199 protein-coding genes, 4 tRNA genes, 1 other RNA gene, 21 pseudogenes and 1 riboswitch (2 of these 226 cut by a window edge) are annotated in these 228810 nt (G+C 60.7%); of the genes and pseudogenes, 124 read left to right on the top strand and 101 right to left on the bottom strand.

Annotated features, from left to right (window positions below):
- Positions 1-250, top strand: partial view of a hypothetical protein gene (locus NHAM_RS15620; protein WP_011511452.1) — the final stretch only. It extends 950 nt beyond the left edge of the window; 250 of the gene's 1200 nt are visible here — the last part of the coding sequence; its start codon lies beyond the left edge, outside the window; the stop codon is at positions 248-250.
- Between the two features lie 33 nt (positions 251-283).
- On the opposite strand, the gene NHAM_RS15615 is transcribed toward NHAM_RS15620, so the two are convergent.
- A complete protein-coding gene (locus NHAM_RS15615; protein ID WP_011511451.1) occupies positions 284-1201 on the bottom strand; it encodes a glycosyltransferase in 918 nt (305 codons plus the stop codon).
- A gap of 158 nt (positions 1202-1359) precedes the next feature.
- On the opposite strand from NHAM_RS15615, the gene NHAM_RS15610 reads away from it, so the two are divergent.
- From NHAM_RS15610 to NHAM_RS15565, 10 genes are all read left to right on the top strand, one after another.
- Positions 1360-2208: a WecB/TagA/CpsF family glycosyltransferase gene (locus NHAM_RS15610; protein WP_011511450.1), complete on the top strand. Its 849-nt coding sequence runs from the start codon at positions 1360-1362 to the stop codon at positions 2206-2208.
- Position 2209: 1 nt separating this feature from the next.
- Positions 2210-3328, top strand: a complete 1119-nt coding sequence (wecB, locus tag NHAM_RS15605) for a non-hydrolyzing UDP-N-acetylglucosamine 2-epimerase (RefSeq protein ID WP_011511449.1) — start codon at positions 2210-2212, stop codon at positions 3326-3328.
- Positions 3321-4580: a UDP-N-acetyl-D-mannosamine dehydrogenase gene (gene wecC, locus NHAM_RS15600; protein ID WP_011511448.1), complete on the top strand. Its 1260-nt coding sequence runs from the start codon at positions 3321-3323 to the stop codon at positions 4578-4580. The genes wecB and wecC overlap by 8 nt, the downstream gene beginning before the upstream one ends.
- 53 nt (positions 4581-4633) lie before the next feature.
- Positions 4634-5686, top strand: a complete 1053-nt coding sequence (locus NHAM_RS15595) for a Gfo/Idh/MocA family protein (protein ID WP_011511447.1) — start codon at positions 4634-4636, stop codon at positions 5684-5686.
- Positions 5683-6450 carry an acyltransferase gene (locus NHAM_RS15590; protein ID WP_011511446.1) on the top strand — a complete coding sequence of 256 codons (768 nt, stop codon included), beginning with the start codon at positions 5683-5685 and terminating at the stop codon, positions 6448-6450. The genes NHAM_RS15595 and NHAM_RS15590 overlap by 4 nt, the downstream gene beginning before the upstream one ends.
- A gap of 53 nt (positions 6451-6503) precedes the next feature.
- Positions 6504-8006 (top strand): oligosaccharide flippase family protein, encoded by a 1503-nt coding sequence (locus NHAM_RS15585; RefSeq protein ID WP_081435023.1) that lies wholly within the window; start codon positions 6504-6506, stop codon positions 8004-8006.
- A gap of 58 nt (positions 8007-8064) precedes the next feature.
- On the top strand, positions 8065-8574 hold the full coding sequence (locus NHAM_RS15580; RefSeq protein ID WP_011511444.1) for an acyltransferase: 510 nt from the start codon (positions 8065-8067) through the stop codon (positions 8572-8574).
- A gap of 185 nt (positions 8575-8759) precedes the next feature.
- A complete protein-coding gene (locus NHAM_RS15575; protein ID WP_011511443.1) occupies positions 8760-9863 on the top strand; it encodes a DegT/DnrJ/EryC1/StrS family aminotransferase in 1104 nt (367 codons plus the stop codon).
- Positions 9864-9936: 73 nt separating this feature from the next.
- Positions 9937-10932 (top strand): NAD-dependent epimerase/dehydratase family protein, encoded by a 996-nt coding sequence (locus NHAM_RS15570; protein ID WP_049769433.1) that lies wholly within the window; start codon positions 9937-9939, stop codon positions 10930-10932.
- Positions 10929-12068 carry a DegT/DnrJ/EryC1/StrS family aminotransferase gene (locus NHAM_RS15565; protein WP_011511441.1) on the top strand — a complete coding sequence of 380 codons (1140 nt, stop codon included), beginning with the start codon at positions 10929-10931 and terminating at the stop codon, positions 12066-12068. The genes NHAM_RS15570 and NHAM_RS15565 overlap by 4 nt, the downstream gene beginning before the upstream one ends.
- Before the next feature lie 63 nt (positions 12069-12131).
- Here NHAM_RS15565 and NHAM_RS15560 read toward each other — a convergent pair whose 3' ends face one another.
- A complete protein-coding gene (locus NHAM_RS15560; RefSeq protein ID WP_283805381.1) occupies positions 12132-13406 on the bottom strand; it encodes a glycosyltransferase family 4 protein in 1275 nt (424 codons plus the stop codon).
- Between the two features lie 306 nt (positions 13407-13712).
- On the opposite strand from NHAM_RS15560, the gene NHAM_RS15555 reads away from it, so the two are divergent.
- The 5 genes from NHAM_RS15555 (at position 13713) to NHAM_RS15535 (ending at position 20887) form a co-directional block, all read left to right on the top strand.
- A complete protein-coding gene (locus tag NHAM_RS15555) occupies positions 13713-15227 on the top strand; it encodes a class I SAM-dependent methyltransferase (RefSeq protein WP_011511439.1) in 1515 nt (504 codons plus the stop codon).
- Positions 15228-15337: 110 nt separating this feature from the next.
- Positions 15338-17482 (top strand): acyltransferase family protein, encoded by a 2145-nt coding sequence (locus NHAM_RS25100; protein ID WP_011511438.1) that lies wholly within the window; start codon positions 15338-15340, stop codon positions 17480-17482.
- Positions 17483-17522: 40 nt separating this feature from the next.
- On the top strand, positions 17523-18716 hold the full coding sequence (locus NHAM_RS15545; RefSeq protein WP_041358233.1) for a hypothetical protein: 1194 nt from the start codon (positions 17523-17525) through the stop codon (positions 18714-18716).
- Positions 18717-18735: 19 nt separating this feature from the next.
- The gene (locus NHAM_RS15540; RefSeq protein ID WP_011511436.1) at positions 18736-20040 is read left to right on the top strand and encodes an O-antigen ligase family protein; all 1305 of its coding nucleotides are present in this window, start codon (positions 18736-18738) and stop codon (positions 20038-20040) included.
- 40 nt (positions 20041-20080) lie between these two features.
- Positions 20081-20887 (top strand): class I SAM-dependent methyltransferase, encoded by an 807-nt coding sequence (locus tag NHAM_RS15535; protein WP_011511435.1) that lies wholly within the window; start codon positions 20081-20083, stop codon positions 20885-20887.
- Positions 20888-20924: 37 nt separating this feature from the next.
- Here NHAM_RS15535 and NHAM_RS15530 read toward each other — a convergent pair whose 3' ends face one another.
- On the bottom strand, positions 20925-21707 hold the full coding sequence (locus NHAM_RS15530) for an FkbM family methyltransferase (RefSeq protein ID WP_011511434.1): 783 nt from the start codon (positions 21705-21707) through the stop codon (positions 20925-20927).
- Positions 21708-22147: 440 nt separating this feature from the next.
- On the opposite strand from NHAM_RS15530, the gene NHAM_RS15525 reads away from it, so the two are divergent.
- The 3 genes from NHAM_RS15525 (at position 22148) to NHAM_RS15515 (ending at position 29409) form a co-directional block, all read left to right on the top strand.
- On the top strand, positions 22148-25984 hold the full coding sequence (locus NHAM_RS15525; protein ID WP_011511433.1) for an Ig-like domain-containing protein: 3837 nt from the start codon (positions 22148-22150) through the stop codon (positions 25982-25984).
- 108 nt (positions 25985-26092) lie between these two features.
- Entirely contained in the window at positions 26093-28096 is a 2004-nt protein-coding gene (locus NHAM_RS15520) for a type I secretion system permease/ATPase (protein WP_011511432.1), read from the top strand.
- Positions 28096-29409 carry an HlyD family type I secretion periplasmic adaptor subunit gene (locus NHAM_RS15515; RefSeq protein WP_011511431.1) on the top strand — a complete coding sequence of 438 codons (1314 nt, stop codon included), beginning with the start codon at positions 28096-28098 and terminating at the stop codon, positions 29407-29409. Before NHAM_RS15520 ends, NHAM_RS15515 begins: the two co-directional genes overlap by 1 nt.
- A gap of 72 nt (positions 29410-29481) precedes the next feature.
- Here the strand turns inward: NHAM_RS15515 and NHAM_RS15510 are convergent, their stop codons facing one another.
- Positions 29482-30552 (bottom strand): metallophosphoesterase family protein, encoded by a 1071-nt coding sequence (locus NHAM_RS15510; protein ID WP_011511430.1) that lies wholly within the window; start codon positions 30550-30552, stop codon positions 29482-29484.
- A gap of 210 nt (positions 30553-30762) precedes the next feature.
- Between NHAM_RS15510 and NHAM_RS15505 the strand changes: the two genes are divergently transcribed.
- From NHAM_RS15505 to NHAM_RS28335, 4 genes and pseudogenes are all read left to right on the top strand, one after another.
- On the top strand, positions 30763-31095 hold the full coding sequence (locus NHAM_RS15505; protein WP_011511429.1) for a VanZ family protein: 333 nt from the start codon (positions 30763-30765) through the stop codon (positions 31093-31095).
- A 228-nt stretch (positions 31096-31323) separates the two neighbouring features.
- Entirely contained in the window at positions 31324-32373 is a 1050-nt protein-coding gene (gene galE / locus NHAM_RS15500; protein WP_011511428.1) for a UDP-glucose 4-epimerase GalE, read from the top strand.
- 157 nt (positions 32374-32530) lie between these two features.
- On the top strand, positions 32531-32905 hold the full coding sequence (locus NHAM_RS15495) for a hypothetical protein (RefSeq protein WP_011511427.1): 375 nt from the start codon (positions 32531-32533) through the stop codon (positions 32903-32905).
- Between the two features lie 179 nt (positions 32906-33084).
- Positions 33085-33308, top strand: a pseudogene (locus NHAM_RS28335) (transposase); the annotation flags it as partial.
- A 368-nt stretch (positions 33309-33676) separates the two neighbouring features.
- Here the strand turns inward: NHAM_RS28335 and istB are convergent.
- The 4 genes and pseudogenes from istB to NHAM_RS28330 all read right to left on the bottom strand — a co-directional run.
- Positions 33677-34468 (bottom strand): annotated as a pseudogene (gene istB, locus NHAM_RS15485) (IS21-like element helper ATPase IstB).
- Positions 34465-35151 (bottom strand): annotated as a pseudogene (locus NHAM_RS15480) (Mu transposase domain-containing protein); the annotation flags it as partial. The pseudogenes NHAM_RS15480 and istB, both read right to left, overlap by 4 nt.
- Positions 35152-35392: 241 nt before the next feature.
- A complete protein-coding gene (locus NHAM_RS15475; RefSeq protein WP_041358229.1) occupies positions 35393-35581 on the bottom strand; it encodes a hypothetical protein in 189 nt (62 codons plus the stop codon).
- A gap of 552 nt (positions 35582-36133) precedes the next feature.
- Positions 36134-36475 (bottom strand): annotated as a pseudogene (locus NHAM_RS28330) (DUF4082 domain-containing protein); the annotation flags it as partial.
- Positions 36476-36490: 15 nt separating this feature from the next.
- On the opposite strand from NHAM_RS28330, the gene NHAM_RS28325 reads away from it, so the two are divergent.
- On the top strand, positions 36491-36694 hold the full coding sequence (locus tag NHAM_RS28325; RefSeq protein WP_041358226.1) for a hypothetical protein: 204 nt from the start codon (positions 36491-36493) through the stop codon (positions 36692-36694).
- Between the two features lie 14 nt (positions 36695-36708).
- On the opposite strand, the pseudogene NHAM_RS28320 reads toward NHAM_RS28325, so the two are convergent.
- From NHAM_RS28320 to NHAM_RS15455, 3 genes and pseudogenes are all read right to left on the bottom strand, one after another.
- A pseudogene (locus NHAM_RS28320) lies at positions 36709-36852 on the bottom strand (Ig-like domain-containing protein); the annotation flags it as partial.
- A 98-nt stretch (positions 36853-36950) separates the two neighbouring features.
- Positions 36951-37739 (bottom strand): annotated as a pseudogene (locus NHAM_RS15460) (N,N-dimethylformamidase beta subunit family domain-containing protein); the annotation flags it as partial.
- Positions 37740-38075, bottom strand: coding sequence for a hypothetical protein (locus NHAM_RS15455; RefSeq protein ID WP_011511426.1), 336 nt, complete (start codon positions 38073-38075; stop codon positions 37740-37742).
- Positions 38076-38224: 149 nt separating this feature from the next.
- Between NHAM_RS15455 and NHAM_RS15450 the strand changes: the two genes are divergently transcribed.
- Together NHAM_RS15450 and NHAM_RS15440 are read left to right on the top strand one after the other, a co-directional pair.
- Complete coding sequence (locus tag NHAM_RS15450) at positions 38225-39448, top strand: IS256-like element ISNha9 family transposase (protein WP_011508718.1); 1224 nt, start codon at positions 38225-38227, stop codon at positions 39446-39448.
- A 293-nt stretch (positions 39449-39741) separates the two neighbouring features.
- Positions 39742-40760: pseudogene (locus NHAM_RS15440) on the top strand (IS630 family transposase).
- 40 nt (positions 40761-40800) lie between these two features.
- Here the strand turns inward: NHAM_RS15440 and NHAM_RS15435 are convergent.
- The gene (locus NHAM_RS15435) at positions 40801-41049 is read right to left on the bottom strand and encodes a hypothetical protein (RefSeq protein WP_011511424.1); all 249 of its coding nucleotides are present in this window, start codon (positions 41047-41049) and stop codon (positions 40801-40803) included.
- Positions 41050-41233: 184 nt separating this feature from the next.
- Here NHAM_RS15435 and NHAM_RS15430 point away from each other — a divergent pair, with 184 nt between their 5' ends.
- From NHAM_RS15430 to NHAM_RS15420, 3 genes and pseudogenes are all read left to right on the top strand, one after another.
- Positions 41234-42394 (top strand): PqqD family peptide modification chaperone, encoded by a 1161-nt coding sequence (locus NHAM_RS15430; RefSeq protein ID WP_041358220.1) that lies wholly within the window; start codon positions 41234-41236, stop codon positions 42392-42394.
- Positions 42395-42465: 71 nt separating this feature from the next.
- Positions 42466-43464 carry a nucleotidyltransferase family protein gene (locus NHAM_RS15425; RefSeq protein ID WP_041359089.1) on the top strand — a complete coding sequence of 333 codons (999 nt, stop codon included), beginning with the start codon at positions 42466-42468 and terminating at the stop codon, positions 43462-43464.
- Positions 43465-43600: 136 nt separating this feature from the next.
- Positions 43601-44425, top strand: a pseudogene (locus NHAM_RS15420) (IS5 family transposase).
- Between the two features lie 145 nt (positions 44426-44570).
- Here the strand turns inward: NHAM_RS15420 and tnpB (NHAM_RS15415) are convergent.
- The 4 genes and pseudogenes from tnpB (NHAM_RS15415) to NHAM_RS15400 form a co-directional block, all read right to left on the bottom strand.
- Positions 44571-44804: an IS66 family insertion sequence element accessory protein TnpB gene (tnpB, locus tag NHAM_RS15415; RefSeq protein WP_041359087.1), complete on the bottom strand. Its 234-nt coding sequence runs from the start codon at positions 44802-44804 to the stop codon at positions 44571-44573.
- Positions 44801-45238, bottom strand: a complete 438-nt coding sequence (gene tnpA / locus NHAM_RS15410) for an IS66-like element accessory protein TnpA (protein ID WP_041359085.1) — start codon at positions 45236-45238, stop codon at positions 44801-44803. Before tnpA (NHAM_RS15410) ends, tnpB (NHAM_RS15415) begins: the two co-directional genes overlap by 4 nt.
- Positions 45239-45699: 461 nt before the next feature.
- On the bottom strand, positions 45700-46731 hold the full coding sequence (locus tag NHAM_RS15405; RefSeq protein WP_011508717.1) for an IS110 family transposase: 1032 nt from the start codon (positions 46729-46731) through the stop codon (positions 45700-45702).
- Between the two features lie 110 nt (positions 46732-46841).
- Positions 46842-47345, bottom strand: a pseudogene (locus tag NHAM_RS15400) (transposase); the annotation flags it as partial.
- Positions 47346-47591: 246 nt separating this feature from the next.
- Between NHAM_RS15400 and NHAM_RS15395 the strand changes: the two are divergent.
- Entirely contained in the window at positions 47592-47954 is a 363-nt protein-coding gene (locus tag NHAM_RS15395) for a hypothetical protein (protein ID WP_011511420.1), read from the top strand.
- 1416 nt (positions 47955-49370) lie between these two features.
- Here the strand turns inward: NHAM_RS15395 and NHAM_RS27645 are convergent.
- Positions 49371-49646: a hypothetical protein gene (locus NHAM_RS27645; protein ID WP_011511418.1), complete on the bottom strand. Its 276-nt coding sequence runs from the start codon at positions 49644-49646 to the stop codon at positions 49371-49373.
- A gap of 1268 nt (positions 49647-50914) precedes the next feature.
- Between NHAM_RS27645 and NHAM_RS29330 the strand changes: the two genes are divergently transcribed.
- Positions 50915-51235 (top strand): TOTE conflict system archaeo-eukaryotic primase domain-containing protein, encoded by a 321-nt coding sequence (locus tag NHAM_RS29330; RefSeq protein WP_430707686.1) that lies wholly within the window; start codon positions 50915-50917, stop codon positions 51233-51235.
- Positions 51236-51436: 201 nt separating this feature from the next.
- Here NHAM_RS29330 and NHAM_RS28315 read toward each other — a convergent pair.
- The 3 genes and pseudogenes from NHAM_RS28315 to NHAM_RS29325 all read right to left on the bottom strand — a co-directional run.
- Positions 51437-51741, bottom strand: a pseudogene (locus NHAM_RS28315) (NAD-dependent epimerase/dehydratase family protein); the annotation flags it as partial.
- Positions 51742-51792: 51 nt separating this feature from the next.
- Positions 51793-52584, bottom strand: a complete 792-nt coding sequence (locus NHAM_RS15375; RefSeq protein WP_011511417.1) for a LuxR C-terminal-related transcriptional regulator — start codon at positions 52582-52584, stop codon at positions 51793-51795.
- A gap of 526 nt (positions 52585-53110) precedes the next feature.
- Positions 53111-53314 (bottom strand): annotated as a pseudogene (locus NHAM_RS29325) (IS481 family transposase); the annotation flags it as partial.
- An 83-nt stretch (positions 53315-53397) separates the two neighbouring features.
- Here NHAM_RS29325 and NHAM_RS15365 point away from each other — a divergent pair.
- The 10 genes and pseudogenes from NHAM_RS15365 to NHAM_RS15325 all read left to right on the top strand — a co-directional run bounded on the left by NHAM_RS15365 (position 53398) and on the right by NHAM_RS15325 (position 64662).
- On the top strand, positions 53398-54222 hold the full coding sequence (locus NHAM_RS15365; RefSeq protein WP_157043652.1) for an IS5 family transposase: 825 nt from the start codon (positions 53398-53400) through the stop codon (positions 54220-54222).
- On the top strand, positions 54176-54598 hold the full coding sequence (gene tnpA / locus NHAM_RS29320; RefSeq protein WP_157043651.1) for an IS66-like element accessory protein TnpA: 423 nt from the start codon (positions 54176-54178) through the stop codon (positions 54596-54598). Before NHAM_RS15365 ends, tnpA (NHAM_RS29320) begins: the two co-directional genes overlap by 47 nt.
- Positions 54595-54942: an IS66 family insertion sequence element accessory protein TnpB gene (gene tnpB / locus NHAM_RS15355; RefSeq protein WP_011511414.1), complete on the top strand. Its 348-nt coding sequence runs from the start codon at positions 54595-54597 to the stop codon at positions 54940-54942. Before tnpA (NHAM_RS29320) ends, tnpB (NHAM_RS15355) begins: the two co-directional genes overlap by 4 nt.
- A 69-nt stretch (positions 54943-55011) precedes the next feature.
- Positions 55012-56492 (top strand): annotated as a pseudogene (tnpC, locus tag NHAM_RS15350) (IS66 family transposase); the annotation flags it as partial.
- Positions 56493-56760: 268 nt separating this feature from the next.
- Positions 56761-56850 carry a K(+)-transporting ATPase subunit F gene (locus tag NHAM_RS25080; protein WP_081435020.1) on the top strand — a complete coding sequence of 30 codons (90 nt, stop codon included), beginning with the start codon at positions 56761-56763 and terminating at the stop codon, positions 56848-56850.
- A 10-nt stretch (positions 56851-56860) separates the two neighbouring features.
- Positions 56861-58564, top strand: coding sequence for a potassium-transporting ATPase subunit KdpA (gene kdpA, locus NHAM_RS15345; RefSeq protein WP_011511413.1), 1704 nt, complete (start codon positions 56861-56863; stop codon positions 58562-58564).
- Between the two features lie 18 nt (positions 58565-58582).
- A complete protein-coding gene (gene kdpB, locus NHAM_RS15340) occupies positions 58583-60652 on the top strand; it encodes a potassium-transporting ATPase subunit KdpB (protein ID WP_011511412.1) in 2070 nt (689 codons plus the stop codon).
- Between the two features lie 9 nt (positions 60653-60661).
- On the top strand, positions 60662-61279 hold the full coding sequence (locus NHAM_RS15335) for a K(+)-transporting ATPase subunit C (RefSeq protein WP_011511411.1): 618 nt from the start codon (positions 60662-60664) through the stop codon (positions 61277-61279).
- Between the two features lie 9 nt (positions 61280-61288).
- Positions 61289-63973, top strand: a complete 2685-nt coding sequence (locus tag NHAM_RS15330; RefSeq protein WP_011511410.1) for a sensor histidine kinase — start codon at positions 61289-61291, stop codon at positions 63971-63973.
- Entirely contained in the window at positions 63970-64662 is a 693-nt protein-coding gene (locus NHAM_RS15325) for a response regulator (protein ID WP_011511409.1), read from the top strand. Before NHAM_RS15330 ends, NHAM_RS15325 begins: the two co-directional genes overlap by 4 nt.
- A gap of 138 nt (positions 64663-64800) precedes the next feature.
- Here NHAM_RS15325 and NHAM_RS15320 read toward each other — a convergent pair whose 3' ends face one another.
- The 4 genes and pseudogenes from NHAM_RS15320 to NHAM_RS15305 form a co-directional block, all read right to left on the bottom strand.
- Positions 64801-65397: a plasmid pRiA4b ORF-3 family protein gene (locus NHAM_RS15320; RefSeq protein WP_011511408.1), complete on the bottom strand. Its 597-nt coding sequence runs from the start codon at positions 65395-65397 to the stop codon at positions 64801-64803.
- Positions 65394-65591 (bottom strand): annotated as a pseudogene (locus NHAM_RS29315) (transposase domain-containing protein); the annotation flags it as partial. The pseudogene NHAM_RS29315 and the gene NHAM_RS15320, both read right to left, overlap by 4 nt.
- A 69-nt stretch (positions 65592-65660) precedes the next feature.
- Positions 65661-66214, bottom strand: a pseudogene (locus tag NHAM_RS15315) (IS66 family transposase zinc-finger binding domain-containing protein); the annotation flags it as partial.
- Positions 66215-66568: 354 nt separating this feature from the next.
- On the bottom strand, positions 66569-67672 hold the full coding sequence (locus tag NHAM_RS15305) for a helix-turn-helix domain-containing protein (RefSeq protein WP_011511407.1): 1104 nt from the start codon (positions 67670-67672) through the stop codon (positions 66569-66571).
- Positions 67673-68435: 763 nt separating this feature from the next.
- On the opposite strand from NHAM_RS15305, the gene NHAM_RS29310 reads away from it, so the two are divergent.
- The 3 genes and pseudogenes from NHAM_RS29310 to NHAM_RS15295 form a co-directional block, all read left to right on the top strand.
- The gene (locus NHAM_RS29310) at positions 68436-68615 is read left to right on the top strand and encodes a hypothetical protein (RefSeq protein WP_081435074.1); all 180 of its coding nucleotides are present in this window, start codon (positions 68436-68438) and stop codon (positions 68613-68615) included.
- A gap of 29 nt (positions 68616-68644) precedes the next feature.
- A complete protein-coding gene (locus NHAM_RS15300) occupies positions 68645-69670 on the top strand; it encodes a formylglycine-generating enzyme family protein (protein ID WP_011511405.1) in 1026 nt (341 codons plus the stop codon).
- A pseudogene (locus NHAM_RS15295) lies at positions 69667-70575 on the top strand (sulfatase-like hydrolase/transferase); the annotation flags it as partial. The gene NHAM_RS15300 and the pseudogene NHAM_RS15295, both read left to right, overlap by 4 nt.
- A gap of 629 nt (positions 70576-71204) precedes the next feature.
- Here the strand turns inward: NHAM_RS15295 and NHAM_RS15290 are convergent.
- Positions 71205-73811: a hypothetical protein gene (locus NHAM_RS15290; protein WP_011511404.1), complete on the bottom strand. Its 2607-nt coding sequence runs from the start codon at positions 73809-73811 to the stop codon at positions 71205-71207.
- A gap of 51 nt (positions 73812-73862) precedes the next feature.
- Complete coding sequence (locus NHAM_RS26815; RefSeq protein WP_198137054.1) at positions 73863-74543, bottom strand: hypothetical protein; 681 nt, start codon at positions 74541-74543, stop codon at positions 73863-73865.
- Between NHAM_RS26815 and NHAM_RS15280 the strand changes: the two genes are divergently transcribed.
- The 8 genes from NHAM_RS15280 (at position 74542) to NHAM_RS15245 (ending at position 83233) form a co-directional block, all read left to right on the top strand.
- The gene (locus NHAM_RS15280) at positions 74542-75423 is read left to right on the top strand and encodes a sulfatase-like hydrolase/transferase (protein ID WP_245269914.1); all 882 of its coding nucleotides are present in this window, start codon (positions 74542-74544) and stop codon (positions 75421-75423) included. The two genes, NHAM_RS26815 and NHAM_RS15280, sit on opposite strands and share 2 nt — an antisense overlap.
- A 91-nt stretch (positions 75424-75514) precedes the next feature.
- Positions 75515-76537, top strand: a complete 1023-nt coding sequence (locus NHAM_RS15275; RefSeq protein WP_011511403.1) for an HAD family hydrolase — start codon at positions 75515-75517, stop codon at positions 76535-76537.
- A gap of 11 nt (positions 76538-76548) precedes the next feature.
- Positions 76549-77949 (top strand): DUF1254 domain-containing protein, encoded by a 1401-nt coding sequence (locus NHAM_RS15270; protein ID WP_011511402.1) that lies wholly within the window; start codon positions 76549-76551, stop codon positions 77947-77949.
- Between the two features lie 222 nt (positions 77950-78171).
- Positions 78172-79506, top strand: coding sequence for a DUF1254 domain-containing protein (locus tag NHAM_RS15265; RefSeq protein ID WP_245269913.1), 1335 nt, complete (start codon positions 78172-78174; stop codon positions 79504-79506).
- A 19-nt stretch (positions 79507-79525) separates the two neighbouring features.
- Positions 79526-79771, top strand: a complete 246-nt coding sequence (locus NHAM_RS15260; RefSeq protein WP_011511400.1) for a DUF3302 domain-containing protein — start codon at positions 79526-79528, stop codon at positions 79769-79771.
- Positions 79768-80709: an HlyD family secretion protein gene (locus NHAM_RS15255; RefSeq protein WP_011511399.1), complete on the top strand. Its 942-nt coding sequence runs from the start codon at positions 79768-79770 to the stop codon at positions 80707-80709. Before NHAM_RS15260 ends, NHAM_RS15255 begins: the two co-directional genes overlap by 4 nt.
- A gap of 8 nt (positions 80710-80717) precedes the next feature.
- Entirely contained in the window at positions 80718-82208 is a 1491-nt protein-coding gene (locus NHAM_RS15250) for an arylsulfatase (RefSeq protein WP_011511398.1), read from the top strand.
- A 29-nt stretch (positions 82209-82237) separates the two neighbouring features.
- Positions 82238-83233, top strand: a complete 996-nt coding sequence (locus NHAM_RS15245; RefSeq protein ID WP_011511397.1) for a SphA family protein — start codon at positions 82238-82240, stop codon at positions 83231-83233.
- Between the two features lie 323 nt (positions 83234-83556).
- Here the strand turns inward: NHAM_RS15245 and NHAM_RS15240 are convergent, their stop codons facing one another.
- On the bottom strand, positions 83557-86001 hold the full coding sequence (locus tag NHAM_RS15240) for an autotransporter outer membrane beta-barrel domain-containing protein (RefSeq protein WP_011511396.1): 2445 nt from the start codon (positions 85999-86001) through the stop codon (positions 83557-83559).
- A gap of 497 nt (positions 86002-86498) precedes the next feature.
- Between NHAM_RS15240 and NHAM_RS28295 the strand changes: the two genes are divergently transcribed.
- The 4 genes and pseudogenes from NHAM_RS28295 to NHAM_RS15225 all read left to right on the top strand — a co-directional run bounded on the left by NHAM_RS28295 (position 86499) and on the right by NHAM_RS15225 (position 92386).
- Entirely contained in the window at positions 86499-88604 is a 2106-nt protein-coding gene (locus tag NHAM_RS28295; protein WP_245269912.1) for an AAA family ATPase, read from the top strand.
- Positions 88580-90346: a tetratricopeptide repeat protein gene (locus tag NHAM_RS28290; RefSeq protein WP_245269911.1), complete on the top strand. Its 1767-nt coding sequence runs from the start codon at positions 88580-88582 to the stop codon at positions 90344-90346. Before NHAM_RS28295 ends, NHAM_RS28290 begins: the two co-directional genes overlap by 25 nt.
- 58 nt (positions 90347-90404) lie before the next feature.
- Positions 90405-90711: pseudogene (locus NHAM_RS25070) on the top strand (helix-turn-helix domain containing protein); the annotation flags it as partial.
- Between the two features lie 52 nt (positions 90712-90763).
- Positions 90764-92386 carry an ABC-F family ATP-binding cassette domain-containing protein gene (locus NHAM_RS15225; protein ID WP_011511395.1) on the top strand — a complete coding sequence of 541 codons (1623 nt, stop codon included), beginning with the start codon at positions 90764-90766 and terminating at the stop codon, positions 92384-92386.
- A gap of 440 nt (positions 92387-92826) precedes the next feature.
- On the opposite strand, the gene NHAM_RS15220 is transcribed toward NHAM_RS15225, so the two are convergent.
- Positions 92827-94173, bottom strand: coding sequence for a carbohydrate porin (locus NHAM_RS15220; protein WP_245269910.1), 1347 nt, complete (start codon positions 94171-94173; stop codon positions 92827-92829).
- 298 nt (positions 94174-94471) lie between these two features.
- Here NHAM_RS15220 and NHAM_RS15215 point away from each other — a divergent pair, with 298 nt between their 5' ends.
- On the top strand, positions 94472-94927 hold the full coding sequence (locus NHAM_RS15215; RefSeq protein ID WP_011511393.1) for a Fur family transcriptional regulator: 456 nt from the start codon (positions 94472-94474) through the stop codon (positions 94925-94927).
- A 15-nt stretch (positions 94928-94942) separates the two neighbouring features.
- Here the strand turns inward: NHAM_RS15215 and NHAM_RS28910 are convergent, their stop codons facing one another.
- Positions 94943-95167 (bottom strand): ATP-binding protein, encoded by a 225-nt coding sequence (locus NHAM_RS28910; protein WP_041358211.1) that lies wholly within the window; start codon positions 95165-95167, stop codon positions 94943-94945.
- A gap of 296 nt (positions 95168-95463) precedes the next feature.
- Between NHAM_RS28910 and NHAM_RS15205 the strand changes: the two genes are divergently transcribed.
- From NHAM_RS15205 to NHAM_RS15185, 5 genes and pseudogenes are all read left to right on the top strand, one after another.
- Positions 95464-95784, top strand: coding sequence for a formate/nitrite transporter family protein (locus NHAM_RS15205; RefSeq protein ID WP_041358209.1), 321 nt, complete (start codon positions 95464-95466; stop codon positions 95782-95784).
- A gap of 2 nt (positions 95785-95786) precedes the next feature.
- Positions 95787-98234: a nitrite reductase large subunit NirB gene (gene nirB, locus NHAM_RS15200; protein WP_198137043.1), complete on the top strand. Its 2448-nt coding sequence runs from the start codon at positions 95787-95789 to the stop codon at positions 98232-98234.
- Entirely contained in the window at positions 98234-98572 is a 339-nt protein-coding gene (gene nirD / locus NHAM_RS15195) for a nitrite reductase small subunit NirD (RefSeq protein ID WP_011511390.1), read from the top strand. Before nirB ends, nirD begins: the two co-directional genes overlap by 1 nt.
- The gene (locus NHAM_RS15190; protein ID WP_011511389.1) at positions 98573-99382 is read left to right on the top strand and encodes a uroporphyrinogen-III synthase; all 810 of its coding nucleotides are present in this window, start codon (positions 98573-98575) and stop codon (positions 99380-99382) included.
- A pseudogene (locus NHAM_RS15185) lies at positions 99333-99581 on the top strand (transposase); the annotation flags it as partial. The gene NHAM_RS15190 and the pseudogene NHAM_RS15185, both read left to right, overlap by 50 nt.
- A gap of 27 nt (positions 99582-99608) precedes the next feature.
- Here NHAM_RS15185 and NHAM_RS27635 read toward each other — a convergent pair.
- The 3 genes from NHAM_RS27635 to NHAM_RS15170 all read right to left on the bottom strand — a co-directional run bounded on the left by NHAM_RS27635 (position 99609) and on the right by NHAM_RS15170 (position 105531).
- A complete protein-coding gene (locus NHAM_RS27635) occupies positions 99609-99791 on the bottom strand; it encodes a hypothetical protein (RefSeq protein ID WP_041358208.1) in 183 nt (60 codons plus the stop codon).
- A gap of 227 nt (positions 99792-100018) precedes the next feature.
- Positions 100019-103663 (bottom strand): nitrate reductase subunit alpha, encoded by a 3645-nt coding sequence (locus NHAM_RS15175; RefSeq protein WP_041359063.1) that lies wholly within the window; start codon positions 103661-103663, stop codon positions 100019-100021.
- 1220 nt (positions 103664-104883) lie between these two features.
- A complete protein-coding gene (locus NHAM_RS15170) occupies positions 104884-105531 on the bottom strand; it encodes a DJ-1/PfpI family protein (RefSeq protein WP_011511387.1) in 648 nt (215 codons plus the stop codon).
- 441 nt (positions 105532-105972) lie between these two features.
- Here NHAM_RS15170 and NHAM_RS25055 point away from each other — a divergent pair, with 441 nt between their 5' ends.
- Positions 105973-106383, top strand: coding sequence for a DUF2237 family protein (locus NHAM_RS25055; protein WP_011511386.1), 411 nt, complete (start codon positions 105973-105975; stop codon positions 106381-106383).
- 113 nt (positions 106384-106496) lie between these two features.
- Positions 106497-108014, top strand: a complete 1518-nt coding sequence (locus NHAM_RS15165; protein ID WP_011511385.1) for a protein adenylyltransferase SelO — start codon at positions 106497-106499, stop codon at positions 108012-108014.
- Positions 108015-108205: 191 nt separating this feature from the next.
- Here the strand turns inward: NHAM_RS15165 and NHAM_RS15160 are convergent, their stop codons facing one another.
- A complete protein-coding gene (locus NHAM_RS15160) occupies positions 108206-109699 on the bottom strand; it encodes a porin (RefSeq protein WP_011511384.1) in 1494 nt (497 codons plus the stop codon).
- Between the two features lie 1300 nt (positions 109700-110999).
- Here NHAM_RS15160 and NHAM_RS15155 point away from each other — a divergent pair.
- Entirely contained in the window at positions 111000-111812 is an 813-nt protein-coding gene (locus NHAM_RS15155; RefSeq protein WP_011511383.1) for a uridine monophosphate kinase, read from the top strand.
- Between the two features lie 134 nt (positions 111813-111946).
- Here the strand turns inward: NHAM_RS15155 and NHAM_RS15150 are convergent, their stop codons facing one another.
- Entirely contained in the window at positions 111947-113164 is a 1218-nt protein-coding gene (locus NHAM_RS15150; protein WP_198137033.1) for an IS110 family transposase, read from the bottom strand.
- Positions 113165-113357: 193 nt separating this feature from the next.
- On the opposite strand from NHAM_RS15150, the gene NHAM_RS15145 reads away from it, so the two are divergent.
- The 5 genes and pseudogenes from NHAM_RS15145 to NHAM_RS15125 form a co-directional block, all read left to right on the top strand.
- Entirely contained in the window at positions 113358-114254 is an 897-nt protein-coding gene (locus NHAM_RS15145; RefSeq protein ID WP_011511382.1) for a molybdenum storage protein subunit alpha, read from the top strand.
- Between the two features lie 431 nt (positions 114255-114685).
- The gene (locus NHAM_RS15140; protein ID WP_011511381.1) at positions 114686-115477 is read left to right on the top strand and encodes a TOBE domain-containing protein; all 792 of its coding nucleotides are present in this window, start codon (positions 114686-114688) and stop codon (positions 115475-115477) included.
- Positions 115478-115695: 218 nt separating this feature from the next.
- The gene (locus NHAM_RS15135; RefSeq protein WP_011511380.1) at positions 115696-116052 is read left to right on the top strand and encodes a winged helix-turn-helix domain-containing protein; all 357 of its coding nucleotides are present in this window, start codon (positions 115696-115698) and stop codon (positions 116050-116052) included.
- Between the two features lie 6 nt (positions 116053-116058).
- Complete coding sequence (locus tag NHAM_RS28285) at positions 116059-116577, top strand: hypothetical protein (protein WP_011511379.1); 519 nt, start codon at positions 116059-116061, stop codon at positions 116575-116577.
- Positions 116517-117230, top strand: a pseudogene (locus NHAM_RS15125) (sulfite exporter TauE/SafE family protein); the annotation flags it as partial. The gene NHAM_RS28285 and the pseudogene NHAM_RS15125, both read left to right, overlap by 61 nt.
- A 16-nt stretch (positions 117231-117246) precedes the next feature.
- On the opposite strand, the gene NHAM_RS15120 reads toward NHAM_RS15125, so the two are convergent.
- The 5 genes from NHAM_RS15120 to NHAM_RS15100 all read right to left on the bottom strand — a co-directional run bounded on the left by NHAM_RS15120 (position 117247) and on the right by NHAM_RS15100 (position 124465).
- A complete protein-coding gene (locus NHAM_RS15120; protein WP_011511378.1) occupies positions 117247-118590 on the bottom strand; it encodes an HlyD family type I secretion periplasmic adaptor subunit in 1344 nt (447 codons plus the stop codon).
- A 38-nt stretch (positions 118591-118628) separates the two neighbouring features.
- On the bottom strand, positions 118629-120644 hold the full coding sequence (locus NHAM_RS15115) for a type I secretion system permease/ATPase (protein ID WP_011511377.1): 2016 nt from the start codon (positions 120642-120644) through the stop codon (positions 118629-118631).
- Between the two features lie 41 nt (positions 120645-120685).
- On the bottom strand, positions 120686-122605 hold the full coding sequence (locus tag NHAM_RS15110) for a hypothetical protein (protein WP_011511376.1): 1920 nt from the start codon (positions 122603-122605) through the stop codon (positions 120686-120688).
- Positions 122606-122750: 145 nt separating this feature from the next.
- Positions 122751-123764: a hypothetical protein gene (locus NHAM_RS15105; RefSeq protein WP_245269909.1), complete on the bottom strand. Its 1014-nt coding sequence runs from the start codon at positions 123762-123764 to the stop codon at positions 122751-122753.
- Between the two features lie 149 nt (positions 123765-123913).
- The gene (locus NHAM_RS15100) at positions 123914-124465 is read right to left on the bottom strand and encodes a hypothetical protein (protein WP_011511374.1); all 552 of its coding nucleotides are present in this window, start codon (positions 124463-124465) and stop codon (positions 123914-123916) included.
- Positions 124466-124627: 162 nt separating this feature from the next.
- Between NHAM_RS15100 and NHAM_RS15095 the strand changes: the two genes are divergently transcribed.
- Both NHAM_RS15095 and NHAM_RS15090 read left to right on the top strand, forming a co-directional pair.
- Entirely contained in the window at positions 124628-125161 is a 534-nt protein-coding gene (locus NHAM_RS15095; RefSeq protein WP_011511373.1) for a hypothetical protein, read from the top strand.
- A gap of 214 nt (positions 125162-125375) precedes the next feature.
- A complete protein-coding gene (locus NHAM_RS15090; protein ID WP_011511372.1) occupies positions 125376-126431 on the top strand; it encodes a response regulator transcription factor in 1056 nt (351 codons plus the stop codon).
- 96 nt (positions 126432-126527) lie between these two features.
- On the opposite strand, the gene NHAM_RS15085 is transcribed toward NHAM_RS15090, so the two are convergent.
- Together NHAM_RS15085 and NHAM_RS15080 are read right to left on the bottom strand one after the other, a co-directional pair.
- The gene (locus NHAM_RS15085) at positions 126528-126980 is read right to left on the bottom strand and encodes a hypothetical protein (RefSeq protein WP_011511371.1); all 453 of its coding nucleotides are present in this window, start codon (positions 126978-126980) and stop codon (positions 126528-126530) included.
- 23 nt (positions 126981-127003) lie between these two features.
- Positions 127004-128551 (bottom strand): tyrosinase family protein, encoded by a 1548-nt coding sequence (locus NHAM_RS15080; RefSeq protein WP_011511370.1) that lies wholly within the window; start codon positions 128549-128551, stop codon positions 127004-127006.
- A gap of 541 nt (positions 128552-129092) precedes the next feature.
- On the opposite strand from NHAM_RS15080, the gene NHAM_RS15075 reads away from it, so the two are divergent.
- The gene (locus NHAM_RS15075) at positions 129093-129566 is read left to right on the top strand and encodes a VOC family protein (protein WP_011511369.1); all 474 of its coding nucleotides are present in this window, start codon (positions 129093-129095) and stop codon (positions 129564-129566) included.
- Between the two features lie 485 nt (positions 129567-130051).
- Here the strand turns inward: NHAM_RS15075 and NHAM_RS28280 are convergent, their stop codons facing one another.
- Positions 130052-130411 (bottom strand): hypothetical protein, encoded by a 360-nt coding sequence (locus NHAM_RS28280; RefSeq protein ID WP_245269908.1) that lies wholly within the window; start codon positions 130409-130411, stop codon positions 130052-130054.
- Positions 130412-130648: 237 nt separating this feature from the next.
- Here NHAM_RS28280 and msrA point away from each other — a divergent pair, with 237 nt between their 5' ends.
- Positions 130649-131188, top strand: a complete 540-nt coding sequence (gene msrA / locus NHAM_RS15065; protein WP_011511367.1) for a peptide-methionine (S)-S-oxide reductase MsrA — start codon at positions 130649-130651, stop codon at positions 131186-131188.
- Positions 131189-131318: 130 nt separating this feature from the next.
- On the top strand, positions 131319-131612 hold the full coding sequence (locus tag NHAM_RS15060; protein ID WP_011511366.1) for a sulfurtransferase TusA family protein: 294 nt from the start codon (positions 131319-131321) through the stop codon (positions 131610-131612).
- Between the two features lie 183 nt (positions 131613-131795).
- Here NHAM_RS15060 and hemE read toward each other — a convergent pair whose 3' ends face one another.
- Positions 131796-132848, bottom strand: a complete 1053-nt coding sequence (gene hemE, locus NHAM_RS15055) for a uroporphyrinogen decarboxylase (protein WP_011511365.1) — start codon at positions 132846-132848, stop codon at positions 131796-131798.
- A 686-nt stretch (positions 132849-133534) separates the two neighbouring features.
- On the opposite strand from hemE, the gene NHAM_RS15045 reads away from it, so the two are divergent.
- Positions 133535-134566 (top strand): IS110 family transposase, encoded by a 1032-nt coding sequence (locus NHAM_RS15045; RefSeq protein WP_011508717.1) that lies wholly within the window; start codon positions 133535-133537, stop codon positions 134564-134566.
- Between the two features lie 441 nt (positions 134567-135007).
- Here NHAM_RS15045 and NHAM_RS15040 read toward each other — a convergent pair whose 3' ends face one another.
- Together NHAM_RS15040 and NHAM_RS15035 are read right to left on the bottom strand one after the other, a co-directional pair.
- Positions 135008-136222 (bottom strand): EAL domain-containing response regulator, encoded by a 1215-nt coding sequence (locus tag NHAM_RS15040; RefSeq protein ID WP_011511363.1) that lies wholly within the window; start codon positions 136220-136222, stop codon positions 135008-135010.
- Between the two features lie 200 nt (positions 136223-136422).
- A complete protein-coding gene (locus NHAM_RS15035) occupies positions 136423-136719 on the bottom strand; it encodes a hypothetical protein (protein ID WP_041359056.1) in 297 nt (98 codons plus the stop codon).
- Between the two features lie 236 nt (positions 136720-136955).
- Here NHAM_RS15035 and NHAM_RS15030 point away from each other — a divergent pair.
- Positions 136956-137405 (top strand): annotated as a pseudogene (locus NHAM_RS15030) (IS5 family transposase); the annotation flags it as partial.
- Between the two features lie 32 nt (positions 137406-137437).
- Here NHAM_RS15030 and NHAM_RS25050 read toward each other — a convergent pair.
- The 3 genes and pseudogenes from NHAM_RS25050 to NHAM_RS15020 form a co-directional block, all read right to left on the bottom strand.
- Positions 137438-137626, bottom strand: a pseudogene (locus tag NHAM_RS25050) (leucine zipper domain-containing protein); the annotation flags it as partial.
- Positions 137627-137709: 83 nt separating this feature from the next.
- Positions 137710-138132: a hypothetical protein gene (locus NHAM_RS15025; RefSeq protein WP_011511360.1), complete on the bottom strand. Its 423-nt coding sequence runs from the start codon at positions 138130-138132 to the stop codon at positions 137710-137712.
- A 165-nt stretch (positions 138133-138297) separates the two neighbouring features.
- Complete coding sequence (locus NHAM_RS15020; RefSeq protein WP_245269907.1) at positions 138298-139185, bottom strand: hypothetical protein; 888 nt, start codon at positions 139183-139185, stop codon at positions 138298-138300.
- Here NHAM_RS15020 and NHAM_RS15015 point away from each other — a divergent pair.
- A complete protein-coding gene (locus NHAM_RS15015) occupies positions 139184-139621 on the top strand; it encodes a (2Fe-2S) ferredoxin domain-containing protein (RefSeq protein ID WP_347336411.1) in 438 nt (145 codons plus the stop codon). The genes NHAM_RS15020 and NHAM_RS15015 overlap by 2 nt on opposite strands.
- 5 nt (positions 139622-139626) lie before the next feature.
- Here NHAM_RS15015 and NHAM_RS15010 read toward each other — a convergent pair whose 3' ends face one another.
- From NHAM_RS15010 to NHAM_RS14985, 6 genes are all read right to left on the bottom strand, one after another.
- On the bottom strand, positions 139627-139971 hold the full coding sequence (locus NHAM_RS15010) for a hypothetical protein (protein ID WP_011511357.1): 345 nt from the start codon (positions 139969-139971) through the stop codon (positions 139627-139629).
- A 216-nt stretch (positions 139972-140187) separates the two neighbouring features.
- Positions 140188-141420 carry an HlyD family secretion protein gene (locus tag NHAM_RS15005; RefSeq protein ID WP_011511356.1) on the bottom strand — a complete coding sequence of 411 codons (1233 nt, stop codon included), beginning with the start codon at positions 141418-141420 and terminating at the stop codon, positions 140188-140190.
- Positions 141413-141913: a hypothetical protein gene (locus tag NHAM_RS15000; RefSeq protein ID WP_011511355.1), complete on the bottom strand. Its 501-nt coding sequence runs from the start codon at positions 141911-141913 to the stop codon at positions 141413-141415. The genes NHAM_RS15005 and NHAM_RS15000 overlap by 8 nt, the downstream gene beginning before the upstream one ends.
- A 196-nt stretch (positions 141914-142109) precedes the next feature.
- Positions 142110-145145, bottom strand: coding sequence for an excinuclease ABC subunit UvrB (gene uvrB / locus NHAM_RS14995; RefSeq protein ID WP_011511354.1), 3036 nt, complete (start codon positions 145143-145145; stop codon positions 142110-142112).
- 70 nt (positions 145146-145215) lie between these two features.
- On the bottom strand, positions 145216-145431 hold the full coding sequence (locus NHAM_RS28275) for a hypothetical protein (protein ID WP_041359054.1): 216 nt from the start codon (positions 145429-145431) through the stop codon (positions 145216-145218).
- A 100-nt stretch (positions 145432-145531) separates the two neighbouring features.
- Positions 145532-146332: a PAS-domain containing protein gene (locus tag NHAM_RS14985; protein WP_011511352.1), complete on the bottom strand. Its 801-nt coding sequence runs from the start codon at positions 146330-146332 to the stop codon at positions 145532-145534.
- Between the two features lie 351 nt (positions 146333-146683).
- On the opposite strand from NHAM_RS14985, the gene NHAM_RS14980 reads away from it, so the two are divergent.
- Together NHAM_RS14980 and NHAM_RS14975 are read left to right on the top strand one after the other, a co-directional pair.
- On the top strand, positions 146684-147040 hold the full coding sequence (locus tag NHAM_RS14980) for a hypothetical protein (RefSeq protein WP_011511351.1): 357 nt from the start codon (positions 146684-146686) through the stop codon (positions 147038-147040).
- 219 nt (positions 147041-147259) lie between these two features.
- Positions 147260-147853 carry a GNAT family N-acetyltransferase gene (locus NHAM_RS14975; protein WP_011511350.1) on the top strand — a complete coding sequence of 198 codons (594 nt, stop codon included), beginning with the start codon at positions 147260-147262 and terminating at the stop codon, positions 147851-147853.
- A gap of 50 nt (positions 147854-147903) precedes the next feature.
- Here NHAM_RS14975 and NHAM_RS14970 read toward each other — a convergent pair whose 3' ends face one another.
- Positions 147904-148149, bottom strand: coding sequence for a GlsB/YeaQ/YmgE family stress response membrane protein (locus tag NHAM_RS14970; protein ID WP_011511349.1), 246 nt, complete (start codon positions 148147-148149; stop codon positions 147904-147906).
- A gap of 288 nt (positions 148150-148437) precedes the next feature.
- Here NHAM_RS14970 and NHAM_RS14965 point away from each other — a divergent pair, with 288 nt between their 5' ends.
- Both NHAM_RS14965 and sseA read left to right on the top strand, forming a co-directional pair.
- Complete coding sequence (locus NHAM_RS14965) at positions 148438-148851, top strand: rhodanese-like domain-containing protein (RefSeq protein ID WP_011511348.1); 414 nt, start codon at positions 148438-148440, stop codon at positions 148849-148851.
- Positions 148852-149051: 200 nt separating this feature from the next.
- Complete coding sequence (sseA, locus tag NHAM_RS14960; RefSeq protein ID WP_011511347.1) at positions 149052-149912, top strand: 3-mercaptopyruvate sulfurtransferase; 861 nt, start codon at positions 149052-149054, stop codon at positions 149910-149912.
- A gap of 6 nt (positions 149913-149918) precedes the next feature.
- Here the strand turns inward: sseA and NHAM_RS24090 are convergent, their stop codons facing one another.
- A complete protein-coding gene (locus tag NHAM_RS24090) occupies positions 149919-150668 on the bottom strand; it encodes a hypothetical protein (RefSeq protein WP_011511346.1) in 750 nt (249 codons plus the stop codon).
- Positions 150669-150953: 285 nt separating this feature from the next.
- Between NHAM_RS24090 and NHAM_RS14950 the strand changes: the two genes are divergently transcribed.
- Positions 150954-152021 (top strand): L,D-transpeptidase, encoded by a 1068-nt coding sequence (locus tag NHAM_RS14950; protein ID WP_157043646.1) that lies wholly within the window; start codon positions 150954-150956, stop codon positions 152019-152021.
- A gap of 262 nt (positions 152022-152283) precedes the next feature.
- Here NHAM_RS14950 and NHAM_RS14945 read toward each other — a convergent pair whose 3' ends face one another.
- Together NHAM_RS14945 and NHAM_RS14940 are read right to left on the bottom strand one after the other, a co-directional pair.
- Positions 152284-152580 (bottom strand): hypothetical protein, encoded by a 297-nt coding sequence (locus tag NHAM_RS14945; protein WP_041358204.1) that lies wholly within the window; start codon positions 152578-152580, stop codon positions 152284-152286.
- Positions 152577-152783, bottom strand: coding sequence for a hypothetical protein (locus tag NHAM_RS14940; RefSeq protein ID WP_011511344.1), 207 nt, complete (start codon positions 152781-152783; stop codon positions 152577-152579). Before NHAM_RS14940 ends, NHAM_RS14945 begins: the two co-directional genes overlap by 4 nt.
- 233 nt (positions 152784-153016) lie before the next feature.
- Here NHAM_RS14940 and ettA point away from each other — a divergent pair, with 233 nt between their 5' ends.
- The 5 genes from ettA to NHAM_RS14915 all read left to right on the top strand — a co-directional run bounded on the left by ettA (position 153017) and on the right by NHAM_RS14915 (position 159616).
- Positions 153017-154669 carry an energy-dependent translational throttle protein EttA gene (gene ettA, locus NHAM_RS14935; protein WP_011511343.1) on the top strand — a complete coding sequence of 551 codons (1653 nt, stop codon included), beginning with the start codon at positions 153017-153019 and terminating at the stop codon, positions 154667-154669.
- 84 nt (positions 154670-154753) lie between these two features.
- Positions 154754-156766 (top strand): AI-2E family transporter, encoded by a 2013-nt coding sequence (locus tag NHAM_RS14930; RefSeq protein ID WP_157043645.1) that lies wholly within the window; start codon positions 154754-154756, stop codon positions 156764-156766.
- Positions 156767-156874: 108 nt separating this feature from the next.
- Positions 156875-157645: a trans-aconitate 2-methyltransferase gene (tam, locus tag NHAM_RS14925; protein WP_011511341.1), complete on the top strand. Its 771-nt coding sequence runs from the start codon at positions 156875-156877 to the stop codon at positions 157643-157645.
- Positions 157646-157760: 115 nt separating this feature from the next.
- Positions 157761-158354 carry a TIGR00645 family protein gene (locus tag NHAM_RS14920; RefSeq protein WP_011511340.1) on the top strand — a complete coding sequence of 198 codons (594 nt, stop codon included), beginning with the start codon at positions 157761-157763 and terminating at the stop codon, positions 158352-158354.
- Positions 158355-158410: 56 nt separating this feature from the next.
- A complete protein-coding gene (locus tag NHAM_RS14915) occupies positions 158411-159616 on the top strand; it encodes a lytic murein transglycosylase (protein ID WP_041359052.1) in 1206 nt (401 codons plus the stop codon).
- Positions 159617-159691: 75 nt separating this feature from the next.
- Here NHAM_RS14915 and NHAM_RS14910 read toward each other — a convergent pair whose 3' ends face one another.
- Positions 159692-159976 carry a hypothetical protein gene (locus NHAM_RS14910; RefSeq protein WP_011511338.1) on the bottom strand — a complete coding sequence of 95 codons (285 nt, stop codon included), beginning with the start codon at positions 159974-159976 and terminating at the stop codon, positions 159692-159694.
- Positions 159977-160210: 234 nt separating this feature from the next.
- The gene (locus NHAM_RS14905; RefSeq protein WP_011511337.1) at positions 160211-160534 is read right to left on the bottom strand and encodes a hypothetical protein; all 324 of its coding nucleotides are present in this window, start codon (positions 160532-160534) and stop codon (positions 160211-160213) included.
- 294 nt (positions 160535-160828) lie between these two features.
- On the opposite strand from NHAM_RS14905, the gene NHAM_RS14900 reads away from it, so the two are divergent.
- Together NHAM_RS14900 and bfr are read left to right on the top strand one after the other, a co-directional pair.
- On the top strand, positions 160829-161086 hold the full coding sequence (locus tag NHAM_RS14900; RefSeq protein ID WP_011511336.1) for a (2Fe-2S)-binding protein: 258 nt from the start codon (positions 160829-160831) through the stop codon (positions 161084-161086).
- 178 nt (positions 161087-161264) lie between these two features.
- Complete coding sequence (bfr, locus tag NHAM_RS14895; protein ID WP_011511335.1) at positions 161265-161747, top strand: bacterioferritin; 483 nt, start codon at positions 161265-161267, stop codon at positions 161745-161747.
- Positions 161748-161808: 61 nt separating this feature from the next.
- On the opposite strand, the gene NHAM_RS14890 is transcribed toward bfr, so the two are convergent.
- From NHAM_RS14890 to NHAM_RS14875, 4 genes are all read right to left on the bottom strand, one after another.
- Entirely contained in the window at positions 161809-163902 is a 2094-nt protein-coding gene (locus NHAM_RS14890; RefSeq protein WP_011511334.1) for a S9 family peptidase, read from the bottom strand.
- A 325-nt stretch (positions 163903-164227) separates the two neighbouring features.
- A complete protein-coding gene (locus NHAM_RS14885; RefSeq protein WP_011511333.1) occupies positions 164228-164482 on the bottom strand; it encodes a helix-turn-helix domain-containing protein in 255 nt (84 codons plus the stop codon).
- A gap of 201 nt (positions 164483-164683) precedes the next feature.
- Positions 164684-165172: a DUF6691 family protein gene (locus tag NHAM_RS14880; protein ID WP_011511332.1), complete on the bottom strand. Its 489-nt coding sequence runs from the start codon at positions 165170-165172 to the stop codon at positions 164684-164686.
- A 4-nt stretch (positions 165173-165176) separates the two neighbouring features.
- Positions 165177-165596: a YeeE/YedE family protein gene (locus tag NHAM_RS14875; protein ID WP_011511331.1), complete on the bottom strand. Its 420-nt coding sequence runs from the start codon at positions 165594-165596 to the stop codon at positions 165177-165179.
- Positions 165597-165809: 213 nt separating this feature from the next.
- On the opposite strand from NHAM_RS14875, the gene NHAM_RS14870 reads away from it, so the two are divergent.
- Both NHAM_RS14870 and NHAM_RS14865 read left to right on the top strand, forming a co-directional pair.
- Positions 165810-166244, top strand: a complete 435-nt coding sequence (locus tag NHAM_RS14870) for a hypothetical protein (protein WP_011511330.1) — start codon at positions 165810-165812, stop codon at positions 166242-166244.
- Between the two features lie 143 nt (positions 166245-166387).
- A complete protein-coding gene (locus NHAM_RS14865; RefSeq protein ID WP_041358201.1) occupies positions 166388-166723 on the top strand; it encodes a hypothetical protein in 336 nt (111 codons plus the stop codon).
- A gap of 230 nt (positions 166724-166953) precedes the next feature.
- Here the strand turns inward: NHAM_RS14865 and thiC are convergent, their stop codons facing one another.
- From thiC to NHAM_RS14830, 7 genes are all read right to left on the bottom strand, one after another.
- Positions 166954-168885, bottom strand: a complete 1932-nt coding sequence (thiC, locus tag NHAM_RS14860; RefSeq protein WP_011511328.1) for a phosphomethylpyrimidine synthase ThiC — start codon at positions 168883-168885, stop codon at positions 166954-166956.
- A 28-nt stretch (positions 168886-168913) separates the two neighbouring features.
- Positions 168914-169300, bottom strand: a complete 387-nt coding sequence (locus NHAM_RS14855) for a hypothetical protein (protein ID WP_011511327.1) — start codon at positions 169298-169300, stop codon at positions 168914-168916.
- A 9-nt stretch (positions 169301-169309) separates the two neighbouring features.
- Positions 169310-169936, bottom strand: coding sequence for a thiamine phosphate synthase (locus NHAM_RS14850; protein WP_011511326.1), 627 nt, complete (start codon positions 169934-169936; stop codon positions 169310-169312).
- Entirely contained in the window at positions 169923-170705 is a 783-nt protein-coding gene (locus NHAM_RS14845) for a thiazole synthase (RefSeq protein ID WP_011511325.1), read from the bottom strand. The genes NHAM_RS14850 and NHAM_RS14845 overlap by 14 nt, the downstream gene beginning before the upstream one ends.
- A 10-nt stretch (positions 170706-170715) precedes the next feature.
- On the bottom strand, positions 170716-170913 hold the full coding sequence (gene thiS / locus NHAM_RS14840) for a sulfur carrier protein ThiS (protein ID WP_011511324.1): 198 nt from the start codon (positions 170911-170913) through the stop codon (positions 170716-170718).
- A gap of 4 nt (positions 170914-170917) precedes the next feature.
- A complete protein-coding gene (locus tag NHAM_RS14835; RefSeq protein WP_011511323.1) occupies positions 170918-171934 on the bottom strand; it encodes an FAD-dependent oxidoreductase in 1017 nt (338 codons plus the stop codon).
- Positions 171922-172057: riboswitch (TPP riboswitch) on the bottom strand. (Overlaps the previous gene by 13 nt.)
- Positions 172058-172114: 57 nt before the next feature.
- On the bottom strand, positions 172115-172591 hold the full coding sequence (locus NHAM_RS14830; protein ID WP_011511322.1) for a transglycosylase SLT domain-containing protein: 477 nt from the start codon (positions 172589-172591) through the stop codon (positions 172115-172117).
- A 244-nt stretch (positions 172592-172835) separates the two neighbouring features.
- On the opposite strand from NHAM_RS14830, the gene NHAM_RS14825 reads away from it, so the two are divergent.
- The 3 genes from NHAM_RS14825 (at position 172836) to NHAM_RS14815 (ending at position 174289) form a co-directional block, all read left to right on the top strand.
- Entirely contained in the window at positions 172836-173036 is a 201-nt protein-coding gene (locus NHAM_RS14825; RefSeq protein ID WP_011511321.1) for a hypothetical protein, read from the top strand.
- A 371-nt stretch (positions 173037-173407) separates the two neighbouring features.
- Positions 173408-173932, top strand: coding sequence for a PRC-barrel domain-containing protein (locus tag NHAM_RS14820; protein WP_011511320.1), 525 nt, complete (start codon positions 173408-173410; stop codon positions 173930-173932).
- Positions 173933-174076: 144 nt separating this feature from the next.
- Positions 174077-174289: a dodecin family protein gene (locus tag NHAM_RS14815; protein ID WP_011511319.1), complete on the top strand. Its 213-nt coding sequence runs from the start codon at positions 174077-174079 to the stop codon at positions 174287-174289.
- An 80-nt stretch (positions 174290-174369) separates the two neighbouring features.
- Here NHAM_RS14815 and NHAM_RS14810 read toward each other — a convergent pair whose 3' ends face one another.
- Entirely contained in the window at positions 174370-175926 is a 1557-nt protein-coding gene (locus tag NHAM_RS14810) for a DUF4403 family protein (RefSeq protein ID WP_011511318.1), read from the bottom strand.
- A gap of 536 nt (positions 175927-176462) precedes the next feature.
- Here NHAM_RS14810 and NHAM_RS14805 point away from each other — a divergent pair.
- Positions 176463-177668 carry an extensin-like domain-containing protein gene (locus NHAM_RS14805; RefSeq protein WP_011511317.1) on the top strand — a complete coding sequence of 402 codons (1206 nt, stop codon included), beginning with the start codon at positions 176463-176465 and terminating at the stop codon, positions 177666-177668.
- A 166-nt stretch (positions 177669-177834) separates the two neighbouring features.
- On the opposite strand, the gene rnpB is transcribed toward NHAM_RS14805, so the two are convergent.
- Positions 177835-178252: RNase P RNA component class A (gene rnpB, locus NHAM_RS24210), an RNA gene on the bottom strand.
- Positions 178253-178395: 143 nt separating this feature from the next.
- Between rnpB and NHAM_RS27630 the strand changes: the two genes are divergently transcribed.
- From NHAM_RS27630 to NHAM_RS14795, 3 genes are all read left to right on the top strand, one after another.
- On the top strand, positions 178396-178551 hold the full coding sequence (locus NHAM_RS27630; protein WP_198136940.1) for a hypothetical protein: 156 nt from the start codon (positions 178396-178398) through the stop codon (positions 178549-178551).
- A 205-nt stretch (positions 178552-178756) separates the two neighbouring features.
- Positions 178757-179104 (top strand): hypothetical protein, encoded by a 348-nt coding sequence (locus tag NHAM_RS14800; protein WP_245269906.1) that lies wholly within the window; start codon positions 178757-178759, stop codon positions 179102-179104.
- Between the two features lie 167 nt (positions 179105-179271).
- Positions 179272-179952, top strand: coding sequence for a ParA family protein (locus NHAM_RS14795; RefSeq protein ID WP_011511314.1), 681 nt, complete (start codon positions 179272-179274; stop codon positions 179950-179952).
- Positions 179953-180204: 252 nt separating this feature from the next.
- Here the strand turns inward: NHAM_RS14795 and NHAM_RS14790 are convergent, their stop codons facing one another.
- Positions 180205-181128 carry a LysR family transcriptional regulator gene (locus NHAM_RS14790; RefSeq protein WP_011511313.1) on the bottom strand — a complete coding sequence of 308 codons (924 nt, stop codon included), beginning with the start codon at positions 181126-181128 and terminating at the stop codon, positions 180205-180207.
- A gap of 2 nt (positions 181129-181130) precedes the next feature.
- Complete coding sequence (gene trxB / locus NHAM_RS14785; protein ID WP_011511312.1) at positions 181131-182096, bottom strand: thioredoxin-disulfide reductase; 966 nt, start codon at positions 182094-182096, stop codon at positions 181131-181133.
- Between the two features lie 270 nt (positions 182097-182366).
- On the opposite strand from trxB, the gene NHAM_RS14780 reads away from it, so the two are divergent.
- Positions 182367-182846 (top strand): Lrp/AsnC family transcriptional regulator, encoded by a 480-nt coding sequence (locus NHAM_RS14780; protein WP_011511311.1) that lies wholly within the window; start codon positions 182367-182369, stop codon positions 182844-182846.
- Between the two features lie 78 nt (positions 182847-182924).
- On the opposite strand, the gene NHAM_RS14775 is transcribed toward NHAM_RS14780, so the two are convergent.
- The 4 genes from NHAM_RS14775 to carB all read right to left on the bottom strand — a co-directional run bounded on the left by NHAM_RS14775 (position 182925) and on the right by carB (position 188334).
- Positions 182925-183323, bottom strand: coding sequence for a DoxX family protein (locus NHAM_RS14775; protein ID WP_011511310.1), 399 nt, complete (start codon positions 183321-183323; stop codon positions 182925-182927).
- Positions 183324-183517: 194 nt separating this feature from the next.
- Entirely contained in the window at positions 183518-183739 is a 222-nt protein-coding gene (locus NHAM_RS14770) for a hypothetical protein (protein WP_041358200.1), read from the bottom strand.
- Positions 183740-183887: 148 nt separating this feature from the next.
- The gene (gene greA, locus NHAM_RS14765; protein ID WP_011511308.1) at positions 183888-184364 is read right to left on the bottom strand and encodes a transcription elongation factor GreA; all 477 of its coding nucleotides are present in this window, start codon (positions 184362-184364) and stop codon (positions 183888-183890) included.
- 505 nt (positions 184365-184869) lie between these two features.
- Positions 184870-188334, bottom strand: coding sequence for a carbamoyl-phosphate synthase large subunit (gene carB / locus NHAM_RS14760; protein ID WP_011511307.1), 3465 nt, complete (start codon positions 188332-188334; stop codon positions 184870-184872).
- Between the two features lie 346 nt (positions 188335-188680).
- Between carB and NHAM_RS14755 the strand changes: the two genes are divergently transcribed.
- Entirely contained in the window at positions 188681-189112 is a 432-nt protein-coding gene (locus NHAM_RS14755; protein WP_011511306.1) for a DUF302 domain-containing protein, read from the top strand.
- 18 nt (positions 189113-189130) lie between these two features.
- On the opposite strand, the gene NHAM_RS14750 is transcribed toward NHAM_RS14755, so the two are convergent.
- A tRNA-OTHER gene (locus tag NHAM_RS14750) sits at positions 189131-189205 on the bottom strand.
- Positions 189206-189309: 104 nt separating this feature from the next.
- On the opposite strand from NHAM_RS14750, the gene NHAM_RS14745 reads away from it, so the two are divergent.
- A tRNA-OTHER gene (locus tag NHAM_RS14745) sits at positions 189310-189382 on the top strand.
- A 309-nt stretch (positions 189383-189691) separates the two neighbouring features.
- Here NHAM_RS14745 and NHAM_RS14735 read toward each other — a convergent pair.
- Together NHAM_RS14735 and NHAM_RS14730 are read right to left on the bottom strand one after the other, a co-directional pair.
- A tRNA-OTHER gene (locus tag NHAM_RS14735) sits at positions 189692-189766 on the bottom strand.
- A 195-nt stretch (positions 189767-189961) separates the two neighbouring features.
- Positions 189962-190687 (bottom strand): class I SAM-dependent methyltransferase, encoded by a 726-nt coding sequence (locus NHAM_RS14730; protein ID WP_011511305.1) that lies wholly within the window; start codon positions 190685-190687, stop codon positions 189962-189964.
- 169 nt (positions 190688-190856) lie between these two features.
- On the opposite strand from NHAM_RS14730, the gene NHAM_RS14725 reads away from it, so the two are divergent.
- Positions 190857-191396, top strand: coding sequence for a Dps family protein (locus NHAM_RS14725; RefSeq protein WP_011511304.1), 540 nt, complete (start codon positions 190857-190859; stop codon positions 191394-191396).
- A 172-nt stretch (positions 191397-191568) separates the two neighbouring features.
- Here the strand turns inward: NHAM_RS14725 and carA are convergent, their stop codons facing one another.
- Positions 191569-192759, bottom strand: a complete 1191-nt coding sequence (gene carA / locus NHAM_RS14720) for a glutamine-hydrolyzing carbamoyl-phosphate synthase small subunit (RefSeq protein ID WP_011511303.1) — start codon at positions 192757-192759, stop codon at positions 191569-191571.
- Between the two features lie 126 nt (positions 192760-192885).
- Here carA and NHAM_RS14715 point away from each other — a divergent pair, with 126 nt between their 5' ends.
- Complete coding sequence (locus tag NHAM_RS14715) at positions 192886-193341, top strand: GatB/YqeY domain-containing protein (protein WP_011511302.1); 456 nt, start codon at positions 192886-192888, stop codon at positions 193339-193341.
- A gap of 330 nt (positions 193342-193671) precedes the next feature.
- On the top strand, positions 193672-193836 hold the full coding sequence (locus NHAM_RS25045; RefSeq protein WP_011511301.1) for a DUF3309 family protein: 165 nt from the start codon (positions 193672-193674) through the stop codon (positions 193834-193836).
- Positions 193837-193922: 86 nt separating this feature from the next.
- Here NHAM_RS25045 and NHAM_RS14710 read toward each other — a convergent pair whose 3' ends face one another.
- The gene (locus NHAM_RS14710) at positions 193923-194732 is read right to left on the bottom strand and encodes an N-formylglutamate amidohydrolase (protein ID WP_049769429.1); all 810 of its coding nucleotides are present in this window, start codon (positions 194730-194732) and stop codon (positions 193923-193925) included.
- A gap of 327 nt (positions 194733-195059) precedes the next feature.
- Between NHAM_RS14710 and dnaG the strand changes: the two genes are divergently transcribed.
- Both dnaG and rpoD read left to right on the top strand, forming a co-directional pair.
- Positions 195060-196961: a DNA primase gene (gene dnaG / locus NHAM_RS14705; RefSeq protein ID WP_011511299.1), complete on the top strand. Its 1902-nt coding sequence runs from the start codon at positions 195060-195062 to the stop codon at positions 196959-196961.
- A 751-nt stretch (positions 196962-197712) separates the two neighbouring features.
- On the top strand, positions 197713-199866 hold the full coding sequence (rpoD, locus tag NHAM_RS14700) for an RNA polymerase sigma factor RpoD (RefSeq protein WP_011511298.1): 2154 nt from the start codon (positions 197713-197715) through the stop codon (positions 199864-199866).
- A 232-nt stretch (positions 199867-200098) separates the two neighbouring features.
- Here rpoD and NHAM_RS14695 read toward each other — a convergent pair whose 3' ends face one another.
- The 3 genes from NHAM_RS14695 to NHAM_RS14680 all read right to left on the bottom strand — a co-directional run bounded on the left by NHAM_RS14695 (position 200099) and on the right by NHAM_RS14680 (position 202883).
- The gene (locus tag NHAM_RS14695; protein ID WP_198136939.1) at positions 200099-200713 is read right to left on the bottom strand and encodes a hypothetical protein; all 615 of its coding nucleotides are present in this window, start codon (positions 200711-200713) and stop codon (positions 200099-200101) included.
- Between the two features lie 120 nt (positions 200714-200833).
- Positions 200834-202309: an MFS transporter gene (locus NHAM_RS14690; RefSeq protein ID WP_157043643.1), complete on the bottom strand. Its 1476-nt coding sequence runs from the start codon at positions 202307-202309 to the stop codon at positions 200834-200836.
- Positions 202310-202646: 337 nt separating this feature from the next.
- Complete coding sequence (locus NHAM_RS14680) at positions 202647-202883, bottom strand: hypothetical protein (protein WP_041359046.1); 237 nt, start codon at positions 202881-202883, stop codon at positions 202647-202649.
- 182 nt (positions 202884-203065) lie between these two features.
- Between NHAM_RS14680 and NHAM_RS14675 the strand changes: the two genes are divergently transcribed.
- Positions 203066-203884 carry a lytic murein transglycosylase gene (locus tag NHAM_RS14675; RefSeq protein ID WP_011511294.1) on the top strand — a complete coding sequence of 273 codons (819 nt, stop codon included), beginning with the start codon at positions 203066-203068 and terminating at the stop codon, positions 203882-203884.
- Between the two features lie 628 nt (positions 203885-204512).
- The gene (locus NHAM_RS14670; protein WP_041359045.1) at positions 204513-205730 is read left to right on the top strand and encodes a GGDEF domain-containing protein; all 1218 of its coding nucleotides are present in this window, start codon (positions 204513-204515) and stop codon (positions 205728-205730) included.
- Between the two features lie 319 nt (positions 205731-206049).
- Here NHAM_RS14670 and rpoH read toward each other — a convergent pair whose 3' ends face one another.
- Complete coding sequence (gene rpoH, locus NHAM_RS14665) at positions 206050-206949, bottom strand: RNA polymerase sigma factor RpoH (RefSeq protein WP_011511292.1); 900 nt, start codon at positions 206947-206949, stop codon at positions 206050-206052.
- A 216-nt stretch (positions 206950-207165) separates the two neighbouring features.
- On the bottom strand, positions 207166-208239 hold the full coding sequence (locus NHAM_RS14660) for an RluA family pseudouridine synthase (protein ID WP_041358196.1): 1074 nt from the start codon (positions 208237-208239) through the stop codon (positions 207166-207168).
- Between NHAM_RS14660 and NHAM_RS14655 the strand changes: the two genes are divergently transcribed.
- Both NHAM_RS14655 and NHAM_RS14650 read left to right on the top strand, forming a co-directional pair.
- On the top strand, positions 208238-208570 hold the full coding sequence (locus tag NHAM_RS14655) for a hypothetical protein (protein WP_011511290.1): 333 nt from the start codon (positions 208238-208240) through the stop codon (positions 208568-208570). The two genes, NHAM_RS14660 and NHAM_RS14655, sit on opposite strands and share 2 nt — an antisense overlap.
- 52 nt (positions 208571-208622) lie before the next feature.
- Positions 208623-208697 (top strand) — tRNA-Glu (locus NHAM_RS14650).
- Positions 208698-208719: 22 nt separating this feature from the next.
- Here the strand turns inward: NHAM_RS14650 and NHAM_RS14645 are convergent.
- The 3 genes from NHAM_RS14645 to NHAM_RS14635 all read right to left on the bottom strand — a co-directional run bounded on the left by NHAM_RS14645 (position 208720) and on the right by NHAM_RS14635 (position 210683).
- Entirely contained in the window at positions 208720-209805 is a 1086-nt protein-coding gene (locus tag NHAM_RS14645) for a tyrosine-type recombinase/integrase (protein ID WP_245269905.1), read from the bottom strand.
- A 246-nt stretch (positions 209806-210051) separates the two neighbouring features.
- Complete coding sequence (locus NHAM_RS14640; RefSeq protein ID WP_011511288.1) at positions 210052-210300, bottom strand: hypothetical protein; 249 nt, start codon at positions 210298-210300, stop codon at positions 210052-210054.
- Positions 210297-210683 carry a ribonuclease H family protein gene (locus tag NHAM_RS14635; RefSeq protein ID WP_011511287.1) on the bottom strand — a complete coding sequence of 129 codons (387 nt, stop codon included), beginning with the start codon at positions 210681-210683 and terminating at the stop codon, positions 210297-210299. Before NHAM_RS14635 ends, NHAM_RS14640 begins: the two co-directional genes overlap by 4 nt.
- Before the next feature lie 228 nt (positions 210684-210911).
- Between NHAM_RS14635 and NHAM_RS14625 the strand changes: the two genes are divergently transcribed.
- Positions 210912-211244, top strand: a complete 333-nt coding sequence (locus NHAM_RS14625) for a hypothetical protein (protein WP_011511286.1) — start codon at positions 210912-210914, stop codon at positions 211242-211244.
- Positions 211245-211264: 20 nt separating this feature from the next.
- Here the strand turns inward: NHAM_RS14625 and NHAM_RS14620 are convergent, their stop codons facing one another.
- From NHAM_RS14620 to NHAM_RS14610, 3 genes are all read right to left on the bottom strand, one after another.
- Entirely contained in the window at positions 211265-211561 is a 297-nt protein-coding gene (locus NHAM_RS14620) for a hypothetical protein (protein WP_041358192.1), read from the bottom strand.
- 241 nt (positions 211562-211802) lie between these two features.
- A complete protein-coding gene (locus tag NHAM_RS14615) occupies positions 211803-212105 on the bottom strand; it encodes a HigA family addiction module antitoxin (protein ID WP_011511284.1) in 303 nt (100 codons plus the stop codon).
- A gap of 22 nt (positions 212106-212127) precedes the next feature.
- Positions 212128-212409: a type II toxin-antitoxin system RelE/ParE family toxin gene (locus NHAM_RS14610; protein WP_011511283.1), complete on the bottom strand. Its 282-nt coding sequence runs from the start codon at positions 212407-212409 to the stop codon at positions 212128-212130.
- Positions 212410-212638: 229 nt separating this feature from the next.
- Between NHAM_RS14610 and NHAM_RS14605 the strand changes: the two genes are divergently transcribed.
- The 8 genes and pseudogenes from NHAM_RS14605 to NHAM_RS14580 all read left to right on the top strand — a co-directional run bounded on the left by NHAM_RS14605 (position 212639) and on the right by NHAM_RS14580 (position 218030).
- Entirely contained in the window at positions 212639-212932 is a 294-nt protein-coding gene (locus tag NHAM_RS14605; RefSeq protein ID WP_041358191.1) for a hypothetical protein, read from the top strand.
- Between the two features lie 199 nt (positions 212933-213131).
- The gene (locus tag NHAM_RS28270) at positions 213132-213482 is read left to right on the top strand and encodes a hypothetical protein (RefSeq protein WP_347336410.1); all 351 of its coding nucleotides are present in this window, start codon (positions 213132-213134) and stop codon (positions 213480-213482) included.
- Positions 213483-213570: 88 nt separating this feature from the next.
- Positions 213571-213768: a DUF6527 family protein gene (locus NHAM_RS29305; protein ID WP_430707685.1), complete on the top strand. Its 198-nt coding sequence runs from the start codon at positions 213571-213573 to the stop codon at positions 213766-213768.
- Positions 213768-213911 carry a hypothetical protein gene (locus NHAM_RS26800; protein ID WP_157043642.1) on the top strand — a complete coding sequence of 48 codons (144 nt, stop codon included), beginning with the start codon at positions 213768-213770 and terminating at the stop codon, positions 213909-213911. Before NHAM_RS29305 ends, NHAM_RS26800 begins: the two co-directional genes overlap by 1 nt.
- Before the next feature lie 1108 nt (positions 213912-215019).
- The gene (locus NHAM_RS14595; protein WP_011511281.1) at positions 215020-215442 is read left to right on the top strand and encodes a twin-arginine translocation signal domain-containing protein; all 423 of its coding nucleotides are present in this window, start codon (positions 215020-215022) and stop codon (positions 215440-215442) included.
- Between the two features lie 73 nt (positions 215443-215515).
- Positions 215516-215881: a Rha family transcriptional regulator gene (locus NHAM_RS14590; RefSeq protein WP_245269903.1), complete on the top strand. Its 366-nt coding sequence runs from the start codon at positions 215516-215518 to the stop codon at positions 215879-215881.
- Between the two features lie 67 nt (positions 215882-215948).
- A pseudogene (locus NHAM_RS14585) lies at positions 215949-217224 on the top strand (IS256 family transposase).
- Between the two features lie 602 nt (positions 217225-217826).
- Positions 217827-218030 (top strand): cold-shock protein, encoded by a 204-nt coding sequence (locus NHAM_RS14580; RefSeq protein ID WP_041359042.1) that lies wholly within the window; start codon positions 217827-217829, stop codon positions 218028-218030.
- Positions 218031-218080: 50 nt separating this feature from the next.
- Here NHAM_RS14580 and NHAM_RS26795 read toward each other — a convergent pair whose 3' ends face one another.
- The 5 genes from NHAM_RS26795 to NHAM_RS14560 all read right to left on the bottom strand — a co-directional run bounded on the left by NHAM_RS26795 (position 218081) and on the right by NHAM_RS14560 (position 221576).
- On the bottom strand, positions 218081-218356 hold the full coding sequence (locus tag NHAM_RS26795) for a hypothetical protein (RefSeq protein WP_157043641.1): 276 nt from the start codon (positions 218354-218356) through the stop codon (positions 218081-218083).
- Positions 218357-218997: 641 nt separating this feature from the next.
- Positions 218998-219939 (bottom strand): hypothetical protein, encoded by a 942-nt coding sequence (locus tag NHAM_RS14575; protein ID WP_011511278.1) that lies wholly within the window; start codon positions 219937-219939, stop codon positions 218998-219000.
- 456 nt (positions 219940-220395) lie between these two features.
- Positions 220396-220617, bottom strand: coding sequence for a hypothetical protein (locus NHAM_RS14570; protein ID WP_041357994.1), 222 nt, complete (start codon positions 220615-220617; stop codon positions 220396-220398).
- Between the two features lie 233 nt (positions 220618-220850).
- Complete coding sequence (locus NHAM_RS14565) at positions 220851-221132, bottom strand: sunset domain-containing protein (RefSeq protein ID WP_245269902.1); 282 nt, start codon at positions 221130-221132, stop codon at positions 220851-220853.
- Between the two features lie 141 nt (positions 221133-221273).
- Complete coding sequence (locus NHAM_RS14560) at positions 221274-221576, bottom strand: hypothetical protein (protein WP_245269901.1); 303 nt, start codon at positions 221574-221576, stop codon at positions 221274-221276.
- 333 nt (positions 221577-221909) lie between these two features.
- Here NHAM_RS14560 and recD2 point away from each other — a divergent pair, with 333 nt between their 5' ends.
- From recD2 to NHAM_RS14540, 4 genes are all read left to right on the top strand, one after another.
- The gene (recD2, locus tag NHAM_RS14555) at positions 221910-224111 is read left to right on the top strand and encodes an SF1B family DNA helicase RecD2 (protein WP_011511276.1); all 2202 of its coding nucleotides are present in this window, start codon (positions 221910-221912) and stop codon (positions 224109-224111) included.
- 123 nt (positions 224112-224234) lie between these two features.
- Positions 224235-224498 carry a hypothetical protein gene (locus NHAM_RS14550; RefSeq protein ID WP_245269900.1) on the top strand — a complete coding sequence of 88 codons (264 nt, stop codon included), beginning with the start codon at positions 224235-224237 and terminating at the stop codon, positions 224496-224498.
- Between the two features lie 81 nt (positions 224499-224579).
- Positions 224580-227288 carry a DEAD/DEAH box helicase gene (locus NHAM_RS14545; protein WP_011511274.1) on the top strand — a complete coding sequence of 903 codons (2709 nt, stop codon included), beginning with the start codon at positions 224580-224582 and terminating at the stop codon, positions 227286-227288.
- A complete protein-coding gene (locus tag NHAM_RS14540) occupies positions 227285-228196 on the top strand; it encodes an SWIM zinc finger family protein (protein WP_011511273.1) in 912 nt (303 codons plus the stop codon). Before NHAM_RS14545 ends, NHAM_RS14540 begins: the two co-directional genes overlap by 4 nt.
- Positions 228197-228325: 129 nt before the next feature.
- Here NHAM_RS14540 and NHAM_RS14535 read toward each other — a convergent pair whose 3' ends face one another.
- On the bottom strand, positions 228326-228810 hold the 3' portion of the coding sequence (locus NHAM_RS14535; RefSeq protein ID WP_011511272.1) for a helix-turn-helix domain-containing protein. It continues 79 nt past the right edge of the window; the window shows 485 of its 564 coding nt (coding positions 80-564); the start codon falls outside the window, past its right edge — the gene reads right to left on this strand; it ends in the stop codon at positions 228326-228328.

Here is a 228810-nt window from a genome sequence, read left to right as displayed (position 1 = left end):
TTTCCGATCACAGGTGAGGAGCGCAGAACTCCATACCAACAAACGCCGGGCGCTTCGCGCGATCGGAAATTCGATCTTGCGGCGTGATGAACACCTGATCGATCCTGCCGGTGTTGGCCTTCGCCTCGAATGCCGCAGTTACGAATTGGGATGGATTCTCTGGTCCTTTGGCAAGCGGTCCGATCTGCTCGAGTTGACGCACGATCGCGCATTTGCCGACGCAACGCGCGATACGTGTCTCAACTCGTAGTCTCGATTTATAGCCTGAAGTCGGGTGCGGTCGTCATACGCCAGCGCTCCGATTCCAGAGCACCGTATTGCTCTGCCGCAGCAGGCTGAGCATCTTTCGTGCGCGATGGGCGCGGATCGCGACCAGAATCATAATGGCCTTGAGGCGAGTCGTGACGCCATGTATCCGGTCGCTGCTGACGACGGTGGCGAGGTCGATGATGGGAGACCCCAGAACTGCGACGGAGCGGAGCACCCAGCGAAGTTTCCACGCGGGCTTGCCCTGAGCCATATTCAGATAGTGCTGAATCTGGCGGTCCCACTTCACGCAGAGCTCGCGCAGCGAGCGGCGCGCGGGGTGAAAGACAATCGCATTCGGAAGAAAGTGAAACTGAAACCCGGCGCTGCGGGCGCGTTCGCCCCATTCCATATCCTCCGCGAACTGGATGCCGACAAACGGCTCGATCTTGTCGAGGTCGGCCCGCCGGGCACTGAGGTTCGCCGTGATCGAGTAGCCGTGACGTTCGATATACAGCTTGTTCCGGAATCCGAAGACGCTTTCATACGCTTCCACCGCGGTCAGCGTTTCCTTGTTCCGCGGCCAGATGCGGACGTCGCCGCCGACGATGGTCTTGCCGGGCAAAGATCGCAGGGCCTGCGCGACATTCAGCAGCCAATCAGGATCGGCCCGGCAATCAGCATCGATAAACGCCAGAATTTCGCCGGTCGCATGTCGAACCCCAGCGTTGCGGGCCGGACCGGGGCCGGGCTCTGGCTCGTGCAGCAGGCGAGCAGAGGGATAGCGGGCCATGACCTCGACGGGGGGCGAGGTCGATCCGTTATCAATCACAATGATCTCGAACAGGGCGGGAGAGAGGCGCTGGCTCTGGAGGCTGGCAAGACAGGCCCCGAGGTCCCCTGCCTGGTTGAGGTGAGGGATAACAACGGAGATCAGGGGGCCGTCTGAATCCATGTCGAGAGCTGCCTCCAGCTGGTCGAGCGCAAGACGTCGCTGACGCGATTGTTATTATAAATTAAATCGACTAAATGAAATAAGAATTATTGCAATTAAATGCTTTGCAGTATATTGTTATTAAATAATAACGCTGAAGGCGGGAGAGGCTGGCGTGATTGGCCTTTTCCGTCGAGAAGCTGGTGCTTTCCTCATATTTTGAGGCGACAGAGATGCGGGAGAGTTTTCTGGGCTGCCCCATCGATGTTCTGACCATGGCCGAGACAGTCGGTCTGGCGCGAGACGCGATGCGAACCCGCAACAGGCTGCAGCACGTTGCCCTCAACGTCGCTAAACTGGTGAATATGCGCCGGGATCCCATCCTGGCCGCCGATGTTGCCAATAGCGATCTGGTCGGCATCGACGGGATGGGGATCGTCTGGGCCGCGAGGTTTTTCGGCATTCCCGTGAAGGAGCGAGTTGCCGGGATCGATCTGTTAGTCGAACTGCTTGCCCTGTGCGCCAACGACGGATTCAGGCCGTATTTTCTTGGTGCGTCACGCGACACGTTGCAACAATCCGCTCTTCAGGTGCGGCGTCGCTATCCGGCGATCCAGTTTTCCGGATTGAGAGACGGCTATTTTTCCACCGAGCAGGAAGACGAAATCGTCGAGGATATCAGGCAAAGTCATGCGGATTGCCTGTTCATCGGGATACCGACGCCGAGGAAGGAGCGTTTCCTCGCCGCCCATCGCGATGAGCTAAACGTCCCCTTCATCATGGGCGTGGGGGGCTCGTTCGACGTCCTGGCTGGCCAGATTCAGCGCGCTCCCGCCCGTATGCAGGCGCTTGGTCTTGAATGGCTGTACCGCGTCTATCAAGAACCGGGACGAATGTGGTGGCGCTACGCCAAGACCAACACGCTTTTCGCTGGAATTCTGGCGCGGGCGCTCGTGGAGCATGGCGTCCACCTGATGCCGAGGGCGCGCAGTGGTTCGAGCGCCAGCCCAACTCAGCCGGGGGGATGACGTGCAAAAACACTTCTTCGTCCTGGTTGGGACTCGTCCGGAGGCCATCAAGCTGTTTCCGGTCATCAACCGGCTGAAGGCCGAGACGAATGCAACCGTCACGGTCTGCGCGACGGCGCAGCACCGGCAATTGCTCGATCAGGTCCTGAAACTGGCCAACATTGTTCCGGATGTCGATCTCAATGTGATGACAGCCAATCAAACCCTCGATCGGCTTAGCGCGCGATTGCTCGAGGGCATTGGCGCCGTGCTCGACAACGTGCGTCCGAGCAGGGTTATCGTGCAGGGGGATACGACGACGGCGATGACCGGCGCTCTGGCCTGCTATTATCGCCGCATTCCGGTGTCCCATGTCGAGGCCGGGTTGAGGAGCGGCAACATCTACGCTCCATGGCCGGAAGAGGTGAACCGCAAGATCATCGGGACGATCGCGGACCAGCACTTCGCGCCGACCAAACGAGCAGCGCAGTCGCTGCGGCGCGAGAACGTGCCGAAGGACCGCATCCACGTCACCGGGAATACGGTAGTTGACGCCTTGCTCGCCGTGAAATCCATCGTCGATTCCGATCCACGTCTTGTCTCCCGTTGGGATGGCATAAGGGCCAATCAAGGCAACCGCCGCATCATTCTGGTGACATGCCATCGGCGCGAGAACTTCGGCGCCGGCGTTCTAAATATCGTCGAGGCGCTTCAGGAAATTCTCCGACGGCAGGACGTGGCAATTGTTTTGCCGATTCATCCGAACCCGAACGTTTTCGATGTGCTTTCCTCCCGTCTTTCCAATCATCCCCGCGTCGAGTTGATTTCCCCCCAGGAGTATTCCGACTTCGTCAGCCTGCTTTCTCTTGCCTATCTGGTGCTGACCGACTCGGGCGGTGTTCAAGAAGAAGCGCCGACGTTGGGCAAGCCGGTTCTGGTCATGCGCGAGACGACGGAGCGGCCCGAAGGCGTTGAGGCGGGAACCGCGCGTCTCGTCGGCGCAAACCCAAGCAAGATCATCGAAGAGACGGTTCGCCTGCTCGATGACGACGATCACTACTTGGCGATGTCCCGTGCCCATAACCCCTTTGGGGACGGCCGGGCGAGCGAGCGCATCGTAAGGGCCCTTCTCGATGCTTGAAATCAAGAAAGTCGCTGTTATCGGCCTCGGCTATATCGGCTTGCCCACGGCGGCTGTGATTGCGAGCCGAGGCATGAAGGTTGTCGGGATCGATACAAACCCGGACATCGTGAAAACGGTTGCATCGGGCACGATCCATATTGTCGAGCCGGACCTCGATGGACTGGTGCAAAAAGTCGTGTCGAATGGCTCGCTGGTCGCGATGCTGGAGCCCGAGCAGGCCGATGTCTTCATAATCGCCGTTCCAACGCCGATCGACAGCGCCAACCGGCCGGACCTGACATGCGTGATGGCGGCTATCGAGCGCATCACCGATCTGCTCAGGCCGGGAAATATCGTCATTCTCGAATCCACGTCGCCGGTCGGAACGACTGAAACGGTCGCAAGGAAGATCATCGAGAGGCGCCCCGATCTCAGTATCGGATCCGTAAACGGCGAGGAGCCGATCTCCGTTGCCTATTGCCCTGAACGGGTATTGCCGGGCCGCATATTGTCCGAACTGGTCAACAACGATCGTTGTATCGGCGGTATCAGCACGTTGTGCGCAAGGCGCGCTCAGCGCTTTTACAAGATGTTTGTCCGAGGGGCATGTGTGGCAACGACGGCGCGGGCGGCGGAATTGGTCAAACTGACCGAGAATGCGTATCGCGACACCAATATCGCGTTTGCAAATGAGTTATCTCTGATCTGCGACCGCTATGGGATCAATGTCTGGGAAGTCATCGACCTGGCTAACCGGCATCCCCGGGTCAATGTGTTGCGGCCGGGGCCCGGTGTCGGCGGTCACTGTATCGCGGTTGATCCCTGGTTCATCATCGATTCAGTCCCCGATCTCGCGCGCGTGATGAGGACGAGCCGCGAAGTTAATAATCGCAAGACGGAAACCATCATCGAGCGCGCGATCGCACTGATCGACGACCACCCTTATGCGAACGTTGCCTGCTGCGGCCTGACCTTCAAGGCGAATGTCGATGACCTGCGCGAGAGTCCCGCGTTCGACATCGCGCTGCATCTGGCCGCTAAATATGGATCGCGCATCAGGATTGTCGAGCCGAACCTGCGCCGGATTCCGGCAGAACTGGCCAAGCACGGCGCGGAAATAGTGCGCATCGAGGAGGCGATGCACTCCTGCGAAATCGCGCTTCTTCTGGTCGATCACGACGAATTCAAAATGATTCCGCTCGCCGAGCGGCGCCATCTCGACGTGATCGATACGCGCGGCATTTGGCAAGACATGCCGGTCCGAACGTGAAGACGGATCGGCGCAAGGAAGCTTTTTTGTGAACATGAGTATGCGGGTGTGAGATGCAGCAAGGGTTAGTCGGCATTGGAGTGGTGGGGTACGGCTATTGGGGGCCGAACCTTGTCCGCAATTTCATGAACAGCCAGGTCGCGCGCGTGGTTGCCGTGAGCGACCTTGATCCAGTGAGGCTCGCGGCGACCAAGCGCCTTTATCCCGCGGTCGAGACCACATCCCGGTTCCGCGACCTCCTCACCAATCCCGAGATCGATGCCGTCGCAATTGCAACGCCAGTTCATACTCATTACGAACTCACGCTGGCCGCGCTCAAGGCCGGAAAGCACGTCCTGGTCGAGAAGCCGTTGGCCCAGACGTCCGAGCAGGTTCTTTCCCTGATTGAGGAAGCCGAACGGCGACGCCTCACGTTGATGGTTGACCACACGTTTCTTTACACGCCTGCGGTCCAGAAAATCCGTCAGCTCATAACCGAGGACGCTCTCGGCAAGATTTACTATTACAACGGCGTCCGCGCGAGTCTCGGTCTGTTTCAAAGCGATGTGAATGTGATCTGGGATCTGGCCGTTCACGACATATCGATCATCCAGTACCTCTTTGATGAGGAGCCGATCGCGGTCTCTGCGACAGGCGCCTGTCATATCGCGGGCGCGCCAGAGAACATGGCGCATATTGCCCTGTTCTTTCAGAGCAATTGCGTGGCTCACGTCAGCGTCAATTGGTTGTCTCCGATCAAGGTGCGGCAGAGTTTTGTCGGTGGAAGCCGCAAGATGATCGTCTATGACGATCTGGAACCGACCGAAAAGATCAAGATTTACGATAAAGGCATTACCGTCAACGGTTCCGCGGAGCGCGCGCACCAGCTCAGGATTGGCTATCGTGCCGGAGATATGTGGGCACCACATCTTGCTGCAACGGAAGCGTTGCAAACCGAGGCCGAGCACTTCGTTGACTGCGTGAGAAGCGGAAAGTCGCCAGCCTCCAATGGAATTACCGGGCTTCGCGTCATTGAGATTCTTGAAGCCGCATCGCGCTCGGTCACTGCTCAGGGCAATCCGGTTCGCCTGAAGCGGTGGCACAGAACAGGGGAAATGGCCCTATGATTCCCGATGATCTCGACGACGTCCTGCCGCGCAAGAAGAAAGCGGGCTCTCGCGTGGTCAAGGCAATTCATGGCGTCCGGGAGATCGAGCCGGACCCGCCGTTCGAACTCGGTATGGCTGCACATCTCGCTGGCCGTCTCGGGCGGGAGCAGCTGCATGAGGCTTATGCGCAGCACGCCGCCGGCGCAACCGCCATCGATGACATCATGCGTCGCGTGTGTTTGCGGACGCTCGTCAGAAGCATGGGCTCGGGAGCGACGGTGCGCAGGCACGTCACCGTCATACATCCGGAGACATTCGAGATCGGCGACGGCGTATTCTTCGGCGAGCAATCGATCATTCAGGGCCGGCTCGATGGCTGCTTCGTCATCGGCAAGGGCGTCTGGATCGGCCCGCAGAGCTATTTCGACGCACGAGACCTTGTTCTGGAGGAATATGTCGGTTGGGGCTCCGGTGCGAAAGTCTTGGGATCGGAGCATACCGGCGATCCGCTCGACGTGCCGTTCATCCGCACTGACCTCAAGATCGCTCCGGTGCGTATTTGCGCATGGGCAGACATCGGTGTGAACTCGGTTGTCTTGCCGGGCGTGACGGTCGGCCGGGGCGCGATTGTCGGCGCGGGTGCCGTCGTCACCCGGGATGTTCCCGACTTCGCGATCGTTGCCGGCGTCCCGGCCAGGGTGATCCGCTGGCGAAAGAAACAGGGTTTCGAAGGCATCCAGGCGGGGCGCCGAAGCAGCAGGAAGTTTGGTCGATCCGACTAGAATGCCGCAGGCGCGGTGACGACAGCATCGAGACGCGGTCAGCTTGGATAGCAATGAACCTGGTTCAACGATCGATCATTTTCTCAGCTGTGGAGCGATATGGAAGCATGTTCTTCCTGTTGCTTTCGATCGCGATCCTGTCGCGACTGCTGACGCCCGAGGAGTTCGGCGTATTTGCTATTGTCAATGCGCTCACCACGGTGACAGCGGCATCTTTTCAGGAGTTTGGCGGGGCGAACTACCTGATCCAGAAATCGTCGCTCTCCCGACGAAACATCAGAACATCGTTCACGATCACGTTCTGTATGTCGATACTGATCGGCGCTCTGCTGTTCGCGATCAAGGATGATCTGGCTGCGTTTTTCGGTCAGCAGGCGCTGGCGACGGGCATCGCCGTTTCAGTGCTGAACTTCCTGCTGTGGCCGCTTTCGATAACGGTATCGGCGCTTTTCAGACGCGATATGGAGTTTGGCGCACTGGCGGTTTGTAATCTGACCGCTAATTTCATAACGGCAGTGGTCTCGATTGTTCTTGCGATGATGAGCTACAGTTATATGGCTCCGATCTGGGGCACGGTTGTAGGTAATGTGATTCTCGCGGTCTTCCTGATTTTGTGGCGAAGGGAATTCGGGCTTTTTCGTCCATCGCTGGCGGGATATCGCGACGTCTTTGCGTTTGGCTTCTATTCCAGCGGCGTTGCGATCATCAACGTGTTCTACAGCTTCGCGCCACAGTTGATCCTCGCGCGAACGCTGAACCTCGCGGCTGTTGGTCTCTACAGCCGCGCCGTGAGCGTCACGCAGATTTTCGACAGAATGGTTGTTCAGGTCTTGTCGCCGGTGATCATGCCGGCAATTTTCTCACACACCAAGGCCGGAGGCGATTTGAAGACAGTTTACCTGACATCGGTGGAACTGCTGTCGTCGGTTCAGTGGCCGTTCCTAATGTTCGTCGCGATCATGGCCCATCCGCTGATCCTGGTTTGGCTGGGCCCAACCTGGCTGGAAATCGTTCCATTGGTCCGGCTTCTGTGCATCGGCTATCTTGCGTTGTTTGCCGCCTGCCTGACCTATCCGGTTCTGGTGGCGGTCGGACGCGTGCGTGATGCATTGACCGCGTCGCTGATCTCGCTTCCACCGTCGCTGTTGCTGATCAGCGTTGCCTCGTTCTATGGTGTCGAGGCAGTTGCGGCGACGGCGCTCGTCGCCCTTCCATTCCAGACCTTTGTCGCGATTTACTACATTAGCAGGCATATCGGCATGAGCTTCTCTGAATTCTTCCGCGCAACCGTCAAGAGTGCGGCCGTTGCCTTATGCAGTTCCGCGGGAGCGCTCCTTGCTGCTCTCGCGGTGCAGCTTGGACTGGTCGGATCAGGCGCGGGGTTGATTGCCGGTGGGATTCTGGCGGGTGCGGGATGGCTGCTTGGCCTTTTTCTGACCGGCCATCCTTTGCTCAATCATCTTCGTGCTGCTGCCAAGGAACTGAGGTTTGCTCTACCGAGATCCGGATTTGCTGCGGGAGGCGCCGTCGCGCGCTCGGCGAAGAAATCCGCTTGAGGGGATGGGTTGGCGAGCACGGCGACGCAAAGGAAGATTGTCTGGATTGGAGAACCGAATGCCAATTGCAAAGGATGTCCGACTGGGAAGTGACGTCAAGATTCATCATCCTGACCTCGTGAACCTATATGGTTGCGCTGTCGGCGATGAGACAAAGATTGGGACGTTCGTCGAGATACAGGCTGGAGCCGAAATCGGGGCGCGCTGCAAGATATCGTCGCACACCTTCATCTGCGAAGGCGTGACGATCGAGGACGAAGTATTCGTCGGGCATGGCGTAATGTTCATCAACGACAAGCTTCCGAGAGCGACCCTGCCGAGCGGTGAGTTGCAGGGCGACGCCGACTGGAAACTGGAAACCACCCGGATTTGCCGGCGTGCGTCGATCGGGTCGAACGCTACGATCATGTGCGGAATAACCATCGGCGAAAATGTCACGGTCGGTGCGGGCGCGGTCGTCACCCGGGACGTTCCTCCCAACACCGTTGTCGCCGGTGTACCAGCGCGGATAGTGACCGGCCATGACAATCATCGCGTCAGGGCTGCGGCAGGTTCGGGGCGTTCCTGATCCGCGGAGATCGGCAGACTGGGGCGAAGTGCCTGAGTATTTAAATTGTAAATATAATAATTCGTTGTGGTGATTTATTTTGTATTTTATGATAAGTTAAATGACGACGATTGAATACTTTCAGCGGTCGCATCGGTGAGTGATCTGGTTTTGGTGGCCGGCCGGAATATTGAAGGGAGCTGTCTTTGATACCCCTTGTCGATCTGAAAGCTCAGCACCAACAACTCAGGTCCGAGATCCACTCCGCGGTGGCGCGGGTGATCGACAACACGCAGTTCGCGTTGGGCCCGGACGTCGCCGCATTCGAAGAGCGCTTCGCTTCGTACTGTCATGCGAGGCATTGCATCGCGGTGAATAGCGGAACGTCCGCGTTGCATCTAGCACTTCTGACAGCGGGCGTCGGCCTGGGCGACGAGGTGATCACCGTGGCGATGACCTTCGTCGCCACCACGGCGGCAATTCTCTATTGCGGAGCCAAGCCCGTTTTCGTGGATGTCGATCCCGTCAGCCGGACGCTGAACCCGAAGCTAATCGAGGCGGCCATCACGCCCCGGACCAAAGCGATTGTTCCCGTTCACCTGCATGGTCTCATGGCCGACATGGACGCGATCGTGAGTATCGCGCGTCGCCACAACCTCGTGGTGATCGAGGATGCGGCTCAGGCTCACGGCGCCGAATACAAGGGCCGCCGCGCGGGTTCGATCGGTGATTTCGGCTGTTTCAGCTTTTATCCGGCCAAGAATCTCGGCGCGTGCGGCGAGGGCGGCGCGGTGGTGTGCAACCACTCTGAACTCGCGCGTCATGTCGCGCTGCTCAGGGATTGGGGACAGGAAGCCAAGTACAATCATGTGCTGGCCGGCTACAATTACCGCATGGATGGTATTCAGGGCGCGATCCTGAACGTCAAGATGAACCACATCGAGGCGTGGACGGATGCGCGTAGAGCCGCCGCATCTGAATACGATCGCTTGCTTGATGCGCATTCGTACAGGCGGCCGGCACCTCCGTCCCATAGCCGGCACGTTTATCATGTGTATGCCATTGAAGTCCCGCAGCGTGACGACGTCCTCGCTGCGCTCCACGCGGCAGGCATCGGGGCCGGGATTCACTACCCCGTTCCGGTTCATCTTCAAAAGGCCTATGCAAATCTTGGGTATGGGATCGGCGATCTGCCGGTCACCGAGTTGCTGGCAAAGCAGTTTCTTTCACTTCCGATGTATCCCGAACTTCAGCCGAAGCAGATCGTCGAGATCATCTCGGAGTTGAAGGCTGTTCTGATTGCTGCATGACGGGCGAGCCGATCGGAGCGCCTGACTGAGCGCTGTCAATCTAATTGGCGAGGAGGCGAATGCCGTGACTGACCTGAAGGGAAAGAGGGTTCTGGTAACCGGCGGTGCCGGATTCATCGGTTCGCACATCGTCGATCTGCTGTGTGACGAGGGGTGCCGCGAGATCGTGGTGCTCGACAATATGGTGCGCGGTCGCCTCGAAAACCTCGAGCACGCGCTGATCCATGAGCCGATCCGGATTGTCCACGGCGACATTCGCGACAGTGGATTGATGGCGACGCTTGTGAAATCAGCCGACATCGTTTTCCATCAGGCAGCGCTGCGCATTACGCACTGCGCGGCTGAGCCGCGTCTGGCGATGGAGGTCATGGTGCAATCGACGTTCGATCTGCTCGAACTTTGCGTCAAGCACGAGATCGAGAAGGTCGTGGCCGCCTCGTCGGCATCGGTCTATGGCCTGGCGGACGAATTCCCCACGACCGAGCACCAGAATCCTTACGATAACCGGACGCTCTATGGTGCGGCCAAGGCCTTCAACGAGGGCCTGTTGCGTTCGTTCAACGATATGTATGGGCTGTCCTACGTCGCGTTCCGGTACTTCAATGTTTACGGAAATCGCATGGACATCCATGGCCGATATACCGAGGTGCTCATCCGATGGATGGAACGGCTGGAAGCCGGGCTGCCGCCGACCATTTTTGGTGATGGCCGACAGACGATGGATTTCGTTCATGCCCGCGACGTCGCACGCGCAAATATTCTTGGCGCGAAAGCGATGGCAAGCGACGAGGTGTTCAATATCGCCAGCGGCGAGGAGACGAGCCTCGCGCAACTCGCCAGATCGCTCTCCTCGGTGATGGGACATCCTCATTTGACACCCGAGTTCGCGCCTGAAAGGTCGGTTAATTCCGTTCCTCGTCGTCTCGCCTCCACGGCAAAGGCCGAGCGGATGCTTGGTTTCCGCGCGCAGGTGTCCCTGGACGAAGGACTGAGTGAGTTGGTCGATTGGTGGCGCGGGGAACGCGGCGCAGACATGATCCCGCAAAAACAACAGGCGATACAGTTGTGATTCCTATCGCATTGCCAATTCTCGATGGTGAAGAAGGCGAAGCTGCCCGTCGGACGGTTTTGTCGGGCTGGTTGTCGCAGGGGCCGCAAGTCGCGGCATTCGAGCATGAGTTCGCCGCGTTGGTGGGGGCATCGTATGCCTGCGCGGTCTCTAACTGCACGGCCGCTCTGCATCTCGCATTGCGCGCTATCGGCGTCGGTCCGGGCGACGAAGTGGTGACAGCGAGCCACTCCTTCATCGCGAGCGCCAACAGCATTCGCTATTGCGGAGCGACGCCGGTGTTCGTCGATATCGACCCATCGACCTACAATCTCGACCCGGAGCGGGTGGCAGAAGCGATCACTGAGCGAACGCGAGCTATCCTCGTCGTTCACCAGATGGGAATGCCTTGCGATCTTGCCGCTTTAAAGGCATTGGCGGATCGTCATCAAATTTCCCTGATCGAGGACGCGGCCTGTGCCGCGGGCAGCCAGATTCGCATCGATGGGCTATGGGATTGGATCGGCAAACCGCATGGGCAGATCGCGTGCTTCTCCTTTCATCCTCGCAAGGTCATCACGACAGGGGAGGGTGGAATGATGGCGACTGGTAGCGTGGATCTTGACCAAAAATTCAAGCTGCTCCGTCAGCATGGCATGAGCGTGCCCGACACGGTCAGGCATGGTTCGCAGCAGGTGATTTTCGAGGACTATCTGGAGGTCGGATTCAACTACCGGATGACCGATATGCAGGCAGCGATCGGGCGAAAGCAGCTCGAGCGGCTGACAGATATCGTGTCGCGCCGTCGCGCTCTTGCTGGGCTTTATGCCGAGCTGCTCGGCAACATCGAAGGGCTCAGTCTGCCGTTTGAGCCGGAATGGGCACGCTCCAACTGGCAAAGCTATTGCGTGCGGCTGCCGGATCGCGTCGATCAGAGGGCGGTGATGCAGAGCTTGCTTGATCAGGGTATCGCAACCCGCCGCGGGATCATGTGTGCCCATCGTGAGGTGCCTTACGCCCACGAAAAGCAGCGCCATGATCTGTGTCAGTCGGAATTGGCGCAGGATCGCTCGATCCTGCTTCCGATCTATGCGCAAATGGTCGAGGAGGACCAGGTTCGCGTCGCCGATGCACTTAAGGCGACGTTACGGAACTGATTGCCGCTGCGAATCCATTTTCGCCATTGTTCTGCTTGCGCGAAATGCGGTGAGCAGGTTGGGTTATTTTCTTTTGGCAGGAGCTTGCTGCGCAGACGCTGTTGTTGGAGCGGTTTGATGGCTTGCGAGGATTCTGGCGATGAGGTCTCGCGCGTTGCTGTCGTCGATCGCGGCGGTCCCGCGCCAGCGTTGATAACCGCGTTGCAGTTTTCCGCCGGTCAGCCCCGCGGTGGAGCGGACGAAGTCGGCAAGCCGCGCAAAGGCCGGAACAGTATCCTGCAGGGCGGACAGATACATCTGTTCCTGGCGGTCCGCCGCCTGGCGCAAGCTGAATCGTTCAACGACGAGATTGCGCGCGAACTGGCCGAGATCTCCTCGCAACGAAGGTGAATCCGCAAGGCGCTCGAGCGCCATGCGCAGCGCGGATGCACCGGCACCAAGCGATCCCGGCCCGAGGCCGTACCACCCCTGTCGAAGAAAGGTTGGCAGGCTTTGTGGTGTCAGCAATTCGCTGAAGCCGTCTTCGCCGATCACGATAAGCGGCTTGCCGAAGGCCATTCCCCGGAGTGCGGACCCACCCTGGCCGATGATGATGTCCGCGGCGGCGTAGGCGCTGGCAGGATCGAGAATTTCTCCGGTCATCACCACCGTGTTGCGGCCAGCGGTGGCGTTGGCTTGGGCCGCATGGGCGGCGACCGTTTCCCGCGCCCGGCCGTCCCCGACAATCAGCAGCCGTACGTCGCGGCCTGAGCGAGCCATTTCACCAACTGAATCGCAAGCGGCCAGCAATCCCTCCAGCTTGAGTTCGGGGACCAGCCGGCAGATCATCGCGATGACGATCTGCTTCGGCCCAATGCCGTACTTCGCGCGCAAGGCTCCGCCATCGATCAGCGGCGTATCGGCCTCCGCATCAACCGGCGGTTCGAGGAGGGTAACGTGCTGGTGACCCGCTTCGAGCGCAGCCCGGCGGATCAGTTCGGTCCCAACCATCAGCGGCACGGTTCGCGGCAGGAACGGAGCCACCGACATCGACATCACCGTGCCGACGACAGGGACCTGTTGAAGAAGGGCAGGGCCCAGGAACGCCTCGATAATCGGCGGCCATTCATAGCCGTGCACCACGTCGACACCCAAATCCCGGACCACCCGAACCATCGTCTGGATGACTTTTGGCGATGGGCGCCGCCGGTGCAGTGAAATTTCAATGGTGCGCAGCCCCATCTTGTGAACGCGCTCAACCAGTGGCCCGGGTTCGGACATCACGATGACATCGTGGCCGCGATCCCGCACGGCACCCGCTAACTGGACAGCGTTGAGCTGCGATCCTCCGATCTCCATGGTGTGCGGATAAACGAGGATTTTCATTCTGTGCGATGCCTGGGTCATTATCCGGACGGCCCTCCGTCCGGGCAGGGCTTCGGGTGGGCAATCCGGCCTGCCGTTTCCGGCGGTCCGCGGCTGGAACCGATAGCCGCCGGTGGATTGTCTCGTCTGAATATATCCGCGAATTAAATAACAGTGGACGAAATAATAACTCGCATCTACCATCAAACCAAGTGGTTATGATTAATATATTTGATTTGTGTTCGGCCGGATGACATGGCCGGCCCGGAAGTTCTTGGAGTCTGATCAGGAAAGTCAGGAATGGAAGATTCTTCCGAGCGTGGCCGGTTGTCTCCGCTGCGTGTGCTGGTCGCGATCGCGAGTTACGGCGCCTCGAATGATCGCTATCTCAAGCAGCTGATCCGCGAATACCAGACGATGTCGTTTGCGGTGGATATCGTCATCATCTCGAATATCGAGAAGCGGGTTGCCGACGACATCGAATGCCTTGTCGGCCTTCCAAGCAGGAATCCGTGGTCGTTGCCGTTCTCGCATAAGAAGCTGTTCGCGGATCGGGCCGATCGATACGACCTCTTTATCTATTCCGAGGATGACATCCTCATCACGGAAAAGAACCTGCTGGCATTTCTGGATGTCACCGCATCCTTGCAGGATGATGAAGTCGCAGGATTTCTGCGCATCGAGAAGGGCGACGACGACGTCATCAACTTTCCGGATGTCCATGCCTATTTCCACTGGAACACGACATCGGTCCGGTCGCGAGGGCAATACACGCTGGCAAGCTTCACCAATGAACATGCCGCTTGCTACGTGCTCACGCGCCAGCAACTCGCCAAAGCGATCAAGTCGGGTGGCTTCATCGTGGAGCCACACGAAGGGAAGTACGACCTTCTCTGCACGGCCGCGACCGATCCGTACACCCAGTGCGGGTTGACGAAGCTCATTCCGGTTTCGCATCTCGACGACTTCACAGTGCATCATTTGTCGAACAAATACGTTGACAGCATGGGGATCAGAAAAGTCTCGCTGCTTCAGCAAATCGGGGCATTGCTTCAAGCCGCCGCAGATCCGCAAGCTCCCCCGCCTCTTCTCGGAGCAGAGACCCGGCTCTGGCGTTGCATGTATTCCAAGGATTATTACGAGCCGGCGAGCGAGCCGGCCGTTGCAATGATTCCGGATCATGCGCGGAGCATCCTGTCGATCGGATGTGGATCAGGTTGCAGCGAGCGGCGGCTTGTCGAGCGGGGATGTCGCGTTGTTGCGGCGCCGCTTGATCCGGTTATCGCCAGTTACGCAGCGGCACAAGGCATCGAGATGGTGCCTGGCGATCTTCGCGCGGTGTTGGCGAAAGTCGAGTCCGAGCAGTTTGATTGTGTCCTTTACCAGAACGTGCTCCATCTTGCGCCGGATCCCGTCGAAATGCTTGCGCTCTTCAGGAGTGTCCTAGCGCCCTCTGCGCTGGTGATCATTCAAGTTCCGAACATGCTGTGCATTCCCGTTCTATGGCGGGGAGCGCGTGACCGGCGGCGTCTGCATCGCCGGGGCGGTTACGAAGCGACGGGCGTACATTTCACATCCGTCGGCAGGATCAGGGAGTGGTGCCACCGCGCCGGGTTAACACTCGACAAGGTGGTTCCGATTCTGCACCGCCGGGCGGAACCGATCCGCCCCGTCATGCGCGGCTTTGTCGGAGTCTCGATGGCGCCTGAGCTGGTCGTCGTTGCGCGTGCGGCCCTGCCGACATCTGCTCCGGCTGACAAGACAATCGAATCCGTCAGGCGGAAACGCGCCGCGTTGGCCGATGATCGGAATTAATAGTTATATTTAATTCTATTGTGTGTTGATGGCTGGATTAACCGCGCTTGATATTTAATTCTGGTCAACTATGATGAATCGAATAAGATTTTCGACCCTTGGAAATCCAGATGACCTTGCTGGAGAAATTTGCAGCGGTTTCCTTTAAGGGGCCAGGATTTGGTCAGATCCGCCTCGTCGCGGCGTTGCTCGTGGTCGCGCACCATTCGTGGTGGGGCACCCATGATCTGCTTTATGGATACAGCGGTGGCCTGGTTCATTCCGGGCTGTTCGCGGTGATCGTGTTCTTTTGCCTGAGTGGGTTCCTGGTGACCCCGAGCCTTGCGCGGTCAGGCGACACCATCAAGTTCGTGACCCATCGGATGCTGCGGATATTTCCGGCGTTGATTGTGGTCGTCGCAGCGTCGATGCTGCTGCTCGGGCCGATCGTAACCCGCTATACGTTGGACGAGTACTTCACAGATCGCCAATTCTATCTGTACGCGAAGAACATTATCACTCTGACGGCTCACTTTTTGCCAGGCGTGTCTTATCGCACTGGAGAGCCCGCCGTTATCAACGGTGCGCTGTGGACGCTGAATATCGAGGTGATATCGTACATTGCGCTTGCGGTGCTGGGAGTTGTGGGCGTTCTGCGTCGCCGTTCTCTGGTTCTCGCCGTTTTCCTCGCGGCTTATGCCATCTATATTCTTCCCACATTCGACGCGACCACCGGCGCCAGCGTGCCGTCGCGTTTTGCGACTTTCATAAGCCTTTTCGTTTATTTCATCGCGGGCGCGGCGCTGTTTTTGTACAGCGATCGTATTCCGTTCTCCGGGCGGCTTGCTGCGTGCGCGTTCATTGCCATCATGGTGGGACTGCCAGCCGGCCTCGGCGCGGTCGTTCTGCCGATCTGTCTGCCGTATCTCGTCGTGTGTCTCGGCCTTTGCGCCATTCCGGGGCAGTCGTTTTTCAAGCGCGATCTGTCTTATGGAGCCTATCTGATTCATTCGCCTGTGTTGGTCGCGATGACTTTGTGGCTCAACACGCCGCCGGGATGGCAGGCGGCAGCGACCACTGTAGCGATAACATTGGTTTTGGCATTCCTATCGTGGACGTATGTCGAAGAACCGGCGTTGCGCCGGAAAAAAGTCGTGTCGGACTGGTTGGCGCAGTTGGTCCGCGAGTCAGGGCAGTATGTTTTCGGCGCGACTGGTCCGGTCAAACAGACTTCAGCCGCCGCATTTCCATTCAGCGACAAGAGCATGGATCAAGTGAGATCGACGAACGTGTCGCCGAACAGAGCAAGTGGATTGGTTGAACCGAGGGTCAGCGTGATCATTGTCAGCTACAACACGCGCGACATGACGCTCGAATGCCTTCAGTCGATTGTCACGCAGACGCGCGATGTGAGCTATGAGGTCATTGTCATCGACAACAACTCGTCGGACGGGTCGGCGGAGGCCATTCGTAACCAGTTTCCGGACCTGCGATTGATCGCGCTCACCGAGAATGTGGGCTTTGCCCGGGCCAACAACCTGGCGGCAAAGGAAGCGCGTGGTGAAAGGCTGCTGCTCCTCAATCCAGATACGGTGATCCTTGATCGCGCCGTCGACCGGCTGATTGCCTTTGCCGATCGAACACCTTCCTTTCACGTCTGGGGTGGCCGAACCCTCTATGGTGACGGACGCCTCAATCCGACCTCGTGTTGGCGCAGGATCACGCTGTGGAATCTCACGTGCTTCGCTTTGGGCCTGACCTATTTTGGCCGCCGCAGCCCACTGCTGAATTCGGAGTCCTACGGCGGATGGGACCGCAACACGACTCGTCACGTCGATATCGTCACCGGGTGTTTCTTCCTGATCGATCATGACCTGTGGACGCAACTGAAAGGATTTGATCCCGCTTTTTTCATGTATGGCGAGGAGGCCGATCTCTGTCACCGCGCTCGTCAGGTTGGCGCGCGGCCGGCGATCACGCCGAGCGCAACGATCGTGCACTATGGCGGCGCCTCGGAGCGCGTGCCGGTTGACAAGATGGTGAAGGTGTTCAAGGGGCGTATCACGCTCATCAACTGCCACTTCTCGTTGTTCACCCGTGGTCTTGCCCGGCGGCTGCATCTGTTGGCGGCATTGACGCGATGGGTCGGTTACCGGACAGCGGCGAGACTTTCCGATCGCGCCGCCTTCGATCAGAGCGCCGAGTACTGGCGCTTGATCTGGCGTCGCCGGCTCGAATGGATCAACGGTTATGGCTTGAAAAATGACCGACCTTGATCCGCATGGGAATGGAAAGCGATTCCGGCATAGTACCCGGATGCGTACCTTTGGCACCGTTGCCATCGTCTTCATGAGCGCGACGGGCATCACGTGCTTGATCAACGGTCCGGCGGAAGCGCAGGCGGTGCGGGTGGCTACGACCGCCGATGGGCAGATCGCGAAACTGGATCACGCGAAGTTGTCCGACTGGTACGCGCGCTGGAAGCAATACATCGACCACGACGCGCGGAGTAACCGCTTCTGCGACAAGGAGATGGGCGAACAGGTCGGATGGCTGATATCGCCGTATCTGTCAGCCTTCTACTATGGCTATCTCGCCAGCAAGGACCCGCATTGGGTGGATATGCTGCAGAACTGGGCGGATTCCTGGATCAGGCGCGCGGTGCGGGAGCCGGACGGATTTCCCGGTTGGCCAAAGGTTGGCGGGATTGCCGCGCCTGTCGAGAACTACGATGAGTTCTATGCCGACAGCATGTTGGGCGAGGCGATGGCGCTGCGGCCGCTCGTTCTGATGTCCGCGGAAATTCTCAAGACGCCGGCACTGAAGGCAAAGTACGGCGACAAAGCCCAGTCCTATATCGATCTGTCGGAACAGATCTACGCCAAGTGGGACAGCCGCGGCGCATGGCGCGACGCCGATCCGGGCGGAGGCATCTCCATCGTTCTTCCTTTCGGGATTGATCAGAAGACCGGAGGCTGGACCGAAGGCTACAAGGATCGGCACGATCCGCACGTCGGTTTTTCGCATCCGGACAACAAGGCCAATCTGGTGGGGATGTGGCTTCTGGCGATGTACGACGCCACCGGAAAGTCGATCTACAGGGAGCGGGCCGAGAAGTGGTTCCGGTTGATGAAGTCGCGGATGAAGCCGAAGGCCGACGGCACTTTCGAGATCTGGTCCTATTGGTCGCCGGCGGGGCCTTGGGACTACAAGTCCTTCCATCGTCCCAAGCATTGGGTCGGCGTCCATCCCAATCCCGGCTACTATGCGATCGACGTGGAAGCGATCGTGATCGCTTACCAGCATGATGTGGTTTTCACCAAGGACGATATTGATCGGCTGATCGCGACGTCGCACGCCGAGAAGCGAAGCTGGGCCGCGCTGATCCCTTACGACATGGCGACACGGCGGCAATTTGAAGACAGTCTCAAGCCGGACAGTTGGGCGGGGCTAGGTGATACGCCATGGTACCTCGCGCTTCAGATACGGCAGGACAAGATAGATCGTTGACCGGCGGAGGACATTCGCAGTGACGAGTGGCATCAACGAGTTCGACCGCGGTCTGCCTCGGTTCGCGGCCAGAGGCCGGGTCGGATCGACCGGTCTGCCGCAGCGACGCGATGCGTCTCGCGCCTATCCCCTTGTCGCGTGGCTGGCGCTGTGTGGAGTCGTGCTGCCGACGGAATTGCAACTTTCCGTCGCCGGTGCCCGGGTGACGCTCGGCCGCATGGGGATCATGCTTCTGATCGTACCGGCCCTCTTTACGCTCTGCCGGAAGGGTCGAAAACTTCTTGTTTCCGATCTTATCGCTGTTGCGCTCGCTGCCTGGATGGTCGGCGTCGCGATTTATGCCGGAGATAAGGATTCGATATCTTCGGCCATGGCACTTAGCATCGAGTACACGGGAGGCTATCTCGTCGCACGGGCGTTCTTTTTCGGGCCATCCGCGCTCAAGGAGTTTACGCGCGTGCTGAAGGTGCTGACCGTCATCGTTGTTGCGTTCGGCATGGCGGATGTCATGGCCGGGCGATGGGTGGTCCATGATTTTCTGACGTCAGTTGTCGGCAGTCCATGGCTCGGCGCGATCTATCGCGGCGACACCGTACGCGCGGCCTCCACCCTCGATCATCCGATTCTTTTCGGAACATTCTGTTCTCTGAGCGGGGGGATCTTTCTCCATTCCGAATCCACCACGCTGCGGCGCATGTTCTGGGTTGGAATCTGCTTTGTCGGATGCGCGTTCTCGCAATCATCCGCAGGGATGATGAGCTTCTTTATCGCCCTGTCGGCCTGCATCTATCAACGCGCGATGAGGTCGTTTCCGGCCCGATGGGGCTTGTTCTGGTTTGTCGTCGCGGTGATCGCGGCCGTCGTCTTCGCCGCCGCCAACCATCCGATTGGATGGATCATCTCCCATATGACATTCGATCCGTCGAGCGGGTTCTACCGTATTCTGATCTGGGATGCGGCTTTCGTCAAAATCGCTCAGGCGCCGGTGACCGGCTTTGCGTTCGATCTTTTGAACAGTGACATTCTTGACCATACTGTCGACAGTGTGTGGCTGGTTTCGGCGCTCCGGTTCGGTCTGCCCGTGATAGCGCTGATGGTTTTGGTCAATCTCGTCACGATATTGCCGACGTCTCAACAACGCGTGAGACGGCCCGGCGGTGACTACATGGTCCGTATGCGCCGTGCGTTCACCCTGGTGCTCCTGCTCTATATGTTCGTAGGACTGACCGTCCATTTCTGGAGCTTCATGTGGATCTTCTGGGGGCTGTGTGTCGGCTGCCGCGCATCGCTCCGGGAGTGGTTCATGGATACAGGCCGTACGTAAGGCATGAGATGACACGAGAAAATCGGGAAAGGCGGTAGTCATGTCGGCGACGTCGAGCAGCGACAATCTGACGGTGGTCCCCGGAAAAGCGAGAGGAGCGGCAGCGGTGAGCTTCGCGGACCGCCTGAGGCCTTATGTCTGGACGCTCCGGAGCGGCCTGCGCACCATGCGTTTTCTGTTCGGACGATTTCCTAGAGAATGTCCGGTTTGCGGGTACAAAGGGCGTTTTTTTGCCTATGCCAATCCGCTCGCGCTCGGCATCAACATCGACTCGCTGTGCCCGCGCTGCTTCTCCCATGAACGGCACCGGCTGCTCGTTCTCGCCGACCGGGCGCAGGCGCTTTTCGCGAACAAGAACATCCTGCACTTCGCGCCCGAGCATGGACTGAAGGCCTACATCCACGCCCGGCAACCGCGCGGCTATACCACGTGCGAATTCGGCGGGCGCGGCGCCGACCTCGATATCAATATCGAGAAGATCGATTTGCCCGATAATGCCTTCGAACTCGTCGTCTGCTGCCACATCCTGGAGCACGTGGACGATCACCTGGCCATTCCTGATCTTTTCCGTATCGTCAGCAAGGGTGGCACGCTGATTGCGATGACCCCGGTTATCGAAGGGTGGGATAAGACCTTCGAGGACGGGAGCAAGCAGAAGACAGAGGACGATCGAATCCTCTATTTCAATCAGCACGATCATCTTCGTTTTTTTGGCGGCGACTTGCGGAGCCGCTTGCGATCGGCCGGCTTCATTGTTGACGAGTACACCGCCGTTGAACCGGACGTCTCGCGCTATGGGCTGATCCGGGGCGAGAAGGTCTTTCTGTGCCGCAAGCCGGAAGCCTGAGCCACTGTTCGAGCGTCGCTGCGAGCGTCGCGCGCTTTCAAGATGCCAGAAGGTGCGGGATTTGCGCGCTGTGTTCGTCCAGAAGGAACCAGTTCATATAACTGCGATGTCGGGGGACAAATCGCCCGCCGACATAGCCATAATATGAGTAGCCGCGCTCTGCGAGAAAATCGATCAGCGCGGGCCACGGCCACGCCGACATGATAATGGGGCGGCTGGATTTCAGGGTTTCTTCCGCCCCGGATAGGGCCTCGATCTCCGAACGCTGGATCGAGAGTTTGATAAGCGCGGGGTGAAGTCCGAGCGAGTCGAGCGGCCGCCCCTTCACATGACAGGTCTCGATCGCAACCTTTCTTGGATTGAAGAAATAAAAACGCTCGGCGTTCGGCCAATCCCTCGCTTCCTCGAGCTTCAGCGAGGCAAGCCCGTCAAGCATGAAATCCCGATAGTACGGAATGTGCAGGGTAAACTCTTTCTCGGCTGCGCAGAGGGCCAAATCCAAAACGGAAATGTCCGTGTCGCCGCGATACCGCTCCACCAAATTCGCGGCGAGCCGCGGGTTGGGTTCAAAGGCGATGATCTTTGGAGATTTTACCGCGTTCTTGAAAGCAACGATGCTTTGACCGCGATTGGCTCCGACATCGAGGAGCAGCTTTCCCTTCAGGTCGAAATGGCGAAGACCACCATAATCCGATTTGTAGAGCATGCCGGTCGATTTAAAGAAACGGTGGTGAAATGCGAATTTCGCTTCAACCAGGGCGGGAAACTGAACCTGCGCTGTGCGCAGAGCCTTCTTTATGTTGACGCCCGACAAACCCATTTGCGTGCACCCCGAGGAGCAGCCTTGCCAAACATGGGAGTTTCAAATTCGATAGTATGTTGCCCGGCCGGCCGGTGCAACTGAAACGCGATCAGCCGCAATAAATTATCGCTATAATTATAATGCAGCGTCGGAAGGTCGATTGCCGTGACGAAGGAAGTTGAATTTTTGTCTCCGTGACATTGCGGCAACAAGTTTGAAAAATGGTGCGTCACTCAACGGATTAATCCGTTGTTTGTTTGTTTTTCGGGACGTCAAATTAACAGGTGCTTCGAAATGACCCTAGCCGGGTCGTTATATGGTCCCAAAAAAGCCTCTCGCCAACGACCACAAGGCCAGCCGTGCAAACACGCATGACATGACCGCCACCGCGAGGACGGAATCTGGGTCTGTCGTGTCAGAACAACAACAGTCGGACCTACATTTTAAGGAGAGCTGCCTTGGCTTCTACTACCCCCTCAAACGGATGGCCTGATGCAACCAGTACGGGCGTTCCTGCTGGCGTGACACTGACGGCTTCGGGTGACGTGATTATCGACAAACCCGGCACGGTGATCTCGGGACTGAATATCCGCGGAAGTGTCTATATCAACGCGGACAACGTGACGGTGGAGAATTGTCAGATCACGTCCAGTGGCTGGGCAGTCGTTAAAGTGAAGTCCGGCGTGACGGGCGCCGTCGTGCAGGATTGCACGATCGACGGCACCGGTCATGGCCCCGATGGCACCGGCAACGAAGGCATTATGGGGCAGGGCACGTTCCTGCGGAATAATATCTCCAATGTCGAAAACGGCATCACGATTACCGGCAATAACTCGGTGATCATGGACAATTATATCCACGATCTCAATGCCGGCGGCTCGCCGCATTATGACGGCATCCAGATCGACGGTGGGGTCTCCAATATCCAGATCTCCCACAACTCGATCATCAATCAGCGCGGCTGGACGTCCGCGATCATGATCGACAATTACTTCGGAGCGGCCTCCAATATCTCCGTTGATAATAATCTGCTCGTCGGCGGTGCTTATACGGTCTATTCCGACGGCAGCTTCAGCAGCAGCCCCATTACCGGCGTTTCCTTCACCAATAATCATATTGGCGGCGGTGCATACGGACCGGCGATGATCCGGGGAAGCAACCCGGTCTACACCGGCAATATCGATGACGGCGCCACGCTGGCTCAGGGACTCCAAACGACCGGCCAGCCGAGTGGGTCCCAGCTGACGACACCGGAACTGCCGCATGCACCGGATGCGCCGACCATCGCGTCGTTCTCCAATGACAGTGGGGTCGCCGGTGATGGCATCACCAATGACAACACGCTGGCCCTCAAGGGCACTGCGGCTGCGAACAGCACGGTGAAGGTGTTCGACGGCGCGACCCAGATCGGCACCGCGACCGCCAGCGGCAGCGGCGCCTGGAGCTTCACCACGGCTGCGCTGGCCGATGGCAAGCATAGCCTGACGGCGAAAGCCGCGGATGCGTCGGGGCAGACAAGCGCGGCGTCTTCAGCGCTCGGCGTGACCATCGATACCAAGGCGCCGGACGCGCCGGTCGAGGTCGATCACTCGGTCGTCAACGGGGATCAGTTGCTGCTCAAGGGCACAGCCGAAGCCAACAGCACGATCAAGGTGTTCGACGGAACCACCGTTGTCGGCACTGCGAAGGCAGACGCCAGCGGGAACTGGAGCGTACAGACCTCGTCGCTGTCCAGCGGGACTCATGTCCTGACTGCAACGGCAACCGACGCGGCCGGGAACACCAGCCCGCAGTCGCTGCCGTTCGATCCAGTGATCGAAAAGCCAGCCCCCACGCCGCCACTGTCGGCTCCCAAGATCTTGTCGGTTTCAGAGGATACCGGGGTGGCTGGCGATCTCGTCACCAGTGACAACACGTTGACCCTGGAGGGGACAGCGGCCGCCAACAGTACCGTGAAGGTGTTCGACGGCACGACCCAAATCGGGACTGCAACCGCCAACGACAAGGGGGCATGGAGTTTCACCACGGCAACACTCACCGATGGCAAGCACAACCTGACGGCGAAGGCGATGGATGCGTCGGGGCAGACAAGCGCGGCGTCTTCGGCGCTCGGCGTCACCATCGATACGCATCCGCCTGCGGCACCGAAGATCGGATCGATCTCCTCGGACGGCAAGGTGGTGAGCGATGGTATCGTCCATTCGGATCACGTGACCTTCACGGGTACCGGCGAGGCCAACAGCACGGTCAAGATCTACGACGGGACGACGCAGATCGGCACGGCAACCGCAAACAATAAGGGCGCCTGGACTTATACCGCGGACACGTTGAAGGATGGTTCCCATCAGTTCAGCGCCAAGGCCATCGATCTGGCCGGCAACATCAGTGGTGCCTCCAAGGCTCAGGGCCTGACGATCGATTCGCATGCGGCAGGCTCAGGTGGGACGACGGGGCCAGCAGATTCACACGGCTGGCCTGATGCAACCACTACGGGCGTTCCTGCTGGCGTGACACTGACGGCTTCGGGCGACGTGATTATCGACAAGCCGGGGACGGTGATCTCCGGGTTCGATATTCGCGGCGGCGTTTACATCAACGCCAACAACGTGACGGTTGAGAACTGCAAGATCACGTCGAGCGGTTGGGCCGCCGTCAAGGTCAAATCGGGCGTGACGGGCGCGGTGGTGCAGGATTGCACTATCGACGGCACCGGCCACGGTCCCGATGGCACCGGCAATGAAGGCATCATGGGGCAGGGCACGTTCCTGCGAAACAATATCTCCAACGTCGAAAACGGCATCACGATCACCGGCAGCAACTCGGTAATCAAGGACAACTATATCCATCATCTCAAAGCCGGCGGTTCGCCGCACTATGACGGCATTCAGATCGACGGTGGCGTTTCCAATATCCAGATCTCCCACAACTCGATCATCAATCAAAACGGCGGGACGTCGGCGATTATGATCGACAACTACTTCGGGGCGGTCTCGAACGTCGCTGTGAACAACAATCTGCTGGTTGGCGGGGCCTACACGGTCTATGCGGATGGCTCACAGGGCAGCAAACCGATTACCGGTGTCTCGTTCACCGACAACCATATAGGCGGTGGCCAGTATGGGCCGGCGTTGATCCGGGGAAACAAGCCGGTCTACACCGGTAACGTCGACGACGGCGCCACCCTGGCCCAGGGACTTCATACGACAGGCCAGCCGAGCGGATCGTTGCAGACGTCGACAACGGACGCGCCTCATGCGTTGGCCATTGCGTCGGTCTCCAACGACGGCGGGGTCGTCGGCGATGGCACGCACAGCCTGACGGCGAAGGCCGTGGATGTGTCGGGCCAGGCCAGCGCGGCGTCTTCGGTTCCGGGCGTGACCATCGACACCAAGGCGCCGGACGCGCCGAAGATCGGATCGATCTCTTCGGACGGCAAGGTGGTGAGCGATGGCGTTGCCCATTCGGGTCACGTGAGCTTGGCTGGCACCGCCGAGGCTCACAGCACCGTCAAGGTCTATGACGGGACGACGCAGATCGGCACCGCGACCGCCAATGACAAGGGAGCATGGACCTATGACGCCGCCGCCCTGAAGGACGGCAGTCATCAGTTCAGCGCCAAGGCCATGGATCTGACCGGCAATATCAGTGGTGCCTCCAAGGCGCAGGGTCTGACTGTAGATACGCACACCGATGGATCGTCAGGTGGCTCCTCGGGTCACCATGGCGGCGGGCTCTCGGCTGATTTCACGAGCATGTTCCATAACGGGAACGACACCGTGACATTCAAGGGGACCGCTGATCCGTACAGCCAGATCTCGATCTACGACAACGGCAAGGGTGACGCGCTCGGCGTTGCCAAGGCCGGTGCTGACGGAAAGTGGAGCTTCAACACCAAGTCTGCAGTCTCGGATACGGTACACAACTTCACTGCGGAGGTCACGAACAAGGCCGGCCATACGGGCTCGAGTTCGGGCAGTGCCATTCTCGGCACGGGTGGAAACGATGTGCTGAAAAGCACGTCGGGCAATGACCTGTTCCATGGACACGGAGGTCATGACACTTTCGTGTTCGCGCCGAACTTCGGTGCGGATGTCATCACTGACTTCCGGGCGAGCGGTCGCAGCCACGACGTGGTGCAGTTCAGCAAGAGTGTGTTCGACAATTTCGCGGACGTCTTGTCCCACGCGGCACAGAGCGGACACGATGTTGCCATCGACTCCGGCGGAGGCAATACGCTGACGCTGAAGGATACGAAGCTGGCGGCGCTGGACAAGACCGACTTCCATTTCGTGTAGTCGCGTCGAAATTCGTTCAAAGTAACGAGTCCGTAACAAGAACGACACCCAAGAGCCGTTAGGCGGCTCTTGGGTGCAGCTGAATCTTAGGATCGTGAGACAAATACGATGGCAGAATTTCGCCGGCGGGTTTCAGTTCCCCTGCCCAATAGGAATCGGCCCGCTCAGATGATCGGACCTGCGGCCGGATCATCTCAGGCGGTTTCAGCCGCGGCCGGGCCACGACGAACTTCCCAATCGACTGAATTCGGGATGAAGTCACGCGCGCTGTTTGATGCGGTTGCGCGCGGCGGTGCTTTTTCTCGTTTCCGCGACAGTGTGCGGGGGGCGGTTGAACGGATCAGGCCGCTGGTCTTTTCATCTCGGCGGCGAAGACCTCTTGCAGCCTACACCGGGCAGAAGTCCGAGGTCGGAGATTTTCTGTCCTCCTGCCGTCAGGCGTTTTGGGGGTTGGCGGTCTTCAGCGGCTTGAGCAACATCCTGATGCTCACTGGCTCATTCTTCATGCTAGAGGTGTATGATCGCGTCCTGCCAAGTCGCAGCGTTTCGACCCTGATCGCACTGCTTCTGCTGGCGACCATTCTGTATGCTTTCCAAGGCGCGCTCGATCTGGTTCGCACTCGTATCAGCGGCCGCATAGGGCGGTATCTTGAAGAGACCTTAGGTTCCAGGGTCTATGATGCCATTGTGCGCCTGCCGCTAAAAACCCGTGGCGACGGCGATGGATTGCAGCCGCTTCGCGATATCGATCAGGTGCGCGGCTTTCTTTCCAGCGGCGGCCCAACTGCGCTTTTTGATATTCCATGGATGCCGCTTTATCTCGGTATCTGCTTTTACTTCCATTTCTGGATCGGTGTGGTGGCGCTGATTGGCGCCTGCGTGCTCGTCGTATTCACTGTGCTGACCGAGATTCGGACCAAGGGAGCTACAAAGGCATCCGCAGGGTTTGCGACGTCACGAAATGCGCTGGCATCCGAAGGGCGGCGCAACGCAGAGGTTTTGCGAGCCATGGGAATGAGGCATCGCGCTGCGGAGCGCTGGCATCAAGTCAATATGAACTATATGGCTGCTAACGAAGCAGCAAGCGACGCGGGGAGCGCCCTCGGCGGAATGTCGAAGGTCTTCCGCATGATCCTGCAGTCCGGTGTCCTCGCTGTCGGCGCCTTTCTGGTTATCCATCAGGAAGCTACGGCGGGTATCATTATCGCCAGTTCAATCCTGACCGCGCGCGCCCTTGCGCCAGTGGAGATGGCCATCGCGAACTGGAAGGGCTTTACGAGCGCGCGGCAAGCGGGGCGGCGGCTTGATCAGCTTTTGACGCTCCTACCCAAGGAGCAGGAGCCCATGGAGCTTCCGGCGCCAGAGCGATCATTGAGTGTCGACCGTATCCATGTCGTACCGCCCAGCGCCGAGAGGCCAGTGCTGTATGATGTCTCTTTCGCTCTCTCGAGCGGTCAAGGATTGGGAATTATCGGGCCGAGCGGATCTGGCAAATCGTCTCTAGCGCGTGCTCTTGTGGGTGTTTGGCCCCAGTCGCACGGCAAGATCAGGATCGACAACGCCGCGCTTGATCAATGGTCGCCTGAGGCCCTTGGCCAGCACCTCGGGTATCTTCCGCAGGGGGTCGAGCTGTTCGACGGGAGTATTGCCGCCAATATCGCGCGTTTCGATCCGAAGGCGACTGCCGCCGCCGTGTTGGGCGCCGCGCGTGCAGCTGGCGTTCACGAGCTCATTCTTTCCTTCCCTGATGGATACGGAACCCGGATCGGTGAGGGCGGCACGGCGCTTTCTGCGGGGCAGCGTCAGCGGATTGCGCTTGCGCGCGCATTTTACGGCGATCCGTTTCTCGTGGTGCTTGATGAGCCGAGTTCAAATCTCGATTCTGAGGGCGAAGCGGCTCTGACGGAGGCAATTCTGAATGTGCGTCGCCGCGGCGGGATCGTCATCGTCGTGACGCATCGGCTAAAGTCACTTGATGGTGTCGATCATGTGCTGGTGATAGCCGATAGCACGGTCAAGGCCTTCGGTGAGAGGGATGAAGTCCTCAACAAAGTCCTACGCAATTCGGAGCCGGTACCGATGAGAACGGTTGCCGAAGGCGGAAGGAAGTGATGAGCAACAATCTGGACTCGGCCCAGCATTCGATTCAGCGCTACCTGCTGGCAGGAACGTTTCTCGTCTTGCTGGTGACGTTTGGAATTGGCGGTTGGGCCGCAACTACCGAGCTCTCAAGCGCTGTGGTCGCGCCGGGCGTTCTCGTTGTCGATTCCAGTGTCAAGAAAGTCCAGCACCCGACGGGAGGTGTCATCGGCGAACTGCGCGTGCGCGATGGTGACCACGTGCGTGCGGGTGACATTCTGGTTCGTCTTGACGAAACGCAAACCCGGGCAGCGGCGACGATCATCACCAAAAGCGTCGATGAGCTCCTGGCGCGTCAGGCGCGCCTCGAAACCGAACGTGATAATATTCCGGAACTCGCTTTCCCAGCCGCTCTCCTGGATCGCGCTCACGATCCGGCCTCAGACGCCGCTCGCGCTGTCGCCGCGGAGCGCAGTCTTTTCGACCTGCGCCGTCAGGCGCGCGAAGGACAAAAGTCGCAGCTCAAGGAACGCTCCGCGCAACTACAGGATGAAATCAAGGGCTACCAGGGACAAGTCGAAGCGAAAAAGAAAGAAGTCGACTTCATCCAGCAGGAACTCGAAGGCGTACGAACTCTTTTTCAGAAGAATCTCGTGCCGATCAGCCGTTTGACGGCTCTGGAGCGCGATTCGGCCCGTATCGAAGGCGAGCGAAGTCAATTGTCTGGTATGATTGCGCAGGCCAAGGGCAAGACGGCCGAGATCCAGCTTCAGATTATCCAGATCGACCAGGATCTCCGCAGCGAGGTCGGTAAGGATCTCGTCGAGGTGCGCTCAAAGATTTCCGAAATGGCTGAACGCAAGATCGCCGCGGTTGACCAGTTGCAGCGCATTGACATTCGCGCGCCCCAGGATGGCGTTGTCTATCAGCTCTCGGTGCATACCGTCGGTGGCGTGATCGCGCCCGGCGAGCAAATCATGCTGATCGTGCCCGATGCCGATACCCTAGCGGTTGAAGTCAAGATCGCGCCCCAGGATATCGATCATGTCCATGTCGGACAGCTGGCCATCCTGCGGTTTTCCGCATTCAACCAGCATACCACGCCAGAAATAACGGGCGCGGTCAGTGTGATCTCTCCGGATCTTACACAGGATCAGCGTACGGGCACCAGCTTCTACACAACGCGTATCGCGTTGAAGCCGGAGGAGCTTGAACGTCTGGGCTCGGTCAAGCTCATTCCCGGCATGCCTGCGGATGCCTTTATTCAGATGGGAGACCGCACAGTGCTATCCTATTTGATGAAGCCTCTGCGTGATCAGGCCGCAAGAGCATTCAAGGAAAAATAGCCGGCGCGCCGGCGTCGCGGCCGCATCCCGGCATCTTCGCCGTGCTTAGCATCGGTGGCGAACGGCGAAGATTCATCGCCGGGGATGACTGGACGCATTCGTGGATCGCCGTGGGTCGAGTCGCGCGCGTGCGGTCGCGTCATAGACCTTCACGTCTTCCTTAAGTCTTTTCGCGTGGATCGCGGCAACGGAATCCGGACTTCGCACCGGATATCCGGCGACGGCATTGCTTTCTCCAGCGCGCCTGGCGTTATCGCTGGCGCTGACTCGCTGAAATCCCTCTGATCCAATCGTGTCGTCGTGGGATGTTTCGACATCCGGCAATTCGTCGAGCCAGTCACGTACGTCGATGAGGGGCATGATCTTGGCGGCCTCGATCGTCATGCAGGTCAATCGTCCTGTAGCAAAGGCACCGGTATCGATATTGATCCGGTTGAACCGGATGTCCGGCTCAAGCACGGGCGTGTGGCCGTGGACAACGATCTTCTCGAACTCCTTGTCCCAAAGCAGGAAGTCGTCGCGAATCCAGAGAAGGTCGTCTTCTATCTGCTGTTGAATGGGAATAAGCGGGCGCAAGCCAGCGTGGACGAAAAGAAAATCTCCACAAACGAACGAAAGCTTGAGAGCCTCGAAGAACTTGCGGTGAGATTCGGGCGTTGCGCTGGCGAGGTCGCGCGCGAGTCTGGCTTGATCATTGAAGGACGGGTTCATCGGCGGCTTTAGTCCGTACGAGACGAGGGTCTCGAGACCACCATATTGCCGCCAATTATCCAGGAGCGCGGGGGTCTTCAGGAAATGGAGCAAGAACGTCTCATGGTTCCCCTTGAGGAAAACCATTTCTGGCGTGCGGCCTGGCGTGACCAGAAGATCAAGGACCTCCTTCGAGTCCGGGCCGCGATCGATGTAGTCGCCAAGGAAAACCGCGATCGGCCGGGATACCGGATGGAGCGCGATGTCCACCTCGATCTGGAGAAGTAATGATGCCAGAAGATCAGCTCGGCCGTGTACGTCGCCGATTGCGTAGATGCGAACTCCCGCTGGAACATGCGGAGGCTTTCTTTCGTTGCGTCGAGAAGGCAGCTTCCACACGAGATCGAACTCAACCCGGTTCCAGACAAGAATAAACAGCGACGGATTTGGCATAAGGTTTCTACCTCCGGCCAAGAGCATCGGCTGCATTGAATGCCACTATAGACCCTATCGCTATTGAGAATGTGTACGAGTCGACCGTGCAGTTTGCAGATATGGGAGCGTCGCTCAACATTAAGGCTTGCGTTGCATGACGGGAGCCACCTAGATTTTACGGAAGATTGCAGATTTTCTGTTCATATTTAACACGCCTGCGGCGCAGCCATGTATCACAAGCTTGTCGCGACAGCCGCTTGGCTAAGCTTGGCATTCATCGTTTTCGCTACGTTATCGCCGATTGACTTGCGGCCTCAAGTTGCCGGCGTGGGCCTAGACCGTTTCGCTGCGTTTGCAGCGACCGGCTTGCTGTTTGGGCTGGCGTATCCGCGTCGGCCGGGTCTCGTTGTTGCGCTCGTTCTCTGTGGCGCCTGCATTCTCGAGATGACTCAGCTGATTACGACCGATCGGCATGGCCGTCTTCCTGATCTGTTCGTTAAGATGGCCGGCGGCTCGACGGGTATTCTGATCGCCCAGTTCTGGAATCACCTGACGAGCTGAACCCGGATTATGCTGGCTTCAGCTCTCATCAGAGGGCTAATCGCATGATCGATTAAAGAGCCCGGGCTAGGTGCCGTATGGTTAACGGTTATCCGGAGGCGTCAGGATAAGTGTAACATTGGCTGCCATTCAGATCGACGTCGTGAGTTTACACATTATATATCTTGAGTGCATGATATTAAATAGTTAAATAAATAATGTCTACTAGGATTATATGAGGCCCCAGAAATGGCTGACCGGGCCGCGGTATTGGTGACTGGCGGTGCTGGCTATATTGGCTCGCACTGCTGCAAGGCGTTGGCCGAAGCCGGATACCGTCCGGTCTGCTTCGACAATTTTTCGACAGGTCATCGGCGCTTCGTGAAGTGGGGTCCCATGATCACCGGAGATGTCCGGGACCCGAGGCAACTTCAGGCGGTCTTCCAGTCATATGATTTTTCTGCGGTCATGCATTTTGCGGCCTCCAGTTCGGTGGGGGAGTCGGTCACTGATCCGCAAAAGTACTACGCGAACAATGTCGGCGGCACGCTGGCGCTGCTGAGCGCGATGCGCGGGGCAGGCAGCGGGCGGCTGGTGTTCTCCAGCACGGGTGCGGTCTACGGAAATGCGGGATCGGAAAGCGCGCCCCGGTTTCCGGTCAATCCCTATGGCAAGTCGAAGTTGATGATTGAGGAAATCCTGTCCGACTATCGGCAGGCCTATGATCTCAATTCAGTTTGCTTCAGGTACTTCAATGCGAGCGGCGCCGATGCGTGTGGAGCGATTGGCGAATGCCGCGATCCGGAAACCCATTTGATTCCGCGGGCGATGATGGCCCTGCAAGGAGAGATTCCTGACTTCGGCATTTTTGGGGACGACTACGATACGCCCGATGGTACCGCAGTCCGCGACTACATTCATGTCACTGACCTTGTCAGTGCGCACGTCCAGGCGGTGAACATGCTAATGGGGGGCATGCGGGGTGTCTACAACCTGGGTACCGGCGTCGGATATTCCGTGAGCGAGGTTTTATCTGCAATCTTCGCGGAGGCAGGATCGAAGATGCCGCGGGTTTATTACCCGAGGCGTCCGGGTGATCCATCCGTTTTAATCGCGGATTCTTCGGTCGCTCGAATGCATCTCGGATTTAATCCTATCCATTCCAACCTCGGGACGATCATACGCACGGCATGGAACTGGCACACCAAAGGCGCATTTGAGCAGTTGCGGGGAGGCCGGAGATCCACGGTTTCGATCTCGCTTCAACGCGCGCGATCGCCGAACCATGATTTGAATTAACTGGCGGAGGATCATTGCGAGTTCGTCTGGAATAAATCGATGCGTTACGAAATCGCGTGAAGGTGAATTGAGATATCCGTGCCGGCGGTGGGATTGCCGGGAGTAACCTGACGTTAGTGGTGCGAAGCCTATTTCCCTCAAATGACGAGGTTGGTGCATGTTCCAGTTCTTTCTTCGAGCGAGGGGCTATCGGGTTTTCAAGGCGCGATCGGCGGGGCGGGATGCCGAAAACGATCGTTCGCGCGTGGCATCAATTGCGCAACTGATCGAGCAATCACTGACGGCCGCTGAGGCGGAGAGGGCAGGTCTTGTCCGCAGATTGGATGATGTATTGGCGCGTGCGGCAGTGCCGTTAGGCAATGATACCGACGAGTATCTCACGCGGGAGGCGCACGACAGCCACCTGCTTGATCAGCTTGAAGCCGAAATCTCGAAGGGGCAACGCCGGCTCGAAGAACTCACTAGTAATATCGCTCACTTTAAGTTTCTCATGGCGGCCCTTTTGGCCAGATTTCCTGATTTCAAGCCATGACGGGTCGGGCGTGAGTTAATACGAGCCTCCGAGCCGCCGTAGAAATCGCAAGGAACTACACGATCGCTGACTAATTTTAATCCAACCCAAGCCAGCAAGCTGAGCCATATTGTCATGCATGCTAGGGTCTGTTGGGATTCAGGATTCTCTTTCGAGCTTGGCTGTGATTCAAGCTTCGGATGGAACGATTCGTTTTGACTGACGCTCAATGGGCGAGGATGGAACCGCTTTGTCTCGGCAAACCGAGCGATCCCGGAAGCCGCGGCAAGGACAACCGGCTGTTTGTCGAGGCGGTGTTATGGTCTCGCGCACGGGCAGTACGATGTCGGACGATCCGGACTTCGAATATCTAATCGTCGATTCGACTATTGTCCAGGCACATCAGCACGCCGCCGGAGCGAAAAACGTATGACCCGCCCCGCTGCAAGCGTGATGAGGGCTGGTTTGAACAGTCCGCACAAACGTATCCGGCATGTCGGCGCTTATGCCGCCGCCAAGATGGAGACCCGTGCATCCCGATCCTCATAAGGGGCCGGCCTCGAAGGCCATCTTACGCCGCAGGTTTTCGAGACACCGATCGACTGTCAGGCCATCTTCCTTTCACCACTCGCAGTTCGTCGCGTCCGACGAAGTATCCGCCGGGCGCTTGTTCCTCATGCCGTTTGTCAACGCCGGAGAGATTTTGCGGCGGCTGGCCGGAGTAAAAGTGCAGCACTGATGCAAGCAAGCAGGCCCCCGATATCGGGGGCCTGCTTGCTTGCTTGCCGCGTTTCATTCCTGAGGGGCGGCGTCCGACGGCGGCTCTGATTGGGTTCGACGCGACCGGCGCTTGGCGTGAGCGAGCCGGAAGCTGTCGCTGTTCATCTCGAGGATATGGACGTGATGCGTGAGGCGGTCGAGGAGCGCGCCGGCGAGCCGCTCGGAGCCGAATACGGACCCACTCACCGAATGGCAGATTGCTGGTGACCAACGTGCTGCCTCGTTCGTAGCGCTGGCTGAAGACCTCGAACAGCAGCTCTGCCCCAATCGCAGAGAGCGGCATATAGCCGAGTTCGTCCATGATCAGCAGCTTGTAGCCGGCGAGTTGACGCTCAAGGCGCAGTAGCCGTTTTTCGTCACGTGCTTCGAGCAGCTCGTGGACCAGAGCCGACGCCGTGATAAAGCCAACCGATAGACCCTTCTGGCAGACCGCCAAGCCGAGCCCAAGGGCGATGTGGCTCTTGCCCGTGCCGCTGTTGCCGACGGCGATGATGTTTTCGTGCCGCTCGATGTAATCGGAGCGCGCTAGTTCCAGCACCAACATTTTGTTCAGCGATGGCAACGCCAGGAAGTCGAAGCTATCGAGGCTTTTGACGGTCGGGAGCCGTGCCGCCTTGATCCGGCGCTCCACCGTGCGTCGCTCGCGATCAATCATCTCCATCTCGGCCAGCCGCATCAGGTAGCGCGAATGGTCGACGCCTTCAGCCGTACACAGCCGGGGACCTTATCGTACTCCCGCAAGAGCGTCGGCAGCTTCAACGCCTTCAGATTGTGGGCCAGCAGAATCTGCGGGGTGTCGATCATACCGCCGCTCCGGCCAACAGATCCATGTATGAGCGTGCTGACGTTGCGGCGACCGTCGCTTTGGGCAGATACGGATAGATTGTCATGTCGAGGCGTGGCGGACGCCGCTCGATGCGGCACAGCACCAGATGCTTCACGGCATCGAAGCCGGCCGGGCCGCGCGCGATGGCATCGCGCACGGCGGCGGCTACGTCGTCGATCTTGAACACCTCCATCAATCGCAGCACCTGCACGAACTCGCGCTTGCCGGACTTGCCCATACGGGCCTCAAGCAGGCGGCGCAGCGTCGCAAACTGCTCGGGCAATTGCCAATCGGCGAGCGGGGCGGCCTGGTCGAGCGCATTGGTCTTCTGCTCGATGAGAGCCAGGTAGTGCAGTGGATTGAACACGAAGTCTGCACGCTCGTAAGAGCGCAGATGACGCGCAATCGCCTCGGCTCCGCAGGCGATGATGACCTCATGCACGTAGCCACGGACTAGCACCTTCTGGTGCCCGTACGCCGTCGGCACCGAGTAGTCGTTCAGCCGATAGCGCACCAGCGAGAGCGAGTTGATGCTGCCCGGCTTCTTGTCGCAAGCGTCGTAGGCCGTCGGCCGCGGCTTCTGGAAGGCGGCGAGATCGTGCTCCAAGCGCTCACCGATCGTGCCATCATGGCCGCGCAGTCGGTCCACCAGGCGCTTCCGCAACGGCGGCTTCCTGCGCACGTATCCAGGCGGAACCGAGAACTTCAGCATCTTCGAGACCGTTCTGGCGTTGATGCCGAACCAATCCGCCGCGGCACGCTCGCTGATCTCCTCGATCAGAACGGCGTGCCGGACCCGCGCGTAAAGCTCCACTGTCTTCATCCGCCGCCCTCTGCCAACTTAGGCAAAGGACTCTACCTGCCGCAGTTTTACTCCGCCGTAGCCAAACTAATCGGCCGCTTCAGTGAGGGATTATTGCTCCGGATTTTACAGCTCGCTCAATGGCTTCGGCTTCGGCATTCCAGACGATCTCCCGCAGGTGGCATAGCTTTGCGTACTGATCGGCAAGGTTTTGGCTTGAATCCTTGTCCCCCACCGCTGCGATATCGTTCTTGATCCGTATCGGCCGATCTGATGCCCGGATTGCCATTTGAAACTCCCTCAATTACCCACCAGAGCCGCTGTTTCTCCGTGTTCACGAGGCTGCTTTGGTTGAGTCTCCTGTGGTCACCGGCGCGAAGAAAGCCCCGTTCGCGAAGGCTTGTAGGGCTTGCATCCCAGAGCGACACGGAACGAAACTTGTGGCGATGCCGGCGTACCGGGACCACCCAGTATAGGTCCTTATCGGAGAGCCACGAGTCACCCTTTAGAGGTACCACCGTCGCTTTTGGCCCCGTGCAGGCCGGCGTAGACGCACCACTTGCACTCAATCGTGTAAATCTTGCGCGTTTCGCAGGATCGTGAGCACCTTTTAAGGGGTGCCGAACGCTTCGGCCGGCAACTCAACCGGGCTACGGATTTCTCATCAACCGATGAGGAAGCCCGATGCCTGCCGAGAGCTTGTCGATGCGCCGGATCAGAGCTTTGGAAACGTCTCCTCTTTTGAGCATGATCCGGAAAAGTGGGAGCCGGTTTTCCGAAAAGATCATGCTCATACAAAGAGATGAGATCATGATCCGATTCAATCCAATCGGATCATGATCTAGCCAACGAGTTGCGGCCGGAAAACCACGTCGGCCCAGTAGTTGGCGGCACTGAAGGTGTTGGCCGGGAAGAGCCCGGCGGTGCTGGTGCCGATGGAGGGGGCGGTCAATGTACCGTTGGTGACGGCGGCGGTGAAGAAGTTGTCGGTCGCCACATAGGCGCCGATCGTGTGGTAGGACGCGACATAGGTCGTGTTGGCGGCGATCGTGACGGGTGTCGTCCGACTGACCATCTGCCAGCCGCTCGCCGCGGTGTTGGCGATGATCGCGCTGGCGAGCTTGGTTCCGGTCGAGGTCCAGAGGTCGAGAAGATCCGAGCCGGTGTCGCTGGCGCTGCGGTAGAACTTGAGCGCGCGGTGATCTGGCCGGCAACGGAGGAGGTGAACTTCACGCCGACTTCAAGCGGCGTGCCGTCATTCAAGCTGAACAGGCTCGGCCTCGGCGGCGAGCCTGTGGCGTTGATACTCAGCGTGGCTGGGTTCGACGTCAAGTTGACGCTGTCGTCGGAGGCGCGTGCCTCTATGATATGCGTACCGAGCCCCGCGGCCGTCCATGAGTAGCTCCAGTTGGTCGTTCCAGCAGCCGGATGCCAGCTTGTGCCACCGTCGGTCGAGACCTTGATGCCGGACACACGGCCTCCGACGTCAGCGGCGGTGCCGGTGATCGTTGACGGCTGGCCCTGGCTGACGCCCGCGCCGCCGGTTGGAGAGGCGATCACAACGGTCGGCGGGGTGTGGGTCGCTGGAGGCCTGGGCGAGCACCAGGCTGGCCTGCAATGTCTCGGGCTGGACACCCATGTCGGCGAACAGGTTGACCATCGACCCCCGCGTCTCCCGCGGCCTTTACATTGGCATATTGCGATTGCGACCAATACTCGTCGTGGCCGACGTCTATGTAGGCGCTGGTGTTGAGCAGCAGGGTGGGACTGGTCGCGGCATCGATGCCGGAGATGTAGCTGACATCGTAGCCGTTCTGCTCCAGCCGATAGATCGCAGCGTACTCCTCGCCGAACAGGAAATCCGCGGGCTGGGCCAGGTTCGACGTAGAATTCATGGCGTTCGGACGATTGTAGCTGACAGCATAGGCGCGATCGCTGCTGCTGCCACTGGGACCTTGGTACAAATTATAACCGCCCCAAGGATTATACGCTTCCCAGGTCGTGTCGCTGGTTTGGAACAGGATGCCCGAGGCGGTGCCGTCGTTGCGGACGATGAACGGAATCATGTTCTGAAAATTACCGCTGTCCGTCGTCAGCTTGGCGAAGTAGACGCCCGACACGGCAGTGCTGGGGATCGTCCATGAATCCGTAACCGACCAGTTGCCGGCGTCGACGGTGTTGGTCGCGTTATTGAAGATCGGGTTTGGCTGATTATCCGCTCCACTGTGGTGCATGGTCGTGACGAGATGCGCGCCGTTGCCGCCGTAGTAGCCAAGCCGGTAGATATCGAGGGTGTAGCCGCTCGAAGCGGTATCGATCTTGAAGGAAACGGTTTGTCCGGCGTTGGCGCTGATCTGCGTCGCAAAGCCCTCGATCTGCGAGTCACCTTGGTTGTCAATCGGGCCGCGGATCGCCCACACACTCTCGGGCGTACCAGCGTTTAGGTTTTACGATACGATTTTGTTGGGCGCGTCGCTGAACGTCGTGATCGCGGTCCGGCTGCCGGAAGTAGCTGTGAGCTGCAACTTGGCGCCGGTGGCGCTGCCATCGGCGGGGACTTGCCATTTAGCGACGACGGTGCCGTTGGCCGGGCGGTCGGCATCGCCCGTGCCGCCGTCCGTGACTTTGAATGGCGCATAGACATCGGCGATGCCGTTGATGCCGGGGGCGCTGGCCAAGTCGACGATTTGGAATCTGATCGAACGTCCGGAATTGACGCCGGCCGCGATGAAGGTCGCCGTGCTGCCCGGCACGTAGTCCAACCTGTCGGTCGTGACGGTCATGGATTTCGTTGCGGGCGGGGTCGTCTCCGGTCCGCTGCCGGCCCCGACAGAGAGCAGCGACGCTGTCTCGAAGGCGGCCGCGGTTGCGCCACGACACTGTCAGGAATTTCGTGTGCGGGCGTGCATAATGGGTAAAAAGGATTCCCACTATGGCCCGACGCAAAGACCCTGCGATACCAAATGATCTTCTCGACCAGCTTCTGGCGGGAGGCGCAGCCAGTGCAGCCTTCGAACAGGGCGGCCTGCTGGATTCGCTCAAGAAGGCTCTGACCGAGCGCGCGCTAAACGCGGAGATGGACCATCATCTGGCGAGCGGCGAAGACGCTGGCAATACGCGTAACGGCTACGGCCGCAAGACCGTGACGACGGAGACCGGCAAGCTGGAGATCGACATACCGCGCGATCGCCAGTCGAGTTTCGATCCGCAGTTGATTGCCAAGTATCAGCGCCGTTTTCCCGGCTTCGACGACAAGATCGTGTCCATGTATGCGCGCGGCATGAGCACCCGGGAGATCACCGGGCACCTGCGCGATCTGTACGGTATCGAGGTGTCGCCGGACCTGATCTCAACGGTGACGGACGCCGTTCTCGACGAAGTCGCCACCTGGCAGCAAAGACCACTCGATCCGGTTTATCCGCTGATCTTCTTCGATGCGATCCGGGTCAAGATCCGCGACGAAGGGATGGTCCGCAACAAGGCCATCCACATCGCGCTGGGGGTCCGCGCCGACGGCGCCAAGGAGGTGCTCGGCCTGTGGCTCGAGCAGAACGAAGGCGCCAAATTCTGGCTGCGGGTGATGAACGAGCTCAAGAACCGCGGCGTCGATGATATCCTGCTGGCCGTCGTTGATGGCCTGAAGGGCTTCCCCGATGCGATCACCGCTGTGTTCCCGGAGGCGGTCGTCCAGACGTGCATCGTCCACCTGCTGCGCAACTCCATGGACTTCGTGTCCTGGAAAGACCGCAAGGGGCTGGCGACAGCGCTCAAGGACATCTACCGCGCCGTCGATGCCGATGCTGCCGAAAAGGCGCTGGCGGCGTTCGAGGCCGGCCCCTGGGGCCAGCGCTACCCCGCCATCGGCCAGAGCTGGCGGCGCGCCTGGGGCGAGGTCATCCCGTTCTTTGCCTTCCCTGACGAGGTGCGTCGGATCGTCTACACAACAAACTCAATAGAAGCGCTGAACTCGAAACTCCGGCGGGCTGTCAGGGCCAGAGGCCACTTCCCCAGCGACGACGCGGCAACCAAGCTGCTCTATCTGATCTTGAACCGATCGGAGAAAGAGTGGAAAATGCCGCCTCGTGAGTGGACCATGGCCAAGGCCCAGTTCGCCGTCATCTTCGGCGAGCGCTTCATCAAAGCCATGGCGGCGTAATGTTCAACCGCTCGCCCGCACACGAAATTCCTGACAGTCCCTTGCGCCACCGGTCGTAGGCACGAAACTCGACGGGTCGTTGGCCTGCAGCGGCGACGGCGATGCGCCGTCGCGTGTCACCGCCCCGCCCGCCGCGCCAATGCTGACAGCATTCATCCGGCCGACAGGGCCGCCGTGGTCGGCGCCCCGGTGAAGGTTGTAGCCGCTGAGCGACGTCAACCCTAGTGGATTGCGTCTGACACTTGAATCCCGGAGGAGATTCCCGTCTGACTAGATGCATGCGAATCTGGCGCATGCGAACCGGAGTTTCCATCGCTCCCAAGCCCGCTGATCGCCGCCGTCTGAAGGCTCTTGCGCGGGATCGCAACGCCCCACACAAGCATGTCTGGCGAGCTGAGATCGTCCTGTTGAGCGCGGACGGTTTTGGTACCAATGAGATCATGCGCCGGACCGGCACATCGAAGATCTGTGTGTGGCGCTGGCAGGAACGCTTCATGCAGGCGGGTTACGACGGCCTCCTGCACGATAAGACACGCCCCTCGCGCATCCGTCCGCTGGGATCGAAGATCACCGAACGCGTCGTGGCGCTCACCCAGACCGAGCCGCCAGCAGAGGCAACCCACTGGACCTACGCCATGATGGCGCAGGTCGTCGATATCAGCGCGAGTTCCGTCCAACGCATCTGGCGTGCGCACGGCCTGCAGCCGCACAGGGTGAAACAGTTCAAGCTCTCTACCGACCCGCAATTTGTCGACAAGCTGCGCGATATTGTCGGATCTATGTCGATCTCTAGGCGAATGCGAAGCATTCGTCCGCCACCAGCCCATGCCATCGTCCTCTCGGTCGATGAGAAGAGCCAAATCCAGGCGCTCGACCGCACCCAGCCCGGTCTGCCGATCAAGCCTGGCCGTGCCGGAACGATGATCCTCGACTACAAACGCCACGGTACGACCACGCTGTTCGCTGCTCTCAACGTCCTCGACGGTACCGTTATCGGCCGCAACATGCTCGCCACCGGAACCAGGAGTTCATCCGCTTCCTCAATGCCATTGAGGCGCAGGTACCGGTCCAAAAGTCGATCCACGCCATCGTCGACAACTACGCTACCCACAAACATCCAAAGGTGCGCCAATGGCTGGCACGGCATCCCCGCTGGACCTTCCACTTCACCCCAACCTCGGCATCATGGCTCAACGCCTTCTTCGCCAAGCTGACGAAGCGACGACCAAAACCCTTCACATGGACCGCTGATCCCAACCAAATTATCCGAGCCGTCAGACGCAGGTACCAAGTGTTAGATTCCATCCACTAGATGGTGGGGACGACCTTAAGTCGTTAAGAGTGCCCAACAATCAGCGGTCGTCGTCTTCCTTTCCGTTCGGGCTGTTGTCGCCGCCGCCGTTTCCGTAACCATTGTTGCCGTGGTCATTGTACCTGCCCTTCCCACCAGACATCGCGATGGCCTGAGAGTGGAGCGAGGTGGATAACAACAACGTGATGGCCGGCGGTGTAACGATTGCGAACTTTCCGCAAGTCGCGAGGAATTTCCGGCGGTCTTCATAGGCTTCGGGCTGATGCTTCAAATTGGTCTCGAGACTCATTTTGTGCCTCATTTAAATCCAGACGCCGCAGCCATTAAACATAATTACTTATATAAAGTTCTGTCAAGGTTCATTTATTTTTTAAATAAGCTCTTCTCTCCCTAAGGGTGGATTTATGTGCTCTAATTGGTTTTAACGCCGGAGCAAATTGACCCGAGAAATTGCTATGCATGGTCGAAATTGCTTGAAAAGCCAGCAAACACCCCAAAACATATCAGGACGTAATCGCTTTTTTCGCCTGCGCGAAGACACGTCCTTTTTTCTGCTGGACAGTCAAACTGTCGTGTTTTGCGAAGCGCACCAAAAGATCTACGCGCTCAATCCCTCAGCCGCCTTCATTTGGTGTCGATTGGAAGAGCATGACGACCCTGACGCGATCTGCGGACGTCTCGCGGCAAATGGCATGGACTTGGATTTGGCGACGCGGCACGTGCACGAGGCCATCGGACACTGGCTGAAACTCGGCCTACTGAACGTCGACCCAGCCTATTTCGCCGATAATGACAAGACGACCACTGATCAGACGCTCCTTATAAATGGAGCGAATTTAAGTGTCACGATATGCTGCGAGAGCGAGCGCATCGTCGCTCTTCTCACTCCGTTCGCGCATTTCGCCGACTGCAACGCCGCGCGCGGTCATGTTCTTGTCGTGAAGGAAAGCGACGGACTTGTGCACGTCTTCCATAACGACCGCCGCATTGCCAGTTGCAACTCATTGGAATTGGCGCCTGTGATCAAAGCCCACATCACAGAACGGATTCTGGCCGAGAGCGGCCCCCATGTCGTCTTTCATGCAGCCTGCCTGGTGCGAGACCAGAAAAGCGTTTTGATCAGCGGAAGGCCCGGCGCCGGTAAAACCACGCTTGCTTTGCGGTTGGTGGCCGATGGGTTTGCTTTCGGCGGCGACGACATCGCAATGATCGGACCGGATGGACGTGCGGCAGGTGTGCCCTTCGCTCCAGCCATAAAGCCGGGCGCCTGGGACATAGCGGAAACACTGCGTCCCGATTTAAAAAGATACGCGGTCTGCCGCCGGCCGGACGGCAAGCGCGTGCGTTACTTGAAACCTGAAAATCTGGCCCGAAATCCGCCTCACGCCGTTGGCTGGATCATCTTCATCCGGCGTAAGGTAGGAGCCGCTTCGCTAAATCTCATCGATCGCGTTGAGGCCCTGCGACGGCTGATGGACGCTTCTCATGCTGTCGAAGGAAAGCTAGACCTTGCGAAATGCAACGCGCTCAAGCAAATGATCGAGAATGCCGAGCTGTTTGAACTGACCTATGCGAACCTGGACCAGGCGAGCGAGGCGATTGGGGGTCTTTTTCATCGGTCGCCGCTTCCATGATCAAACGCAACGACCCGCTTCTAGATTTATGCCGTTGCTTCCGCGGCGAGATACCGGCCGGGCTCGAGTGGATGTCCATCATCGAACTGGCGAACCGAACCCTTACGACACCGGCCCTGGTCGCTTGTGCCGAGCAGTGTCCGGACACCATCCCGCGCGACGTAGACGCCTACTTGAAGGAAATTTTTCAGCGCAATCTCGCGCGAAACGAGCGTCTCTCGTTTCAGTTGAACGAAGCGATTGCCGCGCTTAACGCTCAAGGGATCGTTCCTGTTCTTATGAAGGGAAGTGCGTTGCTGGCAGAGCGCGGAGACGCGTTTCGACGGCGGATCATCTCGGACCTGGACATCCTCGTTTCTCCCGATGAGACTCTCCGGGCTTTGAAGTGCCTTTCTGGTCTAGGATATCGCATCCATCATCTCATGCCGCACGGCGCCGCGCGATGGCATGCGGATTTACATCGACCGGAAGACGTCGGCATGGTCGATCTCCAGCAAAGTCCCCCGGGTCATGCGTTTTTCTATCGTACCTCGGGTGATTTAAAACGACATTGCCATTTGAACGTAAACGACAAGATCTCAGCTTACATCCCCGATCCGACTTTTCAGGCGCTGATGCTCATCATGCATGATCAATTCCAGGATTCCGACTACTGGACCGGGCACGTTGATCTCCGGCACTTGCTCGATCTGCGTGATCTTGCCACTTCGCCCGGCGGCATAGACTGGCAGCGCCTGGCGTCTCTCGCTCCAAGCCGGCTCGCGAGAAATGCGCTGGAAACGCAGCTCGTCGCGCTTCACGCATGGCTCGGGGTGGACGTACCGGCCGAGATGCGTCATCGCCTGATTCCAAAGCTCCAACAATGGCGTCGCCGATTTCAAAGTCGCGTGCCTGCTTTACGCACCGCGTTCCTCCCGATGATGCTGCTCGACTTTCGGAGCTATCGCGCGGAAATTGGCGCCGAAGAGCGGGCGACGAACCAACTCAAACCGAAATGGTCTTTTCCGAAGGCATCATCCATTCGTTACTTCTATGGCCTCGCTAACAAGAACCCAGTCGGTAAGATTTAGCGCGCAACGCAGTGGTCAATTCCGTTGCCGTTTCATCTATTTGCACTCAATTCCGATGCAGGACTTCTAAGAGCCTGTTTGAAAATTGGGCTAGGCGGGGATTCCGGTATCGCAGCGAATATGATTCACACTTGGGATGTGGACACGCAAGCAGCGAAGCCGGATGGCCAGGATCGCCCGAAAGACCAAGCGCTACCCATCTGACCTGACGGACGAGGAATGGGAACGGATCGCGCCGCTGATGCCGAAACCCGGACGCCGAGGCCGGCCCCGTGAAGTCGAATTTCGCGAAGTGATCAACGCGGTGCGCTATCTCGTGCGCTCGGGCTGCGGCTGGCGGATGCTGCCAGTGCATTTCGGTCACTGGCGGACGGTTTATGGCTGGTTCCGCGAGTTGGCGCGGCGCTTCCTGTTCCAGACGATCCATGACGTCGAACTGATGCTCGATCGGGAACGGCAGGGGCACGAAGCAAGCCCGTCAGCTGCGGTGATCGACAGCCAGTCGATCAAAGCCCCGCATAGCGAGACGCGCGGCTATGACGCCGGCAAGAAAATCGTCGGTCGAAAGCGCCACATCGCGGTCGACACGGACGGGCGATTGCTGATGATCAATCTGACGAGCGCCGACATCTCCGACAGCGCAGGCGCGCAAGCGATCCTCGATGCGATCCGCAAACGCTGACCGTGGGTGAAACATCTGTTCGCCGACGCCGCCTACGACCGACTGAAACTGATGGACAAAGCCGTCTATCTGCAGTTCGTACTCGAAATCATCCGACGCCGCGACGGGCAGAAGGGCTTCGAAGTCCTGCCGCGCCGCTGGGTGGTCGAACGAACTTTCGGCTGGATGATCCGCTGGCGCAGGCTCGTGCGTGATTACGAACGTCGCATCGATGTCTCAACCGCCATGATCCATGTCGCCATGGCCGGTGTCCTCATCCGCGGAAACGCTCATCCCTGATTTTCCAAACAGGCTCTTAGATGGAGAAATGGAAAATCTGATGAGTCTAGAAGACCTGGCTCTCTTCAGCAGCTGAAATTTCAAAGTCTCTACACCTACCCCGCAAGCGGTTGGCACCCGTCGAGCCGCCCTTCATTCTTCGAGCTCACCGGAAGACGCCATCCTCCAGCCGCTTGGCGAACAGACAAAGACCAGTGCCATCCCAGAACACCAGCTTGATCCGGTCGGCGCGTTTAGCCCGGAACACGTAGACCGCTCCGGAGAAGGGATCCGCCGCCATCGTCTCGCGCACCAATGCCGCCAATCCCTCGGCACCCTTGCGGAAGTCGGCAGGTTTGATCGCTACCATCACGCGGACCGCACCGGTCGGGCCGATCATGCTGTGGCTTTCAACGCCCGCAGCACTGCTGTCACGGTCTTTGCATCCGCACCGCGGCCAACCCGAACCGTGACGCCGTCGATCTCGACCTCGATCATTCCCACACCAAGCTCAAACTGGTGCCGCGGTACCTTGCGTTGACAACGGACAGGCGGAGAAGACGGTGCCACGTCCAGGGCTGCCGGAACGAACCGCAGCTCTTCAGCATGCGAATGCGCAGTCTGGGATCCTTGCAATTCCCGCCGCCAGCCAAATAATTGCTGCGGCGAAAGCCCGTGCCGTCGAGCTACGGCAGAAACAGACTCGCCGCTCCCTACGATCTCAGCGACGATCCGTGCCTTGTCCTCGTCGCTCCACGTGCGCCGGCGGCCTGCACCGGTGAACACCTCAAGCCGATGAACCGGCTTAGTGATAGCATCATCCACTGTGTCCATTCTAAGCCTAACGGTTATCTGAACCATTAGACTCGCAGGTCAGGACATCATCAGGAAGGTGACCTCGGAACACCGCTCTGATGTCCGCTGTCAATACACCAAGCGTGCAATATCGCCCCTTCGTCCCTTACGAGGAATGGCAGTTCAATCTGATGGTCGCGCATGGGTGGGGGCGGAACTGTAGGACGTCGGTGATCATATGTGGAACGGCCCGGTTAGCAAGGTATTCGTCGCATAAATCGCCGTCGGACGGTGCAGTCATATGTCCGGCCTAATTGGCGCGGTCCTTAACCGCTGGCCACGATGAGATCCGCGATACCGATCGCCTAATCAAATTCACGCGCTCGAAGGCGCAGTGCGTCAGACGGTCTGGTCGGCATCGAGGTATCGTCCCTCAGGTTCATCATGCTTTGGCACCTTGCCGCTTGATCCCAGCGCGAGACGCCGGAATTCCTTTTGTTCTATGCCCTCGTCATGATCGCGGGTGCTTGGTACGTGCCGCCTTTGACGAGAAGCGCCCAAATCGTGCGGGCGATCTTGTTGGCCAGCGCGACGGCTACGACCTTATATGGTCGCCGTGCCATCAGCGAGATGATCCACGAGGGCAGCTTTACGCCTCTGCGAGCTTGCTTCAGGATCGATGTCGCGCCAACGATCAGCAGCGTGCGCAACTGTTTATTTCCCTGTTTTGATATTCGGCCAAGCCGCTCCTTGCCGCCGCTGGAGTTAGCTCGCGGAGTAATTCCGATCCAGGCAGCAAGATCGCGGCCCGTTTTGAATACCGTGGGATCCTGAATTGTGGCTCGGACTGTCGCGGCGATGATCGGTCCGACGCCTGGGATGCTGGTCAGTCGCCAGGCGGTCTCATCTGCCTTCACTGTCGCGATGATCTTCGTATCGAGTTTCTCGATACGTGCCGTCAGCATCTCGATTTGCTCGGCCATCTCGAGGAGCGCTGCCCGAGCCGCGACTGGGAGACGCGTGTCCTCTGCGTCCCGCAGGACCAGGATGAGCTTCGCGATACTGGTCATGCCCGCGGCGGCGATGATGCCGAGCTCAGCCATATGAGCACGCATTGCATTCGCCGTCTGGCTCCGCTGACGGACGAATAGTTCACGGGTCCTCAGCACCATGCAGGCTGCCTGTTCGGCGGGGGTCTTGATGGGCACGAAGCGCATGGTGGGCCGCGATACTGCTTCGCAAATCGCCTCGGCATCAGCAGCGTCGGTCTTGCTTCGCTTGACGTAGGCCTTCACGTAGGTCGGCGGCATCATCCTGACCGTATGCCCGAGTTGCCCAATGGCATTCGCCCAGTAGTGCGAGCTTGCACACGCCTCGATCCCGACAAGGCACGGGTCGATAGCGCGGAAGAAGTCCAGCACCTGCGATCGCCGCAAGGCTCGGCGGACGACGATACTCCCGTCGTCGGCAATGCCGTGGACCTGAAATACCGACTTGGCCAAGTCTAAGCCGATCGTGATAATCTTCTCCATGGGAACGGTTCCTTTTGTTTCGTGGCGGTTCGCATCACCACGATAAGCACCTTCGGTGCCGCTTCGAAGGGCCGTTCCACACCATCAACTTCGATGACGGCTTACCGCAACTAGGTCGCGCCTATCAGCCGGGCTTGCAGGAGGTCGATCTTCGCTCGCCCATACATCTGGCGCTTTACGAGCTTTAGTTTCGTGATCTGCCCTTCTGTCTGGCCATTGGACCAAGGTTCGGTGATGGCGGCACGGACGGCAGCCTTGTCCCTGATGATGCCACTCGCAAAGGAACCGATCAGGCTCAAGCTGGCGGTGGCGATCCATGGATCGAGATCAGCGACGAGCTTCTTGCGCACCATGGTCTGGAAGCTTTCGACGAGCATGCGGGCTTCGACGAGTGTGGGAACGCGCGCCTCGATGGCGGCGATGGTGACCGTATCTGCTTTGCTGAGATTGTCGCGCGCAGCGGTCATCAATCGTGAGATTGTTCTCGCGGATGGCACTTTTTGCAGTTGTTGATTGGTCGTCTTCTCGGCCCGTCGTCGCCGTGTCGTCCACTCACTGACTACACGCAAGGAGCCTTGGAATCCTTGCTCTTGCAAACGACGCCAGAACTCTGCGTGAACCGTACCGGGTTTGCCGGAGGCCGTTTGGTGTAAATTACGCCGCCATGCAGCGACCGGGAAAGTATGCGCCTCAAATGGGGCGCCAGTGAACCAGTGAATTAGCGTTTTTTAAATTGTTTTGCTGAGTTAAGTATACGGCGATTTGTCTGGGGATTACCCGGCAATTGCCATGTCGCCGGTGCCACCCATCGGCCATCCTTCTTGCTGGGACGAGGACAACAATCGCCGTTGGCATCAAGCATGGATATCGCTCTTATTTTGCTGACTGCCAGCGCGTTGATCGGCGCAACCGCAGGCTTGCGTTTTAAAGTCTTCATCCTTGCGCCCATCGCATTATTGATTGCTCTCGTCTCGGCCGCCGTTCTCCGTATGCGCGGTTTCGGATCCGGGGGTGGCATTGTCATCGTAGTCGCGTGCCTGGTCCTGAACCAGGCTGCCTACATCCTTGTTCAAATTTTTGGCCTTAGTTCCCGCGTTTCTGATCTATCATTGGACGATGTAACCGACGGCGAACCAAGCCCCGGCCGCGAGCAGGCTGTCGATGACGATCACGGCGATCAGGAGCCACCCCGATCCCGGCCTCATTTTCCGCCAGAGAATTAGCGCCTTCGGGCGGCATATTCCCCGGTACCTACTGTACCATTTTCGCTCGAGGGACAGACATGTTGCGTCTTGGTGAGACAATGCTTGGGTCATAACAAGGCACTTTGCGTTGTGATTTCACTGAACGTTCTGTCCAGAGCAAAGCGAGTGCCACATTTGTTCGTGACGGAAGCAGGTGAGGACGCTGACGATCGATATCTTCTCGCGGGGTCATCAGCGAATTCTCATGAAACCCACAAGCTGCGCGCTATAACTTGGATGTGACATCTCTCGCTAGAAAAAACCTGCTCAGCTAGGCCCAAGCAGGGCTTGTGGCGCTCCTGGACAAAATCGTTGGCCGACCGTGCGAATTCGTTCAATGCGATAATGCTGCGATTCTGCCAAATATAGGACAATCCCGCCATTAGCCGTTCGGATGATATGGGCAGAGGGCGGCGCCACGTGGCGAACCCGCTCGGGTTTCTAGGCCCAGCGAGTGCGACGAAGTTGCGTTCGTCGTCGGGCGACGTGCGCTCTGACACACCCCGCATCAATCCTTTTGGAGGGCGTCGTATGCGTGAGCAAAGAATACGGCGGTGCTGACGAACAGCAGTGCGGCGGTCGTGGCTTCCATCATGACGCTTCCCCTTTTGGTTTTCGGGGACGGTAGCCCAATGTTTCAACTGGATTTCGCGGGCCAGGCAAAGTGGTTTCATCGGAAAATTCCTGCGACACGACGGCCGTATCCTCTATTGCGGGAATACAGGTTTCCCATTGATTTTCTGTTCGGTCCGTGAGCCAAGACGTTTTTCTATACGACGAACCGCCGCCGTCTTTTGGACCTGCGCCGAACCCTTCACGGCGAGTTCGCGCCTCATCCCCTCATCCCTCGGATAGTCGCCATTTCAAGGGAGAGTTTGTGATGTTGGGTGGCGATTTGGGCGAGTGAAAGAGCGAGAAGAGCCCTTCTGGCCTGGTCAATCGACATGACGGAACTCAATAAATATACACGTCACCGATATGTCAGCTCAAGAAGGTTCATGCCGCAAGAACAAACCCGCCGACGCGGGGTGTACTGTTCCACTTACCAGATGGGCGGGGCCGCAGGACTCCCATCCGGTAAGTTAATGCGTGGGGAGGGGAGGGTTCCCCGGGGCAAACAAAACCCGCCGGTCCGGGGCGCCCGTCACCGACGGGTCTTGGGGGGGGCCGGTCATCGATATGTCTGCGGCAGGACGAAAAGGTTAATGTCGTATAAATAAAAAAAACCGCCGCGGGGATCAGTCGGCAGCGGGTTTTGTACGCAATACTGGCCCTCTCGGGTTGGAACCAAGTTCCCACGATCAGGTGAATGAGGGGGTGAAGACGTTGCTAAGATTGCCTGTCCGTCCAGCCAGTCCTGTTCTTCCGCTAGATCCAGCCACGCCGTCGGCATCCTCATATACCGTTTTCGAGAAGGCTCGTCCTTAGCCTCTCGTGGCGAGCTGGGGCGTTCTCACGATACGTTTCTGATTTTATTTTCATCGCCTCTCTACTTCCTCGCCATCCGCCCGGGGTTTTCCATTCCCGCGCGGCTTCGTAAACGCATTGCACGGCGGGATCGGCGCCCTGTTGCATTTCGATCATCATCAGGGCGTTTTCATAAATCTCATTGGCGTCTTGTGGAGATAGGACACCGCGATTGACCAGCGCCGGGATCAGCGCCGCAAGCACCCGATGCTGAAACCAATTCGGACGCTGCGACGGATTCGAGAGGATCTAGGTCTGGCATCTGGTGGACTTTCCAATTGGCAGTGTTAGCGCGGACACCTGGCCGCGCGCAGATTCCAATCACGTCTCGTGTCGTGCGGGCCTAAGCCAGGGCGCTGGGCCGCGGCGGGAATGCTGTCTTGGGGTGTTCATGGCGCACTACAGCCAAGCGAGGTCGGGTGTCGGGGTCGCTTGATGCCGCCTCGAAGATTCGTTCCTGCATATCCCGTGGTAGGTCCGGCCAAAGCCGAAACACTGCCCGGCCAAGCAATTTTTCGAGATCGTTCATTATGCCGCTCCATTGCGCTGGCGCCGGCTGGCGGGGGTTGACGGCCGGCCGCGCCACCCACCGGGATGGGCAATTTCTTTTCACGGTCGCCTCTCGACGGGCGTCAAATGAAAACCCCGCCTGCAACCGAAGTCGCTGACGGGGTCTTGCATGCTTTCACCTCCGAAGAGACTAGGCACTTATCGTTCCAACGCGCGCTCATCAAAGCCGTTCCTGGAACCGAGCATTTTATTTTCGGTTCCTTGGCATGGGCACGAAATAGCTCGTTGTTGCCTGGGCGCCGGCCCAAAGGATTCGGGGAGTGCGCCCTAACGGAGACCCGTGCTCTTACCTCCCATGTTGCCGAAGCCGTGATGTTGCATTTATGGGTAGGCCGAATAAGCCTTCGGCAAGTTCGGCCTGAATTGCCATCGTTGGAATAAGATCGGGCTGAAGACGAAGCGGTAGCGTTCCTGCCGCATCGGGCGGAGTCAGCCACGCGGGCTATTGGTAAACCCGGGTGGATCTTCAGCGTCCCTTGCCAGTTTTCACATCACGCAAACCGGCATGGCTCAATTTTGGGCAAACCCCGAATTAATCGTTACAGAAGTGGGGAAGTAACGGGGGCGTTCGAGGAATCGGGCGTACCCGTGACGGCGTCACACGTGACGCTTTTGGCTATCGCAGTGTGCTGGAGGTTCAATGTAGCGTGCGATAGCGGGAAGCTAACTTCGCGCGCCGCCTGTTTCCGGCCTGTATTTTCAGGCGCGGCGATCCAGCTTTTCAGCATCGACAACCGAGAGCGTGGATCACCCTATTGGCCCTCAGACCGGCGGCTATGGCCGTTACACGCTGCTCACTGTTGTTGGGGATATTGGTCGGAGACCGCATTCCGAAAGCTCCTGCATGGCCTGCTGATCGCCGTGGAGAACAGCGCGATCCGTGAGCAATTTGCGCCACACCGATGACAGTCCCGCGCCTTACCGTGATGCTCTTTTCGCTTCCAGCCTGGATCTTTTTCGAGGAATCGATACCAGCAGCGTCGGCGCGCCGTCTCGGGGCATTCCTTATCACTGACACGATGGGGCGTGTCCCCGATATCGGATTCGGATCCTGCGATCGGCGTTTTCCGAGCCAGGATACAATGCCGGCGGGTGGGTTCGGCAATTTGATTGCCTTGCCGCTTCAGGGACTCGCGCGAACCTCTGGTAACAGCATGTTCATCGACGAATCTTGTTCGCCATATCTGGATCAATGGACCTTTCTGAAGCGCGCAACGATCTGATATTCGATGATGTCTTGTGTGCTTTGGAGGAGGGCCGCTCACCCGTCGTGATAACTGAGCGCACCGCCCATTTGGAGACCATCGCAAAGCGTCTTGAGCATTTCGCCAGGCATGTGGTCGTATTGCGCGGTGGGCAACGCGAGAAGCCGCGCCGCGACATCGCCGCGCCGCTCTCAGCAATTCCCCACGCAGAGGAACGTGTCATCCATGGGTTTCCAGGATTCGGAGGTCAGGCGGATGCGCTGCGCGACATCGTGCGCGACTATGCGCTTGAAACACTGGCCGACGAGGCCGCGGTTCTCGACGCGGTGCCTGCGAGTTTCGAAATCAACTCCCGCGACCATCCTTACCGCGTCAACAACTTCTCTGGCGGAATATCCCCGTCCATAGCCACAATTGAGCGTTCGGGACTCACCACCGCTCCGCAGATAATCGAGCGCTGCGAGATGCGCACGAGCCAAATCGGAAACATGCACGTAATCTCGCACGCATGTACCGTCGGGTGTCAATGTGGTTGGCCCAATTGCCGAGCCGCTGCATCAAACTTCGGTGAGTTGTCATGACGACCCAATTCGCTTTATCGCCGAGATCACCGCGACGGAGCTTGAAAGCGGCTCGTTTGCATCGGCGATTGGGAGATGGGGAATACCGTTTATCGGTTGTGCCAGTAGCGGATGGTTCATCCCCCAAATCGCAGCCTGCGTTCGATTCTGGGCCCGAATCTTGCGCAGAATCGCCTTGACGTGGACCTTTACGGTTGCCTCTGCGATATCGATCTTTCGCGCAATGCACTTGTTGGAATTGCCACTGATCAGACACCGCAGAATTGCCAGCTCTCTTGGAGAAAGCTGCGGCGCGGTCGCATCCTCTCGGGCGACGAGGATCGCGTCTTCGCCGGAGACCGCGGCTTTTCGTCGAGGCTCGCTCTTGGTATCGGGAGATGATGCCAGGAATGCCGGCGGGAAAACCGTCTCACCCATCATCACCAACTCGATGGATTTGACGAACGCATCGCAGGACATCGTGCTTACAAGATAACCGGCGGCGCCGACCTGAAATACTAAATCCGGCTCGGTTGACTTATAGTGATCCGCCACAACTACAATGCGCCCGCTCGGATATTGATTTCTCACAAGGTTGATCTGTTCAACGGCGAGATCAAAGTCATCGCTGGTATGGACAATCAGAAACAACAGTTGCGGCCCTCGAAATCCACCTGTCAATTCATCAGGAGATGATACCGATGCCCGGACACGAAAGTTCTCCGCACGCAAAATTCGGGCAATGCCCTCTCTAATTAAAATACCCTTTCCTATGAGAATGGTTTCAAAGGTTTGATGCCTCCTCATTTGACCCTCCTAGTCGGTACGCAACTGGAGCTTCGAAATACGGTTTGAGCACTCTCTGAAGCTACCCTAGGAAATGGGTTAACCGACGACCAAGAGGCGCTTCTCTATCTCAAATCCGCAATTCTGTTCTCCTAAAGTCTGTCGGGCCTTCTGGCCGAAAGTTCAAACTTTATATGAAAACCGGTCTTAAGTTCCCAGAGCGGAACTTGAAGACTAATTGCTGTACAGATGATGGATGCGGGGGCTCGTCGGAAAATGGGGCAATATGCCGTTGAGGAAAACTCATTTGGAAATTCTCACTAAACTCCAACACGAACTACGGAAATGGCCATCATCTCGCTCGGCAATTCGCGCAGCGGGGCGGCTCGAAGCCGTAATCACCACGCCTTCGCAAGTGCAACACTAGACGAAGCAAAGCATTGGCGGCTCTCAAAATAAGTTGAATCAATTTCGGCGGAACTTTTGCCAATCCGCCGCTGCCACCATCATGACTTCCCACAGAAGCTTTCATCCGCCCGATGGATCGGGGGTCGATGATGAATCGATCCGGCTTTGAAATCCATATTTTGCAGATGAACTCGTATGGCGTGAGGTCTTTGAGCGTCTTGAGGCGGCGGCCGAAGGGGTATGCGTCGATGAAGTCCTGGAGATGCCGGCGCAACGGGCGCAACTGACTTTGGCTGTCGTAGTGGAAGCGCTTGACGGTTGCGTCCTTGATGGTCCGGTTAACCGGCACCGGACCCCTGAGAGCCTGTTTGAAAATTGGGCTAGGCGGGGATTCCGGTATCGCAGCGAATATGATTCACACTTGGGATGTGGACACGCAAGCAGCGAGGCCGAATGGCCAGGATCGCCCGGAAGACCAAGCGCTACCCATCTGACCTGACGGACGAGGAATGGGAACGGATCGCGCCGCTGATGCCGAAACCCGGACGCCGAGGCCGGCCCCGTGAAGTCGAATTTCGCGAAGTGATCAACGCGGTGCGCTATCTCGTGCGCTCGGGCTGCGGCTGGCGGATGCTGCCAGTGCATTTCGGTCACTGGCGGACGGTTTATGGCTGGTTCCGCGAGTTGGCGCGGCGTTTCCTGTTCCAGACGATCCATGACGTCGAACTGATGCTCGATCGGGAACGGCAGGGGCGCGAAGCAAGCCCGTCAGCTGCGGTGATCGACAGCCAGTCGATCAAAGCCCCGCATAGCGAGACGCGCGGCTATGACGCCGGCAAGAAAATCGTCGGTCGAAAGCGCCACATCGCGGTCGACCCGGACGGGCGATTGCTGATGATCAATCTGACGAGCGGCGACATCTCCGACAGCGCAGGCGCGCAAGCGATCCTCGATGCGATCCGCAAACGCTGGCCGTGGGTGAAACATCTGTTCGCCGACGCCGCCTACGACCGGTTGAAACTGATGGACAAAGCCGTCTATCTGCAGTTCGTACTCGAAATCATCCGACGCCGCGACGGGCAGAAGGGCTTCGAAGTCCTGCCGCGCCGCTGGGTGGTCGAACGAACTTTCGGCTGGATGATCCGCTGGCGCAGGCTCGTGCGTGATTACGAGCGCCGCATCGATGTCTCAACCGCCATGATCCATGTCGCCATGGCCGGTGTCCCCATCCGCAGAAACGCTCATCCCTGATTTTCCAAACAGGCTCTTAGAAGTCGTGGAGACGGGCCGGCGGCGGCGCTGGTCTGACGAAGAGAAGCTTCGGATCGTATTGGAGAGTTTGGAGACGCCGCGTGCGATCTCGTCGACGGCGAGGCGCCATGGCATTTCGCGCTCATTGCTGATGACGCGGCGGCGCGTCTTTCGCCACGAGCCCACGGTCCCTGACGTACAGCAGACTGGCTTCGCGCGGGCGATGGTTGCTACCGCTGAGACGGTGGCTGCGGAACCCGGCGCGCCCGCGAGCGGTCGCATGGTGATCGAGATCGGGAAGGAACGTCGCGTCATCGTCGATGCCGGCGTTGACGCGGCCGCCCTGGAACGGGTGCTGCGGATTTATCGTCAATGATTCCGGTCGCAGCGAGTGCTCGGATCTGGATTGCTACCGGCCATACTGACATGAGGAAAGGCATGAATGGTCTGGCGTTGCTGGTGCAGGAAGGCCTTGGCCGTGATCCGTTCGCGGGTGACGTCTTCGTGTTCCGCGGTCGAGCAGGTTCTTTGATCAAAGCCTTATGGCATGACGGGATCGGACTATCGCTGTACGCCAAGCGTCTGGACCGCGGTCGCTTCGTGTGGCCGGTGACGGTGGATGGCGTGGTGGCGCTGAGTGCTGCACAGATGAGTTATCTGCTGGAAGCGATCGACTGGCGCAATCCGCAACATACCTGGCGACCGCAGAGCGCTGGATAGGCATAAAAATGTTCTGAGCAGCGGAAAAAAGTCGCCGCAAATCGTTGATTTTGTGATTCCATCAGCGTCATGAAAGCTGGTGTTGAAGCCCTGCCGGACGACGTCGAAGCGCTGAAAGCGGCCTTGATTGTCGCGCTTGCGGAGGCGGCCGCGGCGCGCGTTCAACGCCGATGATCAGGCGCTGATCGCACGCCTGAAGCTGCAGATCGAGAAGCTGAACCGTGATCGCTATGGCCCGCGCTCGGAGCGCACCGCGCGGCTGCTGGATCAACTTGAGCTGACGCTTGAGGAATTCGCAGCCTCAGCGAGCGAGGACGAACTCGCCGCTGAAATGGCCGCGGCCAAAACCGCGAGCTCAACGACCACCGTGGCGTCGTTCACGCGCAAGCGGCCGTCGCGCAAACCGTTCCCGGCGCATCTGCCGCGCGAACGTTTAATTGTGCCAGGACCCATTACCTGCAGCTGTTGTGGCGGATCGCGGTTGTCCAAGTTTGGCGAGGATGTCACCGAAACACTGGAGGTGATCCCAAAATCCTGGAAGGTAATCCAGCACGTCCGGGAGAAGTTCAGTTGCCGGGATTGCGAGAAGATCAGTCAGGCGCCGGCGCCGTTCCACGTGATCGCCAGGGGCTGGGCCGGACCCAGCTTGCTGGCGATGGTGCTGTTCGAGAAGTTTGGCCAGCATCAGCCGCTCAACCGGCAGGCCGAGCGCTATGCCAAGGAGGGAGTGCCGATCAGCCTGTCGACCCTGGCCGACCAGGTCGGCGGTTGCACGGCAGCGCTGATGCCGTTGTTCAAGCGTCTCGAGGCTCATGTGCTGAGCGCCGAGCGATTGCATGGCGACGACACCACGGTGCCGGTTCTGGCCAGGGGCAAGACCGACACCGGCCGGATCTGGGTTTATGTCCGCGACGACAAGCCTTTTAACGGGCCGGCGCCGCCGGGGGCGGTGTTCTATTACTCGCGCGACCGGGCCGGCAAGCATCCCCAGGCTCACCTGGCCAACTACATCGGCGTCTTCCAGGCTGACGCCTATGACGGCTATCGCAAGCTAGGGCGGCCGCGCACCTGGCCTGATCCTGGAAGCCGCCTGTTGGGTCCATGCCCGGCGCCCGTTCTTCGTGATGGCGGTTCTGGCCGAGAACGCCCGTCGCAAGGCGCAAGGCAGGAAGCCGGCCGTGATCTCGCCACTGGCGCTGGAGGCAGTCCGCCGGATCGATGAGTTGTTCGAGATCGAGCGATCGATCAACGGCCAGAGCCCCGAAAGGCGCCGGGCCGTTCGACAGGAGCTCAGCGCGCCGCTGATCGCCAATCTGGAGGCCTGGATGCGTGAGCAGCGCGCCAAGCTCTCGCGCGGCAATGACGTGGCCAAGGCTATGGACTACATGCTCAAGCGCTGGGTCGCGCTCACGCGCTTCCTCGATGATGGCCGCATCTGCCTGTCCAACAACGCCGCCGAGCGCGGCGTGCGCGGCATCGCCCTGGGGAGAAAATCCTGGTTGTTCTGCGGCTCCGATCGTGGCGGCGAGCGTGCCGCGGTGATGTACAGCAATTGCTGAAAACCATCCCGTCCGGCCCAAGGGGCCCACTCCAGCCGGCACCGGCTTCGTCAGTCTTCCTCGTCTTTATGCTGTCTTTATGTGCGGACCTGAAAATCCGTATCGCTTCCTTATGTCGTCCAGCCTATCTGCATCGGGACTCCACATGATCTGGAGGGAGTTTCCATGTTCGATCTGCTCATGCTCGTCATCGGCTTCGCCCTCTTCGCGCTGACGGTCGGCTACGCCGTCGCCTGCGACCGGCTTTGAAGAGGCAAACATGACGATCGACTATGTGATGGCCGCGCTCGTGACCGCGGGGCTGCTCATCTATCTCGTCTACGCGCTGCTGCGCCCCGAACGGTTTTAGGAGGCGCGCCATGACGGTGCTCGGCTGGGCGCAGATCCTGCTGTTCTGCGCGATCGTTGCCGCTCTCGCTCCGCTCTTCGGTGGCTACATGACGCGCGTCTTCAACGGAGAACGCACGTTCCTGTCGCCGATCCTGCGGCCGGTGGAGGCGATGCTGTACCGGGTAGCCGGCGTCGACGAGACGCGGGAGCAGTACTGGCTGACCTACGTCGTCTCCATGCTGCTGTTTCACGCCGCGGGCTTTCTCGTTCTTTACGGCCTGATGCGGCTGCAGGCGTTGCTGCCGCTCAACCCGGCCGGTCAGTCAGCCGTCGCGCCCGACCTCTCGCTCAATACCGCCGTCAGCTTCATCACCAATACGAACTGGCAGAATTACGGCGGCGAAAGTACGATGTCGTATCTCGTGCAGATGCTGGGCCTCACCCACCAGAATTTCCTGTCGGCGGCAACCGGCATCGTGTTGGCCGTCGCGCTGATTCGCGGCTTCGCGCGTACCTCCGTGCGAACCGTCGGTAATTTCTGGATCGATATCACCAGATGCACGCTCTACGTTCTCCTGCCGATCTGCATTCCGCTCACGCTGTTTCTCGTCTGGCAGGGCATTCCGCAGACGCTTGGCGCTTACGTCGACGCGACGACCCTCGAAGGCGCCAGACAGACCATCGCGGTCGGGCCGGTGGCGTCGCAGGTCGCGATCAAGATGCTCGGCACCAATGGCGGAGGCTTCTTCAACGCCAATGCCGCGCACCCGTTCGAGAATCCGACGGCGCTGTCCAATTACGTTCAGATGATCGCCATTTTCGTGCTCGGCGCGGCCATGACCAATGTGTTCGGCCGCATGGTGGGAAACCAGCGTCAGGGTTGGGCGATCCTGGCCGCCATGGGCGTGTTGTTCATTGCCGGCGTTGCGGTCTGCTACTGGGCTGAAGCCAATGGCACGACGCTGCTGGACGGGCTCGGCCTCGCGGGCGGCAACATGGAGGGCAAGGAGGTCCGCTTCGGCATCGTTGGCTCCGCGCTGTTCGCGGTCGTCACCACGGCGGCCTCATGCGGCGCGGTCAACGCCATGCACGACTCTTTCACCGCGCTCGGCGGCATGATCCCGCTGATCAACATGCAGCTCGGCGAGATTGTGGTCGGTGGTGTCGGCGCAGGCCTCTATGGAATGCTGTTGTTCGTCATCGTCACGATGTTCATCGCCGGCCTGATGGTCGGGCGCACCCCGGAATACGTCGGCAAGAAGATCGAGGCGCGCGAGGTCAAGATGGCGATGCTCGCCATTCTGGTCCTGCCGCTGATGATGCTGGGCTGGACCGCTGTCGCGGTGATCTATCCGCCTGCCGCCGCGTCGATGGGCAATGCCGGGCCGCACGGGTTCAGCGAGGCGCTGTACGCCTTCACCTCGCAGACCGCGAACAACGGTTCACCCTTTGCCGGGCTGTCCGGAAACACGCTGTTTTACAATCTCGCCGGCGCGGTCGCGATGTTCGTCGGCCGGTTCTGGATGATCGTGCCGGCCATGGCGGTCGCCGGATCGCTTGCGGCCAAGAAAACCGTCGCCGTGTCGAGCGGGACGTTTCCGACCACGGGTGGGTTGTTCGTCGGGCTTCTGGTCGGCGTCATCCTCATCGTCGGTGGCCTGACCTTCTTCCCGGCGCTCGCGCTCGGCCCGATTGTCGAGCATCTCGCGATGCAGTCCGGCAGCCTGTTCTAGACATATCAGGGTGCGCTTATGGACGCTCTCAAATTGCGCAAACGGATGCCGGCGATCGCTCTGTTCGATCCTGCGATCGTATTTCCCGCGATCGGACAGGCCTTCGTGAAGCTCGATCCGCGTACGCTCGTCAAAAACCCCGTGATGTTCGTGCTGGAGGTGGTGACGATTCTCACCAGCATCCTGTTGATGCGCGACATTCTGATTGGGCAGCCGATCGCGTTCGAATTGCAGATCGTGATCTGGCTGTGGTTCACGGTGCTGTTCGCAAATCTCGCGGAAGCGGTGGCGGAGGGCAGGGGAAAGGCACAAGCGGACGCCCTTCGCAGCACGCGGAGCGAGACCCGTGCCAGGCGCCTCCTGATGGCGGACAATCACGACCTGTTCGAGGGCGTTTCGGCGGACGAACTCGAGGCCGGCGATCTCGTCGTCTGTGAAGCCGGCGATATCATTCCGGGCGACGGCGATGTGATCGAGGGGATCGCATCGGTCAACGAGGCCGCGGTCACCGGTGAATCCGCGCCGGTGATCCGGGAATCCGGCGGCGATCGCTCAGCGGTCACGGGCGGCACCACTGTCATCTCCGACCGTATCGTGATTCGCATCACCTCGTCGCCGGGCTCGTCGTTTCTCGACCGCATGATCAAGCTGGTGGAGGGCGCCGAGCGGCAGAAGACGCCGAACGAGATCGCGCTCAACATCCTGCTGGTCGGCCTGACAATCATTTTCGTGTTCGCGACGGCGACGATTCCGAGCTACGTCGCTTATGCGGGAGGGACGATTTCCGTCGTCGTACTAGTGGCCTTGTTCGTCACGCTAATTCCGACGACGATCGGCGCGTTGCTGTCGGCGATAGGCATTGCCGGCATGGATCGTCTGGTTCGGTTCAACGTGCTGGCGATGTCAGGACGCGCCGTCGAGGCGGCGGGCGACGTCGATACCCTGCTGCTCGACAAGACCGGCACCATCACTTTCGGCAACCGGCTGGCCACGGAGATCATTCCGGCTCCGGGCATCAGCGAACAGGAGGCGGCACGGATCGCACTGCTGGCCAGCGATGCCGATGAAACCGCCGAAGGCCGCTCGATCATCACGCTGGTGCAGGACAAGTACCACATCTCGCGCGAGCCCGCGGCGGTAGGCGCGACCTTCATCCCGTTTTCGGCAGTGACGCGGTTGTCCGGTGTCGACATCGGCGGTCGCAGGCTGCGCAAGGGCGCGATCGACTCGATTCTGAAATTCACGCGCGACCAGGCCGGGCACGATATCGCCGAGCCGCCGGCCTTTCGCGCGGCGGTGGACAGGATCGCCCGGACTGGCGGAACCCCGCTGGGGCTGGCGGACGGCGACCGCATCGTCGGCGTCATTCACCTCAAGGACGTGGTGAAGCCGGATGTGAAGGCGCGCTTTGCGGCGCTGCGCCGCATGGGAATCAAGACGGTCATGATCACCGGCGACAACCCGGTCACGGCGGCCTCGATCGCATCGGAGGCCGGGGTCGACGACTTCATCGCCGAAGCCACGCCCGAAGACAAGCTGCGTTATATCCGCGGCGAACAGGCCGACGGCCGGTTGATCGCGATGTGCGGCGACGGCACCAACGACGCGCCCGCGCTGGCGCAGGCGGATGTCGGGGTCGCCATGCAGAGCGGCACCCAGGCCGCGCGCGAAGCCGGCAACATGGTGGATCTGGATTCCGATCCCAGCAAGCTGATCGAGGTCGTGGAGATCGGCAAGCAGCTCCTGATGACCCGCGGCGCGCTGACGACGTTTTCCATCGCCAACGACGTTGCCAAATACTTCGCCATCATCCCGGCGATGTTCGCGGCGTTCTATCCGCAACTCGGCGTGCTCAACATCATGCGCCTGTCGACTCCACAGAGCGCGATCTTGTCGGCAATCATCTTCAACGCGCTGATCATCGTCGCTCTGATTCCGCTGGCGCTGAAGGGCGTCAAGTATCGCCCGATCGGCGCGGCTGCGCTATTGCGGCGCAACCTCCTGATCTATGCGCTCGGCGGCGTGGTCCTTCCGTTTATCGGCATCAAGGCGATCGACCTCGCGGTCACGGCTTTGCATCTCGCGTGAGAGGCTGTCATGTTGAAAGAACTGCGCCCGGCCATCGTCATCCTCGTCGCGCTGACGATCATCACCGGCCTGATCTATCCGCTGGCCATGACCGGCGCCGCCCAGGTGCTGTTTCCCTATCAGGCACAGGGAAGTCTGATCGAGCAGGGCGGCAAGACCATCGGCTCGGCCTTGATTGGACAGTCATTCACGGCGGACAGGTATTTTCATGGCCGTCCCTCGGCGACGACTGCGCCTGATCCGAAGGACGCCTCAAAGACCGTGCCGGCTCCCTACAATGCAGTTAATTCGATGGGATCCAATCTCGGGCCCACCAGCAAGGCGCTGGCCGATCGCCTCCGGCAGGACGTCGCCACCTTGAAGGCGCAAAATCCCTCGGCGGCGGTTCCGGTCGATCTTGTGACCGCATCGGGTAGCGGCCTCGATCCCGATATCTCTCCGCAAGCGGCCCGGTTTCAGGTGCCGCGGGTCGCGAAAGCGCGAAATCTGCCGGAAGCAGAGGTCGAGACCCTGATCGACAGCCGGACCGAGGGGCGTGATCTTGGCTTCCTCGGCGAGCCGCGCGTAAATGTGCTGAAGCTGAACCTGGCGCTGGATAGAATGGCGGCGTCTGGTCAGCCAAGGTAAAGGAGCAGCATGTCCGGCGAGCCGGCCACACGAGCCTCACCCGACGCGCTGCTGGCCCTCGCCAAAAAGGAGGGACGCGGCCATCTGAAGATTTTTCTCGGCGCCGCGCCGGGCGTCGGCAAGACCTACGCGATGCTGGCGGCGGCACGCAGCGAGATTGCCGGTGGTCGCAACGTTGTCGTGGGGCTCGTGGAAACCCACGGCCGCCGCGAGACCGACCAGATGCTCGACGGCTTTGAGGTGCTCGCGCGCAAACCGATCGTCTATCGCAATCAGGTGATGCACGAGTTCGACCTCGATGCCGCGCGGGCGCGCAAACCGGGCCTGCTGCTGGTCGACGAATACGCTCACACCAACGTGCCGGGCAGCCGGCACCCCAAGCGCTGGCAGGACATCGATGAACTGTTGCGGGCAGGGATCGACGTCTGGACCACGCTGAACATTCAGCATCTCGAAAGCCTCAACGACGTCGTCCAGAAAATCAGCAAGGTGCGCGTGCGCGAGACCGTGCCCGATAAGGTCTTCGATCAAGCGGACGAGGTCGTGCTGGTCGACTTTCCGCCGGACGAATTGCTGAAGCGCCTCGCGGAAGGCAAGGTCTACGTTCAGGATACCGCCGCGCGCGCCGTCGAGAATTTCTTCAAGCCGCAAAACCTGACGGCGCTGCGCGAACTCGCCATGCGCCGCGCGGCCGAGCGGGTGGATGCATCCCTGATCGAGCGGATGCAGGCGCAGGCGATCGATGGGCCTTGGGCGGCCGGCGAACGTATTCTGGCATGTATCGGTCCCGATCCGGTGTCGCCCACCGTGGTTCGTACCGCCAAGCGGCTCGCAGACCTGATGGATGCGCCGTGGATCGCGGTGACGGTCGAGCGGCCCGGTGCCAGCCTCAATAGTGCGGCCCGTCAACGTCTCGATGAGGTGATGAAGCTGGCGGAAAGTCTGGGCGCGGAGACGCAAACCCTGACTGGTGCCGATCTCCCTGCCGAGTTACTGCGCTTTGCGAAATTCGAGAACGTCACCCAGATCGTGGTCGGCCGCTCGCGCGGTGGATTTTTCAGCGAACTGCTGCGCCGGTCGCTGCCGTACGAACTGGTCCGGCGAACACAGGACATCGCCATTCATCTGGTCACGCGCGAAAGCGATGTGTCCGAACCGGCGTCGGGCTGGTTGCTGCACAACAGGAGTCCGCTGCGTCCACTTCCGTTCGTCTACGCCACCCTGACGGTGGCTGCGGCGCTCGCCGTCAGCAAAGTATTGACCGAACTGATGCCGATCCCGAATCTGTCGATGGTGTTCATGCTATCGGTGCTGGTGAGCGCCATCAACTTCGGCGTCTGGCCCGCGATCTACGCCTCGGTGCTGTCATTCTTCATCTACAACTTCTTCTTCATTCCGCCGCTCTACAACTTCACGATTGCCGAGCCCTATGAACTGCTGGCGCTGGTCATCTTCCTGGTCGTCGCGATTGTTACCTCCGCGATGGCAGGTCGGGTGCGGGATCAGGCGCGCGTATCCGCGGGCCGGGTTCGCGCCATGCGCCGACTCTACGAATTCACACGCCGCCTGTCGGGATTGGCGACACGGGACGGCATTGCTGAAGGCGCGGCCGGGGAAATTCATGCCAGCCTGGCGCGGCCGGTCGTGGTGCTGCTGGCGGAGGGCGATGGTCTTGCCCTGACCGCAGCCTGGCCGCCGGAAGATGCGCTGGATACGGCGACCATGACGGCCGCGCGTTGGGCCTACAACCATGCGGAACCCGCGGGCGCCGACACCGGGACCTTGCCGATCATCCCGTGGTATTTCGTTCCGCTGCGAATCGGCGACAAAGCCCTCGGCGTCATCGGCGTTGCAAAGGACAAGGATACGCCGCCCCTCGATTCGGAGGCGCGTACCTTGCTCGACACGTTATCCGAGCAAACCGCCGCGGCGCTTGAAAGGGCCGCATTGGCAAGCGAGATGGTGAGCGCCAGGACAGCGACCGAAACCGAGCGCGTTCGCAATACGCTGCTGGCCTCGGTTTCGCATGATTTCCGGACGCCGCTGTCCTCCATTCTTGGCGCCGCAACCAGCTTGCTGAGCTACGGCGACAAGATCGGTGCCGCAGCCAAGACCGATCTGCTCGGGCAGATCAAGCAGGAGACCGAAGGGCTTGATGAGATGGTTCGTAACCTGCTTGCGATCACGCGCATCGATTCCGGGGCGCTCGAACTGCGCCGTGACTGGATCGACCTGCGCGAGATCGTCGAACGCGTGGCCAGCGCCGCGCGGCGGCGCAGCGCACCGCAACGTATCGATATTACGATGCCGCCCGATCTTCCGCTGGTTCGTGCCGATGCGGCGCTGGCGGAGCAGGCGATCGGCAATGTCGTGGCCAATGCAATTGTGCATACGTCGAAGGAGACGCACATCGTGATCGATGCGCAGTCCGGATTGTCAGACATAACCGTACGCGTGACCGACAACGGGCCCGGAATCGGGTCCGATATACTGCCGCACGTCTTCAACCGGTTCGTCAGGGGAAACGGTGCGGACGACGTGCATGACGGCGGGGAGGGAACGGGCCTCGGTCTTGCGATCGCAAGGGGAATTATGGAGGCTCATGGCGGATCGATTACCGTCGACAGCCCCGTGGAGGGGCAGCCCGGTGCCCGGTTCGTGATGGTCTTTCCGCGAGAGGACGGCGCAACGTGAGTACGACAAAGTCTCGTGTGCTGGTCGTCGATGACGAGGCGGCGATCCTTCGTTTCCTCAAGCCCGCGCTCGAGGCCAACGGCTACGACATGTCGAGCACCGCCACCGTCGCAGACGCCGTCAAGCGCATTGCCGCCGACGCTCCTGACATTGTGCTGCTCGATCTCGGGTTGGCCGACGGCGACGGCAAGGATGTGCTTCGCCGGGTGCGTGAATGGTCCGATGTGCCGGTGATCGTTCTCTCCGCGCGGGATCGCGAAGCCGAGAAGATCGACTCGCTCGACCTTGGCGCCGATGACTACGTCAACAAGCCTTTCAACGTCGGCGAACTGATGGCGCGGATGCGTACCGCGCTTCGGCACCGCCTGCAGCGCAACGCGGAGACGCCATCGCTGCGAGCTGGCGATCTCGAAGTGGATGTCGTGCGGCACCGCGCGATGCGCGCAGGAGTCGAATTGAAGCTGACGCCAAAGGAATTCGAGCTGCTGTCGTTCCTTGCGAAAAATGCCGGCCGGGTCTTGACCCATCGGCAAATCCTTGCAGCCGTGTGGGGGGTCGCGCACACCGCAGATACGCAGTACCTGCGCGTCTATATCGGCCAGTTGCGGCAGAAAATCGAAGACAAAGCCGATGATCCACGGATCATCCTGACCGAGCCGGGCATTGGGTATCGTATCAGTGAAAGCTAATATCCGGATGGATCTCGATTACAGTTCGCTAAAGTGGCTTCCGGCCATTGATGCAGGACGACGTTGTTGCGGTTGGCCCTCAATCACCAGTCCGCTAAAGTCCGATCCTTCCGTAAGCATTCGCCCAAGGCCGCAGGTTTAGTTTGATTTGGATTGCCTAGCAGGTTTCCGAGACCAGTGTTTGGCAAGTGCGGCGAGCTCATCGGCGATCGCTTCGACGTTGACGATGACTGGATCGAAGTTTTCTGGCATCCATTCCTTGCATTCGTCATGGCGCTCGTGCCGCGGATCGTTGATGGCTTCGAGGGTTTCGGCATAGCCAGGCGGTCCGCCAACATCTTCGGGAGGGCATCGCCCGCTGGCCTCCAGCAAGCGTGGATAGCGCTCGCCGGGTACAGGATCGACGAGACGTTCGATCTTTATGATGTGCTCCCAACCGTCACCGAAGTCATAGAGATAGCGTAGCGTCTTTGCGCCGGTGTCTTCGACAATGTCGTCGAGCCTTGCCTTTCGTGCATCGAGCGGTCCGTCAGGCCAATCAGGATCGGTGAGGCCCCAGCCGGCGCCGCCAGCGCGGATTTCGTAGAGATGGCTATTGGTCCATCCCATGGCTGCCTGCAGCACCTCATGCAGGCGGTCCAGTCGAATGTTGAATGGGACCTCGATACGACGCAGAACCAGGGGCTCGACATCGTCAAGGGTAATCTTGAGGCGGGCGATGGTGTCGGCGGTCATGCCGCCACTTTACGATGCTCCGCTTGCGCCGCCCAGTGCCACGGCAGCAGTTCTGGAAGGCGGCTTTGCGGCAGGTCGGCGATGCGGCGGAGCACGTCGGCAAGCCACGCCAGCGGATCAATGTTATTGAGCTTTGCCGTCATGATCAGCGAGGCCATGACGGCCGCACGGTCGGCCCCGCGCTCTGAGCCGGCTCGAAGAACTTGCGTCTCGCATGGCTCCAGCACAGAGCCGATGTGATCGGTCCCGGCGAGCGCGCCAGCTCGTTCGGCGGCCAGAACATGAGCCTCGATCAGAGCATGGGGCGGCTGCAGCACCGTCGTACAGGCACCTACCTGGTCGGCCAGTGTCGACACGCCTTCGTGCCGATAACGCTCGCTCTGCCGGTTTAGCGGTTGATGCTGGCCGAACTTCTCGAACAGGATCATCGCCAGAAGGTTCGGGCCGGCGAAGCCACGTGGCGTTACATGGAACGGCGCCGGCGGTGCGTGATCCTCTCGCATTCCCGACACGAGAACTTCTCCCTGATCGTCTGGATTACCCTCCATTGCCGTGGAATCACCTCCAGCGTTTCGGTGATGTCCTCGCCCAGTTTCGACAGCTTTCCCGATCCGCAGCACGGACAGCTCTCAGGCGCCGCAATCACCACCCGCTCGCGCGGCAGATGATCGGGGAATGGTTTGCGCGAGGGCCGCCTGCGCTGGAAGGCGTGTACCGTCTGTGCACCGGCGGCCGCCCGCTCTGCCGCCAGCTCATCTTCGGTCGCCGAGGCCTCGAGGTCCTCCAGTTGCAATTCCATCTGCTCCAGCAGGAGTGCCTGCTCACGTCGTCATCCAATCGTCACTTGCACCGGGGCGGGCCATACGTTTTCGCCCGCCGCCGAGCGGGGGGGGGCTTTGATGGAGGTCGAGTCCACCGAGACTGATCAATACATGCTGCTCGAGCCGGTCAGTACGTCGAAGATATCCGTCCAGATGCCTTGGCGGCTCCAGCGATTGAAGCGATTATAGATCGTCGTGTAGCCACCGCAGATATAGCCCATCCTTCTTGGAGATGCGGCCCCATGCCATTTTTCCGCCGTTGGCGTTCTATTGCGGGACCAGCCCGATCCAGGCGGCAAAATGGCGGCCCAACTGGAACGTAGTGCATCGACGACGGTTAGTCACCCGCTTCAATCACAGTCGGCATCTGCTTTGAAGGGGCGCTGGATCTTCGCCAACTCCAAGAGCGGTTTGTTTAAAGTTTCTCGTGCGAAACGGGGGCGGTTGGTAGTCATCCGTGGATGTTTGGATACGCGGTGTGTTGCGCTCAGTCCGCGACTCTCGGCGCCCCGTAGTTCCAGCGTCTCTGAGGGGTATTCGCCGAACAACGCGTGATAATAATGAGAGAAGCGGCCCAGTTCCACGAAGCCCTGTTGCAGGGCGACCTTGGCGACAGTGGTATCGCCCGGCGAACTGTCAATTAGTGCGGAATGAATCGCGCAAAGCCGCTTGTGACGGAGAAACGTCACGGGCCCGACGCCGAACACGTCATGAAAGGCGCGGTGCAGCCCGCGCCGCGATACGCGGAACGCCGCGCAAAGCTCCGATACATGCACCGGACGCGCGTCAGCGGCAGCCAGATAGTCCTCTACATTGTGCACGAGCCGCAGCGCCGAAGGCAGCGTGCGGGTCTCGTCCGGCGGCAACGATTGAAAGATCGTCGCGGTGAAACAATCGACGATGGCGCGCTTCCAGAAATCAGCGGACGCTTCCGTCAGCGCGTCCTGATGCTGCGCGAGGCGGGAGACGATCTGCGGCAGGCGGGCCGTTGCGGTCTGGGCGGACTGGTTGGCACGGTAACGGTTTTTCTCGTACCAGGTCGCGGGATCGCTCAAGCGCGCTTCACCGGCGAACATAGACACGACATCGGACAGATCGAAGCGCAGCGCTGCATAGGACGAGGCGCCGTGAAAAATGCCGTCATGTTCGATTGCCGGTGGAATCACCAGCACGTCTGCCGGACGCATGTCGAAGGCAAAATGGGTGACGCGGTCTTTCGCCGAGAGCAGCATTCCGACGATCAGCTTCTCGTCGCTGGAGGTACGTTGGGTGCGAACGCCGAGGTTGAATGAGCCGACGCTGAGGGAGAACTCACCGATGCCGACATGCGATAGCGTGCCGCGCATCTTGCCGTGTCCGAGTTGCATGACGTCAATGTGCGAACCCTGCACGGCCTGATGCAGGCCCTCGAAGCCATTCAAGCCGCAACTGCTGACCCAGAGGCGTTGGACCATGTGAATGCACCCGGAGGCCGCGGGCGAAGAGAATAGCGTGTGCAACTGATTGGCGACAACGAGTTTTTTCAGCAGGCGACATTGTGCAGGGCAAGAGATCGAGCCCGCTCGGACGGGCTGTGATACATGTCTTGTCGAGCCGGAACGACTTGTGCATTTTCATAAAACATGACGCACGTAAGACGCTTTGATTGATTGTCGTTCGATATTTTCTATTAAGTGTGCCGCGGGCGCGGCGATTTTTGGCACAAACTGCACATCACATACGGGAAGTCTTCGATTAAGCTCGCGAGAGTTGGCCGTCGCAAATGTGAATCGCCCGCAGTCCGGGCGAGCGATGTGATTTTGCCATCGCACTCTGAAGAAGGAGAGCCTCGACTATAGAGCATGCCATCGTTGCCAACGACACTGGCAGCCGATGGACACAGGAAGGGTTTCGATCATGCAATCAAAAATGATTCTGCTTCGTCGCCTTACCGATACATCGCAAAGTCTTCGCAGCGTCGCATGTGCGACCGCTCTGATTTTGAGCGCATTGGCTTTGGGCGGATCACACGCTTATGCGATCCCCGCGATCGCCAGCGCCCCTCACCTTCATGCAAATCAAGGCGATCTCATCGAGAAAGTGGTTGTCGTGCGCAGGCGCGGCGCAGTGGTCGGGCGGCGAGGCGGTGTTGCCCATCGCAGCCGCACGGTTGTCAGACCCGGAGTCGGCAGGCGGTATGTAGGCCCTGTCAGGCCCGTACGCCCGGTTGGCCGGTGGGTGCGCCCCGCTCGATACTGGTGGCCGGTCGGTGGCGCGGTCGCTGCCGGCGCCGCCGTCGGCTTCGTCACCGCTGCGACCGCTTCAGCATGGGCCGGTGCACCGCCCGCGCCGGGGTACTGCTGGTACTACACCGACTCCAGCCGCACCAAGGGTTTCTGGGACGCCTGCCCGCGCTAACAGAGGCTAGTACAGCAGCAGAGGCAGTGATGTCAGTTGCACCGGTCGAACCCCAGTTGCTTGGACCTGCGGCGGACGGTGAGCGGACGGCAGATATGGTTTGGATTCCGGGCGGGACCTTCCGCATGGGGTCGGATCATCATTATCCGGAAGAAGCGCCGAGCCATCGCGTGACGGTTGATGGCTTCTGGATCGACAAAACACCTGTCACGAACCGGCAGTTCAAACAGTTCGTGAGAGCCACAGGCCATGTCACCGTTGCAGAGGTGCCGCCGGATCCCAAAGACTATCCTGGTGCACTGCCTGAGATGATCTATGCGGGTTCGCTGGTGTTCGCACCGCCGTCCGGTCCCGTCGACCTGCGCGAATGGGCGCGGTGGTGGACGTTCATGAAGGGCGCCGACTGGCGGCATCCTTATGGACCGAAGAGCAACATCAACGTGCAGGACCATCATCCGGTGGTCCACATCGCCTATGCCGACGCGCTGGCTTATGCGGATTGGGCCGGCAAGGCGTTGCCGACCGAGGCCGAGTGGGAGTTTGCCGCGCGTGGCGGGCTGGAGGAGACGGAATTCGCGTGGGGGAATGAATTCACGCCGAACGGCCGCCACATGGCCAACACCTGGCAGGGCGAGTTCCCGCGGCAGAACCTGGCTGAAGACGGCTACGAACGCACGTCACCCGTGACGGCGTTTCCGCCAAACGGTTACGGCCTGCACGACATGATCGGCAATGTGTGGGAGTGGACCAGCGACTGGTACACCCCAAAACACGATGCCGATGCGCCGAAGGCCTGCTGCATCCCTGAGAACCCGCGCGGCGGCAGAGAGGACGCGAGTTACGATCCCTGCCAGCCCAGTATTAAAATCCCTCGCAAAGTTCTCAAAGGCGGCTCGCACCTCTGCGCGCCGAACTATTGCCGCCGCTACCGGCCGGCCGCACGCCACGCCGAACCGGTCGATACGTCGACGAGCCATGTCGGATTTCGCTGTGTGACAAGGAACTCGCTACGCAATGACCTTCAACTTCTTTGCGAAGAACGGAGAGTGCAATGACGAGCAGTGCGAACGACCGAGATAAACTCGAAGCTCCATCGAACGAAGCCGATAACCACGCTCTCAGTCGCCGGAATATTCTGCTGGGCTCGTCGGCGCTGGTGGCGCTGGCGGCAATGACAGCACCCGCGGAGGCCCAGAAGCAACAGGCTGCACCGGTCACGACAACAACTTCTCCGCCCGGCCGGCAGCCGAATATCCTCGTGATCTGGGGCGACGACATCGGTATCGCGAATATCAGCGCCTATTCAAACGGCCTAATGGGGTACGAGACCCCGAACATTGATCGCATTGCCCGCGAGGGCCTCAAGATGCAGCACTATTACGGCGAGCAGTCCTGCACAGCGGGCCGCTCGGCGTTCCTCACCGGCCAGCACATCATACGCAGCGGGCTCAGCAAGGTTGGCTTCCCTGGCGCGCCAATGGGCATGAGCCAGTTGGACCCCTCGGTTGGTGGCCTGCTCAAAAATCTTGGTTATGCGACCGGCCAGTTCGGCAAGAACCATGTCGGCGACCGTAATGAATCGCTACCGACCGTGAACGGCTTCGATGAATTCTTCGGCAACCTCTATCATCTCAATGCGGAGGAAGAGCCGGAATTGCCGGACTATCCAAAAGACCCGGCCTATCGCGCCAAATTTGGACCGCGCGGCGTCCTGAAGTGCAAGGCGACAGACGTCGATGACCCGACGGTCGATCCGAGATTCGGAAAAATCGGCAAACAGACCATCGAAGACACCGGCCCGCTCACCAAGAAGCGCATGGAAACAATCGACGATGAAACCTCGGCGGCGGCTATCGACTACATGAAACGGCAAAAGGCAGCCGGAAAACCGTTCTTCTGCTGGTTCAACGGCACCCGCATGCACTTGCGAACGCATGTCCGCGCCTCACACCGCGGCCGCTACAGTGGCTCGAATGTACCAAGCCTGCAAGCCGAACGAGTTATTCTATCTTCTGTCACTGTGGTTCATCACCACGACCGGCACCACCGCAATAAACTACTGGACGCATTCCTCTTTAGATTTTAGCTATTACAGTCTCCAAACGTTCGGGGGCTATATCGGGTTTTTCCTAGCGGGAGCCCTTGCTGTAGACTTTGCTCGTCGCCTTACTAGATCGCGGCGTCTGCTCTGTCTCGCGGGGTATGTTGGGACATCCATCGCAATAGCGTTGCTAACCTCATGGCGCTCAGGCATCGAGCACGGATGGGTTCAGGTGTATTATAGCTATCTGACGCCGTTTGTGGCCGCAGGATCAATCAGTCTTTTCTTCTATTTAATTGCGGATGGCTCGCGCCTTGTCGGCAATTCTGCGTTGCGACTTTTAACCAACTTCACGCCATATGCTCTCGGTGTCTATTGCGTCCACGTTATCGTCCGAGACGAACTTGCACATTTGGGTTTAACCGCGGCTATTAACCCGGCGATAGCGTCAATCCCGATACTAACGGCCATAATCTTTCTCCTGTCTCTGGCCGCTGTTTGGCTGCTTCGAAAAGCCCCTGGAGCAAAATGGGTGATGTGAGATAAGCTTATTGAACGACATTGTAATTAAGTTGTTCAGTGCCTGCGGCATTGCTGCCCGATCCAGTAGCGATAGCAAAGTCATTACCGCTTGGAGAGCAGTAGAACCCCCCGCTGAAGGTGGCGGCTGACGTGTTTGCGGGCTGCAGAAAGATCAGCGCGTTTGACGCTACCCCACCATGAGACACTGTTTTGGAGGCGAGGGCGGGCATTGTAACCGAACCAACAAGCGGCGCTCCAGTGTACTGATTGCCCTCGCCGTAGTTGTTATCGCTCGTCAGCAGATTAGGAATGCCGATGGTTGTGACGCCCGTGCATTTGTTATGCAGGAAGCGGCTGTTTGAGCATCTAGCGGCGGCGTCGATTGTAATGAAAACGTCACCGGGATCGTCGCCACGGTTGCCTTCGACTTCCAGCTTCGTCCCGCCGCTTACAAGAATCCCAAGGACGTTACCGCTGATTAAGTCGTTGTCCTTGACGTTGCCGCCGCTGAGGCGGCCGACGCGAATGCCGCGGTCATAACCGACAAGCGTATTGCGGCGAACGCTTGCGTTATATGTGTTGTGTGTTCCGATAGTCTGCACGTCGATCGCGTAAAAATAATCCGCGCCACCTGAACCGACACCAAACCCAATGATCTTATTGTCTTGGATGTAGATGTAGTACATTTCGCTGATTGACGAATATGCAGAGATGCCGAATTGCCTGTCCGTGCTTGTGCCATCCCATGTGATAGTGTTTCCACTAACATCGATTAAGGTCGGAACAGCGCCGGGATTATAAGCTGTGTCTGTGTCGGCAACGTAAACGCCGAAAGACGAGCACCGCAGAAAATGATTATTGACGATCTTCACACGGATGCAGTCGAGCGCTTGAACGCCGCCAAAGCAATCGAAGGTAATGTTACCTTCAACGATGCTATCATTATCCCAAATGCGGATGGCGTCGGTGAGCGTCGGCCCCTGAACGATGTTTTTTGAGACGATATGTCCCTGACCGTAAAGATAGCAAAGCTTCTCCCATGGGCGCTCAGCGTGACAGCCTGTGATCGTCAATTGTTGAGACGCACCAGAATTTCCGCCAGAAAAGATGCACTGGGTAGCTCTACTGTCATCCGCTGACGCCGCGAGGAAGTCCAGATTAGCGAAGCGGTGCTTACCCCCACCTGTTGCCGTGATGTGGGTTAAATACCGCCCACCCTCGATGTCGTAAGTCGCGACGCCGCCCTCGAAAATCGCGTCATGAATATTGGCCGACGTTGCCCCACGAAGGTTGATCCCGATCTTGGGCGGCTTAAGCATACGGATGCCGCTGTAGTTGAAGCCCTTACCAGTGACCCTGACTAGGCCGGGGTATATGCTGTCATCCCCGCCAGCGCTGTCGATGTTATCGAATCCGTTCCCTTCAATCGTCCCGGAGCCGCGAAAGCGAACGTAGTTACCTGTCACATTGAAGATATGCGCCGGGTTCGCTTCGTTCGCAGCGTAATTGGCTTTGATGTGACCGTCGATACGAACGGTAATCGCATTGTCGATGAGTACGGCACCAGTTAGGCCGCCAGAAGTATCAACGTTACAAACTCCACCCATGTCTGGGATGTAAAGCGTACCACCGATCGGCGTGCGGAGCGCCGCAGTTTTGATCGCGGCAAGGTTCGTTGCGGCGCTTGAGGACGACGAAAATCCGCAGGCAGCCGCATTAATGACAGGACCGGCGGCGTTATAGCCGACATTGGTTATACCATCTGATAGCGTGATGATCAGGTCACCTGACGTGGTGCCGTTTTTCTTGTAAAGGTTGATGGAAGTGTCGCCAACAGTGGCAATGCCGCCTACCCACATCTCATCCGGTGCGGCTGACGGTGCATAAGCCTCCGCAACCGCTTTTGTTGGAAACAGGTTTTCGAAAAACGTCGACATCGCGCCGGTAGCGACATCGCGCGCCGCTTCTGCTGCGGTCTGCGCCGATTCCGCTCCCGTCTGCGCCGCCTCTGCAGCGGCTTGAATTGCTGAACTTGCCTGATCGGACAGCAGCCGGAATTCAGTGCCGTCGATATAACCAGCCAGCATCATGCCAGCGACCAGGCCGCCAACAGCCGGGCTATTGCCCGCGGCAGTCTTGATTGTGAGCGGAGTTCCGCCGTTCAAGCTCAAGGTGACGGTAGCACTTGTGTTCGTCGCGGTGACATTGAAGACGATCAACGCATCCGTGTTTGCCATCGGATAACCATTGGTCGCCTGAATGGCATTCGCCGAACCCGCACCCTCATTGACCGCGCGGTAAAATGAATACGGCAAATCGGCGAGGCGCGCCCAACTGCCGGAACCGGACGCCCCCGCCTTTTGGTAAACGCCGTTGTTCGCCGGCGCAGGGTCCAGAACAACCCAAGCCATTTTGTTGGCGTCGTAATTCAGCGCTGCGTTAGCTTGCGCCTTGGTCGTGAAGATCACACCGCCGCCTGCCGTGAAGCTATTTGCTACCGCGTCCAAGGCACCAAGAACGTTGTCGCGAGTGAATCGCTTCACAGACTTGGTCGTGCCAACGATTTCGTGCCCGATAAACTCACCGAGATTGGTTCCAAGCGGTAGATTGGGTGCGCGGATGCCTTCAGCCATAAGATTATTGTCCCTTTAGTCGTGTGTAGATTTTGGCTCGGTAAGAGCGCACTAAGTCGTCTCGTAAGTGAATGTGAATTCCAACACCGCGCCGTCCGCGCCGGGGTATGCGCCCGTGGCCAGCATGATGATAAAATCGCCGCCGCTCTGAGCGTTGCAGAACAGGAAGTTTCCATTAACCGCAGTTTCACGACCGAGACATGAATAGTTGTCGCGGACTGCGATCGGCGTCGTGACCCGCACATACCCAGCAGCGGTCCCGTTCGTTGTGATCGTGACCTTGACCGAGCCCGTGACAGTCTTGCCGATCTTCTGCCACCGCCCCGTAGCGCTTGCTGTTGTGAACGTTCCAGTGCCAGCCGTTACAGTCGGCGTGTAGGCAGTCCACGCGCCCGGTGTCGTCACATAGATTGCATCGAAATAGCTTTTGAGCGTGGCCTTGAGATTCGCCCACGTCAGCTTCTTGAGAACATTCGAGGCCGCACTATCGACAAGCGCCAGTTCATCAGCATCGACTGGCGTCGTTTTGCCGGTTGCACTGTGGATCGCATTAGCAATATCAGTTGCGCCCGTAGTCAGATCGGAAATCGTGCTTCCGCTGTCCTTGATTAGCTTCCCCGTAGTACCGTCGAATACGGCTATCCTGGCGTCTGTCGCGCTAGCTGGTCCGGTGACCGCGCCATCGATATTTACTTGGCTAATACACGGCGACAGCGAGTACATCGACGGCATGATGGAGCACGACGACACGGTCGGCACACTGCTCAAAGCGCTGGATGACATGGGCATCGCGAACGATACCATCGTCGTCTACTCGAGCGATAATGGTCCTCACATGAATACGTGGCCGGACGGCGCCATGACCTGGTTCCGCTCGGAGAAAAACACCAATTGGGAAGGTGCGTTCCGGGTGCCTTGCCTGGTGCGCTGGCCGGGCTCCATTAAACCCGGTACCGTCTCGAATGAACTGATGAGCCACAACGACTGGATACCGACCCTCTGCGCCATTGCGGGCGAGCCGGACATCGTCAACAAGCTCAAGGCGGGCTACACCGCGAACGGCATCAACTATAAGGTGCACCTCGATGGTTACGATCAATCGAGCTTCCTGCGCAATGTGAGCGGTAGCGCGGCGAATAACAACGGCACCAAGAGCGCTCGCAATGCGTTCTTCTATTCGAACGACGATGGCTTGCTGGTGGCCTATCGGCAGGGCGACTACAAATGTGTGTTCTCTGAGCAACGTATGCAAGGCACGATGGGTCTGTGGGCGGAACCGTTCACGACGCTCCGATTGCAAAAAATCTTCAACCTGTATCAGGATCCATTCGAACGCGCAGACTTCACATCCAATACCTTCTGGGACTGGCAAATCGATCACGTCGGCTTCATCTATGGCGTCATGGATGACGTCTTTCAGTTCGTGGCGACGTTCAAGGAGTTTCCGCCGCGCTCATTCCCGCCGAGCTTCAATCCGGCGAGCATTCTGGGAGACGAGATGGATAGCATCAAGCGCAGGGAGTCGTTCAAGAAGAACCTCGACCTCGACCGCATCCGCGGTGGGTTGAACAGGATGATCGACCAGCAAATCCAGCAACGCGGGGTTAAATAGGCGGTCGCCACACCGCACATGACCCGGCTCGTCCATGGGCGAGCCGGGTTGGTTCAACCTCGTACAACCTCAAACCTGTGTGAGGTCTGGTATGGTTGCGTCCCTTGCGTCCGTCATTCGGAACACCGTCTTCGTTGTGCTGCTGGGACTCGATTGCGTCATCCTTCCACATTCCAACGCCCTCGCACAGAGTGACCCGCTGCCGTCCTGGAATGGCGGTGCGGTCAAGACATCAATCACCGATTTCGTCGCGCGGGTCACGACACAGGGTGGCACGGATTTCGTGCCGCCCGCCGAGCGTATCGCCGTGTTCGACAATGACGGCACGCTATGGTGCGAGCAGCCGATCTATTTCCAGGCCGCCTTCGCGTTCGACCGCGTCAAGGCGATGGCGCCACAACATCCGGAATGGAAAAGCCAGCAGCCGTTCAAGGCGTTCCTCTCCGGTGACAGGAAGGTGTTGTCCGAGCAGGGCGAGAAGGGTCTGCTGACGCTAGTGGCCGTGGCGCATAGCGGCATGACCACGGATGAATTCGCAAAGTCGGTCGCCGACTGGCTCGCGACCGCAAAACATCCGCGCTTCAACCGACCCTATAACGAGCTGGTCTATCAGCCGATGGTCGAACTGCTGACTTACCTCCGCGCCAACGGCTTCAAGACCTTTATCGTGTCCGGTGGCGGCGTGGAGTTCATGCGGGTGTGGGCCGAAAAGGCCTACGGCATTCCGCCCGAGCAGGTGGTCGGCTCATCCGGCGTCACGCAGTACCGGCTCGACGACGCAGGCAGGCCGTCATTGCTGAAGACGGCCAAGGTGCAATTCATCGATGACGGTCCGGGCAAGCCCGCCGGCATCAACATGATGATCGGCCGCCGTCCGATCCTCGCCTTCGGCAATTCGGATGGCGATCTTCAGATGCTGCAATGGACCACAGCGGGAACCGGGGCGCGCTTTGCCGGGATCGTGCACCACACGGATGCGGCGCGTGAATATGCCTACGACCGACCGTCGAAGATCGGGCAACTCGACAAGGCGTGGGAGGAGGCGAAGGCGAAAGGCTGGACCGTCGTCGACATGAAGCAGGACTGGAAGATTGTGTTTCCGGACAGACCTTGAGGAGGTTCGCGGTGAAGAAGAAACTGCTGGTTGCGTTCGCATTATGCTGCCTCTCGAGTGCTGCCGTCGCGCAAGCGCCATCGGCGGACGATAGCCTCGTGCGCAGCCGCGCCGTCGAGGCGGTCATCTGGGGCATGCCGGCCGCCAACTACGACCTTATGCTTCAGCCGGCGCTGAAATCCGGCGCAAAGGAAAACGAGATCATCTATTGGTCCCGGCCGGTGGATTGGCACAACCAGACGCTTACGCCTAATCCGGACGCGCTTTACTTCATGATTTTCTTCAATACGAAGGAGGCGGGTCCCATTGTGATCGACGTTCCTCCGGCCGACGACGGCTCGTTTGCTGCGAACATCGATACGGTTTGGCAGATGCCTTTGGAAGACGCTGGCCCCTATGGCGCAGATAAGGGCGCGGGCGGCAAGTACCTGATCCTACCGCCTGGCTACAACGATACGCCTCCCGATGGGTACATTGTAGTCCGATCCGAAACCTTCGCTGGATATGCGTTATTCCGCTCGAATCTGGCGAGCCACAGCGAGGCCGATATCGCCAAGGCGGCCAAATACGGCAAGCGGCTCAAGGTCTATCCGCTCTCGCAGGCCGCGGCGCCGCCGGAGACGAAGTTTACCGATGCGAAGGTCATTCTCTACGACTCCACCATTCCCTACGATCTGAGATTCTTCCGATCGCTGGATCGCATCGTGCAAACCGAACCGTGGCAAACGCGCGATAAAGCCATGATCGACCAGCTCAAATCGATTGGAATCGAGAAGGGCAAGGCGTTCAATCCCGATGCGAGAGCGACCACGATTCTGAACGGCGCGGCGGCCGATGCGAGAGGTGTTCTGGACCGTATGTACGATGCCGGGTTCCCGCCGTTCTTTGCAAGCTCGCGCTGGGCGGTGCCGGCATTCCCGGCGCTCGTCAAGGCTGGATCCTCTGGCTACGCGGAGACGGACATGTATCCCGTCGACGCCCGCGCGCTCACCTACAGCATCGGCTACATCGGCATTAAACGTCTCGGCACAGCGCAGACCTACCTCATCGCGGGCAAGGACAGAGATGGGAAAGCGCTAGGCGGCAACAAGACTTACCGCCTGCACGTCCCGCCGAATGTGCCGGTCAACTTGTACTGGTCGGTCACCGCCTACGACCGGCAGACGCATGCGCTTATCAAGAACATGCCGCGCGCAAGCCGCGCCTCCAACGCGGCGGAGGTCCAGAAAAATGCGGACGGCTCCGTGGATATCTACTTCGGTCCGAAACCGCCGCCCGGAAAGGACGCCAATTGGGTTCCGACCGATCCTCAGCGCGATTTCGAGCTGCTGTTCCGAATCTACGGACCGAAGAAGGAATTCTTCGACAGGATTTGGGTGCTGCCGGATGTCGAGAAGATCGCAGCCCAATGAGATTCCGTTTCCTGCTCGACCATTCCACTGAAAGGTGAGCCATGACAACCGAGAATTTCATGCCCGACCGTCGCAACGTGCTTCTCGCTACCGCAACGCTCGCGGCAGCTTCAATGCTGGGCGCGCCGTCTGTCGCGCGCGCAAACCTCGTCGCTCAATCCGCAGCCGTTGCCGCTCTCGCCGGAATGGGCTCGCGCGCTGCCGCCCGGCCCCGATGCCCGAGTGAAAATCACCGAGGCCTATGCGGCCCACGTCGCGCGCGACGTCTTCTTCTGGGCCTGGCCGCTGGTCAACATGTACAATCGACGGCTTGCGTTCTCGAAGATGACCGAACAGCGGTACGTCGGCCCATTGCTCGAGGCGCCGCTCAACCGGCTCACCATGCTCACGGATTATGTCGATCCGGAAGAACGGAACGTCGCGTGCCCGAACCAGGACGTGGTTTACGGGCTCGGCATGGTCGCGCTGGAGGTTTCTCCGGTGGTGGTTCAGGTGCCGGATTTCGGTGATCGCTTTTGGGTCTATCAGATCGTCGATCTGCGCACCGACAGCTTCGTCCAGCTCGGCAAGATGCACGGGAGTACGCCGGGTTTTTACCTTCTTGTCGGGCCTAACTGGAATGGTCAGGTGCCGAATGGAATCACCCGCGTCTTCCGCGCATCGAGCAATACCGGCCTTGTTGCGCCACGGATCGCCCAGAACGACACTCCGGAAGACAAGCGTGCGATTCAGGGCGCGCTGACCGGGATCGCGATGTATCCGCTCGCGGAATACGATGGGCGGATGAAGAGCATTGAGTGGAGCAAGTTGCCTAAAGTGCCCGGCGCGCCTCCCGGCGAAGAGGAAACGCGGTGGGTGTACCCTGAAAAGTTTTTCGACGAGCTTCCCATGGTGCTCGCCGACGCGCCACCGCTGTCAGGCGAAGAAGCATGCTACGCGCAGGTGCTCGCCGTGCTGGCTGCCGCCAAAGACAATCCGAAAATAAAGCAGGCGATGATCGGGGCCGCGAAAGACGCCGAAGAGAAGCTGGTGAATCCGTTGTTCCAGTTCCGCAACTATGGCCAGCAGCTTCCCCACCACTGGAGCACGATCTCCAACGAGTCCGCGTTCGGGACGGACTATTTCACGCGGACGGCGGTTGCGAAATCGAACATCCTCGTCAACTCGCCCGACGAGACCAAGTATTTCTACCAGGACTTCGATGCCTCGGGCGCACGGCTCAACAGTTCCAACCGCTACACCGTGACGTTCGCGAAGGACGGCACGCCGCCTGTGAATGGTTTCTGGTCGCTCTCGATCTACAACGAGCACCATTTCTTTGTCGCCAACCCGATTAACCGCTTCTCGGTCGGCACCAAGAACAAGGATCTCAAATTTGCCGCCGACGGTTCGCTCACAATCTACGTGCAGTCCGATGCGCCCACGGATGCGGTGCAGCGAGCCAACTGGTTGCCGGCACCGAAAGGCAACTTTTCGCTCTTCGGCCGCGCTTATTGGCCGAAAGTGCCAGTTCTGGACGGCACCTGGACGCCGCCGGCGGTGCAGCGTGTAAGCTGATCAAGAGCGAGATAGTACAATGAGCGGTCTCGATATCCTCGCCTGGGCTGTTCTGATTATCCTTGTCGGCGTGGTCGTCTTGGTGTTCTGGCTGATGGGCTCGATGCCGGGCTATGTGGCAAGGAGGCGACATCATCCCTGGGCCGAGGCGGTCAGCGTGGCCGGTTGGGTCACGTTGATTTTCGGATTCGTGCTATGGCCGGTGGCGTTGATCTGGGCCTATGTCGACGTGCCGGCGCGACGAACTACGGGACAGCAGCCATGATGATCGCGCTCATGGTGCTGTATCTGGCGCTGCTCTTTACCCTGGTGTGGCTCGGTCTTATCCGATTCAACGCCTTCTGGAAGACGTCGCCGCTGATCGTGCTGTTGCTGCTCAATGTTCTGCTGTTCATCCCGATGGGCTGGGGCGCACCTGAGGGCAAGGCGCTGGTTTACCGCAATTCGGTATCAATCGTGCCCAATGTAGCAGGCGAGGTCGTCGACGTGCCCGTCGCACCAAACACGCCGCTGAAGCAGGGCGATGTGCTTTTCAAGATCGATCCGACGCCCTACGACGCACAGCTGAAGGCGATCGAGGCTCAACTGAAGCTGTCGACCACCCGCCTTGGGCAGATGGCGACGCTCTACGAACGCGAGGCTGGCCGGGGGTTCGATGTCGAGCAGCGCCAGTCCGAAGTCGATCAGTTCAAGGCGCAACTTGAAAACGCGCGGTGGAATCTCGACAAGACCGTCGTGCGCGCGCCCGCCGACGGCTACGTGACGAACCTCGCCCTGCGAAAGGGCGCGCGCGTGGGAAACCTTTCCGTTTCGCCCGTCATGGCTTTCATAGATACGTCCACCACGAACGTCGCGGTCGAAATCGACCAAATCAACGCGCGCTACGTCGCTCCCGGTCAGGACGTGGAAATCGCATTCAAGTTCGCTCCGGGGCGGGTCTTCACGGGCAAGGTGGAAAGCATCCTGCAGGCGGTCGCGACCGGGCAAGCGCAGGTTTCGGGCGCGGCAGTGACGCCGAAGGAAATCACCACCGTGCCTTTCGTCGTCCGTATCGCGATGGACGATCCCGATTTCGCCAGAACGCTTCCGGCCGGGGCCACCGGAACGGCGGCCATCTTCACCGATCATGTGAAGATCAGCCATGTGATCCGCCGCGTTTTGTTGCGGCAAGTCGCCATTCTCGATTACATCAACCCATTCTGAGGTGTCATATGAAAGCCGATGAAAGTGGCCCGAACCGACGAGACGTCCTGCTGGCGGGCACGGCTCTCGCGGCGGCTTCGGCAATTGCGGCGGACGGCACGACGAGCGCCGCGCAGGCGCAACAGCAGCCTGCGCGCACATCGAACGGGCCACCGAATGTCGTCTATTTTCTCGTCGACAATCTCGGCTATGGTGAGTTGGGCTGCTACGGCGGCGGAATCCTTCGGGGCGCGGATACGCGTCGGATCGATGCGTTCGCAGACGAAGGCATCAAGCTGCTCAATTTCGCACCCGAGGCGCAGTGCACGCCTTCCCGATCGGCTTTGATGACGGGCCGGTACGCGATCCGCTCCGGCAATCACACGGTTGCCCTTCCGGGCGAAGAAGGCGGCCTGGTCGCCTGGGAGCGGACGATGGGGGACGTGCTGTCGGCGCGGGGTTATGCCACCGCCTGCGTTGGCAAGTGGCATGTCGGCGAATCGGCCGGACGCTGGCCAACCGATCACGGTTTCGACGAATGGTACGGCCCGCCACGCTCCTGGGATGAATCCCTTTGGCCAACGGACCCCTGGTACGATCCCAAACGCGATCCCGTCAGCAACATGCTGGAGTCCCGTAAGGGCGATCGGACACCGCGAACCGTCAAGCAACTCGATCTCAACGTGCGCCGCGATGTCGACCGCGAACTCCTGACGCGCGGCAAGGCCTTCATGAAGCGGAGCGTCGATGCAAAACGATCGTTCTTCCTCTATTTCAATCACTCCCTGATGCACATGCCGACGATTCCGCGCGCCGAGTTCAGGGGCAAGTCCGGTCAGGGCGACTGGGCGGATTGTCTGCTCGAGCTTGACTCGGATTTCGGCGAGATCCTGGACACGCTGAAGGAACTCAAGGTCGACGACAACACCATCGTCGTATTCTCAGGAGACAACGGGCCTGAGGAGCTGGAGCCCTGGCGCGGTACCCCCGGCTTTTTCGATGGCTCCTACTTCACCGGCATGGAAGGCTCGTTGCGCACGCCCTGCATGGTGCGCTATCCCGGCCGGGTGCCTCCAGGTAAGCAGAGCAATGATATCGTCCACATCACCGACATGTTCACGATAATTCTGCAATGGGCCGGTGCCGCGATGCCGACGGACCGCGTGATCGACGGCATCGATCAGCGCGCCTTTTTCGAAGGAAAGCAGAACAATTCAGCGCGCGACGGCATCCCGTACTGGATGGCCGACACGCTTTACGGCGTGAAGTGGCGCAACTTCAAGATGGTATTCTATCTCCAGAAGACGCTCACTGAGCCGGCGTTGAAACTGTCCACGCCGCACATCATCAACCTGACCGTCGATCCCAAGGAACGCAAGGCGTTCGATCTGCCTTACATTCATTCGTGGACGGCCGCCCACTTCGGTAGGATCATGAAGGACTTTGCGATCAGCGTGAAGCGCGAACCGCTGATCCCGGCCGGAGCGCCTTTGGACTATGTTCCTGTTCGGAAAACCTAGGTGAACATTTCGAAGACGGAGGGGGTGAGATGAAACGACAGAAAATTCTGGGCGCGGCAGTAACTGCCGGGCTCTGCACGCTGATTTCTGCCGGAAGCCCCTCGTCCGCCTTTGCCGACGAAGGCGGTCTCAGCTTCTGGTTGCCCGGCACGTTCGGCAGCCTTTCGGCAACGCCAGCGACACCCGGATGGTCATGGGCGACATTCTACATTCACACCGATGTCGCTTCGGCGGCGGGTGCGCAATTCCCGCGCGGCGGGCGGATTGACGTCGGCATCAGCGGCCGAGGCGACCTCGTTGGGTTCGGGCCGACCTACGTGTTCGCGACGCCGGTGCTCGGCGCCCAGCTATCGGTTAGCGTCCTTGGCATTGCCGGGCGGAACGAGGCGTCCGCCGCGCTCTCGCTGACCGGCCCGTTCGGCAATACGATCGCGCTCAACCGGACGCAGGGTCTGACGTCCGTCGGAGATGTAATCCCGCAGGTAGCGCTGAAATGGAATCGGGGCGTCAACAACTACATGGTCTACGGCACCGGTGACATCCCGATCGGGGACTACGATCCCAACCGTCTCGCCAATCTCGGGATCGGTCATGGCGCCATCGATTTTGGTGGCGGCTACACCTATTTCGATCCCAAGTCCGGCAACGAGTTTTCGGCAATTGCCGGCATGACCTACAATTTCAAGAACACCTACACGCAATACCAGAACGGGATGGATTTCCACGTCGATTGGGGCGCTTCACACTTCTTCGAAAACAAGATTCAGGTTGGCGTCGTCGGCTACTACCTGCAACAGGTAACCGACGATTTCGGCGCCCCTGCAGCATTCGATGGCTTCCGCTCGCGCATCGCAGGCGTCGGCCCGCAAATCGGCTTCCTTTTTCCGGTCGGGGACATGCAGGGATATATCAACGTGAAGGCCTACAAGGAGTTCGCGGCCCAGAACCGGCCCGAGGGCTGGAACACCTGGCTGACCTTCGCGATCTCGCCTGAAGCTCCAAAGCCGATCGTGCGAAAATACTGAGGGCAGACAGGCCACGCATCGGCACACGAGATGACCGACAACGGTGCGCCAGAGCTGCGCCAACTTCGTATCGGGTTTCGCGCCTTACGATAAACTGGATATTCTCGCGGGTCCTCTGTCGATTCAAGCGGCGGAGATAGGGGGCAATTCGCGGATGTTGGTCAGAGGCCGAGCAGCGGCGCGAGAATGCCGAGCGACAGACGCTTGTCAACAACGACGATAACGTCTGGCTCGCGCCCGGCGCGATCGATTGCGATACAGTCCGCTTCAAGGCTTTGACCGTCGAGGACGACCGGGCTTCGCTCGCCGCCGCCTTCGCCACCTCACCAGCTATACCGCACGACGCCTTTGCCGGCGTAGCTGGAAGTGGTGTCGGAGAACTCGCCCTCGAAGGTGGTGGCGAGCGCGAAGCCGTTGGCCCATTTCATTTCGGCGGAGCCGGTAAGCAGCGCGGCCTCGCGGGCTTGTGCCGCGCCGTTGACGACGAAGGATGCGCCGGGCAGCGACTGGAAGGTCGCGGCGATCGCACGGTCGGTGTCGAAGTTATGCGCCCACGCGGCACGGCTGCGCAACGTCAGGATGGCATTGCTAAGCGCGAAGGATTTGTCGGTACGGATGCCGAGTTCGCTGCGTGACGCGGTGACATTCTTCGCGGCGTAGTTCAGCGCGAACAGACCTCCGGTGCTGGCCTGTTCGGCATAGGTCGGCAAATCATAGGTGGTGAATTGCCCGGCGGCATAGGGCGTGATGCCCATCAACGGCGTGGCGATACGGTAACCACCTTCGAGTCGCCCCGAGAAGGCATTCGCGTTGAAGTTGGCGCGCAGCCGCTCGATGCCGCCCGCGCTCACGGTGCGGTCGGTGGTGACGTCCTGCCAGCCATAGGCCAGCGCGCCGCTGAGGTACGCCGCGCCGATATGGTGGTGGACGAACGCACCGGCCTGAAACAGATCGCTGCGGCCGGAGCCCAGTCCACCTGCAACGTTAAAGTTGGTGGCGCCGCCGGCCATCGCAAACCCGACCAGTGTATCCGGCGAGACGCGGTAGTCAGCGCCGACCGCGACACCGTACAGGTTGCTGGTCGCGGTGTTGGAGCCGACGACGCTGTTGCCTGACGTGGTCTGCGAGCCGCCATAGCTCGCCGCCCACACGCTCCAGCGCTGTTCGAAGCTTGGCGCCATCGGCAATGCCTTGCGCGACATCGCGGCATAGGCATTGCGCTCGGCGGCATTGCGGCCATTGCCGCGCGCAGCGTAACCCAGCGCATCGTGGTCCTCAGCCGCGAATGCTGGCGCGCCATTCGATGAGGGGATGCCGTCACCGCGTCCCGCCATGAACGGGTCGGTCATCACGCCCATGAACAGGCTCATGGCGTCAAACGTCGCCTGCTGGGTGCCGGTGGCGGCTTCGCCGGACACTTGCGTCAGCCCCTGCGGCGACAGCGCGCCGAACGCCAGCGGAATGCCGTTGGTGTTGAAGGCGTTCATCACCGCGTTGGCGACGTTATTCTGGTTGGTACTGAAGCCCCCGGGTGGCGGCGCAAAGCCAAATGACAGGTCGAGATAGGCGTTGTTGCTGTCATAGCTAAGCGCGGTCGTGAAATTGGCCGGCAGATTGCTATTGACCACGCCGAAGGTGCCGCTGATCCCACCAGTTGCGGTCAGGATGGTGTAATGTTTGCTGACATTGCTTCCACCAGCATAGCTCGCGTTGACGGTGGCGCCGCCGAGCGTTGCGGCGCCCGTGACATTGGCAAAGGACGACGTCATGGGGCCGATGTTGACGGCATAGGTCGATGTCGGCGAAAGGCCGAGCGTGCCGTTGACAGTCATCGACGATCCCGGCGTACCGGAGCCGGGCGCGAAAATGCCGCCTGCTATCGCGGTGTTACCGACGGTGCCGGTACCCGCCAACGTGCCGCCGGAGTTTACCGTGACGAGACTCGAGGTCTCGATCGAGCCGTTCACCACCAGCGTGCCGCCGTTGACGGTGGTCGCGCCGGTATAGGCGTTGGCGGTGCCCGTCAACGTCAGCGTGCCGGTGCCCTCCTTGGTCAGGGAGGCTCCGACGGCTAAGGGGTTGGGGAATGAACCCTGATCCAGAATCGCCCCTGAGAACGTTGTTGACCGGTTGTTGCCCCCGACCGCCAGATTTTTTGTGGCCAGCTGAAAAACACCGCTTCCCTCTATCGAGCCCAGAGTGATGCCTTGGGCATCGAAAAGATAGGTCAGGTCAACCACGCCATCGTTGATCAATCGTGCCGTACCGCCGGTGCCGGAGTCCCGGAAGGAAACAGTCCCACCGGCGTTGTTGATGATCGTGGCGTTGCCGGCGGTGCTGGTTTGCGCGAAACCCGTGCTGCCTCCGCTGTTGTTGATAATCGTCGCGCTGCCGGCCGTAGCGGTCCCACCGAAAAGCGTGCCGCCAGCGTAGTTGTTAATAATCGTGGCGCTGCCGGCCGTGCTGGCGCCAAGGAATATCGTGCCGCCTCCGTCGTGGCTAGTAATCGTGGCGCTGCCGGCCGTGCTATCATTGAAGGTCAAGATGCCCGCACCAAATACGCCTCCGCTGTCGTTATCAATCGTGGCGCTGCCCGCCGTGCCACTAAGAAAAAAGACTGTGCCAGTATTTTTGAGAATGACGGAACCGCCATTGACGACGATTCCGGCGCCATTGAAATCGAACCGGTGACTGTTCGAAATAAGGTAGTTCGACGCCCCGGCATTGAACGTCCAGCCATCGATAGCGGTGTCAGACGAGGTGGACATCAGGGGGGCGTGGCTCGCGCCGAAAAACGCGGTACCGGTCGGCACCACACCGGTAGACCAGTTGGCGCTGTCGTTGAAATCGAGGGAATGAGGAATATCAAGCCAGGTTGCGTCCGCCGCGTGCGCTGGGTGGTGACCAGCGCAGTCGTGGCCTGCAGGGCAGCACGGCCCGGCGATTGCTCAAAAAATTCATATTTTTTTCTCAAACGGTGTCGGAGAACATGGACCGCAACAAACTGCGTTTACCAATTCTTTAAATCCGCCCTCCGTCCTTTCGAGCGTGAATGCGGCGTGATCTAGACGTGAATTATGCTTGCAAGACACCCGGAGCGGGTGTGGTGTGTCTTCCGGGATACAGTTGTTGTGAGAATGTTGCGCGCGAAATGAAAGACAAAGTGCAGATTCAAAGGTTCGGGCTGTCGCTGCTTGGACGTTTCGAACTGACGGCGCTCGATGGCGTCGTCGTCCACTTGCCGAGCAGGAAGCTGGCGGGACTATTGGCCTATCTGGCCTGCACATCCCGGCCGCAGCCGCGTGAGAGGCTGGCCGATCTCCTTTGGGGCGCTCATTTCGAGGCCCAGGCTCGACAGAATCTGCGCCAGGCCCTTTCCCTGCTACGCCGGATTCTAGGGCACGAAGCGCTCGTCAGCGAAGATAATGCAGTCTCACTCGCGCCCGGCGTGATCGATTGCGACGTGATCCGCTTCGAAGCCCTGGTGGCCGAGGGAAGCCGCGCTTCGCTCGCTGCGGCCGCCGATCTCTACCGGAATCCCCTGCTGACCGACTTGAACATAGCAGAAGAAGCATGGTTGGACTGGCGCAACTCCGAGCGCGAGCGATTGGCAGGGCTGGCGGTCGACTCCATGGTCGGATACGGCCAGCAAGCGCTGCGGGCGGGAAACACGGCGGCTGCGCTCAAGAACGCCAATCGGGCAATCGCGGTGAATGCCTTGCGTGAGGATGCGCATCGGCTGGCGATACAGGCGCTGGCCGCCTTGGGACGCAAGGCCGAAGCGCTCAAGTACTACCAGGATCTCGCGGCGCGCCTCAGGCACGAGCTGAGTACGGAGCCCGATGCGGCAACCCGGCTACTGGTTGCGGAGCTTCGAAGCGCGCCGCCGCCTGACGCGTCACCAACGAGCAATGAACTCCATCGCAAAATGCACGGGACTTCCGGGGGGAAGACCGGCACAGAGACCACTGCGGCACGCGTCGATAATGCCACAGCTGAAGTTGTTGTTCGCTCCAACTCTTTTGAGCAGCGCCAACTGACGATCATGGTTTGCAATCTGATCGGCCCCACGAGCTATTCGGAGAATCTCGATCCCGAAGACATCCACGATCGGATCGCCACCTTCCAAAAAACGGCCGCCGATGTCGCAGCCCGGTTTGGCGGGTTTGTAGCCCAGTATCAAGGCTACGGCGTGCTGGTTTACTTCGGCTACCCCGCTGCACACGAGCACGATGCAGAGCGTGCCGTACGCGCCGGTCTTGCTATCCTCGATTCAATCGGCAAGGTGGCTGCATTTCCCGAAATGCAACTTCGAGCCAGTGTCGGCATTGCCACCGGGCTCGTCGTCGTTGGTGAAACGTCGACAATCGACGATAACTGCCACCATATCGCAACCGGTCAGACGCCAAACCTCGCGACCCGGCTCCAGACCCGTGCGGCGTCGGGCGACGTCGTTATTGCGACCAGTACACAACGGCTCCTCGGAGGGAGGTTTGACTGCCGCGAGTTAGACCCCATTGAGGTAAAGGGGCAGCCGTATCCGATCGAGGCATGGCAGGTGCACGGCGAGAGGACAGATGTCAGCCGATATGAAGCGCGACACGGAGCCGGACTGTCTCCGCTTGTCGGTCGCCAAGAAGAGGCCGAATTGCTGTTGCGCCGCTGGAATCAGTCCAGGTCCGGTGAGGGGCGTGTCGTAGTCATCTCGGGTGAGGCTGGCATTGGGAAGTCGCGTATCGCTGAAAACATGGTGGCCATATGCGAAGCTGGATCGCATGCTTGCTTTCGTTATTCCTGCTCGCCCCATCATACGGATAGCGCGCTCTTTCCATTCATTGTCCAGATCGAACAGCAGGCTGGCTTCAGGCCTGGCGATAGCGACAGCACCAGGCTTGAGAAACTCGAGGCATTGCTCAAGCCGACATCGGCAAATTTGCCACGCGACGGGGCGCTCTTCGCGGAGTTGCTGAGCTTGCCAATGGACGGGCGCCATCCGGCACTGAAAGCCAGCCCGCAACAGAAACAGGAGATGACTCTCGGCGCGCTCCTCAACCGGCTCAAGGATGCAGCCACACGAGCGCCGCTTCTGATCGTGTTTGAGGATGCTCACTGGATCGACCCGACATCGCTGGACCTGCTCGGACGAATGGTAAGCAGCGCAACCCAACTGCCGTTGCTGCTGATCGTGACGTTCCGGCCGGGATTCCAACCGGACTGGGCGGATCAGCCGCATGTAACGGCGCTGCCCTGGGCCCGAACGATGGCGCCAAGATCATTCGCAGCATTACGCTGGACAAAGCACTCCCCGACGCCGTTGCCGCGCATATCCTGTCGCGCACTGATGGCGTGCCACTATTCATCGAGGAACTGACGCAGACGCTGCTCGATAGCGGGCTGTTACGTGAGAGCGTTAAGAGCTACGTCCTGGATGGGCCATTGCCGCCACACGCTGTCCCGACGACACTGCACGCATCCCTGGTGGCCCGCCTCGATCTGCTTGGTTCGGCGAAGGAGGTGGCCATGATCGGCGCCGCAATCGGACGGGAATTCTCTCACGAACTGATCACTGCGGTGTCGGACTTGCCTCCCTCCGACCTCGATGCTGCGCTCGCACAACTGACGGCTTCCGGCCTCATCTTGCACCGTGGAACACCCTCGGAAGCAAGTTACCTGTTCAAGCACGCACTCATACAGGATGCTGCCTATGTCACGATGCTCAAGAGCCGGCGACGACAGCTGCATGCGAGTATCGCTAAAACACTGATCGAACGGTTTCCGGCGTTAGTCGAAAAGCAACCGGAGATGGTCGCGCGCCATTTCACCGAGGCCGGGCTTGTCAGCGAGGCAATCAGCTTTTGGGTCAAGGCCGGGCGGCACGCATATGCACGCTGGGCCAACCGTGAGGCTGCCGGATTCTTCGATCATGCGGCACGTCTTCTCGAGAAGCTGCCCGAAAGCCGGGAGACACTCGAGCAGGCTATCGATCTTCGCTTCGATCTGAAAACATCGCTCATTCCGCTTGGGCAGTTCAAACGCATCGTCAGCTATCTCCATGAAGCCGAAGTCTTGGCCAAGCGCCTCAATGATCAACGGAGATCTTGCCTGCTTTCCGTTCATATGTGTCAAACCCTCGGACTCGGTGGGAATTCAAAAGACGCAATTGCGTTCGGTCAAACCGCGCAGAGCCTTGCCGAACTATCCGGGGATATTCCGCTTCAGGCAGCGGCGGCTCTCTTTCTCGGGACGGCCTGCTTTTCGACGCTGAATTTTCGATCGGCCGAGGAGCACTTTCTGAAAGTCTTGGAACTTCTTGATGGCGGGTTGAGCCTCGAACAATTTTCACTTTCCGGGATTCCCGCGGTAACAGCCCACAGTTATTTGACTCGCATCTACGCCGATCAAGGCGGGTTCGAGCGTGGGGTTGTTCATGGCGAGGAAGGCGTTCGCCTCGCCGAAGCGGTTGACCATCCATATAGCCTGGCCATCGCTTGTTGGTGTCTCGCCGATCTCATGATCACCAGAGGAGAACTCGGCCACGCCATCGGTCTATTGGAGCGTGGGTTAAAAGTAACTCGCGAATGGAACCTGCCGTTCCTCGCTGCAGGGAGTTCCGGGAGCCTGAGTTACGCTTACGCGCTGCAAGGACAAACTGCTGAAGGCCTCCCGTTGCTGGAGCAAGCGCTGAGCGTTTTCGAGAAAATGGGGCATCAATTTGCCCTTTCGCTTTTCCTGATACCCTTGGGTGAAATGTATATGCATGTTGGCCGGCCTGCACGCGCTCTTGAAGTTGCTGAGCGCGCCTTGGCCATCGCCCGCGAAAGCGGTCAGCGTAGCGGCGAGGCGGGCGCACTTCGTCTTCTTGGCGACGTATCGGCGCTGGAGAATTCTCCCGAGATTGCTGAGAATCACTACCGGGATGCGCTGGCACTGGCGGCGGAACTCAAAATGAGTCCGCTCGTCGCGCGCTGCCATCACGGCCTCGGAAAACTATACCTGCGCACAGGCCAACCGAATCAGGCCCATATCCAGCTTGACACTGCGAAAACGATGTACCGCGGAATGAACATGCTGTTCTGGCTTGAGCAGGCCGAGGCCGAGTTTCGCCGATCATAGCGGCTTTTGAATCCACCGGCCGGCGGCGATTGACCACTCTTTTTGACAGTTTCTACGGGAGAAGCTGGAGATCATCCGGCTCGTCGAGCAGGCGCACCTGCCGGCACGCTGTACGCTGGAGAAACTCGGTATACCTCGCGCCACCTTCCACCTCTGGTATGACCGGCTCCTGAGCGGCGGTGTCGATGCCCTCGAAGACCGCCGCCCACGGCCGAAGCGGGTTTGGAACCGCATTCCCGAGGAGGTGCGCGAGCGGATCATCGAACTGGCCCTCGACAGGGTCGGAGCTATCACCGCGCGAGCTGGCGGTGACGTTCATCGGCGCCGAAAGCTATTTTGTCTCCGAGGCCTCGGTCTTCCACTTGCCGGCGACATAGACTAAGAGACCCCAATATTTCTTTCGCTCAAAATGACAGCATGATCCGTCTCGACAACGTCAGCAAGCAAGCCGGCCACCAGATCCTTTTCATCGAAGCCTCCGCAGCGCTCAACAAGGGCGAGAAAATCGGCCTCGTCGGTCCGAACGGAGCCGGCAAGACCACGCTGTTCCGGATGATCACAGGCCAGGAACTGCCCGACGAAGGGCAGGTCTCGATCGATCGCGGCATCACCATCGGCTATTTCAGCCAGGACGTCGGCGAGATGTCCGGCCGCAGTGCCGTGGCGGAGGTGATGGATGGAGCGGGACCCGTCAGCGTGGCCGCCACCGAGCTCCGCGAACTCGAGGCCGCGATGGCCGCCCCGGATCGCGCCGACGAGATGGAGGAGATCATCGCGCGCTATGGCGAGGTGCAGCATCGTTTCGAGGAGCTCGACGGCTATGCGCTCGATGGCCGGGCGCGCGAGGCGCTGTCAGGCCTCGGGTTCAGCCAGGAGATGATGGAGGGCGACGTCGGCGCGCTCTCTGGAGGCTGGAAAATGCGTGTGGCGCTGGCGCGTATCCTCCTGATGCGCCCCGATGTCATGCTGCTCGACGAGCCGAGCAACCATCTCGATCTCGAAAGCTTGATCTGGCTCGAACATTTCCTCCGAGATTATGAAGGCACGCTGTTGATGACCTCGCACGATCGCGAGTTCATAAACCGGGTGATCGCCAAGGTCATCGAGATCGACTCTGGCTCGCTCACCACCTATTCCGGCAACTACGAGTTCTATGAGCAGCAGCGTGCGCTGAACGAGAAGCAGCAACAGGCGCAGTTCGAGCGCCAGCAGGCGATGCTCGCCAAGGAGATCAAGTTCATCGAGCGCTTCAAGGCGCGTGCCTCGCATGCGGCGCAGGTCCAGAGCCGGGTGAAGAAGCTCGACAAGATCGAGCGGGTGGCGCTGCCCCGGCGCCGCCAGACGGTCGCATTCGATTTTCCGCCAGCGCCGCGCTCCGGCGAGGATGTCGTCGCCTTGAAGAACGTCCACAAGGGGTATGGCAGCAAGCAGATCTATGGCGGGTTCGATTTCATGATCCGCCGGCGCGAGCGCTGGTGCGTGATGGGCGTCAACGGAGCCGGCAAGTCGACGCTGCTCAAGCTGGTGGCTGGTGCGAGCGAGCCCGACGCGGGCACAGTGGCCGTCGGGGGCAGCGTCAAGATGGGCTATTTCGCCCAGCACGCCATGGATCTGCTCGACGGTGACCGCACGGTGTTCCAGTCGCTGGAGGATGCGTTTCCGACCGCGGGGCAGGGTAGCCTGCGCGCACTCGCCGGCTGCTTTGGCTTTTCCGGCGACGACGTTGAGAAGCGGTGCCGGGTGTTGTCGGGCGGAGAGAAGGCGCGGCTGGGGATGGCGAAGATGCTGTTCGATCCGCCGAACTTCTTAGTGCTGGACGAGCCGACCAACCATCTCGATCTCGCGACCAAGGAGATGCTGATCACGGCACTGTCGGACTTCGAGGGCACTATGCTGTTCGTCTCGCACGACCGACATTTCCTAAGCGTCCTCTCCAATCGCGTGCTGGAGCTGACGCTCGATGGCATCCACCAGTATGGCGGCGGCTACACCGAATACGTCGCACGCACCGGCCAGGAAGCGCCGGGGCTGCGCAGCTGACGCCGCGATCCGGGCGCGTGATAATTGCCGGTCCTTCACAGGCTGCTTCCGTTGTTGTTTGCAAAGCCTGGACGGGGTTGTCGCCGCGTGGGCATCCGTGATGCGTGTCCCCAGATAGGTGCGACAGGCCCGGTACTTAGCTTTGTTGGATGGCGGGCTCGAAAATAGTCGACGATCGCTTGCTTGAGCCCGGTCGGACCGATGTTGACCAGTTTCAGTTGATAACCCTGTGAGGGTAGTGCAGGTCACGGTAACGAGAAAACGATCGATCTCTAAACGCTCGTAGACCTTGCTCTGGCGTTCAGGGCCCGAATGACACCGGATCAGGCCATAGCCTCGTTGGGCTGCCGGCTCGGGGCCGATCATCTGTCGATAAGACGGACGCGCCCGAGCGTAGCGCATGGTGACGGCCCGCCAGTGGGGGCCGTCACCATCAGTCGTCAGAATACGATGGTGCTGCGTACGCCAAACAGGGCGCCGCTTTTGACGGGCGATGCAGGCGCGAGGGTATGCGGCACATGGCCCCCAGGATGCACGATATATTGAAACAAGGGCTGCACCGCCAAGCCCGGCACAATCTGTGCTTGATAGCTGAGTTCGAACGTCATCTCGTAATCCCGAAGCGGCTGGTTCACCCCGGAAAACGCGATGGTGTCGCGGTCGAGAGCGCGTGCCTGGTCGGAGATATGGACATAAATGAAGGAGGCGCCAAATTTATCGTCAGGCCGGCTTGGCAGCATGCCCGAGAACACGGTTCCGCCGTCGAGGTAGAAGTCGACCAGATTACGATCAGACGGCGTTGCCGCGATACGGCTGAATACGCTCACACCGCTGTCAGGTTCGCCGCCTTCGGGCCGGTAGATTTGCTGATCGACGATGCCATAGATGCCGCTGGTGCCGTGAAACAATCGCGCCGTTCCGCTGCTCAACGGATTTGCCATTGAGACGCCGGTGTCGTCGAACCGCTGATCCTCGAACTCCCCGAAATGGTGCCACGCGCCGAGCCGCAAGATCCCCGCCAGGCCCTTGGCATCCTTGTCCTGATTGTACCGGTACTGGATCTCGCCCATCAGAAGCGGCGGATCGCTCATCCGGAAATTCGTGCCATGACGATTGACCGTGGCCTGATCGCCAGGGTCGCCATTGAACAGTGCGGCCAGCGCCGTCCAGTTCTCGGTCGGATCAAACTTCAGCCGAACGCCGGGCGTAGCAAGAGGATAAGCAGGGCCGCCGCTCGGCAGGTTGGCGCCGGTAATGGTCGGCCAATCGCTGCTGATGAACATCTTGCTGTATTCACTGATGAAGAATTCGGCGTCGGCGGTGATCTGACCAGCCCTGACGCTGAATCGGTCGTTAAACAGCTTCTGTTCGAGCCAGAACTCCGACAGGCGCGTCGACGGGGTCGCTTCGATGTTGCTGATCGTGATCAGGCTTTCCAAGTGCTGATCGCGGGCGCCCGACGTTCGATGCGTCTGAAACGCATTGGAGAAGAAGCTCAGCCCATTCCAGCCGATGAGCTTCTCCAGGTCGGCCGCCACGAAACCTTCGAGCTTGCCTTCGTAAAGCCCGCCCCGCCGAACGCCGCCTGACGGATTGCCCAGCACTTCACTGGTGTAGCTCAGGCCATGGGTAATTCCGCGCGTCGCAAACCATCTGTGCGTTCCTGTCGGGTCGCCATTGGCTGGCAAGCTTGTGGCGATCGAGGGCGAGGGGATGCCGTCCGGGTTCTTGTCCCTGTCCTCGCCGACGGCGGGGCCTGCCACGAACAGCGCCGCCGCCAAAGACACGGTCGCGGCCAGAGGTTGTCGCCAACGCAATTTCTGCAAGTGCGTCTGAATTGCAATAATCGTCCGCATTGCTCCCGGATCGATCGTGCAACGCATCACCTCGTAGCCCCACTATTGCGAGTTTATCGCAATAAGGAATTGCACGCCGCTCCTGGTGAGTCAATATTATTGCAACTAAGTCGCAAGTGCAGGTAAAGGCTTTCGCCGTCGGCGTCTTATGAAAATTGCGGAAAAAGTGTAACAAGCTCGAACGCTGATCGTAGGCAAGCCACGACCGGCGCCACCTCAGAGGGCGCTGATGAATTCGAAACTGGACGAAGAGTTTGAGCGGGTATGCCGTGACAAGGGTTTGCGTCTGACGGGGCCACGCCGCGTCATTCTCAATGTGCTGACCAAGGCCACGGATCACCCGGACGCGATCGAAGTGCACCGGCGCGCAAGTTTGATCGATCCCGGCATCGCCATAGCGACCGTTTATCGTACCGTGCGGCTACTCGAAGATTCGGGGATTCTCGAAAGCCACGCCTTCGGCGATGGCCGGACCAGATACGAGCCGGCGGATCGCGAGCATCACGACCACCTGATCAATATCGAGACCGGCGATGTGATCGAATTTCGCTCGGATGAGATCGAGCGGCTGCAGGAAGAGATTGCGCGCGCTCACGGCTTTGAGATCGTCAGTCACCGCTTTGAAATCTTCGTCAAACCGCTGAAAACGGGCAAGCGAAAGAAGGAGTCACGCAGCAAGCGGTGAGGGCTGTCCTGTCGATCATTCATGACGCCGCATTGTCGACAAGAACGATCCTTCGAAGGTGATCGGCCGTTTGCACGAGCCGCAACTGCGTCGCATGCGAAACGAAAACCAAAGAACAATCGTCGCGGCGGATCTGTCGCCATGCCCCAGCGCGACATGGGTCTTGCCGGTGCCGGAGTCGCCGAGCGCGATGACGTTCTCGCGGCGCAGGATGAGCTCGCCGCGCGCCAACTCGAGCACTAGCCCCGCAGACTGACATCACGGGCTGGCGCGTTTTTGCCTTTAAATTGAGCGATTTGATCGCATTCGGCAGGCACCGACGCTGCGGTCTTTCCCAAGTCCTTGAAATTCCTCGTGCGGAAATCTGGCACGGCTATTGCTGGATACTTAACAAGCGCAACGCAGCGCCACGAATTTGCGTCCAAGGGCGGACGCAAAATCTGTTGGCAGGGTCGCCACAGAATACCGTCCGGGTCCGTCTCCGTGGCGGCCGTTTTGTTTTTTCGCCCAATGCGGGCAGCAGAAAGGACGAACCGATGCACCAGGACACGCTTGATTTCTCCGACGCCGCCAAGTGCATCCTGATCTTCTGGTGCCTGTTCGCCTTCAGCGCCTTGGGCTTCGTGCATTCCACCACCAACATGACGCTCTTCTCCATCGCCCTGCTGGGCCAGCACCCCGACCTGATGAGCGTGGGTGGCATGTTTTACAACCTGCTCTGGGTCACGCTGGGCAATGCCATCGCCGGGTTCTGTGTTCATAGGCGCGGCCTACTGGACGGCCATTGGCAAAGCGTCGACATCCACCGCCGCCGGCGCGATCCCCGCCACTGTCGCTGCGGAGTAGGCACGCCATGAACATGATCTCCGACTCGCGCGAACATCTGGTCGTCATCGGCAATGGCATGGCGGGCATGCGCACTGTGGAAGAGCTGCTCAAGCTGGTCCCCGGCCGCTTCCGCATCACCGTGTTCGGCGCTGAACCGCACGTGAACTACAACCGCATCATGCTTTCCGGTGTGCTGGCGGGTGACAAGACGGTGGAGGAGATCGTCATCAACAGCCGCGAATGGTACGCGCAAAACGACATCGCCCTGATCACGGGTGATGCCGTCACGCGCATTGATCGCGGCGACCGCATGGTGCATTCCGCGTCAGGACTGTCGGTGCATTATGATCGGCTGCTGGTGGCGACCGGCTCAAGGCCGGTGGCACCGCCGATCCCCGGCCTGAGTTTGCCGGGTGTCTGCGCCTTCCGCGATATTGCCGATGTCGAGACCATGCTGGCGGTCTCGCGCGAACACAGGCGCGCCGTGGTGATCGGCGGCGGCCTGCTAGGCCTGGAAGCGGCCTGGGGCCTAAAGCAGCGCGGCATGAAAGTGGCGCTGGTCCATTTAATGCCCACGTTGATGGAACGCCAGCTCGATGCGGCGGCGGGCCAGATGCTACAGCGTGACCTGGATGGCCGTGGCATCGCCTTTTTCACCAACGGCCAGACCGAGGAGATCGTCGGCAAGCACCGCGCCGAGGGCGTGACGCTGGCCGATGGGCGTTTCGTGCCGGCTGACCTTGTGGTGCTGGCCGTCGGCATCCGCCCCAACATAGACTTGGCCAGGAACGCCGAGTTGGAGGTCAATCGCGGCATCGTCGTCAGCGATGACATGCGGACTTCCGATCCCGCCATTTTCGCGGTGGGCGAATGCGTCGAGCATCGCGGCAAGGTCTTCGGCCTGGTGGCTCCGATCTGGGATCAGGCCAAGGTCTGCGCCGCGCGCATGGCCGGTGACGAGAACGCGCTGTTCGTGTCGCGCGACATCTCCACCAGCCTCAAGATTACCGGTGTGGATGTGTTCTCGGCGGGGGCGCTATGCGCCGCCAGCGAGCACGATGACGAGATCACGCTGCGTGATGACCGCCGGGGGATATACAAGAAGATCGTGCTGCGCGACGGCAGGCTGGTCGGCGCGGTGCTGTACGGCGATGTGACGGACGGCCAATGGTACCTGCAGCTGATGCGCGACAAGGAGGATATCTCGGCTCTGCGCGACCGGCTGGTGTTCGGCAAGGCGCTGGCGGGTGCCAGCGTATCGGCTGAACCGGATTACGCGTCCATGCCTGACGATGCACAGATCTGCGGCTGCAACGGCGTGTGCAAGGGAACCATCGTTTCGACGATCCAGGCCAGGAAGCTCACGTCCTTAAGCGAGGTGCGCGCACATACCAAGGCATCGGCTTCCTGCGGCCAGTGCACCGCGCAGGTCGAAGGGCTGTTGGCCTTTGCCGTTGGCGGTGCGGTGGAGAAGAGAAAGAAGACGGTGTGCGAATGCACCGACGCCGGCCATGACGAGGTGCGCCGGGCCATCCTGGCGGAAAACCTCAAAACCATGGAGGCGGTGCGCGACCGTTTCGGCTGGAAGAATCCGGAAGGCTGCGCCAAATGCCGTCCGGCGCTGAACTACTATCTGCTCTGTGCCTGGCCGGGCGAATATGCCGATGACGCCCAGTCGCGTTTTGTCAACGAGCGCGTGCACGCCAATATTCAGAAGGACGGCACCTACAGCGTGGTGCCGCGCATGTGGGGCGGGTTGACCAACCCGAAGGAACTGCGTGCCATCGCCGATGTCACCGAGCATTTTAATATTCCCACCGTCAAGGTCACGGGCGGGCAGCGCATCGACCTGCTCGGGGTGAAGAAGGAAGACCTGCCCGGCGTGTGGAAGATGCTGAACGAAGCGGGCATGGTGTCTGGTCATGCCTATGCCAAGGGTCTGCGCACGGTGAAGACCTGCGTCGGCAGCGAATGGTGCCGTTTCGGCACCCAGGATTCCACTGGCCTGGGCGTGAAGCTGGAAAAGCTCACCTGGGGCAGTTGGACACCGCACAAGACGAAGATGGCGGTGTCGGGTTGTCCGCGCAATTGTGCCGAGGCTACCATCAAGGACATGGGCGTGGTCTGTGTCGAGGCCGGCTATGATCTTGTGGTCGGCGGCAATGGCGGCGTTGACGTGCGCGTCACTGACAAGCTGGTGCAGGTGAAAACGGAAGAGGAGGTGTTGGAATACGCTGCCGCCTTCATGCAGCTTTACCGTGAGGAAGCGCATTATCTAGAGCGCACCGCGCCCTGGATCGGGCGGGTGGGTGTGACGTATGTGAAACAGCGCCTGGTGGAGGATGAGCCCGGGCGCAAGGCCTTGCAGGCGCGCTTCCTGCGCTCGCAGGAAGCAGCACAGGTGGATCCATGGAATGAGCGGGTAAAGGGGGCGCAAGCGCACGAATTCCAGCGCCTGCCCGAATTGGCGAGGACGTGATGAGCACCTGGAAGAATATCGGGCCGCTGTCCAACATTCCGGTGCGTGGAGCGCGGCGGCTATGCGTGAAGCATCTGGGCAAGCCGGTGGCGGTGTTCCGCACCGGCGAGGACGATATCTTCGCGCTGGTGGATGAATGCCCGCATAAGCAGGGGCCGCTATCGGAAGGCATTGTTGCCGGCCGAACCGTTAGTTGTCCGCTGCACAATTGGGTGATCGGGCTGGACGACGGCCAGGCGCTGGCTCCGGACCAGGGCACGGCCCAGCCGCTGTCGGTGCGGGTGGTGGAGGGCGATGTCTATGTCTATCTGCCCGCAGCGCTGGGGGCAGCGGCCTGAATGACGTCGCTCGCCAACATGCGGATCATGGTGCCGGAAAGCCGCGAACTGGATTTGTTCGCCGCCATGCTGGAAGCGGAAGGGGCAACGGCGCTGCGCTGCCCGCTGGTCAAGATCCTGCCATTGCACGACACGGCGGAGCCGGATGCCTGGATCGACAGCGCCATCCGCGGCGAGTTCGACGAACTGATCCTGCTGACGGGCGAAGGGTTGCGCCATCTTCTGACGATCAGCGGCGCACGGCGCGACGGCTTCATCGCGGCCCTGAAGCGCATGCGACTGACGGTGCGCGGACCGAAGCCCACGCGGGCGTTGCGCGAGATCGGCCTGTCGCCGGATGTCACCGCGCCTGTTCCCACTTCGGAAGGCGTGCTGGAAACCTTTGCCGGGGCCGATCTGTCAGGTCGCCTGATCGGGGCCCAGTTGTATCCGGGTGGTGGGGCAGAGAAGATGGTAAGCGCCTTACGTCGGCAGGGCGCGAAGGTCTTTCCCGTGACACCCTATCGCTATGCCTCGGAAACCGAGATGGCGCAGGTGGCCGATTTCATCCACGAGCTGGCAGCCGGGAGAATGACCATGGTCGCCTTTACCGCCTCGCTGCAGATCGAGCGCCTGATGTGGGTGGCCAAGGAAGCAGGGCTGGAGGCCCAGTTGAAGCTGGGCCTGTCACGCACGCCAATCGCCTCGGTGGGGCCGGTGATGCAAAAGGCGCTGCAGAAATACGGTTATGAGGCGGCCGTGCAGCCGGAAAACTCATACCATCTCAAGCCGCTGGTGCGCGCCATCGCCCGCTGGCGCCAATCTCAGTGAAGAGCAGATCATCGCGGCGCTGGCCGAGCACGAGGCTGGGCTCAAGACAAAAGAGCTTTGCCGTAAGCACGGGATCAGCGATGCGAGTTTTTACAACTGGAAGGCCAGGTTTGGTGGCATGACGGTGCCGGAGACGGAGCGTCTGCACACGCTCGAAGATGAGAACCGTCGCCTGAAGAAGCTGCTGGCTGAGTCGGTGAACGAGACTTAACTTGCAATACGCCACTTACAATATGCCGAACGGCTGATCGGATCGACCCGCAAGGATTGCATTGATCATATCAGGTATTCGGCGCACGCCATCTGCATCGAAATAGCGACGCATACACGCGGCGATCGTCATCGCTCTCCGCGAAAAAAACAGTCCCGCTTCAATTTGATCCACGCCGCCAAATGTCTCGATGGGCATCCGCTACCGCCTTGTCGCGCTAGCCGCCGCCCGTTGCCCTGCTGATATTCCAACGGTTCGTCGCCCCACACAGCAGATCGAATGTGACGGATCGTACCGTTGGTACGCAGGGTGTGGTTAATGGTCACGTATTTCCCGACGCTAACCCGCTCAGGCGCACCGAAATGCGCCGGAGCCGGTTCATGATCATGATCGTAGTCATGTGATCATGCGTCGCGCGAGATCACCTACCATTCCAACTTCTCCATCTTGCGCACGACGACGTGGGTGTCGCGCGTTAAGATACCAGTCGGACCCCAATAGTTCCAGCCGTACGTGAACTGGGCATAGCCACCGGCCAGGAACAGCGGGTTGATACGAGTACGCGTCAGGCTGTTGTGTCCGCCGCCACGCCACTTACGCTCCTGCGATTTCGGAATGTACACCGTACGCTCGACCGCGTGGTAGTACATGCAGGTGCCAGGCTGAATTCGGCGGCTCACGTTGGCGCGGGTCACGACCACACCGTTGTCGTTGTAGACCTCGACCCAGTCGTTATCCTCGATCCCTACCTTCTCCGCGTCCCTGTCATTGATCCACACCGGATCCATGCCGCGAGACAACATCAACATGCGGTGGTTATCTTTGTAGGTCGAGTGGATGTTCCACTTTCCGTGCGGAGTGATGTAGTTCAGCACCAGAGAGCGGTCATCGACCCGGCTTTTCACGATATCGCCGGTCTTGCGCGGATTGAGCCGCGGCTTGTAGGTCGGTATGTGCTCGCCGAAATCAAGGTACCACTGGTGGTCGATGTACAGCGTTTGGCGGCCGGTCAGCGTCCGCCAAGGCACCAGGCGCTCGACGTTCATGCACCATGCGGAATAAGCGCGACCGTCATTCATCATCCCCGTCCAGCAGGGGCTCGTAAGGAGACGCCTCGGCTGACGCGTAAGGTCATAGAACGTCGTCGCAACGTTTCGGGTAGGCTCAGCAAGGTCGACAAGCGGAAGACCGACGTGATGCTCCTCATTATGGAAGGCCTGGTAGCAAACCTCGCCGTTCGCCTCCGGAGCACACAGCAGCACCGTGTTGCATCCGTCGAGCACGTCCTCAAGGCTCGGATACCGTTTGCCACCCCACTCCACACACCGCATATGCCTCGGATCAGGCATCGGCATGATGGGATTGTCGAGCATCTGGTCATATTGTTTCTTGATCGGAACATTCACTCCGACGGCCGAAACACCGTCCTCCCGCGCCTTCGGTCCGAACGAGATGAATTTGTTGTACAAATTCGCGTAGTCACGCTCGACCACCCGCACGTGCGGGAACGACTTGCCCGGCACCGGCTTACACTCGCCCTCGGCCCAGTCGAGAATCTCCGGCTGTGCCAACTCGTCCGGCGTATCGTGCATGAGCGGTTGAAGGACAACATCACGCACAGGCTTGGAGAACGCCAGCGGAGCCAACTCGCTGACCTTCTTGGCGATCAGCTTGAAGATATCCCAGTCCGTCTTGGACTCCCACACCGGCGGAACCGCCTGTCCCAGAACATGCAGGAACGAGTGCAGGTCAGTCGTGTTGAGGTCGTTCTTCTCGTACCAGAACGCCGTCGGCAGCACGATGTCGGAGTAGAGCGACGAGGTATCCATGCGGAAATTGAGGTCGACCACCAGGTCATACTTTCCGCGCGGCGCCGTGTCGTGGTATTTCACCGTATGCGTCTTACCCTTGGCGCGATCCTCGGCGATGGCGTTGTCGTGCGTCCCGAGGTAATGCCGTAGGAAGAACTCATGCCCCTTGGCGCTCGACTGGATCGCGTTGCCGCGCCAGATGAACCACAACCGCGGCCAGTTCTCGGCAGCATCGGGATCCTCGATCGCGAGATTCAACTTCTTGCTCGCGACCTGATCGATAACGTGAGTCGCGATGTCCTCAGTGCTCTTTGCACCGGCACGCTCGGCCTCAGCCGCAACTTCGATCGGATTGCGGTTGAAGTGCGGCGTGAACGGCATCCAGCCCGAACGCACCGCCTTTGCCTCGAGGTCGATCGCATGGCCCTTGGCCCAGCGCGGATTTGGCGCCGTCAGGCCGTACTCCGTAAACTCCTGTTCGTAGCGCCACTGACAGCTATGGGCATAGTGCCAGGTCGACGACTGCACGACCCGCGGCGGCTTGGACCAGTCGAGCGCCAGAGCAATCGAAGCCCAAGGCGCAACGGGCGCGAGCTTTTCCTGACCCACGTAGTGGTTGATGCCGCCACCGTTGACGCCGCAACAACCGCACAGGATCAAAGCGACCGTAGCCGACCGGTAACAGAGGTTGTTGTAGTACCAGTGGTTGGCGCTGGCGCCCACGATCACCATGGATTTGCCGTTGGTGTACTCTGCGGTGGTCGCAAACTCACGCGCAAACCTGATCGCGGTCTCGCGGCCGATACCGGTATGACGCTCCTGCCACGCCGGGGTATAAGGCGCATCCTCGTCGTCATAGCTGGTCGCAAAAGCGCCTTCCAGGCCGCGGCTGATACCAAACTGGGACATCATGATGTCGAAGCCGGTCGCGCACAGAATCTCGCCCTTGTCCGTGGCGATGCGCCGCACCGGGACGCCGCGCGAGACGATACGTCCGTTCGCGAAATCGTCGAACCCAACCTGCACCACGTCATCGGATCGATCGATAAAGCTCAGCACCGGATCGAGCGGACTATTGTCCAGGGTGTCCTCGCCGGACAGGTTCCATTTACCGTGCACAGAACCCCAGCGGTCACCGACCTGACCCTTCGGCGCCCGTAGCTCGCCGCTGTTGGCGTCAAGCAACAGCATCTTCCAGTCGCCGTTTTCGACATCCTTGTAGCGAGGAACATGCCTGGCGCGCAGCAAGCGGCCCGTCTTGTACGTGGTCCCGTTGGGCTCCAGTTCCACAAGGAACGGAAGGTCGGTGTAACGCTTGACGTAGTCGATGAAGTAAGGAACCTGACGATCGACGTAGTACTCCTTGAGGATGACGTGATTGGCCGCCATCCACAACGCCGTGTCCTGTCCGGCCTGGATCGGAATCCATTCGTCGCAGTATTTGGCGATCTGGCTGAAGTCCGGCGAGAGAACCACGAACTTGGTTCCCTCGGTGCGTGCTTCCGCGATGAAATGCACGTCAGGGGTACGCGTCATGTTCAGGTTCGACGCCATCGAAACGATGAACTTGGAGTTGTACCAGTCCGCGCTTTCGCACACGTCGGTCTGGTCGCCCCAGATTTCCGGGAACGAGGTCGGCAGATCGGCGTACCAGTCGTAGAAGCTCAGTAACGATCCGCCCATGAGCGACAGGAAGCGTGTACCGGCCGCGAACGACAGCATCGACATCGCCGGGATCGGCGAGAAGCCCATTATCCGGTCCGGCCCGTGCTTGCGCGCGGTGTGCAAGCTGGCAGCGGCAATCAGCTCGACCAGCTCTTCCCACTTGGCGCGACGGTAACCACCCTTGCCGCGCGCCTTCTGCATGCGCGCCCGCTTTTGCTCGTCTCCGACCAGCGCACCCCAGGCCTGCACCGGATCGGCGCTCGACGCCTTCGCTTCGCGCCACATGTCGAGAAGCGGACCGCGGACGTATGGATACTTTATCCTGATCGGGCTGTAGACATACCAGGAGGCGGAGATACCACGCTGGCAGCCTCGCGGCTCGTAAGGAGGCAGACTGCGCTCAAGAAGCGGGTAGTCCGTCTGCTGCATCTCCCAGGTGATGATCCCGTCCTTGACGTAGATCGCCCAGGAGCAGCCACCGGTGCAGTTGACGCCATGCGTACTGCGGAAAACGTTATCGTGGGACCAGCGGTTACGGTAGAACTCTTCCCACTTGCGCTCTCGGGGATTAACGAGGTCCAGTATCCAGCTCATCTGCGTCTCCTCGGTGCGTTGTCCGGCCGCGAGGCCTGTTGTCACTCACATTTTGTCACTCACTTTCTTAAACCTGCCCCATCCAATCATCGGCGTACTTACCCGTAAACCGACCGCCGTAGTACGGACTCGTATTTCGTCCGGTCGTGGTATCAGCCACGCCCGCACGCTTTTGACCGTGCACGTTCCATCGTAACCAACTTTGTCAGCCACTCTGGCAGGCTGCGAGGAGACGTGATGCAGCTATACTCCTCGTCCAATTCGAACCGGCAACATCAACATGGGCGCTTGGTTCCGACAGATGTCGATCACTTTCCCGGGAGGTGCGAACGCTCACCCGGGCGAGACAACGGCGTGCTTCCAATACAGGGATTTACGCCAAATACGATTGTGGCGATTTCGATATAGGAACAGTTTGGGGATGGGGTCCCGACAACCGCCGACAAGGCGGATGACCTCCCGCCGCTGGATAACGTTGGAAGGTGCTATTTCTCCCATCGTTTGTTTTGTGTGCGGGGACAATCGCGGCAAGAAAGGTGCCTGCTTGATAGCAAAAACTACTGCCCACAGAATCAGCAATCAAAACCACCGCCTACACCCACCCGCGCACAGGTCTCCTAGATACACGGCACCACTGCGGCTCGCTCCATAGCTATACATTCGGGGTAAGCATGGGGTAAGCATGGGTAAGGAGCAGTTGACCGCTCCTGGCGTTTGGGTCGCAATGCGGCGCATATCGTTTTCTTATTTTGGGAACGAGGGAAATGCTTCGAGGATTACGAAATCGGAGTGCCCTAGGCCTCGGAGCGATGGGCTTCGCTGCAGCGATTTTTCTCGCTATAGCGTTCATTTATATGTTCGGCGGATTCAGTCCGACGACATCAGCACCTCCAGCCGCGCCTGCAACAACGCCCGCGCCAACACAGTAGCGTCGAAACACGGCGAGAGCAGGCATAGCCGCTCCTCGGAGCGCAAAAGCCTAATTGCTCGCTATAATAGCCGTAAGAATGTTCCGTTGCCGCGCCAAAGCCGGTCCTTTCTGAGCAATTTTGTTACTCGCTTCTCGGATCGGTGCCGGTGTGAAAGTTCTCGGACGAGCATTAGGTGTCAATCGGCTCCCAAATATTGCAAGCCGAAATACATGCTTCGTGAACGACTATATCAGACCCGTTGAACGGCGCGCCGCAAGCGTCTTGCCCGGACAGGTGCGGTGTCCAGGGTCAGCCCCATCTGATCGAGCATTCTGGTGACTGGGGGATCACGCCCATCACGGGCGGTTTCGGGAAATACTGCGTGTTGATCTGTACCTGTTCGGCGCTCTTGTCGCCGAACAGCAAGGAAATAAGTTTCAGCGCCTCATCGAGGCCTGAGGATATGCCGCCTCCGGTCAACCGATTTCCGGAGGCGTTGCGGGAGACCACAAAGCGCTGACGGGTAGTATCCACCGTGATATTGGGGAAGCTCTGTAGACAGGCGGTGAAGTACCAGTGAGTGGTCGCCTCATGGTCGTCCAGCAATCCGGCACGCGCGAGCAACAGCGCGCCCTCGCACACCGAGCAAACCCATTTCGCGTTGGCTGCTATCTGGCGAAGATATTGCAGGTAAGGGGAATAGGGGGCTTTCATGATGGTTTGCAGCGCAACGGGGTCGCCGCCGGGGACCCACAGGATATCGAGTGCCGGCGTCTGGGAGAAACTCGCCTGCGCCTCAAAACGCACGCCGTTTATGGAGGTAACGGCTCCACCGTCCTCAGAGATCAGAACCGTCTGTAAATCGTCATCGTTCTGGCCCGCCCAATAGAACATTTCGAGGGGGCCGGCGACATCGAGCAGATTAACGCCCTGATAAACGGGTATTCCCAGCTTCATGGCGAAACCTCCGTGATGTTGCTGCTTTGAGTGCTTGTGAGCATGCCTAGCAACGATGGGCAACGCCCTGCGGTGACCATTCTGATGGGATCAAGGCCGGCTCGAAAACGCTCTAACAGCGTCACGGCGGCGATCCTTGCGATGTGAGACGAACCAATTGCGCGCGCTGCGCTGTCGCCCGCGATCTGTGATCCACGATCGGAAGGATTGGATGCCGGTTCTTTTGGTCGAAAATGCATAACGTCGCCGCGTGGCGCCCGCTTGCATCACCTTGCGAACAATGTGACAAATATCGTTCTCCAAAAGGGAGCGGAACATGGCGATTCGAACGCGACCCCGTACGCAGATATCATTTCTGCGTTCGATGCGCTTAAGTCTTAAGCTGTCATCGACGCCGCTTTTGATCGGTGCCAGATGTAGGGATGAACGCAAGGTGCGGCCATGCTAAGGGATGATCGGGATAGCGGAGGCGGCCCTCCGCGCCGTACAAGTCGGAATGTGCTCGGCGAGCCACTTCAACTCTGTTCGATCAAACCGACGACGGGGTTTTATCGGAACGGCTGCTGCGACACTGGGACAGAGGACGTTGGCAGTCACACGGTCTGCGTCGTGATGACTGCCGAGTTTCTCAATTTTTCTAAATCGCGCGGCAACGATCTCTCGACACCATTGCCGGAGTTCGGTTTCCCAGGCCTGAAACCCGGTGACCGGTGGTGCTTATGTGCACCCCGCTGGCAGGAAGCATTCAAAGCAAACCAAGCGCCGCGAGTGGTCTTGCGCGCCACCCATGAGGGTGCGCTGACATATTGCTCGCTCACCGATCTCAAACGCTTTGCAATGGATCTAGCGTGACCACCCAAGCGGGCTCATGATGCAGCAACACTGCGACTTGCTAGCTTATCTGGCGGACGGGGCGAATCTGACATCGATCGCACTTTCGCGGCCAAGGGAACGACTTTAAGGCCATGCCCCCCTCAGCAGAATTTGCCCGTTCCACGTCCACAAACGAGGCAGCGCCCATCCGGTTCGACAACACCTATGCCCGGCTGCCGGAAGCATTCTATCAGCGCGTGGAACCGGCGACGGCGGCAGCGCCCAGGCTCCTGCGCGTGAACGACGCGCTCGCCCGGCAGCTGCGCATTGATCCTCAGTTCCTCGAAAGCCCCGAAGGAGTTGCCGTTCTTTCCGGCAATGTCATCGCACCCGGTTCCGAGCCCATCGCGCAAGCGTACGCCGGACATCAGTTCGGGGACTTCGTACCCCAACTCGGCGACGGGCGCGCCATCCTGCTCGGTGAAGTCGTCGACGTTGCGGGCAAACGCTATGACCTTCAGCTCAAAGGTTCTGGCCGGACCCGCTTTTCAAGAGGCGGCGATGGCCGCGCCGCGCTGGGGCCCGTCATCCGCGAATACATTGTCAGCGAGGCCATGGCCGCGCTCGGCATTCCGACGACGCGCTCCCTCGCCGCGGTGCTGACCGGCGAAAACGTCATGCGCGAACGCGTGCTGCCGGGCGGTGTCCTGACCCGCGTTGCATCGAGCCATCTGCGCGTCGGCACGTTTCAGTATTTTGCTGCACGGGGCGACATAGAAAATCTTCGTGTTCTCGCGGACTACGCCATCGAGCGGCACTACCCGGAAGCGCGCTCGGCTGAAGACCCATATCGCGCCTTCTACGACGCGGTGGTCGCCGCCCTGGCCCGGCTGGCCGCCCGATGGATGCTCGTTGGATTCATCCACGGTGTTCTCAACACCGACAACACTGCGATCGGTGGCGAGACGATCGACTACGGCCCCTGTGCCTTCATGGACGCCTATCATCCGGACAAGGTCTTCAGTTCGATAGACCAGTTCGGGCGCTATGCGTTCGCCAATCAGCCTGCTGTCATCAGATGGAATCTGACCCGGTTCGCCGAGACACTGTTGCCGCTGATGGCGGATGGCACCGACAAGGCGATTGAAGCCGCGAACGCATCGATCGCGCGTTTCAAGGACCAATATCAAGACGCGTACATTAGAGGCTTCCGTCAGAAACTCGGGCTCGCGCTTGAGATGGAGGGCGATCTCGAACTTGCGGCCGATCTTTTGGCGCGAATGGCGGAGAACCAAGCGGATTTCACGTTGACTTTCCGCGCCCTGTGCGAGGCCGCAGCAGATCCGAAGGGCAATGCAGGCGTGCGGGCGCTTTTCGCAAACCCGTCCGCCTTCGACGAATGGGCCGCACGTTGGCGCGAGCGCCTGTCGCTTGAAGAGCGATCCGCCGAGGCCCGCCGTACCGCCATGCTGGCAGCCAGTCCGGTGTTCATCCCGCGCAATCACCGCATTGAAGCGGCCATTCAAGACGCCGAAGCGGGACACTTCGATAAATTTCACGAACTTGTCGAGGTGCTGGCGCATCCCTACGATGACCAGCCGCAGTTTGCGGACTATGGGAAGCCGCCGGCACCGGGGGAAGAAGTCCAGCAAACCTTCTGCGGGACATAGCCCGCGTCAGCAACCACGTCTTGAGGCAATCGCCGAGCCGCGAAACGGCAGGCACAGTGCGATCAATATCGGGTAATTTGTCAGCCTTATCGCCCGAAAACGCTCTAGCAACCAATCTCTGCCTCGCCGGCAAAACAAAACCCCGGCAGTTTCCTGCCGGGGGTTCTCTTCAGCATGTCGTCAGCGAGGTATTACCAGTTGCGCTGCGCGCGTAACATGACGGTCCAGGTGTTCTGATCCTTCAGGGTATAGTCATCCCCCGGCTTGCCAATGCCGTTGTTGGCAGCAAGATGCGCCACGCCGGCGTACTTCTGATCCAACATGCTGTAAACCGCTTCCGTCGTGAAGGTCAGGTTCTTGACTGGAGTCCAGCGGAGGTTCGCGCCAATCTGCCCGATATTGTAGTCCGGGTTGCAGGTGGTGATACCCGTACCAAGCGCAGTGCGGACCGTACCACCCACGCCGCACATCGCAGTCTTCGCCGCGCCGGTGTACCTGACCGATGCGTAACCGCCGAAAACCGAACTGCTCCAGTACGGGTTCCAGTTGTGGTTGAAGCCGCCGCGTATACCCCAGGTCGAGACCAACTGAAGCTGGCCGTCAGTGTCAAACACCGAATCCGGTGCAAAGCCAAATCCAACGCCGGTTACGCCGGTAAAGACCGTGCTGCCCCCCGCCGGGGAGGCCTGATCCTGGATGTTGTAACGGGTTGCGCCGTTGGTGTAGACGCCCTGGATGTTGATCGTGTCACCTGGTCCAGTCGGGATGTTCTTGATCGACAGAGCGAGCTGACCGGCCCAACCCCACTTATCTCCGGGACCGCCAGTATTTTGGGTGGCACCGTAGTATGCGGGATTGTTATTGTGCGCAGCGACCGAGGCCTGGAACAGGCCCCAGGCCTGATCGACACGGAGCTGGCCAACAACGTCTGGAGCGGTGGTTCCACCGTAGGCGCTGGCGCCGTAGCCGAAGTTGCCTGCCGTCGCGGTGGCGAGGTTGAGAATGCCAGGCTGGTAGTACGCGCTGGGATCCTGCACGCCGACCGAGGCCGATACGCCGTTGCCGAACTCAGCGGTATAGGTGAACTGGTTCACGCCCGTGTTCGTGCCGCCACCGCCGACAAGACCGGTGTAGATGTTTTTGCCCGGAAACTCCGTCCAGGGAGCGCTGAACTGCGAGACGGCTTTACCCATTGTGAAGCCGGCGAACTGGATGAAGGCGAAGTACACGCCAAGCTGGCCGCCGGAGACGGCGCCATTCGGATTTCCGTTATACGTAGTCGCACCAGTAGCCGAACCGGCGTAACCGCCCGAGGTCCATGAAAAGACCGTCTCCATGTAGGTGCGGACCACGCCGTATTCGGTGGCTGTGCGGGTGTCGATGTTCAGGTCCGCGCGCGACCGCCAGGTGAAAGCGTTGCTGAAGCGGTTCTGCGCACCGCCGGCGCCGTCGGTGTTGCCGCGGTAGATCGAGTTGGTATTGATGCCCATGTCGGTACGGATATAACCGCCCAGCTTGATGCAGGTGTCGGTGCCGGGGATGTAATAGAAGCCCGCGCCGTACAGGGAGCAGACCTTCACGTATTCGACCGCCTTGGCCTTCAACGGAAGATCAGCGGCCTGTGCCCCGCTCATCGCGACCAGCCCCGCCGCCGAGCCGAGGAAAAGGCTCTTCATCAATTTCATTTCAAACCTCCAAGTTACTTTTGTAGGGCAGGTTCCGCATCCGCTGTACGCAAGCACTCGAAGAAACGTTCCCTCAGTCCCTGACTAACGCCCAATCGTTCGCGCCTGTCGGACGCTCCCGCTCAACGCGAGAGGCCCAAGCGAACCATTAAAAAGACGACCTGAGGGTGCCCCCCTCCATGGTCATATCCTGTCGGTATATTTTACTGTATACACCATGGATATATTTTTCGGTATATACCGATATCTCATGATGTCAACATCCGGGCATATCTTCGGCGATCTCTGGGCAGGGGCGGCCCGAGCCTCGTTGATCCTTGTGCAGGTTTTCTTGTGAATTACCCGAAGGGGCCGATTGGTCGAGAAAGACGCTCGCGTTCGGATCGCATGGCCTCGCGGAAATCAACCTCGCGCGGCTGGCCCGACGAGCCGGTGAGGGCATCAAGGCGCGATCCGATCCATTACCTTATCCGCGAAATCAGACGGGTAGCGTTATTTTCTTTGTGATATAAAGGCGTTAGGCCCGGCATATTCCCGGACATTGGTTCGAGAGCGTCCGTATTGGCAAAGCCCAAACGTGTTGATGTGGTCCCCGGGCCGACCCTGAAGACGCATATCAGTTCGTGGCGCGAGCGATAGAACGGGCCCATTCCGCCATTCCGACCTGACCGCGGGCGCGCCGTTCCGGCGGGAGCCGGTGATAGCCAAGGCGATTGCCGAGAGGCTGTTACTTTGTCCCGTCCCAAAGGGAAACGTTGTCAACGACAATCGTCCGGTGCGTGGCGCCGTTCCACTCACAGGACCGGGGTTTCAGGTTTTCGACTCGATTCGGACCCGGTCGATGGCGACGAGCTTGGCCATGATGGACTCGCCTGTCTCCAACGCGCTGGCAATCAAGGTTCATCAGTCGAGCAAGTCGAAAGGGTGAGCATCGCTTCCTGCAATGCTCGGGTTTTTTTGTTTTGCAACAGTGCCTTCCCAGCGCCTGCACCGGTTTAGCCGGTATGGATTTTTGGTTGATGTCGTTATCACTTAGTGATACATAACGCATTGAAAATAAAAGATATTCTATGTTTTTTCGATTGACGGGCTTTGCCGGGCGGATCAATGTGTCTTGGTAGGGACAGAGCCTGTCAGGTGGTGCGCCGGGTGATATATGCAGGCTCGCCGGTCCGCTGAGGAACCATCCCTTCCAGAAGCGTTTGGAATGGGTGACGTTGATGAGTTCGTCGATGAGTTGATGGACTGTCGACCAAAACGAATCCGACGACGAAATGAGACGACGAAAGGAAAGTCCCCAATGGCCAATACGACCGCGGAGCTCGAGGCGCTCCTCACGCAGCGTTCGCTGACCGACGCGCAGCTTCTGGCTGCGGTGGAGGCTTCGGCGGACTTTCGAATCCTGCCTGACGCCACCGTTCTCAAGATCGGCGGACAGAGCGTCATCGACCGCGGCCGCGCGGCGGTTTACCCGCTCGTGGACGAGATCGTCGCCGCCCGCAAGAACCACAAGCTGCTGATCGGGACCGGCGCAGGCACCCGGGCTCGGCATCTTTACTCAATCGCGGCTGGGCTCGGCTTGCCGGCGGGCGTGCTCACGCAGCTCGGGGCCTCGGTTGCCGGTCAGAACGCCGTGATGCTGGGGCAGCTCCTCGCGCAGTACGGCATATCCGCGGTCGACGGCGCCGGGCTCTCGGCTGTGCCGTTGTACCTGGCCGAAGTTAACGGTGTCATCTTCAGCGGCATGCCGCCTTACGGCCTCTGGACGCGTCCCGCCGCTGAGGGCGTCATACCTCCCTACCGGACCGACGCCGGATGCTTCCTCGTCGCCGAACAGTTCGGTTGCAAGGCGATGATCTTCGTGAAGGACGAGGACGGCCTCTACACCGCGAACCCGAAGACGTCGAAGGGCGCCACCCTGATCCCCAAGATTTCGGTCGCCGAAATGAAGGCCAAGGGGCTGCAAGACTCGATCCTCGAATTCCGTATGCTCGACCTGCTGGAGTCGGCGCGCCACGTCCGCCAGGTGCAGGTCGTGAATGGCCTCGTCCCCGGCAATCTGACCCGCGCGCTCGCCGGTGAGCACGTCGGCACCATCATCACCGCGAGCTAAGGGGAAACATCGCCATGGCCAACACAACGGATGAGATCGACAAGCAGTTTCTTTCCGGTCGTGATATTATTTTGCTGCGTGGGCGACCTCGTGGCGGAGCGCGGTGCATCGGCTGAAAGCGCTGCCGGGCAGCCTTATTCGAGCCTTGCCGGATTGAGGCGCCCGCGCGCCTTTTTTGGCGGGCGCGGGCGCCAGGCTTCGACAAAGTGCTCGTAGCCCTTCTGTGCCTGTTCGGCGACGCGCATTTCCTGGTTCCGGAGTTTCTTGACGTTGTAGGCGTAGGCGGGGCCGCGCGTGTTGCCTTTCTTCTGCGGTCGGCCGGCTTGCAACTCCATGCCGCGCATTTTGTGGGCAACGAGACTGGGGCGTGCCCAGAGGTAGTTCGTTTCTTTCGTCAGCATATGCCAGCACAGGACGGTCAGCTTGCGCGCCACTGCAACGGCAGCGACCTGATGGCCCCGCCTGGCCCGGACGCGGACGAAGAAGGCATGGAGTGGGCCTGGCGTCTTGGCGGCTGCCCAGGCGGCTTCCACCAGCATCGCGCGGGCATGACTGCGTCCGACCTTGCTGATCCGCCCGTGATGGGCTGCCCCAAGCCCCGACTGGCGCACGCGTGGGTTCAGGCCGAAGTAACTCACCAGCTTTTGGGGGTTGGAAAAGCGGCCTATATCGCCGATCGCCGCCACTAGCCCGGCGGCCACCGTGAGATTGACGCCAGTGATTGTGAGCAGCCGTTCGATCGCCGTATCGCTGAGGGCGCCCTCAGCGATCTCCCGGTCAAGCACGCCGAGATCCTCTCCCAACCGATCCAGTTCCCGGATATGACGCTCGATCGCGGCGCGCTCGTCATCCGGCACCTGCTGTCGGATGAGCCAGGCACGACCGAGCCGCCCGAACAGGTCGGCATGAGGGCACTGCGGAATCAGGTGAGCATAGAGGATCGAGTGCACCTCGTTCTTGATTCGGGTCCGATGCCGGACAACCTGGTAGCGTCGCGCCACCAGGCGGCGCATCCGCTCCGTGACAGCATCGGGTGTCCAGATCTCCGGCAGGTAGCCGGCTGCATACAAGTTGGCCAGCGTGCCGGCGTCGATCTTGTCGGTTTTCACATGGGCGTGCGCGATCGCCTTCACCTGCAGTGGATTGGCGATCACTACCCGCTTCACGAACGGTGACAGCACCCGAGAGACCGCCATGCAGTTACCGGTAGCCTCGATGACCACCTCGTCGGTGGTCAGAAGCGTTTTGCCGAAGCCTTCCAGCGCAGTTCGCGTCATATCGACCCGACCCATGTGTCGCAGTCGACCATCTTCCCAGATTACTACTTCCCCAAAGGTACGGTGGGTATCAATTCCGATTACACGTCGCATTCCTGTCTCCTCTCGATAATCAGAGGGGGAGCAGCGGGCGACACGACAACTACGGATCCGCGCTCTCAGCGCAACCGGGCGAGTCGCAGAGGCGGCCATCTACTAACACGAGCTCGCAGCTCAACGTGCAAGATCGGCCTGCCCGCACTTCGTGCTCCCGGTGCCTCTGTCCCGGATGGTCGCACCATACGCCGCGATCACGAAACCGCAGCCGGACATCGGCACCACGAATCTCATACCGGTTACCAACACCATCAAGCACGTCGCCTCGCCGCTCGCGCGTCAGACCCTGCTCGACGGCGAACTTACCAGCCCTGTCGCCGGCAAGCGACCGATCCGGCTCTTGCCCTGGCTGCAAGTGGTGAAGATCGGTGGCCGCTCCATCATGGATCGCGGCCGGGACGCGATTCTCCCGATCGTGGACGAGATTCGAAAACTCCTGCCCGAGCACCGTCTGCTCATACTGACCGGCGCCGGCATCCGCGCCCGCCATGTCTACGGCGTCGGCCTCGATCTCGGCCTGCCGGTCGGGTCGCTCGCCCCGCTCGCCGCGAGCGAGGCCGGCCAGAATGGTCACATTCTCGCGTCTCTGCTCGCCCCCGAGGGGGTTTCCTACATCGAGCATCCGACCATTGCCAGCCAACTTGCCATTCACCTCTCCGCGGCCCGCGCGGTCGTCGGGAGCGGCTTTCCTCCGTATCACCACCACGAGTTTCCGGGCTCTCGTATCCCTCCTCACCGCGCTGACACGGGCGCGTTTCTGCTCGCCGACGCGCTCGGAGCGGCTGGCCTCACGATCGTGGAAGACGTGGATGGCGTGTATACCGCCGACCCCAACGGCCCCGACGGAAAGAAGGCGCAATTGCTTCGCGAGACCAGCGCCGACGATCTTGCAAAGTTCAAGGGCACGCTCCCCGTCGATACGGCGTTCGTCGAGGTCATGGCGACCGCGCGCCACATCGAGCGCGTGCAGGTCGTCAACGGGCTCGTGCAGGGACGGCTCACCGCCGCGCTGCGAGGCGAGCACGTCGGGACGATTATTCACACCGGCGCTTACGGCCTGAACACATAATTTCCAGCCGTGTAGCAATTAGAGCGTTTTCGAGCGAAGTGGGCACCGGTTCGCGTGAAGAAAACGCGTCAATTCAAAATCATAGAGCCTCGCTTCTGATTCCATCAGAAGCGAAAAGGCTCTAAGCGCCTCGGTCCCGCCTTCGCGACCGTATCGATCCAGTGCCGCAGAAACGGGTCGGAGCAATAGCTCCGACCCGTTTTAATTTGGATAAATGCGGCGCTGATCGAAGCGAACTACTCGGATGATTGACCACGGCGTCGCACTTGTGGCGGTCGCGATCGCGCCACGAGAATTGCCGAGATTACTTATATTTGGCCTCCTGGATATTCCAGCTTAGGCCACAAAGGGTTCTTCCGTCTGCAAATTAGACTTTCGCTGCGGCGCAACATGCGTTATTTACCAAGTCTATATAACGCAAGCGAGCGTGCATGACGATCGAAGCGCTGGTCACCTTGAAGAGCGAGAACGTTCCGGCGGTCGGGCGCGAGCGGTTAAGGCTGCTCGAGGCGGTTGCGCGCGAGGGCAGCATTTCGGCCGGCGCACGGGCGATCGGCATTACCTACAAAGCGGCGTGGGACGGTCTCGATGCGATGGCCAATCTTTTTGGCCAGCCGTTGCTCATCAGGCGCGCTGGCGGCCGTGCCGGCGGCGGCGCGACGCTGACGCCGACCGGTCACTCCGTCATCGAGGCGTTTAGAAGAATGGAAGCGGAGATGGTGCGTGTCCTGCGCACGATCGAGCCCGAACTTGCCGAGGCCGGCGTTTCTCCACTGGATCTAGTCTCGGGATTTCTTATGAAGACCAGCGCACGCAACGCGATCAGCGGCAGCATCATCAATATCGTGTCCGATGCTTTGAGCGCCGAGGTCGAAATTGCGGTCTCGCCGGAAACGACGATCTATTCGGTTGTCACGCACGCCAGCATGGAAGAGCTTGGATTGTGCACCGGTCGATCGGTGACCCTGCTGATCAAGGCGCCATTCGTTGCTATCGCTACAGGCAAGGCAGCGCCGAAGACGTCCGCGCGCAACTGCATCCGTGGAACCGTCAGCCGATGCGAGACATCCACCGTGAGCGCCGAGATCGTCCTCGATATCGGCGCAGGCAAGACGCTTGCATTAAGCATCACTGCGCACAGCGCCAAATCGCTCGGCCTCGCTCCAGGAAAGCCCGCATTCGCCCTTTTCGATGCGGCGCACGTCATCATCGCCATCAACTGACTGCGGCTGACTCTCTTCTCGTCGGAGCGGCGGCCTGAGTGTGTGGGCCGCAGAACGAGCGGCAGCGCCACGACGATGGCGACCGCTACTTCCAGCGGGCCGTTGAACGCGCCAGCCACAAGACTGCTCGGCCTATCGCTCATCTTGGGCGGAGATGCTTTATAATGTTAATGCGCTCGGCAGACCCTGCCAATCCGCGCACTTAGCCGAGATAACCGATGTCCAATTATCCCTCGCTTCTCGTTCGCGTCACTCTCAACGCGGAAACGCAACTCGGTCCGGGAAAGGCCGACCTCCTTCAGGCTATCGACGAAACGGGTTCGATCGCTGCCGCCGGGCGGCAGCTCGGCATGAGCTATAAGCGCGCCTGGTATCTCATCGACACCATGAACAGGTATTTCAAGGAGCCGCTCGTCGTTTCAACAAAAGGTGGCAAAGCCGGCGGTGGCGCGCAATTGACTGCGACCGGTCGCGACGTTGTTCGCAGCTTTCGGCGCATCGAGGCCAGCGCGGCGAAGGCCGCGGCCAAACAGCTCTCCGTGCTGATGGCCCTTGCTGCAGGCAAACGCACGTAACAAACATTGGCGAAACCTGATTATTGCGATATAGTTCTATGGCTATATCGATCAAAGGTCTCGCTCTTCATGACAATTTCAGTACTGGTCCGTGGCATCGGCGATGTCGGTTCGGCGGTGGCATGGGTGCTGTTCAAAGCCGGACGCTCTGTTGTCATCCTCGATGACCCGACCCCCGTAACACATCGGCGGATGATGGGTTTTGCGGATGCCATGTTCGATGGCGAGACGACCCTCGAAGGAGTGACGGCTCGCGAGCATCTTGGTTCTGTCGTCTACGAAGGCGCAACCTTGCCGCTGGCCGGCGGACCATGCGCCATTGAAGGCGTTGGCCGGGAGCGCATCGTGTACGCGCCGGCAAGCGGGCTTCTGTCGTCGGCCCGGACGATTGGCGATCCTGTATCCGCCGGGGAACCCGTGGCGATGATCGACGGCACGCTTATCCGCGCGCCCATTACGGGAACGTTGGCGGTGCGGAATTCCGTTTGCCGTTGCTCATCAGCCTTTTCCGTTTCCGTGGGTTAGAGGCGGTCATCCTCAATAAAGCGACCAGCCTTGTCGTCGTGGCGACGGCGCTGCCCTTCCGCGCTGGGACCGTGCCGTGGGCGGACGTCGCAGCTCAATGGCCGGTGATTGTGAACCTCCTCGCCGGCAGCCTCATCGGCGCATGGACCGGCGCTGAATGGGCCACCCGCCTGAAGTCTGAAACGCTTTACCGCGTGATCGCCGTCTTGTTGGTGGTCATCGCAGGCCTGCTGCTCTTTACACACGATACGGTCGCAGGAGCGCCGCTCTTCGTCGGCTGGATACAGATCGTCGCGGGGATCGCGGCGGGATTCGTCATCGGTGTGGTCGCATCGCTTCTTGGTGTGGCCGGCGGCGAGTTCCTGATCCCGACGTTGGTCCTGCTGTTCGGCGCGGACGTTAAGCTGGCCGGCAGCCTTTCACTGGCGGTGAGCCTTCCCACCATGCTTGTTGGATTCACGCGCTACAGCCGCGATCAGAGCTTCGGCGTGCTGCGCAAGAATGGGGGATTCCTACTGGTCATGGCGGCTGGATCGATGATTGGGACGTTCATCGGCGGACTCTTGCTTGGACTTGTACCGACATACGTCTTGCTGCCGTTGCTCGCGGCGCTATTGCTGGTATCGGCGGTCAAGATCTGGCGGCACCAATAAACCAACAGGAAGGCTTCTATCTCTCGCGAAACGCTCGGGACATGCTGTCCTCGATCGGCTTCATGATGTACTGAAAGAAAGTCCGTTCGCTGGTCTTGATGAAGACTTCGGCGGGCATGCCTGGCGTCGGATTGAAACCGTGGATTGCCGCGACTTCCGAATTGTGAAGCCTCACGCGCACCACATAGATGTCGCTCGGCCCGAGCTGTTGCGACTTTTTCTCGTCGGCGACGGTATCGGCGGAGAGGTAGATGACGTCTCCCGAAACCATCGGCGTGACACGCTGGCTGAGCGCCGTCAGCCGAACCATGGCTTCCTGACCGTGCTTGACCGAGTCGATATCCTGCGGTCTCACCCGGGCCTCGATGATCAATGGCTCGTTGAGCGGCAACAACTCCATGATGGGCTTGCCCGGCTCGACCACCCCGCCGCGCGTATGGAATCGCAATTTGACGACGACGCCTTTGACCGGCGCGCGGATCGTGGTTCGGTCGAGAACGCCTCTAGCGCTCAGCATCCGCTCGCGGACGTCGACCAGTTCGCCGCGCGCTTCGTGCATCTGCTCGACCGCGGTTTTGATGGCGGTCTTCCGCACGCCATTGATCTGCTCGACCGCGCGAGCGATCCGTTCCTTGGCGTCGCCGATATCGCCCATGATACGGCCGACCTCGCCTTCGAGATTGGCCTGGTTGCGTTGCAGAAGAAGAACGTCAGGCTTGCGAACGAGTCCTGCGGCCAGCAGGTGTTCCTTGGTCTTGATGTCCTCTTCGACAAGCGCGATCTGGCGCCTCACGCCTGCGAGTTGAACCTTGGATCCGGCGATGCGCTCGTTCAGCGCCTTGATGCTGTCCTCAATTCCGGCAATTTCGCTGTTGGTATTGTTGCGCTGAGCGGTGAAGGCCAGAAGCTGGGCGCTGACGATGCTGCGTATTTGCGGATCCTTTGAATCGGGCGCCAAGTCAGGCGGGAAGTTAACTTCCGCTTCCTCGCGGACTTGCGCCTGCAGGCGGGCATCGACGGCCGTGAGCCGCGCGTTGCGAAGGAAGAGCCGTTGCATCTCGGCTTTTGCGGTGGTCCGGTCCAGCTTGACCAGTATCTGACCGGGTTCCACGGTATCGCCCTCGTGAACCATGATGTCGCTGATCACGCCACCTTCCAGGTGCTGGATGGTCTTGTTCTGGCCGGTAGCCACAAACACGCCCGACGCCACCACTGCACCCGCGATCGGTGCAGTATTGCCCCAGACTCCAAATCCCATGATCGTCGTCGCAATAATCACCATGCCCGCGATGGTGTGGCCGCGTGTCGAGCGCGGCAGATCGACGTGCCAGGGTTGATCGCCTGTCATTGTCGTGCTCATGGTCGCCTCTCCAGGCTCATGTCCGTCCGTCCCCGCGATCAGGCGTCGAGCATTGGCGGTCCCGAAGCGCTGGGTTGTTTGTGGCCCGTCACCAGCGGAATCAGTTCGGCGCGCGTTCCGAAGGCCTGCACCGAGCCGTTTTGCAGGATCATGATCTTATCCACGCTCTGCAGCAGCGCCGGCCGTTGCGTGATGGTGACGACGGTCATCCGCTTTTCCTTGGCGCGCACCAGCGCCTTCGCCAGCGCGCGTTCGCCGTTGGCGTCGAGATTAGCGTTCGGCTCATCAAGCACGATCAATCGCGGGTTGCCGTAGAAGGCGCGCGCAAGGCCGATCCGTTGCCGCTGCCCGCCCGACAAAGGGCTGCCGTCCATGCCGATCACGGTTTCGTAGCCGAGGGCGAGCTCCGAAATCATTTCATGCACGTCGGCGGTTTCAGCGGCATCGAAGATGTCCTCGTCGATGGCGTCGGCGCGCATACGCGCGATGTTCGCCTTGATCGACGCCGGAAACAGTTGAACTTCCTGCGGTAGATAGCCGACGCTTTCGCCGAACTGGCGCGGGTCCCAATTGCGCAGGTCCATCATGTCGAGGCGGACATTTCCGGCGGTCGGAATGATCGAGCCGACCAGCATTCGCGCCAGCATGGTCTTGCCGGTGCCCGAAGGTCCCACGATTGCGAGGGATTCGCCCGGCTCAAGCTGGAAGCTGATGCCGTTGAGGATCACCTTCTTGTTCGGCGGAGGGACGTAGAGGATGCGTTCGACGCTGAGGCGGCCCTCCGGACGCGGCAATCGCAACCGTTCGAGGTTGAGCGGCGAACTCTGAAGCAGGGTCTTGATGCGGCTGTAGGCCGAACGCGCCTGCACGAAGTGGCGCCATCCTTCGATCGTGCCTTCAAGGGGCGCCAGGGCGCGGCTGGCGACGATCGATGCCGCGATGATCATGCCTCCGGTCAGTTCGCTCTCCAGTGCGAGGTAGGCGCCCCATCCGAGTATGGTGATCTGGGTCCCCAGTCGCAGGAACTTTGAAATGCCGGTCATGATGATGTTGAGGTCGTGGCCGGCGACCTGAGCCTTGAGCGATTCCACCGTCTCCTGTCCCCAGACCTGGACGCCTTCCGGAATCATGCCCATCGCGTTGATCACCTGGGCGTTGCGTGCCATCGCCTCCGCTTGCAGGTTGGCGCGGGTTCCGAAGGCATTCGCCCGCGTGAAGGGTATCGCGGTCACGCGCTGGTTGATGAGCGCGACTCCAACCAGCGACACGCTCGATACAAGGACGATCAGTCCGAGTTGCGGGTTGATCAGGAACACAACAGCGAGATAAGCGGGCGTCACCGGAGCATCGAAGATCGTCAGCAGGACCGGACCGGTAATGAATGCGCGCAAATGCTGCAGGTCGGCGAGGGTCTGAAACTCCCGGCTCGAGCCGTTTTGTGCCGATTTCGCCGCAGCACTCAGCACCGGGCCGCCCAGGCGGGCCTCGGTCTCGACGGCAACTCTCATCAGGATAAAGCGGCGCAGCATGTCCATCAGAACGTGGGCTGCGATAGCCAGAATGACGATCGACGACAGCATGATCAACGTATCGACGCTTCGGCTGGTCAGCACGCGGTCCGACATGTTGAACAGATAAATGGGGATGGAAAGAACGAGAAGATTCACGACAAGCGAGAAAATGCCGACGGTGATCAGGTTGCGACGTGCGGCAGCCAATCCCTTGCCGAGGACGTCGCGGAATTCGTTGTCGCCGGAACGCTTGCGCAATTGCGGATTGCCGCCACCGCCGCCGCCACCGTTGAGATTTCCTTTGCCGTTAAGAGCATGCCCGTTCGTTGGTGCCAGAGGACTTTCGGCTCCATTCCGCCTCGGCGGGGCGGGTGCCGGCGTTATGTCCGTTCGTGCATCGAGCGTTTCGGCTGGCTTCTCAAACGGGTTTCGCCATAATTTCTGCGTCAGTTTTCTGGCCTGCGCTATGAGCGCGTCCTTCGAGTAACGATCGCCTGAATCCGCCGGCGGATTGGCAATGGCTTGATTGTCGCTCAGACTCATTGCGCCTCTCCTCAACCGACAAGTTTCGATTCCTGGTCCATTTAGTGGAGTACACCGGCCATCGGGTCGTCGTGCGGAAGCGCCGTGGTTGCGTGATGCTGCGGATCTGAATTGTGGGATGCGTCGTCCTGCCCGACAAAGGCGATCACTTCTGGGACGAGGGCCTGGGGATTCGTCTGGGCGACGTGATCCGAATCCTGGTTCACGAGATTGGCCTGGATCAGGATGGAATCGCCGTAGGCCTGTCCGTTGACATGGGTGTTGGTGTTTGCAACGTCGACGATAGCGGCGTCGTTGCTGAGAACGTTGCCGCCCGTGGCGACGTTTTGGGTCGCCATGCTGTCGCCGTAGTAGCCGGCCGTGACAGCCGATGGAGATCCCTGGAGCTGAATCGCCATGTTCGCGTTGGAAACGATATTGGTCTGCCAGACCGCGTTCACGTCATAATAATTGCCGGTGACATAGAGGATATGGAAGGTGCCGCCGTTGCCGGCGATCAATTGCCCGAACGAGGGGTCGAGTTCTGTTGCCCCACCGGAGATATTGTGGATGAGGTCGTTGAAATCTGAATTCCACGCCAGAGCTTTGGTGCCGCCGTAGTTCTCGATCGTTGCGGCATTGGTGAGCTGGTTGTCCCCGGTGGAAATCGTCTGGCTCGGAGATGTCCCGTTGCCCGCGATCTGGACGGTATCGTTGTTGTAGAGAATGTTGTTCTGGAAGATCACGTTCATGCCGTGATAGCTGCCACCGACGATGACCAGGTCGTAGTTGAAGTTTCCGTCGTTGATCAGCACGTAATTGCCGAGCTCGTTCTGGCCCGCATGGACCTCATAGTGCGTGCTCGAGCTGCTCTGCATCGTCACGTTGTTGTCGGAGAGATAATTGCTCTGCACCAGCGCTCGAACGTTGAAGTAGTCGCCATGCACGACATCGACGGACCAGTTTGGGCCGGCGAAATAGCTCGGCATTGTCTCATAGACACCGGGATGCTGGACGAAGTCCGCGATGTTGGTGGCCTGATCGCCGCCGGTCGTGATGCTGGCTCCGGTTCCTCCGACCGTGACGTGGTCGTTGTCCATGTACGAATTGGTCTGGAAGATCGCATTGGTCTTGAAGTAGTCGCCCATCACGAGCATCGTTCGCGCGGAATCCGTCAGGTCGACGATATAGGCGCCGTTGCTGGCAGTATTGCCGCCGTCGAGCGCCCACTGACCCAGACCATGGCCGAGATCAGGTACCGGTGTCGGTGTGGGAGCGAGAAGCTGATCGGGCGGAGTCGGCGCGGGGTTTTGCAATTCGCCGTTCAGATAATATCCGGGCGTGACCGAGTGCGGGTCGGCCGTGCCGCCGCGATCGGCCCAGGCCTGATCGTGCGCGGCGACGAAAGCCGGAAGTGCATCGGTATGCTGTGGTGCGTACCAGTCGGTCGGCAATGCCGCATCGGCGCCGGCAATCATCCGGGCAATCGCATGGTCGGCTTGCGCCTCCAGTGTCATCAACAGATTGGTATCGTGAGTCCCGACCAGTGCATCGTCATTGTACATATTGTTGAATTGATGCGTCTGGATCTCACTCTGCTCGCCGCCCTCCTGGTAGACGACCCTGATGACATCGCCGCCGCCACCACCGCCAGTACCCGGACTGATCGGCGTCAGAATGCCGTGCGCGGGGGATGGGCCAAACCGGTCGAGATGGAATTCCGATGCTGGATGGAGATGCGAAAGCGGCAGGCGGTGATTTGACTCGTCAATCGCCGGGGCAGCCTGGATACCGACAGGACGACTATCCATCTGGTCGTCGGTGGGCGTGAACGTGAATTGAGGCCGGGGGGTCGTATAGTCCTGCGTATCGGAGCGATAATCGCCTTCGTCGAGAGCAATGCGGTCGCGGGCTATGTCGTCGAAGATTCGAAGATATCCTGCGAAATGCCAGATGATCTCGGTTATACCGCCGGGCATCATGAGAGCCTCCTGCCTTCAGGCCTTCAGGCACGCAAAACGTCCCCGTTCCGCGAGCGCCCATCGCAGTCTCAGAATTTCGGAGCAGTATTGGTTAGCCGGGCAAAAAAACCTGCGCGGCGATTGCCGCGCAGGCCCGAAAGGCAGGTTAGCCGGTGTGATGATCGTCGGTGAAGCCGTCGTGGCCCGCCGTGATCGTCTGGCTGTTGAACTGGATGTTGGCACCTAGGGTGATGGTCTGGTTGAAGGCCGATTGCGTTACCGCTGCGTCGGCGTTGATGCCGCTGCTGCCGTGATCGAGGTTGCCCATTCCGCCGGCCGAGACCGCGCCACCATGGACATCATGCGCATCCATGTGGAAGGAGGCGCCGCTGCTCGGATCCAAATAGTCGCTCGGGCTTCCGCTGAACGACACCGAGGGATCGGAGACGTCATTGTGCTGTATCAGATTGTTGACCTGGTCGATATTGAACTGGTTCCCGCCGCCGTTCAGCGTCTGGTAGACAACGTCCGGCATAACCAGTGAGTCAGTGGTGGTCAGGTCGTGGAGGTCGATGACCGGGTGGCTGAGGCTGTTGGCGTCGAGGTTGAGGTCGACGTTGACGCACACGTTGACATGGTTGTCGACGGTGTTCTGGATGCTGTTGTCCAGATGATTGGAGTCGCTGTTGCTCAGCGAATTGCTAAGGTTGTTGGTATCGCTGTTGCTGTTGCTGTTATCGTTGCTGTTACTGTTGTCGTTTCCGTTGCCGTTCCAGTTATCGTTTCCGTTGCCATTCCAGTTGCCATTGCCGTTCAGATTCCCGTTGCCGTTCAGGTTATCGTTGGTTGAATAAAGCGACTGAGCGGCTGTCTGGGTCTGATCCTGACCTTGGCCCTGGCCCTGTCCTTGACCCTGTCCTTGAAGCTGGCCTTGCAGATTGGCCTGACCCTGGATCTGGCCCTGAAGATTGGCTTGCGCCTGGTCCTGGTTCTGCGTGGGATCGTCGTCGTGCTTGTGATGGTTCTTGGGATCGCCCATGGTAGGCTCCTGTTGGTGGAGCATCGTCGCGACGAAAGCGCGCCAATCTTCTACGTCAGCGGCCTTGTCGAGGTCCGATGCGGTTGATACGCCGGTTCTGCCGGCAGCGAAATCAGCACAGAGGCCAATTTCGCACCACAAGGCTCTGCTAACGGCAACAATAGGGCTAGCTGCCCTTAGGGAGATTCGGATTCGACTTGAGGAGAGGCGTTATCAGCCGAAAGGCGTATTAGCCTACGGCTTCGGCTCGTGGGTGGAGGTAGCGATCGGCTTGCGATGTACCGCCGCGGCTATCGCAAATGAGCTTCGAGCCGCGGCAGGAAATCCCAGATTTCCCGGTTGATCCGAGCCATTTCGCGCACCGCTTCCGCCATCTCATGGATGCGCGCATCGTCCAGCGGCTTGGTTTCACCGAATCGAAGGGCGCTGCGAGTTTGGACCAGGCGCATGGATTGCGTATGCGAGATCTCACCGCTGCTATCGACGGTATACATGCAGTGATTGAATTCGTTACGGATGTGCGTGCCGTCGTTAAAGCGCTCGATCAGGCGATCGAGTTCCTTGCTGAGCGCCTTATCCTTGATCTTGGTCCGCGCCAGCCGCTGGATGAGGTCGAGCCTTGCCCGGGTGGTATTCAAGGTCGCAAACACAATCGCAGCCGAAACCTGATCGACCTTCAGAAGCAGCATTAGGACGTAGATGAACAGGCTTTCGTTGTTGGACCAGTTGAAGACCAGATTCCCGATCAGCGCCAGGATCATCGTCCGGCGATCCGCCGATTCCGGCGCTGCGGCCTCGATCGCGGCGAAGTCGGGCTTCGGAGGGAGATTGCTGGCGGTCATGGTCGCGCATCGCAAGCGAGGGCAGGCTCAATGCCTGCAACGTTAAGGGCGCCGAAAGCGTTAGCCGATGACGGCGGCGGACCGACAAGCGCTCTGTCCAGCGGCGCCATCGTCTCGTAGGATAGGGGAGAAGACAAGTCTCCCTAAGCGGAGGAGGCGAAAATGCTGCGCTGGGCAGTTGCGATGGCGGAGGTCAGGAGAGGGCGCCGGGCGGCGGTGGCGACGATCGGCCCACTGGTTGAGCGAAGTCGCGCGTCCCTGAACGGCATTCCCGATATCGCGTGGCGCGATCCTTACCTCGTCGGATTCATGCTGACGCTCATTACCATTGTCGCCAGAATCGAAAGCCGCGCCTTGCAGGATCATGATCTGAGTCTTGTTCAGTCACAGACCTGGCGAGCGATAACGGGCATGGATGCCGATTTGATCGGGGAGGACGCTCTCACTCTCAGCAAGTCTCATCCGCGGGAATTTCAGCATGGATGCTACAGCGCGACGATGATTGCCTCGCGTCTGTGTGGCGCAGCAGCAGTCGCCTCGATCGGATACGAGCCTTGGCAGGACGCAACTGCGGGACAGAATTCGTTCGTGGATGATAGCCGCAACATGAGCGCGGCATTGAGCCCGGTTACAGGCAACTGGGGCGACGCTTTCGACGCCTACATTGCGGGGCTTCCGTTGGCGAGGTTGACCTAAAAGTTTCAATGGAACCCAAATTCGTGAACAATATTGATATAGTCCGACAGCTAGAAATCGATTAGATTTGCCCCCGTCAGGCGGGGACACCAGCCTGGATGGCCTATTTGATAGTCGTTGCGGAGGAAAGCTGAAGACGGAAGGATTTGAGCGGGTAGGGGTGGAACAGCCTGTCCGTTACAGCGTTCGAAACGGGTTGAGTTAGGGGTACCTAATGAGCGCGAACCAACGACACTCTTCTGATAGCGTCCATTTGTCTAACCATTTCATTTCAGGCGCCGCCCGGGCGGATCAAACAACGCACGCGATGGCCAATCCGGCCCAGACAATCTACCCGCGTCCTTCTCTCGATCTTCGGCCGCAACTGAATGTCGGGAGTGCGTCATGCGGGGCGTCCCCGCCACAGCAGCTCCGACATGATCGGGCGCACCTGCAAAACGCTGCTGCGGGGGCGGTTGATGCGGAGCCTCCTTGGCAGGCCCGCCCAAGACCTCTCGCAGCCGAACTCTCTTCAGTTTCCATGCCGCGCGCTGCAGACTTCGACCACGACGGCTGCAACGCTCAACGCTTCAACGGAACGGACGATTCATTCAGCGATGAGGCAAAGGCCGCAAGAAACGCAATTATCATTATAGATAAGCGAGCACTTGTTCGTGATTGTCTCGTGTATTGTTTGCAAGCCAAGTATGTCAGTCATGCGGTTTTCGCGTTCGCGACTTTGTCAGAGTGGATGAAAGTCGAGAATGATTTTCCCGCCCCATCGGTCATCCTTCTCTGTGTTCAGACCCGCCAAAAGAAAGCGTTAAACGATTCCGACGACGTCGAGAGCCTCGCGCGTGTTGCCGTGAGCGCACCTCTGATCATCGTCTCCGATGTCGAGGATGGTTCACGGATCATGCGTGCCATCGAGAGCGGAGCGCGTGGCTATATTCCAACCAGCATGACGCTCGGTATCGCCGTCGAAGCCGTGCGGCTGGTCGAGGCGGGGGGCACGTTTGTGCCGATCAGTGTGATGTCGTCGTTCCAGAATGCGGGCAACGGCGAAAACCAGCTATTCACCGCGCGCCAGATCATGGTTGTCGAGGCACTCTGCCGCGGCAGGGCGAACAAGCAGATCGCCTATGAACTCGGCATGTGTGAAAGCACCGTGAAGGTCCATATCCGTCATATCATGCGCAAGCTGAAGGCCCGGAACCGGACTGAGGTCGCGATGATGGTAAGCAGCTTGTTTGACAAGTTAGTGGATCAAAAGTCGGCGTCGAACAGGTGAGGATGGGTCAGTTTAGTCGAACGCCACAATGCGTGATGATGCTATCGACAGGCTTTCCGGTCGATCTGGTGTCGTAAGCTGTTAACGCGTCTGGTTCTATTCGTATTCGGCTCGGCCAATGACGAGTTCGGCGCCGCTGCCGTCTCCTGCGCTTGGCTCAACACGAATGGTGACTTGCGATGGTATCTTGCAGGCATCCGGCACAGCAAAACCGAAACGTTGTGCATTGGCGTTTCTCCCCGCGGTGAAGGGCTGCTGCGGGAAGATGCCGAACCGCCCGATCTCCCGTTGCTCCGGCCCGCAGGGGATCAGCACGACAGCTTCGACAGGCCCGCTCGGAGAGGGCATGAAACCGGTGACCGTAATGACAATTCGCGCGGACGTGTTCTGCGACAGATCGCGAGACGGCGCGATCGCCACCCGCGCCGGCGCTTTGACACTCGCACGCAGGTCATTGTCTTCCGCTGCCGCCATCTCGATGGCCAATAGCACCGCCAAGGCGAGGAAGACGGTTCGAATCGCGAAACCTATCGCTCGTTTCTTCGGCACCGTCTTCCCTCACGCCGTATATGCTACCCCGAAACGATGACGACCTCAACGCGCTGCGGCGTGGCACTACCGGCCTTGCCGTTTCCGGTCTCGTTGCCCACGACGACCTGCAACCCGATCGCACTCGGGATCGTTCCGGCCGAACCATAGACGCGCTGGAGTGCATCGGTGAGATCGAGGACGAAGGACGGAAGCTCGTGGCCCTCATGCGCGCCATGACCGCCCTCGCCGTGATCGAGGACGGCAAAGCTCCCGACGTAGCGGGGGTCCGACGTCGAGGCATCGGCCGGGACAGGTTCGTCGCCCAGATAAATGTGGATCGTCGTCGTGCTCGGATCGGTGATGGCGACATTACGAAGAATGGCCAGCGCCTGGCTTCCCCGTGTCGACGCTTCCCTGGCCGCGGAGAAATCCATCGTTTCGAACCCCGAGCCGACCGGAACGCTCCGCACGACGCCCTGCAGGGCAGCCTGCGGCACCGCGATTTTGAGCGCCAGCGCCGCATCCGGCGTCGCGCTCTTGGTATTTTCAACCACGGCGGTCGCGACCTTGTCGGTATTGATGGTGGCGGCCGTCGGCGCTGCGAGGATGGTGTTGAGCGAACGCTCCAGAGTCATCGTTCGGGCGGCGCTGGCGATCGCTGCCGTTGGCGCCTTGAACCCGTAGCTGTAACCGAGCTTTTCAGGAACGTAGAGGTCGGACACTTTCGGCGACCAGAACGATCCGTCCGGATTGAGGAAGTTTTCCTTAAACGGCATGTTCGTCCATAGCGGATCGGTGCTGTTCGCATGTTTGAGATTCCACAGCGCCCATATCCGGTCGATATTTCCGTGGTGCATGAAGAATATCGGATCGCGCGGCGATGCGGCCGTTGGCATCCAGCCGCCGATGTTGTTGTGGACCTGGTTGTGCGGCGACGCTTCGAGTGTGCCTTGCACGCCGCCGCCGCCAGTAATCCAATGTGGATCGAGCGAATTCTGTCCGGCGGGCCGGCTGGTTCCGAAGATCTCGTACGGCGACGCGTTGAGAATGGTTTTGAGCACCGAAGGCCCGACGATGTTCGCCGGCATCGGCTTGGTCGCTGGCCAGGTCCGTTTTTTTCCGTCCTCGCTCACGCACAGCCAGTTGGTCTTTCCGTCCGGAGTCTTCTCAGGCAGGAACACTTCGGGCATTGTCGGATTCGCCGTCCAGTCCCAGTAGGGCATGGCGAAGTCGTCGTTCTTCGTCAGATGCCGGACGATGCGTTCGTACATCGCCGTGAACGCGCGGTGCCAGGGCAGGAAGTACCAGTCGCCGTGCGGGCAGTAGCGAAACCCGGTGTTGATGCTGCCGTGAAAATTCGCGAGCTGTACCCAGTTGAACTTATCGTTGGTCGCCTTCTGCTTCATTATGCCGACCGCATCGCGATAAGTCGCGACGATCGGATCGTTCCAGGCAAGCCCCTGCAGCGAACGCCGGACCGGAGGCGTCTTGGGCGCCGCGAGCGCGCGCACCGCTGACATGTTCGCGGCGATGAGTCCGGCGCCGATCGCGCTGCCCTGCAGGAGAACCGTCCGTCGTGTCGTTGTCATATCGTCACCCCCATTGCGGCTTGAAAAGCCGGTATCAGACCTTCACTCGCGGCAGATCGACGATCGGAGTTTGTGGATCGCGATGTCAGGCCAGCCGCGAGGCGAGATAAAAGCCAACCAGGCGTTCTAAAAAACCGCACACGTTCGGCTTCGGCGTCCAGTTGGTTGGTTTAGGCGTAGTACATGCCGGAATGTCAAAACATTCGCACGCATCTCTTCTGAGCAAGTCCGCATGTCGCTTGATTGCAAAAAGACTTGATTGCGAAAGACTTGATTGCAGACGACATGGCATCCCCAGTCAGCAACAGCCGATCACAGGACAAAGTCTGCGCCTGCCAACACATGCAGTCAACGATTTGGAAAGGCGGCGTACGCGGCATACCTTGGCTTGCCGCCGGTTTGATAAACGCTCAGTTAAGGTAATCCAACGAACTCAACGGGACTGACGTGGCCGATCGTCGCGTGCCTGCGTGTCGTGTTTTAGAATCGCTTAAATGAAGTCGAACGCGTCGGCCAAGCCGGCTTCTCGGTCTGGAACGTCTTGAAAGCTGCGCGCGATAATAATGTGTCGCTAAGTTTGACGATTTTCATCGAGCATGGCCGACAAGCCGAGGCTGTTCGGTTCTACGAGATGGTTTTCGATACCTCTTCCACTGCAATCTTTAGCCCAGACAATCAATGGATCGGGTTCGACCTGCGGATCGGCGATACCGTCATTTCAATTGCGGGGGCAAGTCCGCGACGTGAAGCTGAGCCATCGCGGGGAGGTCCTTTCTTTCCAAAGGAGAAAGGTGCGGTCAACGTGATCCTTCGGTTGACAGTGAACGACATCGAAGAGGTGCTAAACAGAGCGATCGTCGCTGGGGCCACGGTTCGAGACAGACTGCAAGTTAGCCTTGAAGGTTTTCGTCTCGCGACCTTGTTCGACCCATTTGGCCACATCTGGGCGATTACAGAAAAGATCGCACGGCCATTGGAACGACGCCGAGCATCGTCCACAGCGCTATCGAAGTAAGGATAGGAGAGATAAAGGACTCGTTCTTCGGAGATCTACCGTTTCTCCTCAACGAGAATCCGATGCATGACGGCGATTTGTCCAGCCGGTCCAAGCTGAGCAGAGCGACGCGCCTCCATTGTCGGAGGGTGAGCGTGCGGTCTAATCCAGAGCTATTCCGGCTCTGATGGAATCAAAGCCGGGGCTCCAGCTTTTTGTTTGACGCGTTTTCTTGACACGAACCGGTAGCCGTCCTCGTGTCAAACCCGAGGACATGCTTCGCTCGAAAACGCTACAGCGGAGCTGCGAGAGTGGGCGGGATTCGCGCGTCGGCTGCCGGAACAAGCCGCGACGGTGCCCAAAAGCGGCAAGCATTTGGGCAACGCGCGCGCGGCATGTTTCGTTGAGGCCGATTGTGAAAGGTCTCGCCCGGATATGCTGAACAAAACGATGCCCTTGCCAGTGCGTTCAAAGCCGGGGCTATCGGTTCAACGGGCGGTGAGGGACTACAGTTGCTCCGCGATCTGGTTCAGTAACTTTTTAGCTTCGGCCCGCGCCAGTTTTTCATAATGAAAGAAGGGAGCCTTGTCGCTCTTGTCCAGAAGAACCTCGAGGTGGAGCGTCCGCCTCGTATCTGTATCGGTATCCACTGCCTCGACTAACAACCTGCCCCACAGCTTCCCGAAAGGGGCGTGATCGTCCAGTGCAAACTTCGTGTCGTCTACCTTGAAAGGCATCCCGGTCCTCATTTTGATTCGAAGGCTCAGATAATAGGCCTTGACTGGCTCTCCGAATAGCTCGGTACCATGCTGTGATGCAACTGGCGAATCCGGGTTGCGAGGGTAGCCCGGATGTGCAATGGGCAAGGCAGTGCATCCGGACGCGGTTTTTGCGGCCGCACCACCGCAGTCCGGGACCTCAGGTCGCCGTCGTCGTGAGCGGATGGCTTGATCGCCGGCTGCCCCATATCCAGATCGGATGTAACGTGTAGCGGCGGTGATACCCAAGGAAAAGCCAGTGTCTCGAATCCGAAGTTCGCCTCGCTGCGCTGCCCTGGATAGGGTTTCGGGACGATACCAAGAGCGAACAGGAGAAGGGCGGATATGACGGTTTCCACGGAACGCGCGGTCCTTGCCGGGGGCTGCTTCTGGGGTATGCAGGCCCTGTTGCGCCGGCATCCCGGCGTGATCTCGACCCGGGTCGGCTATACCGGCGGTGAGCTGCCGAACGCGACCTATCGCAACCACGGTGATCATGCCGAGGCCATCGAGGTCAGCTTCGACCCGCAAGCGATCAGCTATCGGCAACTGCTGGAGTTCTTTTTCCAGATCCATGACCCAAGCACGCAGGACAGTCAGGGTTACGATCAGGGCGCGAGTTATCGTTCGGCGATCTTCTACGCCAGCGACGAGCAGAAGCGGATCGCGGAAGAAACCATTGCCGATGTCGATGCCTCCGGCCTTTGGCCGGGCTGGGTCGTCACCGAGCTTGAGCCGGCCGGACCGTTCTGGGAGGCCGAGCCCGAGCATCAGGATTATCTGGAGCATCATCCCAACGGCTATACATGCCACTTCATACGGCCGCAGTGGAAGCTGCCGCCCAGGCAGGAGGCCGGTCAGGCCAAGGCCAGCGGAGCCCGTTGAGGGTGGCGGAGCCTCCGGTTTGCGGTCACGCCGCTCGTCCGCCCCGGTTGCGAGGCCTGGCGGGCAAAGATGACACAGACATGACGGCCCGCCGGTTGACGGTCCCGTCGAGATTCGCCATGTTTAGCCGATGCTGATACCGAAACTCGATCTGACCGGGCTGAAGTGCCCGATGCCGGCGCTCCAGACTCGCAAGGCATTGAAATCGCTGACGCCGGGCGATCGGCTCGAGGTGTATTGCACCGATCCGCTCTCGGTGATCGATATTCCGAATCTGGTCCGGGAGACCGGCGATTCCGTGGAAATCACCGAACGCGCGGAGAGCCGGATCGTTTTCCTGATCAAAAAAGCGGGAGCGCCGCCGTCGCTGGAGGACCGTTTCGGGTCGCTGTCGCTGCGGTCCTGGTGCCCGTATATCAAGTGACGCCGTCTGCTGCGATGGTGGCTGTTGGGCCGATAGACGACGGGCGAGACGGTTGAACTCGCCACTAGAGCCTTTTCGCTTCTGATGGAATCAGAAGCGGGCTCTATGATTTTGATTTGACGCGTTTTCTTCTCGCGAACCGGTACCCACTTCGCTCGAAAACGCTCTAGCAGCGGAAAGCTTCTATTCGCGCAAGCCGCTCCCGCGCACCCGGCGGATCATCTGTTCGACGTGCGGGATCGGCGTTTCCGGTTGAATGCCGTGGCCGAGATTGAAGATCAGGCGACCTCCGGCAAAATTCGCCAGCACGTCATCGACCGCACGATCGAGCGCGGCGCCGCCTGCGATCAGCGCCAGCGGATCGAGGTTACCCTGAACGGCGACCCGGCTCTGGACCTTCTCCCGGACCAATGATGGCTCGGCGGCCCAGTCGATGCTGACGGCGTCGACGCCGGTCGCCTCGATATAGGACGGCAGCAGCGCGCCGGCGCCACGGGGAAAGCCGATGATTTTTGCGTCCGGCACGATCTTGCGGACGCCTTCCACGATTCTGCGCGTGGGTTCGATCGACCACCGCGCGAATTCGCGCGGCGGCAGCACGCCCGCCCAGGTATCGAAAATCTGCAGCACATCGGCGCCGGCTTTGAGCTGGCCGAGCAGATAGCGGACGGAATTCTCCACCAGCACGTCGATGATTTTCGCAAACGCCTCGGGGTGGCGATAGGCCATCATCCGCGCCGGCGCCTGATCGGGCGTGCCGCGTCCGGCGACCATGTAGGTCGCCACCGTCCATGGCGCGCCGCAGAAACCGATCAGTGCTGTTTTTGAATCGAGTTCGCGCCTGACGCGGCGCAGCGCCTCGAACACCGGCTCAAGCTTCGTCATGTCGGCTTCGCGCGAAAGCGTAGCCGCCATGTCCGGCGTATCCAGCGGATCGAGCCGCGGGCCTTCACCGACTTCGAAACGCACCGAGCGCCCGAGCGCATAGGGAATGACGAGGATGTCGGAGAAGATGATGGCGGCGTCGAACGCGAAGCGGCGGATCGGCTGCAACGTCACCTCGGCGGCGAATTCCGGCGTGAAGCAGAGATCGAGAAAACCGCCGGCTTTCGCGCGCAGCTCGCGATATTCCGGCAGATAGCGTCCCGCCTGCCGCATCATCCAGATCGGCGGCACGGCCTGGCGGCGGCCCGAAAGCACTTCGAGAAATGGCTTGATGGTCGAATCCTGTGCCAAGGCGTGTTCCGTGAATGGTTTGTGTGTCCGGTGGTCTGATACACGACCGGCAGGGTCTTGGCCACGGCGTCCGCAGCGCTTGTGGGCGTTCGGCTGCGAACGGCCATGGGATCGCGCATCGGGGAGGGCCCGATGCGCGGGTTTTCGGGCGCGGGAGCCTGCGCTTGCGCCCGCACTCACGCCTGACCGTTTGCCCGGTGACGTCGCTTACGCCGCGGCGACCAGCACCACCTCGGAGTCCTGCGCTCATAACAAGGGGACGACAAGTATCGAGTGCGACGGGGCGATCGTGGCGCTTTCGCGGAGTATCACGCCGCCGGAACCTGCCGGTCCCATCTTGTTGCCAGAAACGAACCTTTCTGCCGCCGCAATGGTTTGAGGAGGTGTCGGCGTGTGAAGCATTCGCAAAAGGTGACACATGCGCAGGCACGGAATGTTTCTGTTGTTCGCGATGCTGGCCGGCGGCATCGCGATCGCCACGCACGCCGCGCACGCGGAAGAATATCGCGGCACGTTCGCTCAGCGGCTCGCCTGCACGCCCGATGTACTCAGGTTGTGCGGCAGCGCAGTCCCCGACGTCGCTCGTATCGTTGCATGTTTGATGGTGTGGAACGGCCCTTCGAAGCGGCACCGAAGGTGCTTATCGTGGTGATGCGAACCGCCACGAAACAAAAGGAACCGTTCCCATGGAGAAGATTATCACGATCGGCTTAGACTTGGCCAAGTCGGTATTTCAGGTCCACGGCATTGCCGACGACGGGAGTATCGTCGTCCGCCGAGCCTTGCGGCGATCGCAGGTGCTGGACTTCTTCCGCGCTATCGACCCGTGCCTTGTCGGGATCGAGGCGTGTGCAAGCTCGCACTACTGGGCGAATGCCATTGGGCAACTCGGGCATACGGTCAGGATGATGCCGCCGACCTACGTGAAGGCCTACGTCAAGCGAAGCAAGACCGACGCTGCTGATGCCGAGGCGATTTGCGAAGCAGTATCGCGGCCCACCATGCGCTTCGTGCCCATCAAGACCCCCGCCGAACAGGCAGCCTGCATGGTGCTGAGGACCCGTGAACTATTCGTCCGTCAGCGGAGCCAGACGGCGAATGCAATGCGTGCTCATATGGCTGAGCTCGGCATCATCGCCGCCGCGGGCATGACCAGTATCGCGAAGCTCATCCTGGTCCTGCGGGACGCAGAGGACACGCGTCTCCCAGTCGCGGCTCGGGCAGCGCTCCTCGAGATGGCCGAGCAAATCGAGATGCTGACGGCACGTATCGAGAAACTCGATACGAAGATCATCGCGACAGTGAAGGCAGATGAGACCGCCTGGCGACTGACCAGCATCCCAGGCGTCGGACCGATCATCGCCGCGACAGTCCGAGCCACAATTCAGGATCCCACGGTATTCAAAACGGGCCGCGATCTTGCTGCCTGGATCGGAATTACTCCGCGAGCTAACTCCAGCGGCGGCAAGGAGCGGCTTGGCCGAATATCAAAACAGGGAAATAAACAGTTGCGCACGCTGCTGATCGTTGGCGCGACATCGATCCTGAAGCAAGCTCGCAGAGGCGTAAAGCTGCCCTCGTGGATCATCTCGCTGATGGCACGGCGACCATATAAGGTCGTAGCCGTCGCGCTGGCCAACAAGATCGCCCGCACGATTTGGGCGCTTCTCGTCAAAGGCGGCACGTACCAAGCACCCGCGATCATGACGAGGGCATAGAACAAAAGGAATTCCGGCGTCTCGCGCTGGGATCAAGCGGCAAGGTGCCAAAGCATGATGAACCTGAGGGACGATACCTCGATGCCGACCAGACCGTCTGACGCACTGCGCCTTCGAGCGCGTGAATTTGATTAGGCGATCGGTATCGCGGATCTCATCGTGGCCAGCGGTTAAGGACCGCGCCAATTAGGCCGGACATATGACTGCACCGTCCGACGGCGATTTATGCGACGAATACCTTGCTAACCGGGCCGTTCCACATATGCGTCAGAACGAGATGCAGCTCGGCGCGTCATGCAAGGCGGTATTCGAGTCCAACGCCGAAGCGACGCCGGGCGACGTCGCGGCGAGACCTCTGGCGCCCGGGGCCGTTCCCGGGGCAGTTAATCCGTCTGCTCGCTAACCCGTTTAGAATCTGATTCAATGCAGTTGAATCAGATTCTAGGCAACGGGAACGAAAGCCGGGCGTTGACGGCTGTTGCGGGCGAATTTCCGGGTGGTCATCGGCTTGCCGAACAGAAAGCCCTGGATGAAATCGACACCGATGCCATGCATCGCGAGGAAATCGTCGCGGGTCTCGACGCCTTCAGCCACCGTTTTGACGCCGTGGCTCTTGGCCAGATCGACGATCTGGCTGCAGACGGAGCGCTTGAGCCGCGCGGACGAACTGCCGTCAACGAATTTGCGATCGAGCTTGATCTCGGCGAATGGAAATTCGTCCAGCGCCGCCAGCGCCGGCCATTCGGTGCCGACGTCGTCGATCGAAAAGCCGATGTTGTGGTATCGCAGCCGCTGCGCGGCTTCGACCGCGAGCGGCAGATTCCGCACGACGGCACTGCCGTCGACCTCCACGGTCAAGCCGTCGAAGGCGGGGTGATCCGGAAACTGCAAACGCAGATCGTCGACGGCATTGGCGTCCGCGAAGAAGGCAAGGGGCAGATTGATGGAAATATGGATGCTTCCGGACTTGGCGACGAGATAGCGCCAGTCCTGGAAAACGCGGCCGATGACGAAATGCGACAGGGCCCGGAAATTCGGATCGTCCTCGTCGGGAAGAAAATAGGCCGGCGGAACGATCCCCCAGTTCGGGTGACGCAGCCGGATCAGCGCTTCGGCGCCGCCCAGAGCAAGGCTTCGTGCATCGATCTTGGGTTGATACCAGAGTTCGAGCCAGCCGGCGCCAAGCGCCTCGGCCACATCGACCGGCGGCGGGGGCGGCTCGGCCGGCACCAGGGCGGCGACGCGGGCGTGCAGGTCCCTGTCACTGAAAGGCGTCGGCAGCATCGGCAGCAAGTCAAGCGCCAGTTTCTCGCCGAGCTCCCGTGCCGCCCTGACGGCGGGTGCATCCGGCGGTCCGATCAGCAGCACCGTTGCGGCGCAGGCCCGGACCGCGAGCAGGTTCAGGATGTCCGGAACCGGCAGACCGTTCATCGAGAAGCTGATGACGACGAGGTCGGGGAAGTCAGAACGCAACGAGGCATCGAGGTCGTCCAGCGTCGCGCAGGCGTGCGGAATGAACCCCTGTTCCTCGAGCGTCTCGCTGAGCAGCGACCGCACGTGATGCTTGCTCTCGACAATGCAGGCGCGGGGCTTGATCCTTCGCTTGCCGAAGGGCGTTTCTGCAATTTTGTCGTCGTAGCTGGCTTTTTGGGTCATACCGGTTCCTTGCTGGCGGACGCTAAAGAGAGACCGCCAGGTATGGCCGCATAAGGGTTCTCGCCGGCTATGCACCGGAGAATGTCGGCGCATCGTTAACCTTGATAAAGCGATTCAAGATTGAATTGAGGGGAACCTGTGAAGCGAGGCCTCAAGACTAGCGCCATATGCCGCGGCGGGCCGAGGTCGTCGATACCAACTCATGGTCGCAGGAAAGCCGCCGCCGCGATCACCAGCGCGGCGATTGCCGCCGCGGCGAGGATCAGTTGCAGGAGCCGCTGCCGTCTCGTTTCGTGCCGGTCGTGAAACGCCAGCCAGTCCCGGACGAATTCCGGGGGGATGTCGTATACGACCGTATGCCTTCTCCGGCGTGTTTCATGATCGGCAAACATGGCCCTGACTGTGGACACACCCAGTCGCTCCAGCTCGCAGTGCCACTGCCAGGCGTGCTCGCCGTTGGTCCATCTGTTTTCGAAGGGAAGCCGATGCGATTTCATAACGGACCTCCAGCATGTGTCCGTCGCCGCCTGGCTCTCGCCGTGCCTAATGTTCGCTGCGAGCATTGGCGCGCGCTTGAAATGTTACTGCGGAGACCCCTTTCCGTCCAATCCATCTTTGCGCCAGTGCGGCAAGGGCCGTGGAGGAAACCGTCCTAGGGCCAATCGACATTCAGGATTCCCAAAGCGCGTGATGTCTGATTCATCAGGTTCCATGTTGAGGCATGGAGCGCACGATGGGGCTCAAGCGGTACGAATTGGACGAGACGCAATGGCTGCGGATTGCGCTGCTTCTGCCCGGCAAGGCGCGCGATCCGGGCCGCACTGGGTCTGATAACCGTTTGTTTGTGAACGGTTGTTCGTGGGTTCTGCGATCGGGCGTGCACTGGCGCGACTTGCCCGAGCGTTATGGCAAGTGGAAAACTGTGCATCGGCGGTTCAGCCGGTGGTGCCATGCCGGTGTGTGGGAACGGGTGTTCGCCACGCTGACCGCCGACCGCGACAACCAATACCTGACGCTCGACAGCACCATCGTTCGCGCCCATCAGCAGGCAGCGACCGGGGGAGGGGGCAAGGATCAGGCGCTGGGGCGTCCCCGAGGTGGATTGACCACTAAAATCCACATGCTCTGCGACACGCTGGGTCGTCCTTTGCGGTTTCTGATCACGCCGGGCCAAGCCAGTGACATCGCCGCCGGCGTCGGCCGGTAGAGGCGTTGAGGTCTCGACGAGCGATCCATCAAACCGGCTCTGCCCTCGGCTTTGAAGCGGGCGATCCATTTGTGCGCCGTCCGCGGGCAGACACCTGCGGCATCGGCGGCAGCCTGCGGCGTCTGCCTGCTCAGCACGGCTTGGACCAACCGCTCTCGACCAATCGGCGTCAAACAGGCATTCTTGTGGATGTTCATCCGGTCCTCCGGGGTGCGTGAAGCCTCGACAACTTCGGCTTCCCCGAACCAGACCGGATGGACAACCTATTGAAAGCTCACATCTAGTCGTTACGCAGGTTCTCGGCGGTGCGCTTCCATTGCGCGACGTTATCCGCGATCATCCGCGTCGACTTCATCGCGGCCTGGCTCAATTGGGCATACCCCGAGATTTCACGCTGGACGCGCTGTCCTTCCGCATGAAGCAGATCGCGGAGGCTTTCGAGTTCGGTGACGAGGCTCTCGATTTCGGCGAGCGACGTTCCGGCCACGCGCTGGATCAGCGAGTTGACGTTGTTCACCGTCGCTTCCGTGCTCGGCTCCAGCTTCGCATCGGTGTTCGGAGCACCCGCGGCCGGCCGGCGCAGATAGGCGATATCGTTGCGCACGAAATCGCGGATACCCGCTTCGACCTCTGAGACGGCGGCAAGATTGGTATCGGCCTCGGGCGCGCTTGATTCGGCTTTTTCAGATGGAGTGGCGTTCATCGGCTTGTTCCCTGTTTCGCGTTGAGCGAGCGCGGATGTCCCCCCGCACGACGAGTTTTTAACTTTTTAACGCTGCCATCAGTGCTGCCGATTTTGACAACATCGGGGCCAATCTGCGGCGGGCCGCGTTCAATCCCCGAAATCAGACGCGCCGTCGTTGCGCGCTCACCAGTTGCGTTTGAATGCTGCGGTCAGGCTGGCGTTCAGGGGGCCGAGCGGCGTTTCGCTGATCGAACCGGTGACACTGACGCCGTCGTACAGCTTCTGCTCGGCGCCGATCGTGCGAAGCCATTTGTCGTCCGCCGAGGACAGCGACCGCCCGGCGATCAGGCTGGTGCCGGTGCCGGCCATGCTCAGCCTGGCCGATTGGTCGGTCTCGTAACTTCGCGCGGGGTACCCGTTGATGCCGGGGATCGGCAGCGCGCTGTGCTGAACGACGTTATAGCCGTTCTGAAGGGTGAGCCCATAACGGCCGTCGCCGAGGCGCAGCGATTTGATGAGCGCGGTATCGAGCATGGTTTGATCCTGGGCCGGGTCGATCCGTGCTTTGAGCGCGGTCTTGTCCCAGATCGAGCCAAGGCCTGGCGCGGTGGCGGCCGCCCACGCCGTGCCGGAGGATTGCGACGGGCGTCCGTCGATGGCGAGCCGCTGGTCGGTTACGAGATCCGACGCCGTCAATGGCGACGGCTGACGCACGACGGTCATGTCGACACCGACCCGCGCGTCCCAGAGCGGTGACACCGAACGCCTGGCGGTAAGGGCCGCGGAGCCGTCCGCATTGTCGTGCGACGTCCAGGCGAGTCCGGCGTTGGATGAGGGTTGCGACGAACGCTGCGAACGCCGGGCTTGCGGCGCTGCTTCCATAGCAAGGGTGTAACCGTCGATGTCGAGCTGGCTCCAGTCGACCGCAGCGTCTCCGGACGAGTCGTCGGCGGGGGTGATTTGTTCCGCCGTGCTGTCGGGAGCGCCGTCAGCAGCCGACTGCGCCGGCGAAGTCCCGGTTATCGCCCAACTGGCGGCAGCCGCCAGAAGCAGTAAACCTGAACGTCGCATGATCCCCGAAGCCATGGCCCCACACCAACCCGTCAATCCGAAGCCGCACATTGCCACCCCGCTTGTTCGAAATTATGGCGCGCGGCGTGTGCGCGTCGGCGCCGATGCCTATATGCCTGTCATGGTGAATTCAGTCTTGCCCGCGACTGCACGGCCGCACCGGCCTGCGCCAATACTGATCTGCAGGAAATGCCTCAAGCGTGCCGCGAACGGCCGCGCGATCAAGCGCGCGCTGAAGGCGGAATTGAAGGCGTTAGGCCGGGCGCGCGGCGTGAAGCGCCCGCGCATCGTCATGACCGGCTGCTTCGGGATCTGTCCGAAACGCGCCGTGACGGCCGCGAGCGGCGCGACGCTGGCGCGCGGCGAATTCCTGCTGCTGGCGGATGACGATCAGGCGACGGCAGCGGCGGCAAGACTGATGGCGCGCGACATTTAAGCGGATCAGGCTTTCGCCGGCTTCGCCGATTTCGATTTCGCTGTTTTGCCGGACGCCTTTTTCGGCGCTGCGAGCGTTTGCGCCGCGAGCGCATCCGCCGCCCGCCGCATCGCTCGCGCGTAGCTGTCGGCGGCGTTGTCGGCCGACATTCGCAGCCGACTTGCGGCAGCGGTGCCTTCCTCGAACGCGTGCTTCGCCATCTGCCGGAAGCGTTGCTTGCCGGCGGCATCCTTCGCTTTAGCGGCGAGGGTGAGGTAGCGTGCGCGCCGCGCCTTGACGGCCGCCGTCAGGCCTTTGTGCTGCTGCTTGGCAAGCTGCCGGATTATGACGTCGAGATCGGCGTCCGCCATGTTCGTGCCCCCGGACGATATGAAGAGAAATCGTGTCATGCTTAGAGCACGATCCCGAAAAGTGGAAACCGGTTTTCGGATAAGATCATGCTCAATAAAAGGGTAAGGCTAGATTCTGGTCAACGCAGTTAAATCAGAATCGAGCAGGCGGCAAGATGGGTCGCAATCGCGGGATCGCCCTGACGCGTGGTTGCTTACGAGAGCGAAAAAGCAGCCTCAATGCCCGCTCATGACCAGCGTCTTGACCGGAAGCACGAGGGCCTGGATGCGCAACAGCATCGCATGCACGATCCCCACGGCGTCTATGCCGTGGAGCACGACACGCTTGAATGTGCCGGTATCCTTCGACGCGATCTGGTCGTGGTTGCTGGTATAGGCGTTGACGACGCAACTGCTTCCGGGTGTGACGCCGTCCAGGCCGCCTTTGTAAAGCGGCTCGAGGAGGACGAGAATCGAACCTGGACGCAGAGCCTGCCCCGCCTCGATGAGCTGCTCGCCGCTCCGGAACTGACCCGCCGCGATGTAGTCCTGTACGCTCGTTATCACCATCGGAATAATGGTCCACGGTTTCGAAATACACGTGGCCTCCGCCACCATTCCGACCTTCATCACCTGCGCTTCGATCTGGCCGAACCCCGCCGCCAGGTACTGTTTGCCCGCACCCTCCGGGATCAGGATTCCCCCCGGCCGCATGATCGGGCTGACGATATCGCCCGGTCGCAACGAGAACTGCTCGACGCGTCCCGCAACGCCAGCGCGGACGTAGGTCTTGTCGAGATCGACCTGCGCCTGTGCCAGCGCCGCCTCGGCGCTGGCTTTCTCCGCGGGAAGAAGCGACGTCACGCGGACCATTGCGGATTGTTTGGCCGCATTCGCCGCATCGACGGTGCCCTCCCGTCCCGCGAGCAGCACCTGGAGTTTCTCGATGTCGCGCTGCGGGACGATCCCCGGATTGCGCCGTTGCAGTTCGCGCTTCACGTTGAGATCGTCGGACGCCTGCTGATACGCGCTTTTGGCCTCCCGGATTTGGCCATCCGCCTTGATGATGTCTGCCTGTGCAGCGTCCAGCTCGGCATCCACCTCGGCGATCTTACGCCGGGCGGTTTCCAGCGCCGCTTCCTGCGTCGTACTGTCGAGCTTGAAGATCACGTCGTTCTTCTTCACGGGTGCGCTGAAATCGACATGAACCTCCGACACCCGCCCGGTCGCCTCGGAGATGATCGGAACGGTCCTGAAGAACAAGGTCGCCGTTGTCGTCGAGGGATGGAAATAGAAGATCAGCGTGATCAGGGCGACCGTGAGCATCAAACAGGCGGTGATGCCCCACCTCAGTTCGAACCAGACGGAATAGAGCGTGATGTCGCGGCCAATCCGCTTTCCCTGCGCGTAGCGCCGGTAAAGATAATCGGGGAATATTGTCAGCAGCGAGCACAGCAGCAGTTCAAGCATGGCCCTGCACCCCGCTCGCGCCGGCGTCATCCTTGTCGGGGTCCTTTTTGCCGGACGCCTTCGCCATGTCTAGTTTGGCCATGTCCGGTGCGTCGGCGGCGTCATCGGCCGCGATATCGTGCGGGGGCCGGGGCGCTTCCGCGCCTGGCTGGACGCCGGCGATTGTCGCCACGGAGCTGGCGATGCTGCGCAGCGGGGTGCTGAAATCCGGCAGGTCGATCATCGCCAGCAATAGTCCCGCCACCCAGAACAGATGGATGTGGGTGAACAGCGCCAGCAAGCCGAGAACGGCGACGATCTCGAACTGCAGCTTCTGCGACTTATGCGCCATCCGCTCCGGCATGGTATGCAGCCGCAGATAGATATTGCCGACCGCCAGAACGGCTCCAATCAGGATGACGCCGACAGCCACCATCAAGACGTCCGTGTCACCGGGCGCTGTGATGAAGGAGGGAAGATCATGGGGTGCGTTTGGATGAAGCAACTCGCTCAAGCGGTCCTCCATTCCAGAAACAAACGAACGGAAAAACAAACTTCAGCATACATCCGGCATTGCCGGAGGGCAGCATCATTGCACAGGCTTGGGATTTGGCAAGTACGATCGGCTGCGCCGGCATTTCGCAGCGTCGGCGCCCCTCACGCCAAGCGCATGGTGAGCTTGTCCTGATCGTTTGGCCGACGGCGCTCGGTCACCTCTTCTTCCACCCGCCGCGATGCCCCGGCGCGCCGCCGGATGATCGCGGTCGTGGACCGAATTCCGGGCCGGATTCGCGTGAATTGGTCGGCTGGAAAATCTTGCTTTCGGTCCCCGGACCCATTTCGTCGAGCGTGGGTTTGCGCGGCTTCGGGCGCGTGCCGGCCGGCTTGACCTCGTGCCAGGTAGCGATGCCCATCTCGTCGAGCGAGGGCTTGTGGATTTTTGAAGTTGAGGAGCCGCGCTTGCCAAACTTTCCGGACGGCCTGCCTTGCGCCGCTTTATCCAAACGCGCCGGCAGATTCGCTGCGTCGCCATACTTCTTGTTGCCAGCATAAGCGCCTGCTTTGGCCGCGACGCCGCGCTGCTTGATAGTGGGATCGTCCACCACCGCAAGCTCGGTGGCGCGCAGCCGCTTGACCTCGTCGCGCAGCCGTGCGGCCTCCTCGAAGTTCAGGTCGGCGGCGGCCTCGCGCATCCGCGTTTCCAGATCGGAGAGGACCGCCTCGAAGTTGTGGCCGATCGCGACCGCATCGTCGGCCATGCCGCCATCGCCGATCTCCACCAGCACATGGTCGCGCTCGTAGACGCTGTTGAGGATATCGCCGATGGATTTCTTGATGCTCTCCGGGGTGATGCCGTGGACGGTGTTGTACTCCACCTGCTTCTCGCGGCGGCGGTCGGTCTCGGCGATCGCGCGTTGCATCGATCCCGTGACCTGATCGGCATAGAGGATCACCCGGCCGTCCACGTTGCGCGCGGCGCGGCCGATAGTCTGGATCAGCGAGGTCTCGCTGCGCAAAAAACCTTCCTTGTCGGCGTCGAGAATGGCGACCAGCGCGCATTCGGGAATGTCGAGGCCCTCGCGCAGCAGGTTGATGCCGACCAACGCGTCGAACGCACCTAACCTCAGATCGCGGATGATCTCGATGCGCTCGATGGTGTCGATGTCTGAGTGCATGTAGCGGACGCGGATGCCCTGCTCGTGCAGATATTCGGTGAGGTCCTCCGCCATGCGCTTGGTCAGCACGGTGACGAGCGAGCGATAGCCCGCAGCGGCGGTGGCGCGCACCTCGCCGACGAGATCGTCCACTTGGGTGCGCGCGGGGCGGATGTCGATCGGCGGATCGATCAGCCCGGTCGGGCGGATCACCTGCTCGACGAACACGCCGCCGCTTTCGTTCAATTCCCACGCCGAGGGTGTTGCCGACACTGCGACCGATTGCGGGCGCATCATGTCCCATTCCTCGAAACGCAGCGGTCGGTTGTCCATGCAGGAGGGCAGGCGAAAACCGTATTCGGCGAGCGTCGCCTTGCGGCGGAAGTCGCCGCGGAACATGCCGCCGATCTGCGGCACGCTGACGTGGCTCTCGTCGGCGAATACCAGCGCGTTGTCGGGAACGTATTCGAACAGCGTCGGCGGCGGCTCGCCGGGACGGCGGCCGGTGAGATAGCGCGAATAGTTCTCGATGCCGGCGCAGCTTCCGGTGGCCTCCATCATTTCGAGATCGAAGGTGGTGCGCTGCTCCAGCCGTTGCGCTTCAAGGAGTCGCCCCTGCGCGTGCAATTCGTCGAGCCGCATCTTGAGTTCGGACTTGATCGACTTGATCGCCTGAATCAGCGTCGGACGCGGCGTGACATAGTGGGAATTGGAATAGACCTTGATGAATTCCAGTTCGTCCTGCTTGTGGCCGGTGAGGGGATCGAACTCCTCGATGCTTTCCACCTCGTCGCCGAACAGGTTGACGCGCCAGGACCGGTCCTCGTAGTGCGCCGGGAAGATGTCGATGACGTCGCCGCGTACGCGGAAGGTGCCGCGGGTGAAGTCGGCCGAGGTGCGCTTGTATTGCAGTGCCACGAGGTCGGCGATGAGCTGGCGCTGGTCGATGCGCTCGCCGCGCCTCAAGGCGAACGTCATCGCAGTGTAGGTCTCGACCGAACCGATACCGTAAATGCACGACACCGAGGCGACGATGATGACGTCGTCGCGCTCCAGCAGCGCGCGCGTCGCCGAATGACGCATGCGGTCAATCTGCTCGTTGATCGAGGAATCCTTCTCGATGTAGGTGTCGGTGCGAGGGACATACGCCTCCGGCTGATAGTAATCGTAGTAGCTGACGAAATATTCCACCGCGTTGTCGGGGAAGAAGCTCTTGAACTCGCCGTAGAGCTGCGCCGCCAGCGTCTTGTTCGGCGCGAGGATCAGGGCCGGGCGCTGCGTCGCCTCGATCACCTTGGCCATGGTGTAGGTCTTGCCGGAGCCGGTGACGCCGAGCAGCACCTGGGTGCGGTCGTTGCGGTTGATGCCTTCGACCAGTTCCTTGATCGCGGTCGGCTGATCGCCCTTCGGCTCGTATTCGGACTTGATGACGAAGCGCACGCCGCCCTCGGATTTCTCCGGGCGCGGCGGGCGGTGCGGCGTCCACACTTTCATCGCGCCGTTGTCGCCGCGAAATTCGGGTCGGCCGTCGCGCAACAGCGCTTCCAGCGACTCCGCTGTCGCCTTGACGCCGAGGCCTTCCATCTTGTTGCGCGGCGGCCGCGCCAATGCCTCGTCGTCATCCTCGGCGGTCGGCAGCCCGAGTTGCCGCGCCAGTTCCGGATCGAGCGCCGGAACGGTGGCCGACGTGCCGTAGGTCGGCGTCGCGAATTCCGATTGCTGTGCTTCGTCGAAGCCGCGTCCGACATCCTCCCCACTAGAGGGGGGAGAGGAGTGCGCAGCATCGCGCTCGGCTGTAAGCTCGCTCTTGCCGCGCGTTGAGGCGCGCGCGCGATGCGCAGCCGCCTCGCCGCCGGAGCGGCGGTCCCACGAGTTGTCCGGCGGCGGCTGTAAGCCCGTGCCGGAACCGAGGCCGGCGTCGCCGCGATTGATAGCGGGATTGAGCAGTTCCGCGAGCGCAGGCCCGATCGGCTGCACCTCGGGACGATGTGCCTTGGATTTCGGCGCCTTCGAATTCGGGACCTTGGATTTCGAAACCTTGGATTTCGGCGTTTTGCCGGGTTGTTTCGGGGAATCGGGAGTCTTCGTCATGCAGGCAATATGGGGCGAGTCCGGCCCGCACGGAAGGGCGCAGTCGCACGGATGCGCGATGCCGCAATGGTCATGCCTTCCGCGATGATGAAGCAGCCCCCGCCGCCTTTCGCAGGCACTCCCGGCACAGGCAATCGCCGCCTTGGGTCGGCATCGGCAGTCGCGCCGTTTCCTCCGCGCACCAACAGTTCCCCGACGGATCGCAGCCGAATTCCGTTCCGCACCCGGAACAGACGAGGCTGCGGGCGGTCTGCTGTCCGGTCTGCTGTCCGGTCTGATGTGTCATGTAGATCAGGAGGCGTTTCATGTCGGGCTCAGCGAGGCGAAAACCATACTCCCGAAATCGTTGAAGGTGAAATCCGATAAGGCCGCGAATCCGCGCGAGGTTATTCCGCGGCGCGCAGGTGACGGATCCGGGGGCGATGGCCACCGCCACGCAGCGACAGGTAGTAGTCGGCGTCGGCCGGGTCGTCGGTGTGACGAACGAGCTCGGTCACCGGAGTATAGCTCAGCATCCGTCCGCCGTCCGGGAGCGCCGTGCAGCTAAAGCGCAGCACCTGGCCGTCCCTGAGCTTGATGTTGATCGGGGTCTGGTCGCCCGCGCGCATCATCCTGGTGCGCTCGGCGATGAAATGGCTGAGTTCGTCCTCGGGCAATTCGTACGCGCCGGTGTCGCGGCCGTGATACATCAGCGCAATGAACGGCGGCTTGCTGTCGGCCTTTTCGTCCGGCAGCGAGAAGTAGGTGCGGAAGGCGCGGTTGATGAATTCGGCCCGGGTATCTGCGTCGAGCAGCACGACGCCGATGTCGATCTGGTCGAGGGCGGCGGACAGTCGTGCCGCGGTCGCGTGCCGCTCGCGCCATCTGAGCGCGCTCACCATCCGCCGGCGCAGCAACCCGGTGATCACGGCGGTGCCGCCGGCGGTCAGGGCCAGCAACACCAGATGCAGCAGGGAAGGAAGAGTGGCCGCCGCGTCGTGGCCTGTCATGAGCAGCGCGGAGGCCAGAACAGCGATGCCGGCGCTGATCAGGCCTGACGTCGTTCCACTGAGCGATGCGGCGAGCGCGACGACGCAGACGTACAGCGCTGACGGAATGGCAACGACATTGCGATCGACAAAGATGGACGCGATCGCCACCAATGTCGCGAGAGCCGGGCCAATTATCGTCCGCCAGTCGAAGCGCATCGCCTGTTCCCGTAACGTGAATGAGGATAAGCCCGCTTTGATGACAAGTGGTTGCATAGCCGGCAATGTTTTCGTCACCAGCGTTAACGGCATCTAACGTGGTGGAATCCGTTTGCGACGATTTGAAATCAAATGCTGTCGGTCTGGGGGAACCGGGTCGAGGAGGGGTTTGAGGTCGCCGATCGACACGATCGCAATGACGCAATTCGATGCGCCATGACCGACATAGCCGTTCGAAGACGGGCGTCGTTTCGCTCGCTGCAATTGCGGCGTCAGCATGATAGTTCTCGCGCCCCGCGCGCCGTTCTGCAAATGTGCCGGTTGGGAATCATTGTCGAGACGGGGATGCCGATGACCGGCCGAAGCCTTCCATGGGCGTTGATGATCGCGATCGCCTGCGTGCTGCGCCCCGGCGCGGCTCCGGCCCAGGACGTTCCCGGCATCGAGATCTGTACCGCCGAAAAGACGATGGAGCGGCGAACGAGCTGCCTGCAGAGCAACGTCAATTTCCTGCAAGGGACCACCAGCAGACTTGCCATCGACAGCCAGCAGAAAATCGATGCCGCCAACCGGCGGATTGGGGCGCTGGAGGGTACGGTCGCGGAACTGCAGAAGGCGGTGGCCGAACTTCAGGCGGCGCGGAAAAAACAGCCGCAGCCGCCGGCGAAGGAGGACGGAAAAGACAACGCGAAGGAGAACGGGAAGTAGTTCAGGCAGTTTTTCCGAAGCACGGTTTTTTCGAGGCGATGTTTCAAGAGTGGTCGTTAAGGTTCCTCCCGGCATGTCAGCTATTTCCGGCCATCCAAAATCTTTCTCGCCCGCGTCTTTCTCGTTGCCGGGCTGTCAAGACGTGGAGCCGAGAGTAAAACTGGCTTTGCCAGTTTTTGTCTCGATCTCGCAATGACGGTACAAGGAACGGAATATACCATGCCCTGGTTGCAGCCCGTCACACTCGAAGGACATCATGCGCGGCTTGAGCCGCTGTCACACGACCACCGCGACGCCCTCGTTGAGGCGGTAAGGGACGGCGAACTCTGGAAGATCTGGTACACTTTTGTTCCCGCACCGGAGAAGATGGGGAGCGAGATCGAGCGGCGGCTGTCGCTGCAAGCCTCCGGCACTATGCTGCCGTTCACGGTACGGGACGCCGAGGGCAGAATTGCGGGCATGACCACCTACATGAACGTCGATGCCGCGAGCCGCCGTGTCGAGATCGGCTCGACCTGGTATGCGAAGCGCGTTCAGCGCACCGCCGTCAACACCCAGTGCAAGCTGCTGCTGCTCGCACACGCCTTTGAAAAGCTGAACTGCATCGCCGTGGAATTCCGCACCCACGTTTTCAATCATGTCAGCCGGCGCGGCATCGAGCGGCTTGGCGCCCGGCAGGACGGCATCCTGCGCAACCATCAGATGTCGCCGAACGGGACGCTGCGGGACACTGTCGTCTACAGCATCCTTCCCGGCGAATGGCCGACGGTGAAGGCGCATCTTGCTTACGAGCTTAATGAAAAGTCTCGATAGCCCCGCCACCAGCGGGTCCTGGCGGCCGCTTTGCGAATGCGTGAATGTCGTCAGGCGCGTTTGATGAACGACACCACGAGGAGAACGATGATGGCGCCGATGGCTGCATTGATGACCTGGGCGAAAAAACCGCCGCCGATCAGAACTCCGAACAGCGGCAAAAGCCAGCCGGCGACGATTGCGCCGATGATGCCGATGATGATATTTCCGATCAGTCCGAAGCCTCCGCCTTTCACGATCAAACCAGCCAGCCAACCCGCGATCGCGCCGACAATCAACCACACAATGACGCCCATGGATCGCTCCTCCTGAAATGCCGTTCTCGTCGGCACTTTCTTGATGATTGCTGCTCGGTATCGTGTTTGACGGCACAGCAGGTTGCGGGTCAATCCTAGAGGAAAAAGCCGGCAGGTCCAGCTAGTGAGTGTCGCCGCTGCCGTCTGCCAGACCCGCGATACCGGCCTTTGGCGGACGAGGAGCGGCCATCGACCCCGTAGCATCATCTTTGTCGTGGCGGGCTTGACCCGGCCATCCACGTCTTTATCTCGTCGGGATGCAGCAAGACGATTTCGGAGGACATGCTCATGACCCAGACGATCACGCGCGGCATCAAGGCGCTGCTCCAGGAAGCGAACAGGGAAATCGAGACCATGAGCGTGGCGGACGTCAAGGCCGCGGTCGCGCGCGGCGAGGCGATCCTCGTCGATATCCGCGATCCGCGCGAGCTCGAGCGCGAAGGCAAAATTCCCGGCTCGTTTTCCTGTACCCGCGGCATGCTCGAATTCTGGATCGATCCTGAAAGCCCCTATGCCAAACCGGTCTTCCAGGAGAACAAGCTGTTCATCTTCCACTGCGCCTCGGGCTCGCGCTCGGCGCTGGCGGCAAAGACCGCGCAGGACATGGGGCTGAAGCCCGTCGCGCATCTCGGCGGCGGCTTCAAAGCCTGGCGCGACGCCGGCGAAGCGGTCGAGAATGTCGAGCCGAAGGCGAAGTCATAACATTATCCGTCATGCCCGGCCTTGTGCATGACCGTGACAAGCACGGGCCATGCAGCGGTGAACGCAGATAACTTCGTCACACGCGGGCTTGACCCGTGTGTCCATCTTTCAAGATGGATTGCCGGGCTAGGCAAGCGGAAGCGACGCCGTTCTTCGAACGGCTATGTCCGGCAATGACGTGCAAGCAGGAATACCTCATCATGACCTCCACCGCCGACGATCCCCTCGTCTCCACCGAATGGCTGGCCGCGCACCTCGGCGATGCCGGCGTCAAGGTCGTCGATGCCTCGTTCAAGATGCCGGGCGTGCTGCCACTGCCGGTCGATGATTTTCTCGCCGCGCACATCCCCGGCGCGGTGTTCTTCGACGTCGATGCCGTGTCCGATCGTGCGTCACCGCTGCCGCATATGTATCCGGATGCCACGCAGTTCGCGCGCGACGTCGGCGCACTCGGGATCTCCTCCGGCGATACTGTTGTGGTCTATGACTCCGGCGGCTGGGTCGCCGCGCCGCGGGCGTGGTGGATGTTCCTGTCGTTCGGCCACGGCGATGTCCGGGTGCTCGACGGCGGCCTGAAGAAATGGCGCGCGGAACGCCGCCCGGTTGAAACCGGCAAGGCAGCGCCGAAGCCGGGCAAGTTCACCGCTGTGTTCGATCCGGCCTATGTGCGCAGCAAGGCGCAACTCGCGAGCAACCTGTCGTCGCATCGCGAGCAGCTTGTCGATGCGCGAGCAGTCAATCGCTTCGAGGGCGGCGTGGCGGAGCCGAGGCCCGGCTTGCGTTCGGGTCATATCCCCGGTAGCCGCAACCTGCCATACAACGAACTGTTCGATGCCGCGAGCGGCGTCATGAAACCGCTGGACGAATTGCGCGCCGCTTTTACCGGCGCTGGCCTTGACCTGGCGAAACCGCTCGTCACCTCGTGCGGCTCCGGCGTGTCCGCCGCGGTGCTGACGCTTGCGCTCTATCGCCTCGGCGTGCGCGGCTCGGCGCTCTACGACGGGTCGTGGTCGGAGTGGGGATTGCAGGACGGACCCCCGATCGCCACCGGACCCGCCTGAACGGGCTCAATCCGAGTCGAACTGCGACCTCGAAACCACGGGCTGCGATGAACGATGTGACGGCCGGGTCGCACGGCGGTGTCGCTTGGCGGCGCGGGGCGGCTTCGCTGAGGACCGTTTGGCAGCCGGCGTCGGATCGGCGATCTGCGCTGCCTGTGCGGGACGGTTCACCGGCAGGGGAGCCGTGAAATGCTCTCCGAACGGCGATGTCATCGTTTCCGCGACGTCGGACACACCGACATCGGATTTGGCGGCATCGGTTTTCGCAGTGTCCGGTTTGACGGCGTCGCCGGCTTTGAGCGAAGGCTCAACGCTTGGCGGCGGGTCCGACGGTTCTGCTGCGGCTGCATCGGCGGAGGACGCCGTGTCCGCCGCCGGCGGAACGGGGTCGGACGGCTCCGGGGAAGCTGCGGGCGTGGCATTGTCGGTCGAGGCTGAGGGTGCATCGGTGGCAGCAGGCGCGGTGGCGGCTTCCGGCTGCGCGTCCGGTGCGGCCGTCATTCGATGCTGTGCTTCGGCCTGATCCGGCACCGGCTCGGCGGGATGGGCGGTGGGTGTATCGACTTGCAGCACGGCCAGCGTCGGCTGTTCAGTCTCTTCTCGCGACCCGAACGTGACTTCCGGCATCTGCTTGAGAGGCACACTTGCGAACTCTTCGTGCGTTGCCCGCAACAGAGCTGCGGCACCAAGGCCGAAGATCAGCATCGAGACGGCCAGCACGACCGCAACGGACAGGAAACGGAAGCCGGGCAGCATAGGTACAGGTTCCACCTTCGCCGCGCGGTCTGCGACGGTGATCGAGCCATCGGAAGCGAATCAAGCGCTTTGAGATTACCGCAACGGTTGCGACAACGCGCCCCAAAAATCGTCCGTTTTGCCCAGTGCGCCGGAACCGGTGAGGCATAGAGGTCACGCTTCACCACGATCTCGGAATTATGACCGAAACAGGGGCGCTTTTGCCGGAATTGTCTTGAATGCGCCGCTATCCTGCGCGATGTGGCCGTTAACGATCCGGTGTCTTGTTGGACTTATACAAGGGCGATGATGATCAAACCTATTCTGACGGTTTTTGCGGCGGTCGTCGCTGGCGCGGCGGGAATCTCGCTCGCCTCCGCGCAGGGGTATCCGCCCTCGCCGGGCACGGTCTATTCCGCGCCGCCCTCCGCATATCCGGGAGAGGATGACCGTCCAGGCGCGATCGATGCGCTTCCCGATTTCGATGCGGCCGACGACGACCAGTCACCGCGGCGGCACAATTCCGCAGAGCTGCCTCCGCCGGGACCGATTATGTCGCCGGAGGATCCGCGTTACGGTCAGCCCGGCCCCGCGCAGTATCCGACGCGTGCGCCGGAAACGGTTGCTTCGACGGGCGGGCCGGCCACGGGTTTCGCGCCGCCGGCTCCTGTGGGCGTGGACGGCAGGCCGACCTCGCTGTCGGCGCTGCCGCCGGATGAGCAGCCGGAGGTTGATCAGGGCGGCGAAAAGCAGTTAGCGCCGAGGCTGCGCCGTCAGGAAGTCACCTTCGCAACCAAGGAGCCGCCTGGCACCCTCGTGGTCGATACGTCGAACACGTATCTGTATTATATTCTCGGCAACAATCGCGCGATCCGCTATGGCGTGCGCGTCGGCCGTGACGGCTTCACCTGGGCCGGCGTGCAGAAGATCAGCCGCAAGGCCGAGTGGCCGGACTGGCATCCGCCGACGGAAATGATCGAGCGCCAGCCTTATCTGCCGCGCTTCATGGCCGGCGGCCCCGGCAATCCGCTGGGCGCCCGAGCCATGTATCTCGGCTCGACCGTGTATCGCATTCACGGCACCAACCAGCCGTCGACGATCGGCAAGTTCGTGTCGTCGGGCTGCATCGGTATGCTCAACGAGGATGTGTCGGACCTGTTCGATCGCGTGAAGGTCGGCACCCGCGTCGTCGTGTTGCCGGGCGGTCCGCCGCACACCGATACGACGGCCTCCACTCAGCCGGCGCCTGGTCAGCCGGCGCCTGGTCAACCGGCTCCTGGATCGAACGCAGCGCCGGCTCCGCAGACGGCGAGCCTGCCCGGAGCCCAACCGACCGCGGTGGCGCCGCTGCCGGCGCCGGTTACGATCCGGTAGAGCGTTTTCGAGCGAAGTGGATACCGGTTCGCGTGAAGAAAACGCGTCAAATCAAAATTATAGAGCCTCGCTTCTGATTCCATCAGGAGCGAAAAGGCTCTAGCCGCGGCGCGATGTCTGGTCGCCCCCACGAACGCGGGGCCGATAGCCTCTGAGTTTATTGTTTCCGAATGCGTCCAGTTCGCTGCCGAAACAGGCCTCGCGTATGAGTGCCTGCCTTCGCAGGGACGCCCCTGAGGGCGTGACGAATTCTCTTGTTGGCTTACCGGAGCACTTGCACCGGCGCGCCCTTGAGCCACGCGGCGATGTCCTCGACCATCTCGATGTAGTAGTGCCGATAGTTTTCCGTGCTGACGTTGTCGAGATGCGGCGTCAGCACGGTGTTATCGAGCTTGCGCAGCGGATGTCCGAGCGGCGGCGGTTGCCGCGAGAAGGTATTCGGTCCGTCGCCACCGATCGAGCGTTCCTGAAGCGCCGCTGCGTCGATGATCGGCCCGCGCACGGTCATCCGCGCGGCGTCGTCGCGCGATACGAGACGGCGGGTGCGCAGCCATCTCATTGGGAACGCGACGGCGGGTTCTGGCCGTGCCTGGCGCGCCAGGCGGGTCCGGGTCCGCGCATGTAGTGCAGTTCTGGCCGGTAGGAGTTGAATGCGGTTGCGATGAAGTCGCGCCAGAACGCGCGAATCCCGTGCAACCGTCCGCGCCGGTGATCCTGTTTTTCGGCCCGGTTGGAGGCTGACGCCGATACGTTGGTCGCCATGGTCGTTTTCTGCCGTGTTGTACGAGCTTCCTGCTGGAAGACCGCCATGATTGCGCTGGTCTCGCTATTGTTAGTCGATTCAATTAAAAAGCGGTTCGAATGAGAGGGAGCGGAATGTTTCTCTCGTCAACCTTTCCGGCCGGTTAAGGCAAGGTTGCCCTTTCGTCCCCGCGTCGCTACATGAGCGGCAGCAACAAATTTCCCCAAAAAATGCAACGCTTTCAGGGATCACGATGGCGCGCCAGTTCGTCTACTTCATGCAGGGCTTGTCCAAGACCTATCCGCCGAACCGGAAGGTGCTGGATAACATCCATCTGTCGTTTTATCCGGAGGCCAAGATCGGCGTGCTCGGCGTCAACGGCTCGGGCAAATCGACGCTGCTTAAAATCATGGCCGGCCTCGACAAGGATTACTCCGGCGAGGCCTGGGTCGCGGAAGGCGCCCGCGTCGGCTATCTCGAGCAGGAGCCGCAACTCGATCCGGCCAAGACCGTGCGCGAGAACGTCATGGAGGGCGTCGCCAAGCAGAAGGCGATCCTGGACCGCTACAACGAGCTCGCGATGAACTATTCCGACGAGACCGCGGACGAAATGACGAAATTGCAGGACGAGATCGAGGCCCAGGGCCTGTGGGATCTCGACAGCAAGGTCGATCAGGCGATGGACGCGCTGCGCTGTCCGCCCGATGAAGCCGACGTCACGAAGCTGTCGGGCGGCGAGCGCCGCCGCGTCGCGCTGTGCCGCCTGCTGCTCGATCAACCCGAATTGCTGCTGCTCGACGAGCCGACCAACCATCTCGACGCCGAGTCGGTGTCGTGGCTCGAAGGCCACTTGCGCAACTATCCCGGCGCGATCCTGATCGTCACCCACGACCGCTACTTCCTCGACAACGTCACCGGCTGGATTCTCGAACTCGATCGCGGCAAGGGCATTCCCTACGAGGGCAACTATTCGGCGTGGCTGCAGCAGAAGCAGAAGCGTCTCGCGCAGGAAGGCCGCGAGGACGTCGCGCACCAGAAGACGCTGGCGCGCGAGCAGGAATGGATCGCCTCCTCGCCGAAGGCTCGCCAGGCCAAATCCAAGGCGCGCTATCAGCGCTACGAGGACCTGCTCAAGCAGGCCAGCGAGAAGCAGACCCAGACCGCGCAGATCATCATTCCCGTCGCCGAGCGCCTCGGCCAGAACGTGGTTGATTTCGACGGCCTGAGCAAAGGTTTTGGCGACCGCGAACTGATCGACGATCTGACCTTCAAGCTGCCGCCCGGCGGCATCGTCGGCGTGATCGGCGCCAACGGCGCCGGCAAGACCACGCTATTCCGTATGATCACCAAGCAGGAAACGCCGGACAAGGGCACCATCACCGTCGGCGAGAGCGTGCATCTCGGTTACGTCGATCAGTCGCGCGATGCGCTCGACGGCAAGAAGACGGTGTGGGAGGAAATCTCAGGGGGTAACGAGCAGATACTGCTCGGCAAGAAGGAAGTGAATTCGCGCGGCTACTGCTCGTCGTTCAATTTCAAGGGCGCGGATCAGCAGAAGAAGGTAGGCAGCTTGTCGGGCGGCGAACGCAATCGCGTGCATCTTGCAAAAATGCTGAAGTCCGGTGCCAACGTGCTGCTGCTGGACGAGCCGACCAACGATCTCGACGTCGATACGCTGCGCGCGCTGGAAGAGGCGCTGGAGGATTTCGCCGGCTGCGCCGTCATCATCAGCCACGATCGCTGGTTCCTCGACCGCATCGCCACGCATATCCTCGCCTTCGAGGGCGACAGCCATGTTGAATGGTTCGAGGGCAACTTCCAGGACTACGAGAAGGACAAGATGCGCCGGCTCGGTCAGGACAGCGTCATCCCGCACCGCGTGAAGTACAAGAAGCTGACGCGGTAGGCGACCGACATAGCAGACGGGGCAGGGGAAGGAGCGTCCTGTCCCCGGGGCCTCTGTGGAACCAAATCGACCCGCCGATTATTGATGACCACGAATATCGGGGTCATGCCGGCTGTGAGTCTGGATCTGGACGCAAGGGCGACGCCGCGGATAGCGGGAGGTTTCGGCGACCGGGCGTTGACGTCGGCGATCGTCGCCGCCCTCGTGATCTGCGGGCTCTATGTGGGTCGCGAGATTTTCGTTCCCATCGCGCTGGCCGTGCTCTTGAGCTTCGTGCTTGCCCCGCTGGTGGATATTCTGGAACGGTGGCATTCCCCGCGCGCCGCCAGCGTGCCGCTGGTGGTCGTGCTCGCCTTTGTCGCGCTCTTCGCGCTCGGAAGCCTGATAGCGAACGAGGTCAGGCACCTGGCCGAGGGACTGCCCCGCTACCAGCAGACCATGCAGCAGAAGATCCAATCGCTGCGGGCGCTGACGGCGACAGGGCCGCTCGATCGCGCGGCGGATATTCTTCAGAATCTCGGCAAGGAAATCAACGTACCGCAGGGCCAGCCGCCGTCGCCATCGGCGGCGACCTCGCCGCCGTCCAAAACGCCCGGCGAGGTCGAGCCTATCCCCGTCCAGGTACGTCCGCCGCCGCAGTCCGCCCTCGAGAACATCTCGGCGCTCATCACTCCCCTGCTGCATCCGCTGGCGACGGTGGGCGTGGTGATCGTGTTCGTGGTCTTCATCCTGTTCCAGCGGGAGGATCTGCGAAACCGGCTCATCAAGCTCGCGGGCTCGAATGATCTGCAGTCCGCGACCGCGGCGATCGACGACGCGGCCGGCCGCCTCAGCCGTCTTTTTCTGATGCAGGTCGCGCTCAACACCAGCTTCGGCGTGATCGTGGCTATTGGACTTCTGGTGATCGGCGTCCCCAGCGCTATCCTCTGGGGAATTCTGGCAGCGATCATGCGGTTCGTGCCTTACGTCGGCGTCTTCATTGCGGCGTTCTTTCCTCTGACGCTGGCCGTCGCGGTCGACCCCGGTTGGTCGATGCTGCTGTGGAGCGGCGCGCTCATTCTGCTGACGGAGCTCGTGATCGGTCAGGTCTTCGAACCTTTGCTCGTCGGGCACAGCAGCGGATTGTCGCCGGTGGCCGTCGTCGCCTCGGCGACGTTCTGGACCGCGCTGTGGGGACCGATCGGTCTTGTCCTTGCGACTCCGTTGACGATCTGCCTGGTCGTGCTGGGCCGCCATGTCGAGCATCTCAGGTTTCTCGACATCCTTCTCGGCGATCGTCCGGCATTGTCGCCGCCGGAGTTGTTCTATCAGCGGATGCTGGCCAGCGATCCTGAGGAGGCTGTGGACACGGCCGAAAAGCTTTTGAAGGAGCGATCGCTCGCCGAATACTACGAGACCGTCGCGCTGAAAGGGTTGATGCTGGCGCAGGCCGATCTCAGGCGCGGCCGGCTGTCGCCCGACCGCATGGCTGAAATCAGGGACAGCGTCACCGAGGTGATCGACGGACTGGCCTCCGAATCCGACGATGCTCCGGAGGGCGACGACACGAAGGATGCGGAAGCCGCCGAAGAGGCAGGGGTGACGGCCGATGCGCCGATGCCCGAACTGCCGTTCGTCATCCGCGAGGGCCTTCCGCCGGACTGGCAGGCCGAGTGTCCGGTGCTGTGCGTCGCCGAGCGCAGCGATCTCGACGAGGCGGCCGCGATGCTTCTGGCTCAGATCCTGTCGAAACACGGTCTCGGGGCGCGGGCCGCGCGGAAGGAGGAGACATCGTCGAGCGGGATATTTCGGCTCGACGCCTCGGGCGTGATGCTCGTGTGCCTGTCGACGCTCGATGACGGCAGTCCGGCCCACACCCGCCATCTCGTGCGCAAGCTCCGCCGCAAGATGCCGCGGGCGCACATCCTGGTCTGTTGCTGGGGACGGACCAACAGCGCGATGACGCGGCACGACCTCAAGGCCGACGCGGTGGCGGACACTCTCGGGGAAGCCGCCGCCCATTGTCTGTCGCTGGTCGAGCAAACCGGCATACCGGACGATGGTGTCGTTCCGCGCGTGGCGTCCGGCTCCGCCGATTCCGCGGCTGCGGCGGGCTGACCGGAGTGCGGGCCGCCGGGGCTTACATGACATACACCGCCCCGTGATCGGCGTTGACTTGGTTCGCAGCGCTTGGTTGGTGTCGATAAGGAGGATCGGAGAGAGGCGATGGATGACTGGAGCGCCGAGCAGTATCTGAAGTTCGAGGACGAGCGGACGCGACCGTCGCGCGATCTGTTGGCGCAGGTTCCGCTGAGCGCGCCGCGCAAGGCGGTCGATATCGGCTGCGGTCCCGGCAATTCCACCGAGCTCCTGGTCGAGCGCTGGCCGCAGGCCGAGATCATCGGTATCGATACATCCGCCGACATGCTGCGGCGGGCGCGCGAACGCCTGCCGGGACAGACATTTATCGAAGCCAACGTCGCGCACTGGGTCCCGCCGGCGAACACCGACCTGCTGTTCGCCAATGCAATCTTCCAGTGGGTGCCGGAGCATCTGCGCCAGTTGCAGCGGCTGCTCGGCGCGCTGCCGTCAGGCGGCGTGCTGGCGGTCCAGATGCCGGACAATCTCGATGAGCCAAGTCATGTCATGATGCGCGAGGTGGCTCATTCGGGGCCATGGCGGGAAACACTTGCGGACGCCGCGCGGGCGAAAGACGTGCTGCCGCGGCCCGGCGCCTACTACGACGCGCTGCGGCCGCTGTGTCAGCACATCGAGATCTGGCACACCATTTATAATCATGTCCTTGCGGACACCGCGGCGATCGTCGAATGGGTCAAGGGCACCGGACTGCGGCCGTTCGTCGATCCGCTGGAGCCTACCGAAAGGAAAGAGTTCTTGCGCGAATACACGGCGCGCATCGCCGCCGCCTATCCGCTGCAGGCGGACGGCAAGGTGCTGCTGCGCTTTCCGCGCCTCTTCGTGGTCGCGATCAAGTAAGGCGAGCAAGTAATGCCGCACCCGTCGTCGCGCTGCGTTTTGCCGCGGTGTATGGTCTCGATTCCGTCACGGTGAATCGTTTAGAACGCGTCTCCCGCCACGACGAGACCCCCTTATGTCCCCGACGCCTGAAACTTTGCTGCCCCCGAAGGCTGCCGTCGCTGCCCTGCGCCCGCTGCCGACGCTGATCTTCTCCTCGCGCTGGCTTCAGCTGCCGCTTTATATCGGCCTGATCGTCGCCCAGGGCGTCTATGTCGTCCTGTTCCTGAAGGAACTGTGGCATCTCATCGGGCACTCCTTCGATTTTTCCGAACAGCAGATCATGCTGGTGGTACTTGGCCTGATCGACGTGGTGATGATCTCGAATCTCCTGGTGATGGTCATTGTCGGCGGCTACGAGACCTTCGTGTCGCGGCTCAATCTCAAAGGCCACCCCGATGAGCCGGAGTGGCTCGGCCATGTCAACGCCAGCGTTCTCAAGATCAAGCTCGCGATGGCGATCATCGGCATCTCGTCGATCCATCTGCTGCGGACGTTCATCGAGGCCGGAAACCTCGGCAGCACCGAGCGCGTCACCAACTACACCGAAAGCGGCGTGATGTGGCAGACCATCATCCACACCGTGTTTATCTTTTCGGCGATCGGCATTGCGTTCGCGGATCGGATTTCGAGCGAGTCGAACGGAGCGAACGGCCACAAGGAGCATTGAGCATGGCGGCGATCGGCTGGAACGCTCTGCGGCGGCTGCGGCTTGCGATCGCGATCATGGTCGCGCTCGCTCTTGGAGCCGGAGTGCCGCCGGCGCACGCGGCGGACGCCGGTTTTGCGCGTTTCATCGCCGCGATCTGGCCCGAGGCGCAGCGGGCGGGCGTCTCACGCGCAACCTTCGACTCCGTAACGACAGGGCTCGAACCCGATTACAAACTGCCCGACCTGATCCTGCCCGGTCGGCCCGCGACCGGCGCGCCGTCGCAGGCGGAATTCGTTCAGGTGCCGGCGGATTACCTCAAGGAGAAGAGCATCGCGCGGCTGGCGGCCCAGGGGCAGCGGCTGATGCAGACATACGGGCCGACGCTGAACGCGATCGAAAAGCGCTTCGGCGTACCCGCAACCATCATCCTTGCCATCTGGGGCCGCGAGACCGACTACGGCCGCTACGCGCTGCCTTACGATGCGATGCGCGTGCTGGCGACACAGGCCTATGTCGGCCGCCGCAAGGAGCAGTATCGCACCGAATTCATCGACGGGCTGCTGCTATTGCAGCGCGGAGACGTCTCGCGCAAGAATTTCCGCGCGTCGTGGGGCGGCGCCACCGGCCTCACGCAATTCCTGCCGTCCGAACTTGCCAAACATGGCGTCGATTTCGATGGCGACGGCCGCGTCGATATCTGGACCTCGGTGCCCGACGCGCTGGCCTCGGCCGCGCAGCAACTCGTCAACAAGGGTTGGCGGCCAGGGTTGCGCTGGGCCTATGAGGTACGCGCGCCGGCGAACGTCGATTGCACGGAAGGCGTGCCGGAGGTGACGAAGCCGATCGGCGAATGGCTGCGCGAAGGGTTTTTGCCGGTTCGCGGGCAAAAGCTGACCGCGGCCGAGCGGGCGCAACCGGCGTCGCTATTGCAGCCGGAAGGCATCTATGGCCCGTCGTTCCTGACCACGAAGAACTACTTCGTGATCAAGGAATACAATTTCTCCGACCTCTACGTGCTGTTCGTCGGCCATCTCGCCGACCGCATGACCAGTCCGCTGCCGTTCGCGACGCCGTGGTCGGCTTCGACGCAATTGCGCAGCCGCGACGTCGAGGCGATGCAGCGCCATCTGACGCGGATCGGCCTGTACAAGGACAAGATCGACGGCAAGGCGGGGATGCTGACGCGCGCGGCGCTCGGCGCCTACCAGAAATCGGCCGGTCTCAAAGTTGATTGCTGGCCCAGCGACGCGGTGCTGCGTGCGATGAGCGCGGCGCGCTGATCGTAACGACGTCAAAAGAAAAACCCGGCCGTGAGGCCGGGTCTCTTCAGGGGGTCGGATCGCAGGACGATCGGATCAGTCGCACACCTGGACGCGACGGAAGCGCCACACGCCGCGGTAGTCGTCCCAGAAGCGCTCGCGTACCATGTGGCACGGCGGCTCCTCCACATAGACCGGAGCCGGCGCAGCATAGGCCGGACGGCTGTTGGCAATCGCACCGCCAATGAGGGCGCCGCCCACCAGACCGCCAAGAACGCCGGCTGCGACGTCACCGCCGCCGGCATGGGCCTGCGGAGCCATTGCTACCGAACCAGCCGCAATCGCCGCTGCCGCGAGGAGGGCGAAAACTGTCTTCTTCATCTTGGGTCTCTCCTGAAGGTAGCGCCGCGGTCGGGCGCCGGGTTTTAGGGCTATCCACAACGCCGTCGTTCAAACCGGTTATCTCACCTGGAAGCGTCCGGCGTCTACCTGACGTAAACGTTCGCAGGTCACTTGCCTGAAAAAACGGTTTTTTCAGGCCTTTGTATGCGACGCTCCAGAAAACGCCGACAGTATAATCTGGAAACCGATTCGTTAAATCGGGTCGCCGCCGGATCAGCCGCAAACCCGGACGCGCCGAAGCCGCCAGCCGTAACCATCCCAGAAGCGCTGACGCTGCCAATAGCAGTCGGGCGCCGCGACGTATGCCGGGCCGCCGTAATAGCCGTAGCCGGGTCCATAGTATCCGTATCCCCCACCGTAATAGCCGGGTCCGTAATAATAGCCCGGGCCTGCCAGCGCACCGCCGAGGATAGCGCCGCCGATCAGTCCGCCGACGACACCGGCCGCGACCCGGCCGCCGCGCGCTTCGGCGGCTTGAGGTGCAGCCACCGCTGTGACCATGGCAACCGTCGCCAATGCCATCAATGTTCTCTTCATGGCTTCACACTCCTCCTGCATCAATCGGCCGCGCATAGCGGTCTGTCGAACAACAGATTCCACATCCGGTTTGAACGATCAATGAACAGGGTCGGCTCAATCCTGCCATCATCCGATGTTCGGTGTGAAGATTTTGTTATGGATATCATGATGTTACGGAAACAACGCGGCCGCGGCCCGCACCCGGTTTCCGGGCAGTTTGGAATAGCTTGAAACAGCTGGTTTTCCCTTTGCGTTTCGCGAGACGGTCCAACAATATCGGCCGTGTCCGCGTAGTAATTGGGTTCCGTTTTCATGATCGTTTGTTCCTGTAACGTGCTGACCGATCACGACGTCCGCTCCGCCGTGATCGCAGCAGACGACCTGCGGCGTTCGCCCAAGCAGGTTTACGGTTGTCTCGGATGCAGCGCGGAATGCGGGCGATGTGCCCGGACCATCAGGACCATCATCAAGGAAGCGCTCGGCGCCTGTGCCCGAAAATGTTGCGACGGCTGTCCCCACTCCGCGATGCACGCCGAAGCCGAGCAGATTCAGACCGAAATCCCAGTCTGACGGATTTTTCGAGTTCCTCGCTCCGTTAATACCGTTGGCGGATAGCGGCCCATCCTTCTTGGGGGTTGTCGCGTCGCCGAATTTGATTTAGAAGCATTCTAAGAAGTATTCTAAACTGGGTTGGCTGGCGCGACGGCCAGCCTTTCAGCGTCAAAGCACACAGAACAGGAGCTGCTCCATGAAGGGCGACCCAAAGGTTATCGACTACCTGAACAAGGCGCTCCGCCACGAACTGACCGCGGTCAGCCAGTATTGGCTGCATTACCGGCTATTGGACAACTGGGGCATCAAGGACCTCGGCAAGAAATGGCGCGAGGAATCCATCGAGGAGATGCAGCACGCCGACAAGCTGATTGATCGCATCATCTTCCTTGACGGCTTTCCGAACCTGCAGGTGCTCGATCCCCTGCAGATCGGCCAAAACGTCGGCGAGGTGCTGGATTGCGATCTCAAGGCGGAATATTCGGCGCGCGCGCTCTACGAGGAGGCGGCGACCCACTGCCACGCGGTAAAGGATTACGTCACCCGCGACATCTTCGAGAGCCTGATGAAGGATGAGGAAAGTCATATCGACTTCCTCGAAACCCAGATCGATGTCGTCAAGAAGATCGGCGTCGAGCTATATTCGCAGAAGTACCTCGGCGAAATGGATCACGACTGATCGTGACATCCTGCTTTCCGAAAGCCGGCGCTGTCGAGCGCCGGCTTTTTTGTGCTCGCGTTCATGCAGCCTGATCGCGCTTCACCGCCCACAGCGCGAAGGCATAGGCGAGTGCAACCTCGTCGAGCCGGTTGAAGCGGCCGGAGGCGCCGCCGTGTCCCGCACCCATGTTGGTCCGCAGCAGAACCGGGCCGCCCGACGTCATGGTGGCGCGCAGCCGCGCGATCCATTTCGCCGGCTCCCAGTAGGTGACGCGCGGATCGGTCAGCCCGCCCATGGCGAGGACCGCCGGATAGTCCTTCGCCGCGACGTTCTCGTAAGGCGAGTAGGACAGGATGGTGCGGAAATCCTGCTCGCTCGCGATCGGGTTGCCCCACTCCGGCCATTCCGGCGGCGTCAGCGGCAGAGTATCGTCGAGCATGGTGTGGAGCACGTCGACGAACGGCACCTCCGCGACGATGCCGGCGAACAACTCGCCGGCGCGGTTGGCGACCGCGCCCATCAGCATGCCGCCGGCGCTGCCGCCGTGGCCGACGATCATCTTCGCGGACGTATAGTTCGCCGCGATCAGCGCGCGGCCGCAAGCGGCGAAATCGTCGAAGCTGTTGGTCTTCTTCTCGCGCTTGCCGTCGAGATACCAGCCCCAGCCTTTATCCGCGCCGCCGCGGATATGCGCGATGGCGTAAACGAAGCCGCGGTCGACCAGCGACAGCCGGTTGGCCGAGAACGACGCCGGCATCGCGTGACCGTAGGAGCCGTAGCCGTAGAGCAGCAGCGGCGCGCGGCCGTCCCGCACAAAATCCTTGCGATGCAGAATCGAGACCGGAACCTGCGCGCCATCATGCGCCGCCGCCATGATGCGGGTGGTGACATAATTCAAAGGATCATGCCCCGACGGAATCTCCTGGCGCTTGCGTAAAGTTCGCGAGCGGTCCGCCATGCCATAATCGAACACCTCGGCCGGCGTTGTCATCGACGAATAGCTGAAGCGCAACGTCGTGGTGTCGAATTCGTAGCCGCCATGGGTATCGAGCGAATAGGCGGCCTCGTCGAAGGCGATGGAGTGCTCGTCTCCACTCGCGAGATCGCGAATGACGATCGACGGCAACGCATTGGCGCGTTCGAGCCGCACCATGTGGCCGGAATAAAGTTCGAGATCGAGCACATAGGTGCCGGGACGGTACGGGATCAGGTCGCGCCAGTTTGCGCGCTCGGGCGCCGCCAGCGGCGCGATCACGACCTTGAAGTCGATGGCGCCGTCGGCGTTTGTGAGGATTAAAAGCTCGTCGCCGCGATCGGCGACGGAATATTGCACGCCGACCTCGCGCGCCGCGATCAGGCGCGGCGCGTCATCGGGCCTGGCGAGATCGATCAGCCGCTGTTCGGAGGTTTCGTGATCGCCGCCGGCGATCACGCAGAAGCGGCCGCTTGCGCTCTCATGAATATGCGTGAACCAGCCGGTGTCCCGCTCTTCGTAAACCAGCACGTCATCGGCCTGCGCCGTGCCGAGCCGGTGGCGATAGACCTGCATCGGGCGATGGTTGTCGTCGAGCTTGACGTAGTAGAACGCGCGGGAGTCCGCGCTCCACACCACGCCGCCGTCGGTCTCCTCGATGACATCGGCGAGATCGGTGCCGCTGTCCCAGTCGCGCACGCGGATAGTGAAGTATTCCGAGCCGCGATCGTCGGCGCTCCACGCCTCGAGGCGATGATCCGGAGAATGACGTCCGCCGCCGAGCTGGAAGAACTTCTTGCCTTCGGCGAGCGCGTCGCCATCGATGACAAACCGGGCATCGCCGCCGTCGCGCGGCTGCCGCCCGATCATGCGATGCTGGCCGCCTTCGCGGTATTTCGTGAAATAGGCGAAGGGTCCGTCGGGCGAGGGGACGGTGGAATCGTCCTCCTTGATGCGGCCGCGCATTTCCGCGACGAGCTGCTTTTGCAGAGGCTCGGTCTGCGCGAGCAGGGCATTCGAATAGGCGTTCTCGGCCTCGAGATAGGCGCGGATATCCGGCGCCAGCAGCGACGGCTCGCGCAGCACCTGCTGCCAGTTCGCATCCTTCAGCCAGGCATAGTCGTCCGTCAGGGTAACGCCGTGGTGGCTGTAGCTCTGCGGCCGCCGTTCGGCTTTCGGGGTTGTCGGTGTCGATGTCATGATTTTAGAGAGACGCCTGCGATCGAAAGCGCAGGCCGTGCCTGTCCAGCGTGCGCGAGGGATGAACTGTCCGTGTTCATAGGAGGGTGCGCGCGCAACGGCAAGCGGATGTCGGGGCGGAGAGGCCTGCGCCGGCTCTGTGATTGGTGTGATTGCCGTCACGGTCTGCCGCGGCGATCGCCGTTACGGTGCCTGCGGATTTCATCCGGTCGCGCAGGAGAGATCATGCAGCTCTTGACGGTGTACGGCGGTCTCGGCGGCGATCTCTGGTTCTCGGAATGTGCCATTTATTCCGCTGATCTGGCTCATGTGCCGGACGCCAAAGTCAGCCGTGATCGGGAACGTCGAGCCCGCTGGCGGCATACTGCCGTATCTTGTTGCGCAGCGTGCGCACCGATACGCCGAGCACCCTTGCTGCACGGGTGCGGTTGCCGTCGCAACGCGCCAGCGTTTGCAGCACAAGCTCCCGTTCGACCTCGGTGACCGTGGAGCCGACCAACAGCAGAATCACCGCGTCGGGCGTGAGCGCAGCTTGATCCTGCAGCGAGCTTTGCGCGCCGGTTTGCAAATTCTGGGTCATCAGTCCCTCACAAAGCGGCTTGCTCCGAAGAAAAAGCCGACTGGATTGAGACCCCCATCCCCGGCCATAAGGCTAATGATATGGTTACCGGATTATTAACATATCTTGGGGTTCTCTGAAGATCCTGAAAAACAAGGAAAAAATGATTATTCCGGCGACGGAAATGCGCGTAACAGTAGAATGTGATATCTGAATGATATTCTAACGCGAGTTGTGTTGCTGGTCTGCGCAATCATCGAGTGCAGCCGCATACAGCGGCGAATCGCTTCGTCGGTTGAACCGATCACGCAACAGATCGTGTCCGGCCATCCCCGCCGCCATCGCGATCACGAAAACGATCACGGGTCCGCTCAGGCCCGCGAGATTGACCAGCGCCGGACCCGGACACAGGCCGATCAGCCCCCAGCCGATGCCGAACAGCACCGCGCCCGTGACCAGCGATGCATCGATATCGCTGCGATCAGGCCATCGCAGTTTTCCCGCCAGCAGCGGGATACCGCGCCGCCGCGCCAGCGCGAACCCGGCCGCCGTCACCGCGACCGCGCCCGCCATCACAAAAGCGAGCGTCGCATCCCACGCGCCGAAGACATCGAGAAAGTCGAGCACCTTGTCCGGTTGCGTCATGCCGGAGATCAGAAGGCCCGCGCCGAACAGCAGCCCGCAGCCGAGACTCGCCAGGATCAGCGGCATCGCATCAGCCTCCGAGACCGTGGCGGACGATGGCCACCGTGGCCACGGCGGTGACCATGAAAATGGCGGTGGCGGCGAGTGATCGTGCCGATAGCCGTGCGATGCCGCAGACGCCGTGACCCGAGGTGCAGCCGCCGCCCATGCGGGTGCCGATGCCGACGAACAAGCCGCCAATCGCGACCACGGCAAGGCTCGCAGGCGTCGCCGGCATCGGCAGCGGCCGTCCCGCGAGCGCCGCCAGCAGCGGCGCCGCGATCAATCCCGCGATGAAGGCGATCCGCCAGCGACGGTCGCCGCTGCGCAGCAGTCCGCCGAAGATGCCGCTGATGCCGGCGATCCGGCCGGTCAGGAGCATCAGCAGCGCGGTAGCCAATCCGATCAGCGCGCCGCCGATGAGGCCGGAGAGGGGGGTGAGATTGTGCATGGTCGTCGTGTCCGCGCTGAATGCATTTTCCGGATCGGTTGCCGCATTGCGACGGGCCGGGCGGTGCGGCGTCCCTGACGTGATCCTATCACCTTATTTCGACTGCGGTGCGATTGCGGATCGCAAGCATGCGGATTGCACGTGTCGCGCCCGGTCCCTACGCTTGCGGGCCATCCGAATCATTCCCGCCCTTCGCTCCCGGAGAATTCCCGTATGCCGTCCTCGCCTCTGTTTCGTGCAGTCCTGTTCGCGCTGGCCATCTGTTTCGGCCTGTCCACCGCTGCCCGCGCCGACAGCGGTGCGGTGACGCTGACGATCTACAAGGGCGGCTGGATTATCGGTGCGTCCGGCGGCGGCGGCACGCTCACCTTTCGCAGCCGGCGCTATCCGCTCTCGATCGGCGGACTGGATTACGGCCTGGTGTTCGGCGGATCGAAAACCGTGCTGCGCGGCCGCGTCAGCCACATCAGCCGGCCTTCCGATGTCGCCGGTGTCTATGGCGCGGCGGGCGCGGGGCTGGCGATCGGCGGCGGCGCCCGCGCCATCGTGCTGACCAACCAGAAGGGTGCGGTGCTGGAACTCTCCGGTCGTCAGTACGGCCTGATGGCCAACGCCGATCTCTCGGGCCTCGCGATCACGATGAAATAGCGGCGGTCCGTGTCGGCGAGCGCCGCACCGACCCGCCGGCGCAAAGCAATAGACGCGCAACTGCCATTGTGATTGAACTCAGCATACCCGTTTTCTGCAGCAGAGTTATATCTGTGCTAGGTACGGGGGTGTGGACAGCAAGAATGGGTGCGACTGTGTTCGGATTTAAAAAAAAGAAAGAAATTTTGCAAATCTGCTTCGGTATTGACACGCGGACCTTCAAGGTCGTTCGGGTGGTAGGAAGAGAAGGCGGTACCTACGACGTCGATGGTCAAGGTCCTAATGACAATCTTCAAAAGGATTCCGTAGAAACGGCAGTGAGGCTCACTCATGGCTACATTGCCGAACTCACTTGCTGGCCCGCTCACCAATGCGATGAGTCCCTTATCCGGGAAGTTGAAGCCGATTTAAAGACGAAGGCCGAGAAGATGAAAGAGGCCGCCAATGCGGCGCCAGGTCAAGAGACCAATAGTCGCTAGCTGGCCTTTATCGTCGCTTCAAAGCTTCGAGCTCGCTACCCTCAGCGCCTACCGGGCTGGTCTCGGTTGAAAGGCGCAGTGCTTCACAAGGCGATTGCGCATAGCAACAAGGCCCCGACGCGGGGCCTTGTTGCGTTATAGCGTCTCGATCATGCGGCCAAACCCGCCGCCAGCGTGGTGTGGTCAGGCAGGAATGGCCGGTTACGGCTTCGCCTAACCCGCCCGCACATTCACAACACCTTGTTGCTTTCCTTCACGGCTTCCGCTTCGACATAAACCTGTCCGCCCATCTCCTTGAACTTCTCGCTCATCTGCGTCATGCCGTCTTCAATGACGCCTTTCATCGTCATGCCGCTGGCGAGTTTGCTGCCCTCGGGATAAAGCGCCGCCTTCTCGTTGTCGCCCAGTGTGGCGGCGTAGTCGCGCACGTCCTGCGTGATCTTCATCGAGCAGAATTTCGGGCCGCACATCGAGCAGAAATGCGCGACCTTGTGCGCCTCCTTCGGCAGCGTCTCGTCATGGAAGGCCACCGCCGTCTCCGGATCGAGGCCGAGGTTGAACTGATCCTGCCAGCGGAAATCGAACCGCGCGCGGCTCAGTGCGTCATCGCGCAGTTGCGCAGCCGGATGGCCCTTGGCAAGATCGGCGGCGTGCGCCGCGACGCGATAGGTGATGACGCCGGTCTTGACGTCGTCGCGGTTCGGCAGCCCGAGATGCTCCTTCGGCGTAACATAACAGAGCATCGCGCAGCCGAACCAGCCGATCATGGCGGCGCCGATGCCTGATGTGATGTGGTCGTAGCCCGGCGCGATGTCGGTGGTCAGCGGGCCCAGCGTATAGAACGGCGCTTCGCCGCACTCTTTGAGCTGCTTGTCCATGTTGATCTTGATCTTGTGCATCGGCACGTGGCCGGGGCCTTCGATCATCACCTGGCAGCCCTTGTTCCACGCGATCTGCGTCAGCTCGCCGAGCGTTTCCAGTTCCGCGAACTGGGCGCGGTCGTTGGCGTCGGCGATCGAGCCCGGGCGCAGGCCGTCGCCCAGCGAGAACGACACGTCATACTTGCGCATGAGATCGCAGATCTCCTCGAAGTGGGTGTAGAGGAAGCTCTCCTTGTGGTGGGCGAGGCACCACTTCGCCATGATCGATCCGCCGCGCGAGACGATGCCGGTGACGCGGTCGGCGGTGAGGTGGATGTAGGGCAGGCGCACGCCGGCGTGGATGGTGAAGTAATCGACGCCCTGTTCGCACTGCTCCACCAGCGTGTCGCGGTAAAGCTCCCACGTCAGCTTGACCGGATCGCCGTCGCACTTCTCCAGTGCCTGATAGATCGGCACGGTGCCAATAGGTACTGGCGAATTGCGCAAGATCCATTCGCGCGTGGTGTGGATGTTGCGTCCCGTCGAGAGGTCCATCACGGTGTCGGCGCCCCAGCGGATCGCCCACACCATCTTATCCACCTCCTCCTCGACGGAGGAGGTCACCGCGCTGTTGCCGATGTTGGCGTTGATCTTCACCAGAAAATTACGGCCGATGATCATCGGCTCAAGCTCGGCGTGGTTGATGTTGGCCGGGATGATGGCGCGGCCGCGCGCGATCTCCTCGCGCACGAATTCCGGCGTGATGAAGGTGGGCACCGCAGCGCCGAAGCTTTCGCCGTCGGCCAGCGCGGCTTCGGCGCGTTCGAGTTGCTGCTTGCGCCCGATGTTCTCGCGCTCGGCGACGTAGATCATCTCCTTGGTGATGATGCCTGCGCGTGCGAATTCGAGTTGGGTGATCGGCGCATCGCCGACACCACGCAGCGGCTTGTGATGCGCCTTGAACGCGGTCGCGGCGTGGGACGCGCCGACATTGCCGTTGTCCTCGGGCTTGATGACGCGGCCGTCGTATTCCTCGACGCCGCCGCGTTCCTTCACCCAGGCAAGGCGCGTGCGCGGCAGACCGGCATTGACGTCGATGGTGACGTCCGGGTCGGTATAGGGTCCCGATGTGTCGTAGACCGGCAGGTTCGGTTCGCCCGCGCCTTCGCTCAGGACGATCTCGCGCAGCGGCACGAGCAGGTCGGGTGCGGCCTCGGGCACCGAGAAAATCTTGCGGGAGGAGGGCAGGGCGCCGGTGGTGACGGCGGGGCGCGTGGTGTCCGGATTGGAGCGGATGTTCATGGCGTTTCTCCGGTACGAGGAATTGCGTTCAGTGCAGATAGCCGAATAGACAGAAGACGGCGCCGATCGCGAGCCAGATGCATCCGGCCAGGATCGGCATGGCAGCATGGCGCAGGAATGCGCGCGCGCCCGCATAAAGCAATGGCGGTTCGACGATGCGGATCGCGCCAGCAATAACCAGCAGCCAGCCGAACAGCGTCACGATCACGCGCCAGTCCGCGGTCCAGACGTTGTGCGTCAGGACGATGGCGAGGCCGGCCGGCATCACCATCAGTCCGGCGAGGAACATCAGCGCGCGGCTGGCCAGGAACTCCTCGACCATGGAGTGGAAACTCCGTCGGTTGAGCAGCACGGCAAGACCGGCCGTCATCATGACCGGGCCGATCAGCCGTGCGATGAAGACGGATGTCTGCATGACGGTACCTCATGCGGTTTCAATCACCTGTTCGAGCCATGCCTTCACCCGCGCGTCGGGATCGGGGTTCTGCGTCACGTCGCTGACCACGGCGATCGAGTCCGCGCCGGCGTCGAAAATTTCCGCCGCCTGCTCGAGCTTGATGCCGCCGATGGCGACCAGCGGAATGTTGCCGACGCGCTTCTTCCACTCGGCGATTTTCGGAATGCCCTGCGGGGCGAAGCGCATCGATTTCAGCGTGGTGAAGAAGATCGGCCCCAGCGCGACATAATCCGGCTCGGCGGCGAGCGCGGTATCGAGTTCGGCATCGTCATGGGTGGAAAGGCCGAGCGTCAGCCCGGCTTTGCGGATCTCATGGACGTCGGCCGTCGTGAGATCCTCCTGGCCGAGGTGAACGTGCTTCGCGCCGGCCACGATCGCCGCGCGCCAGTAGTCGTTGACCACGAGCCGCGTCGGCGTGTCCTTGACGATCTGCAGCGCGTCGCTGACGAGTTGCAGCGACTCGCCGTCGTTGAGGTCTTTTGCGCGCAACTGCACCGTGCCGACGCCGAGTCCGGTCAGGCGGCGTACCCAATCCAGCGTATCGACGACAGGATAGAAGCGGTCAGGATACGCGCTGCGATCAGGATACGGCATGCCAGAAGGGTGTCCCTACCACGGGGGTTGAGGGGGAGGCGAAGTCGCGGGCCTCCATCAGGCCCGCCTCAAAGGCGGTGCGGCCGGCCTCGACCGCGAGGCTGAACGCGCCGGCCATGGCGACGGGATCGGCGGCCTTGGCCACGGCGGTGTTAAGCAGCACGGCGTCGTAACCAAGCTCGCAAGCCTGCGCGGCGTGGCTGGGCGCACCGATCCCGGCATCGACGACGAGGGTGATATCGGGCAGCCGCTCGCGCAGCAGCCTCAGGGCGTCGCGATTGACGATGCCTTTCGCGCTTCCGATCGGTGCGGCCCACGGCATCACCACCTTGCAGCCGACCTCGACCAGCCGCATGGCGACGCCGAGGTCCTCGGTACAATAGGGAAACACCTTAAAGCCGTCCTTGATGAGAACGGCGGCGGCTTCGACCAGGCCGATGACGTCGGGTTGCAGCGTGTCGTTGTCGGCGATGACCTCAAGCTTGATCCACGACGTGCCGAACAGCTCGCGTGCGAGTTTCGCTGTCGTGACGGCTTCGCGCACGCTTTTGCAGCCGGCGGTGTTTGGCAGCACGGTGACATCGAGCTCGCGGATCAGCGACCAGAACGCATCGCCGGTCCTGCCGCCCGCGGTTTCCCGCCGCAGCGACACCGTGACGATCTGGCTGCCCGCGGCGCGGATCGCGTCCTGCATGATTTTCGGCGACGGATACAACGCCGTGCCGATCAAGAGCCGGGAGGAAAATTCACGATCGTAGAATTTCAGCATTGGTCGACCTTTAGCCTCCCTGCCGCGGCGTGATGATCTCGATCTCGTCGCCGCTTTTCAGAACCGTGTCCGCCCAGCGGTTTTTCGGCAGCACGTCGAAATTCACGGCGATAGCGACATGCGTGCTCCCGTAGTCGAGCTCGCTTAGCAGCGCGTCCACGGTCTGCGCCGCGATCTCCCGCTGTTCGCCGTTGACGGTCACTTGCATCGCATCACTCGCATTGCATCACCTCGTTGTCGATCTCGCCGCGTGCGACGTAAGCGAGCGTCAGCTCCGCGAGCGCCGGCGACAGCAGAAAGCCGTGGCGAAAAAGTCCGTTGACCGCGATGCGGTTCTTGTCGATCGCGATGCGCGGCAGGTTGTCGGGAAACGCGGGCCGCAGACCTGCGCCGATCTCCACGATCCGCGCTTCGCCGAAGGCCGGATGCACAGCGTAAGCCGCGCTGAGCAGCTCAAGCGCCGAGCGGACACTGACGCCGTCGTCCTCGCGTTCGATCGAGGTGGCGCCGATCATGAAGCGGTTGTCCTCGCGCGGAATGATGTAGAGCGGCCAGCGCGGATGCAGCAGCCGCACCGGGCGCGACAGCGCAATCTCGTCGGTTTCGACGATGATCTCCTCGCCCTTGACGCCGCGCAGGTCCGGGAACGTGTCGCGCGCGGCAAGGCCGCGGCAATCGATCGCCATTCCGTCGAGGTGGCGGGCATCCGGCGCGCTGTCAAATTCGATTTTGCCGCCGGCGGCGCGAATGCGGGCGTGCAATTGCGGCAGCACGCGGCGCGGCTCGACATGGCCTTCGTGCGGGAAGAACAGCGCCTCGCGAAATCGTCCGTCGAGCGATGGTTCAAGCTCGCTCACTTTATCGCCCTGAATGCGCTGATGCCCCGATGTCATGCGCGCAAAACGCTCGAAGTCGGAGCGGTCGCGCGGATGCGCCACCACCAGCGACCCGTTGAAAGGCGTATCGGGAACGTGTTCGCGCCACAGCGCGAGCGAGCGAAGGCCGAGACGCGTGACGAGGGGTTCGGACACCTCAGATTCGCACCATGGCGCCAGCATGCCGCCGGCCCAGTGGCTGGTGGCCTGCGTCATCGCGTCGCTGCCGCGCTCGTGAAGCGTGACGGCGTACCCGGCTTTCGCGAACAGCAACGCCTGCCACGCGCCGGCGATGCCTGCGCCAATCACCGCGACGGGAGAATCCCCCCATATCTCTCGCGTATTCTGAAACATCCCTGTCCCTTCGCCGGCATGACCCGGATCAGGTTCAAAGGGTCACCGCGGTCCTGCAATCCGTCTTCGGATTGCGAGCTTGCGGTATCTCAGCTCCCTGACGGAGCACCCCTCGGAACACCCCTAATTTAGGCCGAAAGGGGTCGGTGTCAACGCGCGGCAAGGCGCAATCTTCCATTGTCAGCGCGGCGCGATCGACAGCGGTGCGCCGGGGATTCGTGCGTCGGCGCTCATGGTTTCGTGCCGGGCACGCTGCAGCCGCTGTCGTTTCGCCGCGTAATAGTAGCCGCCAGCGTAATAGGCCACGGCGCGGTCGTGGTTGCCGTGAGCTGCCTGGTATGCGCCGGCGAGATACCTGACCGCGTAGGTGAGATTGGTTTCGGGATCGAGCAGGCCTTCGGCGGTGCCGGTGTAGCCAAGCCCCCTCGCGGTCGCGAGCTTGATCTGCATCATGCCGTAATTGCCGCGGTGCACTGCGCGCGGGTTGTAGCGGCTCTCGCGCACGATGACGCGGTGGACCAGTTCGACGGGAACGCCGTTGGCTTGCGCGTGTGCCGCCACCATCGACTCGTATTGTGCCCGCTGCGCCGACGAGGGCTGCGGCCATGCCAGCACGACAAGACCAAGAAACGGAACGCATTTGCTGAGATTTGTCACGAATGGCCTTTCACCGATCAGTCTAATGCCTATCGCCTCAATCGCGACTTTCCTGTGGCAAAGCCGGCGAAGTCAACGCATGGGCTCACGCGATTTCATCGTCTCGGCCGAAAAAAGAAAAAAAGGAACTCAGGTGGCGTCCGGTCGTTAAGCGAGCGCGTGCCGCTGTGGGCGTCGGCCGCTGGCGGCGTCACCGCGCACGAATCCGCGAACAGCAGAAGCAGAAGCAGATGGGAGAAGCATCATGGTCGCTGTCGTATCTGATTATTTGCCTCATCAAAATCCCTGCGCGCAATGTGGCAAGCCGATTGCCACGCCCGTCTGGTTCGAGGACGAGCCGCGCCGAACCTGGTATCTCTGGCAGTGCGCCCACTGCGGCTACCAGTTCGAAGCGGTCGCGTTCTTCAGCGAGGCCGCCGGCAAGCCGGGCGCGATCGCGGCCTGAGGGCGGTCCATCCTGGCGGTCGCACCATCCCGTTGTGTGCTCTTGCAGCATCTCCGCAGGAACGGCGGTGGTGCCGGCGCGTTGATGCTTTCTGCCTGATTGCTTCATCGACGTATTACTCGCGTGATGATTGGTCGTGCTGCCGCGCGAGCGGGAGTTCGGCGTGAGTCAATCCCGCGATCAGCTCTCAAGCTTGCGTAAGTCGTTCGTTCGCCACGTTGTATGGCTTTCACTTGCGCGCAGCGCTTGCCGCAAATCCCGTCGCGCCGTTCCGTTCCCTCAGGAAACCCGAACAATCCGGAATGTTTCCGGGAACGACTGTCGGAGTCGTGTGTTCTTGCTACTCATTTCAACCCGAAGGAGGTGCACTGATGATTGCCAAACATATGACCGTCGCATTGATCGGTTCCGCATTGCTGGCCACGGCGGCGGTCGCGCAAACGTCAACCACCACGACGAACACCATGAGTGCTCCGGCCGCCACATCGTCTGAGTCCGGCTATCATGGCGACTGGCGCTCGTCGAAAATGATAGGCCTGAACGTCTATAACGACGCCAACGAGAAGCTCGGTTCGATCAGCGATTTGCTGCTGGACAAGAGCGGAAAGATCAACGCGGCGGTGATTGGCGTCGGCGGATTCCTCGGTGTCGGTGAGCGTCTGGTTGCGGTGTCCTTCGACAAGATCAAGTTCTTGGACACGCCTGTGCCGTCGACATCGGCCTCGACGACGGCGCCGGCGGGCAACGGTATGCGTTCGGAGACCACCACAGGCGCGGCGACATCCGCGCCTGCAGCGACGAACACGAAGACCAATCCGTGGTATCCGGATCACGCTGTCTTCAACGCGAGCAAGGAACAGCTGAAGGCGATGCCCGAGTTCAAGTATTCGACCTGAGCTGGCGGAACGGTTTAACAACGGCGCGCCCGGTTTTTGGCCGGGCGCGTTTTGTGTGGCGGTATACGGCAGGCGGCTTCATGCTTCGTTGTTAGCTTACAGTCGGCAGGACCACCTGCGTCCTGTCATCGAACGGAGGACAACATGGCTGACAGTGTCTACAAGGTCATCGAACTGATTGGCACCAGCAAAGAATCCTGGGAGAAGGCGGCCACGACCGCGGTCGAGCGGGCAGGGCAATCGCTCCGGGATCTTCGCGTCGCCGAAGTTGTCAAGCTTGACATGCAGTTGGACGACGAGGGCAAGGTCGAGGCCTATCGGGCCAAGCTCAAGGTCTCATTCAAATTTGAGGATTAAAGCAGGGTGAGGTTTGATTGAATCGTCATGCCCGGCCTCATGCCGGGCACCCACGTCTAGAAGTCAATTCATCCGGGCGATTACAGCGCTGGCAGTGTCTTGATCTCGACGTTCACGGCGCCCGCCGCTTCCGCGATGACGCGCAGCGTTCTGGAATCGAACGCGATATCGGCGAGCTTCAGGCTGGTGATCTCGGCCTTGACCCGGACCCCGTCCTCGTTCTTCTGAAAATCCGCGATGGCCGCGGCGATCTTCTCGCGCGCGTTCGATGCGAACGGCTTGAGGTCGACGGTTGCCTTCTCCGCCAAGGCCTGTTGCAGATAGGGCATCGCGGCGCGCGCGGCGGTGCCGAGCAGTCCGAACGCGGCTTCGGATTCGACCGCGAGCTGGATATCGGACAAGTGCAGGGTCTGCTTGGCTTGGTCGAGCACGGGTTTGCCCCAGATGTGGACGGTGGCCTCGCCGCCGAAACCGAACCAGCTTTTCTTTTCCTTCGCATGAACCAGCAGCGAGATCAGAAGCCGGTCGCCCGCAGCCGCGACGCTGGCCTGCTTGACAGTGACGTCGACCGGGCCGCTGCCATCCTCGGGAAACGTCTTGCCGGCGAACTGCGCCTCGATGATCCTGTTGATGTCGGTGAAGGGCACGTCGATCGGAACGCCGATGTTCAGTCGGCCCGGCGTGGCCGGCACGATGGCGAGCGTCGTGGGGAACGGACAGTCCGGCTTGGTTGCCGCGGTGGTGATCCGCGTTTCGGCCTCGAGGCCGAGCGTCAGCGTGACGTTGCTGGCATCGATGCGTGGTTGAGCCGCGACGGCGCGCACCGGCTTCAGCTCGAGATACAGGTTCTGCAACCCGGCTGCGCCCTTTAACGGGATCGAGCGGCACATCCGCGCCCATTGCAGCCGCGCGCTGCGCTCCAGCGCGGGATCGTTGCGGATGCGCTGTTGCAGGCTCGCGAGCTGTTCGTTGACCGCCCTGTCGATGACGGGCTTGACCTGCGAGGGGACGTTGACACGGGCGCCGGCAACCGAGAGGTTGGTATCACCGAGATTGACCTGCGCGGTCATGTTGGGGTCGATGCGCCAGCTCTCGGTCAGCGTCGGCCGCGCCGTCATCACGACGTCGCCCTTGATCTCGGCATTGGCATTCAGGTTCTTGATGTTCACGCGGCCGATCTGTTTGGCGACGTTGCCGCCGAGCACGCTTGCAAGCGCGTTGCCGACCGCGCCCTGGGCGTTGGCTGACAGCGATCCCGTGACCTTGAGGGTACCGGTCAGCGGCGTCGACAGCGACAGCACATCGTTGGCGCCCGTGGCGCTGATCGCGCCGCGCGACGCGGTCCATCCGATGTCCGCGTTCTGGAGAATCTGCGCCGCCGGATTATCGGCCTTGCCGGCGAAGGTGTGCGGAGCGGCGCGGTCGGCGGCGACGCGAATGACGGCGATCGGAATGGTGATCGGCGCGACGATGCTCGAACTGCGGTTGACGGGCGCCAGCGGCGGCAATGTCGCAAGCACGGGCTTGTCGATTCCACGCGGCGATACCCAGTCCATAGCCTTGAGACTGACAAGGAACGAGACCGCAAGGACCCCGATGCCGAGCAGGATGGTTTTGAGATTGAACTCCGGCCGCATTGGCTCCCCGGCGCAATTGTCCGATGACCGAGTCTACAGGCAGCGGGCAATGGATGCCAGCGCACGCGGCTGCTGCAGCGGTTGGGTCCGTGCTCGCCCGACGCGGTGAATGCGGGAGCAGAACCACAGTCGTGCGGGCGGGCCGCCAGAGCGTTTTCGAGCGAAGCATGTCCTTGGGCTTGACCCGAGGATGGATACCGTTTCGCTTGAAGAAAACGCGTCAAATCAAAATCATAGAGCCTCGCTTCTGATTCTATCGGAAGCGGAAAGACTCTAGAAAACGCCCAGCACGATCGCGCAGACGAAGGCGAGCGCGACATAGGCGGTTACAACGCTCATGCGGCCGGTGAAAGTCATGTGACGACTCCCTGATCACGCCGTTGGTCCGTCGTAACGCGGAAAGCTGGCAACCGTTCCCGGCGGAACAAAGTTAACTGTGCTGCCCATCTTCCATTGTGCATCGCAACGACGTGGTTAAAAAAGACTGAAAACAACGCGTTGAAGAAGCCTTAAATAAATTCGTTGAACGTGCGCGGATGACGCGCAGAGTTGCCTTGTATCTCGTCGGCTCCGTCGTCCTTGTGTCGCTGGCCGGTTGCGGACGCGGTTTCTTTCAGACCGCGGAGCGCGAACCGTGGCGGGCCGAGGCCGAAGCCGCATGTCTGAAATCCGGCGAGGTCAAGGAAAGCGCCGAGCTCGTTCGCATCCGCCCGATCAGTGGCCCCGGCGTTTGCGGCGCCGAATTTCCTCTGAAGGTTTCGGCGTTCGGTGAAAGTCCGGTTTACGGCTTTGCCAATGAGGATCTCAGGCCGCCCGCGTCGGTCGGCCGCAATCAGCCGCGCTGGCCGGTCGCGCAGCCGTCGTATCCGGCAGCCGCTCGCCAGTCCGCCTATGGCAGTGGGCCGAGCGGCCCAGTCTCGCTGAACGCGCCCGGCGTGCACCCTGTTGAAGACCGGATCGAGTTGCCGCCGGACGGAACGCCGGATGCGGCTCGCGTGTCGTCCTATCCGTCGGATGATCCTTACGCGCAACCGCATCCCGGTTCGCAATCCCGTCCCTATGGCGGCGAGCGATCGACGGCATATCCCGCAACGCCAGGCGTTGGCTCGTCACAACAAAATTCGCCGTTGCCGCGGCTCGGACCGGCGCGCGGGACGATCACAAACGCGGTCGGGGCTGTCGCTGTGAAGCCAGCCGCCACGCTTGCCTGCCCGATCGTCTCGGCGCTTGATCGCTGGCTCGCGGATGCGGTGCAGCCGGCGGCGATGCGCTGGTTCGGCGCGCGCGTCGCCGAGATCAAGCAGATCTCGGCCTATTCCTGCCGCGGCATGAACGGCAACCCGCACGCGCACATCTCCGAGCACGCCTTTGGCAACGCGCTCGATATCGCCGGGTTTACGCTGGCGGATGGACGATACGTTTCCGTGCAGCACGGATGGAAGGGGCTGCCGGAAGAGCAGGGTTTCCTGCGCGACGTGGAAGCGTCGGCCTGTCAGCGCTTCACCACGGTGCTGGCGCCCGGCTCCAACGTCCATCATTATAATCACATCCACGTCGATCTGATGCGCCGCGCGAGCCGCCGCGTGGTCTGCAAGCCGGCGGCGGTATCGGGCGAGGAAATCGCGGCGCGCGCCGCGCGCGGCTCGTATGCCGGTCGCGAGCCTGCGGTGACGGGATCGCTGGGCGGCAGCAAGAGCCATTCGCACAGTCACGGTGCCAGCGAGGCGGATTACGACGAGTAAGGCCCGCAAGCGGGTATGCTTGATATCGGCAAGACGTCTGCTGCGGGTTTTCCGAAATGGCGAGGGGTCCGGCGTGGGTACGCCGAACCCCTCATTCACAGTGAAACGCGTTTTCCTTATGCGAACCGGAAAGTTCATCCCTCTTCGTTCGAAAACGCTGCGCGAACATATCAGCCGGCCTGTAAGCCGGGTTCTGTAGGGCACCGCGCGCTTGCGCACGCGATACGTGACGGCCATTCCTCTGGGGCAACGTTTGCACGTTGCCTCATGCAACCTACCCGGACAGCGGGCCCGACATGGCCCTGCGATGTTATCGCCGAAGGCGAACCTCTCGCGATGCCGCCCCTATTCGGTTTTGCTCCCGGTGTGGTTTGCCATGCCGTCTCCGTTGCCGGAGACGCGGTGCGCTCTTACCGCACCTTTTCACCCTTACCTGCTCCGGGGAGGAGGCGGTTCGTTCTCTGTGGCACTGTCCCTGGGGTCGCCCCCGCCGGACGTTATCCGGCACCGTATGTCGATGGAGCCCGGACTTTCCTCTCCCGCAGCCTTTCGGCCGCAGCGGGAGCGGCCGTCCGGCCGACTGACGCGATACGCATGACGGGTGCAAGCGGCGGCGTCAAGCCAGGCGGAGCAGACCCCGGCGATTTCGAAGATTTGCCGCCCAGTGGAACCCGCGCAGCCCGTTCTCCATTGAATCCCTGCGGTAATGTCCGCAAGGGAGGTTGCAATGACCGATTTGCGCCTTTGGCGTTCCAGCCACGGCGTGCCTGTCGAGGACATGCGCGGGATCGTGCCTGAGGAAACAAACTACGCCATCGGCTGGATGCTGAGCGCGCTCTTGACGCTGGCAGTGGTGTGCGTCGTCTGGGTGTTCGGCTTCTAGAGCCTTTTCGCTTCTGATGGAATCAGAAGCGGGCTCTATGATTTTTATTTGACGCGTTTTCTTCCCGCGAACCGGTATCCACTTCGCTCGAAAACGCTCTAATTTGAAAGCCGATGCGGAAGGCGCCTTTTGCTGACACCGACTGAAGCGACTGGGCTATTCAGCGGTCAGGCTGTTGCGCGACATCCCGCCGCGTTGTCACGCGATGACGGATCAACATCTTTCCGCCACGGAGCGAACAGTGAGCAACGATCACCGAGCGGAGCTCGATCGGCATTTTGCCTGGTTTGAGGATAAAATGCCGCCACGATTGGCGAAATTCATCGGCTGGGTGCGCAAGCCGTCGTCGCGGCTGGTGCGTATTCCGCTGGCGATCATGCTGATCGTCGGCGGCATCTTCAGTTTTCTACCGGTGCTGGGGCTATGGATGTTGCCGCTGGGACTTATCCTGATCGCGCAGGATCTGCCGTTTCTGCAAGCGCCGATGGCGCGGATGCTCGGCTGGATCGAGCGCAAATGGATGGAGCGGAAAGCCGCGAAACGCGCGTGGTAATTGGTCTTTTTGCGCGGGCGAGACTCAAATATCAAACAGCGGTGTGACTCAAATGCCAGTATGGTATGAAAAACCCACGCGCGGCAGTGATTGACGGTAAGATTTGTCTTTAACGAATCAGCATGCTGATTCATCTTAGTCTCCCGGGTCAATCTGGAGACCAAGGTATGAACGTTATTGTTTTCGCATCGCGTAAAGGCGGTTCAGGCAAAAGCACCCTGGCCGCTCATCTTGCCGCGCAGGTTCATAAGGCTTCGAGGCCCTGTCTGCTGGTGGATGCCGATCCACAGGGATCGCTGACGCTTTGGCACAAGCTGCGCGGCACCAACGAACCTCCGATCCGGACAGCCAACCGTTCCGTAACCGAGATCATCAACTCCGCGAAGCGCGACGGCTTCGAGTGGGTCTTTATCGACACGCCTCCGACCCTGTCGGCCGTCGTCGATGACGCCATCCGCAATGCAACCATGGTCGTGGTCCCCGCGCGTCCGGGCGTCTTCGATGTCAATGCGGTTCAGGATACCATCCAGATCTGCCGGTCCGCACGCAGGCCGTATGCCGTTGTCGTCAACGGCGCGCCGGCGATGCGCGATGGCTCCGAAAGCCCGATCGTCACCATTGCCCGCGAGGCTCTTGCGAAATTCCGCGCTCCGGTTTGGAGCGGTCAGATTACCAATCGTGCCGACCTGCTGCTGGCGCTCGCACATGGCGAAGGCGCCCGCGAATACGATTCCCGTGGTCGCGCCGCCTCCGAGATCGGACGGCTGTGGGCGGCGATCGAACGCTCCGTCAAGGCGATCCGCGGCGCCGCGTCCTCGGGCGGGACCATGCACAAGCACGCAGCGTAAAATCTTTCCGCTTCTGATGGAATCAGAAGCGGGGCTTTGTGATTTTGATTTGACGCGTTTTCTTAACGCGAACCGGCATCCATCCTCGGGTCAAGCCCGAGGACATGCTTTGCTCGAAAACGCTATAGCATCTCGCGGACTATGGTCCTCGCCGGGGGGCGCGGCAATCAACGAGACCGCATGTCAGTCATGCGGAGTTCGAACGACGCTGTCGCGAGCCCGGGCATTGCAAAAGAACCTGCGGTGTGCGGATCAGGACGGCCAGCGCTGCGCCTTGCTGACCACGAAATCGCGGAAGGCCTGAATACGCGCGACGGATTTCAGCTCTTCAGGATACACGAAATAGGTGTCGAGCTGAATCGAATCGGATTCGCTGAACAACTGCACCAGGCGGTTGTTCTCGCCGACCAGATAATCCGGCAGCGCAGCGATGCCGAGGCCCTGCTTACAGGCGCTGAACAGGCCCAGTATGTTGTTCACGGTGAAGTACGGTTCGCGCGGTCCCGTGCCGTTGCGACCGGCCCCGATCAGCCAGTTGCGATTCTGGAGATGGGCCGACGCATATGTATCGGTGAGCAGGATGATACGATGTCCGTCGAGTTCCTCCAGTGCCCGCGGGGTACCGAAGTGTTTGACGTATTCGGTCGAACAGTAGGCGTGGAAACCCATCGCAAACAGCTTGCGCTGAATGAGATCAGGCTGGGTCGGCTTGTGTGTGCGGATCGCGATATCGGCCTCGCGCATCGACAGATCGAGCTCTTCGTCGGTGAGAATCAGCGAGACCCGTATCTCCGGGTAGAGCGCGGTGAATTCGCCAAGCCGGGGAATCAGCCAGTTGATGCCGATGCCCGGCGTCGTCGTCACCCTGAGGTCTCCGCTCGGCCGCTCGCGGCTGTCGGTGAGCTTGGCGCGCGCCGCCTGCAATTGGATGAAGACCTCGTGCGTGGTGCGAAACAGCAGGTCGCCCTGTTCGGTCAGGATCAGTCCTCGCGCATGGCGATGAAACAGCGCCACCGAGAGTTCCTGCTCCAGCGCGCCGACCTGCCGCGATACGGCAGACTGCGACAGCCCGAGTTGTTCGCCGGCATGTGTGAAGCTGCCGGCCTCGGCGGCGGCATGAAACACCTTCAGCTTGTCCCAGTCCATGTCGGTAAAACCGTCGCGATTCCGTAGCATCGTTACTCCGCAGCCGCGCGGTCGCTCGCATGCGCGGCGAGAAACCGTTCGGCCTCCAGTGCTGCCATGCAGCCAAGGCCCGCGGCCGTGACTGCCTGGCGATAAACCTCGTCGGCGACATCGCCGGCTGCGAACAGGCCGGGCACCGACGTTGCCGTTGAGTTCGGCGCAACCTCGATGTAGCCCGAGCTTTTCAGCTTGACCTTGCCCGCCACCAGCTCGGTGGCTGGCGCGTGACCGATCGCGATGAACACGCCGTCGGCCGCGACCTCGGTGAGGGCGCCGGTCTTGACGTTCTTCAGCCGGACGTGGGTGACCTTGGGCGGATCCTCAGTGCCGCAGATTTCGTCGAGGGCGCTGTCCCAGACCACCTTGATCTTGGGATGCTTGAATGCACGATCCTGCAGGATGCGTTCGGCGCGGAAGTGATCGCGGCGATGAACGAGGGTGACCTGCGTGGCGAAATTGGTCAGGAACAGCGCTTCCTCAACCGCGGTATTGCCGCCGCCGACCACGATCACGTTCTTGCCGCGATAGAAGAAGCCGTCGCAGGTAGCGCAGGCCGAGACGCCGAATCCCTTGAAGCTGTCCTCGGACGGCAGACCGAGCCAGCGCGCCTGCGCGCCGGTAGCAAGGATCACGGTCTCGGCAAGGTAGACGTCACCGCTATCGCAGGTCAGCCGGAACGGCCGCTGCGACACATCGAGTGAATTCACCGTATCGGTCACGATCCTGGTGCCGACATGCGTCGCCTGCTTTTCCATCTGCTCCATCAGCCACGGCCCCTGGATCACGTCCGCAAAGCCGGGATAGTTTTCGACATCGGTCGTAATGGTGAGCTGGCCGCCGGGCTGGATGCCCTGGATCAGCACCGGCTCCAGCATGGCACGCGCCGCGTAGATCGCCGCCGTATAGCCTGCTGGACCAGAGCCGATGATGACAACCTTGGCGTGGGCGGGAGCAGGCATCGGTCGGGACCCCATGGCGAGAAGATGGTGCGCGCGCGGGCGGCGAGAAAGGCCCGTGGAGGCGGTACGGAGACGGCGGGAAAAGCGTCAGATCGGTGTCCATAATATCTGGCAAGCTATGCGGGATTTGCAACCCGTCACTGCAAAAATTCCTCTAAACGCGAAAGTGGGATGCTGCGCAATAAAATTGCGCACACTGCCTGACCTGCGTTAATAGGCTTGGCTCGCGGAGATTCTCTTCGTTTGACCAGCTTCGGGGTTTGCACGCGCGTGTCGAAAAGCCTGGACGAGATCGACCTTAAGATTCTGAGCGAGATTCAGGCCGACGGCCGGATCACCAACGTCGAACTGGCTAAACGGGTCGGCATTTCGCCGCCGCCGTGTCTGCGCCGGGTCCGCACGCTGGAGGAGGAGGGTTACATCCAGGGCTACCGCGGATTGCTCGATCCGCAGCGGCTCGGTTTCGAGGTTACCGTCTTCGCGTCGGTGCATCTGTCGAGTCAGGCCGACGCCGATTTGCGCGCGTTCGAGGAGTTCGTGCGCGGCGAACCGCTCGTACGCGAATGCTGGATGCTGTCGGGCGAGGTCGATTTCATCCTGAAATGCGTGGCGCCCGATATGACGACATTTCAGGATTTCGTTTCGCATCTCACCGCTGCGCCGCATGTGCGCAACGTGCGAACCTCGCTGGTGCTGCACAACTCCAAATACGCCGCCGCGGTGCCGCTTGAGCTGAAGGTGCCGGGCTGAGGCAGCAAGGCGCGCCTGAAGACGTGGACGCCCGGCACAATGCCGGCTGTTTCAACCACGCCTTCTCCTGATCCTGCTTTAGCCCTTGTCGCCAATCATCCTGTCGAGGCTGACCGGCCCGCCTCCAGCGAACACGAGATAGAAGAAAACAAAGCAATACAGCGCGGCCAGTTCGCCGCCGTTGACGATCGGCATGAAGTTCTGCGGCGCGTGCACCATAAAGTAGGCCACCGCTGTCATGCCCGACGCGATGAAGGCAGCTGCACGCGTAAACAGCCCGATCACCAGCAGCGCACCGCCGACCAGTTCGATGATTCCGGCCATTCCAACCAGCGACGCGACGTTCAGATCGGCGAACATCGGCAGCGAAGGGAAGCCGAAAAGCTTGGCGGTGCCGTGTTGCATAAGCAGAAGCCCGCTCATGAAACGGAGCAGGCTCAGCGCCGTCGGCTGCCATTTTGAAAACAGCTGGTCCATGTCGGATTTCCCCCAGGGTGCGACATTGCAAAATCTTGGAACAACCGTGCGTCCGTCACCGCAGGGGTAACGCAAACATCAACGGCCTGGCTCTTGAATTGTTCCAGGTCTGGAACAAGCCGATGCTCGCTATCCTGCGTCATTGCGTCTCGGCAGCGACGGTGTCCCCACCGTTCAGCCTCAAAGGCGGATGGTCATGGCTGCAGGCAGCGGACCGGTTTGGGCTGACAGGAAAAACCGATATTCGAGCAAAGTGGCAGCGAGCCCTTGGCGTTGCGCGCGCAATTCACGCAGTCGTCGGTCCATCGGCTGCAATTCGGCGGGCCCTTTTGTACCGAAATCTCCGTCGCAGGCGGATGTCGCGGGATATCCATATCGGCCGCGAGGGCCGCGCCGGCGACGATCGCCGCCGTCATCGCGGTTGCGACGCTTAAACGGGAAAGCCGCATACCGCGTTCATCCTGCCCTTGCGGAAGTTGATATAAACCATATCAGGAAAAACAAAGTCCGGCCGCAGGGACGTATTCGCGACCAACGAACAGCGGAGTGACGATGATCGTTCCGCTATCGCCACTCGACCTTGGTGATCTCGTAGGCCTTGGCGCCTCCGGGCGCGACGACTTCGACCGAGGCCCCTTTCTTCTTGCCGATCAGGGCGCGTGCGAGCGGCGAGGTGATTGAAATGCGGCCCTTCTTGGCGTCGGCTTCGGCTTCGCCGACGATCTGCCACACCGCCTTCTTGTCGGTGTCCTCGTCGATCAGCGTCACGGTAGCGCCGAACTTGATGGTGTCGCCGGAAAGCTTGCTGACGTCGATGATCTCTGCGCGCGCCAGCTTGTCTTCGAGTTCGGCGATGCGGCCCTCGTTGTGCGACTGATCTTCCTTTGCGGCGTGATACTCCGCGTTTTCCGACAGATCGCCATGCGAGCGCGCCTCGGCGATGTGTTCGATGATGCGCGGCCGGTCCACCGACTGGCGCTTCTTCAGTTCGTCTGCGAGGGCGGCATGCCCGCCTCGGGTCATCGGAACCTTCTCGATCATCTCATTTCGTCCTTCGCTTCATCGGCGGCGGCCCTGCGGTGTTACGAAGCGGCTTCCGGTTCCGGACCCCGGCCGCAAAAATCCGCATTCGCCTGTTGCCCCTATTCCGAGGTTCGCATGTTTTTGCGGCAGCCTTTAATGTCTTCGCGGCAGCCCTTAATGCGAATTTCGGAATCAAAGAGACATTAGCAACTCTATGATTCTAGCGTGGTTTGGGTTCAGAAGCTCGCTTGACGGACTTAGCCGGGGCAATAAAGCGAGCTTCTGAACCCAAACCATAATAGCTGCTTACGACCGGTCTCGGTTGGAACAAACATCTCCGTAGCCGGCAGGTTCCAGCTCTATCAGGGCTCCTGCAACCGGTTATCGACCAATTGAGTCCGGTTCAGGCCGTAGAGCATTTTCCGGCTAAGTGGAATCCGGTTAGCCGAAAGAAAATGCTCTCAATCAATAACCTGCGCGTATTCTGATCGCAAAACCGGTGTCCACTTTTGCGGAATACGCGCTAGGTCTCGGAAAAGTAGCTCTGCAACGTGCGAACCTCAAGGTCCCCGCCCAGATAGGCGCGGATGCCCTGCGCGGCCGCCACGGCGCCCGAAAGAGTGGTGTAATACGGCACTTTATGCAAGAGGGCAGCACGCCGCAGCGAGCGGCTGTCGGCCAGTGCCTGCGGTCCATCGGTGGTGTTGAATACCAGTTGCACCTCGCCGTTGGTGATGGCGTCCACGATATGCGGCCGGCCCTCCAGAACCTTGTTGATCTTCTCGGCCGGAACGCCGCTGTCGGACAGGTAGCGTTGTGTCCCCGATGTCGCCATCACTCTGAAGCCGACCGAAGACAACAGCTTTACCGTTTCGAGGATGCGCATTTTGTCGGTTTCGCGGACCGAGACGAACACCGTGCCCTTGCGCGGCAGACGCGTACCGCCGCCGAGCTGGCTCTTGGCGAAGGCGATCTCGAACGAGCGGTCGATGCCCATCACCTCGCCGGTCGATTTCATTTCCGGACCGAGCACGGTATCGACGCCGGGGAAGCGCGCGAAGGGGAAGACCGATTCCTTGACGCCGACATGGCCGAGCTTCTGTGGCTTGAGCTTGAAGGAGGCCAACTTCTCGCCGGCCATGATCCGCGCCGCGATCTTGGCGACGGGAAGGCCGACCACCTTGGCGACGAACGGCACCGTGCGCGAGGCGCGGGGGTTCACTTCAAGCACGTAGATATCGCCGTCCTTGATGGCGTATTGCACGTTCATCAGGCCGATGACGTCGAGTCCGAGCGCAAGCTCGCGGGTCTGCCGCTCCAGCTCAGTGATGGTGGCCGCATCGAGCGAGCGCGGCGGCAGCGAGCAGGCCGAGTCGCCGGAGTGGATGCCCGCTTCCTCGATATGCTCCATGATGCCGACGACGAAGGTGTCCTTGCCGTCGCAGAGGCAATCGACATCGATTTCGGTGGCGTCGGAGAGATAGCGATCGAACAGCAGCGGGTTGGTGCCGAGCACGGTGTTGATCTGGCCGGTCTTGTCGTTCGGATAGCGCGCCTTGACGTCGGCGGGCACGAGTTCGGGCAGGGTGCCGAGCAGGTAGTCGCCGAGCTGGTTTTCCTCGCGGATGATCTGCATGGCGCGGCCGCCCAGCACGTAGGACGGGCGCACCACCAGCGGCAGGCCGAGATCGGCCGCCACCAGCCGCGCCTGCTCCACCGAATAGGCGATGCCGTTTTTCGGCTGCTTCAGTTTCAGCCGGTCGAGGATACGCTTGAAGCGGTCGCGGTCTTCCGCGAGATCGATGGCTTCGGGCGAGGTGCCGAGGATCGGCACGTCGGCCGCCTCCAGCGCGCGTGCAAGTTTCAGCGGCGTCTGGCCTCCGAACTGCACGATCACGCCGTGCAGCGTTCCGTTCTGCCGTTCGGTATCGATGATTTCCAGCACGTCTTCGGCCGTCAGCGGCTCGAAGTAGAGCCGGTCGGCGGTGTCGTAGTCGGTCGACACCGTTTCCGGATTACAGTTGACCATGATCGTTTCAAAGCCGGCGTCCGACAGCGCGAAGCAGGCATGGCAACAGCAATAGTCGAACTCGATGCCCTGACCGATGCGGTTGGGACCGCCGCCGAGGATGACGACCTTTGTCCTGTCCGACGGTGCGCTCTCGTCGACAACCGCGCCCGCGAACGGCGATTCGTAGGTCGAGTACATGTACGCGGTCGGTGAGGCGAATTCCGCGGCGCAGGTGTCGATGCGCTTGTAGGCCGGGCGCACGCCGAGTGTACGGCGGAGCGTTTTGACCTCCGCCTCGGTCTTGCCTGCGAGCACCGCCAGGCGCGCGTCCGAGAAACCCATCGCCTTGAGCGTGCGCATACCGAAGGCGTTGCCCGGCAGGCCGTGGGCGCGGACCTTGTTCTCCATCTCGACGATGCCGCGCAGTTCGGCGAGGAACCAGGGGTCGATCTTGCAGGAATTGAAGATATCCTCGTCGCTCCAGCCGAGCCGCATCGCCTGCGCGAGCTGCAGCAGGCGATCGGGGGTTGGCGTGCCGAGCGCTGCGCGGATCGCGTTCTTGTCGTCGCTCTGACCCAGGCCTTCGATCTCGATTTCGTCGAGGCCGGTGAGGCCGATCTCCAGTCCGCGCAGTGCCTTCTGGAGACTTTCCTGAAAGGTGCGGCCGATCGCCATCACCTCGCCGACCGATTTCATCGAGGTGGTCAGCGTGGTCGAGGCGCCGGGAAATTTTTCGAAAGCGAAACGCGGAATCTTGGTGACGACGTAGTCGATGCTGGGCTCGAACGATGCCGGAGTCGCGCCGCCGGTGATATCGTTGGCGATCTCGTCGAGCGTGTAGCCGACAGCGAGTTTTGCCGCGACCTTGGCGATCGGGAAGCCCGTCGCTTTTGATGCGAGTGCCGAGGAGCGCGACACGCGCGGATTCATTTCGATGACGACCATGCGGCCGTCGGCAGGATCGACGCCGAACTGCACGTTGGAGCCGCCGGTCTCGACGCCGATCTCCCGCAACACCGCCAGCGAGGCGTCGCGCATGATCTGGTATTCCTTGTCGGTCAGCGTCAGCGCCGGCGCCACCGTGATGGAGTCGCCGGTGTGGACGCCCATCGGATCGAGATTCTCGATCGAGCAGACGATGATGCAGTTGTCCTTTTTGTCGCGGACGACTTCCATCTCGTACTCTTTCCAGCCGAGCACGCTCTCTTCGATCAAGACCTCGTTGGTCGGGGAGGCGTCGAGGCCGCGCTCGATGATGTCGAGAAACTCGTCGCGCGTGTAGGCGATGCCGCCGCCGGTGCCGCCCATGGTGAAGGAGGGACGGATGATCGCAGGCAGGCCGATCTCCGACAGCGCCATCAGCGCTTCCGCCATCGCCTGCTGCTGGTAACGCTTGCGGCGCTCGTTCTCGCCGAGCGTCCATTGCCGTTCGAATTCGGCGAGCGCGTCGCCGGAGAGCTTGTCTTTCTCGGCGAGGTGGCTGTCGCGATCGGATTTCTTGAGCGCGGAGGCGTTGGCGAGACGGGATTTAGGCGTTTCGAGGCCGATCTTGGTCATGGCCTCGCGGAACAGTTGCCGGTCCTCGGCCTTGTCGATGGCGTCGGCGGTGGCGCCGATCATCTCGACGTCGAACTCCTCCAGCGTGCCCAGCCGGCGCAGCGACAAGGCGCAGTTCAGCGCGGTCTGGCCGCCCATGGTCGGCAGCAGTGCGAAACCGCCGGGAATGACGTGGCGTTCCTTTTCGATGATCCTGGCGACGATTTCCGGGGTGATCGGCTCGATATAGGTGGCGTCGGCGAGCTCGGGATCGGTCATGATCGTCGCCGGATTGGAATTGACCAGGACGACCCGGTAACCCTCCTCCTTCAGCGCCTTCACCGCCTGGGTGCCGGAATAGTCGAATTCGCAGGCCTGACCAATGACGATCGGCCCGGCGCCGATGATGAGGATGGTCGATATGTCGGTGCGTTTAGGCATTAAGTCCCGGACTGAAAACTGGGCACAAAAAAAGGGCGCGCGTGCCGCGCGTCCCTTGTGCAAGAGCGCGATCTTCGCGCGCGGGGTGTCTTTAGACCAGATTTCCGGGGCGGGGAAGGACTATAAGGGCTTCATCACCGGCAATTCCCGGTTTGGAGGAGCAAAAAGTCCTTTCGTGGCCATTTGTTTCCCTTCGCTCGAGGCGATCCGGGCTGGGGTATGAAACAAATCGGCGGCCGCCGACGAGAGAACCCGTCTGTCACGCGCGGACGAGTGTCTTGTGCTATCATTGCGTGGTCAACCGGATGCAAATGTTGGAATCGGACCACCAGTTTCGGAGCCTTTTATGGCTGGTTTGACGCAAGCTGCGACTGATCTGGTGACGAAGCAAAGCTCGCACTCTTTCGAGATCACGCTGGATCATCTGGAAGCGGCGGTGAAGGACAGTGGTCTGAAGGTCTTTACGCGCCTCGATCATTCCGCTGCGGCAAAGGCTGTCGGTCTTGAGATGCCGCCGGCGACGGTTCTGGTGGTCGGCAGTCCACAAGGCGGAACACCGCTGTTTCTTCAGCACCCGATGTTGGCCATCGATTTGCCGCTGAAAATGCTGGTCTGGCAGGATCAGGCCGGCAAGGTTTATGTCAGCTATAACGACGCGGCTTACATATCGGCTGTTTTCGCGCGCCATGGATTCGATGCACAGAGCGAGAAGCTCCAGGCTGCTGCGAAGGTGTTGGAGAGCAAACTGGCCGCTGCAACCGATGCGGCGATCGGGTAGCTTCAAGAATGAAGAAATTGGAGGCCCAGCCTGGACTTGAACCAGGATAAAAAGCTTTGCACAGCTCCCGCGTCGAACTTCCGCCACCGGGCCGCGGGTATATTTGCAGATATTTCCGCCGGGTCGAGCGGTTGTTCAACTGTAACGTTAATCGCAACTTCCGCGCATGAGCGGCGGCGATGTGCTATTTGTGTCGTGCGGGTTTAGCTTAGTGGCAAAGCAGCGGCTTCCAGGTCGCAGACCGATCTTCAATTCATCGAATCCGCTCCATCATAATTACGACCGCCACGGCAGCGGGTTCTCTGCGGCCGTTGTGATTTTTCGCGTCGTCAGGGCGCGTGCAGCTTGCCGATCATTCGATTCTCAATTGGTGCTGGCGCGAACGATCGATGACGGCGCGCGTTTCGCCGCCACAGCGTGAAGGTGATGAAGGACGCGAAGATGCGATCCGGATCACTCGTGGCGTGTCTCGGAAATGCGGAGTCTCGGCGGCTGCACTGAGGCGAAAATCCGACGAGGTCCTTCATCGCATATTCAGCGGCATTGCGATGAGATTCTGCTTTTCAACAGGAGAAAGTTTGGAGGCCCGGCCTGGACTTGAACCAGGATAAAAAGCTTTGCACAGCTCCCGCGTCGAACTTCCGCCACCGGGCCGACCGCAATATTCCGCAACAATCGGCGATCGGCGAATCTTAATGCCGCTTAACGTTAACCGTTCGGTTGACCAGATCGTCTGTTTTCGATGCGCCTAGAGCCTTTTCGCTAGATGGAATCAGAAGCGAGGCTCTATGATTTTGAATTGACGCGTTTTCTTGACGCGAACCGGTACCCACTTCGCTCGAAAACGCTCTAACTTGCGGCATCCGCGTTGCGGCCACGCTCGAAGGCGAGCCGCGCCACAAACGTCATACGCGACGGGTTATGGCCGATATTCGCCGGCGTCCGCGTCGCCGTGAATCCGGCGGCGGCGAGCTTGGCCAGCATCTCGGCCTCGTTGTAACGTTGCAGCCCGATCCTGGTGCGGAGCTGTCGATAGTCGGACAGAGCCGTGCGGGCCAGCCCCCGCAGCGCGTCTTTCACGAAGCCATGCTTTGCCGCGAAGCGAAGCAGGGCGATCACGTCGCCGGATAGTCCCACATTCGGTTGCAGGATGTCGCCCAGCACCAGACGGCCGGCCGGCTTGAGCAGACGGCGGATCACAGCGAACGCGGCGTCGAGCGCGTCCGGCGTCATGTACTGTGCGACCGAGTTCATCACCGCCAGATCGACGGATTTCTCGTCCATGTGCCGGAGTTCGTCCAGCGAGCGCACCCGGATTTTTGTGTTGGGAGCGAACCGCACGACCAGCCGGCCGCGAACGCCCGGCGCGGGCTCCGCGAGGATAAGCCGGCCGCAGGCATCGGCCACCGTTTCCGCAGAGAGCGCTTCGCCGCAGGCGTAGTCCAGCACGACGGAATGCTTCGACGGGATGTAGCCGACGATGTCCCGGGCAATGGTCCTAAAATGCACGTCGCGGTGCAGCTTGCTGACGTAAATCGTGTGGGGAGAGTCGTAGTACTCGATCCAGTCATTCATGACGGTCTGAGCCAATCTTCGTGTTCCGCGTCCGGAACCTGTCGCAGAATAGCACGTTAGCGAGCTGTCGCAGAATAGCGCGTTATCAGGGTCAGGAGCGGTTTTCCGGCCTCGCATCGCGCGCCGCAAATCCCAATTCATCTGCTTTTTCATAACAGGAGGGTGCATCGTGACCCAAGCCAAAAGTTCCACTTCGCAGCGGAAAGTCAATCCCGATCTGGACACGCCGACCGATCTTCCGCAGGAAGGCGTCGACAAGATTTCAGCCGCCATGAACACTCTTCTGGCCGATACCTTTGCGCTCTACCTCAAGACCAAGAACTTCCATTGGCATGTCAGCGGCCGGCATTTCCGCGACTATCATCTGCTGCTCGACGAGCAGTCGGAGCAGATTTTCGGCACTACAGACGATATCGCCGAGCGGGTTCGCAAAATCGGCGGCACGACGCTACGTTCGATCGGTCAGGTCGCGAAGCTGCAGACGTTGAAGGACAACGACGAGAGCTTCGTTCCGCCGGGGGAGATGCTGCGCGAACTGATGAACGACAACAAGGCGCTCGTCGCCACGATGAAGAAGGCCCACGACGCCGCCGACAAATACGAGGATGTGGCGACCACCAGCGTGCTGGAAAATTTCATCGACGAGGCCGAACGACGGACCTGGTTCCTGTTCGAGGCCAGTCGTCAGGAAGGCGGCAACGAGGCCTGATCGGGGCTGCACGGCGCAGCCCATCGCGGAATCCAGCAGCGTCGCGGCGAAGCCGCCGTGCACGCTGCCGAGTCGATGCCGCTCATCGAACCCGCTTCAATTGACTGGATCGTCCGCCGGAGCCTGTCATCGGGCCGGCGAAGCCGGACCCGTCGGCGGACGATCACGCGACCTACGCCCGCTTGTTCTCGCGCATCAGTTCCGCGAAGCGCTTGAACAGGTAGTGCGAGTCGCGCGGCCCCGGCGAAGCCTCCGGGTGATACTGCACGGAGAACACCGGCTTGCCCTCGAGTTCGATGCCGCAGTTGGAGCCGTCGAACAGCGAGATGTGGGTCTGCTTCGCGCCCTTCGGCAGCGTTGCCTCGTCTACGGCAAAACCATGATTCATGGAGGTGATCTCCACCTTACCGGTGGTCTCGTCCCGGACCGGATGATTGGCGCCGTGATGGCCCTGATGCATCTTTTTCGTCTTCGCGCCGACCGCGAGACCGAGCATCTGGTGGCCCAGACAAATGCCGAAGGTCGGCGTGCCCGACTCGATCACTTTGCGGATCATCGGCACGGCGTACTTGCCGGTCTCGGCCGGATCGCCGGGGCCGTTCGACAGGAACACGCCGTCGGGCTTCATCGCCAGAATGTCTTCAGCCGAAGTGGTCGCCGGCACCACCGTGATCTTGCAGCCTTCGCCGGCGAGCAGGCGCAGGATGTTGCGCTTGATGCCGTAGTCGACAGCGACGACGGTGAATTCCGGCTTGTCCTGCCGGCCAAATCCCTCGCCCCACACCCATGGCGTCTCGTCCCAAGTGTAGCGCTGGCTCGATGTCACCATCGGCACCAGGTCCATGCCTTCGAGGCCCGGCCACTCGCGCGCCTCCTCTTTCAATCCGTGCAGATCGAACTTGCCGTCCTTGGCGTGCGCGACCACCGCGTTGGGCATACCCTTGGTGCGGATCAGCGCGGTCAGCGCGCGGGTGTCGATGCCGGAGATGCCGATGATGCCGCGCGCCCTGAGCCAGGCGTCGAGGTGTTTGGCGGCACGGTAGTTCGAGGGTGAGGTGATGGCGCTGCGCAGGATGACGCCGCGCGCGCCCGGCGTCGCCGCCATGTTCACCGTTTCGATGTCCTCGTCGTTGGTGCCGACGTTGCCGATATGCGGGAAGGTGAAGGTAATGAGCTGCCCGGCATAGGAGGGATCGGTGAGGATTTCCTCGTAGCCGGTCATCGCGGTGTTGAAGCAGACTTCCCCGACCGCCTGGCCCTCCGCGCCGAGGCCGAAGCCTTCGAGCACGGTGCCGTCGGCGAGCACGAGGAGCGCGGTCGGCTTGAGATCCGGCCAGGCTGAAGCGTTTTCCGATGTGGTCATGAGCGCATTACATAGCCCCGCTACCGCACCGCGTCAAACTCCGGTTGTCTCGCGTCCCAACGCGGCTTACACCGGGTTTGAGATGAAGAATTCGGCGGTGTTCCACGCCGCAAGGGGAGGCTTCCGATGCTGCGCGACGACATCAACAACGCCGTCAAGGAGGCGATGAAGGCCAGGGACGAGCGCAAGCTCTCCACGCTGCGCATGATCAACTCCACCATCAAGAATGCCGACATCGAGGCGCGCGGGCAGGGCAAGCCGCCACTGTCGGACGGCGATCTGCTTGGCATTCTGCAGAAGATGATCAAGCAGCGCCAAGAGTCGGTCGAACTCTACGAAAAGGGCGGCCGCGAGGAACTGGCCGCGCAGGAGCGTGCGGAAATTCTCGTGATCTCCGCCTATCTGCCGAAGCAGATGTCCGACAATGAGGTCAAGGCCGCCGTCGCTGCCATCATTGCCGAGACCGGAGCGGCCGGCATCAAGGACATGGGCAAGGTGATCGGCGCGCTGAAGGCGAAATACGCCGGGCAGATGGATTTCGGCAAGGCCAGCGGCGTGGTGAAGGCCGCGCTGACGGGATGATCCCTTCTCGTGCTCCGGACGCGCGGCAACGCGTCGCGCAGGCGACGTGGCGCGTTGCTGATCCCTTTGACAGTCTGCCGATGGCCGCGACCGGAAATGTGTTGCGGCGCGAGTTGCGTGCGCGCGGCTGAATTGGTCTCGGTCCCCTCGCAGAAATAGTTCAATTCCCGCGCCGGAACGACGTTCCGCGCGTCGCGTTGTCGCTTCACCAAGCAGGAGGCGCACATGGGCTTCGGACGCGGACTTCTTCTCTGGCTGATCGGGATTCCGATCCCGTTGATCATCCTCGTCGCCATCTTCATGCATCACTGAGCTTAAGCGAGGAACGCCATGAGCATCGGCACAATCATTCTGATTATTCTTATTATTGCGTTGCTGGGCGGCTTCAGCGGCGTCGGCGGCGGTCCGTTCTATGGAACGGGCTACTACGGCGGCGGTGGTCTCGGGCTGGTGATCGTCATCCTGCTCATCCTGCTCCTGATGGGGCGCATCTAGCGACCCTCCGCGACAGACGGTTTGAAGCGGTGCAAAGGCCCCGGACCTCCGGGGCCTTTGCCGTATCGGATGCGGTCCTGAGAATTTTACGCGTACGACGATTGCTGCGTGATCAGCGTCGCCTCGATCTCGCGCAGAATCCGCGTCTGCCGCTCCGCCCACCGGGCTTGCCCGGCTTTTTCTCCGATCAAATCCTGCCTGATCTCGATGCCGGTGTTCATCAGCCCGCGCGCCTCGCCATGCACCGGAATGGTGTAGTCGGTTAAGTCGCTCACCGCGTAGGGTTTGTTGTCGCCGACCACGAGATCGCCCTCGGCACGCAGCAGCGACAGCAGCAGGTGCGGCAGAACCGTGCTGCGGTGGTAGAGCGTGCCGACATGCCAGGGCCGCGCGACCCCGGCATAAACCGGTGTGAAACTGTGCAACGAAACCAGTACGGTGGCTCGGCGCCGCGTCAGCCGGCCGTCGATCGCCTCTTTGATTCGGCGATGGTAGGGCTCGAAGATCGCGCGTCGTCGCGCGGCGGCCTCGGCCTGCGAAATGCCCTCGTTGCCCGGAATGACCGTGGCTTCGCTGAGTGCCGGAATCGAGCTTGCGACACCCGGCGGCCGGTTGCAGTCGATCACCAGCCGCGAATAGCGCTGCGCGATCAGATGAGCGTCGAGCGCCGCCGAAACCCGCTCGGCGACAGCGGCAATCCCGATGTCCCATGCGATATGCCGTTGCCGTTCGCTTTCCGGCAAGCCGAGATCGTCAAGCGCGTCGGGAATCATGCGGCCATAGTGGTCGCAGGTCAGCAGGAAGGGCGAAGCGCCGGAAACGTTGTGTTCGAGGACGGGAGAAACCGGATTGCCGCCAACGCGCAGATAGGGGGCGTGTCCGCCTTCCGATTCCATCTCAGGTCTGCGGTTTTCGTCCGGCGGCGTCTGCTGCATGAGGTTCCGGTTATAGCAGGATGAGGTTTGATGGAATCATCATGCCCGACTTTAATACCGTGATACCCGTCTTGTAACGTTGAGTCCGATCGATGCGATGCCGCGCTTCGATCGGCTACGCCCGCCCGCCGCGAAATAATTTAATGGCGAACACGCTTTTGTGGATGGCTGTGGAAAAAGAGGATACTTTAAGAACAAATATGGTACAGTGTTGGAAGTACATGGCTGATTCGTCCTGCTTACAGTAGACGCAGCTGTACCCGCCGCCAACATTGAGTGAGACGGCGTATGCGTTTTCCGCCCAGCTTTATTGATGAGGTCAAGGCCCGCCTTCCGGTTTCGGAAGTCGTGAGCCGGCGCGTGAAGCTGAAACGCGCGGGACGGGAATTCAAGGGGCTGTCGCCGTTCCAGCAGGAAAAGACGCCGTCGTTCACGGTGAACGACCAGAAGCAATTCTACCACGACTTCTCGACCGGCAAGCACGGGAACATCTTCGACTTCGTGATGGAGACCGAGGGTGTTTCCTTTCCCGAAGCGGTCGAGCGGCTTGCGGCGATGGCGGGACTTCCGCTTCCGCGCAACTCGAGGGAAGACGAGCAGCGGGAGCAGCGTCAAAAATCCCTGTTCGAGGTCATGGAGCTTGCGACCACATATTTTGAGCAGAATCTCGCGTCGCGTGGTGGCGCGCAAGCGCGCGGTTATCTGTCGGATCGTGCGATTGCCCCGTCCAGCATCGTCGAGTTCCGGATCGGTTACGCCACCGCAGATCGCTTCGCATTGAAGGAATATCTGGGATCGAAAGGCGTCCCGGTCGAAGACATGATCGAAGCCGGCCTGTTGATCGCCGGAGATGATATTCCCGTTCCCTACGATCGCTTTCGCGACCGGGTCATGATTCCGATTCATGACCAGCGCGGCCGTGTCGTCGGATTCGGCGGCCGTGCTCTCAGACAGGACGTTCAGCCCAAGTATCTGAATTCCCCCGAAACCTCGATCTTTCATAAAGGCTCGATCGTCTTCAACTTCCACCGCGCGCGCCAGCCGGCGCACGAGGCCAATTCGGTGGTCGCGGTCGAAGGTTACATGGATGCCATCGCGGTCTATCAGGCCGGGATCAAGGCCGTGGTCGCCACCATGGGGACCGCGTTTACGGAAGAGCAGATAGCCACGCTATGGCGATTGTCTCCCGAGCCGGTGGTTTGCTTCGATTCGGATCGCGCAGGCATCGCGGCCGCTTATCGATCCATCGACCGCATCCTGCCCTTGCTTCGCGTCGGAAAGACGTTCCGCTTCGTGTTCATGGACGAACAGAAAGACCCCGACGACCTGATTCGGGAAAAAGGCGTCGAGGCATTCAGAAGCGTTTTGTCGGGCTCCTTGCCGTTGTGGGACGTGCTTTGGCAGCGCGAGACGGACGGCCAGGACGTCCGGACTCCCGATAGGCAAGCTGCATTGGAACAGAAGCTCTACGCGCTGGTCCGGACCATTCAGGACCCGGCCGTCAACACGGCTTTCTTTAGAACCTCCCGGATGCAGCTCGCCAACCTATTTTGGCAAGTCAATCGAGGGCCCACCCGCAAGAACAAAGAAGCGGGCTCGAAATTTAATCCGCAACTCAAGCTTGACGGAGAAGGGCAGCGCTCGGGGCTGCAAAAGGTCGTTCTCGGGATGCTCGTCGAATATCCTGAACTGCTCGAAGACAAGCGGGACTCCGTCTTGCGCTTGCAATTCCCCGAGAAACTCGATGTTTTTTTGACAAGTCTCTTTCAGTTGCTGGTTACTGACGCAAAGCTGTCCGTCTCGGATATTTGGACGAAACTTAAACCCGCATTTTATGACACGCTGCAAACCGTTCACGGAGAAGCGGGCGACGGAAAACGGCTCGGGCATCGGCTGTTTGAGCGCTTTCCAATTTTAAGTCGCGATCCGCCGTCCGATTTTGTGTCCGGATGCCTGGATCACTTCATCAAAATCCTCCATCGGCACGAGCTGGACGATGACATCCAGCGGGCCAGGCTCGACGCGGGGCAGGGAGACGAATCGGCCGTCGCGCGACTGTTGAGTCTGGTTCGGGAAGGTCACGCCGAACAGGAAGGCATCAGTGCCGAGGGAGTGGCGTTATCGGAGTGGGCGGAAGACATCATCCGCATATGGGCGCCCCAAAGCGGGACGATGCACCTTGCTGCGTGAGCGGGGGGGGGGGGGGGCGGGGGTGAATCAGGCTTCCTTTCCACCGGTGCGGCTTTCGCCTGAGGGGAGGCGTGCCCTGGGGCAGGAACTCGCCCGTTGCGGTGCGGTCGAACGGCGGCGGAATTCCGACGGCGCTGGCCTCGGGTCCGACGGAGAATGGGGGGCCGGGCGACTGGCTCGAAAATTGCGGCCGAACCGTCCGGACGTCCCGGGAACAAAGCTTGGGCGACGCTTCAGCCGCCTGATACCGGCCGATCGGCTTGTAACGTCAGCGGCACTTCTTATTTAGGGAATTACCTAGGGAACGGAACGACGTCGAACCATCGGTCGGGGCGCGGACGAAGCGATGCAAACCCAGCTTGGCTGCGCGATCAAGGCCCGCCTGCCGAAGGTCGTCCGCACCATGATGGAACCGGACCATGGTGGAACCGGGCGGGAAATCTCTGGTCGCGGCGCGGAGTGAAGCAAAATTGATACGGGACGGCGGCGCCCGGAATCGTGAAAAGACTCGCCAAATCCAAGCTTTGGCGGCAAAAACAGGGTTAATAGAAAGTCAAGACCTGACAGGCTAGGTCATCCGACACGTAGTCCAGCGCGGATACGATCATTCGGCGGAAAGGGTTGACGGGGTGGCGAGATTGCGCCGCCCTTTGTGCGTCGTGAGCGACGCAAATCAAAGCGCCGGACGCGGCGCGGGTTTCACGGGGGAAGCGGGCGCGCTTCCCGCATGAGTGCGTTTCAGGAGCTGTGAATGGCGAGCAAGGCAAAGACGCTGCAGGTCAAGGACAAGGAAAAAGACGACAAGGCAGCCGACGCCCCCGAGAAGGATGCTGCGGACGCGCCGTCGCCGCTGCTCGACCTGTCCGACGCCGCCGTCAAGAAGATGATCAAGCAGGCCAAGAAGCGCGGCTTTGTCACCTTCGACCAGCTCAACGAAGTGCTGCCGTCCGACACCACCTCGCCGGAGCAGATCGAGGACATCATGTCGATGCTCTCGGATATGGGTATCAACGTGTCCGAGTCCGACGAGGCCGACAGCGAGGACGAAAACAAGGAGGAGGCCGAGGACGAGACCGACAACGAGTTGGTCGAAGTCACGCAGAAGGCCGTCACCGAGGTCAAGAAGTCGGAGCCGGGCGAACGCACCGACGATCCCGTGCGGATGTACCTGCGCGAGATGGGCACTGTCGAGCTGCTGTCGCGCGAGGGCGAGATCGCCATCGCCAAGCGCATCGAGGCCGGCCGCGAGGCGATGATCGCGGGGCTCTGCGAAAGCCCGCTGACCTTCCAGGCCATCATCATCTGGCGCGACGAACTCAACGAGGGAAAAATCTTCCTGCGCGACATCATCGACCTCGATGCGACCTATGCCGGCCCCGACGCCAAGAACAACATGAACCCGGCGTTGCTCGGGGCGCCGACCGGCCCCGACGGCCAGCCGCTGCCGGCGGGCGACGCCGCCGCGGCATCGGGCGAGGGCGACCTCGGCGCCACCGTGACCGCCCCCCCCGCAGCACCGCCGTCGCCGACCCCGTTCCGTGCGGTGCGGGGTGCGCCGGCCGGAGCTGGCGACCGGGACGAAAAGGATCAGACCGGGGCCGCCGAAGGCGAGATGGAGGAGGACGACTTCGACAACCAGATGTCGCTCGCGGCCATCGAGGCCGAGTTGAAGCCGAAGGTGGTCGAAACCTTCGACAAGATCGCGGACAACTACAAGAAGCTGCGCCGCCTGCAGGAAGCCGACATCTCCAACCAGCTCCAGAGCGAAACGCTCTCGCCGAATCAGGAGCGCCGCTACAGGAAGCTAAAGGACGAGATCGTCGTCGAGGTGAAGTCGCTGCGGCTCAACCAGGCGCGCATCGACTCGCTGGTCGAGCAGCTTTACGACATCAACAAGAGGCTCGTCTCGTTCGAGGGGCGCCTGTTGCGGCTTGGCGACAGCCACGGCGTCGCGCGCGAGGACTTCCTGAGGAATTACCAGGGCTCGGAGCTGGATCCGAAGTGGATCAACCGGGTCTCGAAGCTGTCAGCGAAGGGCTGGAAGAATTTCGTTCATCACGAGAAGGACCGCATCAAGGAGCTGCGCGGCGAGATCCAGCAGCTCGCGGCGCTGACCGGGCTCGAGATCGGCGAATTCCGCAAGATCGTGCACAGCGTGCAGAAGGGCGAGCGCGAGGCCCGCCAGGCCAAGAAGGAAATGGTGGAGGCGAACCTGCGCCTCGTCATCTCCATCGCCAAGAAGTACACCAATCGCGGCCTTCAGTTCCTCGACCTGATCCAGGAAGGCAACATCGGCCTGATGAAGGCGGTGGACAAGTTCGAGTACCGCCGCGGCTACAAGTTCTCGACCTATGCGACCTGGTGGATTCGGCAGGCGATCACGCGCAGCATTGCGGATCAGGCACGCACCATCCGCATCCCCGTGCACATGATCGAGACCATCAACAAGATCGTGCGCACCTCGCGCCAGATGCTGAACGAGATCGGCCGCGAGCCGACGCCGGAGGAACTCGCCGAGAAGCTCGGGATGCCGCTGGAGAAGGTGCGCAAGGTTCTCAAGATTGCCAAAGAGCCGTTGTCGCTGGAGACGCCGGTCGGCGACGAGGAAGACAGCCACCTCGGCGATTTCATCGAGGACAAGAACGCGGTGCTCCCCATTGACGCCGCGATCCAGAGCAATCTTCGTGAAACAACGACGCGAGTTCTCGCGTCGTTGACCCCGCGCGAAGAAAGAGTGCTGCGTATGCGCTTCGGCATCGGCATGAACACCGACCACACGCTGGAGGAAGTCGGCCAGCAGTTCTCGGTGACACGCGAACGCATCCGCCAGATCGAGGCCAAGGCATTGAGAAAACTCAAGCACCCGTCAAGGAGCCGCAAATTGCGGTCGTTCCTCGACAACTAAGCAAGCCATGTCCCCGGACGATGCGGAGCATCGATCCGAGGATGAAGCACCCCTCGCGTTCGCGCAAGCTGCGCAGCTTCCTCGGCAACTCATGTTGTCATACCGGGCGCGGTGCAGCACGCAGTGTTGCACCGCAGACCCGGGATCGCGAAGAACGGTGCGGTATTCGTCATATTGCTCGGCATAGCCGTTCGAAGCCGCCACCGGCGCCGCACGGCTTGAGGGCGCCGCGTCAGTCCATCGGTTCGTCCGGCGGATGGCGCGGGTCGTAGACGTGAGGCCGGTTGCTGCCGATCTTCTTCCAGAACGGCCAGATGAACGTGGCGCCGGCCGTCAGCGGGCCGAGCGCGCGCCATTCGTGCAGGTCAACCACCAGCACCGCCGGCGTCGCCACGAACAGCAGCGCCGTTATCACGCCGAGTGCCACCATCACATTGCGGTACGTCTGCGAGACACCGACGGTGAAGCGGATGCTGCCTTCCGGTGCGTCCGCGAGGCGCAGGTGCAGCGCGCGGACGAAATCGCGATAGACCGGTGTCCGGGCATGGTCGACCTTGCCGGTGGTGCCCGCGTCGGTGACCACGAGAAAGCGGCCGCCGCGAAAATCGATGCGGCATTTGCTGACGGCATCCTTGCCATCGGTGCCGGGCATATTCACGGAGACGATGTCGGTCCAGAGTTGCCGGCCTGCTTCGCCATCGTCGGTGCGCCAGGCGATAGCAGAGTCGCGCCCGCCGTCGATCAGCGTTAGGCCGCGGCTCGCACTGCGCCAGAACAAGCGTTCGCCGTTCACCAGGTAATGCAGATCATAGGCCGTCGAGGCCGTGTCGGGCGCTGGCTCGGTCATGGGGGGAGCATAGCGGATTTTCGCTGGGCGTCGAGGTGTTCGCACGCTGCGGTCCCAGCGTGTGGTCCGGGAGGCGCGAATCAAAAAACGACGGCCTGGGCCGTTTTTGAACATTCATGCTCACCGCGGAGCCGGCTCGACGCGCTCCGGCTCACGCTCTGCTTTCTCCTCGTTCTCCGCGTCGCTCTCCTGCACAAAGCCTTCCGGCACACCGACGGACGGATCGGCGGGGTCGAGTTCGTCCGAGGTCACCACGCCGCCAACCGGCGCGGTGGTGACGAGATCGAAGTCGGTCTTGTCGGCGTGTTCGGATGGCGCCTGCACGCACATGCGATACAGCACGTAGAACGCGAGCGCGGCCTCCACCAGCGCGGTGAACAGGAACAGCCGGCGCGGTCCTTCGAGCGTGATGAAGGCGGTGGCGGCCAGCGGTCCGATCACCGAGCCGAGGCCGCTCGCGAGCAGAACGGTGGCGGCGGTCGCCACCATGTCGTGGGCCGGCGTCTTGTCGTAGGCATGGGCGGCGGCGAGCGAATAGCCGGGCAGCGCCAGCGCGCCGAACAGGAAGCCGAAGGTCAGCATCAGCGGCCCGGTGGCGGCGAGCTGCCATAACGCGAAGCCGGTCGCGGCCGCGCCTACCAGCAGCGCCAGCAGCACCTTGCGGCGGTCGATGCGGTCCGACAGCCGCCCCGCCGGCCACTGTGCCAGCGCGCCGGCCAGTACCGCGATGCTCATGAACAGCGCGACCTCGCCGTGATCGAGCCCGGCGCCGGCGGCTGATATCGGGGCCAGTGCCCAGAAGGCACCGTTGGCGATGCCGATGGCGAAGGCGCCGATCAGCGCCACCGGCGCGGCGTCGTAGAGCTGGCGCGGCTGCAGGCGGAACAGCGTCACCGGCGCGGGCTGCGCCGAGCGGGTCAGCGCTACCGGCACGATGGCGAGCGCGGCGAGGATCGCCGCCAGCATGAACGCGCCGTCGCTCTCGATCGGATAAAGATTGATGAGCGATTGCCCGCCGGCCACCGCGAGATAGTTCACGATCACATAGGTCGACATCACGAAACCGCGCGTGGCGTTGGTGGCGCCGTCGTTGAGCCAACTCTCGAGCACGAGATAGAAGCCGGCGAGCGCGAAGCCGGTGAGGAGACGGAACAGGCTCCATGCCACCGGCTGCGGCGCCAGCGCATAGGCAAGCGTGGTTGCGGCGGCGACTGCGACCATCGCGGTGAAGGTACGGATGTGGCCGACGCGCAGCACCACATGCGGCGCGAACAGACAGCCGGCAACGAAGCCGACATAGTAGGCCGAGCCCATCAGGCCGAGCGCGACGGTCGAGAAGCCGTCGGCCTGTCCGCGCAGCGGCAAGAGCGTGAACTGCACGCCGTTGCCGGTGAGCAGCAGCGCCGCGGCGAGCAGCAGCGAGGCGATTGGGCGAAGGTTACGCAGGATCAATGCATCGTCCGTCGAAGACTCGTTGAACCGATGGAGCAGCAGGATGATCTGGATTGATGCAACGGCGCCATCCTGAGGTGCGAGCGCAGCGAATCTCGAAGAACTGCCGCCGCCCTTCGAGACTCCATGCTCCGCACGAAGCATCTTCGGGGTGACGGCACCCGGTTCAACTTCAATTCATCTTTATACAGGGCAAAGGCAACGAAAGTGCGGCGCCGCGGCGGGCGTGCCGACGAAGAACAATGCGGCGATGACGCCGATCACCGTGATGACGGTGTGACGGCGTTCGGCGTCAAGAATGTCCTTGGCAAAAGCGTTCGTCGCCTCGGCGCGCCCTCAGATGCGCAATTGCTTACCGGGGAATGGCGAAAGGGATGAAATGCGGCAGATTTTTTCTTCAGTCTTCCCTGGAGGGGCGGATCGGTTCGTATCGTCGGATACGCGACGGGGTACCCTCCAGGGGAGGGTAGAGCCCCATGAGTTACTTCTTCTTCGCGCCGACGCGGCTGATGATCTTGATCACGGGCGGCGGGCGTCCGCCCTTCTCGGCGATCTCCCGGTCCTGCTCGACAATGAAGGCGCGTGCCGGTTCGTCGCCCTCAAGGCCGCCGAGCAGTTCGTTCGGCACGCGGCGGTTGGAGCGCTGCGAGCCGTCCTCATAAAGGACATTGAAAAAGGCGAACTCGCCCTTCGGGTTGGTTCCTGGTTTCTTCGGCATGCGGGGCTTGTCGGACAGGATGCGGCGCAAGTCAAAGCAAAAGTCGAAGCAAATGCCTGCGCCGGTGCGGCGGCGGGGCCATGACAGGCCTGCAAACGGCCGGCCCACGAGGGCCGCTTTTGACGACGATCGGTGTGGCATGGCAGGATGGCGACGGCGCAGGCAAAACAGGACGTTCAAACATGCTCAGATATGGTTTGGCCCTTACGGTCGGCGTCTGGCTCGCAGGCGGCTTGCTGGGTGGCGCGGCGCAGGCCGCGCAATGCGGCGGCGACTTCAACGGGTTTCTCTCCGCGATGTCGCGGGAAGCCGCCGCGGACGGTATTTCGCAGGGCGTGATCTCGCAGGCGCTCGGCGGCGTGCAGCAGGACCAGGCGGTGCTGAATTTCGACCGGCGCCAGCGCGGCACCTTCCGCAAGAGCTTCGAGCAATATGCCGCGACCCGCGTCGGCGCCGGCCGCATCAAGGGCGGGAAGGCGATGCTCATGCGTCACGCCTCGCTGCTGTCGCGGATCGAAAAGCAGTTCGGCGTGCCGCCGGAGATTCTTGTCGCGATCTGGGGGCTGGAAAGCGATTTCGGCCGTGGCGACATGGGCAAGCTGCCGGTGTTTCGGGTGCTTGCCACCATGGCGCATGACTGCCGGCGCACGGAGCTGTTCCAGCGCGAGCTTCTGGCGGCGCTCAAGATCGTACAGCGCGGCGACCTGCGCCTCAACGACATGGTCGGCGCCTATGCGGGCGAGATCGGGCAGACCCAGTTTCTGCCCTCGTCCTACATCAAGTACGGCGTCGATTATGACGGCAACGGCCATGTCGACCTGCGGCATTCGGTGCCGGACGTGCTGGCCTCGACCGCGAACCTTCTGAGGGCCAACGGCTGGAAGGCCGGCGGCGACTATCACCAGGGTTCGGCCAATTTCGAGGCAATGCGGGAATGGAATCGCTCCGAGGTCTACCGCAGGACCATCGGCTATTTCGCCGACAAACTGGCCGGACAGTAAGGTCGGCTATGGCTGCAACCGTGCGACCTGGCGGCTGAGCGCGCGGCCGGCCTCGGTGACGTTGGAATCCGACTGGTGTGAGAAAACCGACGCCGGTGGTGTTGAGTGGGCTTGGCCATCCGTAATGGCGTACACGACTGAGCCGGGCCACGCGCCGCCCACTCTGGAAAGCTCGGGCGAAGCGAACCCCACCCGAGCCGCTGCAAAGCTTACTTCTTCTTTTTCTTCACGGCCTTTTTAGCCTGCTTCGCCGTCTTCTTCGCTTTCTTAGCCATAATATCCTCTTGGGGTTAAATGGTTGAAACGCGACTTCGAGGCGTGCTCGGCGGATGGCTAGCCTCGCAACAGCCTCGGAAACTGATCCGAACAGATTCGGTTTCACTTGTCGTTGCGCCGTCACGCCGTCGTCATCCTGTTATCCACAGGTGTTGCGCAGCGCGAGACCGGCCGGGCGACCATCGTGCGAGGCGACGGACGGGCGCGGCATTCATTGTTTCAAAACCACGGCGGCTGGTTGTTTCATCGCGGTGAGGTTCCGTTAAGCGCTGCTGCTGCACGTTGTCCGGACGACGGGGAAGTCGTGGGAACAACCAGAAGAGGCGGGGCGGCGCGCGCTCCGAACTCGCGGATGCTGAGCGTACCGACGCTGTGGGTCGTGTTCGTCGTGAATTTCATGGCGTTGGGTCTGGTCTGGACCTACGTCATGCGGAGCTATCCGACGCTCGTGGCCGCACGATATTGGGCCTCGGCTGCCTACGTCGCCGCCTTTTTTACCGCGGTATCGATGCTGCGCGGTCAAGTCGATTCAATGCTGCCTCTGGTGTTCGGGGGTGGCGGGTTGATCTTTGCGATCTGCATTTACACGATGGGGATTCAACGCTTCTACGAGCGGCCCGTCTCCTGGCAAGCGATGCTTGTCACGGTCGGGTTGAGCGTCGCGGGACTGGCCTTTTTCCTGTACGTGCACGACGATATCCGGATGCGCATTTTCATCTATTCGACGGCTCAGGCAGTGCCGATCGGCATGACGCTGAGGATCGTGCTGTCGCGCAGGGAAGGTCGCATCAATTCGGGAGCCCAACTCGCGGCCATCGTTAGCGTGCTCATCATTTGCGTCAGCGCGGTCAGATCGGTTTGTGCATTTTTGAACATCGGCGGTGGAGTGTCCTACGTCAACTTCAACGGCCTTCAGGCGGCTTTGATTTTAGGTCTCGTGTTCCTGTCGATGACCTGGAATTTCGGTTTTCTGCTGATGGCGATCGATCGGCTGCGCAATGAAGTTGCCGACCTCGCGCTGGTGGATGACCTCACCGGCGTCGCCAACCGAAGGCAGCTGCTGGGGCGGCTGGAGGAGGCGTGCGCAATGTCGCAACGGAGCGGCGAACCTTTCGCGCTCCTCGTGATCGACCTCGACGGCTTCAAGCAGATCAACGACACCCATGGTCACGCCGCCGGCGATGCCTGCCTGCGGCATTTCACGCTGATGACGCAGATGCGGTTACGGCCGGGCGATCTGCTGGCGCGAACCGGCGGTGACGAGTTTTGCATCCTCCTGCCGACCACAACGCTGCGCGAGGGCGCAATGATCGCGCGGCGCGTGCTGGATGCGTGCCGTGAAGACGCCGCCGGATGCGCCGGCGCCGATGTCCCCATCGCGGCATCGATCGGCGTCGCTCAATGGACAAAGGAGATCGGAAGCTGTTCGGAGCGTCTGCTCGCCGCCGCCGATCATGCCCTCTACGCCGCCAAGAATCAGGGAAGAAACCGGTATGCGAGCTGCGATTCCGCACCATCGATCGTTCCGGATTTCTCGCCGGAGCAGGCGGCGCTGGATCAGAAGGCGTAACGCCGCGAGAGCATTTCCCGACTAGAGCCTTTTCGCTTCCGATGGAATCAGAAGCGGGCTCTATCATTTTGATTTGACGCGTTTTCTTCACGCGAACCGGTATCCATCCTCGGGTCAAGCCCGAGGACATGCTTCGTTCGAAAACGCTCTTAAGTGGAATCCCGTTCGCGCGAAGAAAATACTCTCAATCAATAACTTGCATATCCTGATCGCGAAACCGGTATCCACTTTTGCGGAACGCATCGGCGATCCCTCCTGCCGCAAACAAAAAGGCCGGCGTTGCCGCCGGCCCTGATTTCCTGAACCGAAGCTGTTAGCGTTAGAGGGCAGCTTCCAGAGCGGCTTGCTCCTGTCGTGCGATCGTGGTCTTCACCGCCGATTGCACCTTCTCGAAAGCGCGAACCTCGATCTGCCGCACGCGCTCGCGCGACACATTGAATTCGGCGGCGAGATCTTCCAGCGTCATTGGCTCATCCGCGAGGCGTCGTGCCTCGAAGATGCGGCGCTCGCGCGGGTTGAGCACGCCCATCGCGCCGGTCAACGCCTGACGCCGATGATTGAGCTCCTCGTGCTCGGCCATGATAGCTTCCTGGGTGGGCGAATGATCGACCAGCCAGTCCTGCCATTCACCGGCCTCGCCATCGTCGCGGATCGGTGCGTTGAGCGATGCATCGCCACCGAGGCGGCGGTTCATGTCGACAACGTCCTGCTCCGTGACGCCGAGACGCTTGGCGATCAGCTTGACCTGATCCGGGTGCATATCTCCCTCTTCAAGCGCGGAAATCTTGCTCTTCGCCTTGCGCAGGTTGAAGAACAACTTCTTCTGGTTCGCGGTGGTGCCCATCTTCACGAGCGACCACGAACGCAGGATATACTCTTGTATCGACGCCTTGATCCACCACATGGCGTATGTGGCGAGGCGGAAGCCCTTTTCGGGCTCGAACCTCTTCACCGCCTGCATCAGGCCGACGTTGCCTTCCGAAACGACTTCGGAGATCGGCAAGCCGTAGCCGCGATAGCCCATGGCGATCTTGGCCACGAGTCGCAGGTGGCTGGTGACAAGATGATGCGCCGCCTCGCGATCGTCATGTTCGCGCCAACGTTTGGCGAACATGTACTCCTGATGCGGTTCCAGCATCGGGAACTTGCGGATTTCTGCGAGGTAACGGGAAAGACCGGATTCTCCGTTGAGAATCGGCACGGTAGCTGTACGGGCCATTGTAGCGCCCTCCAGTGGTTCAGGCTCCCGACAGCGGCGAGCCCGGCAGGTGGTCCCTTTGTTAAAGCCGACCGCGCTGCGATGTTCCACGTTGGGTATTCAACGTAGGCGTAACATATACCAGACTAGTCAGAAAAGGGAAGAACAAAAAGGGATTACGATCCTGTAATGCCTCCATAACCATTTGGTATAGCTATACTTTCCTGGAATCATGCGTCATTCCGTCGCCGCCAAAGCCGTCTGAAGCAGAAGTAAATCCTCCGGCAGCGCTGCTTCCCAACGCAGAATTTCTCCGGTCCTGGGATGCTCGATGGCCAGGAGATATGCGTGCAGCGCCTGCCGCCCGAGGGCGTCGAGGGCGGTCCGGGCCGAAGGTCCAAGCTGATTGGCCTTGGTTTTGAAGTGCGGGCCATAGACGCCGTCGCCCATCAAGGGGTGGCCGGCATGGGCGAGGTGTACCCGGATCTGATGGGTGCGACCGGTCTCAAGTTGGCAGGCGAGGAGGGCAGCGACCGGTTTGCCGTCTCGGCCGTTGAAGGCCTTTCGCACCTCCCAGTGGGTGATCGCTTCGCGCCCGCTTGCGCGCACGGCCATTTTCTCGCGGGCATAAGGGTGGCGGTCGATCGGGGCGTCCACGGTACCGTGCGGGCGGTTCGGCAGTCCCCAGGCAAAAGCCAGATAGCCCCGTCGCAACGCGCCGGTGCGTCCGTGATCCGCGAATTGCGCGCTCAGCGACTTGTGCGCGGCGTCGTTCTTGGCAGCGACCATGAGTCCGGTAGTGTCCTTGTCGAGCCGATGCACGATGCCGGGGCGGCAGACGCCGCCAATGCCGGACAGGCTTCCCCCGCAATGCGCAATGAGGGCGTTGACCAGCGTCCCGGCCTCGTGGCCAGCCGCGGGGTGGACGACCAGCCCCTTCGGCTTGTTGACGACGATCAGATCGTCGTCCTCGTAAACGATATCGAGTGCGATGGCTTCCCCTTTCGGCTCTGCCGATATTGCCGGCGGCACGTCGATTGTGATCGTATCCCCGGCGGCGACATGATAAGCGGGGTCGCGAACGGGGGCCGGGTTGATCGCCCCCTTTGCGATAGAGATTTTTGCAACAGAGGGTTTTGCAACAAAGACTTGGCCCGCGAGAATCAGTGATTTCAGGCGCGATCGCGACAGCTCGGGACTGTGAACCGCGAGGACGCGGTCAAGGCGCGCCGACCCCTCGTCGCCCGAGACAACGACCTCAAGCCTTTGACCGCGATCCGACGATGAGTCTTTTGAAGCAGAGTCTTGCATGACCGAGCCTGTTAATCCTGAACCGACGCCGGAACAGGCCGCGCTGTTCGCGCGGGTGCGGCGGCTGATGTTGGTCGCGGGTCTGACCACGGCGCTGGCCGTGGCGGCCGTTCTGATCGCTATCGGCTATCGTCTTTTCCGGGTCGAGGAAAGCAGGCCGGCGACCGACGTCACCGCGATGCTACCGAAGGGAGCCAGGATCACCGCAACCGCCGTCGCGGGGGATCGGGTTGTCGTGACCCTCGATGTCGGTGGTTCCGTCCGGATCCAGACCTTCGACCTACACACCCTGAAGCCAACCGGGACGTTGAAGTTCGCCAGCGAGCCCTGATTCCGGGGTACCTTGCAGCGCGCCGATTTCGAGGCTATTGCCTGTCCTGTACGCTCCCTTCGTCTAGCGGTTAGGACGCGGCCCTCTCAAGGCTGAAACAGGGGTTCGATTCCCCTAGGGAGCGCCAGTAACGGAAAACGCTGTTGATATTAAACGGCTTTTTGCGATTTCCCCAAACGGACGACTGAGGTTTGGGGAGTTTTGTTCTCCGTCTGATCATCGAGCGCCTTGCCAGCACGTCGACCACCACGTCGCCGATCAGCTTCGCGCGTGTAGCGCTCTGCCTCGCCGAGCGTGGTGTGTCCGAGCGCAGCCATGATGTCGTGCGCGCTGACGCCACGATCGGCTAGACGTCGTCCCAACGTCTTTCGCAGACCATGCGGCCGACAATCGAGCGGCAATCCAGCCGCCTTGATGGCGTCGCGCATGAAGCCGCTGAAGCCATCGACAGTGAACGGCTTGCCGAACTCGGTATTGAGCACCGTGATGTGCTTGCGCGGCAATGCATAGACCGCATCCCGGCATCGCTTCGCCATGGTCATCGCGACCTCAACGCCGGTCTTCTGCCGAGAGTATTCGAAGTTGTCTTCGTCGAATTGGTTCCATGTCACTCGGTGGACATCGGCGCGCGCCGTGCCGACATTCAGCATCAACTCATAGGCGGCGCGCTGTCGGGTGCCTACCTTCCAGCGCTTCTCGAACGCCGTGCACTCGCTGTCCGTCCACGAGCGGATCTCCTTGCTCTTCGGTCGCTTGATACCGTCGGACGGATCGGTGTTCAGCCATTCGATGTCGCGTGCGTGACGGATCAGGATGCGAAGCTTCTTGAGCGTATCGAGCGCAGCGCCTGGCGTGTCTGCGAGGGGATCGAGGATCTGCGTCTGGATGCGCTCCTTCGTCAGACCGGACACGCTGCGGTGGCCATGCTCCTTCCGCATCTGATCGATCCGACTGCGATAGCCTTGCTTCGAGGTGTTGCGCAGCGCCTTGAACGCGGTCGATGATAGATATCGGATGATCAGCGCACCAATAGATCGTTCAGCCGCCTTTGCCGGTGTCGGTGCCTGAGACGTCTTTCCTATCGCCTCGGCATACGCGGCGCGAAACTCGTCGCTGTTCGGGTCGGGTGGCAGTTTGATGCGCGGCCCCTTGCCGACGCGGAAAGACAAGTAGACGTGGCCTTTGACCACGTTTCGTTCGACGTTTGGCGGCAGCTTGCGACGCATCATTCCCATCCCACATTCCGGTCATCAAAGCCGGGAATGACGGGATTTCGCCCTCGTGGGGCAACTGATCAATATGGGCATCCAACTCCTTGACGTCCCATGCCTTTCTGTAGGGCGTCAGTTGCCGCGCCTTTGGGAACAGGCCATCCTTCACCAGTTCGTCGAACTTCGTCGGTGACAAACAGGCATACGCCGCCGCTGCCTCTCGACCGATCAGGCGCGGCGCCAAGGTGGGCGGTAGAGCGACCTGTCGCGTCAATTCGCGTGTCTCCCTAGCTTGTACAGCCGCCAGTTCGTCGGTCCGAGGTAATTGTCCTCAGACCAGGTCAACCGCGCCGGTCCGCCGCTCGGCAACTCCCACACACCCTTGCGCTTCGATGTAAGCAGGTCGAAGCCGTTCGGATTCCAACGCATCGCGAACGCGCCAACGTCGGGCTCGATGACCTCGATGATGGTTCCGTCGCGGGGCGCGGTGGATATGTCTTCCCAACGATCCTCGTTCATGGGGCCGTCCTTAACGTCTTTCGCCGCCCTTCCGACGCAAGCCCGTCGGCGCGCTCATTGCCGGCGTGTCCATTGTGCCCGCGGAGCCATGACCATGTCACGGTGCGACCTGACGCCAGCGCATCCAGCGTTCTCCAAAGGTCAGCATTTGGTACCAGACCGTCCTTGCGGCGAAAGTCTTTTCGCGTCCATCCCGCCATCCAGAGCGTCATTCCCTTTTGGAGATACTGACTGTCGGTGTAGATCGTGACCCCGCAGGCCGGAGGCAGCACGGTCAGCGCGACAATGGCAGCCGTCATCTTCATCCGATTGTTTGTGGTGTCGCGGCCGCCACCCCAGAGGTTTATGGGCGGGTTACCGCCGGGATCATCAACATGGGCCACGATCGGGTCTATCGCGCGCGCGACGTGCTGCTCGATGAATGCTTGCTGCTACGCATCCGGGTTGGCAAAGGCCACCACGCGAGCTTGTTCCGTTTAACCTCTCCTATGGTTGCTGCTGCTCTCAGGGAAAGGAAGGAGAAAGAAGGAGGGGGGGAAGGCTTCTATTACATTGGTCGCTGTGGAGGGACCCAGAGATGGGAGGCATGAGGCAGCCTCGGCGGTGCCGGTATGAACGGCGTAACGTTTTCGTCGAAGTGTTACATCGTGGTGTGCGCGGGGTGCGACAGCTTTTTTGAAAGCGAACGTTCGAACCAGCTTACATGCTCACCGGCCTGCCGCGTGAAAGCGCACCGGAACGCCGCCATCACGCGCCTCCGTGTCTTTGCGGACGCTTTGGACGTTTCAGTCGCTGCCATGCAGCAGGCCGAGGCAATACGGCGGCTTCGTTCTGATCTCGCCAATCGGGTTTTAAATCGATCAATTGAGTTCAACGATGCGATGCATCTTGTGGTGGTCGAGTACAGAAAGCAGCTCTTCGCCGCGGTTATCGGCTCCTGCTGACATTCGATGATCTCAGGCGATCAGACTTGACCTACGTCGCGAGGTATCGGGCGGTTGAAGGTAACGCCGACGAACAGGGCGACGCGAGCGGTTAGCCCAGGCCAGGCCAGAATTGCAGCCCCGATTCCGTAGTAAATCAGGATCGATAATACTAGAATTGGTACGTAGTCCGCACGCCAGTAGGCGTAGAAAAGCAGCGAGGCAACAACGATCGAGGCGAGCGCCAGGGACGACGGCGCAAATCGTCGAAGCAGGTAGAAGGTCAGCAACGCCAGCGGCACGAAAACGACCGTAAATTGATATGTATTGAAGAGCACCCGCGACCTACCCTCGCACCCCTCCGAAACGCAACCGCCCCAAAGGACCATGCGGTAGCGCGAGCGGCGTCTGTTCGGGTGGTGGCTAGTGTGAGGGACGATGGATTCCGGGCTCGTCTCGCGTGTCGCCGATTCCCTTGGCTACCATCATAACAAACGTGACGAGCGCCCAAGCAATGAACGCGGACAGAGCCATAGCAATCAAGGTTTTTGACATTGAGCCATCGCCAGTCTGAAATCCTTACGCGGCGCGCTGTGTAATCGGCTCGATTTTATCGAGGTCTTTGCCGATCTGTTCCTTGGCGACTCGAATATCGTAGGAGTTTTGAAGGTTTAGCCAAAGCTCCGTTGTCGTCTCGAAGGCTTTGGCGAGACGCAGGGCTGTATCCGCAGTGATGCCAATCTGTTCATTGGCGATCCGCTCGATCCGAGTGCGCGGAATGCCGCAAGCTTTCGCGAGCTTGCCGGCCGAAAGATGCATCGGGACAAGGAACTCCTCTCGGAGGACTTCCCCAGGGTGCATGGGTGGAAGCTTTTTAGCCATAACGCGAACCTCCGTGGCCGGCTCAGTGGTAGTCGACAAACTCTACGTCCTTCGGTCCTTCATCGGTCCAAACAAAGCAGATGCGGAACTGATCGTTAACGCGGATCGAATGCTGACCCTTGCGGCCTCCGGTCAAAGCCTCAAGACGATTGCCGGGCGGCGCTTTCAAGTCATCGAGAGCCTTGGCCGCATCGAGATAGTTAAGTTTGCGTCGAGCAATCTTGATCAAGTTGGCCGGGAAGCCTTTGCGAACCACGCCATTAAAGGCGTCTTCGGCCAGGCTGTCTTTGAAGCTCCTGATCATGGACAAACGTATCAGCGGTTGATACGTAATGCAATAGCCGCGTATCAAAGATTGATACACAAACGAGCCACCGGAGTGTGGCTATTCCGCAGGAGATTTATCAATGCCCAACCTCGATTCCGGGGCCGCTGGCGTTCGGCTAGGGCATTGACCGTTCACCGCGGCGCGTAGCCGGCCGCAATCCACAAAAATCTGAACCGACCAACCCATCTTCCGGGAGCGCAAACCTATGAGCGAACGAGTCCAGCTTCACGGCGTTTCTCAGGCCGCTTTCGATCTGATCGTTGAGCTCGAAGTGTCAGGGGAGGGGGCCTACAATAAGCGTTATCGTCGTCCGACCCGGCCGGGCGGGGCATCCGGGATCACGATCGGCATCGGTTATGACTGCGGGTATTCGGCCGCAGCGCAGATCAGGTCCGATTGGGGAGAGGTGTTGCCGGCCGCCATGGTGGTCGAGCTGGTCCCGGGCAGCGGGCGCGCTGGCATCGGTGCGGCTCGCGGTCGATGTGCCGTGGGATGCTGATGCGAGGCCGAGGCATCATCATCGGCACCATATTCCTGACGCCGGGAAAATGGTCGGCTGCTCCGATCCGGTCATGCGCCCGTGCGCGGGTGTGAGTCCGGCACCTCTTTTTGGCGAGGAAATAACTAGGAAGTCCCTGCGACACAGGCGTTTCTTACGTGTGAGTCGGCATGAGAAAATCACCCACCGAGATACCGCCATGCCCACGCCTCCTGGCCTCCGCCGCGTCATGGCCGAAGGAGCGGGGAGGAATGTTCGCGGCCGCTCCGCGGGCTGTCCGCGGCGATACTGCGGTTGCGGCGCATCGCTCTATCTGTTCGGCAAGATCATCCCGTCGCTGAACCTGGCGGCGAACTGGCTGCGATTCCCGAGAACCGCGCCAGCGCCCGGCATGGTCGCGGCCCGTCGTGGTCATGTGTTCGTGCTCAAGCGGCATATCCGCGGGAAGGTCTGGCTGGTCCACCACGACAGCAACTCCGGCCGGGGCAAGGCCCGCGTCCATCCGCGGTCGATCGCAGGCTTCCAGACCGTCGATCCGAGGGGCTCGTGATGGCAGAGGTCAGGACGCCGCCAGTCGCCGCGCAGCACGTTGCGGACATTCGTTCAGAGGCAGGCAACGCAGCGGGCGCAATCGAGAGGTGAATGGCGAAGCTGCCGGATACGCATTCCGTTGCCCATGGGTCTGCGGTTTGGAAAGCTGGCTTCCAATTGACGACGGGTTACGCGGCTGGACGTGGGATGGAAGCCGTGAGCGGCCAACGCTTCGTCCTTCTGTTCTGCACCGCTCGTGCGGCTGGCATGGCTACCTGACCAACGGCGTATGGGAGATCTGCTGATGCTCTCATTCCTCCAGCCCATAGGCGCCATGACCGCCTGGCTGGCGATCTGGCTGATGTTTTGCGACGTCAAGAACGACTTTCTCTTCGTGCTGTTCCCGGTGGCGATAGTGCTGTTGGGGATAGGACTGGTGATGGAGTGACGATATTCGGCCCCAACACGGCGCCGTCACGAATCATCAGTAAGTCACTCGCTCGGACGCTAGGTCCGCCCTGGACTAGCTCCGCTCCTCAACTTGCCCGGCGCTTCATGGCGTCGGGCTTTTTTCTTTTTGGCCCGATGTCAAAATATTGCCCCGGCCTTGAGAGCCAGGCCCGAACGGCCATCGACAAGAACCCGCTGGAGCCTGAGGACCATGAGCTACCGGTGGATCCGGCCGGAGACCGCAACCCATCGGACGCTAAAACATGGAGTGGGCTGCAGACCCGTCCGCACTGGCAACGCAAGGAGGCTGAAGCAAGTTCCGGCAGCGAGGCTGCTGCACCAAAAAGGCCGCTGAAACGGAGACGACGCAGCGGGCCTGATCGAGGTTCGGGGAGAAGAGCTGGGGCAACCCGTCCCGTTTGGATAATGCGCGGGGAGGGGAAGTGTTCCGGGACCATGACCATACCTTTCACAGTCGGGTGTCCTCAGTTTTGAGGAAAGGTCCTCCGAAGGTATCTTCACCATGAAGACGTCTTTCATCCAAAGCTGGATGGAGGCATCCGTGTCATAGGGATGTCCATCATGGTCATACCCAGTGCAAAGTTGTGCGGGTATCACGATGGCGGTGATGCTTCGGGCGGCACCAAGTTTGGGGATGGACCGGAAAAGCCTTTGGTTATCAATGGCGGTGATATTCCCCAAACTCTCCGCTACCCGATTGAAACTGCTTAAACTTCTGCGGCCTCCTAGGGAGCGCCAAGCAAAATCAATAACTTAGATCCGCCCCTTTCTTGCCTGCATGAGGGTAAGCAATAGGTAAGCAGCAGGGGGCGGGTGCCGTCGCGGCCTCACTGGCTGCTGATGAGGTCAAGGCGGAGAGAGAAGGGCGCGAGATTAAACAAGAGGCCGAAGATAAGTTGGATGCTGCATGCGACCTTCAAGAAGCGATAGCTGAAGAGCTATCTTTCACGGCTCCTACCACGATGGCCGGTCTCGCTGCCGCCATTGCATGGCTTTTCGAATACGACGAGGGGTGCATCCCCGACACTTCGGGCCGGTTTCTGCGGACGCTGGCTGCGTCCCCTCTTTTGGTGGGAGGCTAAATCATGGCTCGGGCTACCGATTCCAATATCACGTCACGAAGGAATTTTCTCGTCGGTGCCGGCATCGCCAGCGCTGCCATCGTCACGCCGTTGGCCGTTGTGGCCGGCGTCCCGGTCGCCGCAGATCCGATCGCGCTGCTGGCCGCTGAGTTCGAGGCCGCATGGGCTGCGTCGGATGAGTTCTTTCGTAACAACCCAACCGGCGCCACGAATGAGGATTGCGAGCGGATGTTCAGGTCGGTCTGCGATCTGGCTAATCGCATCGCCGATATGAAGGCTACCACCCTTGACGGGCTGCGGCTCAAAGCCCGCGCGCTGATGTGGTGCGACGAAGAAGTTGGATTCATGGACGGCAACACCACCGATGAGCGGCTTGCCCGCGGCATCGTCCATGATCTCCTCGACCTGAAACAGGCCAACGCCTGACGATCTGAAATTTCGGAATTTCCCTTGGCTAAGGGATAGCGCGGATATCGGAGTTTCATTGAGCCCCGGTTCCGTGAAAGCGGACCCGCACGCGCTCGAGCTTGGTTGGTCGGGTGCTCAATGGCGACTACCAACAATGGAAAACGGAATGACAGCACTAACCACTATCTCGCATGGCGACGCGCTCACTATGTCGAGCCTCGAAATCGCCGGGCTGACCGGGAAGGCTCACCGCATTGTCATGCGTGACATTCGGTCAATTCTCAACGCGCTCAAAATTGAGCCGGTTGGCGGTGAAACCAGATTTGGTTCGACCTATCTCGACGCCAAAGGGCAGGTCCGCGAGTGCTTCACCCTCCCCAAGCGCGAGCGAATGGACGAAATCGGCAGTAGGCCGTTCCATGAATGGGGGATGTCCCGGGTTCTGTTGAATTTCTGAAGAGGTCGGCGTTGCCCACCTTGAGCCGGTAGGCTCGGGGTGCTGATTCCACAAGGAGAGCAACGCCATAACGAGAGATATCACATCGGCTGGTTTGCCGGCGACCGGAGCTGTGGACGAAGCGTTTGCAGAAGTGCGGGCGAGCTTCGATCGGTTCTGCCTTACGGCAGGGATCGAAGTGCTCGGCACGATGATGGAGGCGGATGTCCCGGCGGCCTGTGGACCACGCCACGGTCGCGATGCGGCGCGGCGGGCGCACCGTTGGGGGCCGAACGCGGGGACGGATCGGCTTCCACGGCGGCAAGATCGAGGTCGAGCGCCCGCGGGCCCGGGGCGTGGACGGCCGCGAGATCACGATCCAGAGCTGGGAAACGGCGGCGCAGGAGGACTGGCTCGGTCGCTGGGCGATGAACCTGATGCTGATCAATGTGTCGACGCGCCGGTTCGGTCGCGCTGTCCGGCTGCCCGAGGGTGACGTGCCGGCACCGCCCGGATCGGGGGTTTCGAAGTCGGCGGCCTCGCGGAGGTTCGTAGCGCTGTCGGCGGCGCGGCTGGCCGACTTCATGGCTGCCGACCTATCCGCGCTCGACCTTCTGGTGGTGCAAATCGACGGGCTGCACCTCGGCGGCGATCTCGTGCTGGTCGCCGCGATCGGGGTTGACGGCGAAGGCAACAAGCATCCGCTGGCGCCGGTGGAAGGGGCGAGCGAGAATGCCGCAACGGTTCAGGCCCTGCTGGACAACCTGGTCGCGCGCGGGCTCGATCCGACGATGCCAAGACTGTTCATCGTCGACGGCGCAAGGGCATTGTCGAAGGCGATCCGCCGTACCTTCGGTTCGGCCGCTGCGATCCAGCGCTGCCAGATCCACAAGGCGCGCAACATCATGGAACGCCTGCCGAAAGAGCATCATGCGGCCACCCGTCGGGTGCTGCGCCAGGCCTGGGAGCTCGATGACGCCGACAAGGCTGAAAAATTGATCCGCAATCTCGCGCGTCGACTCGACCAGCAATGGCCTGGCGTAGCGGCCAGCATCCTCGAAGGCCTCGACGAAATCCTGACCATTGTCCGGTTGAAGCTGCCGAAGGAGCTTCGTCGATCGCTCGCCTGTACCAACATCGCCGAGAACATGATGGGCACCATTCGCCGCGTCACCCGCAACGTCAAACGTTGGCGGGATGCCGGTATGGCCTTGCGATGGGTCGCGGCCGGCATGATCGAGGCCAACAAGAGCTTCCGACGATTGAAGGCGCACAAACAGCTATCGGTACTACGAGCGGCCCTTCAAGCTCACCACAATCGCATGACGATCAAACCAGTTGCCCACGTCACGAGCGCTGCGTAACATTCATTCCGCCGACGTCGGCCCGACGTAGTTCAACAGCGATCGGGACATCCCCCATGAATGGACGCCAGCGGAGCTACGAGGCGGTTTGGCTGGCCTACCAGCGGGCGGATCAGGAAACCAGGGATCAGGTCTGGGCCCTGCTGCGGGGGCCGGAAGTGCCGCGATGAGCATCGCAGAGGATCTTATCCGAGAGGTGCAGAATGCGGCTTCAGGAATTGGCGAAGACCTCCCCCCTTTGAGGACTTCAACGGCCTGATCTGTGTTCTGCTAACGGCACCCGACATCGACGAATAGCCCGGCCTTCATCGGCTCATGATTGTCATGTGGGGTCATCTTCACACCATAAGAGGGCGACAGGGCAAGGCGTCCAGCGCGGTCCATCGGCTTGCGAGCCATGACCTGGGAGGCCCCGCCGGCATGGACCGGCGGGTTTTTCTTGCATTCCTCGCCTGGGGCGGGCTCTTATTTCGCCGGGAACCAGATCGATCAATTGGGGTTATGGTTGCCGGACGGGTCCGCCTCCCAGCGCCGTCCAACGCAGGTCAGCCGGTCATCGCCTGGTTTGTGGTCTGCGTCCTTGAATGGTTATGGAGATCTACGTGGCGACAGGTACAGTGAAGTGGTTCAATGCGACAAAGGGTTTCGGATTTATTCAGCCCGACAGTGGCGGCAAGGACGTGTTTGTCCATATCTCGGCCGTGGAGAGGGCTGGCCTTAGCTCGCTCAATGAGGGCGCCAAGGTGAGCTACGAGGTCGTCGCGAACCGCGGCAAGGAATCGGCGGAAAACCTCCGGGTAGGTTGATCTTTCTGCCCGCCGGCTTACCCCGGCGGGCTTCGCTTGTCGCTAAATCTCTACCGGCGGCGATAACCGCGGTGGTGTCCGTAACCTCTGTGCACGTAACCTCTGTGCACGTAACCATGGCGGCGGACACCGTAGCCACGATAGCCGTACCCGTAGCGTCGGTAGACGGGCGCCGTGCGAACACAACCGTTCGGGCCGCAGACCACGGCAACGCTCTCGACATTTGAAGCGGTAGAAGGTGGGGCGAGCGGCATTGCCGATGCGCTTCCTGCCGCGGCGAGGCTGCAGAGTGCCGCCAGTCCGACAAGTGCAAATTTAAGCTTCATGGCCTCCTCCTGTGGCATTCCGGATCGTCGCACAAAGTAGGAAGTTCAATGTGAATAAGGGATGAGCAACCCGGCCTCATTTAAACCAAAGTGGGGCTGCCGAGGCGGAGAAGGCGTTTTCATAAATCCCACGGGCGCCTCGCGGCGATAGGCGTTCCTGCGGCGTCGGACGGAGTCGACCACGCGGGCTATTGGTAAACCCGGCGTGGCTTTTCAGCGTCCCTTGCCAGTTTTCACATCACGCAAACCGGCATGGCTCAATTTTGGGCAAACCCGGAATTCTTCGTTACAGAAGTGGGGAAGTAACGGGGGTGTTCGAGGAATCGGGCGTACCTGTGACGGCGTCACATGTGACGCTTTTGGCTATCGCAGTGTGCCGGAGGTTCAATGTAGCGTGCGATAGTGGGAAGCTAAGCCGCTATCGTGGTCTGTTTCCCAACCTGTATTTTCAGGCACGACGATCCAGCTTTTCAGCATCGACAACCGAGAGCGCGGATCAGCTATCTCTCCGGCACCAATACAAGGCGGGTGCGTCGCGCGCTGGCGACGTTGTTCGGCGGCACAGTCGGCAAGGACACCGTGAGGAGCTATGCGGGATTTTAGGTGACGAGGCTGATCAGGCGGCGTGGTGAGCCGGCATTTCAGTGACCTCGATTCCGTTTTTGAATTTGACGCCTTGGATGACCTTTGGCAACTGGTTCTCGCCGTCCGGACGGCACCGGATAGCTTTGCGCATCGACAGTGGAACGGTAGCTTTTGATCGCATTCGTGACCGTCTGAGGATCTTCAGCCGGCCCCAGCACGCGATTTACATCGCCCATTATGCGCTGATTTGTGCCTTCATTTCGCGCCGTCAGTGCGCTCTGAAGGACGGACCGGCCTTCATCGCTATTGAGTGATGCACCTTGAGCCTTACCAAGGAACGCGGGCCCCGCATCCGCCAACATTGCATCAGGGCCGAGTTGCGCCATGCCGGACTGCGCTGCGGCTGGTGTATCGGCAATAATCGCATTGATAAGATGCTTTGACGCCCCGCGAGAAATATCAGCGGGTTTACCCATGATCAGATTTGCGATGGAATTGTATCCGGCGCCGATAGCGCGCCCTGCAATGGGGATGCCACCTCCAATAAGTCCGCCTATGCCGGCGCCCCGCGCCGCGTCCTTTCCCGTTTGAGGAAGATTGGTCCAATCTCTCGATTCCGCCGCGCCCTGAGCACCGCCGATGCCGGTCCCGGCAAGTGTGCCATAGAGAACCTTTCCGCCAAGGTCGTTCGCCTTGGTTTGCTGATCAAGGTAATTGTCGAACAGCAGCGCTCCGATTTTTCTTTCGGTGTCCGACGCGTACGGACTGGTCATCATTTCCTTGAGGATGACAGGGTTGATCGCGGGGTGGCCGGCGGCGGCGCCCTGTGTTGGCATCAAATGGGCGGGGAGCGCGGCAGGATCGGTGCCATCGACCAGAGCGCCGACAAGGCCAGCCGGATATTGCGCGACATCGAGCGGGCTGGACTGGTTGCCGTCAACAACCTGCGGCGCGCCGAGGTCGGAGAATTTTCCGGTCCATTTGCTCGCGAGCTGCACGCCGTCATGCCGGGGGTCGCGCCATTGTTGCGGGCGGCTTCCGGGCCTATCACGGCCTCAATCGGAGCGTCCGGGCCCCTGTGACAATCGAGTAGAGACAGAGTGACAAAATTTCAAAACTCTGATCCCGTCTGGCATAGGCAAGAGCTTGGTTTGCAAGCGCCTCTCCTGTGACGAAATCGCATCGATCGTTACCGCTCCGAGACACCGCAAAGAAGTTTGCGCTTTCCAGATCGACAAATGCCGGGAGATCATCCGGTTTGAACGATTCCGATTAAGGTGCCGACTCTTGTGGCTCGTTCATAATGGCCTCATCAAGCTGGAGCAAAGCACGACGGATCGATGCCGTCGGCGCGGAGGTGATCGATCACGGATCGCCGCAAAGAAAAACCCCGCCGGAGCGGGGTCTCGTGGAGGCAACTCTTCGGAAATTCCGTATAGTTTCAACTTTGAAGGTCAGTTAAGACAGTCAAAAGGCAAGATGGAGACTGTTTCGCCTAGGCTGTTGAGAACGGTGACGCATACCCCTTTGCCCGTCAGGTCGGGCATGGCCTCGAGCATATTGCGGGCCAAAAGGCTTCCGTAGCTAAGGGCGTCTTCAAGGCTTTCCAACGCGGCCTCGATGGGTTTCGATTTGTGATCGGTCAGATCTGTGACGATGTAACTGAAAATCTGCATGATGGCCGAACGTCCTGCCTTGGGTGATCGTTCCTGTTCTACGAGAGTCAACTAGTTTACATAGGCGCGTGCACCATAAAGAAACCCCGCCGTAGCGGGGCTTTGTGCTTGCTGTCGCGGGTTCAGCTGTTGCTTTTATTTTTCGGTCCGCTCTTTAGACCATCATGCGCCCTGCGGCTAGTCCGGATTGCGTCCGCCTCCTAGGGCACGGAAAAGCTCGGTGGTAGGCAACACTATCGACTGGCGCGGCGCCAGCCCGCAGCCCGGGCTTCGTCCTCCGAGCAGAACCAGCGTTCTCCTCGTGACGGCGTAATGACCGTGGAAGCGAAATCTTCCTGTCCTGGCATGTGGTAGATCTTCATGCCGCTGTTGTAGCTGACGTTGCCTTTGATGTTGCAACTCATCCAAGCCTTGATGGCTTTGGGGGCATAGCCGACCGCGAAAGCGCCGATCCCGAAAGCTGCGGCCACCAACCCGGCAAATTTCAGATTCTGATTGGCCATGGCCAGCGACATGGCGGCAGGGTAGCGACGCGATCAAGAGAAACGTCGGCGCAGCGTAAATGCTCGGTTTCACACGCTCGCGCGAAAGCGCGCATTTCAGCAAATCGTAGCTCATTCTTGGAGGTAAAATCCATGGACTTCGCGGGCGAGTCCTTAGGTCGGGCAAGGCTCTCGCCATTTCTCTAGCAGCCCTTCCAGCCCTTCTCGTTTGAAGTAAGCGATTACGCGGTCGCTGGATCGGTCTCCTTTTATGTATGCGGCTAACGCCACGTCATCGCCATCCAGATACATCGCCAGGGCGACCTTGCTGACGATCCACTGACCACCGCCGACGCGCCGTCGAATGCCGTGATCAATGCACCAGTTGCGGATCGTCCCAGTTGATTTGCCAGCTCGTTCGGCCGCCACGAACTGCTCGCAGAAGGCCCGGACCAGCTCGGAGACCTGCTTGCGCAAAACATCAATGTTCGGGACGACCCGAACCAGATATTCGCGGGAACCGCAATACGGCTGGCTGGTCGTCCTTACAGTTCGATCCTTACGCCGCACAGTGGTACCGGCACGCCGATAACATCATCGCCGGACGCTGACCGGCCATGCGATCGCGCTATGAATGCCGGCTCGGTGGGCTCCGAAGGGTTAATCCCGTCTCCCCACCGCCGCGCTTCTCCACCGTGGTGGCTTGCCAACGACGATCCATCTGAGCCATCGTTTCCAAATTGGGTTCGGGGAAGAGAGCTGTCCGCAAATGGTGTTCTCGGCGACGGAACAGATGATGCGACGATCCGCATGAAACCGCAGCCGGAACCATCAAGCCGGGAAGTTCTCGCGGGCCTTGTTGAGCGCGTCACATACCACAACGACGGGAATGGCTACTGCGTTTTGCGGATCAAGGCGCGCGGCCACCGCGAACTGGTCACTGTAGTCGGGCATGCCGCGGTGATCTCCGCTGGCGAGTGGATTACCGCATTGGGCGAATGGGTCAATGACCGAACCCATGGCCAACAGTACAGGGCGAAGTTCTTAAAGACCTCGGAACCGACATCACTCGACGGTATCGAGAAATACCTCGGCTCCGGGATGATTCGCGGCATCGGGCCAGTCTATGCCAAGAAGCTGGTGCGCGCCTTCGGTGAGAAGGTGTTCGATACCATCGAGGCGGAGCCCGAACGCTTGCGCGAGGTAACGGGCATCGGCCCGGTTCGGGCCTACCGCATTGCAGCCGCTTGGGCCGAACAGAAGATCGTTCGCGAAATCATGGTCTTCCTGCACAGCAATGGCGTCGGCACAGCGCGGGCGGTGCGCATTTATAAGACCTATGGCGCCGACGCCGTACAGGTCATGACCGAGAACCCCTACCGCCTCGCGCGTGACATTCGCGGCATCGGCTTCAAGACTGCCGACGCGATCGCGATGAAACTCGGCATCGAGAAGACCGCAATGATCCGGATTCGGGCCGGAATCTCCTATGCGCTGACCGAGGCGATGGACGAAGGGCACTGCGGTCTGCCGACGGATGAGCTGGTGCCGCTTGCCGAGAAGCTGCTTGAGGTCCCGGTGGAACTAGTGCGCATCGCGCTTGATCTCGAACGAACAGAAGGCACGGTCATCGCGGACAGTGTAGGCGAAACGTCCTGCGTATTTCTGGCGGGCCTGCATCGGGCGGAGCGCTCGATTGCCGAGCGGCTGATCCGGCTCGCGAACGGCACACTGCCCTGGCCCTGGATCAATCCAGACAAGGCACTGCCTTGGGTCGAGGAACGGATCGGGCTTACCCTTGCTGGGAGCCAGATGGCTGCGATCCGGCTCGCATTGATGTCCAAAGCGTTGGTCATGACCGGCGGTCCTGGTGTCGGCAAGACCACCATCGTCAAAGGTATTCTCCGTATTCTCGCAGCAAAGGGGGCAAGGCTCCTGCTATGCGCGCCGACCGGCCGCGCCGCCAAGCGCATGACCGAGGCGACCGGTTTTGAGGCCAGGACGATCCACCGGCTGCTGGAGGTTGACCCCAAGGGCGGCGGCTTCAAGCGCGGCGAAGACAATCCGCTCGACTGCGACCTGCTTGTTGTCGACGAAGCCTCAATGGTAGACGTCATGCTGATGCAGTCACTCATCAAGGCAGCGCCAGACAAGTCTGCCCTTTTGATCGTCGGCGACATCGACCAGCTTCCTTCGGTTGGGCCAGGCCAAGTGCTGGCCGACGTCATTTCATCCGGTGCTGTGCCGGTGGTGCGTCTCACCGAGGTGTTCCGGCAGGCCGCGCAAAGCCGCATCATCATCAGCGCACATCGCATCAATCACGGGGTCATCCCCGATCTCAGCCTGCCCGGCACGGATAGCGATTTCTACTTCGTGCAAGCGGACGATCTAGAAACCGTCGTACAGCGCATTATCGAGTTGGTGAAGACACGGATCCCCAATCGCTTCGGCCTCGACCCAATTCGGGACATTCAGGTTCTGTGTCCAATGAACCGGGGCGGCGTCGGTGCGCGCTCGCTAAACATCGAACTGCAGACGGCTCTGAACCCCGCCGGCGAGCGCAAGGTCGAGCGCTTTGGTTGGACGTTCGCGCCCGGCGACAAAGTGATGCAGATCGAAAACGATTACGACAAGGAGGTCTATAACGGCGACATCGGCTATATCGACGATGTTAGTTTCGAAGACAGCGAACTCACCGCAAGCTTCGACGGCCGCACGGTCATTTATGGGTTTGGCGAGCTCGACACGCTGGTGCCGGCCTACGCAGCAACCATCCATAAGAGCCAGGGTTCGGAATACCTCGCCGTTGTGATCCCGGTGATGACGCAGCATTACACCATGCTGCAGCGGAACCTGCTCTATACCGGCGTCACCAGGGGCAAGAAGCTGGTCGTGCTGGTCGGTCAGAAGAAGGCCGTCGCCATCGCGGTTCGGAACGTTTCGGGGCGAAGGCGGTGGTCGAAGTTGAACGAGTGGCTGGTATCAAGAACATTGTCGATGCCGATAAGATGAGGGCCGACTATGAATGTACGCAAAGCGCATAATATTTGGATCGAACAGTGCGAAGCGGCTCAAACGATCAAGGCTCGATTCGGGCTCACGGCGGCCTTCGACTACCTTGTCGGCGAGAAGTCGATGAGCTTTGCCAGTTCTGCCTCCAGACATCCCGACTTCGCTCGGGAACTGCCGCGGTTTGTTTCCGAGGTGAGACGCATGTTCACGCCGGATGAGATTGGCGCACAGTTGGCGCACATCGAGCGTTCGCATAACGAAAGGAACGTTGATGTTTTGGAGGAGGATGATCTTCTCCGTGAGGGTCCTGCCGCAGTCGTGGAGCGCGTTCAGAAGTTCATGCTGGTCAAGGAATTGCTGACCGCGCCCATGCTCGGTACTTCGTGACAGAATGGCAAATTACTTCTCGATGTGGCGCGCAGCTCACCCCAAAATCGTGGACATTTCCGGTCGTAAGGTCTCACCGTCATGATGACGCTGGAACCCGTTCTTACGCCGCATGGTTTGCTGACGCTGCGCCAAACGGTGCAAGCTCCTGCGTTGGAGCTCGATCAGGGCTTGCGGCTGGAGAAAGCATTTTTACGGGGCTCAGGGCACGGATTGTTGTGGCTCGGCGCTGACGAAGTCGCGACGGTTCTCCCACCGGTGTTGTCGTATTGGCGAGAGCTTGGAATGCGCTACATGACTGCACTGTGCGCTCTTCCTAGTGCTGGAGACGGCCGCACCAAGCCACCTGTGCTGATCCCCGCCGACGGCGAGTTGGACACGATGGCAGCGGCCGCTCCGCCTATGACCGGCGCGGAATACCTGACGACGTCTGTCCTGGCCAATCTTTGGCGAGGTATGGATGCGGCCTTTGATGCCGAGTTGGTGCAAGCCAAGCTCTCCGTGCAGGAGTTCGTCAAGAGCCGTCATCCGGCATGGAATTTGGTTGGGCGCGTTCATTTCAACCTCGCGGAGAACCGGAAGGACGAAGAAGCCCCGTTCGCGTTTCTTGCGACCTACACGACCCGACTCTCGGCTGAGGCCAAGGCCCAGCATCTGCCGCTCGGTAAAGCCTTGAAGGAGTATTCCGGTGCGAGGAACAGCCAACGCCTGCTCTCGCTGCTGATGCCCGTCCAGCGCGCCGCCGAGAGTTGCCCTTGGTTGAAGACGATGGTCAATGCCGGCGATATCTTTCACCCGCTGCGCTGGAGCTCACAACAGGCTCTGCAATTCCTGAAGGATGTTCCCGCGCTCGAAAGCGCCGGGGTGGTCGTGCGAATGCCGGTGAGTTGGCGCATGAACCACCCCGTGCGCCCGCAAGTGAAAGCAACGGTCGGGGGCAATACGCCATCACAGCTGGGGATGGACGCGCTGCTCGACTTCCGAATGGAGGTGACGCTCGAGGGCGAAAGCCTCTCGAAGGCCGAGATCAAGCGACTCCTGGCGCATTCCGATGGATTGGCCTTAATCCGTGGCAAGTGGGTCGAGGTTGATCATGAACGACTGAATCGCACACTCGAGCAATTTGAGGCCATCGAGCGCCGCGCCGCCGCCGATGGTCTTTCGTTCGGTGAGGCGATGCGAATGCTGGCTGGGGCTGGCATTGCCGGAGATAAAACTGCCGCACCAGCCGACATCGATTGGAGCCAGACCGTTGCCGGCCCCTGGCTGGCGGAGGCGCTGGCGACCTTGCGCTATCCCGATTGGCTCATGCGGGTCGACCCCGGTCAATATTTTCAGGGTACGCTGCGACCCTATCAGCAGTCGGGTGTGCAATGGCTCTATCTGCTAACGCAGCTCAAGCTTGGGGCTTGCCTTGCCGACGATATGGGGCTCGGCAAAACCATCCAGGTGTTGTCGCTGCTGCTGGTGATTAAGAATGAGGACAGGGCAAATCGGAAACCTTGCCTGCTCGTAGCGCCCGCCTCGTTGTTAGCCAATTGGGCCGCCGAGATTTCCCGATTTGCGCCAAGCCTGAAAACAGTCGTGGTCCATCCATCGGCTGCGCCGTCCGAGAAATTGAACACATACAGTGCGGACAGATTCTCAGACGTCGAACTCGTAATCACGAGCTATGGCTTTCTGACGCGTACGCCTTGGCTAGAAACGACATCATGGCAGTTTGTGGTACTCGATGAAGCGCAGGCCATCAAGAACCCGGCTGCCAAGCAGACAAAATCGGTCAAGAGGCTCAAGGCAGAAATGCGCATTGCGCTGACCGGCACGCCCATTGAGAATCGGCTCGGTGACCTTTGGTCGATCTTCGACTTCATCAATCCTGGCCTGTTGGGCTCGTCGAAGGAATTTTCGGCATTCGTCAAACGCCTCGCCGACCGGCCACGTAACCCTTACGGTCCGCTCCGCGACCTGGTGCGCCCCTATATCCTGCGACGGCTGAAGACCGACAAGAGCATCATTGCCGACCTGCCCGACAAGACCGAGGTGAAAACCTTCTGCCCCTTGAGCCGCAAGCAGGCGGCGCTCTATCAGCAAGCAGTGGCAGAGCTGGCCGGCCATCTCGAAGAGGTCGATGGAATAAAACGGAGAGGCATCGTCCTAGCTTTTCTCATGCGTTTGAAGCAGATCTGCAACCATCCATCGCAGTGGCTCGGCGACGGCGCGTGGAATGAGGAGGATAGCGGTAAGCTTGGGCGTCTGCGCGACATCGCGGAGGTGGTTGCCGCCCGGCAGGAGAAGGCACTTGTCTTCACCCAGTTCAAGGAGACAACCGCGCCACTATTGGCGTTCCTGGGTTCCGTATTCGGAAGGCCCGGCCTCGTCCTGCATGGTGAGACAGAGGTTAAGAAGCGCAAGGACCTGGTGCGCCAATTTCAGGAAGACGAAGACGTCCCGTTCTTCGTGCTCTCGGTCAAAGCAGGCGGCACCGGGCTCAATCTCACAGCGGCCTCGCATGTCATTCATTTCGACAGGTGGTGGAATCCGGCTGTCGAAAACCAAGCCACCGATCGTGCCTTCCGGGTCGGACAGACCAAGAATGTGCTTGTGCACAAGTTCCTTTGTCGCGGCACCGTGGAGGAAAAGATCGACCATATGATCGAGTCAAAGAAACAATTGGCTGGGGATTTTCTCAGCGGTGGAGCTGACATCCTGTTGACTGAGATGAAAGGTGAGGAGTTGCTTAAACTCGTGACTCTCGATTTGGGTGCGGCGATGAAGGAAGGGGATGAATGAGCTACTACGGGTGGCACGCTTACGTGCCGGTAGCTGAGAAGCGGCGGCAGGCAGAACGCAAGTTGGCCAAGCTCAAGAAGCAGGGACGATCCGTTGCGCCCGTTAGGATCGAGGGACGCATAATTACCAAGAGCTTCTGGGGCAAATCTTGGTGCGTCAACCTCGAACGATACAGCGACTATGAGAACCGCTTGCCGCGCGGCCGGACCTATGTCCGAAACGGCTCCGTTATCGACCTGCAAATTGCAAAGGGCGAGATCTTGGCAATGGTCGCCGGGTCTGAGCTCTACCAAATCAAGATTGCCATTGCACCGGTTACGCGGGCACGCTGGAAATCCATCTGTCGGGACTGCGCCGGGACCGTCGATTCGCTGGTTGAGCTCCTGCAGGGCCGCTTGGCGAAAGGCGTGATGGAGCGGGTCTGTCGAGAGGGTGATGGCCTGTTTCCGTCGCCGACGGAAATCAAGCTGTCCTGCAGCTGTCCTGATTGGGCAGATATGTGCAAGCACGTTGCGGCAGCACTGTATGGTGTCGGCGCCAGGCTAGATGAAAAGCCTCAGCTTCTTTTCGTGCTGCGTGATGTGGATGAAACTGAAATGCTCGCCAGCGCTGGACAGGATTCTCCGCTAACAACGGCGCCAGGCGCGGGGAAGGTGCTTGATGAAAGCGATGTCGCCGCTCTATTCGGGCTGGAGATGGCCGAAACTCTCCATGCCCCAAATTCTGCCTTCACAGCCCCAAAGCGACCCCAACACTCCAAAGCGCAAAAAGGCAAGATATCTGCCGGAAAGACCAAGCCAGCAGCGAAGACCGATGTCGCCTCACATCGTGCGACTCGGGCCGGTTCGGGAACGAAAAAGACAACCCGAGCAAGTGCCAGGAAACGGCGCGCTCGGCGGCGACCATAGTATTCCGGTGACGCCATCGGGACCCCATGGCACGGAACGGGCATGCCGACCCGCTGATGAATCTCGGCTATCGGGGCTTGAGCGGAAATGCTGCGAACATGTGGGCGAGAATCCAGAATTGGCGTTAAGCTAACCAGACACTCTATAGTTATATAGTAATTTCAATAACATAAGAGTTCGCAGTTTTGTTCTGAATGGCGCGCCATTGCCAAAAATCCCATTTGAAATCATTGGAAAATCCTTGGCTTTTGTCCCACTTCCAAACTCAGTGGGACAACGAATGTTCTGCATCCGGTCTATGTCTTGCGAAGGTACTGTGACCCTGAACTCCTCATACAGCCACTGGCAGAGATCGACGATGCGCCAACGGACAACGTCGTGAATAGCAGGGATCGGCCCGCTTTCGATCACCGCGGCCAACGCCTGACGATGCTCGTCCCTGAGCCGGGACGGTTGCCCGGGCGCCTTGCGATCGAAAAGGCCGTCCGGGCCGAGGGCATTGAACTTCATCACCCAGTCGCGAACAATTTGCACACCCACTCCGCCGATCCTGGCTGCTTCCGTCCGCGTCGCACCGTCGTAGATCGCGGCCAGAGCCAGAAGTCGCCGCGCCT

Origin of the sequence: Nitrobacter hamburgensis X14 (assembly GCF_000013885.1) — a bacterium.
GTDB lineage: Bacteria > Pseudomonadota > Alphaproteobacteria > Rhizobiales > Xanthobacteraceae > Nitrobacter > Nitrobacter hamburgensis.
Note: the sequence above shows the minus strand (reverse complement) of the source record. Positions and strands in the feature narration are given on the sequence as shown.

What these genes read in the sequence shown, in the direction of transcription:
- NHAM_RS15015 (WP_347336411.1), top strand. Translation starts at nt 139,184, where the DNA reads ATGATCCCCGAAGCCATGGCCCCACACCAACCCGTCAATCCGAAGCCG.
- NHAM_RS14565 (WP_245269902.1), bottom strand. Translation starts at nt 221,132, where the DNA reads ATGTCGCTGGCCATGGCCAATCAGAATCTGAAATTTGCCGGGTTGGTG.
- NHAM_RS15330 (WP_011511410.1), top strand. Translation starts at nt 61,289, where the DNA reads ATGTCCGGCGAGCCGGCCACACGAGCCTCACCCGACGCGCTGCTGGCC.
- NHAM_RS15190 (WP_011511389.1), top strand. Translation starts at nt 98,573, where the DNA reads ATGACGTCGCTCGCCAACATGCGGATCATGGTGCCGGAAAGCCGCGAA.
- NHAM_RS15280 (WP_245269914.1), top strand. Translation starts at nt 74,542, where the DNA reads ATGATGGAGCACGACGACACGGTCGGCACACTGCTCAAAGCGCTGGAT.
- NHAM_RS15305 (WP_011511407.1), bottom strand. Translation starts at nt 67,672, where the DNA reads ATGGTCCAACGCCTCTGGGTCAGCAGTTGCGGCTTGAATGGCTTCGAG.
- NHAM_RS14805 (WP_011511317.1), top strand. Translation starts at nt 176,463, where the DNA reads ATGACGCGCAGAGTTGCCTTGTATCTCGTCGGCTCCGTCGTCCTTGTG.
- NHAM_RS14730 (WP_011511305.1), bottom strand. Translation starts at nt 190,687, where the DNA reads ATGAATGACTGGATCGAGTACTACGACTCTCCCCACACGATTTACGTC.
- NHAM_RS15515 (WP_011511431.1), top strand. Translation starts at nt 28,096, where the DNA reads ATGAGCAACAATCTGGACTCGGCCCAGCATTCGATTCAGCGCTACCTG.
- NHAM_RS15120 (WP_011511378.1), bottom strand. Translation starts at nt 118,590, where the DNA reads ATGAGCACGACAATGACAGGCGATCAACCCTGGCACGTCGATCTGCCG.
- thiC (WP_011511328.1), bottom strand. Translation starts at nt 168,885, where the DNA reads ATGAACATCCGCTCCAATCCGGACACCACGCGCCCCGCCGTCACCACC.
- NHAM_RS15450 (WP_011508718.1), top strand. Translation starts at nt 38,225, where the DNA reads ATGGCCCGACGCAAAGACCCTGCGATACCAAATGATCTTCTCGACCAG.
- NHAM_RS14755 (WP_011511306.1), top strand. Translation starts at nt 188,681, where the DNA reads ATGGCTGGTTTGACGCAAGCTGCGACTGATCTGGTGACGAAGCAAAGC.
- thiS (WP_011511324.1), bottom strand. Translation starts at nt 170,913, where the DNA reads ATGCAAGTGACCGTCAACGGCGAACAGCGGGAGATCGCGGCGCAGACC.
- NHAM_RS15475 (WP_041358229.1), bottom strand. Translation starts at nt 35,581, where the DNA reads ATGGCAATCCGGGCATCAGATCGGCCGATACGGATCAAGAACGATATC.
- NHAM_RS15260 (WP_011511400.1), top strand. Translation starts at nt 79,526, where the DNA reads ATGAGCGGTCTCGATATCCTCGCCTGGGCTGTTCTGATTATCCTTGTC.
- NHAM_RS26795 (WP_157043641.1), bottom strand. Translation starts at nt 218,356, where the DNA reads ATGAAGCTTAAATTTGCACTTGTCGGACTGGCGGCACTCTGCAGCCTC.
- dnaG (WP_011511299.1), top strand. Translation starts at nt 195,060, where the DNA reads ATGCGTTTTCCGCCCAGCTTTATTGATGAGGTCAAGGCCCGCCTTCCG.
- NHAM_RS14825 (WP_011511321.1), top strand. Translation starts at nt 172,836, where the DNA reads ATGGTCGCTGTCGTATCTGATTATTTGCCTCATCAAAATCCCTGCGCG.
- NHAM_RS25100 (WP_011511438.1), top strand. Translation starts at nt 15,338, where the DNA reads ATGACCTTGCTGGAGAAATTTGCAGCGGTTTCCTTTAAGGGGCCAGGA.
- NHAM_RS14975 (WP_011511350.1), top strand. Translation starts at nt 147,260, where the DNA reads ATGCCCTGGTTGCAGCCCGTCACACTCGAAGGACATCATGCGCGGCTT.
- greA (WP_011511308.1), bottom strand. Translation starts at nt 184,364, where the DNA reads ATGATCGAGAAGGTTCCGATGACCCGAGGCGGGCATGCCGCCCTCGCA.
- NHAM_RS14655 (WP_011511290.1), top strand. Translation starts at nt 208,238, where the DNA reads ATGACCGAGCCTGTTAATCCTGAACCGACGCCGGAACAGGCCGCGCTG.
- tam (WP_011511341.1), top strand. Translation starts at nt 156,875, where the DNA reads ATGGATGACTGGAGCGCCGAGCAGTATCTGAAGTTCGAGGACGAGCGG.
- NHAM_RS14880 (WP_011511332.1), bottom strand. Translation starts at nt 165,172, where the DNA reads ATGCCGCTGATCCTGGCGAGTCTCGGCTGCGGGCTGCTGTTCGGCGCG.
- NHAM_RS14570 (WP_041357994.1), bottom strand. Translation starts at nt 220,617, where the DNA reads ATGCAGATTTTCAGTTACATCGTCACAGATCTGACCGATCACAAATCG.
- NHAM_RS14615 (WP_011511284.1), bottom strand. Translation starts at nt 212,105, where the DNA reads ATGGCTAAAAAGCTTCCACCCATGCACCCTGGGGAAGTCCTCCGAGAG.
- NHAM_RS14790 (WP_011511313.1), bottom strand. Translation starts at nt 181,128, where the DNA reads ATGCTACGGAATCGCGACGGTTTTACCGACATGGACTGGGACAAGCTG.
- bfr (WP_011511335.1), top strand. Translation starts at nt 161,265, where the DNA reads ATGAAGGGCGACCCAAAGGTTATCGACTACCTGAACAAGGCGCTCCGC.
- carA (WP_011511303.1), bottom strand. Translation starts at nt 192,759, where the DNA reads ATGACCACATCGGAAAACGCTTCAGCCTGGCCGGATCTCAAGCCGACC.
- NHAM_RS15240 (WP_011511396.1), bottom strand. Translation starts at nt 86,001, where the DNA reads ATGTCCACCTCGTCTGACACCGCTATCGATGGCTGGACGTTCAATGCC.
- NHAM_RS25080 (WP_081435020.1), top strand. Translation starts at nt 56,761, where the DNA reads ATGACGATCGACTATGTGATGGCCGCGCTCGTGACCGCGGGGCTGCTC.
- NHAM_RS15160 (WP_011511384.1), bottom strand. Translation starts at nt 109,699, where the DNA reads ATGAAATTGATGAAGAGCCTTTTCCTCGGCTCGGCGGCGGGGCTGGTC.
- NHAM_RS15555 (WP_011511439.1), top strand. Translation starts at nt 13,713, where the DNA reads ATGGAAGATTCTTCCGAGCGTGGCCGGTTGTCTCCGCTGCGTGTGCTG.
- NHAM_RS15025 (WP_011511360.1), bottom strand. Translation starts at nt 138,132, where the DNA reads ATGAACGCCACTCCATCTGAAAAAGCCGAATCAAGCGCGCCCGAGGCC.
- NHAM_RS15205 (WP_041358209.1), top strand. Translation starts at nt 95,464, where the DNA reads ATGCACCAGGACACGCTTGATTTCTCCGACGCCGCCAAGTGCATCCTG.
- NHAM_RS14850 (WP_011511326.1), bottom strand. Translation starts at nt 169,936, where the DNA reads ATGCCGTATCCTGATCGCAGCGCGTATCCTGACCGCTTCTATCCTGTC.
- NHAM_RS15510 (WP_011511430.1), bottom strand. Translation starts at nt 30,552, where the DNA reads ATGCCAAATCCGTCGCTGTTTATTCTTGTCTGGAACCGGGTTGAGTTC.
- uvrB (WP_011511354.1), bottom strand. Translation starts at nt 145,145, where the DNA reads ATGACGAAGACTCCCGATTCCCCGAAACAACCCGGCAAAACGCCGAAA.
- NHAM_RS15110 (WP_011511376.1), bottom strand. Translation starts at nt 122,605, where the DNA reads ATGATGCCCGGCGGTATAACCGAGATCATCTGGCATTTCGCAGGATAT.
- NHAM_RS14660 (WP_041358196.1), bottom strand. Translation starts at nt 208,239, where the DNA reads ATGCAAGACTCTGCTTCAAAAGACTCATCGTCGGATCGCGGTCAAAGG.
- NHAM_RS15405 (WP_011508717.1), bottom strand. Translation starts at nt 46,731, where the DNA reads ATGGAGAAGATTATCACGATCGGCTTAGACTTGGCCAAGTCGGTATTT.
- NHAM_RS15115 (WP_011511377.1), bottom strand. Translation starts at nt 120,644, where the DNA reads ATGAGTCTGAGCGACAATCAAGCCATTGCCAATCCGCCGGCGGATTCA.
- NHAM_RS14645 (WP_245269905.1), bottom strand. Translation starts at nt 209,805, where the DNA reads ATGGGAATGATGCGTCGCAAGCTGCCGCCAAACGTCGAACGAAACGTG.
- NHAM_RS25055 (WP_011511386.1), top strand. Translation starts at nt 105,973, where the DNA reads ATGCTAAGGGATGATCGGGATAGCGGAGGCGGCCCTCCGCGCCGTACA.
- NHAM_RS14800 (WP_245269906.1), top strand. Translation starts at nt 178,757, where the DNA reads ATGACGGATCAACATCTTTCCGCCACGGAGCGAACAGTGAGCAACGAT.
- NHAM_RS14670 (WP_041359045.1), top strand. Translation starts at nt 204,513, where the DNA reads ATGCTGAGCGTACCGACGCTGTGGGTCGTGTTCGTCGTGAATTTCATG.
- nirB (WP_198137043.1), top strand. Translation starts at nt 95,787, where the DNA reads ATGATCTCCGACTCGCGCGAACATCTGGTCGTCATCGGCAATGGCATG.
- NHAM_RS14690 (WP_157043643.1), bottom strand. Translation starts at nt 202,309, where the DNA reads ATGCTTCGTGCGGAGCATGGAGTCTCGAAGGGCGGCGGCAGTTCTTCG.
- msrA (WP_011511367.1), top strand. Translation starts at nt 130,649, where the DNA reads ATGACGGTTTCCACGGAACGCGCGGTCCTTGCCGGGGGCTGCTTCTGG.
- NHAM_RS26800 (WP_157043642.1), top strand. Translation starts at nt 213,768, where the DNA reads ATGCTCTCATTCCTCCAGCCCATAGGCGCCATGACCGCCTGGCTGGCG.
- tnpB (WP_041359087.1), bottom strand. Translation starts at nt 44,804, where the DNA reads ATGATCGGCCCGACCGGTGCGGTCCGCGTGATGGTAGCGATCAAACCT.
- NHAM_RS27635 (WP_041358208.1), bottom strand. Translation starts at nt 99,791, where the DNA reads ATGCCCATCGAGACATTTGGCGGCGTGGATCAAATTGAAGCGGGACTG.
- NHAM_RS14905 (WP_011511337.1), bottom strand. Translation starts at nt 160,534, where the DNA reads ATGAAGAGAACATTGATGGCATTGGCGACGGTTGCCATGGTCACAGCG.
- NHAM_RS14865 (WP_041358201.1), top strand. Translation starts at nt 166,388, where the DNA reads ATGGGTGCGACTGTGTTCGGATTTAAAAAAAAGAAAGAAATTTTGCAA.
- NHAM_RS28275 (WP_041359054.1), bottom strand. Translation starts at nt 145,431, where the DNA reads ATGACACATCAGACCGGACAGCAGACCGGACAGCAGACCGCCCGCAGC.
- NHAM_RS14870 (WP_011511330.1), top strand. Translation starts at nt 165,810, where the DNA reads ATGCCGTCCTCGCCTCTGTTTCGTGCAGTCCTGTTCGCGCTGGCCATC.
- NHAM_RS15005 (WP_011511356.1), bottom strand. Translation starts at nt 141,420, where the DNA reads ATGCTTGAACTGCTGCTGTGCTCGCTGCTGACAATATTCCCCGATTAT.
- NHAM_RS26815 (WP_198137054.1), bottom strand. Translation starts at nt 74,543, where the DNA reads ATGCCGTCGATGTACTCGCTGTCGCCGTGTATTAGCCAAGTAAATATC.
- NHAM_RS15365 (WP_157043652.1), top strand. Translation starts at nt 53,398, where the DNA reads ATGTGGACACGCAAGCAGCGAGGCCGAATGGCCAGGATCGCCCGGAAG.
- NHAM_RS14795 (WP_011511314.1), top strand. Translation starts at nt 179,272, where the DNA reads ATGAACGTTATTGTTTTCGCATCGCGTAAAGGCGGTTCAGGCAAAAGC.
- NHAM_RS15045 (WP_011508717.1), top strand. Translation starts at nt 133,535, where the DNA reads ATGGAGAAGATTATCACGATCGGCTTAGACTTGGCCAAGTCGGTATTT.
- NHAM_RS15425 (WP_041359089.1), top strand. Translation starts at nt 42,466, where the DNA reads ATGTCCATCATCGAACTGGCGAACCGAACCCTTACGACACCGGCCCTG.
- NHAM_RS14970 (WP_011511349.1), bottom strand. Translation starts at nt 148,149, where the DNA reads ATGGGCGTCATTGTGTGGTTGATTGTCGGCGCGATCGCGGGTTGGCTG.
- NHAM_RS15530 (WP_011511434.1), bottom strand. Translation starts at nt 21,707, where the DNA reads ATGGGTTTGTCGGGCGTCAACATAAAGAAGGCTCTGCGCACAGCGCAG.
- NHAM_RS15615 (WP_011511451.1), bottom strand. Translation starts at nt 1,201, where the DNA reads ATGGATTCAGACGGCCCCCTGATCTCCGTTGTTATCCCTCACCTCAAC.
- NHAM_RS14940 (WP_011511344.1), bottom strand. Translation starts at nt 152,783, where the DNA reads ATGGCGACCAACGTATCGGCGTCAGCCTCCAACCGGGCCGAAAAACAG.
- tnpB (WP_011511414.1), top strand. Translation starts at nt 54,595, where the DNA reads ATGATTCCGGTCGCAGCGAGTGCTCGGATCTGGATTGCTACCGGCCAT.
- NHAM_RS15135 (WP_011511380.1), top strand. Translation starts at nt 115,696, where the DNA reads ATGTCCAATTATCCCTCGCTTCTCGTTCGCGTCACTCTCAACGCGGAA.
- NHAM_RS15140 (WP_011511381.1), top strand. Translation starts at nt 114,686, where the DNA reads ATGACGATCGAAGCGCTGGTCACCTTGAAGAGCGAGAACGTTCCGGCG.
- tnpA (WP_157043651.1), top strand. Translation starts at nt 54,176, where the DNA reads ATGTCGCCATGGCCGGTGTCCCCATCCGCAGAAACGCTCATCCCTGAT.
- NHAM_RS15275 (WP_011511403.1), top strand. Translation starts at nt 75,515, where the DNA reads ATGGTTGCGTCCCTTGCGTCCGTCATTCGGAACACCGTCTTCGTTGTG.
- NHAM_RS15080 (WP_011511370.1), bottom strand. Translation starts at nt 128,551, where the DNA reads ATGACAACGACACGACGGACGGTTCTCCTGCAGGGCAGCGCGATCGGC.
- NHAM_RS14875 (WP_011511331.1), bottom strand. Translation starts at nt 165,596, where the DNA reads ATGCACAATCTCACCCCCCTCTCCGGCCTCATCGGCGGCGCGCTGATC.
- NHAM_RS15505 (WP_011511429.1), top strand. Translation starts at nt 30,763, where the DNA reads ATGTATCACAAGCTTGTCGCGACAGCCGCTTGGCTAAGCTTGGCATTC.
- NHAM_RS14930 (WP_157043645.1), top strand. Translation starts at nt 154,754, where the DNA reads ATGACCACGAATATCGGGGTCATGCCGGCTGTGAGTCTGGATCTGGAC.
- NHAM_RS14545 (WP_011511274.1), top strand. Translation starts at nt 224,580, where the DNA reads ATGATGACGCTGGAACCCGTTCTTACGCCGCATGGTTTGCTGACGCTG.
- NHAM_RS14640 (WP_011511288.1), bottom strand. Translation starts at nt 210,300, where the DNA reads ATGAACGAGGATCGTTGGGAAGACATATCCACCGCGCCCCGCGACGGA.
- NHAM_RS27630 (WP_198136940.1), top strand. Translation starts at nt 178,396, where the DNA reads ATGACCGATTTGCGCCTTTGGCGTTCCAGCCACGGCGTGCCTGTCGAG.
- NHAM_RS14595 (WP_011511281.1), top strand. Translation starts at nt 215,020, where the DNA reads ATGGCTCGGGCTACCGATTCCAATATCACGTCACGAAGGAATTTTCTC.
- NHAM_RS14710 (WP_049769429.1), bottom strand. Translation starts at nt 194,732, where the DNA reads ATGGAATCGGAAGGCGGACACGCCCCCTATCTGCGCGTTGGCGGCAAT.
- NHAM_RS14815 (WP_011511319.1), top strand. Translation starts at nt 174,077, where the DNA reads ATGGCTGACAGTGTCTACAAGGTCATCGAACTGATTGGCACCAGCAAA.
- NHAM_RS14610 (WP_011511283.1), bottom strand. Translation starts at nt 212,409, where the DNA reads ATGATCAGGAGCTTCAAAGACAGCCTGGCCGAAGACGCCTTTAATGGC.
- NHAM_RS15095 (WP_011511373.1), top strand. Translation starts at nt 124,628, where the DNA reads ATGCTGCGCTGGGCAGTTGCGATGGCGGAGGTCAGGAGAGGGCGCCGG.
- tnpA (WP_041359085.1), bottom strand. Translation starts at nt 45,238, where the DNA reads ATGGACACAGTGGATGATGCTATCACTAAGCCGGTTCATCGGCTTGAG.
- NHAM_RS15100 (WP_011511374.1), bottom strand. Translation starts at nt 124,465, where the DNA reads ATGACCGCCAGCAATCTCCCTCCGAAGCCCGACTTCGCCGCGATCGAG.
- NHAM_RS14980 (WP_011511351.1), top strand. Translation starts at nt 146,684, where the DNA reads ATGACCGGCCGAAGCCTTCCATGGGCGTTGATGATCGCGATCGCCTGC.
- NHAM_RS14835 (WP_011511323.1), bottom strand. Translation starts at nt 171,934, where the DNA reads ATGTTTCAGAATACGCGAGAGATATGGGGGGATTCTCCCGTCGCGGTG.
- NHAM_RS14965 (WP_011511348.1), top strand. Translation starts at nt 148,438, where the DNA reads ATGACCCAGACGATCACGCGCGGCATCAAGGCGCTGCTCCAGGAAGCG.
- rpoD (WP_011511298.1), top strand. Translation starts at nt 197,713, where the DNA reads ATGGCGAGCAAGGCAAAGACGCTGCAGGTCAAGGACAAGGAAAAAGAC.
- NHAM_RS25045 (WP_011511301.1), top strand. Translation starts at nt 193,672, where the DNA reads ATGAGCATCGGCACAATCATTCTGATTATTCTTATTATTGCGTTGCTG.
- NHAM_RS14890 (WP_011511334.1), bottom strand. Translation starts at nt 163,902, where the DNA reads ATGACATCGACACCGACAACCCCGAAAGCCGAACGGCGGCCGCAGAGC.
- NHAM_RS14775 (WP_011511310.1), bottom strand. Translation starts at nt 183,323, where the DNA reads ATGGACCAGCTGTTTTCAAAATGGCAGCCGACGGCGCTGAGCCTGCTC.
- NHAM_RS15215 (WP_011511393.1), top strand. Translation starts at nt 94,472, where the DNA reads ATGAATTCGAAACTGGACGAAGAGTTTGAGCGGGTATGCCGTGACAAG.
- recD2 (WP_011511276.1), top strand. Translation starts at nt 221,910, where the DNA reads ATGAAACCGCAGCCGGAACCATCAAGCCGGGAAGTTCTCGCGGGCCTT.
- NHAM_RS29330 (WP_430707686.1), top strand. Translation starts at nt 50,915, where the DNA reads ATGACAGTCCCGCGCCTTACCGTGATGCTCTTTTCGCTTCCAGCCTGG.
- NHAM_RS14820 (WP_011511320.1), top strand. Translation starts at nt 173,408, where the DNA reads ATGATTGCCAAACATATGACCGTCGCATTGATCGGTTCCGCATTGCTG.
- NHAM_RS14920 (WP_011511340.1), top strand. Translation starts at nt 157,761, where the DNA reads ATGTCCCCGACGCCTGAAACTTTGCTGCCCCCGAAGGCTGCCGTCGCT.
- NHAM_RS14945 (WP_041358204.1), bottom strand. Translation starts at nt 152,580, where the DNA reads ATGAGATGGCTGCGCACCCGCCGTCTCGTATCGCGCGACGACGCCGCG.
- NHAM_RS14540 (WP_011511273.1), top strand. Translation starts at nt 227,285, where the DNA reads ATGAGCTACTACGGGTGGCACGCTTACGTGCCGGTAGCTGAGAAGCGG.
- rpoH (WP_011511292.1), bottom strand. Translation starts at nt 206,949, where the DNA reads ATGGCCCGTACAGCTACCGTGCCGATTCTCAACGGAGAATCCGGTCTT.
- NHAM_RS15590 (WP_011511446.1), top strand. Translation starts at nt 5,683, where the DNA reads ATGATTCCCGATGATCTCGACGACGTCCTGCCGCGCAAGAAGAAAGCG.
- NHAM_RS15020 (WP_245269907.1), bottom strand. Translation starts at nt 139,185, where the DNA reads ATGCGACGTTCAGGTTTACTGCTTCTGGCGGCTGCCGCCAGTTGGGCG.
- carB (WP_011511307.1), bottom strand. Translation starts at nt 188,334, where the DNA reads ATGCCTAAACGCACCGACATATCGACCATCCTCATCATCGGCGCCGGG.
- NHAM_RS15225 (WP_011511395.1), top strand. Translation starts at nt 90,764, where the DNA reads ATGATCCGTCTCGACAACGTCAGCAAGCAAGCCGGCCACCAGATCCTT.
- NHAM_RS15435 (WP_011511424.1), bottom strand. Translation starts at nt 41,049, where the DNA reads ATGAGTCTCGAGACCAATTTGAAGCATCAGCCCGAAGCCTATGAAGAC.
- NHAM_RS15170 (WP_011511387.1), bottom strand. Translation starts at nt 105,531, where the DNA reads ATGAAGCTGGGAATACCCGTTTATCAGGGCGTTAATCTGCTCGATGTC.
- NHAM_RS15245 (WP_011511397.1), top strand. Translation starts at nt 82,238, where the DNA reads ATGAAACGACAGAAAATTCTGGGCGCGGCAGTAACTGCCGGGCTCTGC.
- NHAM_RS15060 (WP_011511366.1), top strand. Translation starts at nt 131,319, where the DNA reads ATGCTGATACCGAAACTCGATCTGACCGGGCTGAAGTGCCCGATGCCG.
- NHAM_RS15335 (WP_011511411.1), top strand. Translation starts at nt 60,662, where the DNA reads ATGTTGAAAGAACTGCGCCCGGCCATCGTCATCCTCGTCGCGCTGACG.
- NHAM_RS15010 (WP_011511357.1), bottom strand. Translation starts at nt 139,971, where the DNA reads ATGGCGGACGCCGATCTCGACGTCATAATCCGGCAGCTTGCCAAGCAG.
- NHAM_RS15145 (WP_011511382.1), top strand. Translation starts at nt 113,358, where the DNA reads ATGGTCGCACCATACGCCGCGATCACGAAACCGCAGCCGGACATCGGC.
- NHAM_RS14810 (WP_011511318.1), bottom strand. Translation starts at nt 175,926, where the DNA reads ATGCGGCCGGAGTTCAATCTCAAAACCATCCTGCTCGGCATCGGGGTC.
- NHAM_RS15155 (WP_011511383.1), top strand. Translation starts at nt 111,000, where the DNA reads ATGGCCAATACGACCGCGGAGCTCGAGGCGCTCCTCACGCAGCGTTCG.
- NHAM_RS15520 (WP_011511432.1), top strand. Translation starts at nt 26,093, where the DNA reads ATGGCAGAATTTCGCCGGCGGGTTTCAGTTCCCCTGCCCAATAGGAAT.
- NHAM_RS14910 (WP_011511338.1), bottom strand. Translation starts at nt 159,976, where the DNA reads ATGAAGAAGACAGTTTTCGCCCTCCTCGCGGCAGCGGCGATTGCGGCT.
- sseA (WP_011511347.1), top strand. Translation starts at nt 149,052, where the DNA reads ATGACCTCCACCGCCGACGATCCCCTCGTCTCCACCGAATGGCTGGCC.
- NHAM_RS14715 (WP_011511302.1), top strand. Translation starts at nt 192,886, where the DNA reads ATGCTGCGCGACGACATCAACAACGCCGTCAAGGAGGCGATGAAGGCC.
- kdpA (WP_011511413.1), top strand. Translation starts at nt 56,861, where the DNA reads ATGACGGTGCTCGGCTGGGCGCAGATCCTGCTGTTCTGCGCGATCGTT.
- NHAM_RS15255 (WP_011511399.1), top strand. Translation starts at nt 79,768, where the DNA reads ATGATGATCGCGCTCATGGTGCTGTATCTGGCGCTGCTCTTTACCCTG.
- NHAM_RS15090 (WP_011511372.1), top strand. Translation starts at nt 125,376, where the DNA reads ATGAGCGCGAACCAACGACACTCTTCTGATAGCGTCCATTTGTCTAAC.
- NHAM_RS14855 (WP_011511327.1), bottom strand. Translation starts at nt 169,300, where the DNA reads ATGCAGACATCCGTCTTCATCGCACGGCTGATCGGCCCGGTCATGATG.
- NHAM_RS14985 (WP_011511352.1), bottom strand. Translation starts at nt 146,332, where the DNA reads ATGCGCTTCGACTGGCGGACGATAATTGGCCCGGCTCTCGCGACATTG.
- ettA (WP_011511343.1), top strand. Translation starts at nt 153,017, where the DNA reads ATGGCGCGCCAGTTCGTCTACTTCATGCAGGGCTTGTCCAAGACCTAT.
- NHAM_RS15395 (WP_011511420.1), top strand. Translation starts at nt 47,592, where the DNA reads ATGGATATCGCTCTTATTTTGCTGACTGCCAGCGCGTTGATCGGCGCA.
- NHAM_RS15040 (WP_011511363.1), bottom strand. Translation starts at nt 136,222, where the DNA reads ATGACCCAAAAAGCCAGCTACGACGACAAAATTGCAGAAACGCCCTTC.
- NHAM_RS14695 (WP_198136939.1), bottom strand. Translation starts at nt 200,713, where the DNA reads ATGACCGAGCCAGCGCCCGACACGGCCTCGACGGCCTATGATCTGCAT.
- NHAM_RS14950 (WP_157043646.1), top strand. Translation starts at nt 150,954, where the DNA reads ATGATGATCAAACCTATTCTGACGGTTTTTGCGGCGGTCGTCGCTGGC.
- NHAM_RS15175 (WP_041359063.1), bottom strand. Translation starts at nt 103,663, where the DNA reads ATGAGCTGGATACTGGACCTCGTTAATCCCCGAGAGCGCAAGTGGGAA.
- NHAM_RS14885 (WP_011511333.1), bottom strand. Translation starts at nt 164,482, where the DNA reads ATGACCCAGAATTTGCAAACCGGCGCGCAAAGCTCGCTGCAGGATCAA.
- NHAM_RS14675 (WP_011511294.1), top strand. Translation starts at nt 203,066, where the DNA reads ATGCTCAGATATGGTTTGGCCCTTACGGTCGGCGTCTGGCTCGCAGGC.
- NHAM_RS14625 (WP_011511286.1), top strand. Translation starts at nt 210,912, where the DNA reads ATGAACGGCGTAACGTTTTCGTCGAAGTGTTACATCGTGGTGTGCGCG.
- NHAM_RS15560 (WP_283805381.1), bottom strand. Translation starts at nt 13,406, where the DNA reads ATGGAGATCGGAGGATCGCAGCTCAACGCTGTCCAGTTAGCGGGTGCC.
- NHAM_RS15535 (WP_011511435.1), top strand. Translation starts at nt 20,081, where the DNA reads ATGTCGGCGACGTCGAGCAGCGACAATCTGACGGTGGTCCCCGGAAAA.
- NHAM_RS14845 (WP_011511325.1), bottom strand. Translation starts at nt 170,705, where the DNA reads ATGCTGAAATTCTACGATCGTGAATTTTCCTCCCGGCTCTTGATCGGC.
- NHAM_RS15455 (WP_011511426.1), bottom strand. Translation starts at nt 38,075, where the DNA reads ATGACCGTCACGACCGACAGGTTGGACTACGTGCCGGGCAGCACGGCG.
- NHAM_RS15035 (WP_041359056.1), bottom strand. Translation starts at nt 136,719, where the DNA reads ATGAAATCGCATCGGCTTCCCTTCGAAAACAGATGGACCAACGGCGAG.
- NHAM_RS28270 (WP_347336410.1), top strand. Translation starts at nt 213,132, where the DNA reads ATGCCCACGCCTCCTGGCCTCCGCCGCGTCATGGCCGAAGGAGCGGGG.
- NHAM_RS14605 (WP_041358191.1), top strand. Translation starts at nt 212,639, where the DNA reads ATGAGCGAACGAGTCCAGCTTCACGGCGTTTCTCAGGCCGCTTTCGAT.
- NHAM_RS14680 (WP_041359046.1), bottom strand. Translation starts at nt 202,883, where the DNA reads ATGCCGAAGAAACCAGGAACCAACCCGAAGGGCGAGTTCGCCTTTTTC.
- nirD (WP_011511390.1), top strand. Translation starts at nt 98,234, where the DNA reads ATGAGCACCTGGAAGAATATCGGGCCGCTGTCCAACATTCCGGTGCGT.
- NHAM_RS15595 (WP_011511447.1), top strand. Translation starts at nt 4,634, where the DNA reads ATGCAGCAAGGGTTAGTCGGCATTGGAGTGGTGGGGTACGGCTATTGG.
- NHAM_RS15580 (WP_011511444.1), top strand. Translation starts at nt 8,065, where the DNA reads ATGCCAATTGCAAAGGATGTCCGACTGGGAAGTGACGTCAAGATTCAT.
- NHAM_RS14915 (WP_041359052.1), top strand. Translation starts at nt 158,411, where the DNA reads ATGGTCGCGCTCGCTCTTGGAGCCGGAGTGCCGCCGGCGCACGCGGCG.
- NHAM_RS15165 (WP_011511385.1), top strand. Translation starts at nt 106,497, where the DNA reads ATGCCCCCCTCAGCAGAATTTGCCCGTTCCACGTCCACAAACGAGGCA.
- NHAM_RS15320 (WP_011511408.1), bottom strand. Translation starts at nt 65,397, where the DNA reads ATGACCGCCGACACCATCGCCCGCCTCAAGATTACCCTTGACGATGTC.
- galE (WP_011511428.1), top strand. Translation starts at nt 31,324, where the DNA reads ATGGCTGACCGGGCCGCGGTATTGGTGACTGGCGGTGCTGGCTATATT.
- NHAM_RS15300 (WP_011511405.1), top strand. Translation starts at nt 68,645, where the DNA reads ATGTCAGTTGCACCGGTCGAACCCCAGTTGCTTGGACCTGCGGCGGAC.
- trxB (WP_011511312.1), bottom strand. Translation starts at nt 182,096, where the DNA reads ATGCCTGCTCCCGCCCACGCCAAGGTTGTCATCATCGGCTCTGGTCCA.
- NHAM_RS14900 (WP_011511336.1), top strand. Translation starts at nt 160,829, where the DNA reads ATGATCGTTTGTTCCTGTAACGTGCTGACCGATCACGACGTCCGCTCC.
- NHAM_RS15545 (WP_041358233.1), top strand. Translation starts at nt 17,523, where the DNA reads ATGCGTACCTTTGGCACCGTTGCCATCGTCTTCATGAGCGCGACGGGC.
- wecC (WP_011511448.1), top strand. Translation starts at nt 3,321, where the DNA reads ATGCTTGAAATCAAGAAAGTCGCTGTTATCGGCCTCGGCTATATCGGC.
- NHAM_RS14550 (WP_245269900.1), top strand. Translation starts at nt 224,235, where the DNA reads ATGAGCTTTGCCAGTTCTGCCTCCAGACATCCCGACTTCGCTCGGGAA.
- kdpB (WP_011511412.1), top strand. Translation starts at nt 58,583, where the DNA reads ATGGACGCTCTCAAATTGCGCAAACGGATGCCGGCGATCGCTCTGTTC.
- NHAM_RS15250 (WP_011511398.1), top strand. Translation starts at nt 80,718, where the DNA reads ATGAAAGCCGATGAAAGTGGCCCGAACCGACGAGACGTCCTGCTGGCG.
- NHAM_RS15585 (WP_081435023.1), top strand. Translation starts at nt 6,504, where the DNA reads ATGAACCTGGTTCAACGATCGATCATTTTCTCAGCTGTGGAGCGATAT.
- NHAM_RS15290 (WP_011511404.1), bottom strand. Translation starts at nt 73,811, where the DNA reads ATGGCTGAAGGCATCCGCGCACCCAATCTACCGCTTGGAACCAATCTC.
- NHAM_RS15375 (WP_011511417.1), bottom strand. Translation starts at nt 52,584, where the DNA reads ATGAGGAGGCATCAAACCTTTGAAACCATTCTCATAGGAAAGGGTATT.
- NHAM_RS24090 (WP_011511346.1), bottom strand. Translation starts at nt 150,668, where the DNA reads ATGCTGCCCGGCTTCCGTTTCCTGTCCGTTGCGGTCGTGCTGGCCGTC.
- NHAM_RS15495 (WP_011511427.1), top strand. Translation starts at nt 32,531, where the DNA reads ATGTTCCAGTTCTTTCTTCGAGCGAGGGGCTATCGGGTTTTCAAGGCG.
- NHAM_RS14770 (WP_041358200.1), bottom strand. Translation starts at nt 183,739, where the DNA reads ATGACGGCGGCGATCGTCGCCGGCGCGGCCCTCGCGGCCGATATGGAT.